Here is a 230,686-nt window from a genome sequence, read left to right on the forward strand (position 1 = left end):
CAATGCCGCCCATCGTGGGGCTGGACGCGCAGATCGTGGCGACGGCCGACGATGTGCTTGCAGGCAGGCGGATGATGGAGGGCAAACATATCGTCGTGATCGGCGGCGGCCTGGTTGGCTGTGAGGCGGCCGACTATTTGGCGGTAAACGGCTGCCATGTGGAGATTATTGAAATGAGCGACCAGGTTGCGGGCGGTCTGAACAAGAGCCGGCGGCATTTTCTGATGCAGCGTATGACCGAGAAGGATGTAACGGTCCGGCTTCTGACAAAGGTAGAGCGTATCGACGCGGACGAGATACAGGTGTGCAGCGCGGATTACTCTTATGCGATTAAAAATGTAGATGGCGTCGTGCTGGCCGCAGGCCGCAGGCCGGCGGATATGTTGAGTCAACAGGTAAAGGAACTGTTGCCGCAGACGTGTATTTACGTTGTAGGCGACGCCCAAAAGCCGGGCGTAGCGCTGGATGCGATTCATCAGGCGGCGCGCGTCGCGGCCCAGATATGAGACAGGAAGGGGCGGCGTAATTTGAATAAGCGAACAGTACTGAAAAACATGTTCCGGGACAGGGAAACCTATTTTGCCCCCGGTGTATTTGATTGTATCGGCGCCATGGCGGTCGAAAAGGCCGGCTTTCATACGGCACTGATCTCAGGCAACGCGGTATCGGCTTCAATGTTTGGCCTGCCCGACATGGGGCTGCTCACCATGTCGGAGGTGACGCAGTCGGCCTCGCATATCGCTCATTCCGTGGAGATCCCGGTGATCGCTGACGCGGACACTGGATATGGGCAGCCGCTGAACTTTATTCGCACGCTCCATGAATTTGAACGGGGCGGAATAGCGGGCATCCATCTCGAGGATCAGATCTCGCCTAAAAAGTGCGCCTATTACGGCGGGATGCATGAAGTCGTACCAAAGGAGGAGTACCTGCGTAAGCTCAAAGCGGGTATCGAAGCCAGGGAGGACCCCGATTTCTGTATCATTGCGCGGACCGACGCGCTGGTGAGCTATGGGCGCGAAACGGCTATAAGCCGTGCGAACGATTATCTGGAAGCCGGCGCTGACGCAGCGTTTGTCGTGGGATGCTCCTCCATTGAGGATGTCGAGGCTATGGCGCGGGGTGTGCATGGTCCCCTGGTGGTAAACATCAACGATACCGGCGAACTGAATCGGTATTCCCATGAGGTATTCCGTCAGTTGGGAGTAAAACTGGTCCTGTATCCGGCGACGCTGCGCTCCCTGTTCCTCAAGCAGGCGCTTGAGACGATGGATTGCCTGAATAAAGACGGGAATACACAGCAAAAGCTTGATAGCCTGGCTACGCTGACGGAATTCCAGAAACTGACGAAGGTGTCGGAGTACGAAGCGATGGAATACAAATATTCCAAATAGGCCGGTGTTTTTACAATAAGGGGAGAAAATAATGGCTACGGTTGTGGAAAAAATCTTTGCTGCCAAGGTGGGCCGTCCGGTCCAGGCGGGTGAGATTGTGGTCGTGGAGGCGGATGCCTGCATGATCCATGATGTTAACGGGCCGGCGGCGATACAAAATTTTACAGGGATTGCGGATCAGGTTCGTTCGCCAAAGAATCATCTGGTGGCGTTGGACCACTTTGCTCCATGTCCCAATGCGGCGGCGGCTACAAAACATGTACGGCTGCGCCGTTTTGCCGAAGAACAGGGCGTTGAATTGATGGATGTCTGCAAGGGTGTATGTCATCAGGCTATGCTGGAATCCGGCCGGATCCGGCCGGGGTGTATTGCAGTTGGGACGGATTCCCATTCCTGTACATATGGCGCGCTCAATGCGTTCAGTACTGGTGTGGGCGCGGCGGAGGCGGCTGTGGTGTTTGCGTGCGACCAGTGCTGGTTTAAGGTCCCGCAGACCATCCGCGTGGAGTTGGTCGGGGATTTGCCGCGCAATGTGCTTGGAAAGGATCTGGCGCTCAAGCTGCTGCAAATCCTGGGTGAATCCGGGGCTGCGTATCAGTGCGTGGAATTTGGCGGCGATGCGGTTGCACAGATCAGCTTTGACAGCCGTGTTACGTTGTGCAACATGATGATCGAGGCCGGGGCTAAGGGGGCCATCATGCCGTGCGACGATGTGACCCGCCGCTGGTTAAAGGCGCACGGCGTAACGGACGTACAGGGTGTGGAGCCGGATGCAGGGACACAATATGCACGCAATATCATACTGAATGTATCCGAAATGAGGCCGCTGGTAGCGGTGCCGCCTCATATCGACTGCGCTGTGGAAGCGAGGATGCTCAACCATATCAAAGTGGATCAGGTGGTCATCGGCTCGTGCACAAACGGCCGGTATGAGGATATCGCGCTTGCAGCACAGATTTTAAATGGAAAAAAGGTTGCGCCAGATGTGCGCCTGCTTGTATTCCCGGCTTCCATGGAGGTGGAAAGCGCCCTGAAAGCAGACGGCCTGCTGCAAATACTGGCCGAGGCGGGAGCGTCTGTATTCCCGCCGAGCTGCGGTCCTTGCGCGGGCATCCACAACGGCTTATTGGGGGACGGTGAGGTGGCGGTATCCACCACGAACCGCAACCTGACCGGCCGGATGGGAAGCAAGGCGGCGCAGATTTATATTGCGTCCCCAGTGGTGGCGGCTTATTCAGCGCTGCATGGATTTATTACGGATTGGGAGGGCTGAAGCATGACGGGAAAAGCAATCGTATTGGGCGACAATGTAAGCGGAGATCAGATCATCGGCGGCAATCGCCTCGCCGGAGTAAATAGCGAGGCGGATGCGGTGCCATATCTTTTCGAGGCATGCCGCAGCGATTTCGCATCTGTTTATAAGGAGGGGGATATTCTGGCGGCGGGAGAAAACTTCGGCTGCGGTTCCTCCCGTGAACAGATCATTCTTGTGATGCGGGCGGCTGGAATACGCTGTGTGGTCGCTCGGTCTTTCAGCCGTCATTTTTACAGAAGCGGCATCAATATGGGCGTGCTCCCACTGGAGTGCGATGCCAAAATTAGGGATGGCGACACGGTGACAGTGGATTTGGAACATAGCCGCATCCAGGTGAACGACTGTGCTCCGGTTGGCTTTACGCCTTTTCCAAAGCAGGTCTTGGGGTATATTTCTGAAGGCGGTCTGCTGAACTATTATAAAAAGCATCATACGCTGAAGTAAAAGCCAGCGGCGCGCCTGCTATGAAATGGCGAGCGCGCCGGCATCGGCTCTGGGAGCGTGAAACGGAAATGTTGCAAATTATGGTTACACTGCTGGTGGCGGCGGCGGGCGGGCTGATTGCCAAGCGGCTGCGTATTCCGGCGGGCGCGATGACCGGCGCGGTGGTCGCCGTTGTGATCTTCGGCCTTCTGACAGGGCGAAGTTTTTTCCCGGTGGAATACAAAACGTATGTTCAGTTCTTTTCAGGCGCTCTGGTAGGCGTGAAAATAACGTCGAAAGACATCTCTGATATGCGCAGAATGGTGCTGCCCGGCCTGGTACAGATTTTCAGTATGCTGCTGCTCAATACGGTATTCGGCCTGTTGATGCACTTTTTGGGCGGGTTAGATGTTTTGACAGCGTTCTTTTGCAGCGCGCCGGCCGGAATGTCGGACATGGCGCTGATCGCCGCTGATTATGGGGCGAATACCATGGATGTTTCCATTGTACAGATGCTTCGGATCGTGTGCATTGTCACATTCATGCCTACGTTTTACAGATTAATTATGAAGAAGAAAAACATTCTTCCACTGGCGCAGGGAGAGCGGCCGGCCGCGGCCGTGTCAACGAAAAAAACGGTGGGGAAACGTATGCATGCCACCGAACTTGGTTGTTTTTTTATAACGGTGGCCGTTGCCGTCACAGGCGGTCTCTTATTCCGGCAGATGGGCGTGAAGGCCGGCGCGCTGATTGGCGCGATCGTAGCGACAGCGTGCCTGTCTATTTTTACAAAGCTTGCGTATATGCCGCCTGTTGTAAAGACGGCTACGCAGATCGGCGCGGGGGCGTATGTCGGTGCGCAGATGAACGCCAGTACGCTTGGAATTTTACCAAAGCTGTTAATACCGGTGGCCATTATGCTCGTGGGGATGTTTGTATTTGTTTATTTTGCGGGTGTTGTGATGCGCAAGGTATCGCATCTGGATTGGCTCACATGTCTGTTGATCAGTACCCCGGGCGGCATACAGGAAATGTCGCTGATGGCGCAGGAGTTCGAGTGTGACAGTACGAAGGTGGCGCTATTGCATGTGGTGCGCATTATGGTGGTGATTTTTCTTTTCCCCTCATTTATCAGCGTGATGGAACGGCTTTTGTAAAAAATATAAACAAAGTGAGCGATGGGAGAAAAACCATGAAAATTGTGATCTTGGATGGTTATACGGAAAATCCGGGCGATCTTTCCTGGGCGGATCTTGAAAAACTGGGGGAACTGACGGTATATGACCGCACGCCTGTGGATGACGAGGAGGAGATCCTTCGCCGGATAGGCGATGTGCAGGTGGTGTACACCAATAAAACGCCGCTTTCTGGAAATGTAATCCGTGCGGCGGCAAACCTGAAATTTATTGGTGTTTTGGCGACGGGTTATAATGTGGTGGATGTTGCAGCCGCCCGGGAACGGAACATTCCTGTCTCAAATATCCCCACCTATGGCACGGCGGCAGTCGGACAATTTGCCATCGCCATGCTTTTGGAAATCTGCCACCATGTGGCGCATCACAGCCAAGCCGTTCATCAGGGACGGTGGGCAAGCTGCCCGGATTTCTGCTTTTGGGATTATCCACAGATTGAACTTGCAGGAAAGACCATGGGAATTATCGGATTTGGCAGAATCGGGCAGACCACAGGAAAGCTTGCCCAGGCATTAGGCATGAAGGTGCTGGCATACGACGCTCATCAAAATCCCGCTCTGGTTTCAGAGACATGCCGCTATGCGGAGCTGGACGAGCTGCTTGCCGCCTCAGACGTGATTGCACTGCACTGCCCGCTCTTTCCATCTACGGAGAGACTGATCAATCAAGCAACCATACAGAAGATGAAGGACGGCGTCATTATCCTGAACAATTCCCGCGGTCCTCTGATCGATGAGCAGGATCTTTGCGACGCGCTGAATTCCGGCAAGGTGTACGCCGTCGGGCTGGATGTAGCTTCCACAGAACCGATCCGCGCGGATAATCCGTTACTCCAAGCAAAAAACTGCATCATTACGCCGCATATTTCCTGGGCTTGCAGGGAAAGCCGCCAGCGTTTGCTGGATATTGCAGTCAGAAATCTACAGGAATTTCTCGCAGGGGAGCCTATCAACGTTGTAAACAATTGATATATGCGCCGCAATAAAAAGCACACAGGTAAACCTGTGTGCTTTTTATTGCAATTGAGAACCTCCGGCTTGTGTCAGGGAGTCCAGAAAGAACATTTTAATCAAGCGGCCCCGCGCCCGGGACGGCGCGGATGGCCAATTTTTTATAGATTATAGTAAAGCGGGTAATCGGTGTGTGTTTGCTTTTAAGCTCTCCACAGCCTGACGTTCCACCGCCAGACCGCTGCGATATTGCCTCATAAACCGGTTGAAACCCTCTACATCCTGCTGCCGGGGCTCCAAAGTAACCACAGTCTGTCCGGCAAAAACCTGGTTGTCAAGGTAGTCCTCCAGGGATTGTCCGGATTTCTTCTCTACCAGATAGGCCGCCAGCAGGGCCATACCCCAGGGACCGCCCTCTCCGGCGGTTTCCATGACAGAAACACGGGTAGCAGTGGCGGCGGCCATGATGCGCTGGCCGACCTGCGGAGTCTTAAAGAAGCCTCCGTGGCCCAACAGCCGATTAACAGCTACATGTTCCTCCGACAGAATATCCATCCCGATCTTCAGCGTGGCCAGGGCGGAGTAGAGCTGGGCCCGCATGAAGTTGGGAAAGTCCAATTGGGCCAAAGGGGTGCGAACCAATAGAGGACATCCTTCCATTAATCCGGTGATTGGTTCACCGGACAGGTAGTTATAAAGAGTCAGCCCGCCGGCATCCTCTCTGCCGGCCAGAGCTGAGTGAAACATGGCGGAGAAAACGGTGTTCATGTCAGGGGTTTGCCCCAGAGCCTCCAGGAATCCCTTGAATACCTGTGCCCAGGCGTTGATCTCATTGGTACAGTTGTTGCAATGAACCATGGCCACTGGCTGTCCGGATGGGGTGGTGACCAGGTCGATCTCAGAATAGACCTTGGATAAGGGCTTCTCCAGCACGATCATAGCAAACACGCTGGTACCCGCGGACACATTGCCGGTGCGGGGAATCACGGTGTTGGTAGCCACCATGCCGGTGCCCGCATCTCCTTCAGGGGGCGCCAGGGGGATACCGGGGGACAGAAGGCCGGTCGGATCCAAAAGCCTGGCTCCCTCCGGGGTGAGGGTTCCGGCGGACTGGCCGGCGTGGAGAAGCTGCGGCAGGATCTCCCGCAGCTTCCATGGATAGTGCTTCTCAGCTATTAGAGCTTCGAAAGCGTCTGTCATTGTCTGATCATAATCCCCGGTGCGGCTATCGATGGGGAACATACCGCTGGCCTCCCCAACTCCGATTGCCCGACAGCCGGTAAGCTTGTAATGGACGTATCCCGCCAGGGTGGTAAGGCAGCGGATATCCTTGACATGAGCCTCTCCGTTGAGGATGGCCTGATAGAGGTGGGCGATGGACCATCGTTGAGGAATGTTGAACTGGAAATGCTCCGTTAGAACTTTGGCGGCCTGTCCGGTGATGGTGTTGCGCCAGGTGCGGAAGGGGACCAGCAGTTCTCCATTCTTGTCCAGAGCTACATATCCGTGCATCATGGCAGAGAAGCCCATAGCGGCCATGGAAGTAAGTTCCACACCGTATTGGGCGGACACATTGCCGCGCAGCTTGGCATAAGCCCTCTGGAGTCCTGTCCATACATCCTCCATGCGGTAGGACCATATACCACCCTCCAACCGATTCTCCCAGCCATGCTCGCCCGAGGCCACAGGGGAGTGGTCAGATCCAATTAATACGGCTTTGATACGGGTAGAACCCAACTCGATACCCAGGCAACAGCGGCCTTGGGCGATATCTTTTGTGACATTCATGGAAACAGGCCTCCTTTTAGATGTTTTTTCATAGACTGCGGAGCAATCTGTGAAAATTGACCATCCGCGCTGTCCTCAACACGGGGCCGTCTGATTTAAATGCATCTGCCCGCAGAGCGGGCAGATGCGCAAAAAAACAGTTGTGAAACAACTGTTTTTTTATTCCTCTGCGATGTTGCGTACACTGCTGCGCTCCTTCAAACTGGGGGAGTACACGATGCGGAAACGGCGGCCTAGCAGGTTGCCCTGCCGCTGCAAAAAGATGTCGGCGGCGGAGAGTCCCATAGCCACCGGGTCACAGCTGATGGTGGTCAGATCCAACCCTTCCTCGTCTACCAAGTCGGAGTCATCAAAGCATAAAATGCTGTAGTCTTCGGGCACCCGCCGTCCCGCGTCCCGCAGACGGCGTACCATTCCTGCGGCCATATAGTCGTTGCCCACAAATACAGCGGTGCAGGGTTTTTCTTGAGCCAACAGCCAGTCGGCAAATTTTCGTCCGCTCTCCCGGGTGTTGTCCCCATATACCATATCCAGGCTAGAAAAGGACAGGCCGTAGGTTTGCAGCCCCTCTGAGAACCCCCGGCAGCGATCAGATGCAGTCCCAGACCCTTTTACTCCAGTGAGCATAGCTATATGGCGGTGCCCCCGCTCCCAGAGATACTGGGCTGCCATATAGCCTCCCCGATAGTTGTCGATGCGCACCGTATCCAGATCCAAGGCGGAGATATAGCGGTTGACCAGTACAATGGGGATGGATGAGCTTTGCAGCAATTGCACGATCTCCTCCGTTGCGGTTACAGTAATCATAATAATGCCGGAATAGCCATTTTCCATGGCGCGGCGCATGGCTGCCAGTTCCCGATTGGCGTCCAGACCACAGTGGCACAGTACAACCGTATATCCCAGAGGGTCCAGCCCCTCACAGATACCCTTGACCACCTTGGAGTAAAAGTAATTTGAAATGTCGCTGACAATGACAAGCACCGCCTTGGATACGAAACCCTTTCCCAGCAACATGTCATCGCCATCGGCAATACCGAGTTCCTGCATGGCGTTGCGGATCTTCTGCATGGTTTGCGGCTTTACCTTGGCGCTGTTGGTAAAGGCGCGGGAAACGGTAGCATAGGACACTCCCGCGCGTTCGGCGATGGTCTTTTGAAGAATGATCATGGCAATTTTGCTCCCGCCTGTATTTTACTTCTCTATCATAAATTCTCCTTTTCAAAAAAGCAAGGTAATTTTCATGAAATTTCTGAAATTTATGAAATTAGATAGACGGTTTTTGGAGTATATGATATATTCATGATGTCATTGCAGTAGAATTTTGTTGAATTAAGAGGATGTATTCAAAATATTCTCACCTCACTGCATGGCATGAAATGATTTCCTGTGAAGAATCGCACCACTTACACACCCTATTGTTGCAGTTGAAAAGGAGGAATTCAAACATGAAATGGAATCGGATTTTGGCCTTGGGTATGGGTGCAGCTCTCTCCCTGTCTCTGCTGGCCGGCTGCGGCTCTGGAGGCGATATTTCCAGCAGTGATGCGCAGGAGGGGGGATTTCCCGAATTGAACATCTCTCTGGCCCACTCCGCCGCAACCAGCCATGCGCATAATACTGCCGCCCAGACGTTTGCCGATATTGTCTCGGAACAGACCGGCGGGAAGGTCACAGTCACCATCTATCCCGCCAGCGAACTGGGGGATCAGCCCGCTCTCATCGAGAGCTGTTATACCGATGGCGATGTGAATATGGTCATCGCCTCCCAAAGCAATATGGCCACCTATATGCCAAAACTTAACGCCTTGGCCGCTCCATTCCTCTTTGACAGCTACGACCATGCCCATAAGGTCATGGACGACTATGTGTTGAACTGGATTAATGAGGATGTGGGAACGCAGATGAATATGCATGCCCTGGCCATGTTTGACTATGGTTTCCGCCATGTTACGACCAACGACATTGCAGTCAACTCTGCTGACGACTTGGATAGCGTCAAGATCAGGGTTCCCGGATCCGCCGGACTTCTGGCCACCTTTGATGCGCTTGGATGCAACACACAGACCATCGCCTATTCCGAGCTGTACCAGTCCTTAAAACAGGGGGTGGTGGCGGCTGAGGAAAACCCCGTGGCCACCATTTTAGCTGATTCCTACTTCGAGTGCCAAAACCAGTTGGCCCTCACCGGCCACTTCTTTGACGTACAAACCTTGCTGATAAACAAGTCGCTGTGGGAGTCGATGAGTCCCGAACTTCAGCAAATTATTCAGAATGCCGCTCTGGAAGCGCAGCAAGTAACTCGGACTCTCATTGCTGACGGCGAGGATGCAGATATAGAGACATTGAAAAATAAGGGCATGAATGTGACCACCCCGGATAAGCAGTCTTTTATAGATAAGATGGCCCCAGCCTATGAGGAAATAGCCTCCTTGTGCGGCCAGGATGAACTGGATAACCTGATGGCCGCTGTGAAAGCCGCTTCAGAGAGCGCTTGAATCACAGGTAAAAGGCCCTCAGCGCCATTTGCCGCCGGTGCGGCACCTTCACGGCTGAAAGGAGAGTGAGATTACCATCATGATCATGTTTATTATGTTTATTGCGGTACTGGCGGTGCTGTTCATTGGCGTATCCACCGCATGCAGTATGGCCTTGGTCTCCGTAGGCGCCTATTTTTCCCTGGGAGAGGCCACGATGTCCAATATGATGTCTCTGCCACAGGGGATGTTTAACCAGGTCAGCGGCATTACCTTGATGTCCATTCCATTTTTTTTGCTCATGGGTAACTTTATGAACGCCGGCGGTATTTCCCAAGACCTGTTTGGGTTTGCCCGGGCCTGCCTGGGCCATCGTTGGGGCGGCTTGGCTAACGCTGCCATTGTCTCCTGTATGGTTATGTCCGCGATGTCTGGCTCGGCCGCCGCGGTGGCTGCCGGTATCGGCATGATCGCCATTTCCGAGATGCGCAAGACAGGATATGAACAGCCCTTTTCCTGCGCTACCATCGCTGCCTCGGGCGGTCTGGGACCTATCATTCCTCCCAGCATCACCATGATCCTGTTTGCCAGCATGATTTCAGATCCCAAGGTGGGGGTTTCCGTAAACGATCTGTTTATGGGCGGGGCCATCCCTGGGGTGATTATCGGCGCCATGTTTATCGCTTATGCCAGCTACACCTGTAAAAAGAGAAATTTTGGTAAAGTATCCGCTGTCCCGATGAAGGAACGCCTGCGCTACTTTGGCAAGGCCATTTGGGCGCTGTTTACTCCCGTAATCGTGCTGGGCGGCATGTTCGGCGGCTTGTTTACTGCCACAGAGGCCGCTGCGGTAGCGGCTCTGTATGCTGCCTTGCTGGGAATATTCAAGTATCGCAAAATCAAACTGAAGGATTTTCCCCATATCTTTTGGATTACCGCCAAATCCTCTGCACAAATCATGTTCGTCATTGCCACCGCTTCTTTTTTCCAATACGTCCTGTTGCGCACCCGCATCCCCCAGCAGGCGGTAAGCGCCATTGTCAGTGTTTTTGGCAGCATTGTTCCTGTTTTGCTTATCATTATTTTAATGCTGGTCATTATGGGTTGCTTTATGGAGGGCACCGCTATTTTGATGATCACTGTCCCCATTTTTGTCCCTCTGGCCCAGGCGTATAACTACAGCATTATTCAACTGGCTGTAGTCATGTGCATCTCGCTGTCTGTAGGCGTGATTACTCCTCCCGTGGGTTTAAACTTGTATGTCCTGTCCAGTATTACCGGGGAGAAGGTTATGCGAATCGCCAAAGAAGCGGTCCCTTTTGTGCTTATTATGATCACGGTGGCCCTGTTGGCCGCTTTTATCAGCCCGCTATCCCTGTTCCTGCCCGGTTTGGGTTCTGTGTAAGGAGGATTCCCGCATGAAGTACTGGAATAAATTTGAGAACATTGTGGGCGTCCTGATGCGGGGTGTTGCCTCCGTTTGTTTGGGGGTCGTGTTCGCACTGTTTATCCTAAACATTTCTACCCGCTTGCCATTTATCACCTACAACCCCAAATGGATTGATGAGACGATCCAGTTTTTTCTGGTTTGGATGATTTTCCTGGGTTCGGCAGAGCTGGTCCGTACCAGAGGCCATTTTGTGGTGGATATTCTCACTGACCACTTCCACGGCACCGTTGCCGGGCGGGTAATGGCAGTCATTTCCACCGCTCTGATGCTGGCGACCTATACCGTGATCTTCTACTTTGGCGTACGCCTTTGTATGAAATCTGATGCTGCCATGTACACCCTGCACTTTATGAAGAAAAGCTATTTCTACTCTTGCGTCCCGGTTTCCTCCTTCTTTATGGCGCTCTTTACCATCCGGGATCTGATTTTCAGTGTCATGGACATTGTTACCCACGGCGCGGTCACGCGCCGGCTGGATGCAGAAAAGGCCGAGGCCATGAAGCAGGATGATGACGCTAAGGCGATTGCTGAAGCCGCTGAGGCTCTTCAGCAGGAAGAGAACCCTCCCGAGTAAGCTTTGGCGCGGGCTTCCGCGCCGCTAAATGAATAAACTAAAAAGGAAACAGTTGAACTATGAAACTTGATCACATTCGTGAAAAAATGGAATCTGGACAGTTGTGCTTTGGCACTCACTGTTCCACTACGGAACCTTGGTACTATGAAATGTGCGGCTTTTTAGGCTATGATTATGTATGGATTGATAACGAACATGCAGGCATGACCATGCCAATGGTGCAAAATGCTATCGTGGCTACCAATGCCGGCGGCTGCGCAGCCTTTGTCCGGGTGCAGAATCATGACATTTCCAACGCCAAGCCTGTACTGGAGGTGGGGACGGACGGTATCATTTTCCCAATGGTAAATACGCCCCAGGAGGCGGAGCATTGTGTTTCTATATGTACTTACCCGCTCCGGGGAGTAAGGGGGTTTGGCCCCCTGCGTGCCATTCAGTACGGCAATATGCCCCTGGAGAAATATCTGGCCCAGGCCGACCGCAGCGTGTTGAAGCTGCTCCAGTGTGAACATGTGGACGGCGTTAACCGCCTGGATGAAATCCTGGAGGTCCCCGGGGTGGATGGAATCATCTGTGGTCCCATGGATTTATCCGCCTCCATCGGTAAGATGGGGCGGCTCACCGACCCCGAGGTAGTAGGGCTGATGCAAAAGATCATTGATACCTGCAAGGCCCACCATGTCCCCTTCGGTATATCCATTGGCGTCAATTATGACTTGATCAAGTTTTGGATTGATCAGGGCGCTACCTTTGCTTCCATGGGCACTCCCGCCGACTATTTTTGGTGTATGAGCCAGCAGGCGGTAACAAAGGCACGGACGTTCGAAGCCCAGCGCAACCAATAACTTGGTTTTTTGTATCCTTGTTTTGAAGACAGAGATACGGTCTGGAGATCTTAATAAACCTGATAAATCTGCTGAAATAAAAAAAGGAGATACCGCTATTCTCTGTGATCTCTCTATAACCAGAGACTGGACGGATCTGCTTACTCGGCAGCACATTGGTATCAACATCTCTATTGAGCGGATATCGGAATTGATTTGATTATAAATCATCAAGAAATGCCTACTGGTCAAACCAGCAGGCATTTCTTGAAACCTGGGATTTTCCCGGCAAGACAGGTTCTCAAGAATGCTTGCAACCAGCCTGGCTATTCGTGTGACCAAGCGGCATGGTAAAAAGGAGCGTATCTTGACAGGGGTAATAAAGATGTGTGCATGTAGAGTCGTTTCTGGGGCAGTATGGGGGAACGGAGACCTTAATCCTGAAAATCTAGAATCGGAAAAGGCATTGGGTTACTTGAAATCATAATAACAAAAAGAACACTTTCACTGTGAAGGGTGTTAATGCCGGCCTGCGTCACTGCACCCTTACCCTTGCCCGCAGCAGCACATGTAGAAAATCTGGCTGCTGTTCTCTTTGTTTTTGTTCATGCCTATAATCGTTTTGGTGTTGAAAAATCCCGCTTTTTCCCGCTGCCCTGATTCTTCTCATCCTTTCCCCACCTTCGATTCTCTTTGACTCCTTGTCGGGGCATTCCCTTGCCAAATATGGGCTTGATTTTCTCCCAATGCCCATGTTAGAATACCTCTGAGGATTGAAACACACTCAGCAACAAAGCAGGGAGGAAATACCATGAAAAAACGCATTCTGGTGGTGGATGACGACCCCATGAATCTGGCGCGGACAAAGTGGATCCTGGACAACGAGTACGAGGTGCTTTTGGTGGATTCCGGGATAAAGGCGCTGGATAAGTTAGAGCGAGAGAAGGTTGATCTGGTCCTTCTGGATATTGAGATGCCGGAGATGAACGGCTTTGAGACTTTCGAGCGCATGAAGAATGTCGCCGCCGATGTGCCTGTGATCTTCTTAACGGCATCCGGGCTGGAGGATGACGTTGTAAGTGCCATCAAGCTGGGCGCGGTGAACTATCTGATCAAGCCCTTCGTGCCACATGATCTGCTCAAGCGAGTCGCTCAGGAGCTTGCAAAGCGATGAGGGTGGGAGATCTGACAAGCAGGCACCTGCTGCTTGCTGTCATCACTACGGTATTCAGTTCAATTCTGGTGCTGGTTACGGTGGTCATGGCATGGGAGCTCTGGATGGTCCCGCTGATAATGGCGGGATGCTTCTGTGTATGGATCCTGCACATTGCAAGGGCCGCTTCAGATAGGTTCTACGAGCATCTGTGCGCTGGACTGCTGTTGACAGAGTTCTTTTTCTTTGGCGTACATGAGACCAGCCTTTTCGACATACCCGCCGTGGCCTGCGTCCTGATCCTGACCCTGTTTATGCTCAATAAAAAATGGATTCTGCATGTGATCATATCCCTGTATGTGTTGGAGTTGTTGTATCATGGGCTGATCCTCCATACCATCTCCTATCAACTGGAGCCCCAGGAGGTATTCCGCCTGGGGCTTGGTGTTGTGGTGACCTTTAGTGCGGCGGTGCTTGCGGGATATTGGATCAACCAGCGCAGAGCGCAGCGAAAATGGTATGAAAGTGTCTTTGCGGAACTGGAGACAGCAGGGAAGCAGAACGCCGTCTTTCTGTCTAATATATCCCATGAGCTCCGCACACCGATTAACATGGTCATCGGAATCAGTGAGGTAGCCCTTGGTAAGGCTCTGTCCCCGGAGATCCGGGCGGATATGTCCTCCATCAAGCTGGCAGGAAAGCGCTTGTCCAACCAGATTAACAATATGCTGGACTACACGGAGATCGTGGAGGGGTCGCTGACGCCGGCAAAGGAGGACTATATGATTACATCGGTGCTCAACGATGTGATCACGATGACCGCGTTGCAGACCAACCGTCAGCACCTGGAGCTGGTGTTTGATATTGATCCAAAGGTGCCGGCTGTCCTCACGGGGGACGCTGAGAAAATCTCTCATGTGCTCAAGATTCTGGTGGAGAACTCCATCAAATTCACGGAGGAAGGCGGCGTCAACGTCCGCATCGGATTCCGGCGGGAGGAGTATGGCATCAATCTCATTATTAACATCTGCGATACTGGCATTGGCATGACGGACTCCCAGCTGACACAGATGTATAATGTCTTTTACCAAGCGGACTCCGGCAGTAGCCGTCTCGCGGGAGGGCTGGGGCTGGGGCTGCCCATCGCCCGGGGACTGCTGAACGCCATGGGCGGCTTCATTCATTTTGACGGCAAAGAACAGCAGGGCCTGCACGCCCATATTGTGATTCCCCAGGGCGTCACGGACGAACGGCCCTGTATCATGCTTAACCACCCGGAGCAGCTCTGCATCGCATGCTATTTCCGGCCTGAGAAGTACAGCTGCGACGAGGTCCGGGGATACTATGACGGGTTGATTCTGAATTTGATGGAGGGGCTTGGTATCCAGGGGTACCAGGTGCACAATTTCGAGGGCCTGCTCAAGGTGAAGCGCAGCCACGCTTTGACCCATGTGTTTATTGTCCAGGAGGAATATGTGGAGAACCAGGCATATTATGAGGGCCTGGCGGATACAATCCGGGTTGTCGTAATTGCGGAGAGGGAGTTTACTCTGGACAGCGGCAGCCAGCTGCTGATTATACATAAGCCTTTTTCTGCTCTCTCTGTGGCCAACCTGCTCAATGGCGAGCTCGGGGAGCGGGGCTTTGTGGAGGATCAGGCCGCAGGCCGGAAGCCCTTTACCTGTGTTGGAGTGCGGGCCTTGGCGGTGGACGACGAGGAGATGAATCTCGTGGTGGCGAAGGGTGTCCTGGGAAGCTACGGGATTGAGGTGGATACCTGTTTAAGCGGCAGAGAGGCCATAGAGCGGTGCGGCAGTTCATCCTATGACATCATTTTCCTAGACCATATGATGCCGGGATTTGACGGCGTGGAGACGCTGAAAAGGATCCGCGAGCTCCAGAATGAGATCTATCGCGATTTGCCAATGATCGCGCTGACAGCAAACACAGTTAGCGGCGCAAGGGAGATGTTCCGCAGCGAGGGATTCACGGAATTCGTACCAAAGCCCATTGATCGCACTGTTTTAGAGCGGGTGCTGCGCAGGGTCCTGCCCAAGAGCTGTATCCGGTACAGTGCGCGGCCCACAGTAGACGCAGGCGCTGCCCCTGTAGAGCAGGAGCCGCAAGCGACGGTCGAACAGACCGGGCCGGCGGAACACGCCGCGATGCCCGAGACGGCCGGCCGGCCGGAGATGTCTCCGGCAGACGGCTCAGCGATTCCCTGTGACCAGCTTGTACAGGTGGGCGTTAATGTGGAGCTCGGTCTGAATTATTGCGGCGGGGAAGAAAATTTTTACCGTGAAATGTTGCAGATGTTTTTGGCCCAGAGCAAGGAGAAGCTGGCGGAGCTCGTCTCCCTGTATGAGAGCGCTAATTGGGCGGACTATACGGTCAAGGCTCATGCGCTGAAGAGCACGTCTCTGACCATCGGTGCGGAAAAGCTCTCCGCACAGGCAAAGGAACTGGAGCTGGCCGGGAAAAGAGACGACATCGACTTTATCAAGGAGCACCACGCTGAGGTGATGAGCGCGTATGAGGAGCTCTGTACGCACCTCGCCGCGCTGTAACGCGCCGCGCCGTTCTTTCAAAAACCATATTTTGAGGGGTGGAGGACTACGTGATAAAAAAATGGTTTGAGATCATCACCGATCACAGGACCAGTCTGCGTGAACGCATGTTCCGTATTGTAACTGGTATCTGCATGATCGCGCTGATATTTACTCTGCCTATGGGCAGAAGTATTTTGAATATCGTGCTGCTGATCGTGGGCCTTGTCGCAATGTCGCTTATTACAAAATTCAGCATCCAGAAAGGGCGCATCCAAACGGGGGCTACAGCGATTGCGGTACTGCTGCTTTCGCTGTTTCCCATCACCTTTTTTTCTGCGGGCGGATTTTACAGCGGTGTGCCGGAGTGGTTTGTCCTGTGCTTTATTTACGTCTGCATTACCCTGCAGGGAAGGCGCATGATCGTGTTTTTCGGGCTGTGCACGGCGGAGACCCTGCTTTGTTACGGCATTGCCTTTTATTACCCAGATGTCGCTGTGCAAAACCCTCACGCCAACACCTTCTTTGATTCCGCCCTTTCCATGATTATGGTTGGGCTGCTTACCAGCGTGCTGCTCATGTTCCTGAACAGGATGTATGAGGAGGAAAACGCCATCTCCCAGCAGCAGAAGAAGGAGATTGAGGAGCTGAACCGGGCGGAGAACCACTTCTTTTCCAGTATGAGCCATGAGATCCGCACGCCGATCAATACGATCATCGGTCTCAATGAGATTATTCTGCGGGAGGCTATCTCAAAGGATGTGGCAGAGAACGCGCGGAATATCCAGGGGGCCAGCAAGCTCCTGCTGACTCTGATCAACGACACGCTGGACCTCTCCAAGATCAAATCCGGAAAGATGGAGATCATTAACGTCTCCTATGAAACGGGCGCGCTCTTTTCCGAACTGGTCAATATGATATGGATTAAGGCAAAGGAAAAAGGCCTGGAGTTTAAACTGCAGGTGGACCCTTCCATTCCCAGTATGCTCTGCGGAGATGAGGTGCGCATCAAGCAGATCCTAATCAATCTGCTCAATAACGCGGTGAAGTACACCAGCGAGGGCTCTGTCACACTCTCCATCCGATGCGAGCGCCAGACGGTCAACAGGGTGCGGGTCTGGTATTCCGTGGAGGACACCGGGCAGGGGGTAAAGAAGGAGAATATTCCCTACATCTTCAACGCGTTCCGGCGGGTGGATGAAGAAAAGAACCGCTACATTGAGGGGACTGGGCTGGGGTTGAGCATCGTTCGGCAGCTGGTGGAGCTGATGGGCGGCGAGATCAGTGTAAACAGCGTCTATACCAAGGGCTCAAAATTTGTTGTTACGCTGGATCAGGATATTATTGACGAAAAAGAGCTTGGCACGTTTACGCTGGCCTCCCGCGCAAGAGTCCATGAGGGCGAGACGTATCAGCAGAGCTTTGAGGCGCCGGACGCCCACATCCTCGTGGTGGACGACAACGATATGAACCTGATGGTGGTCAGCAAGCTTCTGGGGGAGACAAAAATCCAGATTGACACGGCTGCGAACGGGATTGAATGTCTGCAGCTGACCCAGAACCACCACTACGACTGCATTCTCATGGACCACCTGATGCCGGGGATGGATGGAATCGAGTGCCTCCACGCGCTGCGGGTGCAGCCGGGCGGCCTTTGTCAGAATGTGCCTGTGGTGGCTCTGACCGCCAACGCAGGCAGCGATAACCAGCTCCTCTACCGGAAAGAGGGCTTCAGCGGCTATCTGGCCAAGCCGGTCAGCGGAGCTCTGCTGGAGGCGGCTGTGCTGAGCATTCTCCCCAAGGAGCTGGTGCAGATCAACGAAGAGGCAACGCAGTCGGACATCGATAAGGATATGCTGATTTTTGAGCAGGTAAAAAGACGCTTTATCATGGTTACAACAGACAGTGTGTGCGATCTCCCCGAGTCTCTCAGAAAGGAATTTGACATTTCCATTTGTCCATACTACGTCTGTACGGATGAGGGCCGGTTCTTGGATGACCTGGAGCTGAAGACGGATGAGCTGCTGATGCACATTATCGAAGGACGGAATGGATATTCCCAGCCGCCTGAGGTAGAGGACTATGAGCGCTTCTTTGCGGAGAAGCTGACAGAGGCGCAGAACGTGATTCATATTGCGATGGCAAAGCATGTCAGCGCAGGGTATCAGAATGCGCTTGAAGCGGCAAAATCCTTTGAAAACGTCACAGTGGTTGACTCCGGGCATCTTTCCAGCGGTATGGGGCTGACAGTGCTGTGTGCAGCTTATATGGCGGAGCATCACGCAGCAAAAGCCGACATCGTGGAGGCTGTGAAGCGGATGAGGCGGTTTATTTCTTCCGCATTTATCATAAACAGCACCCATATGATGTGCCAGTCCGGGCGCATATCAAAGAGGGTACAGATCCTCTGCGATGCGCTGCTGCTGCACCCGATCCTTGTGCTGAAAAAGAGTAAGATGACAGTAGGCGGCATGGTGATGGGCAGTTTTTCCCACGCTGCCAAAAAATATATCCGACGTACGCTTCAGGATACCAGAAATATCGACCGGCGCATCCTGTTCATCACATATTCCGGGATGGATGAGAGCCAGCTTCAGCATATTCAGAATCTGGTGCAGCAATATTGTCCCTTTGAACGGGTTTATCTGCAAAAGGCATCCTCCGCCATTGCAAGTAACTGCGGTCCCGAATCCTTTGGCCTGATGTTTATGAGAAGAGATGATACCGCACGGCCCTTTTTCCAGATGGCGGACCAGTGATGGGGCTGCATATCGCCCCCTGTTCGCCTATGAACGTCCCCGATAAATAGGCCGTAGGCCACTAACAGGCTGTTCTGGGTATCAGGGTATGGTTTGTTGCTATCAGCACTCAAGAATGAGGGTTGAATGTTGCTTGCAATGGTGGTATACTTGGCTCGTGCCAATTTCACAAATCGGGATTTGTCAACCAGCGGCGGGGGAGATGAAAATATGTCAGTAGTTACGTCCTTAGGGTTAGGTAAAACAATGGAAAAGAAACTCCATTCAGTTGGTATTCATTCTGCTGAGGAATTAACGAAACTTGGCAGTAAGCATGCTGTTTTTCGGCTCAAAGAATTATATCCAAATACTTGTGTTGTCATCCTTTATCACTTGGAAGCCGCTATCCGTGGAGTCGAAATTAAGCAGCTTGATGATAATTGTAAAGCAGAATTGAAAGCTTATTTTAAGCAACTATAAATTCCAGTTTGCCGGGGGGGATTTCATCTCTATGATGAAATCCCCCTTGATAAATGTTCTCCTGGAAAACGCGGATGAGCAGTTGGTCTGCTTGGTGTTCGCGGCAAGCTATGTAGTCACATATGATGAATCGAGCAATACCAGGTTCTATTACATCTGTTTTGACAGAGAACAAGGAGCTTATGAAAAAGAGCCTTCCGAAGTTTACAGACGAGCAGAGTGCAAGCCGTTTGGTTAATTTTGAGGAAAGAGCATGGCTCAATATACCAAATACCAAACACGAATATCAGTCAGTCGGTTCTGCTCAATGCGTCACATATCTGCTAATTCAGGCTGATAAAAATACTGTCAGTAAATTTTATACAGGTAGAAACTCTGAGGAATAAAGATCGCGGTGGCTACAGAAGCACGGAAGGTCATGGTATTGCTTGGAGAGGTCTTGTGTAGTATAATATTAATTTATCCGGAATGTGAATCCTAGGGTCTATCCGGGGAAAAAACTTAGTGGCCTAATTTGTTTTTAAAAATATTACCATCGCTGGATTGAGGTGAAAATATGTGGATAAATTCAAGCTTGTGTCGCCGTTTAAACCGACCGGAGATCAGCCGGAAGCGATCGAGGCGTTAACCCGCGGAATCCTCGCGGGAGCGCATGAACAGACGCTTTTAGGCGTCACCGGTTCAGGTAAAACCTTCACCATGGCCAACATCATTGAGAGGGTAAACAGGCCCACTTTGATACTCGCCCACAACAAGACTTTGGCTGCTCAATTATGTTCGGAATTCCGCGAATTTTTCCCTGAAAACGCGGTTGAATACTTTGTAAGTTATTATGATTACTACCAGCCGGAGGCGTACATTGCGCATACGGACACGTATATCGAAAAGGATTCCGCGATCAACGACGAAATTGAAAAGCTGCGCCATTCGGCGACCGCTGCGCTCGGGGAACGGCGCGATGTAATCATCGTTGCGAGCGTGTCGTGTATTTATACGCTCGGCGACCCGATCGATTATAAAAATATGGTCGTGTCGCTGCGGACAGGGATGCAGAAGGACCGCGACGAGCTGATTAAAAAGCTGGTGGAACTTCAGTATGAGCGAAACGACATCAACTTTGTGCGCAATAAGTTCCGGGTGCGCGGCGACGTTGTTGAAATTTTTCCGGTTTATTCGGGCGACACGGCTGTGCGCATTGAATTTTTCGGAGATGAAATTGACCGTATCACCGAGATCAACACTGTGACCGGCGAAGTAAAAAACGTCGTGACGCATGTTGCGATCTACCCGGCCTCGCATTACATCGTGCCGCCGGAAAAGATGCGCGCCGCCATTGAGGAGATCCGGGGCGAGGCCGACGAACGCGTGGCATATTTTAAGGAAAACGGCAAACTGATTGAGGCGCAGCGCATCGCTGAGCGGACAAACTACGATATTGAGATGATGCAGGAGATTGGTTTTTGCAAGGGCATCGAGAACTATTCTCGGGTCATCTCCGGACGCGCTCCCGGCAGCACGCCGTATACGCTGCTCGACTATTTCCCGGAGGACTTCGTGCTGTTTGTTGATGAATCGCACGTCACGCTCCCACAGGTGCGAGGAATGTACGGCGGTGATCGTTCCCGCAAAATCAGCCTGATCGATTATGGTTTCCGGTTGCCTTCAGCGCTTGACAACCGCCCGCTCAACTTCGATGAATTTTATGCAAAGCTCAATCAGGTTGTATTTGTCAGCGCCACGCCGGGCGCGTTAGAACGTGAAAAAAGCACACAGATTGTTGAACAGGTCATCCGCCCGACAGGGTTGTGCGATCCTGAGATCGAGGTGCGGCCCGTGGAGGGACAGATCGACGACCTTCTCTCGGAGGTCAACCAGCGCGCGGCCGTTGGAGAGCGCGTACTGATTACGACGCTGACAAAGAAGATGGCCGAGGATTTGACCGCCTATATGGAAAATATGGGCGTGCGTATCCGGTATATGCATCACGATATTGACACAATCGAGCGTATGGAAATCATACGCGACCTGCGCCTCGGTGAGTTCGACGCGCTTGTTGGCATCAACCTGCTGCGCGAAGGGCTTGATATTCCGGAGGTGTCGCTTGTCGCCATTTTGGACGCGGACAAGGAGGGTTTTCTGCGCAGCGAAACGTCGCTTGTCCAAACGATCGGCCGCGCGGCGCGCAACGCACAGGGAAAGGTTATCATGTATGCGGACAGCGTAACCGAGTCAATGGAGCGCGCGATCTCAGAAACGTACCGCCGCCGTGAAATTCAGCTTGCTTACAACCAGGAACATGGGATTGTGCCGCAGACGATTAAAAAGGATGTGCGCGATATCCTTGAAATCTCCGCGCGCGACGACCGCGATACCAAGAAAAAGCGCGGAAAGAAGCTGTCGCATAAGGAGCGAGAGGCGCTGATTGCGAAGCTGACGCTTGAGATGAAAAATGCTGCGAAGATTTTGGAATTTGAACATGCGGCATATCTGAGGGATAAAATTCAAAAGCTGAAAGCGGAGGATGATCGTCCGAGCAGGCTGCCGAAGTAAAGGAGACGAACGGGGACATTTATGGCATTGGATAAAATTGTAATCAAAGGCGCGCGTGAGCACAATCTGAAAAATATTGATCTCGATATTCCGCGGGACAAGCTGATTGTCTTTACGGGACTTTCGGGATCGGGAAAGAGTTCGCTTGCGTTTGATACGATCTATGCGGACGGCCAGCGGCGGTATGTTGAAAGCCTGTCGAGCTATGCGCGTCAGTTTTTGGGCCAGATGGAGAAGCCCGACGTTGATTCGATCGAGGGCCTTTCGCCGGCCATTTCAATCGATCAGAAAACAACGTCGAAAAATCCGCGCTCAACGGTTGGAACCGTCACGGAGATTTATGATTATCTGCGTCTGCTTTATGCACGCATTGGTATCCCGCATTGTCCGGTCTGCGGCAGGCCAATTGAACAGCAGACAGTCGACCAGATGGTAGACCGCGTGATGGAGCTGCCGGCCGGTACGCGAGTACAGATTCTTGCGCCGACGGTGCGCGGGCGCAAGGGTGAGCATGTCCGTGAATTTGATGCGGCGCGCCGTTCGGGATATGTGCGCGTGCGCGTTGACGGGAACCTGTACGATCTGTCTGAGGAAATCAAGCTTGAAAAGAACAAAAAACACACGATTGAAATTGTTGTCGACCGCCTTGTCATCAAGGAAGAGGTGCGGTCGCGCCTGGCCGATTCGCTGGAGACTGCGATCGGTCTGACAGGCGGGATCGCCGTTGTCGACGCGGACGGGGAGGAGCTGACCTTTTCCTCAAATTACGCGTGTCCCGACCATGATATCAGCATCGAGGAACTGAACCCGCGTATGTTCTCGTTCAACGCCCCATACGGCGCGTGCGACAAATGTACCGGATTAGGAACGTTTCTCAAGATCGATCCGGACCTGGTGCTCCCCAATAAGCGCCTTTCCATCCGGGAGGGCGCAATCCGTGCATCCGGCTGGTATTATTCCGAAGGCGGTATTGCACAGATGTATTATGAGGGTCTGGCCGAGCACTACGGATTTTCGCTCGACGAGCCGGTTTCCAAGCTGCCGAAACAGGCTGTCCAGATTTTGCTTTACGGGACGAACGGCGAAAAAATTAAGATGTATCGTGACGGCGGAAGCGTAAAGGGGACTTACTACACCGATTTTGAGGGAATCGTCAATAATTTGGAGCGCCGTTTTCGGGAGACAAATTCAAGCTGGATGCGCGAGGAGCTTTCGACTTGGATGAGCAGCGTTGAGTGCCCTGTCTGCCATGGCGACAGGCTGAACAAGACGGTATTGGCCGTGACCGTGGGCGGGCTGAATATCAGTGAATTTTGCAGGAAATCGGTGGCCGGCGCGCTTGAGTTTCTTGAGGGGCTTGAGCTGACGCCGCGCGAGCGGATGATTTCAGAGCTGATTATCAAGGAGATCCGCGAGCGCCTCGGTTTTTTGCGCAGCGTTGGTTTGGAATATCTGACGCTGGCGCGCGCAGCCGGGACGCTTTCGGGCGGGGAAAGCCAGCGCATCCGTCTGGCGACGCAGATCGGCTCGTCCCTGATGGGCGTTTTATATATTCTGGACGAGCCGTCGATCGGCCTGCACCAGCGCGACAATGATAAACTGATCGCGACGCTCAAGCGCCTGCGCGATCTGGGAAATACACTGATCGTTGTCGAGCACGACGAAGATACGATGTACGCCTCCGATTATATCGTCGATGTCGGGCCGGGCGCGGGCGTACATGGCGGCGAGATTGTCTGCGCCGGAACAATCGACGAAATCAAGGGCTGTGAACGTTCCATAACAGGCCAATATCTTTCAGGCAAGCGGCGCATTGAGGTGCCAAAAACACGCCGGACAGGCAACGGCAAGTTTTTAAAGATTGTAGGAGCAGCGGAAAACAACCTCAAAGAGATCGACGTTGAGATACCGCTCGGCGCATTCACGGCTGTGACGGGTGTATCCGGTTCCGGAAAAAGCTCGCTGATCAACGAGGTGCTCTTTAAGCGTCTGACGCGCGACCTGACGAATCCGCGCGTCAAGCCCGGTAACCATATCGACATTGAAGGGATCGACCAGATCGATAAGGTCATCGATATCAACCAATCTCCGATCGGACGCACGCCGCGCTCCAACCCGGCGACCTATACGGGCGTGTTTACCGATATCCGCGAGATCTTCGCACAGACCAACGATGCGAAAATGCGCGGCTACAAGTCGGGACGATTTTCCTTCAATGTCAAGGGCGGCCGCTGCGAGGCGTGCGAGGGAGACGGCATCGTGCGTATTGAAATGCACTTTCTGCCCGATATTTTCGTTCCCTGCGAGGTCTGCAAGGGCCGGCGCTACAACCGCGAGACGCTTGAGGTCAAATACAAGGGCAAATCGATCCACGACGTTCTGGAGATGACGGTTGAGGAGGCGCTGGAGTTTTTTAAAAACGTGCCGAAAATCGCGCGCAAGCTCCAGACGCTTTACGACGTAGGGCTTGGATATGTCAAGGTCGGACAACCGGCAACGACTCTTTCCGGAGGCGAGGCGCAGCGGGTCAAGCTGGCTACGGAGCTTTCAAAGCGGCCGACAGGGCGCACCGTCTATATCCTTGACGAGCCGACAACCGGCCTGCACACGGCTGACGTTCACAAACTGATCGATGTTTTGCAGGCGTTTGTGGATGCGGGGAATACGGTTATTACAATTGAGCATAATTTAGAGGTCATTAAAACGGCGGATTATATCATCGATCTCGGTCCGGAGGGCGGAGACAACGGCGGCACGCTGGTGGCTGCGGGCACGCCGGAAGAAATTTGTCGGGTAGAGGCGTCTTACACGGGAAAATATCTTAAAAAAATGCTATAAATTTATCAAAATTCGGCAATAATAACCTTTACAAAGATATACTATCATGGTATAGTATTGATGAAGAAAGATTAACAGAAAGGGAGACTGCATTATGAAAAAATATGTTTGCACCATTTGCGGATTCGTGTACGACGAGGAGAAGGGCCTTCCGGATGAAGGAATTGCTCCTGGAACGAAGTGGGAAGACATTCCCGATGATTTTGTTTGCCCGGAGTGCGGCGTAGGCAAGGACATGTTCGAAGTCCAAGGCTAAGAACCAGCAATTTGTGACCACCCGGAGATAGTCCGGATGGTCACAACTCATTTTAACAGGAGGTCGTTTGAAATGGCGGCAGTGAAAGTTACAGACAGCATTTATTCGGTGGGGATTCTCAATCCGAATATGCGCGTGTTCGACATTGTCATGTCGACTGATTATGGAACCACTTATAATTCATATGTGCTCAAAGGCGAAAAGAACGTTCTGATCGAGGCGTGCCACAGGACCTATTTTGAGCAGTACCTTGCAAATATCCGCGAGGTGATCGATCCGAAGGATATCGATTATATTGTCCTCAATCACAATGAGCCGGATCATTCCGGTGCGCTGGCGCAGCTTCTTGACTATGCGACGAACGCGACAGTCGTCGTTTCGAAGGCCGGTTCGATCTATCTGAAAAACATTACGAACCGCACGGATTTGAAAGTCCAGGTGGCCATGGACGGCGATGTGATCGATATCGGCGGCAAGACGCTGCGCTTTATCAACGCGCCGTTTTTACATTGGCCTGATTCCATGTTCACATGGGTCGAGGAAGAAAAGACGCTGTTCAGCTGCGATTTCCTTGGCGCGCATTACTGCGAGCCGTATACCTTCGACTACAACATGGCCTATCCCACAAAATATGAAATTGCATTCAAGGGGTATTACGACGCGATCTTTGGTCCGTTTAAACCTTATGTGCTCGCCGGCCTTGAGAAAATCAAGAGTCTGCCGATTGAGCGTGTCTGCAACAGCCACGGGCCGGTCATCACAAAGGGCTGCCGCCTGGACTATGTGCTTGAAAAATATGCCGAGTGGAGCCAGCCGCAAAAGAATACACGGCTGACCGTGCCGGTTTTTTATACTTCCGCTTACGGCAACACCCGCAAAATTGCCGCCGCGATCCGCGACGGCATTCTGGCGGCACGGCCGGAAGCCGATGTCGAGACATTTGATATCATCGACTATGATATGGGCGAGATGGCCGCGCGCCTGAACAGCTCGGATGCGTTTGCGCTCGGCAGCCCGACGATTAACGGCGAGGCGGTTCCGCCGGCATGGATGCTGCTGTCGCATGTCGATGCGATCAACAACAAGAAAAAGCCTGTCCTCGTTTTCGGCTCCTACGGCTGGAGCGGCGAAGCGGTGCCGAATCTTCAGGCGCGGCTGACCGGACTCAAAATGAAAGTGTTTGGCGACGGACTCAAGGTCTGCTTTGTTCCGTCCGCCGCAGACCTTGAAAAAGCGAAAGCGCTCGGAACAGAGTTTGGCGCATCGCTTGCATGAAAAAAAGCCCCGCTGTGTTAAATTGCAGCGGGGCTTGGCCATTCTATTGGATGGTTGGCGGAGCAGATCGAGCCTATTTGCCCTTAAAAAGGGGAGGATCCGGCTTCAAAAGTCCCTTTTTTACGCCGATACGATAACTCAGCCACCAAAAGAAAATGTACAGAATTAAAAATACGACAGTCATCACCTGACCAAACGCATGAGATTTGGTCGGCAGACTGCCAGGATCACCGCTCATGTCAACATAATGGGAAAAATCCATGTAGAGGCCGTCATAGTAGTTTTGGTAGGACTTTTCGTCCGAGCTGGGGTGTTTCCATTCCACCCACTGCCCAATAGGCAGCAGCGTGTCGGGAGCAAGGGGGCGCGAATCAGTATAGGCCATCTTCGTCGCCGCTTTGAAATTAATCAAAGCGGCGACCCGTTCGCCGCTTGGCAGATCGATGGTGTAATATGTTTTATCGTTCCATTTCAGTGCCCTATGGGAGCTGGCACTCATGAAATCGCGCTTGACTTCGATTGTAAAATACTCCATTTGTTCCATATCGGCGATGGAAGCGGCGGCGGGAGTGTCCAAAAGGGCCTCGGTACCAACGCTGCCCGGTCCGATATCCACCCGGGCCATCTGGTATTCGTAAAGTATCGGGCTGGCCAGAAAGCCGGCGAGGAGGGAGAGCGGAACTGCCATCACAAACCCCAGGATGTTGGATACAAACATACTGAAGGATACGCGCACACGCATAACAGACATATGAAAAACCACCCCTTGCGATTTATTGTGATTGCCATAAAAAATAAAAGAATCGCTCTGCGATTATTTTATCACAAACTCCGGTCCGCTTCAATATGCTGGTTCCCTTTGTGTCGAAGGTTGCGGATACGCATTCCGCTCATCCGCCAACACGTTGCGGCGGTTCGTTTCATAGGTTATCATTTCAGGGGAATGGGGGCTCTGTCGGAGCGCCTTGCTTTTTGCCGGCAAAAATGGTAAGATAAACTGATTATAACATGAAAAGAGGAGAGGACGCGTTTTGCCACAGCAGAATTTGTCGCCGGCGCTCTCACAGCAGATGGAATACAGCCGGCAGGTCCGCGATTTGCTGGCCGCGCGTTACGACCATCCGCCAATGGCCTATGTCCATTCGTTCGGATGCCAGCAGAATCAGAGCGACGGTGAGAAAATTGCCGGTATGCTTGCGCAGATGGGATATGGCTTCACCGATGCGCCGGAACAAGCTGATCTGGTCATCTATAACACCTGCGCCGTGCGCGAAAATGCTGAGGACCGCGTATTCGGCAACGTCGGCGCGCTCAAATCGGCCAAGAAGCGGCGCGCAGGTATGCTGGTCGGGCTGTGCGGCTGCATGATGCAGCAACAGGCCGTGGCGGACAAAATCAAAAAAAGCTATCCATATGTCGATCTGGTGTTCGGCACGCACGCCCTGCATACGCTTCCGGAGCTGCTTTACCGGCGCCTTTCGGGAGAAAACCGCCAGTTTTCCACCGAAAATGCGCATGGGGAGATTATCGAGGGCGTTCCGCTGCGCCGCTCCGGGTCAATCAAAGCAAATCTGCCGGTGATGTATGGCTGCGATAACTTCTGCACATACTGCATCGTGCCGTATGTGCGCGGCCGTGAGCGCAGCCGGAATCCTCAGGATGTGCTCGACGAGGCGCAAACGCTCGTCGGACAGGGCTACCGCGAACTGCTGCTGCTTGGGCAGAACGTCAATTCTTATGGCAAGGGGCTTTCGGAACCGGTCAATTTCGCTGCGCTGCTGCGGCGCATCAATGCGGTCGAGGGTGATTTTTGGATTCGGTTCATGACAAGCCATCCGAAGGACTGCACGCATGAGCTGATCGACACAATCGCCGCGTGCGATAAGGTCTGCCGCCATATCCACCTGCCGGTACAGAGCGGCAGCGACCGTGTGCTGGCGGCGATGAACCGGCATTATACGGCTGCGCATTATCTGGAATTGATCGACTATGCGCGCGCGCAGATTCCGGGCGTTACATTTTCAAGCGATATTATTGTCGGCTTTCCCGGTGAAACGCGCGCTGATTTTGAACAGACTTTGGAGCTTGTCAGGCGCGTGCGCTTTAACGCCCTTTATACGTTTATTTATTCTCCGCGGCCCGGTACGAAAGCCGCAGGGATGGAGGACCCAACGCCCGCTGCGGACAAATCCCTGTGGCTGCGCGAACTGCTCGACGCTGAATCGGACATCCGCGGCGAGATACAGGCGGACGCCGTCGGTACGACCCTGCGCGTATTGGCGGAGGGCGAAGGGCGCAGCGGCGACGGCTGGCTGACAGGCCGCACACAGGGAAACGACATCGTCGAATTTACAGCTCCGCGCGCGATGACCGGCAGCTTTGTTGATGTAACGATCGAGCGTGCGCAAAACTGGGCGCTGTTTGGGCGGCTCAAAGAGGAATAAAAAGCGTCCGGAACTTTATGGGCGGACGCATCAATACAGGAGGAACAGAAAATGGATGTAATCACAATGGCAAGGCAGCTTGGCAAGGCGCTTCAACAGGACGAAGGATATCTGCGCCTGATGGTGGCGCAGCAGCAGAACGATGCAGATGAGGCGCTTCAGGCGCTGATCGGCAAGTTTAACCTTGCGCGCATCAATTTGAACACGGAGCTGAACAAGACGGACAAGGACCAGGCGCGCGTGACTGCGCTCAATGAGGAGGTCCGCGCGATTTATGGACAGATTATGGCCAATGAGAATATGGCCGCTTACAATGAGGCAAAAACAGAATTTGACGATACGGTTGACTTTGTTATGCAGATTCTGCGCGGGAGCATCAACGGCGAGGATCCGGACCTGATCGAAAAGCAGTCCGGCTGCTCCGGAAGCTGCTCATCGTGCTCCGGCTGCGGCTGACGGCAGCCCCTTAGCCCCTTATTGCGCGCTATCCTTTATAACGTCTCCGGAGGTCGCCCAGGATGAAAATTGACATGCAAAAGCTTTCCCCGATGATGCAGCAGTATTTTGCCGTGAAGGAGAACCACAAGGATCACATTGTGTTTTTCCGCCTTGGCGATTTTTACGAGATGTTTTATGACGACGCGGTTTTAGCGTCGCGCGAGCTGGAATTGACGCTGACAGGACGCGACTGCGGACAGGAGGAGCGCGCGCCGATGTGTGGCGTGCCGTTTCATGCGTGTGAAACATATATTGCACGCCTGATCAAAAAGGGCTATAAGGTCGCGATCTGCGAGCAGATGGAGAACCCGGCCGACGCCAAGGGCGTTGTCAAACGCAGCGTGATCCGTGTCGTCACGCCGGGGACGCTGATTGAGAGCAACATGCTCTCCGAGGATGCGAACAACTATATCGCCTGTATCCTGTTCGATCAGGGATGGGGGCTTGCGTGCGCCGACAGTTCGACCGGGCAGCTCTTTGTTTCACAGTTTGCCGCGGACGCGCAGGGGGAAGTCGTAAATGAGCTTGGGCGCTATTGCCCGAGCGAAATCATTTTTAATGAGGGAATCCTTGACCAGACGGCTGTGACCGAATTTATTCAGAAAAAGCTGCATTGTGTCGCTGACCTGTGCGACAGCGGCCGGTTCGATCCGCAGGCTGCCGGTGATCTGATCGCCCGGCACTTTTCGAAACCGTCCGGCGCGCTCGGGCTTGAAGACCGGCCGCTCGCGGCACGCGCGCTCGGCGCGCTGCTTGCGTATCTTTATGAGACGCAGCAGAAGGGTCTTGAACGCATCACCGACGTAGCGTATGTAAATCCGGAGCAGTCGATGGCGCTCGATTTGACGGCGCGGCGCAATCTGGAGCTGACGCAGACGATGCGCACAGGCGAAAAGCGCGGCACGCTGCTGTGGGTGCTTGACCGGACGAAAACGGCAATGGGAAAGCGGCTGATGCGCGCCTGGCTTGACAAGCCGCTTGTTAATCCGGCTATCATCAACAAACGGCTCAACGCTGTGGAGGAGCTTTTTTCCGATACGATGCTGCGCTGCGACCTGATCGATTCGCTGTCCGGCGTATTTGATCTGGAACGGTTGATGACCCGTATCATCTATGGCAGCGCGTCGCCGCGCGAATATAAGGCCCTTGAAGGCGCGTGCCGCAAAATGCCGGCGCTCAAAGCGCGTATGGAGGGCTGTGCGAGCGCATATCTCTGTGAGGCGCGCGACGCGCTCGACCCGTTGGAGGATATATCGGACCTGCTGGCGCGCGCAATCGTTGACGAACCGCCTGCGGCGGTTAAGGACGGCGGCGTGATCCGGGAGGGATACAGCCCCGCGCTCGACGAGCTGCGCGCGCTCATTCACAATTCGAAAAAGCTGCTTGTCGGCATCGAGACGCAGGAGAAGGAAAAAACCGGCATCAAGAATATGAAAATCGGATACAACCGTGTATTCGGTTATTACATAGAGGTTTCAAAGTCGAACCTTGGGCTGGTGCCCGATACATATATCCGCAAACAAACGCTCGCCAACTGTGAGCGGTATATCACACAGGAGCTAAAGCAGCTTGAGGAGAAGATCCTTTCGGCGGGCGAGCGTATTGCGACGCTGGAAAACGAGATGTTCGAGGCTGTGCGCGCCGCTGTTTCAGCGCAGCTTCACCGTGTACAGACGACCGCGTCGGCCGTGGCGCGTCTCGATGTTTACTGCTCACTGGCGGCCGTGGCGAGTGCGAACGGCTACTGCCGGCCGGATGTGGGCCTATCGGATGGAATTACAATCCGCGACGGCCGCCATCCCGTCGTCGAGCAGCTTATAGACGGCGCGCCGTTTGTAGCGAACGACACGACGCTTGATTGCGGTGAAAATCAGATCGCAATTATCACCGGTCCGAATATGGCCGGAAAATCGACGTATATGCGCCAGACGGCTCTGATCGTGCTTATGGCGCAGATCGGAAGCTTTGTTCCAGCGGCGTCGGCCTGTATCGGCGTTGTCGACGGCATATACACGCGCGTGGGCGCTTCGGACGACCTGGCCTCCGGGCAGTCAACCTTTATGGTCGAGATGACCGAGGTGGCGCAGATTATGAAGCATGCCACGTCCAAAAGCCTGCTGATCCTTGATGAGATCGGGCGCGGCACGTCGACTTTTGACGGTATGAGCATCGCGCGCGCCGTGCTGGAATATATCGCGGATAAAAAGCGTATCGGCGCAAAGACGCTGTTCGCGACGCATTATCATGAACTGACCGCGTTGGAGGACACGCTTTCCAATGTGAAAAATTACAATATCGCGTGTAAAAAGCGCGGCGATGAGCTGATTTTTCTGCGGCGGATCGTGCCGGGCGGCGCGGACGACAGCTACGGCATCGAGGTGTCGAAGCTGGCTGGCGTGCCGGAGTGGATCATCCGCCGTGCGCGTCAGGTGCTCGAACAGCTTGAGCAGGGGCGTGAGGTTGCGCCCGCCCGCGCGGCGCGGCAAAAGCAGGAGGAAACCGCGCCGCAGATGACGTTTGGATCGGCCGCCGCCCCGGAGATTGAAGCGGCGCTGCGTGCAATCGATGTCAACACGCTGACGCCGATTGAGGCGATGAATAAGCTGTATGAATTGAAAACGCTTTTGAAAGATTGATTGAAAGGGCAGGTGACGACGTATGGCGAGAATCAATGTGCTGGATCGGCAGGTCGCGGAGCTGATCGCGGCCGGCGAGGTGGTGGAGCGCCCTGCGTCGATTGTCAAGGAGCTGGTCGAGAATGCCGTCGATGCCGGGGCGACAAAGGTCACGGTGGAAATCCAGGGCGGCGGCGTGCGTTATATCCGTGTGACGGACAACGGCGGCGGCATCCTGCGCGAAGATGTCAAAAACGCTTTTTTGCGCCATGCAACAAGCAAGGTGCGTGTACAGGAGGATTTGGGGAATATCACAACGATGGGCTTTCGCGGCGAGGCGCTCGCGTCGATCGCGGCGATGTGCCGGGTTGAGGTGCTCACGCGCACGGTTGACGAGCTCGAAGGAACGCGGTATACAATTGCCGGCGGCGAGCCTGGAGAGCTTGCCGACGCGGGCTGTCCCGTCGGTACGACGATCAGCGTGCGCGATGTGTTCTATAACACGCCCGCGCGCATGAAATTTCTCAAAAAGGATCTTTCGGAGGGCAACAGCGTGGCGGCCGTCGTGGAAAAAGAGGCGCTGGCCAATCCCCAAATTTCATTTAAGTTCATACGCGACGGCGCGGTGCGTCTGCAAACGCCTGGCGGGGGCCAGTTAGTCGCCGCGGCGCGCTGTGTGCTTGGACGTGAATTTGCGGAACAGACGATCCCGGTTTCATATGAGCTGGAGGGCCTGGCGCTGAAAGGGCTGATCAGCAAGCCGTCGTTTGCGCGCGGTTCGCGCACGCTTCAGAATTTTTTTATCAATACCCGCTTTGTGCGCTCTAAAACATGCATGGCCGCGCTCGAGGAAGCTTACCGCAATATGCTGATGGCCGGGCGCTTCCCGTCATGCGTACTTAATTTGACAATTCCGCCGCAGACCGTCGACGTCAATGTGCACCCGGCAAAAACCGAGGTGCGCTTTGCGAATGAAAAAAGCGTGTTCGACTTGGTGTATTACGGCTGCAAGACGGCGCTGGGTGCGCATCGTCTCGCGCCGGAGATCAAGGCGGATGAGCTGCGGTATAATCCGTTTGCCGCTCAAACCGATCCGCAGGCACCGAAGCAGCAGCGTATGAGCGCCGCGCAGTATCGGATACAGGCCGGCGTGCCGGATGAACAGCCCGCGCGCGTGAGCGCAGAGCAATATTGGGAACAGATGCGCGCGTCAAAACCGGCTGTGCATGGGAAGGAGGATAGGCGCGCTTTAAACGCGCCGGATACCGTCGCCGCGCCGCCGGTTCAGTCGCCGCAGGCGCGCATTCTCCCCCGCCGTGCGATTGATATTGTATTTGACGAGCCGGATGATGAAGGGGACGGACAGTCCGTTTCAAGCGCGAATCCATACGCCGATTCGTATGCGGCCGCGCGTCCTGCGGCGATTGCCGCCCGGGCCCTGCCGGTATTGGCAAAGGAACCGCCGCGGGATTTGCCGGCTGTGTCCGCAGGGGCGGAATTGGAACTTTCCGCACGGATACAGACCGCCTGCGCGGCGGACGATCCATATGAAAACGCCGCGTTGATCGGCGAATTGTTTGGGACATATATTGTATTGGAAAACAATGCGGAAATGATTTTAATTGATAAGCACGCGGCGCATGAACGGCTGCTTTATAATCGCCTGGTCGAGGAGGGGCCAGGGGAGGAACGGCAGTTTCTTCTGACGCCTGTTTCGGTGCGCCTGTCCCCTGAGGAGCACGCCGCCGTACTGGAAAATGCACAGCTTTTGGCGCGTGCGGGCGTGGGAATTGAGGACTTTGGAGACGGGTTCGTCGTTGTACGCGAGGCGGCTCCTGTGCTGGCGGGTGCGGATCTGGCGGCGATTGTCACAGAGTGCGCGCAGAAATTGCTGCACGCAAACGAGCGCCTGACGCCGCATGTGCTTGAGGAGCTTTACCACACAATGGCGTGCCGCTCGGCGATCAAGGCGCACGACCGGACGGCCGCTCCGACACTGCGGCAGCTTGTGGAGTTGCTGCGTGCCGACGGCGACGCGGATCACTGCCCGCATGGGCGTCCGGTCGCCATCCGTATGTTGCGGCATGAGATCGAGAAAAAATTTGGCAGGCTTGGATGAACAATGAATGAAACATTAAAAAAACAACCGCTGATTGCGGTGGTGGGTCCAACGGCCTCCGGAAAGACGGCGCTCGCGGTCGAGCTGGCGCTTTATTTTGGCGGGGAGGTTGTTTCGGCTGATTCAATGCAGGTCTATAAACGGATGGATATTGCCACGGCAAAGCCGGACGAGGCGGAGAAAAAGGGTGTGCCGCATCATCTGATCGATCTGATCGAACCGGATGGCGCGGCGTTTTCCGTCGCGCAGTATGCGCGGCGCGCGCACGCCGCCATTGCGGATATCGCAGCGCGCGGGCGCGTGCCGATTCTGGCGGGCGGCACAGGGCTTTATATTGACGCGGTCATTGACAATATTGATTTTTCAAATATCCGAAGCGATGAATCGATCCGCGCCGGGCTGCACGCGCTGGCCGAAGCGCACGGGAATGCGTATATGCTCTCCCTGTTGCGCGCTGTCGATCCTGAGCTTGCGGCCGCGCTGCATCCGAACAATCTGGGACGTATTCTGCGCGCTTTGGAGGTCTATCGCGTGACGGGCGTGCCGATGAGCGAGCATCAGCGCCGTTCACGTCAGACGCCTGCGCGTTATGACGTCTGTATGATCGGGTTGAATTTCACCGATCGCGCTATGCTGTATGACCGAGTCAACCGGCGCGTCGACCTGATGATGGAGCGCGGACTGCTTGACGAGGCGCGCGCGATTAGTTTTGCGTGCCGCGGGACGGCGCTCCAGGCGATCGGGTACAAGGAGCTACTCCCGCACCTGGACGGGGGCGCGCCGCTGGAGGAATGCGTAAACCGGCTTAAGCAATCGACACGGCGCTACGCAAAGCGGCAGCTTTCGTGGTTCCGGCGCGATGAGCGCATTATCTGGCTGATGGTTGATAAGAGCGAATCGCTGCGGGAATTAACCGAAAAGGCGGTTTGCGTGGTTCACAAGAGCGGAATTCTGTGATATAATTAGACATTACAAAAAAGGTGAAGGGGCGGTCTTGGCGGCAGAGCCAGGCGGTCCGATGCTGCGCCGCAGCAGGGAGGTAACTATGAAGCAGCTCAATTTGCAGGATGTCTTTCTCAATCAGGCCCGCCGTGAAAAGCTCACAGTGACGATTTACCTGACCAATGGGTTTCAGTTCAAGGGGATTGTGCGCGGGTTTGATTCCTATACGGTCATCCTCGACTGTGAAGGAAGACAGAACCTTGTTTATAAGCACGCAATCTCCACGATCAGCCCGTCCAAGGCGATCAGTATCCTGGAAACTGTTGAGGACGACCAGGATGAAGCGTAGCGGCGGGTTATGAAAAGCACATTGACGCAGCGGCTTGTCGTGGCGTTGGTAATGGTATTCCTGCTGGTGTATGTGGGATATCAGATCTGGCGCTATGTGACGCCCGCTTATAAAACAGAAACAGCGTTTACCTATACAGTTACGGAGACAACGAGTGTAAACGGCGTCGTCCTGCGCAACGAGGTTCTGCTCGACAACAGCATGGGAAGCGGCGTCGCTTCCTACCTTGTGGGCGACGGTGCAAAGGTTGCGGGCGGGACCGTAATTGCTGAGGTTTACCGCAATAAGGAGGACGCCCGGAATATTGAACAGCTGCGCGCGCTCGAAAAAAAGCGCGCGCAGCTTGAGAGGGCGCAGGATCCGGGTACTACCTCGTTTGCGCATACGGATGTACTCAACCGGCAGATTTTCAGTGAGCTGGACACAATCATTGGTTCCGTGGAATCAGGATTGATGGCAGGGGCGGCGGAAAACGCGGACAACCTGCTACTGCTTATGAACACCAAACAGATCGCTACGGGGCGGCAGTCTGATTTTCAGGAGACGATTAACCAGCTCAAGGCCGAGGAACGCTATTTGTCCAATCAGATCAGCCGCGACCCGCGGCGGATCACTGCGCCGCAGCCCGGCTATTTTATCCGGACCATTGACGGCTTTGAGGGAAAAGTTCCCTATAAGGAGATCCCCGACCTGACACGGGCGCAGGTCGACGAGATGCTCGCACAGCCGGTACAGTCTGAATCAGACTATGTAGGCAAGGTGATGCTTGGCCACCGCTGGTATTACGCTGCAACAGTTCCCGAGGAGGACGCGTCTCTTTATAAGGAGGGCGCTTCCGTCACGCTGGATTTTCATTTGTCGGGGACACAGCCTGTTCCAGCGGTCGTTTACAGCGTCAACGAGGACAGGGACAACGGCGGCGCGGCGGTGATTTTCCGCTGCGACTACATCAATGAATCGCTTGTCAACCTGCGCTTTACACAGGCCGACGTGAAGTTTAAATCGATTTCAGGGCTGCGTGTCAGCAGCTCGGCGATCCGTTACGAAGGAATCCAGAAGGGCGTCTATGTTTCACGCGGAGAAACAATGCAGTTTCGGCCTATTACAATCCTGTATGAATCGCCGGGGTTTGTAATTTGCCTTGAAATGGACACGAACACCCCGGAAGGCGCGAATGGATTGCAGCAGTTTGACGAAGTTATTATCGGGGGGGCGCAGCTTTATGATGGGAAACCACTCAAATAATTCTGGTATCGCACAGACAGTCGAACAAATCCTGGACAGCATTGCAAAAACATGTGCGTCATGCGGCCGCGACGTTTCGGATGTGCAGCTGATGGCTGTGACAAAAACGGTCGAGGCACAGCGTGTGAATGAGGCGATTCATGCCGGTGTGCGATTGCTTGGCGAAAACCGGGCGCAGGAGCTGTTGGCCAAGTATGATGATTATGAAAAGGACGGCGTAGATATTCATTTCATTGGACATCTGCAAACAAACAAGGTTCGTCAGATCGTCGATAAGGTTACAATGATTCAATCGCTTGACAGTGTGGCGCTCGCACAGGAGATTGAGCGTCAATGTGAAAAGCACGACAAAAAAATGGACTGCCTGGTGGAAGTAAATATTGGAAGTGAATTGTCAAAATCAGGTGTAGCTCCCGACCTGCTGCCTGATTTTTTGGGAGGATTATCCGGTTTTGGACGGATTTGTGTGCGTGGACTGATGGCGATCCCGCCTGTGAGCGGCACTGACACTGAAAAAGAGCGTTATTTTTCCGGCATGCATAAACTATTTGTTGACATTAGGGACAAAAAATTAGATAATATCAATATGGATTTCTTGTCTATGGGCATGTCCGACGACTATCTGCTGGCAATCAAGCACGGTTCCAACCTGGTCCGTCTTGGCACCAGGCTGTTCGGGCATAGGGATTATGGCCCGGCCAAGTGAATCAGAGGGGGTGTTTCAGTGGGAATCATGGATAAGTTCAAAAACTTTATCGGGATCCCGGAGGATGAGTATTATGACGACGAGGATGTCGACTTTATCTCCAGCGACAATGGCCGCGGAGATTTGCGCGAGGACCCGCCGTCCCATTCCGAAAAACGCGGGAACAAGGTGGTTAATATCCATGCGACCACACAGCTACAGGTCGTGCTTGTCAAACCAGAACGCTTTGAGGACGCCTCCGCCGTTGCCGATCATCTCAACGACAAGCGTACAGTCGTGTTGAATCTTGAATCGACCAACAAGGATGTTTCACGGCGCCTGATCGATTTCCTGTCGGGCGTCGCGTATGCAAATAACGGACAGATCAAGCGTGTGGCGAACAGCACCTATATTATCACACCGTATAATGTTGATATCATGGGCGATTTGCTTGACGAGCTTGAAAGCAGCGGCGTATTCTTCTGATGGCTTTGGCGGATAAGAAGGAGCAGGCGTTCGCCGCGCATATCTGTGACCTTTTGGAGATTGCCCGGAAAAGCTATACGGCGCGATTCTCCGGATTTCTCGACGCGCGCCAGCTTGTGCTGGCGCGCGGATGTGTATCCGCCGCGGGGAGCGGCGCGGAACACTTGTTTTTCGGCGGCTATCCGGGCGCGGAGCGTGTGATGCTCGGCGCGTTCGCGCCGTATGAACAACCGGATGAAGCGGCGTTCCCAATTGTCCCAGTGACCATCGGATACCGCGCGCAGGATACGCCGGGGCACCGCGATCTGCTTGGCTCGCTGACCGGGCTTGCAATTGGACGCGAGGCGCTCGGCGATATTCTGGTAGGTGAGGAATACGCCGTTTGCTTTGTTTCATCCGCGGTTGCGCCGGTGATCTTAAATGAACTGAAAAAGGTAGGGCGCTGCGGTGTGCATGTGCGTGAGGGAATGCCGGAGGCTCTGCCCGCGCTGCACAGGTATGCGGATCTGCCGCTGATTGTTACGTCGCTGCGTCTTGATTGTATGGTTGCTGCCGTCGCTGGGCTTTCCCGCGAAAAGGCGGCGCAGGCAATCCGTTCGCAGTTGGTGGTTGTCAACGGCTCTGTGCTGGTACAAACGTCTGGTTTGCTCTGTGAGGGCGACGTTTTCAGCATTCGGGGATATGGAAAATACCTGTTTGCACAGGTATTATCATCGACGAAGAAGGGCCGCCTGCATATCCTTTGCAGAAAATATGTCTGATCGGATTCGTTTGACGAACCGTTCCAATAGATAAGGAGGATGTTTGAGCGTGCTGAATCCAAACGAGATTGCCAATAAAAGATTTGACAAAGTAATGGGGCAAAAATATCGCGCGGACGAGGTGGATAATTACCTTGCTCAGGTTGCCGACAGCATGAACGACCTTCTGGAGGAAAAGCAGGAACTGGAAAAAAAGCTGATCGTTCTGGCGGACAAGCTGGAAGAATATAAGGATGACGAGGAAAGCCTGCGCTCTGCACTGCTTGGCGCGCAGAAGCTGGGAGACAGCGTTGTGCGCGACGCTAAGGCAAAGGCCAGGGATATTCTGGAGGATGCCGAAGCGCGCGCCAATATGATTGTGGAAGACGCCAAAATGGAAATTGAACGGCAGCAGGCGGGCTTTGTGCGTATGCAGCGGGAGGTCGCAACGTTCAAAAGTAAGCTCCAGCTTGCGTATAAGCAGCATCTTGAATTGATCGCGTCCATTCCGGTGGATGAAAACGTTGTGAACCCCGCGATGAAAAAAACGCAGCCCAAACCGCCGGAGGCGCCCGCTGAGTCTGACGAGCCGTCTGAGTCCGTACCTGAGCAGACAGAGATGGAAGACGCCGGCGATTTTCCGGCGGATTCGCCGGAAAATCCGGACGGCCTGGCCGACCTTCCTGCGCAGGAGGATGGTTATCCGCCGGCGGAAGATGAATTGCCTCCTCTGACCTACAGCGAGGAGGACAGTTTCCAATATGAGGAGACGGATGAGTATATTCCCGACGGCGAGCCGGAGGAGCCGGCCAGACGTGAATCACGCTTTGGACCGCTGAAATTTGGCCGTGAATTTGACCTGAAACGAAACGACGGAAAGCGCAGACGTTGAGAATACAGCCCAGTCTGCATAGCCGGCGTGATCAGTGACAATAGACAAACAAGGAGAGATCTGTCCAATGTCCGAAATGGATTACAGCAAAACGCTGAACTTGCCAAAAACTGATTTTTCAATGCGTGCGGGGCTTCCCCAGAAGGAACCCGTTATGGTGAAAAAATGGGACGAAGAACATCTGTATGAGCGCATGCTTGAGAAAAACGAAAGCAAGCCGCTTTACATGTTCCACGACGGCCCGCCATATGCAAATGCCAATATTCATCTTGGTACGGCGCTGAATAAGGTGCTCAAGGATATCATTGTCCGCCAGAAAAATCTTTCCGGATTCAAAGCGCCGTATACGCCGGGATGGGATACACACGGCCTTCCGATTGAGCTGAAAGCGCTCAAGGAGATCGGTGTTTCCAGCGATATCGCCCCGATTGAGCTGCGAAAGGTCTGCCATGATTTTGCGCTGCGTTTCGTTGAGAATCAGAAGGAGCAGTTCAAACGTCTCGGTACCATTGCCGATTATGAGCATCCATATCTGACGCTCAAACCGGAATACGAGGCGCGTCAGGTTGAAATTTTTGGCGCGATGGCCAATAAGGGGTATATTTATAAAGGGTTGAAGCCTGTATACTGGTGCCCGACCTGTGAAACGGCGCTGGCTGAGGCGGAAATCGAATATAATGAGGACAAGTGCAATTCCATCTATGTCAAGTTCAATGTGACCGACGACAAGGATGGCATTTTGGAGCGCCTTGGCGCGAAGGATCTTTCCAAAACGTTTGTCGTCATCTGGACGACGACGACCTGGACTTTGCCGGGCAATATGGCTATCTGCGTCGGGCCGGCGTTTGAATATTGTGTGGTCTCTGCAAACGGCGAATATTATGTGATGGCCAAGGAGCTTGTCGAGGCTTCGATGAAGGCCGCCGGTATCGCCGATTACGAAATTCTTGGCTCCTGTCTTGGCGAGGAGCTGGAATACATCACCTACCAGCATCCGTTTCTTGACCGGCAGTCGCCTGTCATTCTTGGCGACCATGTCACGTTGGAGAGCGGCACGGGCTGCGTCCATACCGCGCCCGGACACGGCGTTGAGGACTTTGATGTCTGCGCGCAGCATTATCCGGAGATTCAGGTTGTCGTGCCGGTCGACAAATTCGGCAAGTTGACCGAATTGGCTGGAGAATTTGCCAGCCTTTCGACGGACGATGCGAATGTTGCGATCGTCAAGAAGCTGGAATCGACCGGGAATCTGTTTGCCATCGAAAAGATTGTCCACCAGTACCCGCATTGTTGGCGCTGCAAGGACCCGATCATCTACCGCGCGACAGAGCAGTGGTTCTGTTCCGTCGACGACATCAAGGAACAGACTGTATCCGAGATCGAAAAGGTTGCGTTTGTTCCTGAGTGGGGCCGCGGCCGTATGATCAATATGGTGCGTGACCGCAGCGACTGGTGCATTTCGCGTCAGCGTACCTGGGGCGTGCCAATTCCGATTTTCTACTGTAAGCAGTGTGGAAAATACCATGTAAACGAGGCCAGTATTGGGGCTGTCGCGGCGCTGTTCAGGGAAAAGGGTTCCGACGCCTGGTATACGACCGACGCGGCGGATATTCTGCCCGCCGGCACAAAATGCGCCGCCTGCGGTTGTACGCAATTTGTCAAAGAAACAGATATTATGGACGTTTGGTTTGATTCCGGTACGTCTTATGCGTCCGTTATTCATGACAATCCTGATTTGAAGTGGCCGGTCGACCTCTACCTTGAAGGTACCGACCAATACCGCGGATGGTTCCAATCATCTCTGCTGACTTCGATCGCCTGGAAGGGCGTCGCGCCGTATAAGGCGGTCTGCACGCATGGATGGGTTGTCGACGGCGAGGGGCGCAAGATGTCCAAGAGCCTTGGAAACGGCATGGAGCCTTCCGAAATCACCGATCAGTATGGGGCGGATATTCTGCGCCTGTGGGTCGCTTCGGCTGATTATCACGCTGATATCCGTATTTCGAAGGACATTCTCAAGCAGCTTTCCGAGGTATACCGTAAAATCCGCAATACCGCGCGCTATATCCTGGGAAATATTTCTGATTTTACGCCCGACAAAGATGCGGTTCCCTTCGACCGGCTGGCGGGACTTGATAAATGGGCGCTCACACGTTTCAATGAGCTTGTCAAGACGGTTTCAGAAGCGTATGACCGTTTCGAATTCCACATCATTTATCATGCGCTCCATAATTTCTGCACGATCGATATGTCCAACTTCTATCTTGACGTTATCAAGGACCGCCTGTATGTTGAGGCCCCCGATTCAGCCGACCGCCGCGCGGCGCAGAGCACAATCTATACAATCCTGCGCGGTATGACGCTGCTGTTTGCTCCGATCATTCCATTCACAGCGGAGGAGATTTGGAGCTTTATGCCTGACGACAGCCGATATGACGGTGCGTCCGTGATGTTCAACGAGATGCCAAAGGTCATCGAAGGGATTTCAGACAAGACGTTCATGGAGAAATGGGACCGCATCCACATGTTGCGTGACGATGTGCTCAAGGCGCTTGAGGCTGCCCGCAATGCCAAAACGATCGGTAAATCGCTCGAGGCAAAGGTCGTGCTGCATTTTGACGGCAACCTTGCGGAGCAGATCGGCCTGACATTGGACGAACTGGCAACCGTGTTTATCGTCTCTCAGGTGGAGGTTACAGCGGAGGGGACTGGTTCATACCAGGGAACGGTTCCGTTCCTGCCCGGCCTTACAATTGAGATTGCACATGCTGACGGCGGGCATTGTCCACGCTGCTGGGTGTACAGCGACACGGTCGGCAAGGACGCGCGGCATCCGACGCTTTGCGCCCGCTGCGCACAGATCATCGGCTAATAGACAAAATTGTCTGCGGCGCTTAATGAAGGTTTAAGCGCCGCAGTTTTTTATCGGAATAGGTGGTTTCTATATGGTCATTGGTATCGTGCTGGCCGTTTCAGCGTTTTTAGTCGCTGTCGACCAGTTTCTGAAGGTATGGGCGCTGCAAACGCTGGCCGGAGGTCCTTCCATCCTGGTGATTCCAGGGCTGCTTCAATTTACGTATGTGGAGAACCGCGGCGCGGCTTTTGGAATTTTTCAGGGGCGTGTCGGGCTTCTGTCGCTGTTTACCCTGGCTGTGATCGTCGTTGCATTGATTTTGCTCATACGCGGAAAGCTGCGCCATCCGCTTTTGATGTGGAGCGTCGGGCTGATCATCGCGGGAGGCGTTGGCAACCTGATCGACCGCGTTTTTCGGTCGTTTGTGGTCGATTATATCGATATATCACCACTGTTCAGCTTCCCGGTTTTTAATTTTGCGGATTGCTGCGTTGTAATCGGCACAGCGATGTTGGCGGTTTATATGCTGCTGATCGATGGACGAAAGAAAACCGATGAGACGCCGGCAGGCGGGGACAGCCATGAATAGGCTTTGCTATACGTCCGAGGAATCGGACGCCGGCGCGCGCGCCGACCGCTGGCTGGCCGATGCCGCTGCCGGATTGCTCACACGGTCAGCAATCCAGAAGCTGTGTGACTGCAAAGCCGTGCGGGTCGGGGAGAAAACTGTTTCAAAGAATGACCGCCTGCGTGGCGGAGAGACGTTTACGATTGATGTGCCGGATGCACAGCCCCTCGATATTGCGCCGCAGGATATCCCGATCGAGATTGTATATGAGGACGGCGATCTGCTTGTTGTCAATAAGCCGAAGGGGATGGTGGTACATCCCGCGCCGGGACATCCGAACGGGACGCTGGTAAACGCGTTGCTGTATCATTGCCAGGGCCGCCTTTCATCGATCAATGGGGTGATCCGCCCTGGGATTGTGCACCGCATTGATAAGGATACAAGCGGCCTTTTGATTGTGGCGAAAAACGATGCGGCGCATGGCGCGCTTGCAGAACAGATCAGGACGCATAGCTTTACGCGTATTTATAACGCGGTTGTGTACGGCGGTTTTTCAGCAGATGAGGGAACCATTGACGCTCCGATTGGGCGCAGTCAAAACGATCGAAAAAAGATGTGTGTTACAGACAAAAACGCGCGTGAAGCGGTGACGCATTATCAGGTATTGGAGCGTCTGGGACGTTTTACATGGTTGAAGCTGCGCTTGGAAACAGGCAGGACACATCAAATCCGTGTGCATATGGCATATATCGGTCATCCGGTCGCGGGCGATCCTGTCTACGGCCCGCAGAAAGCCATCACAAGCCTGCATGGACAGTGCCTGCACGCGCGGGTCATTGGATTCCATCATCCGCGCACAGGCGAATATATGGAGCTTTCAAGCGAACTACCGGATTATTTTTCCGTTTTTCTGACATCGCTTAGGCCCTAAACAAAGGAGCAGGGCGGACGCCCTGCTCCTTTGTTTACAAGAGTCCAATTCGTTCCTTCCCGAATAGAATAAAATATGTTATGCAAATTGACAGGCATAATATAAAAATGCAGGGAAGGGGAAGAATTCGTTGCCTGGTAATTATAATAACAACAATGGCCGCCCTCAATGGTATATCCCGCCGCCGCAGCCACAGCCATATATACAGGGCGGGCGTAATTGGTCGCATAATATCAATAGCCCCGGCGTTCATGGATTCCAACAGGGAGGGCAGCAGGCGGTTGAGGAATCAATATGGGAGGAACAGGACCGGCAGTGGTATCGCTGATCTGTGGGGTTTGAAAATATCCGGTGTCAAAGCTGTTTTAATGGACTTGACACCGGATACGTTTTTGAATCTCACATATTTTTTTTCTTCTTTATTGCTTCAGCATAGCGGCGCAGATCCGACACGGAATGAAATTCTTCAGGCCGCTTATTGATGGCGCGTTTTACATCCTCCGGAAGGGAGTCGAAATAATTAGCCGCCGACATATCACAGCCAAACCCATAGGAAAAATAGTTGGATTGTTCAAGATACATGAAAATCACCTCCGCTATATCATATGCGGATCAGGTGAAAGCAACCGTGTAAATCCTGGATTATTTATAAAAAAGTGTCCGATTTGAATCGGACACTTTTGAATGTTAGTTCTTTTGAGAACTTTTTTCCTTAGTCTGTTCAACAATATTCTGGTGCAGGTCCAGGATGCTTTGAGATGCCAAGTCGAAGTCTCTCACTTCCTCATACTGATCGACGAGCTTGCTCTGGACAAGATCGCTGTAATCCTCTTTCTTGTCGCGGTAGACCAGCTTCAGAAGGATTGGTGTGATGATTGTTGTCACAATAACCATGATTACAACCGGGCCGAAGAAATCTGCCTGCATCAGTCCGGCGGAAATACCTTTGGTTGCAACAATCAGCGCAACTTCGCCGCGGGAGATCATGCCGATACCGATTTGAATACATTCGCTGTTGGAATAGCGGCAAAGCTTTGCACCCAAGCCGCAGCCAAGAACTTTGGAAATACATGCCCACAGGACAAGAAAAATTGAAAACAGAATGATGGAGGTTGTCATCGGTGGAACCTCAACCTTTGCGCCGATACTTGCAAAGAAAATCGGCGAAAGCAGCATATAGGAGGCAATTTCAAACCGCGAGGCGACATAGGTAACTTTTTTTGTGTTGGAAATGATCAAGCCCGCGATGTATGCGCCTGTAATATCTGCAACGCCAAAGAATTCTTCGGCGACATAGGCAAAGATCAAACAGAAAGCGAAAGAAAGCACAGCGTAGCGGCGCAGGTCGCCAGGCGCGCGGCCCATCCAATATTCGATCAGCTTATGCATGACAATGCCAGCGATCAGGCTCAGAACAAAAAATGCTGCGATTTTGATCAGGACGATGCCGATTTTAACACTTGGATCTGCAAAGCTGGTGATCAGCGTCAGGGCGATAATACCAAGAATATCATCGATCAATGCCGCCCCAAGAATCGCGTTGCCGGAACGGGTTGATAACTTTCCCATTTCCTTGAGCGTCTCCACAGTAATGCTGACAGAGGTAGCCGTCAGGATAACGCCGATAAAGATGTTTTGTAAAAATGCATCTGATTGTGTGTTAAAAATGGAAGCGATGATATATCCGCCTGCCAGAGGTACAACAACACCGATTAAGGCGATCAGAAAAGATGCCTTACCAGAACGTTTAAGTTCACCGATGTCCGTTTCAAGGCCGGCGGTAAACATCAGAACAATTACGCCGATTTCAGCGATTTGATCAAGAAAGGTGGTCTCATGGATCACACCAAGACAAACAGGACCGAGTATCAAGCCGGCAAGTAGCGCACCAACGACTTGCGGCATAGCGATGCGTTTTGTCAGAAGGCCAAGAAGCTTTGTGCTGAGAAGAATGATGGCAACTGTCATCAGAAAGCTGTAAGATTCCATAAAAATTACCTCCCCGGATCCATACTTCAATCTTGTCCGCCTGCGCCGTAATTTTTCTGATGCTCCCCCTTATTACGCTTCATTTGCGGCAATTGCTGTGTCGGGCGCAGCATGGACGATTGAAGCCAGCTCCTGCTAAAAATTCGTTCCGGTGTCTTAGTATAGTCCGATACCAATTGATTTTCAACAGTCAAACCATATAAATTTCAATCACAATTTGACAAAGGTTATATGTATTTCAAGAACAGAGGAAACAAATTCTCTGGAATGATTGCAGTTTCCAAGGTAAATGGTATAATATAGGTAATGAATCGTGTTGTCTTTGATGATCTGTGCAAATAGCGGTGAAATGAATATCGGGCCGCTATACCCACAGACAGAGCGTGGTCAAAGAAACACTGGCGGGAGGAGTATTATGGCGGAAAAATCAAAGGTTTATTTTACAGATTTGCGTGTGCATTTGGAGGACGGCCTTCTCAAAAAGCTGGACCGCCTGATCCGTGCGGCAGGGATGGAGACGATCGACTTCAAGAATAAGTTTGCGGCGATTAAAATTCATTTTGGGGAGCCTGGCAATCTCGCGTTTCTGCGTCCGAATTTTTCCAAGGTGGTAGCTGATCTGGTCAAGGAAAAAGGCGGCCGCCCCTTCCTGACCGACTGCAATACGCTGTATGTCGGCCGGCGTAAGAATGCAATCGATCATATTGAAGCGGCCTATGAAAATGGATATAGCCCATTTTCGACTGGATGCCAAGTGATTATTGGCGACGGATTGAAAGGGACGGACGAGCAGCTGGTGCCGGTTGACGGCGAATATATCAAAGACGCCAAGATCGGACGTGCGATTATGGATGCGGATATTATCATTTCGTTGACACATTTCAAGGCGCATGAATGCACAGGGATCGGCGGTGCGCTGAAAAACCTGGGCATGGGCTGCGGTTCGCGCGCCGGCAAAATGGAAATGCATTCTGCGGGTAAGCCATCTGTAGAACAATCGGTTTGTGTGGGCTGCGGTATGTGTAAACGAAATTGCGCGCATGATGCGATTGCCATTACAAATCGCAAAGCCTCGATCAATCACTCAAAATGTGTCGGCTGCGGCCGCTGCATTGGCGCCTGTCCTGTGGATGCCGTACAAGCGGCTCAGGATGAAGCATTTGATATCCTCAATAAAAAGATTTCCGAATATACGCTGGCTGTGGTCAAGGATCGTCCGCACTTCCACATCTGTCTGGTGATGGCTGTTTCACCGTTTTGCGACTGCCATCCGGAAAATGATTTGCCGATTGTACAGGATATTGGTATGTTCGCCTCCTTTGATCCGGTGGCGCTTGACGTGGCCTGTGCCGACGCTGTAAATGGGCTTCCGGCGCTGCCCGGAAGCCTGCTTGAAGGCCGCCCGGCTGGCGGCGACCATTTTAAGGAGCTGCATCCGGAGACCGATTGGCGTGTCGGACCTGAGCACGCTGAAAAATTGGGGATCGGCAGCACACAATACGAATTGATTACTGTAAAATAAAAAAAGCCCGGTGGAGGAAAAGACGGACGAGAAACGTTTGCTTCTCGTCCGTCTTTTCTCTCTATTACGTCGCTTAACCCAAATATCAAATATGATTTGAATACTTATCTGTCAGAGCTTCTTTTTTAGGGCTTGTTTGAAAATAGAGGACCTGCCGTCTTTTTCTACAAACAGCCCCTAATTTGGAAACGCAAATTTTAACCAATAACACAGCCCGCACGCCTGGCGAGAAGCTGCCTGATTTTTTCATGTGGATCGATGATCGCTCCAACCGACATATCATGATTGATGGCGGCGATAAAATAGGCGATGTATTTGGAAACATCCACCTCGTGGAACCATTCGCAGTTTAACAATTTTGGAGAGCGATAGGTGAGATTTGTCCCAAACACGCCCGCAATTGTTCCGTCACGATAGGCCGCTTCAAATTCATCAACGCCGTTTGTAAAGATTGCATAGGTGGCATAGGCAAAAATACGGTTGGCCTTGCGCTTTTTCAGTTCATGTGCAACCTCCAGCATTGATTCGCCGGAAGAAATAATATCGTCGGCGATGAAAACATCTTTGCCCTCGACAGAATCACCCAGATATTCGTGTGCGACAATTGGATTTCGGCCGTTGACGACACGCGCATAATCGCGGCGTTTATAGAACATCCCAAGATCGATTCCAAGCACCGAGGCATAATACATATTACGGCTCATGGCGCCTTCGTCCGGGCTGACAACCATCAGGTGGTCACGGTCCAGCCGGATATCAGGGACATTGCGCAAAAGCGCCTTGAGAACCTGGTAGGAAGGTGAAACATTGTCAAAGCCCATCAGGGGGACGGCATTCTGTACACGCGGGTCGTGCGCGTCAAAAGTGATAATATTCGAAACGCCCATGTGCCGAAGCTCCTGAAGCGCCACGGCGCAATCAAGCGACTCGCGGTAGCTGCGCCTGTGCTGCCTGCTGCCGTACAGCACAGGCATGATGACGCTGATACGGTGCGCCTTGCCGCTGGCGGCCTGAATCAGACGCTTCAGGTCCTGAAAATGGTCGTCCGGCGACATCGCATTTTTCTGTCCGAACATATTATAGGTGCAACTGTAATTACCAACGTCAACAATAAAATAGAGGTCGTCGCCGCGGACGGTCGATTTGATAAGTCCCTTGCCATCGCCCGATGAGAAACGAGGACATTCGCTTTCAATGATAAAGGTATCTTTTTGGCAAGGGCTGCCTGACGCCCATCTAACAAGATGCTCGTTGATTTTCTCGCCAAGCTGTCGCGCACCTTCTGTAACAATCAGCCCCAATTGGGCGACATGGCCGCATTCCCTAAAAATATCTTCCGTATCGATCTGACCTGCCATTCCTTCCGCTCCTTTTCAATCGCTGCCTGCGTGAACCATACTGTTTCCCACATGGCGGTTCTGTTTTGCCGGTCTCCAAAATCCGACAAAAAGATTTATTTTAATATTATACATGATCGGTGGGAGCTTGTACATAGACAATCCATAAAAAAACGTCTTTTTGCCGGACCATTTCTGCAAATGCTCATTCGCCTGTATCAGTATATTGCGGATAGGCATGTTTTGAAGGACATGGGGGAGGCGCTCTTTCCAGGTTCAGATAAAGCCGGTCGCTAGGGGCTGTTTAAAAAATCCGGCAATTTTGATTTTTCACACAGCCCCTAGTCCCGGTTCCAGTATTTACGGTCGAGCGCGCGGTATTGCAGCGCCTCCGCAAGATGCGGCGCGCGTATTTGCTCGCTGGCGTCGAGGTCCGCGATGGTGCGCGCAACCTTGAGAATACGGTCGTATGCCCGGCCGGACAATCCCATCCTGTCGAATGCACTGCGCAGAAGCTTCTCGGCCCCATTGTCAAGCGGGCAGGATTCGGCAAGCAGACAAGGCGGGATCTGTGCGTTGCAGGCAATACCGGCGGAGGCAAAACGGCGTGTTTGAACGGCGCGTGCGGCTTCAACGCGCGCCCTCACATTGGCGGATGTCTCTTCGTTGCCAATGGCCGAAATCTGGTCGTAGCTGACTGGAGGGACTTCCACGTGTAGATCGATACGGCTTAAAAGCGGGCCGCTGACGCTGTTCAGGTAGGCCGAAGCGCGCGCCGGCGAACAGGTACATTGCTTGGTTGGATGACCGAAATAACCGCAGGGGCAGGGGTTCATGGCCGCCGTCAGCATAAACCGGCTTGGATAACGCAGCCGGGCGTTGACACGAGAGATAGTCACGCTCCCTTCTTCGATCGGCTGCCGCAGGGCCTCCATTGCCGGCCGCTGGAATTCGGGCAGCTCGTCAAGGAACAGAACGCCATTATGGGCCAGTGAAATTTCGCCGGGACGCGGGATGGAGCCGCCGCCGCACAGGCCGGCGGGAGAGACGGTGTGGTGAGGGGCGCGAAACGGCCGCTCCGTGATCAACGGGATACCCGGCTCCAGAAGCCCGGCGGCTGAATAGATCTTAGTCGTCTCAATCGATTCAGCTTCCGTCATTCCCGGAAGGATGGAGAGCAGGCGGCGGGCCAGCATGCTTTTCCCCGTGCCGGGCGCGCCGATTAAGAGCGTGTTGTGGCCTCCCGCCGCCGCGATTTCGAGCGCTCGCTTGGCGAATGGCTGTCCCTTAACCTCGCAAAAATCGGGTACAGAGGAACGGCGGGGCTGATTGATCTTGGCGCTTTCAGCCCGCAGGAGCGCGCCCTCTCCGCGCAGAAAATCGACAAGCGCACGCACATTTTCAACCGCATAGACCTCCAGGCCATGCGCGACGGACGCCTCCGCGGCGTTAGGCGCTGGTACAAAAGCGCGCTTGACGCCAAGCTCCTGCGCGCCGAGCAGCATCGGTAAGACGCCGCAAATAGGGCGCAGCTCGCCTGAGAGAGAAAGCTCGCCGATAAACGCAGAGGCTTTGGGCAGCTCTGGAAGCGTACCTTGCGCGCAAAGCAGCCCAATCAAAATCGGAAGATCATGGAGCGAGCCGCTTTTTTTTACATCTGCCGGGGCCAGATTGACGGTGATGCGGCCATCCGGGAATGGGTAGCCACAGTTTAGAAATGCCGAACGGACTCGTTCACGCGATTCACGGACAGCTGCATCCGGCAGCCCAACGATTTCAAAAGCGGGTATAGCACGCGCCACATTGACCTCTACAGTGACGGAAAATGGCTCAATTCCCAACAGGCCGAGGCTCTGAACAGTTGAGAGCACATCGATCCCTCCTATTATATTCTGGTAAAATTATACTTCTATTTGTCATTAAAAGCAATATTTTGTCGAATATAGTATAAAATATTTAAAAAACACGCCCTCCTTCCATAGGAAGCCTTAGAAGAAGGGCGTGTTTGGCGATTGCTGCTGAAAAAACTGATGGGATACGGGAGAGACGCTGCGTTTTAAACCCCAAACATATGCTCTGTGAAAATTTTTAAACCGATACCGGCTAAGATCACGCCGCCGCAGATTTCAGCGCGCGTTCCGAGCAGCAGCCCAAACCGATGGCCGAGCATAGCCCCAACGATACAACAGGCGAAGGTGATCAGGCCGATAAAGGCGGCGGCGGTAATGATGCTGACCTGCATGACGGCGAACCCGACGCCGACGGCAAGCGCGTCTATACTGGTAGCGACCGCCTGGAGCAGAAGGATACGCAGGGTAAAGGCTCCGGTTGCGCTGTCACAGCTTTCCGGATGGCGCAGTTCGCGCACGCCGTCGATGATCATTTTGCCGCCGATGATGCCAAGCAGAAACAGCGCAATCCAATGGTCGGCAAATCCGATCGCTTCGCTGAAGGTTCGCCCGGCAAAATATCCGATGATCGGCATAAGCATCTGAAACAGGCCGAAGGAGGCCGCCGCTGCAAACGCCTGCCTTTGCCCAAATCCGCGGTAACACATGCCATTGGAAACGGAAACGGCAAATGCGTCCATGGAAAGTCCCAGAGCGATCATAAAGAGTGTGAGAGTAGTCATGCGGTTAAAGACCCCTTTGTTTTATGATAGCCTTCCAGCCTTGCCTGCATTTCGGCGGGACGCTGCCAAGTATAACACTTTCATGGATATGGTGCAAGGCATCCCCATGAAAGATTTCCCGTTTTCCACCAGATATTGTCATGCTGGCAATTGACTTTGCCCGGTAGGATGGTTATCATATAAATATAGGAAATGGGAAGGGCTTATCTTTCATATCATCATTATGTTACAGGAGGGCGCAATATGAACCATATGAAGTTGTATGACCGTTGGCTGGCGCATTCGCTGGAGGACGCGGACCTGACCGCCGAGCTTGAGGCGATCAAGGGGAAGGACAATGAAATTTTTGACCGGTTTTACCGGGATCTGTCCTTTGGGACGGCCGGCCTGCGCGGCGTGCTTGGCGCGGGCACCAACCGAATGAATATTTATACAGTCCGTCGTGCGACACAGGGCTTGGCCAATTATCTCAATGCGCAGACAAAGCATCCAACCGTCGCCATTTCATACGACAGCCGCATCAAATCCGACCGCTTTTCAAAAGAAGCTGCGGGCGTGTTGGCTGCGAACGGGATTCACGTTCATATCTATCGTGAATTGATGCCTGTCCCGGCGCTGTCATTTGCCACGCGCGCGCTCAAATGCGACGCGGGCATTATGGTCACGGCGTCGCATAACCCTGCAAAATATAACGGCTATAAAGTATATGGCTGCGATGGCTGCCAGATGACAGAAAACGCCGCAGACGCGGTGCTTGCGCAGATCAACAGCCTTGATCTGTTTGACGATATCCGGACGATGGATTTTGAGCAGGGAATCCGTGATGGAAAAATTGAATACATTGCGGAGAGGATCATCGATCAATTTATTGAAAACGTCCTTTCTCAGCAGGTCAATCCGGGCGTCTGCGCAAAAGCCGGACTAAAGCTTGTGTATTCGCCGCTCAACGGCGCGGGAAATAAACCGGTGCGCCGCGTGCTGCGTGAAACCGGCGCGTCGGATGTCACGGTTGTGCCGGAGCAGGAGTATCCGGACGGTAATTTCCCGACCTGTCCGTTCCCGAATCCCGAGATCAAGGAGGCATTGGCAAAAGGGCTTGCGCTTGCGCGCGAGACCGGGGCGGACCTCATGCTTGCGACCGACCCGGACTGTGATCGTGTGGGGATCGCAGTGAAAGATGGCGGCGATTACAGGCTGTTGACCGGAAACCATGTCGGCGCGCTGTTGTTTGATTATATCTGCCGTAACCGCATCGAAAACGGCACAATGCCCAAGGATCCGATCGCGGTGACGACGATCGTTTCCACAAAGCTGACAAACGCCATTGGAAAAGCGTACGGCGTAGAAGTGATCAACGTGCTGACGGGCTTTAAGTATATTGGCGAACAGATCGCGATTGTGGAGGCCCAGGGCCATCCGGAACGGTTCATTTTCGGTTTTGAGGAGAGCTATGGATATCTGAGCGGCACCTATGTGCGCGATAAGGACGCGGTTGTCGGCTCGATGTTGATTGTCGAGATGGCGTCCTGGTACAAGCAAAAGGGTATGACTTTGGTTGACGCGCTCAATGATCTGTATAAGCGGTTTGGACTTTATTGCGAGAGTGTTGCAAATTTCCAGTTTGAGGGTGCGGAAGGTATGAAGAAAATGGCTGCCATCATGGATGGCCTGCGTGCCAATCCGCCCCGGCAGCTCGGCGGCAGTGATGTTGTTTCAACAAGCGATTATGAAGCGTCTACGGTCGTTTCGGCCGAAGGAACACATCCGATTTCACTGCCGAAATCAAATGTGCTTGAATATGCGCTCGCCAACGGCTGCACCGCGATTGTTCGCCCCTCCGGCACTGAACCTAAGATTAAGCTGTATCTTTCGGCGACCGGCAAGGATATGGAGGAAATTGATACGCGCGCTGCGGCCATCAGTACGGATGTCAAGAAAATCATGGGCGTTTGATGGAGCAAAAAGGATCGTTTTCCCTGTATCTTAAAAGAAAGATAAATGACAAAAAATAATTTTAAAAAAGCCTTGTAATTTGGGACGCGCTGTGGTAACATTTAAATGTTACATTTATGGTATCTAGAGCCGATACCAGAAAGAGGTGAAACAAATGAAAGAGAGCATCCATCCCAAGTATGTGGATACGACGATCACATGCGCCTGCGGCGAAGTGATCCATACACGTTCGACAAAGGAAAACATCCGTGTTGAAATTTGTTCGAAATGTCATCCGTTCTTCACCGGCCGTCAGAAGCTGGTCGATTCCGGCGGGCGTGTCGACAGGTTCAAAAAGCGTTTCGGCATGGACAAGTAAGATTCCTGCGCAAAGCACGCAGCCGCGGTTTGGCCACGGCTGCGTTTTTTGATGTTTGGGGAAGGGGGATGGATTGCATGGGTAAACGCCGCCTCGATTTTGTGATCCCACCCGAATATAATGGCCGCAAGGTTGTCCACTTTTTGCGCGGACCTGCGCAATGTTCTTATACGTTGGTGCGGTCGCTCAAAACGCTTGAAGACGGCATTCTGCTCAACGGGGCACACATCCGTACAATCGACCGGCTGCATACCGGCGACCGCCTTTCCATTACGATCTGTGACGCTCCGCAGGTATTCGAGCCTTGCGAAACGCCCGTTGAAATCCTGTATGAGGACAGCGACGTGATCGTATATAATAAACCCGCGGCTATGGCCTGTCATCCGGTGCGCGGCCTGCGTCAGGGGACGCTGGCCAATGTGTTTGCGCGCGACTGTGCCGCACGTGGAGAGAACTGCGCCTGCCGGCTTGTGGGACGGCTTGACTGTGATACAAGCGGGGCGGTTGTGATTGCAAAGAATGCACATGCGGCAGCAGTGCTTACAGGACATATTGAGAAACAATATATCGCGCTTGTAACTGGGGCGCCGAATCCAATATGTGGTGTGATTGATGCGCCGATCGGACAGCCTGACCGAATGAATCCGCGGCGCACGGTTACAGCGGACGGAAAGCCGGCTGTTACAGAGTATGAGACACAGATACGCTGCGGGGAATACAGTGTTGTACGCTGTGTGCTGCGAACGGGACGGACGCATCAGATTCGTGTACATATGTCGTCAATCGGATGTCCGCTGCTGGGCGATGCGCTTTATGGCGGTGAGACGGAGCGGATAGAGCGCCAGGCGCTGCATTGTATGCAGGCGTCTTTTATCCATCCGGTAGATAAGCGGCTTTGTATTGTGCGCGCTCCTATTCCGAAAGATATGCAAAAGTTGATGCCGCGAAATCAGCAAACATAGTGAATCTGCATAAAATTAGATATATATGAATATTTTTTGACGAAAACGCTTGCAATAAGCAATCACGTATGTATAATTATAAATTAATATACAAACATCATACGTTTGTAGCATATGGCCGGCAAGCCGGTCTGATTGGGAGGAAATAAAAATGAAAAAGATATTGTCAATTATTCTTGCGGTGATGATGGCCGCGTCATTGGCCGCCTGCGGCTCTTCCGGCGGCGCCAGTTCCAGCCAGCCGGCGGCGCCCGCGCCATCCGCCGCTGGTTCCACAGCCGCAAATTCAGAGCCTGCTTCCGCCCCGGCGGAGGGTGCAATTACGTCTGCCGCTGATTTGGCCGGCAAGAAGATCGGCGTACAGGCTGGAACCACCGGAGAGGTATATGTGCAGGAAAATGTAGCGGACGCCCAGCTTGGCAGCTATAAATCTGGAATGGACGCCGCGCTCGACCTGAAAAACGGCAAGATTGATGCCGTTGTGCTCGACGAGCTGCCGGCAGAATCGATTGTTGCACAGAACGACGATCTGATGATCCTCGATGCGGATCTTGCAACTGAGGAGTATGCGATTGCCGTTAAAAAAGGAAATACGGAACTGCTTGAAGCGATCAATGCCACGATCGCGCGTATGCAGGGGGACGGCACATATGAGTCTCTTGTGAACGCCTTTATGCCGGCAGGCGGCGACAGCGAGATCAAGATTCCCGATGCGGTCGGGACCGAAGGCGGCAAGACGATCAAGATGGGTACAAACGCCGCTTTCAAGCCGTTTGAATATGTCGAGGGTACGGAGGTCGTCGGTTTTGACATTTCCATGGCGCAGCAGATCGCGCAGGACATGGGCGCCAAGCTCCAGGTCGAGGATATGGCGTTTGACAGCCTGATTTCTGCGCTTGACGCAGGTGCGATTGATTTTATTGCGGCAGGTATGACGGCTACCGAGGAGCGCCGCCAGAGTGTCGATTTCTCCGACCCGTATTATTCTTCCAAGCAGGTTATCATTCTCAAGAAGTAAATATACAAGAAAAGTTGCGGGCGGGGCGGCAGCTCCGCCCCGCTTAATATCCGGAGGGTCGTACAGCTATGGATGCACTCTATCAAAACCTGATCGCGTCAGACCGCTGGAAACTGATTTTAAGCGGACTTGGTACTACAATCTGTATCGCGCTCGGCGCGATTGTCATCGGGACGCTCATCGGCGCTGTCCTCGCGCTGATGCGCATTTCGCGCAGTAGGCTCCTGCGGGGGATCGCTACGCTGTATATCACGGTGGTCCGCGGCATCCCGATGGTAACGCAGCTCATGATTTTTTACTTTATCTTTTTTGCTCCAACAAATGTTCCAAAGCTGGTGGTTGCAATTATCAGCTTTGGCGTGAATTCAGGCGCTTACTGCGCCGAAATTTTCCGTTCGGGCATTCAGGGCGTGCCGGTTGGCCAGGTGGAGGCGGGGCGGTCGCTTGGCCTGAGCGGCGCGCAGACCATGAAGCTGATTATTTTGCCGCAGGCGTTCAAAGCGGTTCTGCCTACTTATACAAATGAATTTGTCGTATTGATCAAGGAGACTGCCGTCGCCAGTTATATCGCGCTGGTCGATTTGACAAAGGCGACCGACCAGATCCGCAATGCAACTTTTAACGCATGGATTCCGTTGCTTACCGCCGCTGTGATTTATCTGTGCATGACGCTGGGGCTTTCGGCCCTGTTCACACAGCTTGAAAGGAGGATGGCGCGCAGTGATCGAGGTTAAAAATCTGCAAAAATCCTTCAAGGGCGTCGAAGTGCTCAAAGGCATCAATGAGACGATTGAGAAAGGCGAGAAAGTAGTGATTGTCGGACCGTCAGGCTCCGGAAAATCGACGTTTCTGCGCTGCCTCAACCGTCTTGAGGAACCAACCAATGGAGAAATCTGGTTTGAAGGAAGCAATATCTGTGATAAAAAGTGCGATATCAATCGGCTGCGCCGCAAGATGGGAATGGTGTTCCAGCAATTTAACCTGTTTGCGCACCTGTCTGTGCGTGAAAATATCACGCTCGCGCCCGTCCGGCTCAAAATGATGACGCAGGAGGAAGCCGATAAACGCGCGGCAGGGTTGCTGGAGCGCATCGGTTTGGCGGACAAGGCGGACGCTTATCCGTCGCAGCTGTCCGGCGGCCAGCAGCAGCGCATTGCGATTGTACGCGCGCTGGCGATGAATCCAGATGTAATGCTATTTGACGAGCCAACCTCTGCGCTTGATCCGGAGATGGTCGGCGAGGTGCTTGAACTGATGCGTCAGCTTGCGCGCGAGGGCATGACAATGGTCGTGGTAACGCACGAGATGGGTTTTGCGCGCGAGGTTGCGACGCGTGTTCTCTTTATGGACGAGGGGCGTATTGTTGAACAGGCTCCTCCGGAAACATTCTTTACGCGTCCTGAAAATCCGCGCCTAAAGGATTTCCTGTCAAAGGTGCTGTGACTTGACGGCGCAGCGCTTTTTTTGGTATAGTTTTCTTTAATGGCGCGGATCAATTAAGCGGCGGAGCGCACCAGGGTGCACTCTGCCGCTTTTACATATTTATGCGGTGCGAAAGCTCTGCTTCGGGCACAGCGCCGCCGGCCTTTAAAGTCAGGAGGATACATGAACATACTTTTTTTCGGAGATGTGGTTGGACAGTCCGGCTGTGACAAGCTGCGGCGCGAACTGCCGCGCCTGCGCCGTGCATATGACGCGGGCGTTATCATCGCAAACGGCGAGAATTCGGCTGAAGGCAATGGGATCACGCCGCACAGCGCGCAGCATCTTTTTGACAGTGGCGTTGATGTGATTACAACCGGCAATCATGTTCTGCGCCGCCGCGAAATTTATCCAAAGCTCGACGAGCAAAACGGAATTGTACGGCCGGCAAATTACCACCCCTGCGCGCCGGGCGCGGGCTGGTACCTTTATGATAGACCGGCGTTCCCGCTTGCGATTATCAACCTTCAGGGGCGCGTCTATATGGAACCACCGCTGACCAGTCCGTTTGATGCGGCCGACGCATTGCTTGCAGAGATCAGATGCCCGAATATTGTTGTTGATTTTCATGCAGAGGCGACTGCGGAAAAGCTTGCGCTTGCACATTACCTTGACGGGCGCGTTTCAGCGGTGCTTGGCACGCATACGCATGTGACAACGGCCGATGAACGTCTGCTGCCAAACGGCACGGCATATATCACGGATGTCGGCATGTGCGGCGGCCGGAATTCGATTCTTGGCGTTGAAAAAAGCCGTGCGATTGAAAAGCTGCGCACAGGGCTGCCGCATCGGTTTGCCAACGATCCGGAGGAGGTTGAATTGCACGGCGTACTGCTGACATTCGAGGGTGCACAGGGGCGCGTTGTGTGCATTGAGCGAATATTTGTGCCGGCCTGAAGTCCGTTTGCGGAAAAGGATGCCTCCTAAAAACAGAATCCGGCCGGCTGCCGGAGCAGTTTTTTTGACAGACATACAACTGCGTATAATGTTCTAAACTTCCGTTGAAATATATGGCCGTATGGGGTATAATGAATATGGACAGGGTAAACAGCTTGCCGTTTGCAGTTGCTATCCGTCGGCAGCCCGCAGCTTTGAGCGGACTGCGCATGTTACACCACAGCCAAAACCGGCTCTGCTGGTTTAGCTGCCGCAAAGCGGCAGGCAAGCTTGAAAGAACTTGCTGTTATGATACCGGGTTATGCCCAACGGCTCGCCGCTTACGCGGCAACCGCCTTTTGATGGGCAATGATACCATGTCGCTTCGCGGACATGGACATGGTATACTACTATTATCTGTGAAACAGATTTGACAGCCTGCCTGCGGGACGGCGGAGAATACCAGGGTTGGACTTACGTGCAATCGTCCTGGCTGGAAGGTTATGCTCGTTACAGCCGCATAAAAATCGTGTAAAAATTGTGATCACAGTTTAGTTTGATGGGAGAATGCGATGACGCACAGAATTTTGGCGCTTTTGGCAGCGGCTGCGCTGCTTTTGGGGGGATGCCGGCGCTCGGTTGTAAGCGATCAGCAGTTTGATATTGCGGCGCAGCGGACGCAGGCTTCTGCGTCCGCACAGCGGCCGGAACAGCCAGGGGAACCGCTGACAACCCTGAACCTGGCCTACAGCGTGTCTGATTCTCTGAATCCATTTCAGATGAAAACACAGATGAACCGTATGTTGACTCCGCTTTTATACGATAGTCTGACGAAGGTGGATAAGACCTGGCGTCCGCAGAATATATTGGCGGAGGAGATTACAGTCGAAAACAAGCTGTGCACGGTCAAGCTGCGTTCAGGCATTGTTTTTTCGGACGGATCACCGCTGACCGGGAAGGACGTGATTTATTCCATCACAACGGCGATGGCGTCCGGCACCGACTGGAAAACGACGCTGCAAAATATTTCGGGCTGCTCGGTCAACGACGACGGTGCGGTTGAAATCCGTCTTTACAATTCCGATGCTGACTTTGCGTCCTTGCTGTCGTTCCCAATCATTAAGGAAGGGACAGCCGCGAACGATTATCCTGTCGGTGTCAGCCAATACTTTGCTTCGGGCACATGGGGCGGCAACGGCATAACTTTGGCCCGCAATCCGATCTATTGGAATCAGGATGCCTTGGGCTCCGTCCAAAAGATTCGCTTGACAAGCGTTTCCGATCCGGACGCGCTTTCCTTCAGTTTACGCACAGGGGACATTGACCTGATGTATTCCGATCTGAGCGAAGGCGATATGGGCAGCTCCGCTGCTTCCGGTGTGCCGGTATCGCTCAACAGTCTTGTGTATATTGGCGTCAATGGGAACCGAGGCCTTTTGTCCGATGCGCAGTTTCGGCAGGCGATTTCGCTTGCAATCAACCGCGACGAGCTTGTTGCCAAGGCTTATATAGCGCATGCCCGCGCGACGCTGTATCCCTTTAATCCAGAGTTTTACAGGATGGAGGATCTTGAGCTTTCCACGCCGCGCGAGCTTGCGCGCGCAGAGGAGCTTCTTGTCGGGATGGGTCTTACCCAAAAGGATGAAAACGGCTACCGCTTGAGGAACGGCCAGCCTTTGACGCTGCGTCTGCTGGTCAACAGCGAAAATGCCTGCCGCAATGCGGCTGCGACGCTGCTTACTGAGCAGCTTCGCCAGCTTGGTATACAGGTGACGGTCGAATCGCAATCGTTCACGCAATATCAAGCCAGCCTTGCGCGCCGTGACTACGATCTTTATATCGGCGAGACACGTTTGATGGACAATATGGATTTTTCCGCTCTGCTCTCCGGCGGGGTGCTCGGTTATTCAACACCGTACATTGAAACACTTTCTGAGTTTTATCAGGCTTATCGTGCGACAGGGACAGGTATTGGAACATTCTGTGAAGCATTTGCTGAACAATCACCGTTTATCCCGCTTGTGTTTCGACAGGGACAGGTATCGTTTAATCGTTCGTTTGACGCGCAGATTGTTGCCACAGAACAAAATCTTTTTTACAATTTGTCTGAATGGTAGCACTGTTTTCATGTGCAAGAATACAGGGAGGTTTTGACATTGATCAGTTTGGAAAATCAATATGGGACTATTGAAATATCCCAGGAATATTTTGCGAATCTTGTAGGGCGCGCTGCGTCGGAATGCTTTGGGGTTGTCGGCATGATCAGTTCGCCCACACAGGGAATCCGGTCGATGATGAACGGCGGCAAGGATGTTCCGGATAAGGGCGTACATGTGCGCACCTCGGGCGGCGGGCTGATCGTCGATCTTCACATCGCCGTTGTTTATGGGATGAATATCGCCGCGATTGTGCGCAGCATTGTCAACAAGGTGCGTTATACGGTCGAGCAGGCGACAAATCTTGAGGTGGCAAAGGTCAACGTATTCGTTGACGCGATGAAAACAGAAAACGCATAACTGAGGCGGACAAAAGTGTGAATATGGGGGTCATTCAATCATGATTACAGGCCAGATGCTCAGGGATGCGTTCATCTCCGGAGCCAATAATATATCAAACCAGCGTCAGCTTGTCGACGCGCTCAATGTGTTCCCAGTGCCTGACGGCGATACAGGTACGAATATGTCCATGTCCGCGTCGGCTGCCAAGCGTGAGCTGACGCGCATTCCTGACAATGCGCCTGTCTCTCAGGTTGCGGATGCATGCGCCTCTGCTTTGCTGCGCGGCGCGCGCGGAAATTCGGGCGTTATTCTGTCGCTTTTGTTCCGTGGATTTTCGCGTGGACTGAAGGGACGGGAGCAGGCAGATGCAAAGGATTTGGTAGATGCGCTGGAAAAGGGTGTCGAATCGGCGTATAAGGCTGTTATGAAGCCGACGGAGGGTACCATCCTCACCGTTGCGCGCGTGGCGGCGGAGCGGGCGCGCGAGGCGCTGACCAGCAAAATGGACACAGCACAGATATGGGATATTGTGCTTGACGCGGGCCGTCAGGCGCTCGACGAGACGCCGGAGCTGTTGCCGGTGCTGAAGAAGGCCGGCGTTGTCGATGCGGGCGGCCGCGGCCTGATCGTCGTATTTGAAGGGATGTCGGAGGTGTTCCACGGTAAAAAGGGGATCGAGCCTGCCGTGGAAAAATCGGCTGTTACAGATAGCGATTCCATTCATCCGGACCGCAACGCGGCCGGCGAATATGTAGGGGAGATCACATTCACATATTGCACGGAGTTTCTTGTGAAAAAGCGCGCGCGGGATATTGACCCTCAGCCATTGCGTGCTTATCTGGAAACGATCGGTGATTGTGTCGTTGTGGTTGATGACGACGATATCATCAAATGTCATGTTCACACGGACCATCCCGGCCTGGCGCTTGAAAAAGCGGGCGAGGACGGCCAGCTGACGAATCTCAAAATTGAGAATATGCGCGAACAGTATGAAGCGCAGAAAGCCAGTGTGGTCGAACCGGTATCTGATCAGGGGTTCGCATACGCGCCGGTCGACCCGTCGCGCGCTTATGGCTTTGTCGCGGTCGCAGCGGGCGACGGCGTAAAGAAGCTGTTTGAGGATTTGGGCGTCGACAACATCGTCAACGGCGGACAGACGATGAACCCTTCAACGGACGATATTCTGTCCGCAGTCCATGCGACGCCGGCAAAGACCGTGTTTGTGCTACCCAATAATAAAAATATCATCATGGCGGCGGAGCAGGCGACAAAGCTGGCTGACCGGCGCGTGATTGTGCTTCAGACACGCACCATTCCGCAGGGGCTTTCGGCGATGCTGGCGTTTGATGCCGACGCCGGTTCGACAGAAAATCAGGTTGCGATGCAGAAAGCATATGAGCGTGTCGGTACAGGGCAGGTCACATTTGCAGCGCGTGACAGCGATTATGACGGCCATAAAATAAAGGAGGGTGAGTTGCTGGGGCTTGAAAATGGCAGGGTCGCTTTTACAGATCACGATCTGACGCACGCTGTGGTGCGTGTAACACGTGCGCTTGTGCACAAGGACAGCAGTTTTGTAACGCTTATCTACGGCGAGGAAATTTCAGATGAGCTTGCCCAAACGATTTGTGATGCCGTTGCCGCCAAGCTGCCTGATGATATTGAGGTTGCGCTTATCAACGGCGGCCAGCCAGTCTATTACTTCACCGTTTCCGTGGAATAGCTGAAAGCGGCTGTCAGCCGTTTGATAAACTGTGAAAAATTAAAAAAAGAGGTGTTTAAGGATGCAACATGAAAAAATGCGCCGCATTGTTCTGGCGGCAATGTTCGCAGCAATCACAGCCGTGACGGCACAGCTTGTCATTCCGCTTGGGTTTACGCCGGTGCCGTTTACGCTGGCCCTGATCGCGATTTTTCTGACAGGCGCTCTGCTTGATCCCAAAACAGCGTTTCTGGCGCAGTTTGCTTATCTGTTGATCGGCGCCGCTGGCGCTCCGGTATTTTCCTACTTTTCCGGTGGGTTTCAGAAGCTTGCGGGGCCGACGGGCGGCTATCTGATCGCTTATCCCTTGATGGCGCTGACTGCGGCGCTGTTTTTGAAGCGGTTTGGGCGCGGTTTCCTGCGTTATTGCGCTGCTATGCTGCTTTCGTTGCTTGTGTGCTATACGCTCGGTACGCTTCAGTTGATCGTCCTTTCAGGGATGAGCCCAATGGAGGCGCTTGCTGCCGGCGTGCTGCCGTTCGCGGTATTTGATGTTGTGAAGGTGGTCCTGTCGGCAGTGCTCGCGAGCGCGCTTTATCGTGCGTTGGGCCGTGCGCGGATGTTGGCCGCTGTCATATGACCGCCCGTGAAATGGTGCAAGTGCTGTGACGCGCTTGATAGGGCGGCGCGCCATCGGCGTGCTGCTCTGCATAACGCTGCTCTGCGCCTGCGCCCCGGAACAGCCTGCTGCGCAGGCTGTTCCGGGGCCAAAGCCTTTAAGCTGCATCACGCAGGACGGAGCGATCTCCTTCGTGTTTGGCGCGGATTGGACACAGGATGTGGAAAGTTATGCGTATGATTTGCTTTGCCATGCCGAGACGCGCAATCTGGCTGCCGGCATATTCTCTTATACGCGGGCAGGCGCAGCGCAAGCGTTCAACCCTGCGCAGGCGCTTGATTTTCATGTGGAGGATATCGCCGGTAAAAGGGAAAATGCGCAGCGCTTGGAGGAATATACAGTCCGTGAGGACGACGGGCACCGTTATACAACGGTTCTTTTGTCGGCTGAATCGGATGGGGAGAAGCTGGCTTACTATTTCACGCTGATTGAATTTGTGGGTTATTCCGACGCGTTCGCGATTTTGGTGCAGGCGGCTCCTGCAGAGCATTTTGGTGAATGCCGGGAGGAGTTTGACGAGATCGCCGCGTCGTCTGCTTTGGCGGAGCAGTCAAAATTGCCGAAGTCCGGCTTTTCGGTCTGATGGGATGTGAGCAAAAATACGCGCTGCGGTTGACTTCCAGCGTGCCAGGGTATATACTTAATATGTATTTGGACCGTGAAGGGGTCAACCGTGAAAGCCGCCGCAGAGAGGCGCGCGTTTGCTGCGAGCGCGCCGCGGACAGAAGCGGGCGCCGCCCTGGAGTCTTCCGGCGGGGAGCCGGACGTTGTGTGAGCGTTAATCCTGATGAGCGGCGCGGGCGACTCCCGTGCAATTTTGGGTGGTACCGCGGAAAGCCGATGCGCTTTTCGTCCCATATTTTGGGGCGAGGAGCGCATTTTTGCGTCTGGGGACCGGGAAGTATGGAAAGGAACGATTGAGACAATGGAATGGACGGGACTCAATGAACTGCGCGAAAAATTCCTCAGTTTTTTTGAGAGCAAAGAACACCTGCGCTTGCCGAGCTTTCCGCTGATGCCTTCAGCGGACGAGGCGAGCCTATTGCTGATCAACTCCGGCATGGCGCCGATGAAAAAGTGGTTTCTGGGTCTGGAGACGCCGCCTCGCCGCCGTGTGACGACGTGTCAGAAATGTATTCGCACGCCCGATATTGAAAATGTGGGCAAAACGGCGCGTCACGGCACGTATTTTGAGATGCTCGGAAACTTCTCATTTGGCGATTATTTTAAGCATGAGGCGACTGCCTGGGCTTGGGAGTTCATCACAAAGACGCTTGAGCTGCCCGTTGACCGCCTGTGGGTGTCTGTTTATGAGGATGACGACGAGGCCGAACAGATTTGGACAAAGGAGGTAGGCGTCGATCCGTCACGTATTGTGCGGCTTGGCAAGGAGGACAATTTCTGGGAGATCGGTTCCGGTCCGTGCGGTCCGTGCTCGGAAATCTATTTTGACCGCGGTGAGCAGTACGGCTGCGGAAAGCCGACCTGCGGCGTCGGTTGTGACTGCGACCGCTATGTTGAATTCTGGAATCTCGTGTTCTCTCAGTTCGACGGCGACGGAAACGGCCATTACGAGCGCATGGAGCATCCCAACATCGATACAGGCATGGGATTGGAGCGGTTGGCCTGTATCATGCAGGGGGTCGACAATCTCTTCGAGGTGGACACGGTTCAGAATATCTTAAAGCATGTCGCGCGGATCGCAGGCGTTGAGTATCATGCGGATGCGAAAACCGATGTTTCTCTGCGCGTCATCACGGACCATATCCGCTCGACCACATTTATGGTCAGCGATGGCATCCTGCCGCAGAATGAGGGACGCGGGTATGTTCTGCGCCGCCTGCTGCGCCGTGCGGCGCGTCACGGACGCTTACTCGGCATCCACGAGCCGTTTTTGTATCAGGTTTGCGAGACAGTCATTCAGGAAAATACGAACGCTTATCCGGAGCTGGTCGAACACCGCGATTATATCACCAAGGTGATCAAGGTTGAGGAGGAGAGGTTTGCCCGTACAATCGACCAGGGCATGGAACTGCTTTCTGCGATCATCGACAAGATCGATTCGGAAATGGATCAAAAGGTCATGCCCGGCGCGGATGCGTTTCGTCTGTACGATACGTATGGGTTCCCAGTCGATCTGATCCGCGAGATTTTAGCCGAGCGCAAAATCAAGCTGGACGAGGAGGAATTCGCCAGCCAGATGCAGGCGCAGAAGCAGCGCGCCCGCGAGGCGCGCGCCGCGCTCGGCGACCTCGGATGGGAGGAGGACGTGCTCGCCGACGTGGCTGATCACGGCCGCTTTGTCGGATATATGGAAATGGCCGCGCAGGCGCACATCGTCGCAATCATCAAGGATGATCAGCGCGTCGATGAGCTGCATGACGGCGAGCTTGGATCGATCGTGCTTGACGTTACGCCCTTTTATGCCGAAAGCGGCGGCCAGGCGGGTGACAGCGGCTTGATCAGCGCAGGCGGAAACGTATTCGCAGTTTACGACTGCAAAAAGTCCAAAACAGGCCATTTTGTCCACGTCGGCGAGTTGACCGCCGGGACGCTTGCGGTCGGCGATACTGTTTCGGCTGCAATCAATGTCGATCGCCGCGCCGACATCATGCGCAACCACACGGCCTGCCATCTATTGCAGGCCGCTCTGCGCCAGGTTCTGGGCGACCATGTCCATCAGGCAGGTGCTTTCTATGACGACATGATCTGCCGGTTCGACTTCAGCCATTTTTCCGCGGTCACACCTGAGGAGCTAAAGCGGGTTGAGGAGATTGTAAATCGCGTTGTGCTCGCTTCTGTCAACGTTTCCGTCAGCGAGATGCCGATCGACGAGGCGAAAAAGCTCGGCGCGATGGCGTTGTTTGGGGAAAAATACGGCGATGTTGTTCGTGTTTGCAGCATTCCGGGTGAGTCGGTCGAGCTGTGCGGCGGTACCCATTTGAAAAATACCGCGCAGGTTGGACTGTTCAGAATCGTCAAGGAGTCGTCCGTCGCGGCCGGCGTGCGCCGCATCGAGGCCGTTACAGGCCGCAATGTACTGCGGATGATGGACGAGCAGGAAGCGACGATGGAAAAGACAGCCGCCGTCCTCAAGGTCGGCAATCTGGCGGAGCTGCCGGCGCGCGCTGAGGCGCTCAGTGCGGAAAGCAGGGAGCAAAAGCGCCAGCTTGAGGCGGCCGAGGCGAAGCTGGCCGAAGCGCAGCTTTCAGGCGTGTTTGACAACGCCCAACAGATCGGCGGGATATCTATTGCATCCGTTGCAATGATGGGCGCGAAGATTGACGCAATGCGCCGCATGGGCGACCGTGTGCGCGACAGCCGCCCGGACGCCGTCTGCGCCTTCTCCACAGTCAACGACGGCAAAGGTTCCATTCTGGTTGTCTGCGGCAAGGACGCGCTCGCCAAGGGTGCGCACGCTGGAAAAATCGTCAAGGAGTTGACCGCGCTTTGCGGGGGCAGCGGCGGCGGACGCCCCGACAATGCGATGGGCGGCACGTCCGAGGTTTTCCGTATCGACGAAGCAATGGCGCAGCTTCCCGCAATTGTTGGAAAGCTGCTGAAATAAACGGACAAAAGGAGGACAACAATGGACTGCCTGTTTTGTAAAATTGTGGCGGGCGAAATCCCGAGCGATAAGCTCTATGAGGACGATGTCTGCTGCGCCTTTAAGGACATCGACCCCCAGGCGCCGGTACATTTTCTGGTCGTCCCCAAAGCGCATATCACCGGCGCCGACCAGATTTCGGAGGAAAACGCCCCAATAGCCGGCCATATATTCGCTGTGATCGCGCGCCTGACGCAGCAGCTCGGGTGCGGCGGCGATTACCGTGTCGTGACCAATTGCGGTAAGCTTGCCGGACAGACGGTTGGACATCTGCATTTTCATGTGCTCGCGGGACGTAGCCTCGCCTGGCCGCCCGGCTGATTTTTGGTCTGCCAAAACAGACCGTTTTTGCTGTAAAAAAAGAACGACCGCCCTTTTCAGGAGTTTCAATCAACGACCCCGCGCCGGCCGCTTTGTGCCCGGCGCGGGGTTGCGTTGGATATGAAAGAAACACCAGTCGCAGCCGCACGCTTGTAAAACAATACGCCGCGTGGTAAAGTATAAAGACAACTGATTGATGGGAGGAACCTGTTTGATAAAAATAAAAAAAATTGCCGCGCTGCTGACAGCGGGTATGCTTGCGTTTTTTTCAGCGGCTTGTAACGGTCCGGTCCCGTTTGGCGGGGCTGGAGAGGACGGAGGACATGTAAACGCGGACGAGGAACGTGCGCGCTTTGATGAATACCTGGAGGAGGACTTTGTCGCAACACTGGAGTCTGATCTTTTGACGCTTCATTATACGCTCAAAGACCCGGCGGCATATGGCATTGAAGATGTGGAGCCGACCTTTGGAGATGTGCAGCCGCCCCTTCTTTCTGACTACGATGAGGAAATCGACCGGCTGAAAGGCTTTGACCGCTCCCTTCTGACAAAGGAGCAGCAGGAGCTTTACGAGATGCTGATGCGCTTTTACCGGCAGGAGCGCGGCGCGCTTGAGCAGGGATACGCCTATTATTCGGAACCCTGCGCGCCTGACGGAGGCGTGCAGGCGTCGCTGCCGATCACCCTGTCGGAATATCAGTTTTACACAGAGCAGGACGTACAGGATTACATCGCTTTGCTTGGAGATGTGGGACGCTATTACGACGACCTGGTCAAGTATGAGGAGGAACGCGCCCGCCGCGGCTTGTTTATGACGGACGATATGGTTGATCAGGTGATTGAAGGCTGTCGGACCTTTATCGCAAATCCGGAGCGGAATGTTTTAATCGCGACGTTTGAGACGCGGTTGGATACGCTGGGCAGCCTTGATGAACAGACGCGCGCCCATTATATTGAACAAAATCATGCAGTGGTCATGGACACGGTGATCCCGGCCTATGAACGGATGATGGAAGGGTTTGAGAAGCTCAAGGGAACAGGCGTAAACCCCGGCGGCCTTTCCCATCTGGAGAAGGGGAAGGGGTATTATGAATATCTTGCAAGGAGCCTGACCGGCGTTGACGCAGCTCCGGAGGAGCTGGCCCGCCGGATCGATGAACGGTTTGGCGAATTGTTTTCACGGATGTTTCTGCTGTTGGGCGATGATGAAACATCGGAGCGTCTGATGGAGGAGATGGATGCGTTTTTGGAAGCTGACCGCGGTGAGCCGCGAGAACAGATCGATTTTTTGCATGCAGCGTCAAAGGGGATTTTCCCAGATGCGGGGGACATTTCCTACAATGTGCTGTACGTCGATCCGTCGCTGGAGGACAGCACCGCGCCGGCTTTCTATATGATCCCGCCGGCCGACGCGCCGGCTGAAAACCGGCTGTATATCAATCAGGGCCGCGATTCAGGAACCATCCTTTACGCTACGCTGGCGCATGAGGCGTATCCCGGGCATATGTATCAAAACAATTACTTTATTTCCACCAACCCGGCCATGCTTCGCCATCTGCTTTCCTACATGGGCTATAGTGAAGGGTGGGGCACCTACGCGGAGTTGTATTCCTATGAGCTGGCCGGCCTTGATGATCCCGTATTGGTCGAATTGCTCCAGATTAACAATGAGTTTTCGCTCGGCGTACTGGCGCGCAGCGATATCGGTATCCATTACCAGGGCTGGACAGTCGAGCAGTTCGCCGCGTATCTCGATGACTTTGGATTTGATACGAACGACGCAGAGGACTTTTATTGGATGATTGTAGCCGATCCGGGCGCATACCTGCCCTATTATATTGGTTATCTTGAGATGATCGACATTATTGACGACGCGCGTGCCCAGCTTGGCGGCCAATTTGACATCCTCGCTGTACACAAGGCGATTCTGGACGCGGGGCCGCAACCATTTGACATGGTGCGCGCGCATGTACAGGAATATATTGATAGCGTACACGGGACACAAGCTTTACACAGCCTGGAGCAGGCCGCGTAAAGGGCTGGATTTTGAAGGGAAGCTATGTTATAATACCATTCATCAACATTGAGCCGCGGGCGTATTGCGCAAAGCGGCCGCAACCGGAAAGAGGGAACATTGTGAAAAGGACAGAAATCAAGCAGCTATTTGCTGCGCCGGAGTCATTTGATGGCGCTGAGGTAACTGTATGCGGATGGATCCGCACGATCCGTGATTCCAAATCGATTGGATTTATCGAGCTGAACGATGGTTCGGCGTTTAAGAACCTCCAGGTTATTCTGGAGACGGAGAAGGTTTCCAATTTTGCGGAGATTGTAAAGCTCAATGTTGGCAGCTCCATCTGCGTGCGCGGCCATGTGATTCTGACGCCGCAGGCCAAGCAGCCGCTGGAAGTTCATGCTGACGAGGTTGTGCTTGAAGGCGCGTCCACGCCGGATTATCCGCTCCAGAAAAAGCGCCATACGCTGGAATTTTTGCGCTCGATCGCGCATCTGCGTCCGCGCACCAATACCTTTGAGGCCGTATTCCGTGTGCGGAGTGTGGCTGCTTATGCCATCCATCGTTTCTTCAATGAGCGCGGCTTTGTCTACGCGCATACGCCGCTGATCACAGGAAGCGACTGTGAAGGCGCCGGTGAAATGTTCCGGGTTACTACGCTTGATCCGAAGAACCCGCCCCTCACCGAGGACGGCGCGGTGGACTATTCGCAGGACTTTTTCGGAAAGCCTACAAGTCTGACGGTCTCCGGCCAGCTCGAGGGCGAGTGCATGGCTATGGCGTTCGGCAAGATTTACACCTTTGGGCCGACCTTCCGCGCCGAAAATTCCAACACGGCGCGCCATGCCGCCGAATTTTGGATGATCGAACCGGAGATCGCTTTCGCCGATTTAACTGACAATATGGAGCTTGCCGAGGACATGATCAAATACGTCCTTTCCTATATACTGGAGCAGTGCCCGCAGGAGATGGCGTTTTTCAACAGCTTCTACGATAAGGGCCTGATTGAAAGGTTGGGCGGCATCATTTCTTCTGACTTTGGCCGCATTACCTACACCGAAGCGATTGAGATACTGGAGAAGGCGAAGGATCAGTTCCAGTATCCCATCTATTGGGGGTGTGATTTACAGACGGAGCATGAGCGTTATTTGACTGAACAGGTCATGAAGCGTCCAGTGTTTGTGACAGATTATCCAAAGGAGATCAAGGCGTTTTATATGCGCCTGAACGACGACCAGAAAACGGTCGCCGCGGTCGACCTTCTTGCGCCCGGCATCGGGGAGATCATTGGAGGCAGCCAGCGTGAGGAGCGCCTTGACGTGCTGCTTTCCCGCATGGACGAACTTGGGCTTAACCCTGCCGATTATAGCTGGTACCTCGACCTGAGGCGGTACGGCGGTACGAAACACGCCGGTTATGGGTTGGGATTCGAGCGCTTGATTATGTATATTACGGGTATTTCCAACATCCGTGATGTTTTACCCTTCCCGCGTACCACCGGATCCGCCGAATACTGATAACAGCGCCCGCTCCGCCGAAAGGCGGGGCGGGCGTTTTCAACTGAAAAACAGTTAAAACCTGGGTTGATTCTCGTTCAGAATCATGAATTTTGCAAGAATCGAAAATTCATCTTGCAAAAAAGATGGATTTCGCATATACTATAGAAGTAGAAACAATCGCCTTGGCGGTTGTTTTGTTTTGGATTTGTGTGTGTGGAACGGCAGCGGCGGCGGCGCCAGCCGGTCCGGTATATGCAAAACGGCGTTTAGACAGCAAAAACAGCCGTCCAGGCCGCTTGCGGCCTGGCGCAAAAGTATTCGCCGCGGCCTTTTTAAAAAGAGCCGGGCATGGGAGGATTCTATCAATGTCATTATTCAGTGAACTGAGCCGGAACGAACTGGAAAAGCTGCATACAGAATTGCTCGGACAATATGAGGATTATCTGGGAAGAAGCCTCAAGCTCGATATGTCGCGCGGAAAGCCCTCGCCCGATCAGTTAAACCTTGTGAGCGGTATGCTCGACGTTGTGAATTCGACGACTTCGCCTCTGTCAGTCGATGGGGTCGATTGCCGCAACTACGGCGATTTTGACGGCATCCCCGAATGCAAGGCAATTTTCTGCGATATGCTAGGCGTCAGCCTTGACGAGCTGTTTATCTGCGGCAATTCAAGCCTCTCCATTATGTACGACGCCATCGGCAAGATGGTTCTTTATGGCGTGCGCCCAGGCGCAACGCCCTGGTGCAAGCTTGACCATGTGAAATTTCTTTGCCCGGTTCCGGGCTATGACCGCCATTTTGCGATTACTGAACGGTATGGCATCGAGATGATCCCCGTTGATATGACGCCTGAGGGACCGGATATGGACACAGTTGAACGGCTTGTCGCGTCAGACGCGTCGATCAAGGGCATTTGGTGCGTGCCGAAATATTCGAATCCGGATGGAATCACTTATTCTGACGAGACGGTTCGCCGCTTTGCCCGGATGAAAACGGCTGCGGATGATTTTATGATTATGTGGGATAACGCCTACGCGGTACATGATTTGCATCCGGAACATCGCGATACACTGATCAATATTCTTGACGAATGCAAGAAGGCAGGGGACCCGAACCGTGTGATGATTTTCGCATCGACATCAAAAATCACCTATGCGGGCGCGGGCGTTGCGGCATTTGCCTGTGCGCAGGAAGTGATGGAGCGCATGAAAAAGCTGCTGACTATTCAGACGATCGGCTTTGATAAAATGAATATGCTGCGTCATGCGCGCTATTTTAAGAATCTCGACGGTATTATGGCGCATATGGACAAACAGGCGGAGCTGGTGCGTCCGAAATTCAGGACCGTACTGGATGCATTCGAAAGGGAGCTTGGAGGCAAGGGCGTTGCGGAATGGATCAATCCGAACGGAGGATATTTTATTTCGCTCAACGTGATGGATGGTTGTGCAAAGCGTGTTGTGCAGCTCTGCAAGGATGCAGGCGTTGTGCTGACTTCGCCGGGGTCGACTTATCCGTATGGAAACGATCCGCGCGACCGCAATATCCGTATCGCGCCGACTTACCCGTCTATCCCTGAGCTTGAATGCGCGGTTTCGCTGCTGTGTGTCTGTACAAAGCTGGCGGCGGTTGAAAAGCTGCTGCGTTCATAACAGACAGATAAAACCGGCGGATGATTGTTCCAATCACCCGCCGGTTATGCTATACTTGTTTCGTTATATTGCTCCGGTCTGAGTGGCCGGAGAGGGAAAGGATGTTGCAAATGGCGCACGACCGCTATGAAAGTCCGTTCTGCACCCGCTACGCAAGCGAGGAAATGCAGTATATCTTTTCAAACGACAATAAGTTTAAAACCTGGCGCAGGCTGTGGATTGCGCTTGCAAAGGCGGAACAGCGCCAGGGCCTAGCCATTACAGACGCGCAGATCGCCGAACTGGAGGCGTATGCGGAGGATATCAATTATGAGGTCGCCGAGGCGCGCGAAAAAGAGGTGCGTCATGATGTGATGAGCCATGTTTACGCCTATGGTGTACAGTGCCCCGGTGCGAAAGGGATCATCCATCTCGGCGCGACAAGCTGCTATGTCGGCGACAATACGGATATCATTGTAATGCGCGAGGGACTGCGCGTCATCCGGCGCAAGCTGATCAATGTGATCGCGTTGCTTGCCGGCTTTGCGGACAGGTATAAGGACATGCCGGCGCTCGCCTATACACATTTGCAGCCGGCGCAGCTAACGACGGTCGGCAAACGCGCGACGCTTTGGATCAATGAATTGATGATAGATCTTGAGGAGTGCGAACGGCGTATCGCATCGCTCAAACTGCTTGGAAGCAAGGGGACAACAGGCACGCAGGCAAGCTTTGTCGAGCTGTTTGACGGCGACGGTGAAAAGATCAAGGCGCTCGAAGCCGATATCGCCGGGCAGATGGGCTTTGACGCGGTTGTGCCTGTCTCCGGGCAGACCTATTCCCGCAAGGTTGACAGCCTGGTGGCCAATGTTTTATCGGGGATTGCGCAGAGTGCCGGAAAATTTTCAAACGATCTGCGTATCCTCGCAAATTTTAAGGAGATGGAGGAGCCGTTTGAAGCACATCAGATCGGCTCGTCGGCTATGCCGTACAAGCGCAACCCGATGCGCAGCGAACGCATTACAGCGTTGGCGCGCTATGTGATGACGGACGCGCTCAACCCCGCCCTGACCGCTTCAACACAGTGGTTTGAACGTACGCTCGACGACAGCGCCAATAAGCGCATCGCGGTCGCGGAGGCGTTTTTGGCGACAGACGCGATTTTAAAGCTCATGCTCAACGTCTGCGACGGGCTTGTTGTATATCCGAAGGTGGTGCGCCAGCGCGTTATGCGCGAGCTGCCGTTTATGGCGACAGAGAATATCATGATGGACGCTGTGCGCCGCGGCGGCGACCGGCAGGAGTTACACGAGCGCCTGCGCGTTCACTCGCTCGCCGCGGCCAGGCGCGTCAAGGAGGAGGGCGAAGAAAACGACCTGATCGACCGGATTTGCAAAGATCCGGCTTTCAGGCTCAAGCGCGAGGATGTAGAGGCTGTGCTGGAGCCTTCGCGTTTTACAGGCCGAAGCGCGCAGCAGGTCGAAGAATATCTGAGCGGCGTTGTGCGCCCCATGCTCAATGAAAACAGCGGGCTGCTTGGCGAGCGCGCGCAGCTTTCCGTCTAAAAGGAGCAAAAGGCGGGCATACTCTGACTGATGCGCGCGCGGCCTGCCAAAAAATGAATTGACTTTTGGAACCATATCCCATATAATTAAAAAAGTGTCGCATTGCGCGGATCCGGACTGGTCCGGGTGAAAGCGCAGCGCGCGTGGCATCATGAAACCTTGACCGGCCGGACAGCAATCATCGTCCCGCCGACACCCGCAGGGCGCGGGCTTGGGTTTGCAAGGAGGACAAGTTAATGAGAAAGGTTGGAAAACCAGTGGTTTTCGTCATTGTGGCGATTATCATTGTTTTCACGACGTTGGCGTTCTTCGGCATATCGACAAGCTACGGCGATATCACAACGACCTATATCAAGGGTGTTGACGATATCCGTTGGGGCATCGATATCCGCGGCGGCGTCGACGTGACGTTCACGCCGCCCGAAGGATACGACGCGACGCCGGACGAGATGGCCGCCGCCGAATCCATTATTAAAGTACGCCTGGTGTCGCAGAACATCACGGATTATGAGACGTATGTCGACGAGGCGAAAGACCGTATCATTGTCCGTTTCCCCTGGAAAGAGGGCGAAACAGACTTTAATCCCGAGCAGGCGGTCAAGGAGCTTGGCGAAACGGCTTTGCTGACGTTCCGGGAGAATCAGAGCGGACCGGTTGTGATTGAAGGCAAGCATGTGAAATCTGCCAGCGCGGAGCCTTCGCCCGACGGCCGCGGCTCCCAGGTCAAACTTGAACTGACTGGTGAGGGCGCGGAGCTGTTCTCCGACGCTACGGGCCGGCTGATCGGCCAGCAGATTTCGATCTGGATGGATGACACGATGATTTCGGCGCCGCGCGTCGACAGTCAGATCCCCGGCGGCGTCGCCTACATCACAGGCGGTGCGCAGGGCTTTGACGTCAAGGAGGCCAAGGCGCTTGCCGATCGCATCAACGGCGGCGCGCTTCCCTTTAAGCTTGAAACGGAGAATTTCTCGACCATTTCACCGACGCTCGGTTTCGGCGCGCGCGACGCAATGGTCACAGCCGGCGTCATCGCTTTCATTCTCGTTGCGATTTTTATCATCATCATGTACCGTATGTGCGGCGTCGTCGCCTCCATTGCGCTTGTCGGCCAGGTGGCGGGCATGATCGCCTGTCTGACCGGCTTCTTTGCGCCGTTCCCGTCGTTTACATTGACGCTGCCCGGTATCGCCGGAATCATCCTTTCGATCGGTATGGGCGTTGATGCGAATGTCATCACCTCCGAACGTATTAAAGAGGAACTGCGCAACGGTAAGACGCTCGACGGTGCGATCGATTCTGGTTTCCAGCGTACATTTTCCGCAATTTTTGACGGAAATATCACGATGGTGATCGTCGCGATTATTCTGATGGGTGCGTTTGGACCGCCGCAAAGTGTCTTTAATTCACTTTTATCGCCGATTTTCCGTTGGTTCGGCCCGTCCGCGACAGGCGCGATCTATTCGTTCGGCTTTACCTTGATCGTCGGCGTCATCTTTAACTTTATCATGGGCGTGACCGCCTCAAGGCTGATGCTCAAGTCGGTTTCAAAGTTTAAGCCGTTCAAGAAGCCTTGGCTGTTTGGAGGTGCGAAATAATGAAACAGGTTGATATCGTTGGACGCCGGAAAATCTGGTTTTCCATCTCGTCCGCGCTGATTGTTTTGATTATTGTCGCTTCATTTGTCCTCGGCGTCAAGCTGGATATTCAGTTCAGCGGCGGTACGATCATTACGTACACCTTTACCGGGCAGGCGGATAAGGCCAGCTTTGAAAAGACGGTCGAGGATTCGCTTGGCCAGCCGGTTACGCTACGCGAGCAGTATGATGTAAATACAGGTCTGCCAAATTATATCATTACGCTGACAAATAAATCTGGTATTACGCCGGATCAGCAGATCGCTGTGAACGAGGCGCTTCAGGCGCAGTTCCCGGAGAACCATGTGGATGCAGCCAGCATCAGCAATGTGGATCCGACGATCGGACGTGATTTTTTCCTCAAATCAGTTGTTGCAGTCTTGGCTGCGTCGATTTTGATGATCATTTACATCGCTTTTCGTTTCCGCAAAATGAACGGCTGGTCGGCGGGCGTAATCGCAGTCATGGCGTTGCTGCACGATCTGATTATTGCTTATGGTGCGTTTGTCATCTGCGGATTCCCGCTTAATGACAGCTTTATTGCCGTTATGCTGACGATTTTGGGCTATTCAATCAATAACACGATTATTGTTTACGACCGTGTTCGTGAAAACCGCCGCCTGTTGCCTGCCAAGACGACGTATAAGGACTTGGTTAATGTATCGGTCAATCAGTCGATGACGCGTTCCATCAATACGACGGTTTCGACGGTGATCGCAGTTGGCTGTGTCTGCGCGATGTCGCTGATTTATCATGTCAACTCGATTTTGACATTCTCGTTGCCGCTGCTGGTCGGTATGTTTGCGGGATTCTTCTCCTCCATTTTTATTTCCGGTCCCCTTTGGGCCTTCTGGCAGGAGCATAAACGCGTGCAGAAATCATCTTCGTAACAAACGCTCAATGAGCCGCCGGATTTCCGGCGGCTCATTTGGATAGATGCGCATTTACGGTGTGAGTGGAATAGGATGCTCATAAGCGGCAAAAGCCGCTGCTTAAAGGGGGATTCGCTGTGTTGGCGGGATTATCGACAGCATGCTTTTATCCAGAATTGACGGAACGCGGCCTTATGTTTGCAGCTTCGATCGGCGCACAAGCAGCGGAGGTCTTTTTCAATGCGCCAAGTGAGATTACAGACAGCTTTCTGCGTGAATTGCGCCGGATTGCAGATGGAGCGGGTACCCGTATTTTGTCCATCCACCCCTTTACTTCCGGATTGGAGCCGCTGCTCTTTTTTTCTGGTTACAGGAGGCGCTTTTGCGATGGGGTAGAGCTTTATAAGCGGTATTTTCATGCGGCGAATGTGTTGGGAGCAAATCTGCTTGTGCTGCATGGCGACCGCCGTGTATCTCAAAAACCGCGCTCCGCTTACTTTGATGCATTTGGAGAGCTGGCGGGAGAGGGCCGCGCAATGGGTGTAACCGTCGCGCAGGAAAATGTTCCCCGCTGTGCGAGCTATTGTCCAGACTTTTTTCGCGATATGAGGCAATACCTGCCGGACGCGCGGTTTGTGCTTGATATCAAGCAAGCGGTACGTGCAGGTTATACGCCCAGCGAGATGGCCGAAGCAATGGGTTCAGGCGTAGTTCATCTGCATGTGAGCGATCACAACGCGAAAAACGATTGCCTGCCGGTTGGCGCGGGCGACTTTGATTTGGCTGCTTTGCTGAGACAGGTGAGAGATAATGGCTTTGACGGCGGCGTGATTCTGGAATTATATCGGGACAGTTATGGAGAATATGAGGAATTATCATTGGCTTATCAAAACATATGCGCGGTGATTTCAGAGGCGTGTGGATGAAAATGCTTGAGTTTGTTTCCGTTTTGTGGTATGCTAACCACATGAATTTTGTACTTTTGAGGTCCGCAGCACGCGGACTTGGCTGAAAGGGAGTGACCCGCGTGAAATGCCCCTATTGCGGATATGTTGAAAGCAAGGTGATTGATTCGCGGCCGACAGACGAATCGGAGCGCATCCGCAGACGCCGTGAATGCCTTAAATGTGAGCGGCGCTTTACAACATATGAAGTGATTGAGACAACGCCGCTTGTTGTAATCAAAAAAGATAAGTCGCGCGAGGGCTTTGACGGGGGCAAGCTGCTTGCGGGGCTTGTGCGTGCGTGTGAGAAGCGCCCTGTTTCGCTTGGCGTCCTGGAGGGTGCGGTGCGGGATATCGAGATGATGCTGCACAATTCCCTCGATAAGGAGGTGCCGTCCTATCAGATCGGCGAGCTTGCAATGGAAAAGCTACGTGCGATCGACGAGGTCGCCTATGTGCGTTTTGCGTCCGTATACCGTCAGTTTAAAGACATCGATTCGTTTATGAAGGAGCTTCAATCCCTCCTGGAGGCGCGCGCGGGGCGCCAGGAACAGAACGCAAATTAACTGTACATAAATAAAAAAGCGGCCGGAAACATTTTCGTTTCCGGCCGCTTAAAATTATGGCACAGGCTGCAAGAAATCGTAGAAATCTGAATCAATCGGCAAAGTTGTCAAAATATCCCTGAATCAATATAATCGGTGTTCCTTTATCGCCGCTGCCGGATGTCAGATCGCATAAGCTGCCAATCAGATCCGTCAGGCGGCGCGGCGTAGTGCCCTGCGTCTCCATGGTTCCCTTGAGGTCGGCGCGTTTATTGTGGATATACTCGGCCATTGCATTTTTCAGCGCTTCGCCGGACAAATCCTTAAATTGATTGTCAGCCAGATATTTGAGCTTCAACTCATTCGGAAGCCCCTCCAAACCGCTCGTATACGCCGGGCTGACGACCGGATCAGCCAGTTCCCATATCTTTCCGACAGGATCGCGGAACGCGCCGTCTCCATAAACGAGCACCTCGATGCGTTTGCCGGTCGCGGCGCTGAGTTTTTCCTGAACCGATGTCACAAACTGGTCACAATCACGAGGGAACAGCTTGACGCGTTCCTCCGTCGATTTGTTGCTGCCGAGAAGGCCGTACTTATGGTTGAAGCCGCTGCCATCGACAGGCGCGGAAAGGATATCGTCAAGGCCGTATACCACCTCTCCTCCAGCCTGCGCGAGCAGGAGCTTGGTACGCTGACGCGTGTGGATATCGCAGCAAAGGATATGCTTGGTATAGGAAAGAATAGCGGTCGGTTTATTGGCAAAAAGAATCTCCGCTTCCGCGCCTTCTTCCAGAATCAGAGACTTATAGTACTCCACATAATCGACGCCGGTAAAAATATGCTTGTTTTCTCCAAACAGCTTACGGTATTTTGATTCGTCCAGTACATCGGTCCACGGATTGACAGCAGTGGACGCAAGCTTTTCATCGGAAATGAGTGTGTTTCCGACCTCATCGCTCGGATAGCTGAACATCAGCACGACCTTTTTCACGCCGCGCGCAATGCCGCGCAGACAAATAGCAAAACGATTGCGGCTGAGAATGGGAAAAACGACGCCGACAGGATGGTCGCCAAATTTCGCCCGGACATCGGCCGCGATGTCGTCTACAGAAGCAAAATTGTTTTGGGCTTTTGCAACGACCGCTTCCGTAACGCCTACGATATCGCGGTCATTGAAAGCAAAACCGTTACTTTCGGCCGCTTGAAGCACACAATCCGCGACAATCTGCGCGAGGTCGTCGCCCGGACGTATGATGGGCGCCCGGATGCCTCGAACCGTTGTTCCGATCATTCTTGACATAAGAAAATCCCTCCGATGGCGGCACGCCGCCAGTAATGAGCTGTGGGACAGCACCCGACATAACACAGCGGCCTCCCCGCCGGAAAGCCGCCCGTTTTGTTTATTATACAGGAACAACGAAAAAAATACAATATATGCGTATGGGGATTTATCGAAAAATGGTCTGCGTTATGGCATGATTCCATGCATATAGGTCGCGGTTGTATTTCGAATGACGCCGTTTTCATCGATGGAAACGACGGACCAATTGCCTTTGTAAAAGACGGATTTTGAAAGATAACGCTTTGCAAGCGCGGGCGCAGAAAATAGTTTGGCAAGAGAAACATCCTGCACAAGCATACGTGTATTAAACAGGTATTGCAAAACACCGTCCTGGTAGACTTGGATGATATAATGCACGATGTGGTTGCTCCTTTCAGCAGTCGAGGGTATGTTATGTTCCATCATATTATTTGAAAGAGCAGAAAGCAAGCGATGCGTTCTTGGGGGCGCCAGCTTAATTGCGCAGACTTTCGGACAATGCGCGCAACCCCCTGCGGGCGTCAGGCGCCAAGGCGTTGAAAAAAATAGAAAATTGTTTTTGCCAATCATACGCATGCTGTACGCGCATTCGGTTTTCTTCCTCCCAAATAGTAGAAACTCGGGTTAAAAGCAGCGCGCGGGTGAGGTCGTCGAAAGAAGCGTAGACGGACAAAAATTCTTCCTCAAAAATGCAGCCTGCGGCGAGCAGGTCGCACAGATCGTCCAAGCTGCGAAGCTCAGTGCGGATGATTTTGACGCGTTCGTCGGCGTTGTCGCAGAGAAGGACTTCCGATACCACCGCAGCAAATGCGTCGTCGCTGAGCCGTTCTCCGTCTTGATAGCAAAAACGAGGCGATTCCAGCTGTACAGTCAGAAAGCCGGCAGGCGAACCGCCCGACACATTCAGCCCATTGGAAAGGCGCGCGCACGCTTCCCACAGATAGCTGTTCAGACGCTCATTGTCAAAGGCCCATTGTACGAAAAGCGACTGGACCGAATCTGCAATCAATTTGGCACGTCCCTGCGCGTCAAGCGCAGTCAGCCGCTTGGTCAATACATTTGCGTCCGTCTCTGAAAGCGCCACGCCCGTATGTCCAAGAATATGGCAGAACACGGCGTTCTGAAAAGCCAGTGTAAACAGATTAACATATGCGTCCTCGGGTGTGGTACGGTTTTGATAAGACCAATCGCGCAGCAGTCCCTCCAACTCGCCTATGAAGCGGCCGCAGAAACGGTTTTCAAGCGCAAGCTGCTCCAAACGTTCCCGCACGCCGATGATCCCGCCCGATGTGCGTTCAACAGCAAGCGGATATTCCGTCATAACGATAAAATTGCGTGGAAAACGCGCTGCTTTCCAATCGTGCACATATTGGGGCAGGGTGCGGTCAAGCAGGATGTTGTATCCTTCGTTAACGGTTTTTGTACGCGTGGCCCGTACACGTGAAAGCAGCCGTTCACAGGCGCGCGCGTGATCCGAAAGAATCGAAGCGCCCATCTGATAAAGCTCGCCCATCGTGTTGTTTTTCAAGAGAGCAAGGCTGCCCTCTGGCGATGGACAATTCTTTAATGCAATATCAATACAGTAGCCGATCCCATCCATAAATTGTGCTGCGGATTCCTCTGGAATAGAGGTGCTTTCCCCATGCGTTGCCTGTTCGATTTGATGGCGCAGGATGCCGAAAAGCTGATCCTGTATGATTTGAAGGGCTTGTCCGTCGAGCAAGCCGCTCCTGATCGCAGCGCGCGTCAAAGAAGCGGTGTAATCATCTGGGTCGAGCGCAGAAGCATCGATTGGGAATGGCGTTATAAGCGAATGGTCCGCCATGTTCCATCCTCCTCTACATCATAATCGCTGGATGCCTGTTCGCTGACGGGACCTTCGAAAAGGGCGCCCTTGGCGCCGTAGGCACGGATATCATACGCTATACGGTCAAGCTCGCGGTCGGCGAGCAGGTCGATCGAGCCTTCGCAGCAGCCGTCAAAAGCCTGCTTCATTTGGTCAAGCAGCTCATCGTCTGTCAAACGGTCAAGCGCGTCGGATTTCATAAAGTAAAACAATTCGGTCAGACGGCAGATGTTTTCGACATAATTCTCCTCGTTGATATAGGGGGAATCGCAAAATTTTTCAATCAATCGGTCAACCGCGCCTGCTCCAATCTCAATGCGTCCACTGCCACGCAATGCCTGTGTGCGTGCGTTGAGGACGGTTACAGCATCCTCGTGCGTCAAGGCCAGCCCATAAGGGCGGGTGACATCGTTGACCTGCATCAAATGTTCGATCTCATGCTGTGCCGGCGCGGCGCTGTGCAGCCCAAACAGGGAAAGAAGCCCGCTCATAATCGTCCCCCTGATCAATAAAATAATTTTAGAAAACATATTGACAAAAACGATGAAATGTGCTATATTGAAATTTAATAAAAAGCAGTATCAAAAAGATACCATAAGCCGCATGAATTGTCAAGAATACATGCGGCATTTTTTAATGAAAAAAGCAGTTTCATAAAGAACGACTAGTGCAAACCCGCCCGCCGGCAATTGCCGGCGGGCGGGTTTCGTTATGATTTTGGCCGATCAGCAGGAGGCTGTGTATACATTGTATCGGAGGGTAGGGTATCAAAATTTGGAAGCTCCGCCTTCATCGGAATATTAATCTCAAGCGTTTGCGTATCATGCGCAGCTTTGTCCGCTTGCGTTTGCGGCTCCGGAAATTTACCCCACCTTTTGCCAATCTTAGTCGTCAGAATCAAGATCAGGTAAAGCACCAGTAAAATACCAAGGAAACCGAACAAAAAACGGATGAACACATCCTTTACATCTGTTTTTGGAGCGGTATAGTTTGGATAAGCCTGCGGCGGCAAATAGGGTGAAAGCCCGGTTTCATCCGTATAAAGTGCAATGACCGCTGCTTCTGTGGCTGCCACGTCGGCATCCCCGCCAGGCTTGGGGGAATAACCGCCGGCGGCGGCAAATGCGGTGAGCGCATCCATCAGCGTGCGTCCGCTCTTAACGAACCGCTGATCGTCGCGGGCGACGCCGGCTGTTCGGATTGCCGTCAGTACAAGAGCCGTTGCCTCGCAATCCGGCGTTGCCTGTATGGAAAAGGTTCCGTCCGCGTTTTGTTGGGCGGAAAGCCATGAAAGCGCCTTGTCTACCGAGGCGTTGACATATGGAATATCGGTATGCGGTGCGAGTGCAAGTACAGCCTGCGCGGTTGTTTTGACATCCGGCTCGCGCCCGGACGCGATTGCAAAGCCTCCGGAACGCTGCTGTGAAGAAACAACATAATCAATAACAGCCGACGCCGAATTGCGCGCGGAGGCAGGGATCTGCGTATTCGCCGCATCATAGGAGATCAGCGCATACAGCGCGCTTTCAAGTCCTTCGCGAAAGATATTGTCATAGCCATAAAGCATGGCCATCAGGTCGGTACGATTATATGAGGAAGGGTTTTCGCCGAGCTTGATCAAGTCCAGAATCGAATACTCCAATTCAAGAGCGGAGGAGAATCCGTCTCTTATGCCGCTTTCCAGTGTGATATCAAGCATCTGCCGCGCATTTTCCTTGACATCGTGTCCGCCAAGCGAGTATACAACGATGCTTTGGGGGCCTGCGGGATTTTCATCGAGATAAAGCCAGCTCTCCTGACCGGCCGGGGAGACAGGCGGCAGCGGCTCGGAGCTTTCGGCAAAGATAACGGTCGGGAAAAAAAGGATGGCGCAGGCGGCCGCGGCCGCAATCCGTTTGAGCAACAAAAGACACTCCCTTTTCCAGCCTGCCGCATGGGACAAGCTTTGGATAAATGCTTTTTAAGTATAATACAATACACGGATGATTTCAACTGCCGCAGGAAATACATTTTTGTCCAAAATAAAGTTTGAAAGACGTAGGCAATTAGAGTATAATAAAAACTGAATACCAACGCAAAATGGATGGGAGAGGTGGTTTCCTTGGCTACAAAATTTATTGTCCCTTTGCAAAAGATCATCAAGGATTTTAACCTTGAGGTGCTCTATCTTCCAGAGGACGCCAGTACGATTGCAATTTCCTCTCCGGAGGTCAATCGTCCCGGCCTACAGCTTTCTGGTTTCTTTGATTATTTTGACAGTCAGCGCGTACAGATATTGGGAAAAAGTGAATTTGCGTTCCTGCATCAGTTTGATGACATGGAAATTACAAACCGAATTGATAATTATTTTTCAACCTGCCCGCCGGCAGTTGTTATCACACGCAATATTGAAGCGCCGGATTGTATGATGGATGCGGCCAAGGCGCATAAGGTTTCGCTGCTGCGCACAGCTGACGGCACATCGGCGTTTATGGCGGGGCTGATCGCGGAACTCAATGTGGAGCTGGCTCCCCGGGTGACGCGCCATGGCGTCCTGGTGGAGGTTTACGGCGAGGGAATCCTTCTGCTGGGTGAAAGCGGCGTCGGCAAGAGCGAAACGGCCATCGAGCTTGTCAAGCGGGGTCATCGCCTGATTGCGGATGATGCGGTTGAAATCCGCCGCGTTTCCGCCAAGACGCTTGTCGGTTCGTCGCCGGAGAATATCCGCCACTTTATGGAGCTGCGCGGCGTCGGCATTATCAACGCGCGCCGTCTGTTTGGAATTGGCGCCGTCAAGATGACGGAGAGAATCAATATGATCGTTCAGCTTGAGCAGTGGGATGCGACCAAAGTCTATGACCGTATGGGGATGAACGAGGAATATACAGATGTGCTCGGCGTGCAGATTTCGTCGCTGACGATCCCTGTAAAGCCCGGCCGGAATCTTGCGATCATCATTGAGGTTGCAGCGATGAATAACCGTCAAAAGCGTATGGGCTACAACGCTGCGCAGGAGCTTTTGGAAAAGCTCGGCATGGTGGAGCCGGACAGCACACATACAACGGACTGGGGCGATTTCTGAGAACGGGAAAGGGACAGATATCATGCAGATCATTGCGGAGACACATTCACATACAGTCGCGTGCGACCATGCATACAGCACGATTTATGAAAATGCATGTCAGGCGGCGCGCATCGGATTGAAGTTTTTATGTGTGACGGAGCACGGGCCCGCGATGCCGGGGGCGCCGGGTGAAATGTATTTCGGGAATGCGCCCAAGGTGTTGCCCGATTCGCTGGAGGGCGTTGCAATCCTAAAAGGCGTCGAATCAAATATTCTTGATTACAGCGGACGGCTTGATCTGTCGGAGAAAAAGCTGGCGGCGCTCGATTGGGTCATCGCGTCCTATCACATCAACTGTGTGGAGCCTTCCACGCCGGAGGAACACACCGCCGGCTGGCTTGCTGTCGCGAAAAATCCGCATGTCGATGTGATCGGCCATGCAGGCGACGATCGATACCGCTTTGATGTCGATACTGTGGTGCGCGCTTTCGCGGAATACGGAAAGATCGTGGAGATCAACGCGCATTCGTTTGAATGCCGGCCCAAATCGGATGTCAACTGCCGGGAGATTGCGCGCTGCTGTAAGAAATATGGCGTTCGGGTTGTTTGCAGCTCCGACGCGCATTTTTTCACACAGATCGCGCGTGTGGACGAATCGATCAAGCTGCTGCGGGAGCTGGATTTTCCCGAGGAATTGATTCTCAACGCGGATTATGAACGGTTCGTAGCGGTTGCGCGTGAAAAGAGCAGCCACGCGCTGTTTTAAAAGGAGGGCTGTCTGCATGGGATACTATGTGGGAATTGATCTCGGCGGTACAAATGTCGCGGTTGGTATTGTTGACGAAAACTATAATATTATTGGAAGGGCCAATGTGCGCACGAAAGCGTTTCATCCCGCTGAGGAGATCGCGGACGATATGATCGCCGCCGTCCGCACGGCTGCGGTGAACGCCGGTATTTTGATGGATGAAGTCGTATGGATCGGCGTTGGGACCCCGGGCACCGTCAATCCCAGGACAGGTGTTGTCGGTCTGGCGGCAAACCTTGGTTTTCACGATACGCCGCTTGGCGAGCTGGTAGCTGCGCGTGTCGATAAGCCTGTTTACGTCGAAAACGACGCCAACGCGGCGGCTTACGGCGAATTGAAGGCCGGCGCGGCGAAGGGGCTTGATTCCGCAATCATGATCACGCTCGGAACCGGAGTCGGCGGCGGTATCATTATCGATGGGAAAATCTATTCCGGTTTTAACTATAAGGGCGCCGAGCTTGGACATGTGGGAATGGTTTACGGCGGTGTCCCATGCACCTGCGGCCGTATCGGCTGTATCGAGGCGTATTGCTCTGTTTCCGCGCTAATTAGAATGACGCGCGAATCGATGCAGCTCAACGCCAAATCGAAGATGTGGGAGCTTGCGCAGAACAGCCTTGACCATGTCAACGGCCGCACAGCTTTTGACGCGATGCGCGCGGGGGATGAGGCGGCCAGCCGTGTGGTTGACCAGTATATCGATTATATCGCTTATGCGGTCAGCGGGATGATCAACCTGTTTCAGCCGCAGGCGGTTGTGATCGGCGGCGGCATCAGCAAGGAGGGCGAGACGTTGTTCGGGCCTGTCCGCGCGCGCGCCTATCCGCAAACCTTTAACCATGAGGAGCACAACTGTGCCAGGATTTTGCAGGCAAAACTGGGCAACGATGCTGGCATCATCGGCGCTGCGCTGCTTGGAAAGCAATATTGATTGGGGAGGACTGCATGAACAAAATCGCACAGCTTCAAAAGGATTGTGAACGGATCGGCTGCGTCTGTCTGGCGGATGAGCCAATGGCTGCGCACACATCGTTCAAAATCGGAGGACCGGCCGACCTGCTTTTAAAGCCAAAGGATGTTGAAACGGCGGCCCGCGTCGTTGCACGGGCGCGGGAGCTGTCTGTTCCGCTGTTGTTTATCGGCAAGGGTTCCGATTTGCTGATCTGTGACGAAGGAGTGCGGGGGGCGGTTCTGTCATTTGACGAGGAGTCCGCGCGTCCGAGCATGTGCGATGAAACGGTGATTGATTGTCCGGCTGGCGCGAGCTTGACCACGTTGTGCCGTTTTGCGCTGGAGCAGGGGTTGACCGGCCTTGAATTTGCCTATGGAATTCCCGGAAGCGTCGGAGGAGCCGTCTATATGAATGCGGGCGCTTATGGCGGAGAAATCTGCGATGTGGTCGGGGCCGTCCGGTTTCTTGACGGGCAGGGCAAGCTGTGCGTGCTGGAAGGATGTGCGCTGGAGTTAAGCTACCGGCACAGTTATTTTACAGATCATCCGGACTGCCTGATTACAAGCGCGTCCTTTCATCTCAAGCGCGGTGACCGGGAGGCGATCAGGGCGCGTATGGACGATCTGATGGAACGGCGCAGAACCAAGCAGCCGTTGGAGTATCCAAGCGCCGGCAGTACCTTTAAGCGTCCGAAGGGCGCGTATGCGTCCGCGCTGATCGATGGCTGCGGACTCAAGGGCCGGCGTGTGGGCGGGGCGATGGTCAGTGAGAAACACGCGGGCTTTGTGATCAATTATGACAATGCCTCCTGCACGGATGTTCTGACGCTGATTGGGGAGATTCAAACACAGGTGCGCGAGCAGACGGGCTTTTCGCTGGAATGTGAAGTCAAGTACATCGGATAGCCTATGATCATACAGAAAGGATGTTGTATGGAATTTGTAATTATCACCGGCATGTCCGGCTCGGGGAAATCCCGCGCGATCGCTGCGATGGAGGATATCGGCTATTATTGCGTTGACAATCTGCCGCCGCGCATGGTCAAATCATTCACAGACTTGTGCCTACAGGCCGCGGATAAGGTCGACAAGGTTGCAATTGTCATTGATGCGCGCAGCCGTGAGATCTTCGGAGATATTTTTGAGGGAATCGAGGAGTTTCTGGAAGCGCCCGGCGGATTTCAGCTTATGTTTCTTGATTGCGACGATGCGGTGCTTGTCCAGCGTTATAAGGAAACGCGCCGTAAGCATCCGCTGATGAATGACAAAAATACGTCGATTGAAGCAGCCGTTGCTGAAGAAAGGCGTTTGCTCTCCAAAGTGCGCGACAATGCGAATTATGTGATCGACACGACTTATTTATCTGTGCGCCAGTTACGTGACAAGATAATTGCCACATTTTTAGGCGATAAAAAGCGTTCTATGCTTGTCAACTGCATGTCGTTCGGTTTCAAGTACGGCCTGCCCAAAGAGTCCGACCTCGTATTCGATGTGCGCTGCCTGCCAAACCCGTTTTATGTCCCCGAGCTCAAGGCGCATACAGGGCTTGACGCGCCGGTGCGCGATTTTGTACTTAAATGGGAACAAGCGCAGGAATTGATTCCGCGGTTGTTTTCCCTGGTCGATTACCTGCTGCCGCTGTACAATGATGAGGGTAAGACGCAATTGACGATTGCAATTGGGTGTACGGGCGGCAAACACCGTTCGGTGACATTTGCACAGCTTCTCGGCGATCATATCAAGGAACAGGGGGTGCGCTGTACTGTAACGCACCGCGATATTGAAAAACACAAGGACTGAGAAGGTCATGTCGTTTGCATATGAAATCAAAAATGAAATCTGTCATAACCGGCCGTTCCGCCAGCGCCGCCAAAAGGCGCTGGCGTACGGCCTGTTGTTGTTTGGAAAGACCTTTGGACCTGATTCCATATCCATCCATACGGAGCACCGGACGCTCGCGCGATTATATGCGGACAGCATCTCTGATCTGGTCGGGCTGCGCGCAAGCATCACCATGCGCGAGGTGCGCCGTTCTGGAAGGCGCAGCATGTTTGTTGTGACAGTTGACAGCATGGCGGACCGGATTGCTGTGCTGTCATTTTTTGGATGCCGTGCCGGCGAGGACTGCTGCCAAATCCGCAGGGAGCTGCTCGCTGACGACGATATGCCCGTCTTTATCAGCGGAGCTTTTTTGGCGTGCGGTACGGTGACAGATCCGGAAAAAAGCTATCAGGCGGAATTCGTCACGCCGCATAGAACGCTCTGTGGCGAGCTTGACACGTTGCTTTCGCAGGCGCTTTCACCGCCAAAGCGCACGGAGCGCCGCAACGATTATGTGTTGTATTATAAAGAGAGCGAGCAGATCGAGGATCTGCTCACATTGGTTGGCGCACCCAAGTCGTCGCTTGAGCTGATGGAGGTTAAAATCGTTAAGGAGGTGCGCAACCGCGTCAATCGAAAGACAAATTGTGAGACGGCAAACATAACAAGGACTGTTGATGCGGCGCTTGAACAGATCGCCGCGATCCGGCTGATTGAATCCAGCTGCGGTATTCAGGCGCTCGACGAGGATCTGCGCGAGCTTGCGCGCCTGCGCCTGGAAAATCCTGATCTGTCGCTAAGGGAGCTTGGACAGGCTTTGCAAACCCCGATTTCGCGCAGTGGCGTCAACCACCGCCTGCGCCGCATCCTCATATTCGCGCAGGAGCTTGGGAAGGAAACCGGAGGAGAATGAATCAATGATTATGACAACAACGCCATTTATTGAAGGCAGGCGCATTACAGAATATAAAGGCGTCGTATTCGGCGAGGTGATCGAAGGCGTCGATTTTGTAAAGGATTTCACGGCCGGATTGAGCAATTTTTTCGGCGGCCGTTCGAACACCTATGAGCAGGAGCTTATGCAGGCGCGCCAAACGGCACTGAAAGAGCTGTCCGACCGGGCCGCCGCACTCGGCGCGGATGCTGTCGTCGGGATTGATATCGACTATGAGACGCTCGGTTCAAATAACGGGATGCTGATGGTAACAGCGTCGGGGACGGCTGTACGAATTGAATAATGAATGACAGGAAAAGGGGGCCATGTGCGGTTATGACAGATTTTGCACATCTGCATGTGCATACGGAATACAGCCTGCTTGACGGCGCCTGCCGCATTGAACGGCTGATTGAGCGCGTTAAAGCGCTTGGACAGAGCGCCGTGGCCATTACGGATCATGGCGTTATGTTTGGTGCTGTCGATTTCTATAAATGTGCGAAAAAGCATGGTATAAAGCCGATCATCGGATGCGAGGTCTATGTCGCGCCGCGTTCGCGCTTTGATAAGCAGCACAAGATTGATACGTCGCCGTATCACCTGATTTTGCTGTGCAAAAACGAAACCGGTTATCAAAACCTGATTAAGATGGTGTCGGCCGGCTTTGTGGAGGGCTTTTACTCCAAGCCGCGCATCGATCGTGCGCTGCTTGAACAGTATCACGAGGGACTGATCTGCCTGTCGGCCTGTCTGGCGGGCGAGGTCCCGCGGATGCTCGCGCAGGGCGATTATGCGCGCGCGAAGGAAACGGCTGTCTGGTATCGTGATCTGTTCGGCTCTGACAACTATTACATTGAAATTCAAAACCATGGCATCCGGTTGCAGCAACAGATTCTTCCGGATTTGATGCGTCTGGCTGGGGAAATCGGCGTTGGGCTTGTCGCGACGAATGACGCGCATTATATTGAAAAGGCCGACGCGAGAATGCAGAGCGTTTTGATCTGCATCCAGACGAACACGACTGTTGACGCGCCCGGTGATCTCGAGTTTGAAACAGAGGAATTTTATGTTAAAAGCCGCGATGAGATGGCTGAACTGTTTGGAAATTATCCGGGCGCGCTTGACAATACGCTGAAGATTGCGGGACAATGCAATGTTGAATTTGAATTCGGCAATACAAAGCTCCCGCTGTTTGTCGCGCCAAACGGCGAGGACAATCAGGTGTATTTCAGGCGTTTGTGTGCCGAGGGGCTGCGCCGCCGCTATGGGGAGCGGCCGGACCGGAGCGTTGCCGACCGGCTGGAATATGAGCTGGATATCATCACAAAAATGGGGTATGTCGATTATTACCTGATAGTTTCCGATTTTATCAACTATGCAAAATCGGCCGGCATCCCGGTTGGACCGGGACGCGGATCTGGCGCGGGAAGTCTGGCGGCGTACTGTATCGGCATCACAGGCATCGATCCCCTGCGCTACAGCCTGCTGTTTGAACGTTTTCTCAATCCGGAACGCATCAGTATGCCCGATTTTGATATCGACTTCTGCTATGAACGCAGGCAGGAGGTGATCGACTATGTGGTGCGCAAATACGGCGCAGACCACGTGGCGCAGATCATCACCTTTGGCACAATGGCCGCGCGCGGCGCAATCCGCGACGTGGGGCGTGTTCTTGGAATGTCGTATCAGCAGGTCGACTCGATTGCAAAGCTTGTGCCAAATGAACTGAAGATGACGCTGGCCAAGGCGCTCGCCGTTTCCGCCGATCTCAAGACGATGTGCGCAGATGATAAGCGGGTTGCGGAACTGCTTGATATGGCGCGCAAGATTGAAGGGATGCCGCGTCATGCATCGACGCATGCAGCCGGCGTCGTGATCACGCGCGATCCGGTAGACAGCTATGTGCCGCTTTATAAGGCTGAGGAGACGATGCCTGTCACACAGTTTACGATGACCACGCTTGAGGAGCTTGGGCTGCTCAAAATGGATTTTCTCGGTCTGCGCACGCTGACAGTCATCAGTTACGCTGAAAAGGAGGCGGCCAAAACACATCCCGGATTTTCCGTGGACGCGGTTCCTCTTGACGATCCGGAGACCTTCGCCATGTTGACGAAGGGGCAGTGCGTTGGGGTGTTCCAGTTCGAATCTGCGGGTATGCGCGCCGTCATCGCACAGCTTGGCCCCACCTCCATCGAGGATTTGATCGCTGTCATTTCGCTTTACCGGCCTGGTCCGATGGAATCGATTCCGACCTACATCCGAAACCGGCACAACCCAGAGCTTGTCACCTATAAGCATCCACTGCTCAAGCCAATCCTGGATGTCACATACGGGTGTATCGTCTATCAGGAACAGGTCATGCAGATCTGCCGGGCGCTTGGCGGCTATTCGTATGGACGCGCCGATCTGGTGCGCCGCGCCATGTCGAAGAAAAAACACGATGTGATGGAGAAGGAGCGCGAAGCGTTTGTCGCCGGTGCGCAGCAAAACGGCGTGACGCGCGAGACGGCCAATCAGATTTTTGACGAGATGAGTTCGTTCGCGTCCTATGCATTTAATAAATCACACGCGGCGGCCTATGCGTTTGTTTCCTACCAGACGGCATATCTCAAGTGCCACTATCCGCGCGAATTCATGGCGGCGCTCCTGACAAGCGTGCTGGACAACACCGACAAGGTGATTGAATACATCGGCGAATGTAACCGCATGGGGATTAAGGTGCTCCCGCCCGATGTGAATGTCAGTGTTGAGGGTTTCACCGTCAGCGGTGAAGAAATCCGGTTTGGTCTGCTGGCGGTCAAAAATATCGGCCGGGGCTTTATCCGTGAATTGATTGCCGAGCGCAAGAGCGGGGACGTATTCCAAAACTTTTCCGACTTCTGCGAACGCATGTATGGAAAGGATATGAATAAGCGCGCTGTTGAAAGCCTCATCAAATCGGGCGCGCTCGACTGTGTATGCAAAAACCGAAACCAAATGCTTTCGGGATACGAAGCGATTCTGGACGATATCGACTCAGCACAGAAACGCAATATCGCCGGGCAGATCAATCTGTTTGATACGGCGGTTGGCGCTTCAAAGCCGGTCCATATCCTTCCAAATGTAGAGGAGCTGGATCCGTCGCAGCTTCTTGCAATGGAGAAGGAGACGACAGGGCTTTATATCAGCGGTCATCCGATGGTGCGTTTTCAGGAGATGGTATCAAAAAACAATTGTACGCTGATCGCCGATATCACTTCGGCGGAGGAACGCGGCAGCGGCGTGGCCGACGGCACGCAGGTGCGGGTGGCCGCGATCGTAAACAGCCGCAGGCTTAAATCGACGCGCGGCGGCGAGATGATGGCGTTTGTACGATTGGAGGACACGAGCGGCAGCATGGAGATGCTGGTGTTTCCAAAGGTATTGACGCAGTGTTCGCAAAAACTCGCGGAAGGAAGCGTCGTGCTTGTCGCGGGACGCGTATCAATGCGCGAGGAGGAGGAAGCAAAGCTTATCTGTGAGGGCGCGTCCCTTCCGGGCGAGGAACCGCCTGCTTTGGCGGGCCGCGGCGGAGCGCGCACACCGGCGCAGACGCCCGCTAAAAAACCGAGCAAGAATGCCGGTATCTATTTGCGCGTGGAGAGCAGCGGCGCACCCGTATTCGCACGCATTAAAAATCTGCTTTCCATCTTTGCGCCGGAGCGCAGCTCAGAGCCATGTGATACCGTTTATTTTTATTTCATGGATACAAAAACATATAATGTAGCTTCCCGGACACTGTGTGTTTTCTGGAATCCGGTTCTGGAGCGTGAGTTGAAAAAATTGCTCGGCGAGGAAAACGTCGTTTACCGCGCTTAAAGGAAATATCTTGGGCGGGATAGATGAAAAATTCCCATATGTCTACAGAATTATTCTCGAATATGAAAAATTTGCATCCGATTATATAAAATTGCTTGAACTGGCGCGGGGAATCCTCTATAATGAGAAACGTTGAATTATAGAAATGCGGGGGATTCCCCCAGACGGAGGATGCAGCGATATGGAGTTTAAACAGAAAACAATCGGTGTGCTCAGCAGCGGTGGCGATGCCCCCGGTATGAATGCGGCGATCCGTTCTGTCGTCAGAACCGCTCTGAACCGGAACATACGCGTGCTTGGAATCCGCCGCGGATACAGCGGCCTGTTGGCGCGCGATATGTTTGAAATGAATCTGCGCAGCGTCAGCGATACGCTACACCGCGGCGGTACAATCCTGTATTCGGCGCGCTGTCCGGAATTTCGGGACGATAAGGGCGTCGAACGCGGAAAAGAGGTCTGCCGTGAAATGGGAATCGACGGTCTTGTTGTTATTGGCGGCGACGGCTCGTTCCGCGGCGCGCGCGATCTGTCTTTGAAAGGGATTCCCTGTATCGGTATTCCAGGGACGATCGACAACGATATCGCTTCGAGCGACTATACGGTTGGCTTTGATACGGCGGTTAACACGGTAATGGACATGGTCGATAAGTTGCGTGATACCTCGCAGTCACACGACCGCTGCTCAATCGTTGAGGTGATGGGCCGCCACTGCGGCGACATCGCGCTTCATGCCGGCATCGCATGCGGCGCGGTTGCGATCCTGGTGCCGGAGGTGCCGTTCTCAATCGATGCGATCATCGAAAAAATGCAGCGCACCCTGCGCACTGGTAAGAAACATTTTATTATTATCGTGGCCGAAGGTGTAACCAGTGTCGGCGGAGTCGGAACTGTGCATGACATCGCCGAGGAAATCGAAGCGCGCACAGGCGTTGAATCACGCGCGACTGTACTGGGACATGTGCAGCGCGGCGGCGCGCCGTCCGCGCGTGAACGCGTACTGGCCAGCGAGATGGGGTATCACGCCGTCGAATTGCTTGAACAGGGGATCGGCAATCGTGTGGTTGTCAATCATGACAATAAAATCGTCGATTATGATATTCTTGAAGCCCTCCAGATGAAAAAACAGTTTGATCGTCATCTGTATGACATTGCGGATGCGATTTCGATCTGATTGCCTTCTATGCAGCCCCCCGCTTCGCAGCGGGGGCGTTTTGTTATTGAGAACGGCTTATAAATCTTATCCATCGGGCGGTAAAATCTCCATGATACAGCAATTTTTCACGGCGCTGTATGATAGAATAAGGACTGTGGATAGAAAGGGGGAAGCTTATGCTGCTCTGGAGAAAAGGCGGACAAGAGCAAACCGGGGAGATCGATGTGAAAAGGCCGCATGTCGCGGCTGTGGTTGTCGCCGCCGGAACTTCGTCGCGCATGCAGGGGCTTGACAAACAATTGGAGGAAGTCGGCGGCGTACCGGTGATCGTGCGGACGCTGCTCGCTCTTTCAGACAGCGACTGGATTGACGAGATCGTGCTTGTCACTCGGCGCGGTACAATACCGGACATGCTCGCTTTGACGCGTGCATGGGGTGTGCCAAAAATCCGTTCTGTTGTCGCTGGTGGGCAAACGCGTCAACAGTCGGTTCAATATGGCGTCGAAGCAGTTGGGCCGCAGGCAAGATATGTGGCGATTCACGATGGCGCCCGTCCTTTTGTATGTGGGCAGGTGATCGCCGACGTTGTATTCGACGCCATTCGATACGGTGCGGCGGCGCCCGCTGTCCCGGTCAGCGATACGATCAAGGTGGCGGATGCAAATGGTATGATTGAATCAACGCCGGACCGCAGCCGCCTTTTCGCAGTTCAGACGCCGCAAGTATTTGAGTTGGAGCGTTACCGTACAGCAGCGTTGGCCGCCACGCAAAGCGGACATGACTATACGGACGACTGCCAGATGCTTGAAGCGGCCGGATTTTTGGTGCATTTGTCACGTGGGGATAGCGACAACATAAAAATCACGATGCCGGTGGATTTATTGGTCGCGCAGGCGATTGCAAGGCTGCGGGAGGAAATGGAGGCATGAAGCTGCGGATTGGTCATGGTTATGACGCGCATAGGTTTGCAGAGAACCGCAAGCTGATCATCGGTGGGGTTCAAATTCCACATACGCGCGGTCTGGACGGCCATTCAGACGCGGACGTACTGGCGCATGCCGTGATGGATGCGCTGCTGGGCGCGCTGGCGCTCGGCGATATTGGGAGCTTATTTCCGGACAGCGATCCGGCGTATGCAGGTGCTGATTCGGTTTCGCTGCTCGTACGTGTGGCAGATTTAATAGGCGCGCATGGGTGGCATGTTGGAAATATTGACGCGACAGTCATCGCACAGGCTCCAAGGCTCAAGCCCTACATAGAACAGATGCGTGCACGCATCGCCAAAGCCTGCGGAATGTGTCCAGAGGATGTCAGCGTGAAAGCGACGACTGAGGAACATATGGGCTTTACGGGCCGTGAGGAGGGAATCAGCGCACACGCTGTCTGTCTTCTGGAACGGATCAGATGACCTCCTTGTGTGCGCCTGCATAAGATGATACAGCGGTATGTCTGCCATGCCGCTGTATTTTGTTATGTTGGGAGAGCTTTTTATGGCAATAGAAAATTCCATTTTGGTGGTGCGCTCGATCACCTATGCGATGAAAGGGCAGAAGCTTTTGGAAAGCAACGGGATTTCGGCATATGTGGAGCGCAATCCATTTCCAAACAGCCGTGAAGGCTGCGGGTATGGACTGCGCGTGCAGGGGGATGTATCGCGTGCGGTTTCCATACTGGAGGCGGCGGGGGTAAAAATCTCCGAGATCAAGAGGGGGAAGCCCCAATGATTTATTTTGATAATGCCGCTACGACATTTCCAAAACCGCTCGTTGTAAAAAATGCTGTGGATACTGCGTTGACACGTTATGGCGCGAATCCGGGACGTGGAGGACATGACCTTTCGGTTGAAACGGCAAAGCAGGTATTTGAGGTGCGTTCTAAGATCGCAGGTTTTTTCGGCGCGAAGGATGTTGAGGACGTGGTGTTCACGCAGAACTGTACCTATGCGCTCAATACTGTGATCAAAGGGCTTCTGCGTTTTGGCGACCATGTGATTATCTCTGATCTTGAACACAATTCCGTGCTGCGCCCTGTGCATACGCTTGCGACACGCGGTATAATCACCTACAGTTCAGCGTGCGTTTCTTTTGACAGCGATCAGACCATAGCTTCCTTTCGTTCGCTGATCCGTCCCAATACGCGTGCAATCATTGTAACACATGCTTCGAATGTGTTTGGAATAATTTTGCCTATCACACAGCTTGCGCAGTTGGCGCGCCAATATGGGCTGTATCTGATTGTTGATGCCGCCCAGACAGCAGGAACAGAACCAATTGACATGCAGAAGATGGGGATTGATTTTCTCTGTGCAGCGGGTCATAAGGGACTGTATGGACCGTCCGGAACCGGATTTTTGATTACATCGCATGGAAAACGGCTTGTGCCGCTCGTCGAGGGAGGAACCGGAAGCGCGTCCTTTGATTACGGCCAGCCGGATTTTATGCCGGATCGCTTTGAATCGGGCACGCTTAATACGGTTGGAATCCTGGGGCTTGGCGCTGGTATCGATTTTGTTTCATCATGTGGGATGGAACGGATTGCCCACGGCGAACTTTATATCACACGCTGTATCTATGATGAGCTGAAGGAGATAAAGGGTGTGAAGCTTTATACACCTGCACCGCAGTATGGGACCAGTTCGGCGGTGTTAAGCTTTAATATTGAAGGTCTATCGTCAGAGGAGACGACCGCTAAGCTCAATTCGGCCGGCTTTGCACTGCGCGGCGGACTGCACTGCGCGCCTGATGCGCATAAAAAATATGGAACGATCGAAGGCGGAACGGCGCGCCTGAGTGTTGGCGCTTTCAACACAGTGGAACAAGGAGTCTCTTTTTGTGAAGCCGTTCGCCGGATCGCGGCGGCTAAATAGAGAAAATATGACTGCCAAAAAAAGATTGATTTACTGTGGATATGTGATAAAATAAACGCAGGGCATTTACGTTATCCTTCTATGGCCGGGGCGATACGCGGGCGCGGCCCGCTGCCGCCCAGACGGCCAATTTTATCATGCCGCTTCGCGGACATGATAAAATAACCGCAGGGCGTTTATTTTATCCTTCATGACCAGGGCGATACGCGGGCGCGGCCCGCTGCCGCCCAGACGGCCAATTTTATCATGCCGCTTCGCGGACATGATAAAATAACCGCAGGGCGTTTATTTTATCCTTCATGACCAGGGCGATACGCGGGCGCGGCCCGCTGCCGCCCAGACGGCCAATTTTATCATGCCGCTTTGCGGACATGATAAAATATAAAAGGAAACGTATGGCCGGGAAATTCGGCCGCGCGTTTGGAACCACAGAAAGGGAATGAATATATGGCCGAGCTTTGGTACAATATCGCGGAGACGTTCAGCACAATCAACTGGCGTGATGTGTTGGACATCCTGATTATGACATTTTTGATCTATCAGGGCATCAAGCTTGTCCGTGAGACGCGCGCCGCACAGCTTGTCAAGGGGATCGCGCTGCTGCTTGTGCTGTATTTGCTGTCGGAAGTGTTCGAGATGCGGGCGATGCAGTTCATCACGCAGAACATTTTACAGATCGGTGTGCTTGCCCTTGTGATCGTGTTTCAGCCGGAATTGCGCCGCGCGCTTGAGCAGGTTGGACGTTCACGCATTGGAAAATTACAGGTTTTTTCATCTGGCGTCAACGAACAGGAGGAACGCGCGAAATGGACAAAATTTATAGACGCACTCGTTGGGGAGGCGGCTTCACTTTCACGCCAGAAGATCGGCGCGCTCGTAGTTATTGAGCAGGAAACGAAGCTCGGCGAGATTATAAAGACAGGGACGATCATCGATTCTGATCCGTCCGCGGAGCTGATCGGAAATATCTTCTTTCCGAATTCGCCGCTGCACGATGGCGCCATGATTATTCGCGACGGCCGGCTGTACGCCGCCGGATGTTTTTTACCGCTTTCCGATAATCAGGAAATCAGCCGTGAACTTGGCACGCGTCACCGTGCGGCGCTCGGTATGAGCGAAATGAGCGATGCGATTGTCGTTGTTGTTTCAGAGGAAACAGGTTTTATTACAATCTGCCGCAACGGCCGGCTTGACCGCGGCCTGTCGTTGGAGCATCTGCGCGATTATTTGACGGCGGAATTGATACCGGAAAAGACCCCGGATCAGTCTGAACGGTTGTTGGATCGCTTCATCCCCAAAAAGACGGGCAGCGTGCAGGAGGATGAGAAGCATGAAGATTAATTTTGGCCGTTTGCTCGACAATAGAAATCTGATGAAGCTGCTGTCACTTGTACTTGCAGTGGCGATTTGGCTTGTAATCGTCATTTATGTATCGCCAATTTCACGCAAGACTGTACATGATGTTCCGGTTTCCGTTTCTCAGGACGACAGCGACGTGCTTAATTCGATGGGGTTGTTTGTCGTTGATAATGAGACTGCGACCGTTGATGTCAAAATTCGGGCGGAGCGCCTTGTATTAAGTTCCGTGGCCGCGTCCGATGTCGATATTATCGCCAATCTTTCCGGTATCACAGCGCCGGGGACATATGATGTGGCGCTTGTTGGCGGTGTGACAAGCAATTACAGCAGGGGCGACCGCTATGGAAAAGGATTTGAGCTTGACGGAAGCGATGCAATCAACCCCGGAACAGTACGTATCCGTGTCGACCGGGAGGCGCGCGAAACGTTCCAGCTCATTACCAGCATTGATGGCCTGTCCTCCCCGGAGGATTATTACCGTGATGAACCGCTTGTCAGCCCCAAGGAGGTTACAATCAGTGGTCCCGAAGCCGATATCAACCGCATTGACCGATGCGTGGTCTCCGCTTCATTCTCGGAGCCGCTAACATCGAGCAGGACAGTTACAAGCGATATTATGCTATATGACGCAGAGGGCAATGAGATTTCCAAGGAGCACCTGACCCTCGGCGTCGAGACGGCGGACATTACGGTTCCAGTCTATAAAAAGAAGGAGCTTCCGCTCAATTATGAGTACATTAACACGCCACGCGATTTCCCAATCGACCGGCTTGAGGAGCGGTATTCTGTCGCAAGCGTGCTGGTGGCCGGCCCCGAAACGCTGATTGATTCCTATGATGTACTCGATCTTGGTTTTATCAATCTCAGTGAAATCACGCCTGACAACCACCTGTTTCCGTTCCCGCTTGACGGAAACGACGGCATTCTCCCGCGTGGTTTCCGCAATCTTTCAGGAGTCGATACGGTATGGGTTGAGATTTTGACGGACGGGATGTTGGAAGCCAATTTTACAATCCCGGCTGAAAATATCAAATCGACAAATGTACCGATCAATTACAAGGTAACAATTCAGTCGACAAGTATTTCAAATGTGCATATGGTCGGCGACCCGGATGATATGGCGGCGCTGACGAACACAGACTTGGTGGCGGAAATTGACATGACCTCAAAGGAGGTTTCGCCCGGCACGTATCTAGAAATGCCGGTTCGTATCTCGGCCCCCGGCAAGGGGCTTGTGTGGGCAACCGGCGAGTATAAGGCGATTGTGACTGTGACGGAAAAATAAAATGCGGGGCGCCCGGCTTTCCGGGCGCCCTTGTGCATCACAAGGAGGAAACGCATGGCGATTATCGTCAATTCAATCATCACCTCTTTGATGGAGGATCAACAGGAAGCCATCCGAAAGGCAATAGACATACTGGAAATTCCGGTATCGCTTGTTCAGAGCGCATATATCGCAAAGACATCGCTTGACGCGCGCCGCCGCGGCGATATCCGGTTCGTTCATTCCGTCTCGGTAGCACTCGCTGATGGGGAGGCGCGTGTGGCAAAGCGGGCGCGGGCTGTGGGGAAAAAGGTTGTTTTGCGCACAGAGGAGCCTCTGGAGGCAGTGTTCGGACCAGGAAAACTCAGTTACCGGCCAGTGATTGCAGGTTTTGGGCCGGCGGGGATGTTCGCCGGGCTTCTGCTTGCGAAAAACGGATACGCGCCGCTGATTTTGGAACGCGGCGGAGATATGGACAGCCGTGTCGCCAGTGTGGAACGGTTCTGGAGCGGCGGTTCGCTTGATCCTGATACAAACGTACAGTTTGGCGAGGGCGGCGCCGGCACCTTTTCAGACGGCAAGCTGACAACCCGGATCGGTGATCCGAAGTGCGCGTGGGTGCTTCGGGAATTTGTCCGTTTCGGCGCGCCGGAGGAAATCCTCCATAAGGCCAAGCCGCACATTGGAACAGACCGTCTGCGCAGCGTCGTAAAAAAACTGCGCGCCGAGATCGAATCGCTTGGCGGAGAGGTTCGTTTTTACATGCCGGCGTCCGATTTGATACTTGAAAACGGCCGCCTGCGCGCCGTCCGGACAATGCAGGGGGATGTTCCGGCCGACGTTTTGATCCTGGCGGCAGGACACAGCGCGCGCGATACATTTGAAATGCTTTTGCGGCGCGGATTGGTATTACAGCCCAAGCCGTTTTCTGTCGGCGTGCGCGTCGAACATTTGCAAAGTGAGATCGACCGCGGCCTATACGGAGAATATGCAGGCCATTTTGCCCTCCCGGCCGGCGAGTATCAATTGTCGTATCGCACAGGCGGGAGGCGCGGCGTGTATACATTCTGTATGTGCCCTGGCGGCGTGGTCGTACCAGCCGCTTCGCAGGAGGGAATGGTCGTAACAAACGGGATGAGTGATTTTGCGCGCAATGGAACAAATGCGAACGCTGCGCTGGCCGTCTCTGTGACGCCGGATGATTTTGGTACGGCTCCGCTTGACGGTATGCGTTTTCAGCAGGAGCTCGAGCGGCGAGCCTTCACAGCGGGCGGCCATGGGTATGGCGCGCCTGCGCAGGATGCAAAGAGCTTTCTGGATGGAAGGGCGGGACTTCGTATCGGCCGTGTGGAACCGACATATGCGCGCGGTGTCCATGGCTGCGATTTCGGCGCTCTGTTTCCGGATTTTATCTCTGAAATGCTGAAAACAGGCTTGCGGACTTTCGGACGCAAATTGCCGGGGTTTGACGCGCCGGATACGCTGCTGACAGGTGTGGAAACGCGCACCTCATCGCCGGTACGCATACCGCGCGGTATGGATTTTTATGCGCCCAATGCGGTGGGGGTGATCCCGTGCGGCGAGGGCGCCGGATATGCGGGCGGCATTATGAGCGCCGCCGTGGACGGCCTGCGCGCGGCGCTCGCGCTCATGGCGGTATATGGCCGGCCGGCTTTGCGCTGATGGTCAAAGGACGAAGCTGCGGCATACGATGGTAATATCCGCCGGGCCTTTTCAGGAGCATGCTTTGTATCTCCCGCGATAGATCTTTCACATTGAAAATTCCAGGGGAGCAGGATGCGAAACAGATTTGAAGCCGTCCGGCGGACAGTCTGATGAATGGGGCTGCCGCGTGCGGTTTGGCCGGATGTACGGCATAGCCCGAGGAGGTCCGCCATGAAAATCGGCGTCGCATTTTCAGGGAGCGGTGCGTGCGCGGCCGCCGCGCATCAATTTGCCGCGCTCCTGCAAAAGCGTTCTATAGAGATCACGATGCTGTCAGCGACTTCACTGGCAGCGGTACCGTCATTGCTCTGGTCGCGTGGAATACCTTTGGAGGAAATAGATAAACAGATGGATCTGTTTTGCAGCGGTTCGCCACAAACAGGGCTGCGTCAGCTTGAAAAAGCGGGATTGTTTGACCGGCTGGCGGTCTGCGATTTTGCGGTCAACTGTGTTGATGTGTCGACAGGCGTGACCGTTATTTATTCAGATTCACTACATTCCAATGCGTGGAATCTCAAGGTTCTGCCGCTTACAGGAAATGAACAGGCTGCACTTTTGGCCGCGCTCTGTCCATGGGGAGACGCTGAACCGGTCGCATTGGAGGGGATGCGCCTGTGCGATTTTTCCGCTTGCTACGGTAGCCCGTTGTTCCCGCTGAAGATGGCGGGAATGGAACGGCTGATGACCGTGTCATTTCCGGGAGGCGGCACACCTACACAGACCGCTGCAAACAGCCTCGTCCGCCTGACAGGAAAGAATGCGGACTTTTACTGCGAAGTGCGTCAGGAGCCAAGTCGCCCTGTGTCCGAAACTGTGCGAAGTGCTGCTATGCAGAGCGCCTACGCGTTTGGTGAAAAGCTGAGATCGTGAGACAGATGCTTGGATTTGTGGAGAAACTGTGATATGATGGATAAAAATATGGCTGTGAGCGCTTGCTCGCCCGCTCCATGGAGCGGGCGAATAGGTGCCGGAAGCCGTGCCGCTGCGCGGCGCGGCATGCCGGAGGAGAGGACAAGCTGATGATAGAAAAAGTAACGCTGATGTGTCCCTGTCTGTTTGGCTTGGAAAGCGTATTGTCGTTTGAGGTCAAAAAGCTGGGCGGAGAGAATATTGTAGTGACAGACGGCCGCGTCACCTTTGATGGGGATCTTTCAATGGTGGCGAAAGCGAATATATGGCTGCGTACAGCCGAGCGTGTTGGTATTGTGATGGGGAGCTTTCGGGCGGAGACATTTACCGAGCTGTTTGACCAGACAGCTGAACTGCCCTGGGAACGTTTTATCGGGGAGGACGACTGCTTTCCGGTCAAGGGTTGGTCGGTCAATTCGAAGCTTTTCAGCATGTCGGACTGTCAGAGGATCATCAAACGCGCTGTTGTCCGGCGCTTTGAAAACGTTTATCACAAAGCGTTGTTTGCAGAGACAGGCGCGCTCTACCAAATCCAATATTCAATCCATAAGGACCAGGTGACGCTTGTGCTTGATACAAGCGGTCCCGGCCTGCATAAACGCGGATACCGCGCCAACGCGAACGACGCGCCGATCAAGGAGACGCTTGCGGCCGGCATCGTCGATCTCGCGCGTGTGCGCGGCGATTCGCTTGTATTCGACCCGATGTGCGGATCCGGGACGCTCGTGATTGAATCGGCGCTGCGCGCGCTCAATATCGCGCCAGGGATCCGGCGGCGGTTTGCCGCGCAGGGATGGCGGTGTTTTGAAAACGGCCTGTTCGATGAAGTGCGTCGCGACGCGGCCGCCCAGGTACGGCGCGACGCGACGTTCGAGGCATTCGCCTCCGACATCGACCCGGAGGCGGTGCGCCTGACGCGTGAAAACGCGGCAAAAGCCGGCGTGGCCGGGCGGGTTCATGTTGTACAGGCTAATGTCGCGGATTTTGCGCCGCAGCTCCCCGAGGGGCGCAGTGGTATTGTGCTGGCAAATCCGCCGTATGGGGAGCGTATGCTCGGCGAACAGGAGGCGCAGGCGTTGTCCCGCACGCTTGGCGCTTCCTTTCCAAGGCGCGACGGATTCAGCTATTATATCATCAGCCCGGACGACGGCTTTGAGGACCTGTTTGGGCGTCCGGCTACACGCCGTCGAAAATTGTATAACGGTATGATCAAATGTCAAGTGTACATGTATTTTGATAAGCCGGCCCATTGTCAAAATAAAAAATAGTTGCTTTGCAACTATTTTTTTGCGCATCTGCCCGCTCTGCGGGCAGGCGCATTTTAATCAAACGGCCCCGCGCCGGGGACGGCGCGGATGGCCAATTTTTTATAGATTGCGCTCAGCAATCTATAAAAAATAGTTGCTTTGCAACTATTTTTTTGCGCATCTGCCCGCTCTGCGGGCAGGCGCATTTTAATCAAACGGCCCCGCGCCGGGGACGGCGCGGATGGCCAATTTTTTATAGATTGCGCTCAGCAATCTATAAAAAATAGTTGCTTTGACACTCTGAAGAGGACGCTGCGGCGTCCTCTTTTTTGTCCTTGACTGGGAAAGCTTCTGTCATTTTGTTCTAGGAACGAGGACGTGCTCATAAGATAGGGGTATAAACAAAAAGGACGTGATAAAATGAGAGATGATGAACGCTATCTGGCCGCGGTACAAACGCTTGGCGAACATGTGCGGCGTGTGCTGACGCGCGTTCCGGGCGATGTGCAGCGGGAAACCACAGAAATACGCCTGCGCGTCGGCAGGCCGCTTGGACTTATAACATCGGCGCGTATACTCTTTGTGGACGAGAATGGCGGGACTACGCCACGTCCGGCGCTCAATGCGTTTATTGTGACGAAAGCGGACATGCAGGATTGTTTTGTATCGCTGTGTGGATGGGCGGTTCACAGCCACCAGCGCGAGATGGCAGACGGATACATAGCGGTGCGCGGCGGGCATCGCGCGGGCGTGGCGGCGACCGCTGTTGTGGAGGACGGACTTGTAGCGTCTGTGCGCGATATCACATCGGTCAACCTGCGCGTGGCACGTGAAATATTCGGCTGCGCCGACCAACTGATACGGGGATATTTTCTGGACAGGCCTTGCGGCCTGCTGCTTGCAGGCGCTCCGGCCAGCGGCAAAACGACGCTTCTGCGCGATCTGGCACGGCAGCTTTCATCGGGAACACCGGGCGTTTACCGAAAGGTTTGTGTGGTGGATGAGAGCGGCGAAATCGGCGCGTCCTCTGGTGGGCTGATTCAAAATGACCTGGGTCCATGCTGCGACCTGTTGGCTGGATATCCGAAGGCAAAGGGCCTTCAGATCGCGATCCGGTATCTGTCTCCGGAAATCATCATTTGTGATGAGATTGCCACGGAGGCGGAGATTGAAGCGGTTGCGGCGGCTGCAAACAGCGGTGTGGCGGTTGTAACATCCGTGCACGCTGCAAGTTTTGAGGAGTTATGCCGCAAGCGGATGATCAGACGGCTGTTTGAAACGGGTGCGTTTGCCTATGCTGTAATGCTCAGGGGAGCGGATAAACCGGCGCAGATTCTCGCGGTCAGAAAGGTGGAGGAATTATGTATACAGCCATGAAAATCGGAGGCATGGCCCTGGTGATTATCTGTACAACATCGATTGGCATTTCTTTTGCGCGCGCGCTGACAGAGCGTGTCCGCGAATTGGAGCGGACATTGGCGGCGCTGTCGTCGCTGGGGACGGAGCTTTCCTACAGCCTGGCTCCACCGGCTGAGGCTGTTGCAAAGCTGGACGAGCGGGAAACGGAAAGCGCGGCGTTTATTCCGGCGTGCGCGTCTCTGTGCCGCCGTGGAAAGCCGTTTCCGCAGGCATGGCGCGATGCGGCACTTATGTATCACGGCGCGCTTTCCCAGGAGGACGCCGAAATATTGGCAGGGCTTTCCGATACGCTTGGACAATGCGGGTTGGAAGGAGAGCTTTCCAGCCTGGAGCATACGCGGACGCTTTTGTCCATGCAGTTGGATGCGGCTCGCGCCCGCAGCGCGACGCACGGCCGCCTTTACCGGACCCTGGGCCTATTGACTGGCGCGTTCGTCATCATCTTTTTTATCTGAGGAACGCCGCCGAAAGGAGAGAAAACGCGGATGGACGTTGATCTGATCTTTAAAATTGCCGCGATTGGCATCATTGTGGCGGTGCTCAACCAGGTCCTGATCCGTTCCGGGCGCGAGGAACAGGCCATGATGACAACGCTTGCTGGTTTAATTGTTGTGTTAATGATGATCATTGTACAGATCAATACGCTGTTTGAAACAGTCAAAAGCGTATTTGGGCTTTACTAAAATGGATATGATGACAGTGACCGGGCTGGCGGTCGTCGCGGTCGCGCTTGGTACCGTACTTAAACAGAAAAACCCGGAATATACGTTGTTCATTTCACTGACAGCAGGCGTTCTGATCCTCGGCATGATTGTCGCGGCGGCCGCGCCCCTGTTCGAACGGATGCAGGCTTTGTTCGCGCAGACAGGGGCGAAGGCGGAATATGTACAGGTCCTGTTCAAATCGCTTGGACTATGCTTTATTACCCAGATCGCATGCGACGCCTGCCGCGACCTTGGGGAAAGTGCGATCGCCTCCAAGGTGGAAGCGGCCGGTAAAATCTCCGTGTTGTTGATCAGCCTGCCGCTGTTTGAACAGATTTTGAATATCGCCTCCGGCCTGATCGGGCAATGAGAATAGGAGGGGGGTCCAAATGAAGAAACGAGGCATGGCGGCCGCCTGTGCGGCGGCCGCGCTGCTCCTTTTGGCCGTACCTTCCGCATTCGCGCTGGAGGGATCGGAGACGGACGCATACAGCCAAAGCGGGGAGGCGTCCAGTTCGGCGGCTTCATATGAAACATCTGCCGAGCCTGTAAAAACAGATGGGTATGTATCTGAAATGGGCCTGAACGTTTCAGATAACAGTACGGAAAGCGGCTTTGCAGCGGATGACAGCGGATCGCGAGGCGGATACATCGACGCACAGCCGCTCATCCCGGGGGAAACACGGATTAAGACCCAGCTTGACGCGGTCGGCGCGGACGAGCTTTTAGAGGAACTTCCGGATGATGCAAAAAATCTGATGGAAGGCGCAGGAATCACAGAGATTGATTATAAACAGCTATTGACGCTGTCGCCTTCCAAGTTCTTTGGCTCTGTGTGGGAGCTTGTGATGCAACGTCTGCGCGCGCCGCTTACAGTGTTCGCGTCGGTTCTCGGGACGGTGCTGCTGTGCGCGCTGCTCGACTGTTTAAAAACCTCCTTGTGGGAAGGCTCGCTTTCGACGGTATTCACGGCGGTTTCGGTTGTCTGCATCGCAGCGGCGGTCGTTTCACCAATCACAGATTGCATCACCACGGCGGTGGCCGCCATCCACGACTATTCAAATTTTATCCTTTCATTCATCCCCATTTTTTCATCGATCGTCACGGTAGGTGGCCAGGCGGTCACAGCGACGACCTATACGGCTTTTCTATTCGCCGCGTGTCAGGTGGTCAGCCAAATTGCCGCCAACATGCTGGTGCCCTTGATGGGCATCTATTTAGCATTCTGCATTGTTGGAAATCTCGCGCCGGGAATTGATATCACTTCTGTCGCCAAAACGATCAAATCGACAGTTTGCTGGGCGCTTGGCCTACTGCTGACTTTGTTTGTCGGACTTTTATCGCTCCAGACGATGGTGGCTTCCGGCAGCGATACCGTCGCGTCCAAAACAGCGAAGTTTTTGATTGGCACGTTCGTGCCGGTGGTGGGCAGCGCGCTTTCAGACGCCTTTGTGGCGACGCAGGGCTATATGAAGCTGTTAAAGACAACCGTAGGTGCGTTTGGTATTCTTGCGGCTTTGCTGACCTTTCTGCCTGTCCTGCTTCAAACGGTGCTCTGGTATTTCACGGTCAATATCACATCGGCCGTTAGCGAGATGCTCGGCGTCAAGCAGGTCGCGTCCATTTTGAAAAGCGCGTCGGCGACGCTCGGTGTGCTGATCGCCGTCATTTTGTGCTTTGCGCTGCTGTTCGTTATTTCAACGTCGCTGGTGCTGATGGTTTCAACGGGCGTTTAGGCGCCTGTCATAAAAGAAAGGGGCGTGTTGTATATTGGATGGTATCAGACAATGGGCGTTTGGTATTTGCGCGGCTGCGATTGCATGCGGCTTGGCACAGCTTGCGCTGCCGAAATCGAGTATGCAGCGCGTGTTCAATATCACATCAAGCGTCTTTTTTCTCGGGTGCCTGCTTTCGCCGATCGCTTTGCCGTCGATCGATTTAACAGTGGCCCCGCAGAGCGAATTGCAGCGGCGGATTGACGAAAAAACCGCGCGCCTTTCCGACGCTGCCGATGAGCAAACAAATCTGGCCGCTTCGGAGGGAGTGCGGCTGGCGGCGATGAAAACGCTTGCAGATATGGGTGTGCAGGCCAACAAAATTTACATAAACATTCATGAGGACGGGGAAGGAGGCATATCTATTAGTGAGTGTGAGGTACAGCTCGATGAGCAGTACCAAAGCAGACATACGGAAATCCGCGGCGCGCTGATGGAGCGCCTGGGGGTGAACGTTGTGATCGGATATGAAAAAGGAGTGACTACATGAATGGGAACAAACCGGCTGTCCGTATTCCGGACCAGGTCATCGCATTTTTCAAGGGGAACCGGAGCCGGGCGTTGCTATTTATCGGGATAGCCGGTATGGCGCTGATTTTCCTGTCAACGGTTGTACCAACCGGCGCCGGAAAACCAAATCCAAGCGTTGGGGCAGCCCAGCAAAGCCCGGGTGAGTATGTGGCGGATCTGGAAAAACGGTTGTCGGAGCTTGTGGGGAAGATTGATGGCGTTGGGCGGTGCGAGGTGATGGTGACGCTCGAAAACGGTATCGAGTATGTTTATGCCGTGGAAGAATCGCAGAATGTCAATCAGACAAACAGCTATGACGGCAGCGATGTACGGCGGGAAACACAGCAGCAGAATATGGAGCAGAAATACATTGTTGTAGATACAGGCAGCGGTAAAAAAGAGGCGCTTTTAAAAACACAGCGTCAGCCGACGGTGCAGGGCGTCGTCGTTGTGTGTGAGGGCGCTGCGAGCACCATTGTACAGGAGCGTGTGACACAGGTTGTCGCAACGGCCCTAGGTGTTCCATATAACCGGGTCTGCGTCACAAAAATCAGCAAATGACGAAACGGACATACGGGCTGCGGGGCGAGCTGAATTGCCTCAAACGGCCCTGATCTGCGGCGGCAGTTGTCAATATCAAATCAAGAGGAGGAACCCCCGTAATGAATATGATCATTGGAAAAAAACAGATTATCCTGGCGTCGCTTGTGGTGGGCCTGGGACTGGCGGTTTACATCAATTACCAATTTGCGCAGTCGGATGGCTCGCTCACAGCGACCTCGGCGATTGAAAGCGACAAAAATTACGGCGACGCACAGTTGGTCGACGCAAACGACCCGACGGTTGAGGATATCGACGGTGAAGCGTATTTCGCCGAAGCAAAGGTCACGCGTCAGCGTTCGCGCGATGAATCGGTTGAAACGCTCAAAAACATGATGGCAAGCGCGGAAGTGGACCCAGATATTAAAGCCGAGATGGCGCTCAAGGCTACGGAAATCGCCAAGTCGATTGAGACAGAAGGCAAGATTGAAAACCTGATTAAGGCCAAGGGCTTTGAGGACTGTATGGTTTATTACGATACAGAAAACGTAGACGTTGTTGTTAAGACGGATGGCTTGCAGCCGGAACAGGTTTCACAGATGAAGGATATCATTCTGAAAGAAACAAGTATCCCGGTCGAGAACATCTCCATTGTGGAGATCAATTAGTGCGTTACCGCTGCCGCGTAATCTGAAAGCGCCTCATGGACACGGCTTTGTGTCCATGAGGCGCTTGGCTTTACATAAACGCGCCTTGAAACGGTATAGGAATCCATTTGAATATCTATATATTGAATAAATAGCGGCGCGGTATGGAATAGGCAATTGTAAAGCGGGAAAATTTATGCTATAATATGCGCAGGGAAAACTGCAGAGCCGTTTGTGACCGTCATTTGGCGGCGCCCGCTCTTTGCCGCGGACTGCGCATGTTACATCACAGCCAAAACCGGCTTTGCCGGTTTCGATGCCGTTTCGCGGCAGACAAGCCTAAAAAAGCTTGCCGCTGTGATATGATATCTACAGAACGGTTAACCCGCTATATTGTGGGATTAATCCATCGCCGCCCTGCCTCGGCGGCGCGCATTGATTGCTTGAAAATTGTACAGCCCGGTCTGTTCCGTGTCTGATAAAGGAGAATGAATATGCAAAATCATGACCATGGCCAGTCGGCCGGAAATCTGAAAATTTCACGCGACGTTCTGGCAACGATCGCCCGCTATGCGACAATGGAGATTGAGGGCGTCGCTTCGCTTGCATCGTTTACAACAAATATTCGCGGCTGGCTGCTTAAAAAACAGTCCGCCAAGCCAATTGCGATTGATTTAAACGATGATGTTGCTGTGATTGATATCCATGTCAACATCAAAGCTGGCGTCAATATCCCAAAGACAGCCGAAAAAATTCAGTCTGCCGTCAAAGAAGCTGTTCAGAATATGACCGGGATCGCAGTATCGCGTGTCAATATCAATATAGCCGGAATTGTGTTTGACGACCCGATGCCGGTATTGGACGCCTGACAGGGAAAAGAAAGGCAGTCCGATGATTGGGTCGGACTGCGGGCGCTTGCGCATCCCACAAAATAACACAACACAGCCGGTATGCCGGCGGAATGGACGATCAACATGAAGCGAAGCGAATCCCGCGAGCAGGCGTTTATGCTGATTTTTGAACGCTCGTTTAAAGACGAATCGATCGACGAAATTATCGAGCAGGCGGCGATTGGCCGCAATTTACAGGTGGATGATTATGCATACCGCCTGGCCAGCGATGTTTGCGGCAATTTGCCGTGGCTTGACGAGGCGATTGCATCATATTCTAAAAAATGGAAGATTAATCGTATGTCACGCGTGGCGTTATCGATTCTTCGCCTGAGCCTGTGGGAGATCGACCATGTCGATACAGTGCCGGCCGGCGCTTCTATCAATGAAGCGGTTGAGCTTGCTAAAAAATACGGAAATGACGACGATTTTTCATTTGTAAACGGCGTGCTTGGCGCATATGTACGCAGGAAGGATTCTACTGAACAGGCAGAGTCCGAGGAGAAGGATATGGCCGATCAGGGCGGCGCAGAAGCTGAAAAAGTGCTTGATGCGCCGGCGGAGGCATAGCGCGATGGCACGCTATCTCGGGATCGATACCAGCAACTATACAACTTCCGTTGCGCTGTATGACAGCGTATCTGGAGACGTTTGGCAAAAAAAACAGCTTCTTCCCGTAAAAGACGGCGCGTTGGGGCTTCGGCAGAGCGACGCCGTTTTTTCGCATGTGAAGCAGCTTGGCACACTGACTGAGGCATTGCTTCAGGAGCACGGCGGCCTGCCGGATGGCATCGGCGTTTCAGTTCGTCCGCGTGATGCCGAAGGCTCGTATATGCCGTGCTTTCTTGTGGGGGAGACGGCGGCGCGATGCGCCGCGGCTGTATGCAAAGCGCCGCTGTCTTGTGTGTCGCATCAGGCGGGACATATCGCCGCCGCTCTATATTCCACGGGACGCCTTGACCTGATCGGGCGGCGGTTTGCAGCCTTTCATCTGTCCGGCGGTACGACGGAATGCGTCATTGTGCAGCCGGAGAAAGACAATCTGCTCACGGCGCATCTGTTTTCGCAGTCGCTTGACCTCAAGGCAGGGCAGGCGGTCGACCGTGTCGGCGGTATGCTTGGGCTTTCGTTCCCGGCGGGACCGCAGCTTGAAGAACTGGCGCGCCAATCGCAGAAAATATACCGTGTAAAACCCGCGTCTAAGGGCGTAGACTGCTCGCTTTCAGGAATCGAAAACCGTTGCCGTTCCATGCTGGACGCGGGGGAAACGCCATGCGATGTCGCGCGCTATTGCCTGGACAGCATCCTGGCGGCTTTGACGCATATGACAGTCAGCGTTCAGAACGTTTATGGAGAAATTCCGCTGGTCTATGCGGGCGGGGTGATGTCGAACACGATAATCCGGGCAGCCATGGAGGAGCGGTTTGGCGGCCTGTTTGCACAGCCGCAGTTTTCCGCGGACAATGCGGCGGGCGTGGCGGTTCTGACGCGGATCATGCAGGAGGACGGCGTATGAATCGGTCAGCGGTTGTTTCCGTCACACAGCTTAACCGTTATATCAAGGCGATGCTTGATTCGGATAGTGCGCTTGACGGATTGATGGTACGCGGAGAGATTTCTAATTTTCTGTGTCATTATAAATCGGGGCACATGTATTTTACACTCAAGGATGAGACGGCGGCGATTAAGACGGTTATGTTCCGCGGACATGCATCGCAGCTTCGTTTTAAGCCTGAAAACGGCATGTCTGTGATTGTAAGCGGTTCCGTTTCACTTTATGAGCGGGACGGAAGCTACCAGTTTTATGCAACGGATATGCAGCCGGACGGTGTCGGCGCGCTGTATCTTGCTTTTGAGCAGCTTAAGGAAAAACTCGCGCGTGAGGGGCTTTTTGATGAAGGGCGTAAGCGGCCGTTGCCGCGTTACCCGGAGCGGATCGGCGTTGTAACAAGCGAGGGCGCGGCGGCGCTTCAGGATATTTTGAATATTCTTTCGCGGCGGTATCCGCTGGCGACAGTGGTGCTTTATCCAGCGCAGGTACAGGGTGAGGGCGCGGCGAAAACGATCGCCGCCGGCGTGCGCGCGCTCAATGCTGCGCATGCGTGCGACGTTATGATCGTTGGGCGAGGCGGTGGCTCGGCTGAAGATCTGTGGGCTTTTAATGACGAGGCGCTCGCGCGTGTGATTGCGGCAAGCGAAATCCCAGTGATTTCGGCGGTCGGACATGAGGTCGATTTCACGATCGCGGACTTTGTTGCCGACCGGCGCGCGCCGACGCCGAGCGCTGCGGCGGAGCTGGTCGCACCGAACATCGCCGACGTAAGGTACTATCTGTCGGATCTGATGGAGCGTTGCGCCGCGCAGACGCAGGGGCGCGTTGTGTCGTTACAGCTTCGTATGCGTGCTGTTCAGGCGGGTCTGGCTGCGTCCGAAAGCGTTTTACAGAATCTGAAACAGCGTGTTGAGACGCTTGGGCAGGCGGCGCGCGCGGCGTTTGACCGAAGGTTGTCCGGCGCGCGCGAGCAGGTGCGGTATCTGTCGGCGCTAGCCGAGGAACGAAGCCCGATGCGTATTTTATCGCGCGGTTACAGTCTGACGAGCAGTAAGCAGGGACCTGTCTCGTCCATTGATCAGGTGCGGGTCGGAGAGCCGCTGTTTTCACGTCTGGCCGATGGCGAGATCATTTCCCAGGTAATTGAGACAAGAGGTGTTGAACATGGCAAAGGCGATGACGCTTGAGTCGGCTGTCGCGCGGCTTGAAGAGATTGTCGCATCGCTTGGCGCGGATGTACCGCTGGATGAAGCGGTGAAACTGTATGCCGAAGCGGTGAAGCTGGTCGATTTTTCCAATGGAAAGATTGAAGCGGCGCGTCTGAAGATAGAAAAACTTTCAGCGGCAAAGGAGGATAGCGATGCGGTTTGAAGAGCAGTTCGCCTCTTATGCGCGGCAGACGAACGATGCGCTGCGCGATTGCCTGCGTTATCCGGGCGTGCGGCTCCAGGCGGCGGTTGTCGATGCGATGCGTTACAGCCTGCTGGACGCTGGCAAGAGGCTGCGTGCCGCGCTGGTTCTCGAGTTTGCGCGGCTTGTATCCGCGCCGCGAGAAGGGGCGATGGCGTTGGCGTGCGCCATTGAAATGCTGCATGCCTATTCACTGATTCACGATGACCTGCCTTGCATGGACAATGACGATTTCCGTCGCGGGAAGCCGTCCTGTCATAAAGAATTTGGCGAGTCAACGGCGCTGCTTGCCGGCGACGCGTTGCTGACGCTCGCTTTTGAGACAGCGGCCTGCGCGCCGCTTTTGACAGATATACAGCGTGTCGAGGCGGTTTGCACGCTTTCCAAAGCGGGCGGCGTCTGCGGTATGATCGGAGGACAGGTGATCGACCTTGCATGTGAGGGGAATCCGGTCGACGAGGCGACGCTGGACGCGCTTTGTACGCTGAAAACGGGCGCCTTGCTGCGTGCGTCTGCACAGCTTGGTTGCCTGGCCGGAAAAGCGGATAAAAAAATGTATGACGCCGCGGACCGTTATGCGGCGGCCGTGGGACTTGCATTCCAAATTACTGACGATATCCTTGATGTCACAGGCGATGCGCATACGCTCGGCAAGCCGGTTGGAAGCGATGCGGAGAATCATAAGACGACGTATGCGTCGCTGTTTGGCGTTGCGGGTGCGAAAGCACGCGCAGTCGCGCTGATCGGAGCGGCAAAGCGGGAAACCGATGTGTTTTCTGATAATGGCTTTCTTGTTTGGCTTGCGGATATGGTCTTGAACCGCGATCATTGACACCAGAAGCGACAGTTCAGCCTTGCACACGGGCTAAATAGTAAATAGGATAGATATCGGGGCCTTTAAAAAGTGAGCGTTTAACGCAGTAGGGAAAATAGAAATAGCCCAAAGCCGGGAGGCGAATATGAATCCTCTGAAAGTATTGGTCAGCAATTATGTAATTGACGTCGGGTTCCTTGCATGGTTCGCGGCGCAGCTTCTGAAAACAATTCTTGCATATATCCCTTCACGCCGGATCAACTGGGAACGTATGGTTGGTTCCGGCGGAATGCCAAGCTCTCATTCTGCGCTTGTCTGTGCGATCGCGGTTGGCGTCGCCAAAAAGATGGGGTATGCAGCGCCGGAATTTGCGATTGCAATCGCGCTGGCAGCTATCGTGATGTATGATGCGATGGGGGTGCGCCGCGCCGCAGGAGAACAGGCGAAGGTGCTTAATAAAATTGTAATAGATTTTAAAGAAATGTTTCAGATGCTCCGTGAAGAAGTGGATGCGCTTGCACGCGGCGCAGAGGAAGGCGAGGGAGAGGAAAAACGCCTGAAGGAATTTTTAGGCCATACGCCGCTGGAGGTGCTCTGCGGCGCGTTGCTTGGTATTTTGATCGCCGCGTTGATTCCGGCGTTTTAGGACTTTGCTTCGTATTTTTGCCGCCGCTGCCTTTTTGGATGAGACATTCCGGGCAAGGATGCGAAGTCAGCTCTGACGGCGAAAGGGGGAAACCGTGTTGGCGGAAAACAGATTCCTGGATCGCTTGAATCTTCCGGGAGATTTGAAGAAACTCAGCCCAAGTCAGCAGGATATTTTATGTTGGGAGCTGCGCAGTCAACTGCTGCTGACTATTTCGGAAAATGGCGGGCACCTGGCCTCAAATCTCGGCGTTGTGGAATTGACCGTGGCGCTTCATACAGTGTTCGATGTTCCATGTGATGAAATTGTCTGGGATGTCGGACACCAGTGCTATGTACACAAAATGTTGACAGGGCGGCTGAAACAGTTCTCTGAAATACGCCGCGAGGGAGGTCTGTCAGGTTTTCCCAGGCCGCGTGAAAGCCGCAGCGACGCGTTTATTGCGGGTCATGCAAGCACGTCGCTTTCAGCGGCCTGCGGGCTTGCAAAGGCAAAAACCTTGACAGGAGATCCGCACCATGTAATCGCTGTCGCCGGGGATGGGGCCTTTACCGGCGGGATGATCTATGAGGCTCTCAACAATGCTGGACGCAGCCGCGACCGTCTGATTGTGATCCTCAATGACAATGATATGTCGATTTCCAAAAGCGTCGGTTCTTTTGCGCGCTACCTGGCTGCAAAGCGGTCGTCCGAACGCTACAATGTGATCAAGGAGCATGTTGAAAAAGCTGTGCGTAAAATTCCGCTTGTCGGCGGGGAGCTGCGCGATGTCATTTCCGATTCCAAGGCCGCGCTGCGTCAGATGCTCTATCACAGCAATCTGTTTGAAGATTTTGGATTTGATTACCTTGGGCCTGTCGATGGTCATGACGTGCGGATGCTGATTCAAGTGCTGCGGCGTGCAAGGGAGCTTAAAAAGCCGGTGGTAGTGCATGTAAATACCATCAAGGGCAAGGGCTATGCATATGCTGAAAAAAACCCCGCGCATTATCATGGCGTCGGGGGATTTGATCCGGTGAGCGGCTGGTTGTCTGCACCTGCGGAGTCGTTTTCAGCGCATTTTGGCAGTTGGCTGACAATGCGCGCACGCAGAGACGAACGGATTTGTGCCATCACCGCTGCGATGCGCGATGGTACAGGACTACAGGCGTTTGCGTCGGAGTTTGGACCGAAAAACCGTTTCTTTGACGTTGGTATCGCCGAGGAACATGCCGTTACCTTTGCATGCGGTCTGGCCGCGGGCGGGTTGCTTCCCGTGTTCGCTGTTTACTCAACGTTTTTGCAGCGCGCCTACGACCAATTGATCCACGACGCCTCTATCGAGCCGCAGCACATTGTTCTCGCGGTCGATCGCGCCGGTTTCGTCGGTGAGGACGGCGAGACGCATCAGGGGTTGTTTGACGCGGCCTTTTTGTCCTCGATTTATGGCATGACAGTCTATTCGCCGGCCTCTTATGCTGAACTGGAATATGCAATGGAACAGGCTTTGTATCATTGCAAGGGGCCGGTAGCCGTGCGTTATCCGCGCGGCGGTGCGCCGGTATCTGAAACGGATCATGCGCCAGGGGATTGGCTGCATGTCAAAAACGGCGGAAAAACGCTGCTCATAAGCTATGGCCGCATCTTCAGCGAGGCGCGCGCCGCCTCCGAACTGTTGGCGGCGGACGGGAAACCGGTCGATCTGCTGAAACTCTGCCGTATTACGCCTCTGCCGGAGGAATGCATCCGCTTGGCAAGAAAATATGAAACAATCTATTTTGTCGAGGAGGGCGTCCAAAACGGCGGTATCGGCGAGCATTTTCTTGGCGCCCTTGCGCAGGTGCGATACCGCGGACGCATGACAATTCACGCGGTTGATGATCCGTTTGTTGCGCAGATGAGCGTACAATCTGCGATCCGGCGGTGTGGGCTTGACGCGGAGGCGATTGCCCATTCGGTTTCAGAGCTTTATTTTTAGAGATAGCTTAAAATAACGGAACGGTTTATGCGTAGACAGTGGCCGGTCATTGGAGGACAATGTGAAAAAGAGGCTGGATATCCTGCTTACAGAAAAGGGATTTTTCCCGAGCCGTGAAAAGGCAAAGGCGGTCATTATGGCCGGACAGGTCTATATAAACGGCCAGAAGGCCGATAAGCCTGGAATGGATGTTGCGGAAGACGCGGAGATAGAGGTGCGGGGAGATGCCCTGCGCTATGTCAGCCGCGGCGGGCTGAAGCTTGAGAAAGCGATGCAGGTCTGGCCGATTGTCCTTCAGGATCGGATCTGTATGGATATTGGTGCGTCGACCGGCGGGTTTACAGACTGTATGCTGCAAAACGGCGCGGCAAGGGTTTATGCCGTTGATGTCGGTTATGGCCAGCTTGCCTGGAAGCTTCGCAACGATCCGCGCGTTGTCAATCTGGAGCGCACGAATATTCGCAATATCACGCCAAAGCAGGCGCCCGACAAAATTGAGTTCATCAGCGTTGACGTATCCTTTATTTCACTGCGTCTTGTTCTGCCAGTCGCCGCAAGGTTGCTTTGTTTGAATGGTAAAGCTGTTTGCCTTGTCAAGCCGCAGTTTGAGGCGGGACGTGAAAAGGTTGGAAAAAAAGGAGTCGTGCGCGACCGTGCAACGCATGTTGAGGTGCTGGAGCGAGCTGTCGGTTACGCCTTGGAGAACGGTTTTGCCATATGCGGCCTTGACTTTTCGCCGGTCAAAGGTCCGGAGGGGAATATTGAATATCTGATGTATCTGCAAAAGGCGCCTGATGGCGCTGTTGTGGACTCCACAACAATTGAGACGCTCGTTGCGCGCTCACATGATGAACTCGATTGATTTTTGACCGGGGGACAAAAATGGCACAAAAAACAGTATTGATTCTGCCGAATCTGACGAAAAATAATACAGGACAGCTTGTAAAATCGATTGTTTCACAGCTTCGTTTTTCCGGGTGTACGCCTGTGATGCAGGAAGCGTATAGCGGTCAATTTGAAAGTGTGCAGTACGCGTCGTTTGATGCTTTGATCGCGGCTTGCGACCTTGTATTGACGGTGGGCGGAGATGGGACCATCCTGCATGGTGTGAAGCATGCGGTCGAGCATGACAAGCCCGTGCTTGGGGTCAACACGGGAAGGCTTGGTTATCTGGCGCAGGTGGAAGCGGACGAAATACGCATTCTCTCGCGCCTGGCAGCGGATGATTATGCAATTCAGCAGCGCATGCTGCTTGAGATCCGCGTCGGTGAGGACGGCGCTGCGCTGTATGCGCTCAATGATGTTGTGATTTCAAAAGGCGATTTGGCGAGGATGGTTGATCTCGACATCAGCGGGGATGGCCAGGCAATCGGGAGCTACCGGGCGGATGGAGTGATTTTTGCCACGCCAACCGGCTCGACGGCTTATTCGCTATCAGCGGGGGGACCGATTGTCGATCCATCTATCAATACAATCATCGTAACGCCGATCTGCCCGCATTCGCTCAACGATCGCGCTGTTCTGCTTTCGCCGCGTATGCGCCTGCGGGTACAGAGCCGCTATATCAACGCGTCTGACAAAATCGTTGTCAGCGTGGATGGCGAAAATGTTGCATTATTGGGCCAGAATACGCCAATTTTGATCCGTGTGGCGGAGAAAACAGCACGTTTTATCAGTTTTCCGGAAAAGACATTTACGATGATTTTGCGTGAGAAGCTCAAGCCGCGTGGCTAGACGCGGCGCGTTCTGCTTAGATGGGGGTATCGTATGAAGGCAAGACGTCATGCAAAAATTTTGGAGCTTATCCATTCACAGCCGATTGACACGCAGGACGAGCTGCTTGGCCTGCTCAGTAAAAATGGGTTTTCTGTGACACAGGCGACGGTTTCCCGCGACATCAAGGAACTCAGGCTTGTCAAGACACTGACCCCGGATGGTAAATATCATTATACAGCGCACACAGAGCATCCGAAAAGCGAGATGTCAGATAAATTTTTGCTTATTTTTTCCGAATCAGTGTGCGAGATTGATTCCGCCGGCAATATGCTGGTGATCAAGTGCTTTACTGGAATGGCCAACGCTGTCTGTGCGGCGCTTGATACGCTGCATTGGAGCGGGGTTGTCGGCACGCTTGCGGGAGACGACACAATCTTTATGGTGATGCGCGACGAGCAAAACGCGCATGAGCTGGTTTCGCAGCTGCGCCGCATGATGGCGTAGCACATGCCGGCTGTTGGAGGGAGGCGGACCATGCTTTCACAGCTTTATATCAAAAATGTCGCGGTGATCAGCGAGGCGACCATCGACTTTTCGCAAGGTCTGAATGTCTTTACCGGAGAAACCGGCGCGGGGAAAACAATCCTGATCAGTGCGATCAACGCAGTGCTCGGTGAGCGTGCTTCAAAGGATATGATTCGTACTGGAGAAAGCAATGCGGTGATCTCGGCTCTGTTTACAGAGATTTCGGCGGCTGCGGCGGCCGCCCTGACAGAAGCGGGTTATGCGCCGGATGACGACACAGTGCTGATCATGCGGGAGCTGTCTGCGGATGGTAAATCATCGTGCCGTATCAACGGTCGCCCCGCGACCCTTTCCATTTTGAAGGCCGTTTCGGCGCATCTGATCAATGTGCACGGACAGCATGACAACCAACAGCTGCTTTCACCCGGAAAGCACCTCGGCTTTATTGATGGTTTTGGCGCGCTCGATTCCTTGCTGGGGCAATATAGGGAGGTTTACCAGCGATACACGGATGTTAAACGTGAATTGAATGAGATTGATACGGACGAGGCGGAGAAAGCGCGCCGGATTGATCTTTTGACCTATCAGGTTTCGGAGATCGACGACGCCGACTTGCAGCCGGGCGAGGAGGAGGAGCTTTCTGCACAGCGAAAATTGCTTCGTAATTCCCTGCATGTGACGCAGGCGCTTGGCGAAAGTGTCGGCTTGCTTGACGGCGGCGATGAATCGGCGGGATTGACGGGATTGTTTGGTTTGCTGGCGGAAAATATGGAACAAGCGGCGCGCTATATGGACGCGGCCAAGCCTGTTGCGGAACGGCTGACCGATCTTTCCTATGAGCTGGAGGGTATCTCCGGCGATATCCGTGACCTGCTTGAGGGTTTGGACTGTGATCCGGCCCGGCTCGACGATGTGGAAAAGCGGCTCGACACGATTTTCTCCCTCAAGAAAAAATATGGCGCTGACATTGATGAAATTCTTTCCTATCGCGATCGCGCCGCTGAGGAATTGGAGCGTATAGAAACATCGGATACGCATGCGCAGGCGCTCCAGGAGCAGATGATCGAATTGAAGGCTGCGGCAAAGGAAGCGGCCGCAAAGCTGACAGCGGCGCGCCTCGATGCGGCGGAGCGGTTCACAGCGGCGGTGCAGGCGGAGCTTGCGTTTCTCGATATGCCGTCCGTAACGTTGTCAGTGCGGTGCGCGGACAAGCCTTTGTCTGCGGATGGAGCCGATGATGTGGAGCTGTTCATATCCACGAACGTGGGCGAGGAAGCAAAATCGCTCGCAAAGATCGCGTCCGGCGGCGAGCTGGCGCGCATTATGCTGTCGATCAAAAACGTGCTTGCGGACCGCGACGCCGTGGGAACGCTTATTTTCGACGAGGTTGATACGGGCGTTTCCGGCCGGGCCGCGCAGAAGATCGGGCAGAAGCTCGCACAGGTTGCTGTGCGGCGGCAGGTGATCGTTGTGACGCATCTGGCGCAGGTAGCGGCGTTTGCACAGACGCATCTGCTGATTGCAAAGACGGCGCGCGATAACCGCACCTTCACATCTATCACACCGCTTGACGATGATGCGCGCACGCACGAGCTGGCACGGATCATCGGCGGTGAGTTGGTCAGCGAGATCGCGCTCCAGCATGCGCATGAAATGCTGGAAAGCGCGAAAAGCGCAAAGTAAAGGCGCTTGTGCTTTTAAAAAGAGCGTGGTATACTAAGGGTTGTCTGAATCGGACGCAGAGTTCGTTTTGGATAGTGTTAAATTTAATTTACAAGGAGAAAGATCGATGACAGTTTTTGAGGAATTAACCCGACGCGGCTTGATTGCGCAGATGACACACCCGGAGAAGATCGAAGAACTTCTCAACGGCGAGAAGGTTACGTTCTATATCGGGTTTGATGCGACCGCTGATAGCCTGCACGTCGGCCATTTCCTTCAGATGGTTGTTATGAAGCGCCTCCAGCAGGCAGGGCATCGCCCGATTGCGCTGCTTGGCACCGGCACGACAATGGTCGGCGATCCGACCGGTAAAACGGACATGCGCAAAATGCTCTCTGTTGAGGAGATCAACCACAATGCCATGTGCTTCAAACGCCAGATGGAAAAATTCATCGATTTTTCGGATGGCAAGGCGTTGATGCTGAAAAACGGCGATTGGCTGCTTCATCTGAATTATATTGAGCTGTTGCGCGACGTTGGCGTCCATTTTTCCGTCAACGAAATGCTGACGGCCGAATGCTTCAAGACGCGCCTTGAAAAAGGGCTTTCGTTCATTGAGTTCAATTATATGATCATGCAGAGCTATGATTTTCTCAAGCTGCACCGCGACTACGGCTGCATGATGCAGCTCGGCGGCAACGATCAATGGGCAAATATCCTTGGCGGAATCAAGCTGACGCGCCGTGTGGCTGGAGATGACGTATATGGCATGACGTTTACGCTGCTTACCACCAAGGAAGGAAAAAAGATGGGCAAGACGGAAAACGGCGCCGTCTGGCTCGATCCGGAAAAAACCTCGCCCTATGAATTTTTCCAGTACTGGCGCAATGTCTCGGACGACGATGTGATCAACTGCCTGAAGCTTTTAACCTTCATTCCGATTGAGGAGATCGAGGCGATGGAAAAATGGGAGGGCAGCCAGCTCAACAAGGCAAAGGAGATTCTTGCGCACGAATTGACAAAGATGGTTCACGGACAACAGGAAGCCGACAAGGCGCTGGAGGCTGCGCGCGCGATTTTTACGGGCGGCACGCACAGCGACGACATGCCGACAACCTCGCTGGCTTCATCCGATTTGACGGACGGCGCGATTTCTGTCGCCGATCTGCTTGTCAAGACGGGGCTTGCGCCTTCAAAAGGAGAAGCAAAGCGCCTGATTCAGCAGGGTGGCGTATCTGTGGATGATGTAAAGGTTTCTGACTTTGCGGCTGTGGTCGGCAAAGAAAGTTTTGACAAGGGGCAGGTTATCCTTAAAAAAGGCAAGAAAATTTATCATAAGGTCCTGCTCGGATAAGGGGGCGCGTATATGCGCGGACATATCTCCAAGGCAAAAGCCCTGACGCTGATCGGTTTGCTGGCTGCGGTCGAGGTGGTGCTGACTTTGACGCCGCTTGGTTTTGTTCCGCTTGGTGTGACCAAGGCGACGACAATTCATATCCCGGTTATTTTGGGCGCTGTGCTGCTGGGTCCGGCCGCGGGAGCGGTGCTCGGAGGTGTGTTTGGTGTTCTGAGCGTATTGACGAACACCTTTCAGCCAACGGTTACATCGTTTGTATTTACGCCGTTCTATGCGCTGACGCCTGATTTCAGCGGAAATGGCTGGAGCCTGGTTGTGGCGATCGTGCCGCGTATTTTAATCGGGGTTGTTTCCGCATATGTGTTCCGTGTGCTTGCGCGTTTTTCAAAGGGCAGATCTGCTGCTTTGATCGGCGCGGGAATCGTCGGTTCGCTCACCAATACGATCCTTGTGATGGGCGGCATTTATCTTTTTTTCGGTGAGAGCTATGCCGCTGCAAAAGGCATTGCTTTTTCCGCGCTGTTCGGCGTTATCATGGGAGTGATTGGAATCAATGGCGTGCTTGAGGCGATTGTCGCGGCCATTTTGACGCTTGCGCTCGGCCGTCCACTTGTGAAAGCCTTTTCCCGGCTTTCGTAAAATTTATGCTTGACAAATGCGGACTGCGGCGTTATGATAACACACAAGAAATATTTAAAAAGGCTTTGACGGGGAACAAAACACAGTTTGCGCGCCACAGAGAGCCGCCGGTTGGTGCAAGGCGGCACCGCTTTTGTGAATAACTCACCCTTGAGCCGCCGGGCGAACGCGTTTTGCAAGTAGCTTTCGGACGGGATCCCGCCGTTAAAAGGGAACGCATTGTTCGATGCGGCTGAGCGGGCTGTTAATCAGCCAATCAAGAGTGGTACCACGGAAGTTGTCAGACCTTCGTCTCTTTTTCAAGAGGCGGAGGTCTTTTTATTGCTTTGCCGCTGTTCACAAATCAGCATGAAAGAAGGAATCGGCATGACACGAAAAATCAAAATCTTTGATACAACGCTGCGCGATGGGGAACAATCCCCAGGATGCAGCATGAACTTTAATGAAAAAATTGAAATGGCGCGTCAGCTTGAGCGGCTCGGCGTCGATATCATTGAAGCGGGCTTTCCTGTTTCGTCTCCTGACGATTTTCGGGCAGTCGAAGCGATTGCAAAAACGATCAGGCAATCCACGGTTGCCGGGCTTGCGCGCTGTGTCGAGGGCGATATCCGGCGGGCTTATGAGGCGGTCCGCTGCGCGCAGTCGCCGCGCATTCATACGTTTCTTGCAACCAGCGACGTCCATATGAAATATAAGCTCAAGATGACGCCTGACGAGGTGATCGAACGCATTACAGCGATGGTCGGGCTGGCGCGCGGGCTTTGCCCGGATGTGGAATTTTCGGCGGAGGACGCTTCGCGCAGCGACCGGAACTTTCTGGTGCGCGCGTTCGACGCCGCGATCGCAGCCGGCGCAACGACGATCAACATCCCGGATACGGTCGGATACGGTACCCCAAACGAAATGTTTGATCTTGTTTCCTATGTCCGCACGCATCTGGAAAATCCAGATGTTGACATTTCCGTACACAATCACAATGATCTTGGCATGGCGGTGGCCAATACGCTGGCCAGCATCCAGGCTGGTGCGTCCCAGGTGGAATGTACGGTCAACGGTATCGGCGAGCGCGCCGGCAACGCCGCAATGGATGAAATTGTGATGGCGCTGCACACGCGCGGCGATATGTTCGGCTGTACGACCAGCATCAACACGCGGCAGATTTACCGCACAGGCAAACTGCTCTCTACGATCACCGGCGTCGGGATCGCGCCGAATAAACCGATCGTCGGCGCGAATGCGTTCGCCCATGAAAGCGGCATCCATCAGCACGGCGTCCTGGCCGAACGCACAACCTACGAAATTATGAGCCCCGACGATATTGGTATCTATCAAAACAAGATGGTGCTCGGCAAGCATTCCGGCAAGCATGCTTTTGCAGACCGTATTGCTGAGCTTGGATACAGGATGTCGGAGGAGGATATTGCCGAAGCGTTTGAACGATTCAAGGCGTTGGCTGACCGCAAAAAGGAGATCACGGACCGCGATATTGAGGCGCTCATCGGCGCGTCGGCCATTACAGATGTGCGCGAGGTTTACGCGCTCAAGAGCTTTGTCATCAACAGCGGGACTGTCATTTCTGCGACAGCGGTTGTCAAGCTTTCGCGGGACGATGGAACTGAGTGCGAGCATGTGGCGCGCGGCGAAGGCCCGATTGACGCTGCGTTCAATGCGATCGACCGGATTGTGAAGATGGACACAAAATTGGAGAACTGGACGATGCAGGCCGTCACTGAAGGAGAGGACGCGCTCGGCGAAGCGATCTGTAAGATTAAATGTGGCGATCATATCGTAACCGGCCGCGGCCTGTCGCCGGATATTCTTGAGTCGAGTATACGCGCCTATATCAACGCGATCAACAAGGCGATTGCAATGGAGGAAAAGGCCGCGGGCTGATTAATGATAAACGGAGGGATTTGTTATGGGGATGACAATGAGCCAGAAAATACTGGCAAAAAAAGCAGGGCTTGCTCACGTTGAACCAGGGCAGCTGATCAATGCGGATGTCGATCTTGTGTTGGGGAACGATATCACGACGCCGGTTGCAATTGACGAGCTTGAAAAGTACGGCTTTGAGCATGTATTCAGTAAAACGGGGATTGCGATTGTGCTCGACCATTTTGTTCCGAACAAAGATATCAAGGCGGCTCAGCTTTCAAAACGCTGCCGCGACTTTGCCGCGAAACATGGGATCGTCCATTTTTACGATGTGGGCAGGATGGGCATCGAGCACGCGCTGCTGCCGGAGCAGGGGCTTGTCGCACCTGGTGAGCTGATTGTCGGAGCAGACAGCCACACCTGTACATACGGCGCGCTCGGCGCTTTTTCAACTGGTTTTGGTTCAACCGATATGGCGGCTGCGATGGCGACGGGAAAATGCTGGTTCAAGGTGCCGGCGGCCATCCGCTTTGAGCTTTCGGGAAAACCGCAGGAGTGGGTAAGCGGCAAGGACGTGATTTTACATATCATCGGTATGATCGGCGTTGACGGTGCACTGTATCAATCGATGGAGTTTGGCGGGGAAGGATTGCGGCATCTGTCAATGGACGACCGTCTGACAATGGCAAATATGGCGATTGAAGCCGGCGGGAAAAACGGTGTTTTTGAGGTGGACGAAGTGACGCGCGCCTATATACAGGGCCGTGTCAACCGCGCCTATGAGGCGTTTATGCCCGATGATGACGCGGCGTATGCGCGCGTGATTGAGATCGACCTTTCATCAATCCGTCCGACCGTCGCGTTTCCGCACCTGCCGGAGAACACACGGCCTGTTGACAAGGCGGGCGACGTAAGGATCGATCAGGTGGTGATCGGCTCCTGTACAAACGGGCGCATTGGCGATCTCGCCGCAGCAGCCAGGCTTATGAGCGGCAAAAAGGTAGCGGACAGCGTGCGCTGCATTGTCATTCCGGGAACGCAGCAGATCTACCGTGAAGCGATCCGCGCCGGCTATATCGATACATTTTTGGACGCAGGCTGCGCGGTTTCAACGCCGACATGCGGCCCATGCCTGGGCGGCTATATGGGTATTCTCGCCGAAGGCGAACGGTGTGTTGCGACGACAAACCGCAACTTTGTGGGACGGATGGGCCATGTCAAATCAGAGGTTTATCTGGCTTCTCCGGCGGTCGCGGCGGCAAGCGCCATCCGGGGAAAAATCGCCGATCCGGCGTCGATCTGAGGGGGAGAACAGTATGAAAGCAATCGGAACGGTTTTTAAGTATGGCGACAACATTGATACGGATGTGATTATCCCGGCGAGATGCCTCAACATCACTGATCGCAGGGAGCTGGCGTCGCACTGCATGGAAGATATCGACCGCACGTTTGTCAAGCGTGTGCATCCCGGCGATCTGGTCGTCGGCGGCTTCAATTTCGGCTGTGGTTCATCGCGTGAACATGCGCCGATGGTTATCAAGGAAAACGGCGTGTCCTGTGTGATCGCCAAAACATTTGCACGCATTTTTTATCGAAATGCCATCAATATCGGTCTGCCGATCCTTGAGTGCCCTAAGGCCAGCGACTCGATTCAGGATGGAGACGAGGTTGAGGTCGATTTTGATACGGGTATAATACGCAATGTGACGCGCGGCGAGACGTATACAGCCGCGCCGTTTCCCCCGTTTATCAAGGAGATCATCGATGCAAACGGCCTGCTCAATGCGATCAGGAAAAAAGGGCAACAATCATAAGGAAAAACAGTGTGCATTCCGCCGGTACACGCAATCGGGAAGGATATCAATATGAAGTATACAAGCACGGTTATATCTGTAGCGAATATCAAGGCCGCGAGAGCGTTTTATGAAGATTTATTTGGATTGGAATTGTATCAGGATTATGGGATCAATATTTCTTTTACATGCGGGTTAGCTTTACAGCAGGACTTTGATTGGCTGGTTCATTTGCCGAAAGAAAAAATATTGGACAAACCAAATAACATGGAGATCTGTTTTGAGGAACAGGATTTCGATGGATTTTTAGACAAACTGAAAAAATACCCGGATATTGAATATCTGGGGGACGTGATCGAGCATGGATGGGGACAGCGTGTCATCAGGTTCTATGATCCGGACGGGCATATCATTGAAGTCGGCGAAGATATGAAAATGGTAATCAATCGTTTTCTTGCTTTGGGTATGACGATGGAAGAAGTATCGAAAAAAATGGATGTTTCCGTTGAGGATTTGACAAAACTATTGAAAGGTTAAACCTTTGCTTGTGATCTGCATGCGTATCAGCGAGGGCCGCACAATGGGAGAACAGTTTTGATGGGGGCCATAACGTCGGATGCTAAAACAGGAAGGCGGAACGCTTATGTTCCGCCTTCCTGTTTTTACCGGGATTTTTCTTTATAAGCATCAAGGGCCGCTTGATATACTGTGTCAAATGGAACGCTATGTATCCGCGCGGCCGCGCGGACATCGTCGTATTCGGGCTTTTCCTTTTTGATGCCGTTTCCAATGCTGCTCTTGATGCGCACACTCCCAAACGGCGTATCAACAGACGATGTTTTTGCAGCGAGCGTCACGCGTTCGCAGAGCCGTTCACGGACGCCGCGCGTCGATGTATGAAGCAGGATGAGCCGCGCCAGCTCGTCCTTTTTTTCCAGAGCGCACAGGCAGGTAAGCAGAACGCCAGGGCGGTTTTTTTTCATTTGGACAGGCGTCAGGAAAACGTCAAGCGCGCCGTTTTCAAACAGGATTTCCTGCGCAAAGCCAAGCGCCTCGGGCGTCATATCGTCGATATTGCAGCACAGCTCGCAGACCTGCGCGCGCAGGCCGGACGGCTCGCCAAGGAATGCACGGACACAGTTGGCGCGGTCAAAATCCTTTGTCCCCATCCCATAGCCGATACGTTCAACGGCCATCGGCGGCATCGGGCCGAATTCCGATGCGAAGTGGCGCAGCAGGGCAGCGCCGGTCGGCGTGCAAAGCTCGCCGCGCACTGCGCCGCCATAAATTGGCACGCCGCGCAAAATATGTGCAGTTGCCGGGGCGGGAACCGGCAAAATGCCGTGCGCACAGCGCACTTCGCCAAAGCCGACATGGATGGGGGACGCGGCGACCCGGCCGGCGCCGATCAGATCAAACAGAAGACAGCAGCCGACCACGTCGGCGACTGCATCAATTGTTCCAACCTCATGAAAATGTATCTGTTCCATTGGAACGCCATGTGCGTGGGCTTCCGCCTCTCCAATCAGCCGATAGACGGCACAGGCGTTTTCGCGGACACGCTGAGGCAGCGCAAGCCCCATGATGAGCGCGCATATATCCTGATAACCGGAGTGGGTATGCGTATGCGCGTGTGCGCCGGCTTCATGGGGGTGCGGGATTGCGTGGCCGTGGGCATGTTCATGATTGTGGGAATGCTCATGGTCGTGGGAATGTTCATGACTGTGGGAATGCTCATGACTGTGGGGATGTTCGTGTTCATGGGCATCCCCACAGCTTTCCTCCGCGCCATCGATCAGCACGCGCATATGGGTACCCGTGATCCCGCATTTCTGCGACGGTTCGCTTCGCACCTCGACGCCGGAGAGCCCAAGGCCGTTCATAGTACGCAGAAACGCTTCCTGATCGCCGTACAGCTCCAGAAGAGCCGCCATCAGCATATCGCCGGATGCGCCCATATTGCATTCAAGATAGATCGTTTTCATTTGTCCGTCCCTCCCATATGGTTGATCATACTGGCCAGATATCCCGCGCCGAAACCGTTGTCGATATTGACAACCGATACGCCGCTCGCACAGGAATTGAGCATGGATAAAAGCGCTGATAAGCCGCCAAAATTGGCCCCATAGCCGATGCTGGTCGGAACCGCGATAACCGGGCAGGAAACAAGCCCGCCGATCACGCTGGCGAGCGCGCCCTCCATGCCCGCCGCCGCTATGACAACGCGCGCCTGTGCGAGCGTATCGAGGTGCGCCAGCAGGCGGTGCAGCCCCGCTACGCCGACATCGTAAAGGCGTTCGACACGGTTGCCAAGAGCTTCGGCCGTGACAGCGGCCTCCTCGGCTACAGGCAGGTCGCTTGTGCCAGCCGCCGCGACAACCAAATAACCAGGTGCGGTTACATCGCTTCGCTCACCGGATATGGCGATACGGGAAACAGGGTCGTAGCGGATATCGGCCTGTTCGGATACCGCGTGCGCCTTTTCGGCGTCCAGCCGGGTGATCAGGACGGATTGTCCGTTTTTGCGCATTGCCCGGACGATCCCAACAATTTGCTCCGCCGTCTTTCCGCTGCCGAAGATCACCTCTGGAATACCTTGGCGCAGTGCGCGATGATGATCGACCTTCGCATAGCCAAGGTCCTCAAACGGCTCGATTTTTAACTGTGCCAGTGCATGTTCTGGTGAAAGGGAGCCGTCGCGCACCTGCTGTAATAAATGCAAAATCCTGTCTTGTTCCATCTGACTGCCCCCTGTCAACGCGCCCGCAGATCGAGCGAAATATCCTCAAAGTCGGGAGAAAGCGCCAATAAAATCTGTTCGCGCAGTTCAACGATGCGCGTAAACTGTGCGGCCGGTACCTGAAGCTTGGCGCGGCTGTTATCCAAAACACGTACACGCAAGTTGGTAAAACCGAGTTCAAACAGCGCGTTTTCTGCGCGCTCAACCCGTCCCAGCGCGTCCTGTGTTACAGGCGTCCCCATTGGGATGCGCGTCGCAAGGCAGGCATACGCCGGTTTGTCATGCGTGAATAGCCCGGCCTGTTTGGACAGCGCGCGGATATCCGCTTTTGTAAGTCCGCAGACACGCAGCGGAGAAAGCACGTCCAATTCTTTGAGCGCGCGCATACCGGGCCGGTCGGCGGCTTCATCGGAGGCGTTCGTCCCATCGCACAGAACCTTGAATCCGTCAGTGCGCGCGGCCTGCCAGAGGCGCGTAAACAGCGCGCGCTTGCAGTGGTAACAGCGCAGCGCGTCATTGGCGCAAACCGCCGGGTCGGATAAAACGTCGCAATCGAGAATAGTCAGCGGGACATGGAACATTTCGACGAAACGCCGCGTATCGTCAAGCTCAAACTGAGGCTGGAATTGCGAGTGAATGAAATAAGCATGTACGTCGCATCCTGCTGTTCTGGCAGCATAAAGCAGATATGCCGAATCAACCCCACCGGAAAAGGCGACGGCCAGACGTGGATGCTCTGCAAAAAAGTCTGATAGGCGCATAACAATCCCTTTCTGTCAAAACCGGATCGAAAAAGAAAAAAGGTCCACTTGCACGTGAACCTCCTGGTTTACCGCGCCGCTTCTGCGGCGTTTATTCCTCTATTAGTTTACAATAGGAATGCGGGCTTGTCAATCGCTTTTCTTCTTGGCGTGGTTATGGTATACTGTACCAGTAAAGGGAGGATGAAAGGATGCGGATTGTAGTCATTGACGGGCAAGGAGGCGGAATTGGCCGGAGCCTGGTGGAACGGCTGCGCGCGGCTTTGCCCGAAGCGGAGGTGCTTGCGGTCGGGACAAACGCGATGGCAACCGCCAATATGATGAAAGCCGGCGCACATGCCGGCGCGACAGGGGAGAACGCGGTTGTATATAACTGCGCGCGCGCGCATGTGATCGTCGGCCCGTTGGGAATCGTGCTGGCCAATGCGATGTTTGGGGAAATTTCACCCGCGATCGCATGTGCGGTTGCAGACAGCCGCGCGGCAAAGGTGCTGATTCCAGCGGCGAAAAAACATCTTTGTATTGTTGGCGTCGAGGAGAAGCCGCTTGCCAAATATATTGATGAAGCGGTCGAAACCGTTTGCGCTCTGGCTGTACAGTAACGCACAGGCTTTAAAAAAATCCCGGCGAAACAATTGTTTCGCCGGGATTTTTTTAAAGCGTTCAAACAGTCCTCAGCAGCCCCGTCTTCTCGCACAATAGAGATCGCGGCAGCAGAGCCAGCGCGGATGGGCGAAATCGGGCCAGAAGGTATTGCGGCAATCGGCCGGATAAAGCCCGGCACAGCCGTTCTGGTCGCGGCAGATACGCATGGCGCGGTCGGCGCCGCACTCTTCCTCGATTGGATACCAAGTGCAGTCGTTCGCATGGGTCGGGCAGCCGCTGACCGGACGGATCCGGCAGTCGTTGGCCCTGGTTCGGACGGCGCAGCCATTTGCTGTCTGGGCATTGTCGTTCGTCCGTGCCTGCGCGGAAGCACAGCCGCAGCGGGCTCTGTTGTTGCAGCCACAAATCATTGATAATCACACCTTTTGTCTAAGAATGAATATATTCAAAGTACAGCTCACAGTGGAAGTTGCAATCGCTGTTCCTTCCCATTGTATGCGGGTGGGCGCAAACTTGTTATCCCGCTGGCCGGACAGAATTCAATTTGTCCCCTCGGTTTCGACAGAAAGAAAACTTGTCCGCTCCCTATAATAGAAGCACGCGGTCCGGCGGGCGGCAGGAAGGGGCGATATGCTTTATGACAGTGTATGCCGACGTTTTGATTGTTGTGAATTATATTGTCAATCTGTTTATGCTCCTGGCAGCGCGCCGTATTCTTGGTTCAGCCGCTGGGCGTGGGCGCATGAGTCTTGCGGCGCTGCTTGGGGCGGCCGGCTCTCTGGTCATTTTCCTTCCGTACATAGGATTCTGGTTTCAGTTTTTGTATAAGCTGTTTCTTGCTGTAGCAATGGCGGCTGCTGCGTTTGGCATAAAGCCGTGGCAAAAACTTGTGAAAGCGGTCTTTGTAACCTTTGCAGTGAGCTTTCTATTCGCAGGATTGATGCTGGCGCTGTCAATTGTTCTCGCCCCGGCCGGAATGTTCTATTATAATGGCGTCGTTTATTTTAACATTTCTGCTTTGGTACTGATTGCAGCGACCGGCGCCGCTTATCTTGTACTGACAGTTTTTGAGAGGCTGTTTCTCGGACGTATCCATGAAAAGCGCCTCTATCATGTTACGGTTTACACAGATGGCAGAAGCGTATCATTCCAGGCGCTGGCGGATACGGGAAGCAGTCTCAAGGAGCCGTTTTCAGGCGCTCCGGTGATTGTCTGCGACGGTGAGATTGCCAGGCGTGTGCGCCCGGAGAGCAAAACAAATTTCCGGGTGATCCCCTGTATGACCATCATGGGGGAGGGCGCGCTTGAGGGGTTCCGGCCGGACGAGGTGCTGATCGAGGGTTCGGCGGGAACGTTGCGGACCTGCGACGTTTACATAGCGGCTAGCCGCGAGCCAATCCGCGGCGATTATCAGGCGTTAATCAATCCGCAGTTGATAGCAGACGAGCGGATGGTATCACAAGGGGAGAGGTGTGTTTAATATGGTGGTATTTGTGGCGGGCTGGCTGCGTGGACTGCGGCTGTGGATTGACAGGATTATATGGCGGTTTCGCTTGTGGCGGCGGCGCATCGACTATATCAACGGCCCTGAAACGCTTCCTGCGCCGCTTTCCCGCGAGGAGGAACAGATTGTATTCCGCAAACTTGAGGAACACGACGAGGCGGCCAAGGAGACGCTGACCGTCCACAATCTGCGGCTGGTTGTTTATATCGCAAAGAAATTTGAATCGACCGGCATCTGTGTGGAGGATCTTATTTCAATCGGTACGATCGGGCTGATCAAAGCGGTGAATACCTTCTGTCCCCAGAAGAATATCAAGCTTGCAACATACGCGTCGCGCTGTATTGAAAATGAAATCCTGATGCACCTGCGAAAGAACCAGTCTCACAAAAACGAAATTTCGATTGATGAACCGCTCAATATTGATTGGGACGGCAATGAGCTGCTGCTTTCCGATATCCTGGGGACAGATCCGGACAGTATCAACCGGCCGATTGAGGACGAGGCGGAAAAAAACCTCCTGCTCGGCGCCATCGATCGATTGGACGGACGCGAACGCATGATTATGCAGTTAAGGTTCGGGCTGTTGGGAGCGGAGGAAAAGACGCAGAAAGAGGTGGCCGATATCATCGGTATTTCACAGTCCTACATATCCCGCCTGGAAAAGAGAATCATTAAAAAGCTGAAAAAGGATCTTGAAAAGACGATGTAGCCGTGTGCGGGACGCTTACACGCAAAGGGATGGAACCGGCCTTTCTTGATACGATCTACAGCCTGTAAGAAAAATTTGGCGATATAGCTTTCTTTTTTTCAGGGGTTGCCGAACAATGTTATTAAAGGGATTTGTATTTCGGCAGAGGAGGTTTCATAATGAATATCAGCGCGGTTTCGGCGGCGGGTCGCAGCAATTCGCATGTGGGCGGCTCGCAGGATCAGGTTGTAATGGACATCAAAACGAAGATTAAAGAGGTCAAGCAGGAAATCCAAAAGGTGAACCGCAGCCGGGATTTGACTGATGATCAGAAAAAAGCGAAGCGCGAGATGCTTCAGACGCAGCTTGACACGCTCCAGCAGCAGCTCGCGCAGCGTCAGCAGCAATTGCGCGAGGAACGTCAGAAGGAGGCTGAGAAAGCCGCTGAGCAGAAGCCGGAGAAAACGCGAAGCGTAGATGAAAATAAGCCGTCAATCGATGAAAAGACAGCGGGCGCGCTGGTTGCGACGGATCTGGATATCAAGCATATCGAGCGTCTCGATACGGTGCGCATCAGCCTGGAGGGTCAGGCGAAGGTGCTGGCCGCGCAGAATGAAAGCGACACTGTGAATCTGGGCAGCACGCTTGAGATCAATTATGAAAACGCGGCGGAACTGAAAGACCGCATCCGTTCGCTGGATCGCGAAATTGGCGGCCGGCTCGCCGATATAAATGACATTGACAAGACAGAAGAAAAAGATACGTCCGTTCAAAAGAACGGGGAGCAGGATACCGATAAAAAACAGGACGGCGCGTTGGAGAAGGACGAAAAACACGTCGATACCTGGGCATAAATAGAATCCGGAATGAAACGGGGAGGACATCCGAAGAGGGATGTTCTTTCCGTTTTTTTACTGCCGCTCCGGAGGATAAAAACCAAGCAATTTCTGGTAAGCGCATGTTTTTCCTGTGGATGGCTCATACTGAATTCAGAATGATTTGTCTGAACGAGGTGCGAGCGTGTATTATAACAAAGTGGAAATATGCGGGATCAACACATCGAAACTGACTGTTTTGAAGGAAAAGGAAAAGATAGAGCTGCTGAAACGGATCCGGCAGGGCGACCAAAAAGCCCGTCAGGAAATGATCAATGGAAACCTGCGGCTGGTTTTAAGTGTTGTACAGAAATTTACAAACCGGGGTGAAAATCTTGACGATCTGTTCCAGGTCGGCTGTATCGGGCTGATCAAGGCAATTGATAACTTTGATCCAAATCAGAATGTCCGCTTTTCCACCTATGGCGTACCAATGATTATCGGCGAGATCCGCCGTCATCTGCGTGATAACAATTCCGTGCGTGTCAGCCGCTCTCTGCGCGATTTGGCGTATAAAGCGATGCAGGCCAAGGAGGCGCTGATCAACCGCAATTCCAAGGAGCCGACAGTTGAGGAGATCGCAAAGGAGATGGGGGCGAAAAAGGAGGATGTTGTGCTCGCGCTTGAGGCAATTGTCGAACCGATGTCGTTGTACGATCCCGTTTATTCCGATGGCGGCGATACCATTTATGTGATGGATCAGATCGGCGACAAAAATAGTGAAAGTGATTGGATGGATGAAATTGTATTTCGCGAGGCAATGAAAAATCTGGGCGACCGTGAAAAACAGATCTTGTCTTTGCGCTTTTTTGGAGGCAAAACACAGATGGAGGTCGCCAGGGAAATTGGTATTTCACAGGCGCAGGTATCGCGTCTTGAAAAAGGCGCGCTTGACTGGGTAAAAAAACATATCTGAATTGACAATCCTTCCTGTTTCGACTAAGATAGAACCATTGGAGCATGTTTGAAAACAGAGAAATTACCAAATTTTTCGCACACGGTCCAAAGAAACAGATGGGGAGGAAACGCCTTGAAGGTACTCAATTTTGGTTCTCTCAATTATGATTACACCTATTCGCTTGATCACATTGTGGCGCCGGGTGAAACGATCACTTCGACAAAGCTTGAGGTTTTCCCGGGCGGAAAAGGACTCAATCAGTCCATCTCTTTGGCGCGTGCCGGCGCACAGGTCTGCCATGCGGGCATGGTCGGGGCCGACGGCGGTATGCTGATCGATACATGCAAGCAAAACGGCGTTGATCACCGATTTGTTAAAACGGTGGAGGAGCGTACAGGCAATGCGATTATTCAGGTCAGCGCAAAGGGGCAGAACAGCATTGTGCTGTTTGCAGGTGCGAACCGTCAGAATGATCGTGCGTTCGTCGATGAGGTGCTTTCGCATTTTGACCAAGGAGATCTGCTGCTTTTGCAGAATGAGATCAATCTTGTCGACTATCTGATAGACCGCGCTTATGAAAAGGGCATGCTCATCGCGCTCAATCCCTCGCCGTTTGACGATGAGATGCGCAAATGCGACCTTTCCAAGGTAACAATCTTTTTGATGAACGAGGTCGAGGGCGAGCAGATCACCGGTGAAAAGGAGCCTGAAAAAATCCTGACGGCATTCAGAAATCATTATCCGAAATCCCGTGTCGTTTTGACGCTGGGAAAGGCTGGCGTCGTTTATCAGGATGCGCAGCAGACATGCCGCCACGGTATCTACAAGGTGCCTGTCGTCGATACAACAGCCGCAGGCGATACGTTTACCGGCTATTTTTTGGCGGGTGTGCTTGCCGATTTGCCGATGAATGAAACGCTGCGCCTGGCGTCAATCGCTTCTTCGATTGCTGTTTCCAAAAAAGGCGCGACCAGTTCTATCCCATATCGTGCTGATGTGCTGGACGCTAATCTGGAACAGGAATAAGGTGAAAAAAGAAACGCCCAGGCTTTGTGCCGCCTGGGCGTTCCTTCCGTTTTATTCAAGGTTCAATTTACGGGAAAGTACAAAATTTGTAATCAGGAAATAGAGGACGCACTCAATGATTGTAACAATCAGGCCGGGATATAGCAGTTGATGCAAGAGCCAGGCGCCCTGTGCGGCGAGCGTTGCGCTTGGCGCAAGCATACGGAAGGTTCCGAATAACCTATATACAAGCTGCGCAAGCAAAGACGAGACGATCGAAAGTACAATATAAGCTCCAAAAGCCGCCAAAATACGGTGACGGCGGAACAAATGTCCAAGCGAGATCGCCGTATAGATCGCCAGGATGGAACCGATGACCGAAATAAACATCGTCACAAAAAATTCCAGGATGGTCAATATCTCCTGCGGCCCGAGATAAAGCAGGAAACCCGACATAACGATATCCCAAAGCTTGACTGTTGCGCGGAACAGATCGGCATTGAACATCATAATAAAAATCGTAAACAGCGTAATCGCGGTGCTGACAATCAACCATACGGTAGAGACGATCAGCTTGCACAGGATATGATACCATGCTTTGACGGGCAGCGTGAACATCAGGTACCCTTCATCGGAGAGCAGGTTTTTATAGAACCGCTGGATCATGACAATAAAGGTAACAACAAAGATTGCGATTGCCAGAAGGACATAAACAAGCATTGCCAGAACGGCGGGAAGCTGCGGCACTTCCCGGAACGACAGGAGCAGAGCGTTGATCAGAGCAAAAATCATCAAAGCTCCATAAAGCGGAAGAAAAAGCCGGCCGGTCGCCCGAAACTCATATTTTAAAAGCTTTCCTAACATTTGAATACCTCCCGGAACAGCGCGTCGACAGACATGCCTTTTTCCTCGCGGATCTGATCGACCGAGGCCGCCATCACAATCTCACTGCGATTGATGAAAATTACATCCTCAAGAATTTGTTCAATATCGGAGATCAGGTGTGTGGAAATAATGATGGTGGCCCGCTCATTGTAATTATTGAGGATCGTATTCAGAATATAGTCACGCGCAGCTGGGTCGACGCCTCCAATCGGCTCATCGAGCAGATAGAGCTGGGCTTCACGGCTCATGACCAGAATCAACTGAACCTTTTCCTTGGTTCCCTTCGACATGGTTTTCAGGCGGTCGTGCGGATTGATATTCAAACGCGAAAGCATATCGTATGCTTTTGATTCGTTGAAATCGGCGTAAAAATCCTTAAAGAATCCGATGATATCACAGACCCGCATCCAATCGTTGAGATAAGTGCGTTCCGGCAGATAGGAGACAATTTTTTTCGTTTCGGTGCCAATCGGCAGGCCGGCAACCTCCAAAGAGCCGGTCGAAGGCGTCAGCAGGCCGTTAATCAGCTTCATAAGCGTACTTTTTCCGCTTCCATTGGGGCCAAGCAAACCGACAATACGCCCGCGGCCAACATTCAGGCTGACGTTGCTCAATGCACAGACATTGCCATAAAATTTGCTCAGCCCGTGACAGGACAGAATGGCGTCCATAGTTAAATAACCTCCTTCGCAGCGGCTTCAACCAGCGTAATCGTCTGCGCTGTATCATAGCCAAGCGCGTTCATTTTCTGGAAAAATTCCCTGACCTGTTCCATGGCAAGAGAATCCTTTGCCTGACGGATCAATTCGGTATCTTCAGTGATAAAGCGTCCGCTTGTGCGCTGCGTGTAAACAAGCCCGTCGCGTTCAAGCTCCGCAAGCGCCCGCTGCATGGTGTTTGGATTGACGGAAGCTTCCGACGCCATATCTCTGACAGATGGTAAGCGGCCGCCTGCGTGATAGAAGCCGGAAATAATCCGAAGCTTGATCTGATCAATCAGCTGCGCATAAATCGGTCGGTCATTTTTTAGTTCCCATACCAATTTGTCAGCCCCCCATAAATCATATTGTATCAATAAACTAATACAATGATACGACGAATCTTTCCAGATGTCAACCCCTAATTTGGAATTTTAGAACCTGTATTCACAGCCGGAGGATGCTGGGCAGGCGAGGAGTTTTACACCTGATCAAGGAAAATTTTTGCAGGCAGGCTGTCGCCCGTCAAGAAAATTTAACGCTAAGCGGGGGCAAAAGCCCCGCATGGACAGCGTGTGGCGACTGTGAATACAGGTTCTTAGATGTTGGCCGCTACCAATTCCGCACGCCTTTGATGTGAAGCCCGCGCGCATGGGCATAAGTATAGCTGGAGAGCGGACGCATCCAGGCATCAAAGGTATGTGTTGTTACATACGGATTTGCTCCCGCCTTGCAGACCAGTAGGGAATGGTACCATTTGCCCGACGCGTCGCCAAGCTGAATGATATCTCCCAATTCCAGACTCTCGATTGAAGCTTCATGTGCAAAGGGACCGACAGACTGGTTTCCTTTCAGAAACTGATAAAGGTAAGGCACGCCGCTCCAAGCGGGCGCACGGTCAAAAGCACTGTTATAATACCACCCCATAACCGGCGTATAATTCATAACGCCGCTTCCGGTATAAAGGCATTGGGATATAAAGCTGGTACAGTCGCCGCCGATCCCATCAAAGCTCAGATAGCGTGGGTTGCGGCGAAAGGCCCATTCCTCTGCATAGGCGACGGCTTTTTCACGGTTATATGACATGCTTGTCATTGAAAAACCTCCCGAACATGATACTTTGCGCATCCGGCATAAGGATGCATTTGTTTAGTTTATGATATGCCCGTGTCAGCTAGAGCGCTTGACTTTTGAGCTTAATTCCTTTAAACTTTAATACATTCGCGGGCAATCCCGCAAGATCCCATTGACGGGATGCATATGCCATTCGCTCGCTGGCTGATGAGGGATGGCTTTTTGTGTTTTCAGACGGCTGCGGAGGTGAGAATATGGCGCTGGAACGCTATGTGATCAGCGGTGCGAAGGAATTGCGCTGCGGATTTACAACAGGCGCCTGCGCCGCCGCCGCCGCAAAGGCCGCAACAGCCATGCTGCTTTCAGGTAAAGCGGTTGAACAGGTGGCGATCACAACGCCAAACGGTATCCGTCTGTTGCTGGAAGTTGAGGACGCGTCATATGGCGACGGCTTTGCCCGCTGTGCGGTGCGCAAAGACGCAGGCGACGATGCCGATGTAACAGACGGCGCGCTGATCTATGCAAGTGTGCGATTGACGGACAAGCCTGAGATTGTAATTGAAGGCGGCGCGGGGGTTGGCCGGGTGATATGCGCGGGGCTTGACCAGCCGGTGGGCGCGGCCGCCATCAACCGCGTTCCGCGGTTGATGATCGCGCGCTGCGCGCGCGAGGCGCTCGCCGACGGCGGGCGCAGCGGCCGCGCCGGTGCGTATATTGAGATCACGGTTCCGGATGGAGAGGCAATCGCACAGAGGACCTTCAATCCACGGCTCGGTATTGTGGGGGGCATTTCGATTCTGGGAACAACCGGTATCGTGGAGCCTATGAGCACGGCAGCCCTGATCGATACAATCCGCGTAGAAATGAAGGTGCGCCGGGGGCAACATGCAGGTCCTCTGCTGGTTACGCCGGGCAATTATGGAGAGATGTTTGCAGGCCAGGCGCTTCATCTGCCCGGCCCGGCGGTGCTTTGCAGCAATTATATCGGGGAAGCTGTCGACTGTGCGGTGCGGCTTGGCTTTGAGGGTCTGCTGCTTGTAGGCCATATTGGTAAACTGGTTAAACTGGCAGGCGGGATATTTGACACGCATTCACGCACAGCGGACGCGCGTATGGAGATTTTGACAGCGCATGCCGCGCTTGCGGGTGCTTCGCGTTCCGTTTGTACGAATCTGATGAGATGTGTAACAACGGATGCTGCGGTTGATCTTTTGGAGGAGGCCGGCGTGTTTGACGCGGTTATAAAAAGTGTCACTGCACAGGCCGGCATACATCTTTCCAGACGCGCCGGCACTCTGCCGGCGGAGCTTGTGATTTTTTCCAATGCGCGCGGCGTGCTTGGCATGACAGACGGAGCGCATTCTATGATGGAGCGGATGCGCTGGAATATGGAGGAACAACCATGAGTGGAATTTTTTATGGCGTCAGTGTCGGACCGGGAGATCCAGAGCTGTTGACCTTAAAAGCGGTGCGGATTATCCGTGCCTGCGATGTGATTGCTGTGCCGCGCTCCTCAAAGGATGGGGAACAGGTTGCGTTGGAAATTGCGCGCGCTGCTGTTCCAGAGCTATTGCAAAAGGAAATTGTGCCGCTCGATATGCCGATGACACATGATGCGGCTGTATTGGAAAAAGCGCGTGCGCAGGCTGCTGAAACGGTTTTAGTTTACCTGGAGGAGGGATGTGATGTCGCCTTTTTGACCATTGGGGATGTTTCGATTTATTCAACCTATGGATATCTGCACAACCGGGTGGTTAAACGCGGTTATACAGCAAAGATGGTAGCGGGCGTACCGTCCTTCTGCGCGGCGGCTGCGTGTCTTGGCGAAAGCCTGACAGAACCAAAACTGCCAGTGCATTTGATCCCGGCGGCTTATGGCAAAGTCGCGGAGTCGCTTGATCTGCCCGGCACAAAGGTGCTGATGAAATCCGGAAAAACGCTGGAACAAACCATCGACGCGCTGCGCGCGCGCGGGAGGACAGACGCCCGGGTGGTACAGAGGTGCGGGCTGCCTGGAGAGCGGGTATTTTACAGCCTGGATGAATGGGACAATTCAAGAGAATATCTTTCCATTGTGATTGTGAAGGATTGCTAAGATATTGGCCGTGTTTGCTGCTGCATGGTTTCGGTGAGAAACCGGCGGCCATAGGTCGTTTTAACATAACAAAGAAATAAAAAGGAGGCCTGGTATGGTTCATTTTGTTGGGGCTGGTTGTGGCGCGCCCGATTTAATCACGTTGCGGGGACACCGTCTGCTGACACAGGCGGATGTTGTTATCTATGCGGGTTCGCTGGTAAATCCTGCGTTGCTTGACGATACAAAGCCTGCTTGTGAAATTCACAACAGCGCCGAAATGACATTGGAGGAAGTGCTTTCGGTTATGAAAGCAGCGGAAGCCGCTGGAAAAACAACCGTGCGGCTGCACACGGGAGATCCTTCTATTTATGGCGCAATCCGTGAACAAATTGATCAGCTTGCCGCAGAAGGAATCGCATATGATGTAACTCCGGGCGTCAGCTCCTTCTGTGGCGCGGCAGCGTCTCTCTGCACGGAATATACGTTGCCGGATGTGTCGCAGACCGTAATTATTACACGGATGGCGGGCCGGACGCCTGTGCCGGCGCGTGAGGAAATCGCTTCACTTGCGGCACATCATACATCTATGGTTGTTTTTTTAAGCGCCGGTATGCTGGAAGGGTTGCGCGACCGCCTGCTGGAAGGCGGATACGCGGCGGATACGCCGGCTGCGATCGTTTATAAGGCTTCATGGCCTGATGAAAAGCGGGTGGTTGGAACCATCGGCGAATTGCCGGAGCTTGCACGTGCGCATGGAATTTCTCGGTTTGCTTTGATTCTGATTGGCGACTTTCTTGGAAAACAGTATAACCGTTCCAGGCTTTATGATCCAACCTTTGCACATGGATTCCGGGAGTCTGGTCAATGAGGTTGTCGATCGTCGCATTTACGGCAGCGGGATCGGAGTTGGCGGTGCGGATCGCCGGGGCATTGGAGAAAAACGGACACACACTGCTGGATATGCACGTGAGAAAAAGCGGCGTTTCAAAGGAACAGTATGCTCTTTCGGAATGGACGCGTGCAGCGTTTGACGGCGATGGAATCATTTTTGTGGGCGCGTGTGGAATCGCGGTGCGGGCCATAGCGCCGTATATCCGCGATAAGATGACAGATCCCGCCGTCGTCTCCATCGACGAACGAGGTCAGTTTGCAGTCGCGCTGCTCTCCGGACATGTCGGAGGGGCGAACGAATTGGCGTCGCAGGTTGCGGCGGCTGTCGGCGGTACGCCTGTCATTTCAACGGCGACGGATTTATCGGGTTTGTTTGCCGTCGATGTGTGGGCTGTAAAACAAAATTTATTCATCTGTGAGCGCGGGCTGGCCAAAGCGGTATCGGCTGCGCTGCTTGACCAAAAGCCAGTTGGATTTTATAGTGATTTCCCTGTGGCCGGGACGCTGCCGGCGGGCTTCATAAAAGGTCCTGCTCCGCTTGGCGTGTGTGTAACCTTGGATAGGCGCCAAAACCCGTTTGAACAGACGCTTCATTTGGAGCCGCGGATTGTAACGGTGGGCGTTGGTTGCCGTAGAGGCGTTGCTTTGAATGCTTTTGAACAGGTTGTTTTAAATGCGCTTTCACGCGCAGGGATTTCGGAGAATGCGGTTTGCCGGCTTGCAACGATTGATATGAAAGAAAACGAAGCATGTATCCAGGCGTTTTGCGCTTCACGCGGTTTACCGCTGGAATGTGTGTCTGCATCTGATTTGGCGGCGGTTGAAGGATGTTTTACGCCATCCTCTTTTGTAAAGGATGTTACAGGCGTTGACAATGTGTGCGAACGTGCTGCTGTCTACACTTCCCATGGCCGGTTGATTGCCAGAAAATGGGCTAAGGACGGCGTTACAACAGCTATTGCCGTGAGCGATTGGACGGTACATTTTGATGAAGCAGGGGGATGCAATGGCTAATTTTCTGGTGTTTGCCGGGACAAGTGAAGGTCGCCGGCTTGTTGAGTATCTGAACGCCTGCGGCGCATCCGTCTGTGCAAGTGTTGCGACGGAATATGGCAAAATGCTGCTGCCTGAAGGTGTTGAAGTGCTGTCAAAGCGACTGGATACATCCGATATAGCGGCGCTGCTCAAATCGCTACAATTTGATTGTGTAATTGATGCGACACATCCATATGCTGTGCTGGCGACAGACCATATTCATGCGGCCTGTGAAGAAACCGGGATGCCTTATCTTCGCCTGATTCGGCCGTCCAATATGCCTGATGACGGATGTGTTTTTGTAGAGGATGCAGCGCAGGCTGCCGAGGTGTTGGCTGCGGCGACTGGGAAAGTCCTGCTGACCACCGGTGTGAAGGAGCTTGACGCGTTTGTTCATTTGACGGACTATCAGGAACGGATTTATCCCCGTGTTTTACCTTCTGTCGAATCAATCCAGCGGTGTCTGGCGCTCGGATACCGGATACAGAATATCATTGCGATGCAGGGGCCTTTTACGCGTGAGCTGAACAGTGCAGTGATGCGCCAGATCGGCGCGTCGATTGTTGTGACAAAGGAGTCCGGCGGCGCGGGTGGGTTCGCTGAAAAGCTTGGGGCTGCGCGTGATGCGGGTGCGATTGCGGTGGTGATCGGCCGGCCGCGCACGGAGGTTGGATTGACTTATGATGAGCTTGTGGAGCGGCTGGCGCGCGATTTTAGCCTTCAGCCGCGCATGGCGGCCGAAGGCTCGGAAACCGCTGTGCGGCGGTTTCCACTGTTTGTCGATTTGACAAACAGCAAAATCGTGCTTTTTGGCGGCGGTGCTGCCGCCGCCGCGCGTGCCGCCGCACTGCTGCCTTATTGTGGTTCGCTGACGGTTATTTCGGCGCATCCGTCGCCGGAATTGGAGGCGCTTGGTGTTCCTATTCTGCGCAGGTCATATATGCAGGGCGATTGTACGGGATACATGATGGTGTCCGCGGCAACGGGTACCCTGGAGATTGATCGGGCAATCTGCAAGGAAGCGTATCGCGCTGGGATACCAGCGGAATGCGCGGCTGCTCCGTCGGAAGGAACGTTTTGTATTCCAACGGTACTGGACAGTCCGTTACTCACGATCGGGATATATGGTGATAAGGCGGCGGAAGAACAGATGACGTCTGGTGTAAGGGCGCTTTTGAATCAAGAACAGAAGCCGCTTGATTAAGCTGGGGGAAATGATGGATATTTATTTGATCGGCGCCGGGATGGGAAATCCGGAGCTTCTGACCGGTCAGGCGCGCGCGGCCATTGGCCGAAGCCGTCTGTTGATCGGTGCGCGCCGTCTGCTGGAGGAGTTTGCCGGGTTTGCAGTGGAAACTGCGCAGGCAAACACCGCAGAGCAGGCGCAGGCTGCCTTGCGCGCTTATACCGGAACCGGACCGGTGGCTGTGCTGGCGTCCGGCGATGTGGGATTTTACAGCATCGCAAAAAAGCTGTCTCAAATGCTTGACAGCGCAAAGATAACCTTTTTTCCAGGGATCAGCAGCTTACAATATTTCTGCGCACGGCTTGGAATGGCCTGGGATGATGTAAAGATCGTCAGCCTGCATGGACGCGGAGGAAGCCTGCCCGCCGAAGTGCGCTGCCACATGCGTACCTTTGTACTGACCGGCGGTGAAAACAGTGTGCAAAAACTATGTGAGGATCTGGCAGAGGCGGGACTTGGAGAAGTACATGTATCGGTCGGAGAGCGCCTGTCCTATGCGGATGAGCGGATCGTGCGGGGAACAGCGCGGGATTTGGCCGGGCAGACCTTCTCCTCCCTGTGCGTGATGTTGGTGGAAAACAGATGCGCGACGTTATCCCCTGTAACACATGGACTGCTGGATGATGTGTTCACACGCGGAGATGTACCAATGACAAAAGCGGAGGTCCGCGCTGTATCAATTGCAAAGCTGAGGCTGAGACAGGACGACACAGTTTGGGATATCGGCGCGGGGACAGGCTCGGTCGCCCTGGAAATAGCGCGTGTATTACGTGGCGGTATGGTTTACGCCGTAGAGCGAAATGAAGAAGCTGCGGAATTAATCGCTGAAAACCGGAGGCGTCTCGGTGTCGACCGTCTTGAGATTATCAGCGGCCGCGCGCCTGAGGTTTTGGCGGATCTGCCCGCTCCTGACGCCGTATTTATCGGCGGCTCGTCCGGCTCGCTGGGTGAAATGATACAGATTGCGCTGGAGAAAAACCGCTGTGTGCGTTTCGTAGTCAACGCCATCACATTGGAGACGGTACACACAGCCCAGATGTGTTTTGAGCGATTTGAACTGGAGGGGCCGGAGATCATACAGGTGACAGTCGCCAAGGCGCGGACGGTAGGGCACAGTCACATGATGATGGGCCAGAATCCGGTTTATATTTTAAGCGCAGGGGGCTATACAGATGACGATTAAGCCGCTTGCGCGTTTTCTGCTCGCGGCCGCGTCCTCAGGAAGCGGGAAAACGACCATGACCTGCGCGATTCTGCGCGCCTGGCTCAAATCCGGGGAGGCGGTTGCGTCGTTTAAATGCGGGCCGGATTATATTGATCCGATGTTCCATCGCAAAAGCGTTGGTACAATTTATTCCGCCAATTTGGATCTTTTTCTGTCCGATGAGGATACTGTGCGCCGCAATCTGGCGCGCAGCGCGGATTTGGCGCAGCTTGCAGTGATTGAAGGCGTTATGGGCTATTATGACGGCGTAGCCTTCACAGATGAAGCATCCTCCTGCGCATTGGCACGCGCGACCGCCACGCCGGCGGTTCTCATTGTGGATTGCCGCGGGATGGCGTTATCCAGCGCTGCGCTCGTCAAGGGCTTTGTGACCTTTCAATCGAATAGTCAGATTCACGGCGTGCTCTTAAACCGCTGCCCGCCGCCGGTCTATTCTGGAATAAAGGGTGAAATTGAACAGACCTGCGGCGTACCGGTGTTCGGCTATTTGCCGCCGATGAAGGACTGTATGTTTGAAAGCCGGCATCTTGGACTCGTGACGGCGGAGGAAACCAGGGACTTGCAGCAAAAGCTGGATATGTTGGCGGCGCAGGCGGAACAGACAATCGATCTTGCGGCGCTGGCGGCGCTCGCACGGTCGGCTCCGCCGCTGGTCTTTAAGCCGTTGGAGGCCGCATTCTCCTCAGATGCTCCAATGATTGCGGTCGCGCGCGACGCGGCATTTTGTTTCTACTATGAGGAATCGCTTGCGCTTTTGCAGGAGATGGGCGCGCGTCTGATTTCGTTCAGCCCTTTAAAAGATGAAGCAATTCCAAAGGGATGCAGCGGCCTTTTACTTGGCGGCGGTTATCCGGAATTGTATGCAAAACGCCTTTCAGAGAATACGGCTATGCGCGCCGCCATACGCCGCGCAGTTGAAAATGGGATGCCACTGATTGCCGAATGCGGCGGCTTTTTGTATCTGCACAGGGCGCTTGAGGGGATAGACGGAGAACAGTACCCAATGGCAGGCGTCATTGACGCCGACGCGTTCCAAACGTCCCGGCCCGTCCGATTTGGTTACGCGGCGCTGACAGCCCGCCGCGACAATATGCTCTGTCATACGGGTGAGACGCTGCGTGTCCATTCGTTTCATTACTGGGATAGTACGGATATTGGCGCGGCGTTTACAGCGCAGAAGCCGCACCGTGATCTTCGATGGAATTGCGTGCATGCGGGACCGTCCGTTTATGCCGGATTTCCGCACCTTTATCTGGCGGGGAATCCGTCCGCTGCTGCGCGCTTTCTGGAGGCGGCGTGCGCTTATCATGAAAGGGGGCTTTGATTTGACGCTCGAACAGATTCTTGCAGCAATCCAGCCGCCGTCCGCAGCGGCGAAGTCGCTTGCCAAAAGGCGATGGGACAGCATTGCTAAGCCGCTCGGAAGCCTTGGACTTCTTGAAGATGCGGTGATAGAAATTGCCGGCATCCGAGGGGAAGCGCAGGTGTGTTTGGATCGGAGATGCGTCGTTGTATTCTGTGCGGACAACGGTATCGTTGAAGAAGGCGTGACACAGACAGGCCAGGAGGTGACGGCTGTCGTTGCTGAAAACCTTGTCAGCGGAAAAACGAGCGTCTGCGCCATGGCCCGCGCCATGCGCTGCGATGTGCTTCCGGTTGACATGGGCGTGACGCGCGATTTGGCTGAAGGTTTGCTTGTCCACAAGATTGCCTATGGGACGGGAAATATCGCGCGCGGACCAGCGATGACGCATGCTCAGGTGATCGATGCTCTTTTGTTTGGCGCTTCGCTGGCCGAAAAGCTCAAGCGCGACGGGTATGATATCCTGGCGACCGGCGAGATGGGGATCGGAAACACAACCACTTCAAGCGCCGTCGCCTCCGTTCTGATGGGACGTTCGCCCGCAGAGGTCACAGGGCGAGGCGCGGGGCTGTCCGCAGAGGGACTTATGCGCAAAATCGATGCGATTGAACGTGCAATCACAATAAATTGGCCGAAGGCGGACGACCCAGTAGATGTGATCGCAAAGGTCGGCGGTTTCGATCTGGCCGGGATGACTGGATTGTTTCTCGGAGCCGCCGTCTGTAAGATCCCGGTGCTGATCGACGGCTTTATCTCCGCTGTTGCGGCGCTGGCGGCCGCGCGCCTGTGTCCCGCCGCCGCCGAATACGCGCTTGCGACGCATTTATCGGACGAGCCTGCCGCGCGTATGGTGTTGGAGACACTCGGCAAGCGCCCCATGATTACAGCCGGGATGCGTCTGGGCGAGGGGACCGGCGCTGTCGCGGCGCTCGGCCTGCTGGACGCGGCGATTGCGGTCTATACGGATATGAGTACATTTGACGATATCGCCATTGAGGCTTATCAGCCGTTTGACGAGGCCGCGGAGACTTTATCATGCTGACACTGGTGACCGGCGGCGCTGCGAGTGGAAAATCCGAATATGCAGAACGGCTTACCGCAGCATGCGACGGACCTCGTGTCTATATTGCTACAATGCAGCCGTTTGATGCGGAGTCTGTCGCGCGCATAGAAAAGCACCGTGCGGCCCGCGCCGGCCGCGGATTTTCCACGATTGAACGGTATCATGATTTAAAAGGGCTGCGCTTACCGTACAGGGCAAACGCCGTTTTATTGGAGTGTATGTCAAATTTGGCGGCCAACGAGCTGTTTGGTGAAGGCAGCGAGGGCGGAGATACCGTGCGTGCGATTCTTGACGGCGTCGATGCGCTGTGCGCGCAGGCGCGCGATGTGGTGATTGTATCCAACGAATTGTTTTCAGACGGCAAAATATATGAACCCGAGACGCTGCGCTATTTGGATGTTCTCAGTGAAATTAACCGAGCGGTCGCGCAGCATGCACAGTGTGTAGTCGAGGTCGTCTGCGGCATACCGGTCATCCACAAAAATGAGGGGGAGAAAGCTGGATGAAGCAGCTTTTGCGGTCGCTGGCAACCGCCTTTTCCATGTATTCGTCCATCCCGATGCCGCGTGTCGAATGGCGTGAGGAAAATATGCGCTATGTGATGTGTTTTTTCCCAATGGTCGGGGCTGTCACCGGGTTGGCGGTCTGGTGCTGGCTGTGGCTTTGCGGGCTTTTTGACGTCGGCGCGCCTCTTGCGGCCGCTGTCTGCACGGCGCTGCCGGTTCTGGTTTCCGGAGGAATCCATCTCGACGGCTTCTGCGATACGGTCGATGCGCTCGCCTCGCACGCCTCCAGAGAGCGCAAGCTGGAAATTCTCAAGGATCCGCACACAGGCGCGTTTGCAATTATGGGCTGTTGCCTGTATCTGCTGGTTCTGTTCGGACTGTGGACACAGCATGTATTTACACCGCGCGCTACAGCTGCGCTTTGCATCGGATTCATACTGTCGCGCGTATTAAGCGGCCTTTCGGTTGTAACATTTCCATGCGCGAAAACAAGCGGGCTGGCCGCACAGTTCGCAAACGCGGCGCACCGGGCGCGTGTGCGCACGGTCCTCGCAATATTTGCCGCGCTTTGTGCGGCGGCGATGGTTGCTTGTGCGCCGGTTGCCGGCGCGGCCTGCTGTGCGGCGGCGATACTTGTGTTTATCTGGTATCGCAGCATGTCGCTTTGGCAGTTCGGCGGCATCACTGGCGATCTGGCAGGATGGTTTTTGCAGCTTTGCGAACTGGCAATGCTTATGGCGGCAGTGCTGGTTCAGATCCTGTTGATTTGAAAATGAACAAAAGCGCCGGCGGCGCGGGGGAGGTACTTATGACGCTAATCATCGGAGGGCGCGCCCAGGGCAAGCGCGCTTATGCGCTCTGTCAGACAGGCTTAGGATCGGATCATATCTGTGACGGCGAAGTTTGTCCGTTAAACGCGGCGTTTGACCAGCCTATCCTTGACCGTCTTCATCTGCTGGTCCGGCGGCTGATGGAGGCTGGGCAGGATGCGAGGCAGGTCGTTTTAAATGGTGCGGCGGCACATCCCGAACTTACGGTGATCTGTGATGAAATCGGCTGCGGTGTTGTGCCGGTCGATGCGTTTGAACGCGCGTGGCGCGAACAGGTTGGACGCATCTGCTGCGCGCTCGCAGAGCAAAGCTTACGCGTGGTACGCGTTTATGCGGGGCTTCCGACAGTCCTCAAGGGCGCCTGATATGGAACTGTTTTTGATCCGGCATGCGCCGACGTTCGGAAATCTGGAAAAACGTTATATTGGCCGCACCGATGAACCGATTGTGCAACCACCGCCTGTTCCCATTCCAAGCTATCCACAGGTGGAGCGCGTCTATATAAGCCCAATGCTCCGATGCCGGCAAACGGCGCGGCTGTTATTCAGAAACTGCGAGCCGTTTGTTCTGGATGGACTGCGCGAATGTGATTTCGGGGTGTTTGAGGGAAAAAATTATGCGCAGCTATGTGCAGACAGCCAGTATCGAGCCTGGATCGCGGGGGAACTTGACGCGCCGCCGGACGGTGAAAGCACGCCGGCGTTTCGTTTCCGCTGCTGTGAGGCGTTTGAGAATGCTGTCTGCATGAGTCTACGCGACAACATCGCGCGCGCCGCATTTGTTGCGCATGGCGGCACATTGATGGCGATCCTGGAGCGATACGCAAACGCGCGGGAGGCGCAGGGATTTTACGCCTGGCAGGCGGCCCCTCTGTGCGGATGGGCCGCAAAGACGACGCCTGATGCATGGAGGCGTGAACAGGCGCTTTTCGATATTCAGCCAATAGGGGGATGAATCGGTTTGTTTGACTGCATTTGGGCGGTGGCGCTCGGGTTTCTGCTGGATGCGTTTTTTGGCGATCCGCATTGGCTGCCGCATCCCGTCCGGCTGATCGGATGGTTGATTTCACGGATCGAACCGTTTTTGCGCCGGGTTTTTCCCGATGCGCCAAAGGGTCGGCGCATGGCCGGAGCGGTGTTGGCCTTGATGGTTCCGGTTGTCTGCGCGGTCGCTGCATGGCTGCTCTTATGGGGTGCGGGTCAAATCAATCATTGGCTCGCAGTGTGCTTGCAGGCTTTAATGTGCTATCAATTGATCGCTGCAAAGGATCTGTGTACGGAAAGCATGCGTGTTTACGACGCTCTTAATGCGGACGGCCTGCCTGCCGCGCGGCGGGCTGTCTCGATGATCGTCGGACGCGATACCGAGGATTTGACACAAAGCGGGGTGATAAAGGCGGCCGTTGAGACAGTGGCGGAAAACGCATCCGACGGTGTGATTGCGCCGTTGTTCTTTCTTGCGCTTGGCGGCGCGCCGCTTGGCTTTTTTTATAAGGCGGTCAACACGCTTGATTCAATGGTTGGCTATCGAAACGAACGCTACATTGACTTTGGACGCTGGTCCGCACGGTTGGACGATCTGCTCAACTGGTTTCCAGCGCGTGTATCGGCGCTTTTAATGATTGCGGCGGCTGCCCCGCTTGGGCTGGACGCGCGCTGCGCCGCGCGCATCTGGCGGCGCGACCGCAGAAAACACGCCAGTCCCAACAGCGCGCAGACAGAAGCCGCGTGCGCGGGCGCGCTGGGTGTGTGTCTGGCAGGCGACGCGTATTATGGTGGTGTTTTGCATCAAAAGCCGACGATCGGGGATTCCATTCGCCCGGTCTGCGCGCAGGACATTATGTGTGCCTGCCGGCTGATGTATGGCGCTTCTGTTTTGGCGCTGGTTTTATTTTTGGGCATCCGATTGGCGGCTGTGATTCTGCTGTAAAAACAGTTGCCGCACACTGCGTATCCACCGATTACATGTACGGGTGTAAGGGCTGTTTGAAAAATCAAAGAATGAGGGAGGTTGTTTTGTATGGGCAGAACGGTACACGGAGGAGATCTTTACGGCCGCCGCGTGGCGCTCGATTTTTCATCGAATATCAGTCCGCTTGGGCTTCCCGAAACAGTCGGGCATGCTCTGATCGCATCGATGGAAGCATGGGACAATTATCCGGATCCATTCTGCCGTGATCTGACCGCCGCGCTCGCACAGCATGAGGCGGTACCAAAAGATTGGATTCATTTTGGAAACGGCGCAGCGGATTTGATTTTTCGATTTGTTCAGGCGCTTCGACCGCGCCGTGCGCTGACGCTTGCGCCAACCTTTTCAGAATATGAATGCGCGTTAGCGGCTGTGGGATGCAGTATATCGTATCATACGCTGTATGAAAAGGACGAATTCAGGCTGACGGAAACCATTTTAAAAAAAATCAATCCTGCGCTGGATGTGGTGATCCTCTGCAATCCCAATAATCCAACGGGACAGGCCGCCGATCGGGTGTTGCTTTTACGTATTATAAAACGCTGCGAAGCGTGTAAGGCGGTTTTGTTGATTGACGAGTGCTTTATTTCATTTCTCGACGATCCGGATGCATGGACAGTGAAGGAATTCCTAGCAGCTCATCCCAACCTGGCGATTCTGCGCGCGTTTACAAAACTGTATGCGATGGCGGGCCTGCGCCTGGGATATTTGCTTTGTGCGGATGGGGAACGGCTGCGCGCGATGAATATATGCGAGCCTCCATGGAATGTATCTGTTCCTGCACAGATCGCGGGAGTGGCGGCGCTTTCCGACGAAGGATATGTAGCGCGCACACGCCAGATTGTCCGGCAGGAACGCGGTTATTTAACTCAGGCGCTCGGTAGGCTTGGCGCGGTGGTGTTCGGCTCCCAAGCCAATTATATCTTTTTTAAGCTGAATGCCTGTCGGGATTTGGAGCAGAGGCTGGCTGAACGCGGTATCATGATCCGTCCATGCGGAAATTATCGTGGACTTGATAATCGCTTCTATCGTGTAGCGGTTAAAATGCATAATGAAAATGAGAAATTGGTTGCAGCGATGCGGGCGGTTATGGAGGGAATATGACGATGGCGCAGGCGATTATGGTGCAGGGAACGGCTTCAAGCGCGGGAAAGAGTCTGCTGGCAACGGCGCTGTGTCGTATTTTTGCACAGGATGGATATACAGTCGCGCCATTTAAATCACAGAATATGGCGCTCAATTCGTTTATTACGCACGACGGCCTTGAAATGGGCCGCGCGCAGGCAGTGCAGGCGCAAGCAGCCGGAATTGCTCCATCAGTCTGGATGAATCCGATTCTGCTCAAACCGTCGAGCGACACAGGCTCGCAGGTAATTGTAAACGGTGAGGTGCGCGGAAATATGAGCGCCGCCGCATATTTTCAGATGAAGCATACGCTCATACCTGAGATTTGCAAGGCGTATCATAAGCTGGCCAAGCAGTATGATATTATTGTAATCGAGGGCGCGGGCAGCCCGGCCGAAATCAATCTGAAAGCGGATGATATCGTCAACATGGGACTGGCAAGGCTTGTCCGCGCGCCCGTGCTGTTGGTCGGAGACATTGACCGCGGCGGTGTATTCGCGTCGCTCGCTGGAACCATGCTCCTGTTGGAGGAGGAGGAACGCACGCTTGTCAAGGGCCTTGTCATCAATAAATTCCGTGGGGATAAAACGATTCTGGCTCCGGGGCTTTCCATGATTGAGGAGATCACCGGTGTGCCAGTCGCCGGTGTGATGCCTTATCTGCATGTCGACATCGACGACGAGGACAGCCTTTCAGACCGGCTGATGGAACGCCGCGCGGTGCAGGCGGTTGATATTGTGGTGGCGCGCCTGCCGCATATCTCCAACTTTACCGATTTTAATCCCCTGGAACTGGTCGGCGGCGTTTCCGTGCGTTATGTCGGGCGCGCCTGTGATTTTGGAGCGCCGGACCTTGTGATTTTACCGGGTACAAAAAATACGATGAGCGATCTTTTGTGGCTGCGTCAAAACGGGCTTGAGGCGTTGATCAAAAAGCACGCGGCGTCCGGCGGTCCTGTACTGGGCATCTGTGGCGGCTATCAGATGCTCGGGCGGACACTGCTCGATCCTGATGGCGTGGAGCACGGCGGTATGCTGGACGGATTTGGGCTGCTGCCGGTCGATACCGTTTTTGCCCGTGAAAAGACGCGCGAGCGTGTCACAGGCGCGTTTGCTTTGGCCGGCGGCCTGTTGGCAGGGCTTTCCGGCGCGCCGATCGAAGGGTATGAAATTCATATGGGGCGTACGGAGTCCTCCGCGCCCCTGACCCGCCTGCGCACGTTCGATGGCCGGGAAAAGGAGGATGGCTGTGTCTGCCGAAACGTATATGGTACGTATGTACATGGGCTGTTTGACCGTGAGGAGAGCGTGCAGGGGCTGATTGCCGCGCTGTGTGCGGCCAAGGGGCTGGATGCGGATGCTGTCACGGCTTTCGACGCGGCATCGCATCGGCAGGCGCAGTATGATCTGTTGGCAGACGCGGCGCGCGAACATCTTGATATGAAGAAAATTTACCGTATTTTGGAGGAAGGTATATGAAAGGGCTTATTCATATTTATTGCGGTGACGGCAAGGGAAAGACAACAGCCGCAACCGGTCTGGCGGTACGCGCGGCGGGCTGTGGAATGAAAGTGCTGCTGGTGCAGTTCCTCAAAGGCCAGGAAACCGGCGAGCTGCGCGCGCTCGCAAATATTCCGGGTATTACGGTGCTGCGCGGCAAGGCGAGTGAAAAATTTACGTTTCAGATGGACGGGCGAGAATTGCAGCAGACGTATGATCTCAATACAAAAAATCTGCTCACCGCTGTTGAGCAGGCGCGCACTGGCGCATGCGACCTGTTGGTGCTCGACGAGGTGATGGGCGCGCTGTCCTGTCAGCTCATCGACGAGGATTTGCTGCGCAGTCTTGTGGAGCAAAAGCCGGATCGGCTCGAGCTTGTGATGACCGGACGAAATCCGCCGGATTGGCTGATTGAGGCCGCTGATTATGTTTCCGAGATCAAAAAAGTCAAACACCCATATGATCGCGGCGTTTCGGCGCGGCGCGGCATTGAGATGTAAGGGGGCGCATATGACGTATCCATTTGAAACCATTCTGCCCGCGGACATTGAGCGCCGCAGCTTTGAAATGATTGCACAGGAGCTTGACGCACAGGGCGTCCGTCTCGATGAAGAAACCGACCCGATTGTCCGCCGCGTGATCCATACAACCGCTGATTTTGAATATGCACGGAACCTCGTCTTTTCGCCGGATGCAGTACAGGCGGCCCATGCCGCGCTGCGCGCCGGTGTACCGGTTGTTACCGACACACAGATGGCGCGCGCGGGCATCAATAAAAAAAGTCTCGCGCGCTTCGGCGGGGAGGTGCTGTGCTTTATGTCTGACGACGATGTTGCCGAAGCCGCGCGCGTAAACGGTACAACACGTGCAACCGCTTGCATGGATAAGGCGTGTACGCTGGAGCGCCCATTCATTTTTGCTGTCGGCAATGCGCCGACGGCTCTGATTCGTCTTTATGAGCTGATCGGGGAAGGGAAGCTGCATCCGGCGCTGATCGTCGGCGTTCCGGTTGGCTTTGTAAATGTTGTCGAATCAAAGGAACTGATCCTGAAAACAGATGTGCCGTATATTGTTGCGCGCGGCCGTAAGGGCGGCAGCAACGTCGCCGCAGCCATCATCAATGCGCTGCTTTATAGCTTGGATGGCGCGCGCTGAAAACAAAGCCGCGGCAAAAAAAGAAAAGGCGTACCCAACCACTGGTTGGGTACGCCTTTTCTCAATCGATACTATTTGCTGATCAGATCACGGATAACCGTTTTGCCCGCTGGTTCAAGCAGCAGTTCATCTGTATCAGCGCGCTCTTTACAGGCCAGCCGCGGTTTGCCATTGATTTTAATCAGGCATTTGCCGCATGCAGCCTGCTTGCAGGCGGCGTGTGAAAAGAATGCGAGTGTGTTGTCCAAATGCGTATAAATATATTCCAGTACGTTCATGACGGACAAGACCTCGTGCTCGTCCACCGGGACGGAATATTCCTGCGTATAAGCGCCTTTTTCCGCGCTGTACCGCCGGATTGTTGTAGCGATGGTTCTCATCGGATTCCTCCTGTATCTGCGGCTAGTTTTGACGGTCAGTTCAGCTTTTCAACAACCTGCTCGATATAGTCGATATAAGGCATCCGTCCGCACGGCGCCTGCATATACGGTGTTTTAACATCGTCCAGCCGGCTGGCAAGCGAGGTATTTTCAATGACCGTATTTTTAAAGAACGCCTGATTGTCTGTCACGAAACAATCCTCCCGGATATGGACGCCCCGGCTTTCGCCGCGCAGCAGGGCGGACTTGACAATTGCCCGCGCGGTGAGCAGCATACTGCGCGCCTCGAGGTAATCGAGCCACTGGCGATTGCAGATACGGTTTTGATCTGTGATGCCAACCTGCCCGAGCGCGCCGTCCTGCATGGCGTTCAACTGTCCAAGCGCCTGTTCCAGTTTTTCGCCGCTGCGGATCACGGTCAGGCAGCCGCCTGCGATACGCTGAATTTCTGTTTTGAGCGTACCGGGCTGCGGGCCGCTGCCGCCAAACGGATGGAGCAGCTCAGATTCAATTGCGGCGAGCGTATCACTGGATACAGCGGCCAAATCAGCGCCGCGCGCGTAGGCGCCGGCACTGTCGCCGGCGCGCGCGCCCTCGACAAGCATTTCCGTTGTTGCGGCCGAGACACGGTTGGCTCCGAACATCCCTCCGGCACATTCACCGGCCGCATAGAGTCCGCGCACGGCGGTTTCCATATCGGCGTTTACATGGACACCGCCTTCAAAATAATGCGCCGCCGGCGCGATCGTCAGAGCGCGGCCCGCCTCAAGAATTTTCATAATGTCCGCATAGATGCCCGTTTTCAGCGGAGGCAGGTCTGTGTACAGCTCCTCAAGGATTTCCTTTGGATACAAGTCAAGATCAAAATAAACACCGCCGGCGCGCGTGCCTTTTTCAGCGTTGATTTCACCTTGAATGGCGTAGGACAGAAGCATCTTGTTCCATTCGCTGTCCAAGGCCAGACGCTCCACCTTTTTGGAGAGATATTTCTCTGTAAAGGTTTTTCCGTACTTGTTTCGCAGGTTGCCATAGCCTGTCGAAAAGAAGATGTATGGCAGAATATTGCCGCGGTACATCGATGGGTACAGCGTAACCGTCGGGCAGAAGGACACCATTTCCATGTCAACTAGCTGCGCGCCGGCGCGCAGCGCAGCGGCCTGCCCCTCGCCGCACAGGTCGGTCGAACCGCTGTTTACCGGGAAAACATTGTGCGCGCCGCCCGTCGCAAGGACGACCGCTTTTGCTGGTAAAAAGATCAGTTCGCCTGTATAGAAATCAAGGCATACAACGCCCGCGACCGTCTTATTTTCCGTTACAAGGTCGCAGAACACGGTATCCTCCATAAATTCAACGCCGCAGGCCTTGGCCTTGGTATACAGCGTATCGAGAATGTCCGAACCAAAGACGGACAATTCACGTTTTCCCTCCATGCCGCGGACCTTCATGCCCCAATGAACCAGCTCTTCCACACGATCGGCCGCTGTCTCCACAAACAGCGATACCAGTTCCTGGTTATTGAGAAAGAATCCTTCATGCAGCAAGTCGGAAAACCATGCCTCGCGTGTATCATTTTTGTTACCATCGCTAATGCCGAGCCGGGACAGGCTTGCGCCGTCGCAGGCAATATCAGCACTGATATTCGCCCCCGCCAGCAGCGTTGCGCCGCTGCGGTTCGCTTTTCCACGCGAGATCACAAGTGTGCGCGCGCCCGCCTGGGCGGCGCCAATAGCGGCACGAAGTCCGCCGCCTCCGCTGCCGATGACGATGACATCATGGGGAGATGCTTTCTGTATCATTACTTTCCTCCGATTGGCCGCCCGATGGGGGCGGTTCTTTTAAGAGCCTGTTTGATATTTTTTGACAATAGGCCCCGTACAGCGGACACACCGCCATCCAGCCATGCCGGTTGATCAATCCGTCGTGAAAACCGGCAGACGGTTAAAATCTGTATCTGAAAACGCGTCGAGTGTCTGGAAAAATGCGGCTCCATACGTTTTCTGCAAATGTCCGCGCACACGGTCGATCAGCGCGCAGCCCGCATCGCCGAACACGTCCGATACAATGTCGCAATAGGTGCGCCAGACATGGGCGCAATGGTACGTGAACGGCAAGATAGGTTCGCTTTTTTTAAGAGCATCGCCACGTTCGAACAGGTCCGGTGTGACGCCCGCGTCCCGGAAATGAAAGCGGCAGGCGCCGCCGCGGTGCTGTGTTTCGTCAAGATCAAGGCGCAATTCGGGGTTAAAGCCGCGTACAATCGACCGGTCGATGTCCGCACAGTAGCGTTCGCCGCATTCAGGCTCTCCAGCGGCGCGAAATACGTCTGCCCATGGACAGCGGGTGACACATTCGTCCACGCAGCCAGGATGCGCATCCATTGTCACATCAAAAAATTCGGGAGTGCATTCCCATTCGCTGTAAGCGAAGTATTCCGTGTAGCCGAGCTTGTGACCGTCGCGCAGGGCGCGCAGCGCCATGCGCCGGCCGCGCTGCTCGCCATAAAGGCGCTGCGCCATGGAAAAGGCGAGCAGCCCCGTTTCGCCATGCTCGTCGCGCAAAGCGCGGTAAAAGGCGAGTACAATCGCGGCATGATGCTTCTCGTTCAAATTCATGCTTCAGCCCGCCCTTCGTCATAGAGCGTGCACGCCACGAAATGTCCTGGAGAAACTTCGCGCGGCGCCGGGTCGGCCGCGGTACAGCCCTCATGGCACCGGTCGCACCGGGAGGCAAAGCGGCAGCCCGGCTTCGGCTCAATCGGGTTCGTAACCTCGCCGCGGATGATCTGCGGCTTATGGCTGCGCATATGAAGGTTGGGGTGAGGGATGGCATTGAGCAGCGCCCTGGTATAGGGGTGAAGGGGATGCTCGAAAATGTCCGCAGACGGACCGCGCTCAATGCACTGGCCGAGATACATGACCATAATCTCATTTGAGATATGCCGCACAACGGATAAATCGTGCGTGATGAACAGATAGGTCAGACCAAGCTCGTCCTGCAAATCCATCAGCAGATTCAGAATTTGCGCCTGGATGGACACATCAAGCGCGGAAACCGGTTCGTCGCAGACAATGAATTTTGGATTAACTGCCAGAGCACGAGCCACGCCGATGCGCTGGCGGCGTCCGCCGTCCAGTTCATGCGGATAAGAATTGGCAAGCCTGCGCGCCAATCCAACCTTATCCATAAGCTCCAACGCGCGCTGCTCTGTTTGGGCGCGGCCGCCGTACAGCTTGTTGACAACCATCGGCTCACGTATCAGATCAATGACGCTGATACGCGGGTCCAGGCTTGAATACGGATCCTGAAAGATGATCTGCATCTGTGTGCGCACATCTTTCATCTGGGCTTTCGTCCGCTTTAAAATATCCGTTCCTTCAAACAGGATCTGTCCTGCGTCCGCCTCAAGAAGGCGCAGGATGACACGCCCAAGGGTGGATTTTCCACATCCGGATTCACCGACAACGCCAAGCGTTTCGCCCTTGCCGATTTTTAGATTGATGTCGTCGACCGCGTGCAGTTTGCCAGCGGCTGTCTGAAAATACTTTTTCAGTCCGATGGTTTCGAGTAAAACGCTCATGCCTGTTCCTCCTTTGCGAAAAGATGGCAGCTGATGCGATGCGTGCCCGACTCATAAAGGGGAGGGCGGTGCGTTTTACAGATTTCCATGCACTGCGGACAGCGCGGATGAAATTTGCAGCCTTCCGGAAGGGCGGTTGGGTCGGGCATCAGGCCCTCGATCGGCGTCAGGCGGCTCTTGTGCGCTGAAAGATCCGGTATTGAACCAAACAGGCCGACTGTATATGGATGATGACGGCTGCCCTCGAACAGATCGTAGATCGTGCCATACTCAATAATCTCGCCGGCGTACATGATCGCAACCTTGTCACAGGTCTGCGCTACGACGCCAAGATCATGCGTGATCATGACCATGGAAGTTCCAAGCTGTTCCTTCAGATCGTCCATCATCGCAAGCACCTGCGCCTGTATTGTCACATCGAGCGCCGTTGTCGGTTCGTCGGCAATCAAAAGCTCCGGGGAACAGGCGAGCGCCATCGCGATAACAACGCGCTGTTTCATACCTCCGGAAAACTGATGCGGATACTCGTTTCGTCTGCGGGCAGGAATACCGACCAGTTCGAGCATCTCGCAGACACGCTTTTCAATATCAGCCTTGCTGCGCTTGTCGCGGTTATGAAGCTCCAGGTTCTCAGCGATCTGGTCGCCGACGCGCATGACCGGGTTGAGGCTTGTCATCGGATCCTGAAAAATCATCGCGATCTTATCGCCGCGTACCATACGCATGGCTTCCTCTTTTTCCTCCAAAAGGTCCTTGCCCTCCAGAAGAATTTTGCCTCCGGCGATTTTTCCTGTCCGAAAGGGCAGAAGCCGCAGGATGGCAAGCGCAGTTGTCGTTTTGCCTGCGCCCGTCTCGCCGACAAGTCCGAGCGTCTCCTTTTTGCCCAGCGAGAAACTCACGCCGTTGACTGCGTGGACGATTTCATTTTCCGTTTCATAGCGGACCGTCAGGTCCTTAATTTCCAACAGCGATTCTCCCACGTCGCAGCCCCCTTTAGTTTTTCAATCTCGGGTCAAGCGCATCGCGCAGGCCGTCGCCAAGCAGATTCAGCGAGAGAGCCGACAAAACGATTGCAAGCCCGGGGAATGCCACAATGTACGCCGAATAGCGCATATATTCGCGCCCCTCGGAGAGCATCGCGCCCCATTCCGGCATTGGAGGCTGGACACCCAGACCGATAAAGCTCAGTCCCGCCGCCAGCATAATCATAAACGAAACGCTCATGGTGGCCTGGACAATGACCGGGCCGATTGCATTTGGAATGATGTGGCGCAGAATGATGCGCGCGTCGCCGGCGCCGCAGGAACGCGCTGCTTCGACATAGTCGGAGCCGACGACTGTCAGGATGGATGCGCGAACCACGCGTGTGAAGTACGGCGTCATCGTAACGCTGACTGCAATGATCAGGTTTCGCATACCGGCGCCGAGCGCCGCCACGATGGAAAGAGAAAAGAGCATCGGTGGCAGACACATGATTGTGTCGATGATACGCATGATAACGTTGTCCACCTTTCCGCCGTAATAGCCCGCAGCAGAACCAAGCAGGCCGCCAGCCAGAGAGGAAACGGCTGTTGTCAGAAACGCAATGGAAAGAGAAACGCGTGCGCCGTGGACAACACGGGCAAAGATGTCACGTCCATAGCCATCCGTACCGAACCAATGCTGCGCATTGGGCGGCTGAAGGCGAATTGCAGTGTTCTGCGCCACGACCAGCGTATCAAAATTGGCGATCAGGTCGGCAAAAATGGCTGCGAGGATAAAGATTGTGATGATAACCAGTCCCGCCATCGCAGGTTTATTTTTCTTCATCCGGTGCCAAACGTCCGACAGACCTCCAGCGCGCCGGCCGGACGCTATGCGCTCCAACTGCGCGATTTTGCGTTTGTTAGAATGACTCATCAGATCGCGCCTCCTATCGTTTTTGCTCATAGCGTGCCTTGACGCGCGGATCGATGTACGCATACGCGATGTCCACCAGAAGCAGGACGACGCAGAAGATCAGCGCAATGAACAATGTTGCCGCCATGACCTGCGGCACATCCTTGGTCCGGATGGAGTTGACCACAAGGCTGCCAAGACCCGGGATTGCAAAAACGGATTCAATCAGAATTGTACCGCCGAGCAAGCCGCCAAATTCCGAACCGATGACTGTAATAACGGGCAGCAGCGCATTTTTAAGCGCATGCCGCCAGATGACGATTTTTTCCGTCGCCCCCTTGGAACGCGCTGTACGAATATAATCCTGCCGGATCGTTTCAAGCATTGTTGAACGCGTCATACGAAGAACCTCCGCTGCGATTGGCAGCGCGAGGGCGATGGTCGGCATGATGTAATGTGCAAATGACCCGATTCCATTTGACGGCAGCCACCCCAGACGGAGGGAAAAGAGCAGAATCATCATCAATCCCAACCAGAAACCAGGGATGGAAGCCATCAGCATAGCCGATACTGTACTGATCACATCCAGGAAGGAATATTGCTTGACAGCCGATAGAATTCCGATCGGGATACCGATCAGGATGACAAGTGCGATGCTCGTTAATGCAAGCTTGAGTGTTACGGGAAATCTGACAAAAATCTCCTCAAAAACAGGGCGTCCGGTGCGATATGAGGTACCAAAATCACCATGGAGCGCATCGCCCATATAACGGACATATCGCACAACGAATGGATCGTTAAGCCCCATTTCCTCGCGGAGCTGTTCCACAGCTTCTTTTGGCGCGGCCTGTCCGAGCATCAGGCGCGCGGGATCGCCCGGCGTAAAGGACATCACCGTAAAAACGATGATGGTGACGCCGAACAGAATGGGGATCATCAGCAGCACGCGCTTGAGTATGAATCTGCCCATAATGCCACTTCCTTGTAAGAATCTATCAATTTAAAAAAACGGAATGCCGGAAGGAAGGATATGCCTTCCTTCCGGCAGATGCGCATTTGTTACCAGGAGAACTCTCTGTACAGATATTTTTGATTGTTGACTGCTTTGACGTTCTTCAGGTTCGCGTTGTAAACGATCGTAGAAGCGCGGAAATAGCAGGGGATGAAATATGCTTCATCGGTCAGAATCTGGTTGACCTGAATATAAAGCTCGCTGCGCTTGTCAGCGTCAAGCTCCTGACGGGCCTGCTCCAGAAGGCTGTTGACCTCCGGATTGTTCACGCGGCTGACATTGAAGGTGCCGTCCTTGTGATACATGTCGAAATATGGGGAATCGGTGTTTTGATCCTCCATCGGATAACCGCCGCGGCTGACGGTATAATCGCCGTCGCCGAATAGCTGCCACCAGGCTCCCGTTTCAACCGGATTCAGCTCCAGGGTAACGCCGGCCTCGGCAAACATGGACTGAAGCGCCTGCCCGAGCTTGTTGTTCTCGGTGCCTTCACCATAGAAGAAATCGAGCGTCAAAGGATTACTTTCATCATATCCCGCTTCCTTGAGCATGGATTTGGAAAGCTCCACATCATACGAATAAGTGGTAATATCGGTCGTGTGGCCCTCCTGTCCTTCGACGAGCGGCAGGTCGGCGACAATACCAGTGCCCTCGTTGACGAGCACGTTTAAGGCATCGCGGTCAACAGCGTGGCTGAGCGCCTTGCGGACCTGCTTGTCAACCTTTTCACTGTTGAAGTTCACTGTATAAAAATAGTTGCTGGTGGTGCTGTCCGTGGCGAGATTCGGGTTGTTCTTGGCCTGTTCAAAATCCATTGCGCTGCAATTGAAGGAAAGATCCGCTTCGCCGGTTTCAAGCGCAACAAACGCCGTATTGGAGTCGGGGATAATCTTAAAGGTCAGCGTATTGATGGACGGGGCGCCCCTGTAATAGTCCGGATTGGCCTCCAGGACAATTTGCTGTGCGACGTCCCACTGCTTGAATTTGTACGCGCCAGTGCCGATCGGATTTTTTGCCGCGTCGTCGCCCATTTCGGTCATCGCCTTTTCGTTAGCGATATACATGTATGTAAGCATGCTCAAAAACGGGCCGTATGGATACTTCAAATTGATCTTGACAGTGTAGTCGTCGATCGCTTCGGCGTCTTTAATCATGAAGGAGCTGAACAGCATCCACTCCTCACTGATAAAACGGTTGACACTGTAGACAACGTCGTTTGCTTTCAGCTCCTCGCCGTTGTGGAACTTGACTCCCTGCTTAAGATGAAAGGTGTAAGAATCACCGGCCTCATTCATTTCCCACGATTCAGCAAGCGCGGCAACGACCTGGTGATCAGGCCCGTATTCAACAAGGCCATCGAAGATGTTGGCGCAGAAGCTGATCTCCGCGCTGGAAGGAAGCTTAAAGGGCTCGAGCGTTGTGAAATCATCCGGAAGGATGACAACGAGGTCGGAGCGTGCGGCGTCGCTAGCAGCAGTATTTCCGCCCTGCGTGCCCGGGGTAGAGCTGGCGGAACCGCCGCATCCCACGAACAACGAAGCGCTTAACGTCAAACTCAGCGCCAGCGCAAGTGTCTTTTTGAACATAATGGTCCTCCTCATTGGATTGTTTATATTAAAGGCTGTAACGGCCGCAAAACGGCCGGCCTTTAATCCGGTTTTTTACATCAAAGCTTCAATTTCATCGTCACTGTATTGCCGGACGCGTGCCAGCACAGCTTCACATTCAGCCTTGTCGTGATACGCCCCCTCACGTATGACCGCGCAGAAGGTCTCTGTATTGGCGATATCCTCCAGAGGGTTTTTCTCAAGGATCAGGATATCGGCGTCCATTCCCGGCTTTAACATCCCCTTGCTTCTGGAGACGCCGAGGCTGCGCGCGGCGTTGACCGTGGCGGTACGCAAAGCCTGATATGGACTCATTTCAAAGGTCTGAGCCATGTCCGCCAGCTCCTCATGAGCGGAAAAACCGCCGGTCACGCCAGGATTCGGGACATCCGTACCCATCAGGATATTGTCGGAATGGCGGACGAACAGCCTGGCCCGTTCAAGTTCGCCCTCAAAATCCATATTGTCATAGCGGTGAAGCGATTTACGCCAGGCTGTAATTTTATCCCAATCACGCTGCCAATAGCTGCACATGGAATTGTAATGCTTCGTCTCGCGTACATTGTGGTCAAGATGTACATAATTGTAAATCGTGCGTCCAACAGTCAGGGTAGGGCAGAACCACATATCTGACTCGGCAAGCATGAGTACTTCATCATCCGTTTTCGGCAGGCAGCTTGTGTGTTCAAGCGAGTAATAGCCCCAATCGCGCAGCTCCCGGAAAGAGACGTTATAATTGCCGTGTCCCATGACCTTGATCCCGAAGTTGTTTGCCGTCTCCATAATCCGCTTGAATGCGTCGCGCGGGATGCTGGGATACGTTTTGACATACTGGTAACCGCCGCTTAAGCAGTCAACGACCGCCTGTTCGGCCTGCTCCGGCGTCGTTACGATCAGTGAATGCTCCCAATAGGTTTGACCGTCCGTAAGCGGCCCGGTGGAATACACCTTTGGACCGAATCGTTTGCCCTGTTCGATTTCCTGGCACCACTGCTGCGTTTCAGGAAAGCCCCACATGTTGCGGCAGGCAGTAACGCCGTTTGCCAGCAGCATTTCCGTAATTTCGTTACTGTCCATATGGATATGGCAGTCGATCAGCCCCGGAAGCAGGAACTTTCCAGTACAGTCGACAACACGAATTCCAAACGGTTCGATGTGCGGAGCGATCTTAAGGATCCGTCCGTTTGCGACAAACAGGTCTGTATTATAAAAGACCTTTTGATCGTCCATCGTGATAACAGTTGCGTTTTTCAGGATATAGTTCAAATAACTTCCTCCCTTTACGAATTTATCATTTTAAAATGATAAATCAATCGAGATAAAATAAAGTTCACAAAAAATGCGGGTGCATTTTTGTGAACGGTTCAATCGAGACCAAAAGGACGTCCGCAATGGATTCCCGCAGTTAGATAAAATTGTTAGCCTGGGAAACGATTTTGCATAAAATAATGTTTCCGATGGAAACCATTTCATAAAACAAAACCGCCGGATATGCAGGGTCCGGCGGGAAAGCCGATCATATGTAATCCTTCAGGTAATCGGTATACATTCGAATAAAGTCCAGGATCAATGCCCGCTGTTCAGGTGAATATTTTTGGTATTCGCGGTGTGTATGGGCGCTTTTGGTTTCGTGAAAGGCATAATGCCCTTCGTATGCTTTTCTGCCGAGTTCCGTCAGTGAAAAAAACGTTTCCTTTCGATTGTCCTTGTACTGATAGCGCCGGATAAATCCGCCTTTTTCAAGCTTTTTTGTGAATTTGGAGACGGTTCCCTTGGAAAATCCCAGATGACCTGCAATCTCAGTGATGTTGCTGTCGGGATAATTGCCGATCGCTTCAATCATGTGGATATCGCTCATATGTAAAAGGACACCGCAGCCATAATCGTGCGCTTTCTGGTTGATCTTGTGCTCACATTCACATAATTTTCCGATTGCTTCGTCAAGTTCCTTAATAAACGGGTCCACACATTCGCCTCCAAATTGTTGGCTTGCGAAACATTCTGTATAAATATTATAATCCGTTTATTCATAGTTTGTCAATATTTTGAGGATGATTTCTTATAAATGGGTAGAATTATTTTGAAAAAACGTTCTTTTGAAAGATGAATGGAGTTTGGGCCTTTTGTATGTTTTTGCAGTTGACTGTCAAAAATATCTGCAAATATACGATTGGCGGTTGACAGATGAACAGCGAGTTATTTCCGATTATAGAAGAACGTGTGCGTGCAGCGGCACAGACAAAGCCGTCCGGTATCCGGAGTCTGAAAAAATCCGTGCGCAGATGGCTGCGCGATCTGCGTACAGCTTATGACAGCCTGCCCGCCGCGCCGGAGGAAGCCTGGGCGCGGTGGTTGTCCGATAACTTCTATACATTAGAGGGACATGCGAAACAGATTTTGCGCGATCTGCACGGCTTCAAGGGCAGCGGTACGGCATGTATGCGTCTGTATGCAGCGGTTGAGCGCGTGTTTATGGATGGGCGTGTTGTGCCTGATCAGGCGCATGTGGGGCAGACGCTTCTCTTTGCCGGCTCGTTGGGTGAGCTTGGAGAGCGCCAATTCGATTTTTTATACACGGCGCTGCGCTGCGCGCTTTTGCATGCGGCAACGGACGCATGCGCGGCACAGACCGCAATGGAGGAACGGGAACGGCTGATCTCCTATGCGGTTGTGGAACTGAACCGCATCTGTGAGCTTGATTTCGACGCGTTGATCAGCCAATGCAGCGCGGTCGAAGCAATTCTGGCAAAGGACCCGTCCGGCGTCTATCCGCGCATGGCGGAGCAGTCGCGCAGCCATTACCGCCATGTTGCCGCGCGTATTGCCAAACGGTGCGGTACGGCGGAAAGCGCGGTCGCTCAGGATGTGCTTAACTGCGCCGAGATTGCCAAAGGCGAACGTGAACGCCATGTCGGATTTTATCTTTTAAACCACGATCCACGCTCGATCCATGCGCGCCGCCGTGCGATCGCGGCACTGACTCTGACCTGGTTAGTGCCGGTACTGCTATGCATGTTGATATGGGGCGGCTTTCACAGCCTGACAGCGGCGCTTGTGTCCTATTTGCCGCTGGTGGAAATTCTGCGTATTATCACCTGCGGGCTGGCGGCGCGGCGCGTGGCTCCGGCGCATATCCCGAGGATGGAACTTGGGGACGACGCACCGGAGACAATTGTTGCTGTCTCCACGCTTTTGCCAGCCGCTGCAAAGGCGGATGAGCTGCGGGAACGGCTGGAGCAGCTATATTTTTCAAACAGAGGAGATCATTTAAAATTTTGTGTGCTCGCTGACTTTAAGGAGGATCGCCGGCCCTATAATCCACAGGATGAACTGAATATGTCCGCTGCGAAACGCGTGGTGGAACAGCTTAATAAGAAGTATGGCCCACGCTTCGCGCTGCTGGTACGCCGCCGCGTTTACAGCAGCACACAAAACGCTTATATCGGATGGGAACGCAAGCGCGGCGCGATCATAGAGCTGATCCGTTTCCTGCGCGGCGGTTCTCCGGCGATTGCATGTTTTGTTGGAGATCGTGAGCTGCTTTCCAGGGCGCAATACCTGCTTGCGCTTGACGCCGATACACTTCTAGCGTTTGATTCGGCCGATCGCTTGCTGTCTGCCGCAGTCCATCCCTTAAACCGTCCGGTTATTGGAAAACACAATATAGTAACAGCCGGTTACGGGATATTGGTCCCACGTATCGGCACGGATTTAAATTCTGCAAAGGCAACTGACTTTACAAGGATTATGGCTGGGGCAGGCGGCGTTTCCACATATGAACAGGAATGCAGCGATTTTTATCAGGACCATTTTGGAGAATCGATTTTTACAGGTAAGGGCCTGATTGATATTGAAGCGTTTCATACGGTCGTCGGCCGGCGCTTTCCGGAAAACCGGGTCCTTAGCCACGATATATTGGAAGGCGCATATCTGCGCGCCGGGTTGCTCTCCGATGTGGAAATGACCGATGGAATGCCTGCCAACGCGCTTTCATGGCTTGCGCGTCTGCATCGCTGGATTCGTGGAGATTGGCAAAACCTGAACTTTTTCGGCAGGACGCTTCAACTTAATGGGGCGTCCCGGCCGAATCCCATTAGCGCACTGTCACGTTATCAGTTGTTTGATAATTTACGCCGTTCCTTTGTACCTGTGGCGGCACTCATATGTGTACTGGCTTCTGCCTTTACAGGGTGGAGGGCGGCAATTTTGCTCTGCCTGATTGCTTTCCTTTCGACGGCTTTGGCGCCGCTGCTCGCCGCTTTCCGCGCCCTGCTCTATGGCGGGCGATTCGCCCTTGCCCGCCGTTTTTTTGCACGCACATTGCCGCGTGTGTTCGAGCTTTGCGGTCAGGCGCTCCTGTCGGTTGTCATGACGGCGCAGCAGGCTGTTATTGCATTCGATGCGATTGTACGGACACTGTGGAGGGTATTTGTATCCCACAAAAACTTGCTGCAATGGACGACCGCGGCACAGTCGGAGACGCGCGACACCGGCTTTTTTGCAGTACTGAAAAAAAGCTGGCTTTCAGAGTTGATTGGGCTTTGCCTGTTGATCTTTGCGCCGGCAAGCCACGGTCTGGTAAAGCTGTACGGGCTTCTGTTTCTGCTTTACGCGCCGGCGGCCGCTGCCTGCGCGCGGCCAGCCGTCCAGAGGCGTCAGACGCCGCCCGGCCATGCCGGGCGGGAACGCCTTTTGTCGCTGTGCGCGCAGATGTTCCGTTATTACGAAGATTATGCGGACAAACACAACCGATGGCTGCCGCCGGACAACGTACAGTTTTCGCCGGTCGAAGCGGTTGCACGGCGGACCTCGCCGACGAATATCGGCATGATGCTTCTGTCTTATCTGGCGGCGCGCGACTTCCACTTTATCGACAGCCGCGGCCTGTATGTACGCTTAAATCATGTGTTCGATACGATTGAGACGCTCCAGACCTGGCATGGAAACCTTTACAACTGGTATTCCACCGAGGATCTGCATGTACTGCCGGAGCCGTTTGTCTCGGCGGTTGACAGCGGTAATTACCTGTGCGCGCTTGTCGCGCTTAAAGAAGGCGTGCGTGAGTATGCGGCTCAGGAGCCGGGCCTGGAAACCATCGCCGCACGGATTGAAACCATATTGAAAAACACCGACTTTTCGGTTTTTTATAACCCGAAACGCCGGCTTCTGTCCATCGGCGCGGGCGCAGACGGCCGGCTGGTTTCGTCCCATTACGATTTTCTGATGAGCGAGGCGCGCACGGCAAGCTATTTTGCCGTGGCGACCCGTCAGGCGCAGTACAGACATTGGCGCGCGCTCAACCGCACGATGTCGCGCTGCGGAGCTTATGCGGGTCCGGTTTCCTGGACCGGGACCATGTTTGAATACTTCATGCCCCATCTGTTGCTACCTGTGTATGAGGATTCCCTGCTTGATGAATCGCTCCATTATGCGCTTTATTGTCAGAAACGCCGCGCGCGGCGCGCAGGCGTCCCATGGGGGATCAGTGAAAGCGGCTATTTTGCATTTGATGAACAGCTCAATTATCAGTATAAGGCCCACGGCGTTCAGACGCTCGGTGTCAAGCAGGGGCTGGACCGCGAATGCGTCGTGGCGCCATACGCGACCTTTTTAACGCTCCCATTCGATTTTGACGGCGCGATGAAAAATCTTGAGGCTCTCGAGTCGCTTGGACTGACCGGGCGCTATGGCTTTTACGAGGCCGCGGACTTCACACCTGGACGGGCTGCGCCCTCCGAGGGCGGCTATGCAGTGGTACGTTCGTACATGGCGCATCATGTCGGTATGAGTATGGTCGCCTGCGCGAATGCGCTGCTCAGCGGGATTATGCAAAAGCGGTTTATGCGTGACCATGCTATGCGTGCGGCGCGCGAATTTCTGCAGGAACAAATTTCAAAGGATACGGTGGTGTATGATCGTATGAAGGATGAGACGGAGCTTTGCCGGGTTGAAACGCCCATGCGTACCGTTTCAGCGTGCGACGGCGTTTCGCCGCTTGCACCACGTTGCGCGCTCTTGGCGTCGGGGGAATTGACACATATCTTTTCAGATACAGGCATAAGCTGGCTGCGCTTTGGCGATTGCGACGCAACGCGGCGTTCGCCTGATCCGCTGCTGAACGGGCAGGGGGTGCTAGCGGCGGTAAAGCTCTGCGGACAGACGCTCGCCGCCGCCGCCGCGCCGTTTTATCAGAATGGCGCTCAATGGCGAAGCGAGTTTGGCCCGGACTTTGTGGCCTATCACGCCGATCAGGGTGATGTTGGGCTGACGCAGCGATTTTCAATCGACCGGACGGCGCCGGTTGAACGTTGCGAGCTGATTGTGCGAAACCGCACGAAGCTCAAGGCTGTCGCACAGGTGCTGGTTTATTTTGAGCCTGTGCTTGCGCGTGACAGCGATTATGCCGCGCATCCGGCTTTTTCAAAGCTGTTTGTAACGGGGGAGCGCGATCCGGCCGCAGACGCGGTTGTATTTGTGCGGCGGCGCAGGGAAGGCGGCGAGGGTCCGTGCCTCTGCGCGGGATTTGCCGGACGTGAATCCTTTGAATGCGGGCTGAAGCGTGAGGATATGACGCCATATCCGGACGGGCTTGAAAATCTGCTGCAATTCGACGCATTGCCTTTTGACGGCGGCGGCGCGACACCCGATGGCTGCTGCGCGCTGCGCACAACGCTGACGGTTCCGGCGCATGGCGAGCAGCGCATCACGCTTTTGATTTCATGTGCGGCTACACGTGAGGATGCGCTTGACGCTTTGGCTGGCGCGCGCGCAGAAAAGCGCGCCCCCTCGCCGGCGCCGCTGGCGGATGATACGATGGAGGCCCGGCTGGCCGCACGGCTTTTGCCGCGCCTGTTGTTGCGTGCACCCGGCGGGGACAGCCGCGCGCTTTTGGAAAACACGCGCGGCCAGGACGCGCTTTGGTCGATGGGAATTTCGGGCGACCGCCCGATCGTCCTGTTCGATTGGAATGCGCGCCCTGACAGCGCGCGTCTGGCAGCCTATACACGCCTGTGGACATTGATGCGCATGTACCGGCTCGATTTCGACCTGTGCGTGCTGGGTGCCCCTTCTGTTAAGACGCCTGACGGTGTACACGTGCTTATGCCGGAACGGTTTGACCCGTCTGCAATCCTTCTTTTACGCGCAGCGGCATGTCATATCGCAGGAGAAGCGGAACCGCCGGCGCCGCCCGTCTGGAGGCCCGCACCGGTTTTGCATACGGACCCTGCCCCCATTTTGCAGGCAAAGGGACGTCTTGATGTGGTCGGCGGCGCGTATGTGAACGGGCGCTTTTATGTATCGCGTGTGACACCGCTGCCGTTTTCACATATTCTCGCAAACAGAACCTTTGGATGCCTGCTCAACGACGCGTCACTTGGAAATTCCTGGTGGATCAATGCGCATGAATGCAGGCTGACGCAGTGGAAAAACGACATTGCCACAGGCTGCGACGGTGAAAAACTATGGCTGTCGGCCGGTGGGATGCTGTACGACCTGATCCGTGGGGCGCGCGCCTCTTTTTCACCGGAGGACGCATTATATGAAGGGGCGGCCGGTAATATTTTGACGGCGGTGCGCGTCTTTGTACCAACGCAGGGGAATGCCAAAGTGATCGATGTATCGCTTGAAAATCAAACGGATGAGGAGGCGGAGATTATTTGTGCGTATGGATTGGAGCCTGTGCTCGGCGTAACGCGCCTGAACGCAAAATACACCCAGTTTGATCAGGAACAGGGCTGCCTGCTGATGCATAATCCCTATCACATGGCGCTGCCGTGCCATGCGGCTATGTACGCGCCGCATGAATATCCGAGTTATACAACCGACCGCGCGGCGTTTTTGGCGGGAGACTGGTCCGCGCGCGAGCTGCTGCCGAACAATGATCCGATCGCCGGCCTGATTATCCGCAAAAAGCTGCCGGCGCGCCGGCGCACCAATATCCGCCTGATCCTGTCTGCCGGTGCGACGCGTGCCGACGCGATCGCCGAGGCGCTGCGCCAAGAGTCGCCGCCGGACAGCCAAACAGCGCATACCATCGAAATTTCGACGCCCTGCGCGCCGCTTGACCAATTTATCAACACGTTCGCGGTGCATCAGATCCGTTCCGGCCGGCTGTTTGGAAGGTGCGCGTTTTACCAGTGCTCCGGCGCATACGGCTTCCGCGACCAGCTGCAGGACGCGTGCGCGCTGCGTTTGACGGAACCGGCGCTTTTGCAGGAGCAGATTTTGCGCTGCTGCGCCGTCCAGTTTGAGGAAGGCGACGTGCTGCACTGGTGGCATCCGCTCCCAACCGAGACGCGCGGCGTCCGTACGCGTTTTTCCGACGACCTGGTCTGGCTGCCATATGCGGTCTGCGCATATGTTGAGGCGACCGGGGACAAGACGCTTCTTGACGAGCAGGTTCCATTCTGTACAGGCGGCGCGCTTGCGTCCGGAGAGCAGGAACAGTATATGCAGGTACAAGCTTCACAAACACACGCGACGGTCTTTGAGCACTGTATCCGCGCGCTGGAAAAAGCATATAACCTCGGCGACCGCGGCATCCCAAAGATTGGCTGCGGCGACTGGAACGACGGCTTTTCCAAGGTCGGCGCGCGCGGCGAGGGACAGAGCGTATGGCTTGCGATGTTTTTATCCATCGTCTGCGGCCGTTTCGCGGCGCTGTGCGACGGCCGCGACGCGCAGCGGGCCGACGCCCTGCGCGCGCACGCCGCGCTGCTGCGCCGCAACGTCGACGTATCCTGCTGGGACGGGCAGTGGTATCTGCGCGCCTTTTATGACGGCGGCGCGCCGCTCGGCGGCCATGAAAACGACGAATGCTCGATCGACCTGCTGGCGCAGAGCTTCGCAGTCTTTGCAGGGATGCCGGACCAGGCGCGCGTCAACAGCGCGCTTGATGCGGCCCTTACCCGTCTGGTGGACGACCGCTGTGGAATCATCCGCCTGTTTGACCCGCCCTTCGCTGATACAAAACAGAACCCGGGATATATCAAGGCGTATCCGCGCGGCATCCGTGAGAACGGCGGGCAGTATACGCATGCAGCCGTCTGGTTCGCCCAGGCGATGCTGGAGTCCGGACGAATTCGCGACGGATGGAAGCTGATTGATCTGCTCAATCCAACGGCGCGCTGCACGGATGCTGCGCGTGCGCAGGCGTTCAAGACGGAGCCGTATTATATGCCTGCCGATATCTATACAAATAAAGACGCCTATGGCCATGGAGGCTGGAGCATTTACACAGGCGCGGCCGCATGGTATCTGCGGACCGTCCTGGAAACGCTGCTCGGACTGCGCCCAAAAGACGGCGTCCTGACGTTTGAGCCGCATGTTCCGGATGACTGGACACATTTTACCGTTAAGCTGCGGCGTGAAAATGCGGTTTTATCCATCGAAGTGAACCGAACCGGTGCGCGTTCGCTTATGGTGGATGGCTCGCCGGCGCAGAGCGTGCGGCTCGACGGAAGGGATCACACGATTTTGTTAACGATCTGATAACGGTGGAAAAAAGATGATGCACAGTTAATTTTTTATGGTATAATAACCGCAGAGCGGTTATTATACCGGGTTATGCCCAACGGCTCGCCACTTACGCGGCAACCGCCTTTTGATGGGCAATGATACCATGCCGCTTTGCGGACATGGTATCATAACCGCAGAGCAAACAGCAACGCCGTAGGCAGCCGGAACGATGTGCTGGCCTGTCTGCCGCAGTTTTGCCCCGCCGGTTTCATAACGCCGCCTTTGCGATCAGCAAACCGCCCCGTCCCACCCCGGACAAGGGAGTATTTTTGGGCATATGCGCCCGCTAAGGAGAACACTGCATGAACAATCAATTTCAACGGGAGAGGCTCTGCGACGGCGTGCATTTCAGCAGCGTCACAGACTCCAAATTCAAGCACAACCGCATCACTGCAAACCTGTTTTTAAAGCTTGACCGCGCCGCTGTGACGGACAACGCCATCGTTCCGTTCATCCTGCGCAAGGGCTGCCGGGAATGTCCGGATTTTACACGTCTCAATCAGCGCTTATGTGAGCTGTACGGCGCGTCGCTGTCCTGCGACGTGGCGAAATTCGGCGGATATCAGGTCCTGGAGATTTCGATTTATGGCGTCGATGACCGCTTTACGCTTGGCGGAGAAGCGATGGTTGAGCCGTGCGCCCGCCTGCTGACCGACATTCTGCTTGATCCAAATGTCGATACAAACGGCGTATTTGACGCGCATGACGTTGAGATTGAAAAGCAGCAGCTAATCGATACGATTGAAAGCCAGATCAACGATAAGCGCGTCTATGCGCTGTCGCGCTGCAAGTCGATCATGTGCGAAGGGGAGACGATTGCCGTCGACAAGTACGGCTATATCGAGGACGCCGAACAGATTACGGCAAAATCGGCTGCGGGCGCTTACCGCCGCGCGATCGAAACTGCGCAGATCGAGCTGTTTTTTAACGGCTGCGGCAATCCTGAAACAGCCAAAAGAATTTTTATGGAAGCGTTTTCCAAGATCCGGCGTAAGCCAGCGCCGATTGAAACCGTTTCGACAGCCGTGCGCGCCGATCAGGTGCGCGAGGTGAAGGACGAGATGGACGTGGCGCAGTCAAAGCTGGTGATGGGCTTTCGCACCGGAGGAATCCCCGACCGCAGGGCTTTCGGCGCGATGCGCATGATGGTCGCACTGTTTGGAGGCACGCCGAATTCACGTCTGTTCACCTATGTGCGTGAAAAATTGAGCCTCTGTTATTACTGCGCCGCCCGGTTTGACCGTCTGACTGGCCTGATGTTTGTTGACAGCGGCGTTGAAAAGCAGAATAAGCAAAAGGCGTATGATGAAATTCTCAATCAGCTTGAATGCATCCGCCGCGGCGATTTCACCGATGAGGAGATCACCGCGACGCGTATGCTGATGCAGACATCGCTCAAGGCGGTCGGTGATTCGCTCGGGGCAACGGAGGAGTGGTATTTAACGCAGATCATGGCGGGCGCCACACTGTCGCCAGCTGATGAAAGCGCGCTGCTGGATAAAGTAACGCGCGGCGATATCATCGAGGCGGCCAAACGGGTAACGCTCGACACAGTCTACTTCCTCACGGGAAAGGAGGCGGCGCAGTAATGGAACGCACCGTCATCAAATCGGCCCGTCTCGGGCAGGAAATGGTAAAGATCAAACATCCAAGCGGCCTTACAATGCTGCTATGCCCGATGCTAGGCTATTCGACCGCTTACGCGACGTTCACTGCAAACGTAGGCTCCGTTGATACTGGTTTCAAGACGCAGGACGACGACGCGTTTGTCGACGTGCCAGAGGGAATCGCTCATTTTTTGGAGCACAAAATGTTTGAAAATGAGGACGGCGATGCGTTTGCGAAATACGCCAAAACGGGCGCTTCGGCGAATGCATACACATCGTTTGACAAAACAGCGTATCTGTTCGCCTGTACAGATCGATTCGAGGAGTCGCTTGAGATCCTGCTCGATTTTGTGCGCCGGCCGTATTTTACCAAGGAGTCTGTTCAGAAGGAGCAGGGAATTATCGGACAGGAAATCCGCATGTATGATGATGACGGCGAATGGCGCGTCCAGTTCAATCTGCTCCAGGCGCTCTATCACAACCATCCGGTGCGCATCGACATTGCGGGGACCGTCGAATCGATCGCGGAAATTGACGACCAATTACTGTATCGCTGCTACCGCACGTTTTATAATCTGAACAATATGGTGCTGTGTGTCGCCGGTAATTTCGATATCGACGCCGTGCTGCGCGTGGCGGACCGTGTGATCAAACCGGACGAAAAGCCCGTTGAGATAGAGCGCCGCCATGTCGACGAGCCGGAGGACATCTGCAAGCCGCTTGTGGAGCAGAAATTTGCCGTTGCCGCACCGCTGTTCCAGTTTGGCTTTAAGGGGTGCGGGGGCAATCCGCGTGAGAATCTGAAAAATCAAATTCTGGATGAGATCCTAGCGGAAATCATCGCAGGCGACGCGTCGCCGCTTTACCGCCGCATGTATGATGCGGGCATCATCAACAGCACCTTTGGCAGTGAGATCATGGCCGGGCGAGACTATATGTGTGCAATCTTTTCCGGAGAATCGCGTGAGCCTGAGCGCGTTGCCAAGGAAATCAAAGCCGAGGTTGCGCGGATGCGCAGGGAAGGCGTCGACCAAAAGATGTTCGAGCTGTGCCGCCGGGCGACCTACGGCCGGTACATCGGCATGTATACGCGGACGGCTTCGGTTGCAGGGCTGATGTCCGCGGTGTATTTCGCCGGGATGGACGATATGTACGCGCTGCTTGATATTGTAGCGAACGCGACGCCCGACCAGATGAATGAACGCCTGCAAATCGCGTTCAATCCCGAAAGGTCAGCGCTGTCCATTGTCCGCCCCCTTGATGAATAGGACGGGGGCCGGACAGCATGGATAAAATTGGACAGACAATTTCCTTCCCGGGCCTTGGAATCAACGATTTTACAGTCAACCGGGTAGCGTTTACTCTGTTTGGGCAGCCGATTTACTGGTATGGGATTATCATTGCATGCGCGTTTCTGCTGGCAATCGGTTATATCCTCAAACGTGCGCACACCTTTGGTGTCGACCCTGACCGCGCGCTGGATGTGGTGATCGGCGGCGTGATTGGCGGCGTCGTGGGCGCACGCCTCTATTATGTCGCCTTTACCTGGGAAAACTACGCGTCCAACCCGCTTAATATTTTTAATATACGGGAGGGAGGGTTGGCCATTTACGGCGGCATCATCGGCGGACTGATCGTTGTGGTGATCATGTGCAGGCTGCGCCGCGTGAAGCTGCTGCCGTTTATTGACCTGGCCGCCGGAGGCGTGATCCTTGGGCAGGCGATTGGACGATGGGGAAATTTTTTCAATGTGGAGGCGTTCGGTTCCAATACGACAGCGCCTTGGGGAATGGCTGGACCGTCGATCGCTGCGTATCTGGAGGCGCATAAGGATATCTTGGCCGCACAGGGCGTTGTGGTTGACCCGTCGCTTCCGGTGCATCCGACCTTCTTTTATGAATCTGTCTGGTGCCTCGCTGGTTTTGTGTTCTTTGCGCTGTTTACCAAGCGCCGCCGTTTCGACGGCGAGCTTACGCTGATTTACGCGACGTGGTATGGATTCGGCCGAGCCTTGATTGAAGGGCTGCGCACGGACAGCCTGATGTGGGGCAATATTCGTGTTTCGCAGGCGCTGGCGGCGGCGCTGACGATCGCGGCTGCCGCTATTCTCGTCTATGTGCGCGCGGATATGAAGCGTCAGGGCGGTGAAAAAGTGCGCAGGCTTTATGTTGACACCGAGGAAGGACGGTCCGTTGTAAACGGGACTTTCTATAAAAAGCCTGGCGCGCCCGCGGATACAGACGATGCGGCCGGCAAAGAATCATTGGCGGATTCTATGCAGAACGGGGCGGACGCTGAACAAACAACCGAGGAGGAGGACACGGACGATGAAAGCAAAGCTGATTGACGGCAAAGCAGTGAGCGCGCTGTTGCGGGAACAGATGAAAAAAGAGGTTGCCACGCTGGCTGAGGATGGCATTACGCCGGGGCTGGCCGTTGTAATTGTGGGGGACAACCCCGCATCGAAAGTGTACGTGCGCAATAAGAAAAAGGCGTGCGAGGAGCTTGGTATCTATTCGGAGGAGTACGCCCTGCCGGCTGAAACAACGCAAGACGAACTGCTTGCTTTGATCCGAAAGCTCAACGCAAAACCGGATATCGACGGAATTCTTGTGCAGCTTCCGCTTCCAAAGCAGCTTGATGAGAAAGCTGTCATTGAAGCAATCTCTCCGGATAAGGATGTCGACGCCTTCAGCGCGGTCAACGTCGGAAAAATTATGATCGGCGATTACAAGCTTCTGCCGTGCACGCCAGCCGGCATCATGGAATTAATCCATGCCTCGGGCGTCGAGGTGAAAGGCAAGGAATGCGTTGTGATCGGCCGCAGCAACATCGTCGGCAAGCCGATGGCCATGCTCCTGCTGCATGAGCACGGAACGGTTACAATCTGCCATTCGCGTACAAGGGACTTAGCGGAGGTAACGCGCCGTGCGGATATTCTTGTCGCAGCGATTGGAAAGGCAAAGTTTGTCACCGCGGATATGGTCAAGCCCGGCGCCGTTGTCATCGATGTCGGCATGAACCGCGATGAAAACGGAAAGCTCTGCGGGGATGTCGATTTTGATTCGGTCAGCGAGGTAGCCGGAGCAATTACGCCGGTACCCGGAGGCGTAGGCCCGATGACCATCACAATGCTGATGAAAAATACAATTGCGGCTGCCGGAAAGTAGGAAAACTCCGGCACAGCACTTGACAGAGCTTGTCAGCTGTGGTAAAATAGTTCTTACCGCATGTTCCAGGCCCAAAGTGTGCCCAAACGGCGCCGCCCGGAGACAGCGAGTCTTTTGAAAAGAGGTACCAGCATGTACGCAGTCATTTGTACAGGCGGTAAGCAGTATCGCGTATCTGAGGGCGATGTTGTTTACATTGAAAAGCTTGACGCCGAAGCTGATTCCACCGTTCAGTTCGATCAGGTTCTCGCCGTCGGCAAGGACGACGGCGTTGTGGTCGGCGCTCCCACCGTTGACGGCGCGGTTGTGACCGGCAAGGTTGTCAAAAACGGCAAATCAAAAAAGATCACCGTTTTCACCTATCGTCCGAAGAAGGGTTCCGCCCGTAAGATGGGCCACAGGCAGCCCTATACCAAGGTCGAGATTCAGTCGATCAAGGCTTAACAATGATCGAGAAAGAAAGCAGAGGTGTTTTATAGATGGCACATAAGAAGGGCGTAGGCTCCACCAAAAACGGACGCGATTCCGAATCTAAACGCCTTGGCGCGAAGCGTGCTGACGGTCAGTTTGTTCTGGCCGGCAATATCCTCGTTCGCCAGCGCGGCACACATATCCATCCGGGCGTCAATGTCGGGCGCGGCTCTGACGATACGCTGTTCGCGCTTGCGGACGGAACTGTCAAGTTTGAGCGCATGGGACGCGACCGCAAAAAGGTTTCGATTGTCCCTGTTCAGTAAGAACCGTTTAAAATCCCGAGTGGAGACCACTCGGGATTTTTCATATTTTTGCCTTTTTGCCGAAAGAATAGGAGGCATGCATGTTTGTTGATAAAGTAAAAATCAGGATTAGAGCCGGCAGCGGCGGAAACGGCGCGGTTGCGTTCCGGCGTGAAAAGTACGTTGCCGCAGGCGGCCCCGACGGAGGCGATGGCGGGCGCGGCGGCAACATTGTGTTTGCTGCTGATACGAACCTGTCAACGCTCGTTGATTTTAAGTATAAGCGCCGCTTTTTTGCGGAAAACGGCGCGAACGGCGCCGCAAAAAAAATGAGCGGCAAAAATGCGCCGGATCTGATAATCCGCGTCCCCAAGGGAACTGTTGTCCGCGAGGCGCAGAGCGGCCGCGTGATGGCTGATCTTTCCGGTGAGGAGCCGGTTGTTGTTGCGCGCGGAGGTAAAGGCGGGTGGGGCAACAGCCATTTTGCAACGCCGACGCGTCAATGCCCGCGCTTTTCAAAGCCGGGGTTGCCAGGCGAAGAATACGAGGTGGAACTGGAGCTGAAGCTGCTTGCGGACGTTGGATTGGTTGGATTTCCGAACGTCGGAAAATCGACGCTTCTATCAGTCGTTTCTGCCGCAAAGCCGGAAATTGCAAATTATCACTTTACAACGCTGTCGCCGGTACTCGGCGTTGTAAAGGTGGATGAAGGAAAATCGTTTGTTATGGCGGATATCCCTGGGCTGATTGAGGGCGCGAGTGAAGGAATCGGCCTTGGACATGCGTTTTTACGCCATGTGGAACGATGCCGGCTGATTGTACATGTGGTTGATGTGTCCGGTTCGGAGGGGCGCGACCCGATTGAAGATTTCCGCACAATCAACGCGGAACTTGAAAATTTTAACAGCGAGCTTGCTTCGCGCCCGCAGATTATCGCAGCCAATAAGTGCGACCTGGCTGCGCCTGAGCAGCTTGAATCCTTCCGTGCTTTTGCCAAAGAAAACGGGTATCCGTTGTATGAGATCTGTGCGCCGATCAGTGAAGGCATTCAGCCGCTTATCTATGCTGTTGCGCAAAAGCTGGATACGCTTCCGCCGATTCGTCAGTTTGAGATTGAGCATGTGCCGTTGAGTGAGCGCGAGCGGCTTGCGAAAAATCAATTTGAAATTCATGTGGAGGACGGCGTTTATATCATTGAAGCCGATTGGCTGATGCCGGCGCTCGGGATGGTCGATATGGACGATTATGAAAGCCTGCAATACTTTCAACGCGTGCTGCGCAGCAGTGGCGTGATCGATAAACTTGAAGAAATGGGGATCCAGGAGGGCGACACGGTCAGTATCCTGAATTTTGAGTTTGAATATATCAGGTGAGGAAATCTGTATGGAATTGATGGAACCGTTTACAGCCGATCCGCGTACACTCAGCCCACTGCCTCTGGCCTTTTTAGGCGACGCCGTATATGAGCTGTGCGCACGGCAGGCCGTTGCAGCTATGGGAATGGTTCATGTCGGCGAGATGCACGACCGGGTTGTCGCGCTTGTGAACGCGTCGGCGCAGTCGGCCGCCTTTGCCGTTATGGAGCCTTTTTTAACGGAGGAGGAGCTTGCCGTCTACAAACGTGGCCGCAATGCGAATGCGAGCGTACCAAAGAATGCTTCCGTTGTGGATTACCGGCGTGCAACCGGCGTGGAAGCTTTGTTCGGCTATCTTTATTTAAAAGGTGAGACAGCCCGTATTTATGAGTTGTTTAAGCTGGCTCATTCTGAATTTTGACTATAAAGCGCCGTCCGGAATCAACCGGGCGGCGCTTTTTCAGTATATCAAAAGCCTAGTATAATAACCGCTCTGCTGATATTATACAATAGAATCGATGAATGGAATAAAAAAATATGCAATCAGCCAAAAAAGTCTTGACTCTCCCCTAAGGGGATGGTGTAGTGTAACAGATAGAAACTGGGCGCCATAGTTAAGGGAAATGGATAAAATCCTTTTCGAACCATTTGAAAGGAGGCGTTTAAAAAAGGGAAATGTAAATGAGCTGATGATCGTTTGATTTTTGTATCGAGGGCAGTATTGAGAGGAGTGTGCATGTATCAATGAAAGAAAATTCATCGGCTGCAAAGCCCGTCGAAAACAACAATGATGAATTCAGCAACCAGCGGGTGCCATTGTCTGAACGGAAAGGGTGGCTGAATCTGCTGACTGTATCCCTGGGTTACGTCTTTGTAGTGACCAGCATGCAGGCAGGCGGCAATATCGGCGTTGGGCTGAATTTCCGTGACGCTTTTCTGGCTATTCTGCTTAGCAGTGTCATTCTGGCGGTACTGGCTTGTATAATGGGTGTGATTGCCGCAAAAAGCGGTCTGACATTGGGGCTTTTGAGCAAATATTCCTTTGGTAAAGCAGGTACATATGTACCAGTCGCCATTGTAGCGATTACAACAGTCGGCTGGTTTTCCATTGACGCCTATATGATCGGTCAATCCACCAATGCGCTGTTTTCTATGGCACCCATTATCCCAGTTGCAATTTTGGGCGGCATCGGCATGACTTTGACAGCTCTGCGCGGAATGAAATGGATGACCTATCTGAGCAATCTGGCTGTCCCGCTGATTATCGTATTCGGTACAATCTCTATGGTAATGGCTGTCCAGAGCAGCGGCGGCGTTGCCGGCCTGATGGCTATGACGCAGGAGAATCCCATCACTTTCAGCAAAGCAGTGGCATTGGGCGTTGGTTCCTACGCAGTGGGCGCGGTTATGTTCACGCCTGATATCATGCGTTTTGCCAAAAGTACGAAGACGGCTGTCATCGTCATGATTATTACCCTTATGCTGGGAAATACCTTCATGGTGCTTTCCGGTGCGGTCGGCGCGGTTGCCACCGGTTCCCCGGACATTGCTATGGTTATGGCTGCGCAGGGATTGCTGGCGCCGGCATTCCTGGTGCTGGTACTCAATATCTGGTCCACGGCACAGGGCTGCGTTTATTCCGGTTCAATGTCCTTGAGCAGTGTTACAAAGATCAAGCGCCCTTATCTGGTCATCGGGTTCGGTGTTGTGGGTATCATCTTTGCTGTCATTGGTTTTTATAACTATTTCGGCAGCTATATTGATTTTCTGTCTGCTACTGTGCCCCCTCTGGGCGGTATCTTTCTTGCGGATTTCCTGGTGACTTATCGTCAGGACTATCCTGAGATGGATAGAATTGAACTGCCAACGATCAATGTGGCGGGATTTATTGCTTGGCTTGTTGGTTTTGTCGTTTCTCGCATCCAGATCGGTATGCCGGTTGTCAATTGTATCATCACGGCTTTCGTGGTCAAGGCGATTTTAGGCAAGGTCATGGGCAGCGGAATCAAAGAGGGGCAGTAAACCTCTATAATAAACAGAAGGAAAAGGGAGAACAATTATAATGGCTGAAAAGGGTTTTTCGGAGTATTTTGTAAATGACGGAAGCGAATTTTCCGTGGATCATGGAGCGATTTTGATTGTTGATATGCTCAACGATTTCTGTAAGGACGGCGGGAAAATGCCTCTGAAAGAGGGCCTGGAAACAGTTGAACCGCTCAAGGCGCTGATTGCAAAGGGCCGTGAAAAGGGTCTGCCTATCATCTACGTCAACGACTGTCATAGGGCGGACAAGTACGACAAGGAGTTTGACAAGCGTGCGCCGCACTGTATCGAAGGGACATGGGGCGCAGCAGTCATCGATGAACTGGCGCCCCAGCCTGAAGATTATCAGATTCCGAAACGCCGGTTCAGCGGATTTTATCAGACCGATTTGGATCTTGTTTTACGGGAGTTGGGGATTAAGACAGTTATAGTCACCGGTGTAGTGACCAATATCTGTGTGCGCTCCACCTGCCATGATGCATTCTTCCTGGGTTATCAGGTCATTGTGCCCGAGGACTGCGTCCGGGCCACAGGTCCCCGTGAGCAGGAGTCCACACTTTGGGATATTGAAACACATTTTGGCACTGTGACAACCAGCGATCAGGTTATAAAAAAGCTGTAATAAGCTTTGAAGACTCCAGGCGCATCAGGGAAAGGAGGAACGATTATGGAGCAAACGGAACGGCAAATGGTAACAGTCAAGGTAGCGTCGGAAATTACTGGACTGACAATTAAGACGATCCGGTTTTATGAAAAAGCTAGGTTAATCGCTCCGACCAAGCGATCCTCCTCCGGGTACCGTCTCTATTCAAAGGAGGACATTTTCCGGCTTCAGCAAATACGCTTATATCGGGAACAACAGTTTTCCCTGGACGAAATCTCTGAGATTTTGGAGACGCCGGGCAGCAGGCTGCGCGGTATCCTGAAGCGTCAGCTCTATAAGATCGAGAACCAGATCCAGGAGCTGGAGCATATCAGGCTTCGGCTGAACAATGCGATTACAGTAGCCGCCTACGGTCAGTCGCCCTATCAAAAGGATGCGCTCGACAGCATTGGTCAACATCATACCGCTATTGTCGGCGTGGATCTTCAAAACGATTTTCTGGAAGATGGAGCGTTGCCGTGCCACAGGTTTTACAACATTATCCGGCCGCTCTCCCAGCTTTTTGAAGCTGGGAGAGCGGCGAATATTCCGATCGTATATGTCTGTGATTCTCATCATCCGGGCGATTCGGAGTTGGAAATCTGGAAAGAACATGCGATGGAAGGGACTTGGGGAGCAGAGATTATCAAAGAGCTTGCACCCAAGCCGCAGGATTATGTTGTGAAAAAGGGATATTTCAACGCCTTTTTTCAGACAAATCTCCAGCAGACTCTTAACAAGCTGGGGGTAGACACCATCATTATGGTGGGGTGGCGTACCCATGTATGTGTTGCACAGACGGTTATCGAAGCTTTCAATCAGGGCTATCAGGTTATCATCGCTGAGGATGGCGTGGATTCTACGACCCTAGCCGAACATGAATTCGGATTAAATTTGCTCCGGGCCAATTATGAAATCCCAACGCTTCCATGCGAAAAAATCATAGAATACATTGCTCAGTCCGGCAAACAAGACAGCCCAAAAGTATGGGGAAAACCTGCATCACGGCCATAATTTAAAGCAGAGCGCAGGACGCGGCATAGAATCATTTATTCTATGCCGCGTTTTTGGAGTTCGGAGATTTTAAAATATAATGGCTTTTTGAAATTGATTTATAAATACCCACAAGATTGCATAAAAGAAAATGATAAGGAGCGTTTCTGTCAATGATGCCAGTGAGAATGGAAATCGACGTTTTGGTATTGGGCGGCGGCAGCGCAGGATTGTGCAGCGCCATGGCCGCGCGGGAGGCTGGCGCTTCGGTAATATTGGCTTACAAGGCGGGAGGAAATTCCACAGCGGTAGCAGCGGGCGGTTATGCGGTTGTACTGAAGGATTCAGGTGGCGATTCTGTGGAACAATTTATTGCGGATGCCGAGCGCAGCGGGGCAGGGCTGGTGGAACCGGAACTGCTTCATCGCTTGGCGGAAGGCGCCAAACTGGCTATTGAGCGGGCTGCCGGATGGGGCGTGGAATTCTATCAGGACGAAGATGGCCAATACCGCCGATTCCGTTCAGGGGGACATACCTTTCCTCGTTCCCTGCGCTGTGCTTCAGGACGCGGAAGCGATACATATGGCGTTTTGTATCGCCGGGCAAGGGCCTGCGGCGTAACCATGCTCAAAAATACCCTTATAACAGAGCTGCTGCGCTCCGGGGGGCGGGTTGTCGGAGCGGCAGGTATGGATGAACTGGGGCGCCCGCTGGTGATCGCGGCTAAGACAGTGATTCTGGCAACCGGCGGTATGGCGGCTCTTTATGAGCACACTACCACGACATCAGGCGTAACCGGTGAAGGATATATTATGGCGCTGGAATCCGGATGCCGCCTGCGTGACATGGAATTCATCCAATTTATGCCGACTACTTTGGCCGCGCCCGTCAGCCTGAAGGGAAAGCTGGTCAATGATACTCTGCGAGGGGAGGGCGCTTATCTTCTCAACCGGAGCGGGGAACGCTTCATGGCTCGCTATGCGCCGGATTTGATGGAGATATCCGCCCGGGACGTGCTTTCCTATGCCATTGCAGCGGAGGTTGCGGCCGGACGCGGAAGTTCGTCGGGAGGCGTTTATGTAGACGCCCGGCATATCCCTGAAAAGGCCCTGCTTCAAAGCTTTGGCGCAGTGAAGGCGCTTCGTGCAGCGGGGGTGGACCCCTCCTACAGTCTGATTGAAGTGACGCCGGCGGCCCATTTTTCCTGTGGCGGCGTGGCGATCGACATTAACTGTCAAACCGGCGTCCCCGGGCTGTATGCAGTAGGAGAAGTGACCGGAGGAATTCACGGCGCCAATCGTCTGGGCGCGACGGCCCTGACAGAAAATCTTGTGTTTGGTCAGATAGCCGGAGCCTTGGCCGCTAAGGAAAGTAAAATGGTCTCAAATGAACAGACGATCGACTGGCCTGCTGCGGAGCACTGCGTCCAGGGAGCGCAGGCAGACCCTGAGGCGTCCGCTTTTCTCATGGCGGAGGAACAGGAGATCCGGCGGATATTGTGGACCTGCGGCGGCGTTCTGCGAAGCAGGGAAGGGTTGTCCTGCGGATTGGTACGTCTGGGCGTTATGGCGGCACATGCGGCAGAGCTGCCAACCCCGTGCTTTTCCCAACAGCAGAAAAAGCGGCGTCTGATGCAGCTTGTGGCTCTGGCGGAGTTGGTGCTCCAGTCCGCGCTGCGTCGCACTGAAAGCCGGGGATGCCATACCCGAACCGATTTCCCAAATCAGGACCCATCTCAGGCCACAAGTTATTTCCTTACATACGAGCAGGAAAAATGATGCTTTTTTACAGTCGAATCGAGCAAAAAAGGTCCGTCCCCACTGGATGGGGACGGACCTTTTTACTTTTAAAGTAAGGAGGATACTTATTTGAAATAACGGTTCAAGAGACCCTGGAAGCCGCAGCCGTGGCGCGCCTCGTCCTTAGCCATCTCATGAACGGTGTCATGAATCGCATCGAGGCCAAGCTCTTTGGCGCGGGTCGCGATCTTCTTCTTACCCTCACAGGCGCCGTTTTCAGCAGCGACGCGCAGCTCCAGATTCTTTTTGGTATCGGCATAAACGACCTCACCAAGCAGCTCGGCAAACTTGGCCGCATGTTCGGCCTCCTCGTAAGCGGCCTTCTCATAGTAAAGGCCTATTTCCGGATAGCCTTCGCGGTGCGCCTGGCGCGCCATCGCAAGATACATGCCAACCTCGGTGCACTCTCCGGTAAAGTTCATGCGCAGACCCTCAATGATCTCAGCATCGACGCCAGCTGCAACACCAATGCGGTGCTCGTCCGCCCAGGTCAGGCCGTCAGTCTTCTGCTCCTCAAACTTGGAAGCGGGAGCCTTACACTGCGGGCAGAACTCCGGCGGGGTATCGCCCTCATGAACATAACCGCAGATTGTACAAACAAACTTTTTCATTATAAAATTCCTCCTGTCGATGAAATAGCAAACATTTTCCTTGCCTGTTTATAACTATACCACGAAAGTATATTATTAGTCAAGCTGTTTACTTGGTTTTTTTCAATTTTATAGAAAATTTGTGGGAAAAGTACGATTGAATCCATCGAAAAGAGCGCTTTTTTGACCGTATATTTCGCCTGCTAAAGCGTTGAGAGGTAAGAATAATTTCGTGAGAAACTCCAAATACTATTGATACGCTACTTTGAAAAGAGGTGAAAGGACATGGCGAAAAACAGCAAAAGCACAAATAAAGCGCAGAACCGCTCCTCACAGAACAGCATGACCAACGAGGCTTCGAATGGTTTCAGCAGCAGCACGAGCAATTCTACGAGCAACAGTCTGAACCAGAAGTCCACCCAGGCGAAGCGCGGCCGCAATGAAGCGACCGACTGCGGCCACTAAATAGAAATACGACAAAAGCCTCTGACCGAACCGCCCCATTGGCGGCCTGGTCAGGGGCTTTTCCTTTACAAAGGCAGGGGTCGTTAGTCCTGGCCTTGCTCCTCAACCAGTCGCTGCATATACCCATGAAGATCCTTCTTTTATTTATGCATATATCATAATCTAATCTGCAAATGTTTATAAAAAGCATATTCAAACGAACAAAACCTTGAAAATATCGTATTTTCTTTATATAATGATTGTAGCAAGAAAAATCGGAAGGAGGGACCTGAGCCAGCCTTTCTCCAATTGGACAGCGCAGGCAAAAGGCAAATGATATTTGCTGATTAATACATAAAATTCCTGATGATTGACAAAAAAATTGTGACTGCTATAATGTATTTAAATAATTATGGAAAAAAGGAGAAATTCAGTAAACAAAGGCTGGGTTGCTCCTTTTAAAACAGCTGCAAAGCTTTTGGGCTTTATTGGATGTTCTGATTAAAAATGTGGACATTTCGCGGCTTATCCGATGTATTAAGAGCTGGGGACTTATGGTCGATGGGCCGTTGTTTTGTTACCGTTTTTAATAAAATATCAAGCGCAGCGGAGAGCGGGGCAGCGGTATCTATGGTAGAAGAAGCCGCCGCCCATTACGATTTTTTGTATCCGGCTGTGAAAAAAGGGAGGAATCTACAAAGCAATGAAGAAAGTGCTAGCATCCATCCTTGCGTTGTGTATGGTTTTCGGAACAGCCATCACAGCGGTGGCGGACGATGCGGCGGCCAACAACACAAACAACGATGTTGTTTATGAGGTTGTAACCGTCGACGTCGAAGACCTGATGGTCGAGATCGCCCAACGGCCCGCGATGTATGCGGCGACCGGCAACTTCTACGGCAACAAGCTTACTGGGAACGCCAAGACGATCTATAATGATATGCTCACTTATTTCGAGCGTATCGACAACGGAACCGGCGATTGTATCAGTAAATATACCGTGAATGGTACAGCCAAAGAGGTTCAAGATGCTCTTGAAGCGAACCTGATGGACCACACCGAGCTGCTCAACTGGTTCGGAAAAGGTCCTGGCAACAACATTTCCTATATTTCCGGCGGCGGAACCTGCTATACCTATTTCCCGGTTATTGGGGACTATCGTGTCCCTGGCTCGGAAAAAAAGGATACATATAATGGGCTGTCGGGTTCCTATTCCTATTGGAAGATTGACTCCAATAAGGGCGGCGACCGTGCCAGTGCGCTTGCAAAAGCTGCTGAAATTGTAGCGAATGCCAGCGGCACCGATTATGATAAGGTTCGTTATTTCAACGAAGCTATCTGCAACCTGACCACCTATGATTTTCCCGCGCTTGAGGATGGTATCTATGATGATACCTACCAGATGATCAACGCTTTCAACGGAAAGCCCGTCGTCTGCGAGGGATATTCCAAGGCGTTTAAGTATCTCTGCGATGAAAGCGACATCGGCTGCCTGATCGTAGAGGGCCATATTGGTACCGGCACAGGCGCGGGCAACCACATGTGGAACTATGTTGAGCTGGATGGCAACTGGTACCTTGTCGATGTCACCAATAATGATGGCAGCGATGAAACTATGGTCAACACGCCCGGCGACTTTACAGAAAACCTTCTGGCCATCGGTTCCGGCAATCCGTATTACAGCCTTCTTGGCTTCGATCCGCTGCGTTACACCGATGGTACGCCGGTCCCTACGCCGCCAGCCGTTACTCTCAGCGTCGAGGATTACGTTCAGTTTTCCGGCGACAATGTCAATGTTGCGGTCGAATCGAGCACCTCAAAGCAAGTCGTCCTCAAATTGACACTGGAGGATCCGAATGCCGCTATGCCGGTCGTTAATCAGGCTGATGTGACCGTTGCGCCGGCTGTTGGAATCGCCAGCTTTAAGCAGGAAAGCGACAAGATCACCATCGACTTTGCCAAGCGTCTTGACGCTGGTACATATACTGTCACCATCAAGAACAACGAGGATTATCATTACAATTCCGTTTCGTTCGAGGTGCCTGAGGTTGACAAGTATGCCGCTCCGGTGATTGCGGTTGCTTACAACGAAGACCACACCAGCGCGGACATTACAATTTCCAATCCGAACAATGCAGGCACTATTAAGTACACGGTTAATGGCGGTGCGGAAACGGTCTATACCGATTCCTTCACAGTCGATACAAATACACCTGACCACCGTCTCACAAAGCAGATTTCGGCTTATGTCGAGAGCACAGACGAGGATTTCCAAAGCTCCGATAAGGCAAACCAGGTTGTTACGCTGGTGGCAGATCCTGATTCATTCCATGTTGTCGTCACCCCGGTTGCGGGTTTGAATGGCACAATCGCTGCGGATACTGTTGTCGCTTCGATGGAAGCGAAGAATGTCCCGTACAATCTTGGTGTCATGTATAACCTCGAAAGCGGTTCAGAGGGCAGCTTCGGTATCGACGGCGATAAGATTGTCGCCAATAGCAACGTTGCCCCGGGAAGCTATGTGGTTTACGTTTCCGCACGTCCGGTTCTTGACAGCGGTGAGCTTGACAGTGGTGATCTGTCCGATCTTGGAGTCGGTTACGGCGAGGCGGTCATCGTGATCAACAACCAGTCGACTTCCGGCGGCGGCTCCTCTGGCGGCGGCGGTTCCTCCTCCGGCGGCAGCAAGCTGAACAACAAGGGCAGTGTTTCGACTGGTTCAACCGGCGGCGCGCGCGTCCCGGTTTCTCCGGCCGCTGCGGGTAAGGAAGCCGCCAGGTCGGCGGAAAATGCGATCAAAGATGCGCTGGCCAATGGCTCCAACTCGGCCGTCGCTCCAGTTGTCATCCGCAATGGTTCGTCTATTGGCGCAGAGGCCCTCAAGGCGATTAAAGACGCGGTTGACCAGGCAGCGGCTGGCACTGGTGTAAATGTCACTCCGATCGTTTGGTCCGATGTTGTCAAGAACGGCGTTGTGCAATCGCGCATGTATATCGATCCTGCGAAGTATGCTTCACTGACAGGCGATATCAAGCTTGGTGTTGAACTGTCTGATCTTTCGGTTTCCACGCTGTTTGACAAGTATTTCACCAACAATATCAAGGTCGTCAAATTTGAGCATACCGGCCCGTTCGGCATGGCGATTGAGGTTGCTGTGAAGCTCGATCTTACCAATATGAATACAGAGAATCTGTATTTCTATTCGTATGATGCAGCGACAAACATCTATACGCCGATTGCCTATCCGATGTACTACATCGATACGAACGGTTATCTGCACTTTACTGTTTCCAATGGCGGACATGTCATCATTTCCGACGGCCCGCTGGCACGCAAATAATCCCTTTTTCCCCAGTGGGCGGCGCGATAGCGCCGCCCATTTTTGTAGATCTGTCGCTATATACATCCTTATATTTATATAATGTCCTCGTTAACAAATTTTCTTTACAAGGTCCCCAAAGCGCGGGACACAAAAAAGTGTCCCACGCTTTGGGGAGATTCAGGCTAAAAGCTGAAGAGGCCGATTGACGTTTCTATAAGGATAGGGTACAATAAGCGCAGTACAAACGACAGAACCGTTTCACGGGCATGGTTCAGGACAAATAAAAAAGAGGGGCGATGGCTGTTGTTTCATCAGATATTCAATCCGGAAAACGGATTTTTCAGCAGCATCAGCAAATTTATGGATATCGTGGGCTTGAGCGTGATCTGGCTGATCGTCTGCCTGCCGGTAATAACGATTGGCCCAGCGACCGCCGCCCTCTATTACAGCGTGGTCAAGTGCGTACGCAGAGGCGAGAGGCATGCGTACCACAATTTTTGGCGATCTTTTCAGACCAACTGGAAAATGGGCAGTCTAGTGACGTTGCTCTGCTTTCCAGTAGGCCTTTTTCTCTATTGGGAACATGGAATGATGCAGACGATGGCCTTGGGTGGGGATGAGGCGCTGATGTGGGGCTATATTGCCATAACGCTCCTGCTTTTGTTGCCAATAGGCTTCCTGTGCTGGTTGTTCCCGCTGCTTTCCCGGTTCGAGACCAGTCTTAGCGGCCTGTTGTGGAACACTTTTATGCTCACCTTCCGGTATCTGCCCATCACGATTGCTTTGGCCCTGCTTATCTTTTTTTCCTTTACACTGACAACAGCTCTGTGGTTTGTCCCGTTTTTCGCAGTCACGCCGGCTGTGACTATCCTGCTCGCTTCCTTTCCAGTGGAGTGGGTTATGAAAAAATACACCAGCACACATACTTTCCAAGAGGACGAGGACAAGCCCTGGTATCTCAAATAGCTTGAAAGCGTGCCTGGAGCGCAAACGGAAATTCTTTTGTTTAAAATGCGCATCTGCCCGCTCTGCGGGCAGATGTGCAAAGCAACTATTGTTTATGCTATAGCGAAGCGCCGGTCAAATTCCCATACGACCTGTTCAGTGCCTTCCGGTTTTTCGGTACGTCCCGGGGAATTAAGGTACTCAGATACACCTGCAAACACAGCAAACGCTACGCGTTTCTGATAATCTGCGTTTACCAACTTGTAAGCGTCATCTGGATTCGATAAAAAACCGCACTCAACCAAAAGCGCGGGAGCCGGCGCATTATAAATTAGATATACACTATCTGTACACGGTTTACTTTTACGTGTATTTTCCGGCTGTAACATTTCAATTAAATTGGCCTGCATAATCTCTCCCAAAAGTTGACTCTCAGGATTTTTAGGGCCGTAAAAAACCTGTGCTCCAAAGTATTTTGATTGTGTAAATTTATTTTGATGGATACTGATGAAAATACAGTTATCATATGTTTTCATCAATTCAAATCGATTGTGAATATCAGAATTTTTTTTCTGACGCGTTGTGGTTGCTGTCTCATCGTTAAGCGCGACATCACTGTCACGCGTCAGAATAGCATTGTATCCATTGATTGTAAACAAATCGTAGAGCTTTAATGCGATTGAAAGATTGATGTCCTTTTCCACAATTCCATCAACACCAACAGCACCGCCGTCAAAGCCGCCATGGCCTGCATCAATAATGATAGTTGGCGGTGTCTCAAACGCCTCGAATGATGGTGAAACAGCAGTAATCGACCGAATAGAATAGCGAGCCAGCGCAAACGCTGTTATCATAAGTAAAAAAATCGCCGCGACTGTGGACTTTTGAACCTTCATATGCATCCCCCCGCTCCAATCTATGCGGACAATCGGGATATTTATGCCCTATGGCGCAAAAGGGGGGAGGGGGGCTATCTGTACTTTACAGTTTCCAATGGCGGACATGTTGTTATTTCTGACGGCCTGTTGATGCGCAAATAATCCCGTTTCCCTCAGTGGGCGGCGCTTTGCGCCGCCTTTTTTGCTTTTTATTTGAACAGCGCGCACCCTATAAGGGCTTGACAGAATGGCCATTCCGTCATAAAGTAAAAGAAATGTAATTATGAAGGAATGGGAATAAATGGCTGTTACAAAAAACAAAAGCGTATATGTCTGCCAGAGCTGCGGATATGAAAGTGTGAAATGGTATGGACGTTGCCCGGATTGCGGCGAATGGAATTCATTGGTCGAGGAGATACGGCAGCAGGTTGCAGCGTCAAAAACGCGTGCAGCTTCAGCGGCTCCTGCCGCGCCGCGTGCAACGGCGCAGGCAGCACGTCTGTCTGAAATATCCTCCGATGACAGCCAGCGATATAAAACAGGGGTCGGGGAGCTTGACCGTGTGCTTGGCGGTGGGATCGTCGCTGGCTCGGTGATGCTGCTTTCTGGAGATCCTGGAATCGGCAAATCAACATTATTGCTGCAAATCTGCCAATATCTCTGTGGAAGCCTGAAAATTCTGTATGTATCGGGCGAGGAAAGCGCGCGACAGCTTAAGCTGCGTGCAAACCGGCTTGGTGTAGACAGCGACAATCTTTATATTTCGGCCACGACAGATGTCGAAAACGTTTTGGAAACAGTTCGAAAGCTATCGCCGGATGTCGTGATGATCGATTCCATTCAAACGATGAATCTTTCTGCCTTAACTTCATCGGCTGGCAGCGTGACTCAGATTCGCGAATGCACACAAGTATTGATCGGTATTGCCAAAAGCGCAGAGATCCCGGTGTTTATCGTTGGCCATGTCAATAAGGACGGAGCGATTGCCGGGCCAAAGATGCTTGAGCATATGGTTGACGCCGTCCTTTATTTTGAAGGAGAACGCCATCAAAATTACCGAATTTTGCGAGCGGTAAAGAACCGCTATGGCTCCACCAATGAAATCGGTGTATTTGAGATGGGACAGGAAGGTTTGCACGAGGTACCAAATCCTTCCTTGATGATGCTTTCAGGCCGTCCAAAAAATGTCTCCGGGACATGCGTGGCTTGTGTTATGGAGGGGACGCGTCCGATTCTCGCGGAGGTTCAAGCGCTTGTCTCCAAAACAGGCTTTGGCACGCCGCGCCGTCAGGCGGCCGGCTTTGATTATAACCGCGCGGCGCTGTTGATTGCAGTGCTCGAAAAGCGCGGAGGCTATTTTTTTGGAACGCTCGACGCCTATATCAATGTGGTCGGCGGCCTGCGGCTGGACGAACCGGCCGCTGATCTGCCAGTTGCAATGGCGCTTGTATCAAATCTGTTGGATAAATGTATTCCAGATGATCTCGCGGCCTTTGGTGAAATTGGATTGGCCGGAGAAGTGCGTTCTGTTGGCAGTATTCAACAGCGTGTCAGCGAGGCATACCGGCTTGGTTTTACGACCTGTGTGATCCCACGCCACTGTATTTCAATGGTCAATGTGCGCGATATGCCGGATTTAAATCTGATCGGTGTGCAAAACCTGTCACAGGCGATCGCGGTCATCCGATAGATCTGCATAAGGGTCGGTGCGTGTAAAATAGCCGCAGCCATTGCCTTCGCAATTGGTAATATAGCCGATTTCATCAAGGGAACAGTAGCCCTGTTGCTGATAATAGCAATCTTTATCACAGGGAATGAGACGCATTTTTCGTTCTTTTGCCATAACACATACCCTCCCGCTGCCCGGACGCATCTCATACGCCGGACTTTGCAAATTTCAAATGCAGGCATTATATTAACCAGTTTGCATCGATTCATACGGTGAAGAACTAGCGGATTCCAGTCCTGAACATTCGCATAAAATCCCTGTAACGGCAAACACTAACTTCGGTTATTTCCGGGATCAGGGATTTGTCTGAAAATTGGTCTTTTTTTCACAGACAGCAGATTGGGTATTGCTTGTGAAAAAGCTGGTGTATTCTCTGTTTTCAGATAAGTCCCTGGCACCGCCGTTATAGGGGGTTATTTTTGTTGTTAAAACGTGTCGCCGCGCTGCTTTTGGCAGCCGGCTCCTTTGGGGTGGCAGCAGCAGCTCCGTGGATTGTTTTGCGTGCGGTGCCGACCGTTTCCTGTATTACGCCAAATGAAACATTATATGAAAAGCGGATCAGCGCCTCGGGGACCATTGAGGCACAGAATGTTCGGGAAATCTATCTTGATACACCAGTAGTGGCGCAGACAGTCAACGTATCAGTAGGGGACCGTGTTGTCCGGGATGATGTGCTTGCTGTTATTGATGCGGAGACGACGCGAAGCATCATGCAACAAAGCGTGCCTGCCTCGATACTGTTGTCCGGTATTACTGAGACCCTGCCGGCGGATACGTCCGATTTGCTTGGAATGTATTCCGCTCTGAAAGCATCTGGTTTGGATGCCGAGCTAGGCCCGCTGGATGACTTGGCGCAGGCTTACGCCGCGCTCGACAGCGCAGCCAATGAGGCCAATACCTATATTTATGTTCCTGATGTGATCACCGCGCCAATCAATGGAATTGTTACGGATATCGAAATTAAAAGCGGTATGCTGTCGCGTACTGCAAAGCCGGTGATTACCATATCGGATACAGGCAGCTTTGTGGCAATGGTGACAGTAGGGGAATCGTATGTTTCCGATATCAAGGTAGGGGATGAGGCGATCATTGAAGGGACTGGGTTTCCGGATCAAACATATCATGGACATGTCAGCCGTATCTATCCTGTTGCACGCAAACAGACAGGTACCACCGCGCAGGAAACGGTCGTCGATGTGGAAATTTCCATTGATGACCCGGACGACCATCTGAAAGCTGGCTTTACAGTGCGCGCACAGATTATGACAGATACGCGCCGCACAATGTTGACCGTTCCATATGAAGCTGTGGGGCAGGACGAAAACAATGAGGAATATGTGTATATTGCAGATGGCGCCCGTGTGGAACGCAGGACGATCAAGACTGGTATGGAACTTTTAGAAGGCGTTGAAGTGATCGAGGGACTTTCGCCAAATGATATCTTGCTGTCGGATGTGGCAGCGGCGGGAACAGAGGGCGGACTTATCAATCTGAGGAAGGAGTGACGCGCCATGCTGTTCGACAGCTTTGTTTGCAGCCTGCGCAATCTTGGCCGAAAACGATTTCGAAGCTTTCTGACAATTGCAAGCATTGCGATAGGGGTGGCCTCGGTTGTTTTGATTGGTTCCATCGGAGAAATTGGAAAGCAGACAATTTCCGATGAGCTTAATTCCCTTGGCTTGGGCAGTCTGACAGTGAGCGCGGATCAGAAATTTACCCGTCAAAAGATGGATCAGCGTGATCTGGAGCTGATCCGTGATCTTCCAACTGTTAAAAGCGCCACACCGGTGGTTGTCGATTTCAGCAGTATCCGTATGCGCGGATTGGTCGCAAACGCCATGCTTTGGGGAGTCGATTGTAAAGGCGACCAGTTGATATCTTTGAAATCACAATATGGCCGCCTGTTGAATGAGGCGGATATCGCTGGTGCATCCGATGTCTGTGTTATTGATGCGAACGTTGCACAGATGTTTTATAAACGCGACAATATTGTTGGAAAATATCTGGATGCGATGATTGGCGGAAGCTATGTGCGCCTCGAAATCGTCGGCGTTGCAGTCTCAGGCGGGAATATCTTGCAGACAATGGTAGGGGATGTGATCCCTTCATTTGCTTATGTGCCTTATACTACCATTCAAAGATATACCGGCGACCAGGCATTTGAACAGATTGCAGTAACCTTACATGATAACAGCAACTCAGATGCCGCCGCAGAACAATTAACAGCTTCCGTGAACAGGCTTCACAATATCAACAGAGGATTTAAAGCAGAAAATATATCAAAACAAAAAGACACATTAAATAATTTACTTGGGATTATCACAATCGTGCTATCATCAATTGCGGCAGTATCTCTCGTTGTAGCGGGCCTCGGGATCATGACTGTAATGACTGTATCTGTCAATGAGCGGACACGTGAAATTGGAATTAAAAAATCGATTGGTGCGACGCGGGGAACCATTTTACTGGAGTTTCTAATTGAGGCATTTACAATCTCTCTAATTGGCAGCATGGCCGGTGTCGGTGTCGGACTTTTTGTGGTATGGTCCGGATGTACGCTTCTGCATATTCCGGTTTCCATTGCTCCGTGGCTGATCGCAATTTCTATCATATTGACTGTTGGAATTGGAATGATATTTGGCGTCTATCCAGCAACCGTCGCGGCGCGTATGCGTCCAGTAGACGCCCTGCGAACAGATTAAAACAAAAAAAGAATCCCCGCCACATGGCGGGGATTCTTTTAAGAATAGTATTGACATTCAGAAAGGGAAGCTGTAAAATAAAAATAAATAATTTCGTTAAATGAAAATTTAGCGAAATAAAGGGGAGCTAAAAGAAGGAGGATTTTTTCTATGGCCGACTATGCGGACTGCCCATCATATTTAAGTGAATTTCTGTTTTATTTGTTGACGATCAAAGGCCGTTCAAAAAGGACTGTTGATGCGTACTATATTGATCTGCGTACATTTTTACGCTATATCAAATGTGTAAAGCATCATACAGCCGATCCTGACGATATCGACTCATTTTCTCAAGTGTCTATTGCAGATGTTCCCCTTGAGACGATTGCGTCTATCAAGCTTGGGGATGTCTATCAATATCTCAATTACGCTGCCTCCGAGCGTGAAAACAATGCAAAAACGCGCTCCCGAAAGGTTTCATCGCTGCGTTCGTTTTTTAATTATCTGACGGTCAAATCCGGGCTTTTAAAAACGAATCCCATTGAAAATCTTGAGGTGCCTTCCGTTAAAAAATCTGTGCCAAGATATCTGACGCTTGAAGAATGCCTGGAGCTGCTGACACATATTGAATCCTCCAGCTATGAGCGCGATTTTTGTATGGCTACATTATTCCTGAATTGTGGTATGCGTCTTTCTGAATTGGTCGGAATTAATTTGCAGGATATCCGGGATGACACGATACGGCTGCTTGGTAAGGGAAACAAAGAACGCATTGTCTATATCAACGATGCCTGTAAAAGAGCTTTGACAGCCTATTTAGCCGTCCGCATGACGCCGGCAAATGTAAAATATCGAGATGCCCTGTTCCTTTCATCACGTGGAACGCGCATTTCTCCTCGCCGCGTTGAACAAATTATCGCGCGCTGCCTTGAACAGGCCGGATTGGCTGGACAAGGATACTCGCCGCATAAGTTGCGTCATACCGCTGCGACGCTGATGTATCAGCATGGCGGTGTAGATATCCGTGTATTAAAGGAGATTTTAGGTCACGCCAGTCTATCAACCACCGAGATTTATACGCATATATCCGATCGTCAAATGGAAAAAGCGGCGCAAAGCTCGCCATTGTCAAGCGTTGCGCCGCGAAAAAAGAGGCGGAGTCCTATAGTGCCAAATTCAGAAGATGAATAAGCTTAGATTTCCAAATTTTGTTGAGAGAATAGCGTCCAGTATTGAAATTAAAAGGCAGAGCAATGTAAAGATAATAAACTTTACGCAATAACGCTTGATCCGAAATGGGTCTGCTGGAATGGAAGCTGTAATCGAAGACCTTAAAAGCGTTACAGAAAGCGCCAAGGCTGAACGGCCAGCGGCGATCAATAGTATGGTTCCTAAAAACATGATAGGCAGCATTAAAATCAATACGTACCAAATTGCATTTACCCCAGATTCTGCATAGAGCATACCGATTGAAAAACCGTAGCCAAGCCCTTTAAAAACTGGAACTGCAAAGATCACAACTTGTGCGATCGTGCAAAAACCACAGAAAAACAAGATCGCCAGCATTGTAAAAATTGAGAAAAAAGTTGAACCCACAATGCCTGCAAACGCAACGGTCCGCCTCTGCTCTACATAACTCCCAAGCAGGATGCTTAATTTTTCGAGCGTATCTGTGCTGGCGTGCCGAACCATCAAAGCGCCGGCCGCCATACCGAATAGAAACAATACGCCGAGCAAATAGACAACAACGCGATTTCGTGTATTGGCGACGAAGGAGCGCAGAGGAATCATTACAGCGCCGGCTTCATTTTCCATTGGTTCTTGCCGTAAATATGTACTATTCTGGATCCAGGCTGGCTGCTGCGCTCCTTCTTTTATTTTTTCTTCAGCGATTCCCCGCACATTTTTTTGCTGTTGTATGATCTTGTCCAGATCCGCTGCGCTAAACCCCATCTTGATCGTCCTTTCATAAGACCTTTTATAGAAAAGTTATGCTGGACGAATACCATTTATGCAGGCAGTGGAACTAATCTGCAAGCGCTGCTTTGATCATGATAGCACATTCAAGACGTTTCTTTTCCAAAGCACAGGAAAGCTTATGCGGTTTGAGAATATCACCATTATACTGCATACTGTTTGCGTTGCAGCCTCCTGAACAATAAAATTTCGCCCAACATTCACAGCAATCTTTTTTACCATAAACCGTCGCGGCTGCAAAACAGCTTTTCATTTCCTGATTGAGCGAGCCATCATAAACGCTTCCCATCTTCCAGTCCTCATGCCCGACAAACTGATGACATGGGTAAACATCGCCGGATGGTGTCACTGCGACATACTCGTTGCCGCAACCGCAGCCACGCAGCCGTTTGATAGCACAGGGCCCTTGATCGAGATCAAGCATAAAATGGAAGAAGTTAAAATCCTCTGGCGTTCCGGCACGGTCAATCATGATTTTAGCGAGACGCTCATATTCCCTTTCGAGCTCGGGAAGCTCCTCTTCAGTCAATGCATAAGGCATCGCGGGATCGGAAACGACCGGCTCGACAGATACCTGATCAAACCCAAGTTCACTTAAATGGAGTACATCCTTGGCAAAATCCTTATTATATTTGGTAAACGTTCCACGCGCATAGTACTGGTCATATGGGCCTTGTTTACGCAAGCGCACCAGCTTCTGAAAGCTTGGTACGATCTTGTCATAGCTGCCTGTTCCATCAACACGGGCACGTACACGGTCGTTGACCTCGCGCCGCCCATCAATCGACAAAACAACGTTCGACATCTCCTGATTGATGAAATCAATTTTATCATCATCAAGCAGGATACCATTTGTCGTAATTGTAAAGCGAAACAGCTTTCCATGCTCTTTTTCAAGAGAGCGGGCATAACGAACCACCTCACGGACCGTTTCAAAGTTCATAAGAGGTTCACCGCCGAATAAATCCACCTCAAGGTTATGGCGGCCGGCTGAATGATTGATTAGATAATCAATCGCAGCCCGGCCAGTTTCCGGAGACATCAGCTCACGATGCCCCATATATTCGCCGGTATCGGCAAAACAATACTTACAACGAAGATTACAGTCATGTGCAATATGCAGACACATGGCTTTGACTGGTGCAGGTGTCATCATTTTGGCAAACTGGCTGTAATCGTCCGATGAAAACAACTGATCGGCTTGGCACAGCTTTGTAATCTCCGCATAGGTTTCTTCGATTTCTTCAGGGGTCCAGCGTTTGGAAAGATATTCCACAGCTTCTTTGGGACAGTTCTGCGGCATAGCTTCCCCGTTGCCGCAGAAATCCAGAAGCTCATAAAACAGCTCGTCCACCACGTGAACAGCTCCGCTGTTCACGTCAAGGACAATGTTATATCCGTTTAATTGATATTTATGTATCATGTAATTCTCCTTATACGAAAATTCAGGGCAGTCAAACGACTGCCCCAAACATGTTAAACCAACAATTTTACCGGCTTTTGTTTTCGCATTTCTGATTTGCAACTGTGCAAGACGTTTTGCATGCTGACTGACAAGAAGCCTGGCATTCGCCGCAACCACCCTTAACGGCAGATTCCTTTAAATTTGCGCTGTTGATCGTTTTCACGTGTTTCATTTTTGTTCCCTCGCTTCAGAGTTAATATCAGGTTCCTATAAAAAAGTTCCTTTTCTGACAGGTCTTTTGCACCTGTGATTTCCCATAAACCTGATTACATATTTATCATACCATAATTCAGGCAAAATTTCAATCATCTTTTGGAATAGCGTGGCCTGACTTTAGCGGAACTTCTTTCTGCGATTGACGCCGATTACACCGCCAAGCGCAGATGCAAACAGAACAGCGGCCAGTTTGGATACAGCGACCATACCAAATCCCGCGTCATCAAACACAAAGCTGGCGGTCATCAGGATCAGAAACAGGCAAATGCCGCAACAGATACCGATCAGCATTCCCTTTTCGCGTGCGAATGATGCACTTACAAGACCGGCGACGAGTCCTCCAAAGACAAATGCCAGTGTGGCGATCAATGTAATCGCAGGCTGTGGAACATCACGGAAGGTCATTACAACGGACATTAAAACCAACAAAAGCAGGCATGCGCCCACGCCGAATAAAAGGCCATAAGTTACCGGTCGAATAAAACGTTTGGCGCCATGAATATCAGGCTGTCTCACTCCAACTCCCCCTTTGATATAAAAAGGGTATTCAGGTGAACGTCCCGATATGCCCAAGCTTACTTATTTTTTTGTAGTTGCGACCTCATGCGGGGTGTTGTTGGCTTGAACGGCCCAGCGTGTAATTCGCACCTTGCTGCGATCGGAGCCGGTTTCAATAATCAGGTGGTCATCCTTGATTACAACAACCGTGCCAATGATACCGCCAACCGTTACAATCTCATCTCCGACCTCCAGATTCGCACGCATACGTGCAGTTTCCTTGTCACGCTTTTTCTGCGGACGGATCAGCATAAAGTAAAAAATAACAAAAATAAGGATCAATGGTAAAAGGGACATCATGGTTGCTGTGGTCTGTTCATTCATGAATTTAATACCTCCCAAAATCTGTACATGCCTTGAAACACTACAAATACTATTATAGCGGTTTCGGACATGTCTTGCAAGTAAAATCTACCGTCTTTTCCAGTCAAATACGTTTACCGAGGACCGGAACCCATGTCCGGTAAAAAGCTTCGAAGGTTCCATTATCAAGCGCCTCCCGTATTTTCTCCATCATCGTATTATAAAAATAGAGATTATGCTGAACGCCGAGGCGCATCGCCAATATTTCATTGACGCGGAACAAATGCCGCAAATACCCGCGGCTGTAATTTTGACAGGTTGGACATCCACAATGTTCATCAAGCGGCCGACTGTCTGTTTTATATTTTTCGTTGTGCATAATCCGGATACCCTCCCATGTGAACAGCGTCCCATGACGGGCATTGCGGCTTGGCATCACACAGTCAAACAGATCAATACCGCGGTAAACACCTTCGAGTATATTGACCGGCGTCCCCACGCCCATCAGGTAGCGCGGCTTGTCCACAGGCATGTACGGCTCAACCGCTTCAATTGTATCATACATTTCCTGCGCTGTCTCTCCAACTGCCAATCCTCCGATCGCGTAGCCGTTCAGATCAAGTGCAGCGATTTCCTGCATATGTCGGATACGCAGGTCCGCATATGTGCTTCCCTGATTGATTCCAAACAACAGTTGGTTCCTGTTGATCGTATCGGGAAGCTCGTTGAGGCGCGCCATTTCGCGTTTGCACCGCTCCAGCCAGCGCGTTGTCCGCGCGATCGAACGCTCTGTATAGTCATAGGGCGCAGGATTCTCAATACATTCATCAAACGCCATCGCAATGGTCGAACCAAGATTGGACTGGATACGCATACTTTCCTCAGGACCCATAAAAATACGCTTACCGTCCAGATGGCAGGCGAATGTGACTCCTTCCTCCTTGATTTTGCGCAGCTTTGCCAGAGAAAACACCTGGAATCCGCCGCTGTCCGTCAAAATAGGTCTGTGCCAATTCATGAACTGATGCAGACCGCCCATAGCCCGGATCACATCATCGCCAGGACGTACATGCAGATGATAGGTGTTGCACAGCTCAACCTGGCACTTGAGATCTACCAGATCGATTGAAGAAATACCACCCTTAATGGCAGCGGACGTTCCGACATTCATGAATGCTGGCGTCTGGATCGTTCCATGTACCGTTTCAAATTCTCCACGGCGTGCATGGCCTTCCTGTTTCAGCAATTTGTACAAAGCTCTCCCCCTCTGGTTGTCTATCGTGATTATTTTTAAAGAATCAGCATTGCATCCCCGAAGCTGAAAAAACGGTAATTCTCCCGAACCGCGATCCGATAGGCTTCCATTGTATGCTCGTAGCCTGCGAATGCACTGACCAACATAATAAGCGTGCTTTCAGGCAGATGGAAATTTGTAATCAAGCCATCAAGCACTTTAAATGTATAGCCCGGATAGATAAAGATACTTGTATCCCCTTCATCCGCTCTGATTTCGCCGCATTTGGACGCAACCGATTCAACGGTCCGACAACTGGTCGTCCCAACACCGATCACACGTTTGCCGCGCATATGCGTCTCATTGATCAGATCGGCTGTTTCCTGCGACAGAAAGTAATGCTCGGAATGCATATGATGCTTTGTAACATCCTCAACACGCACAGGCCGGAAGGTACCAATTCCAACATGCAGCACGACATTGGCAATATTGATACCCTTTTCGTGCAGGCGATCCATCAGCTCCGGCGTAAAATGCAGGCCCGCTGTCGGCGCGGCTGCGGAGCCGGGCTGCTTGGAATAGACCGTCTGATAACGTTCACGATCTGCAAGTTCGGCTGTGATATAGGGAGGCAACGGCATATTTCCAATCTTTTCAAGAACAGGATAAATGCTTTGCCCTTCATAATGCATCCGAACAAGCCGGTTGCCGCCCTCGACGGTTTGCAGCACCTCACCGACAAGCAATCCATCGCCAAATACAAACCGCGCTCCGGCTTTTGCTTTCTTCCCTGGTTTGACCATAACTTCCCAGATATCGCGCTCCTTTTGCTCCAGCAAAAGAAACTGCATATGCCCGCCCGTATACTCCTTGACACCGTACAGGCGCGCTGGAATCACGCGCGATGTGTTGACGATAAGCGTATCGCCTGCGTCAAGATAATCAGGCAGATCGTAAAAGTGAAGATGCTTCACCGCACCTGTTTGACGGTCGAGTTGCAGCATTCGGGAATGATCGCGCGGCTCAATAGGCGTCTGCGCAATTTGCCGTTCAGGCAATTCAAAGAAAAAATCGGACGTTTTCATCCGTGATAAGTCCCCCTATAGGCGGCAATCGCCTGAATTTCATTATAGTAAATCGGCACAACCGATTGACATATTTACATTATAATGATAATATAATGCTAATTAGCCGAACCGGTAGAGGCGCGTCTTTCATAAGTATCCGGAATCAGACTGCCAAGGTCGTTAAAATCCGCGGGAAAGGGACAGACGCCGAAGGAAACGCGCGGCAAGCGTTTTCCTGGGCGCATGGCTGAACAAGCATGCGACTGTCATCATTGTACTATGATGGAGTGCTATGGAGACGGCTGGCGGACGAACTGGCGTCTGCTGGAACGAGTCGATAACCTCTTTATTATAGTATAATCCATGCCGGTTTTCAACCGGCTTTTTTTATAGATTGCAGCGCAATCTATAAAAAAAGCTGGGCCGCTTTGATAAAATGCGAGGCGCTCTCCTGCAAGAGTGGCTGCGTCAACAGGCATAAGGCTAATTTCAGCCATGCGACTCTGTAATTTTGATTAACAAACGCCGGCGCTGTCCCGGCGTACCGTTTGAAAGGATGTATGAAGGACTATGAAGCAATATCGTGTAGGCGTCGTCGGTGCGACAGGGATGGTTGGCCAGCGATTTGTTTCCCTATTGGAGCAGCACCCCTGGTTTCAACTAACCGCGTTGGCGGCCTCTCCCCGTTCGGCCGGCAAGACATATCGCGAGGCGGTTGGCGCGCGTTGGGCCATGGCGAATCCAATGCCGGAGCAAGCGGCTGACATGGTCGTTCTCGATGCGTCTGATGTGGACAGTGTAGCCAAAAAGGTCGATTTTATTTTTTGTGCTGTAGACATGAAAAAGGACGAGATCCGCGCGCTGGAGGAGCGTTATGCAAGGGCGGAATGCCCTGTTGTTTCCAATAATTCTGCGCATCGCGGAACACTGGATGTTCCGATGGTCATTCCGGAGATCAACGACGCGCATCTGGAGGTGATCGCCTCGCAGCGCACGCGCCTCGGTACCAAGCGCGGTTTTATCGCGGTTAAATCGAACTGCTCGCTGCAAAGCTATGTGCCGGCGCTTCATCCCCTGATGGCTGATTTCGGCGTATCAAGGGCGCTTGTGTGTACTTATCAGGCGATTTCCGGCGCTGGTAAGACATTTGATACCTGGCCGGAGATGATCGATAATGTCATCCCCTATATAGGTGGCGAGGAGGAAAAAAGCGAGCAGGAGCCGCTGAAAATATGGGGCCGTGTTGAAAATGGGTCCATTGTCCCGGCGGCGTCCCCGTCTATCACCGCTCAATGTCTGCGTGTTGCTTGTTCCGATGGACACATGGCCGCCGTATTTGTCAGCTTTGACCGAAAGCCGACAATGGAGCAAATCCTGGAGAAATGGGCCTCCTATTCCGGCGCTCCCCAAGCGCTCAAGCTGCCGAGCGCGCCAAAGCAGTTCTTGTACTACTTTGAGGAGGCGGACCGCCCACAGACAAAGCTGGACCGCAACCTGGAAAACGGAATGGCTGTGTCGATCGGCCGTCTGCGTCCTGATACGCAGTACGATTATAAATTTGTCTGCCTCTCGCACAATACGCTGCGCGGCGCTGCCGGCGGCGGCGTTCTTTTGGCCGAGCTGCTGGCCGCGAACGGTTATTTTGACTAAAACTGTTTGGTAACTGGGGCGTCTTTGTTATCCACCTACCTTTAATCAAGCGTTATTATGGAAAGGGACGAACGGCAATGAAGAAAACAATTTTTACAGGTGCGGGTGTTGCAATCGTAACGCCGATGAACCCCGATCTTTCCATCAACTGGGAACTGCTTGGAGTCCTGATAGACGATCAGATTGCACATGGAACAGATGCGATCGTGATTGCGGGGACGACCGGGGAGGCTTCCACTATGACCGATGAGGAGCATGTCCAGTCCATCCGGTTCGCTGTGGAACGCGCCGCCGGCCGTGTTCCGGTTGTCGCAGGCGCCGGCAGCAATCATACCGATTATGCGCTCTGGCTGAGTCGTGAAGCAAAACAGGCCGGCGCAGATGCGCTGCTGCATGTTACGCCCTATTACAACAAAACGTCCCAGGCAGGACTTGTACGCCATTTTATGACGTTGGCCGATGCGACAGATCTGCCTGTGATTCTCTACAACGTTCCAAGCCGGACCGGCGTGAATATACAGCCGAAAACATATCAGGAGCTGTGTAAGCATCCTAATATTGCAGCAACCAAGGAGGCCAGCGGCAATCTCTCGCAGGTTGCAATGATACGCAGCCTGTGCGGTGACGAACTGGATATCTACTCCGGAAACGACGACCAAATTGTTCCGATTCTTTCGCTTGGCGGAAAAGGCGTGATCTCTGTGTTGTCGAACGTTGCTCCGCGTGAAGCGCACGACATCTGTCAGCTATATTTTGATGGTAAGGTCCGCGAAAGCGCCGATCTTCAGATTAAATTGCTTCCCTTGATCAATGCGTTGTTCTGTGATGTGAACCCAATCCCTGTCAAGGAGGCTGTCTGCATGATGGGATGGGACGCTGGCATGTGCCGCCTGCCGCTTGTCCAATTAAACGCGGAGCATAAGGAGCTGCTATCCCGGGAAATGAGAGCGGCGGGCCTCATCTGATGGCAAGGTCAAGGAGCATTTTCAAACAGTTTCTATAATTATGACGTAAAAATCCAATTTCGGAACGAATCAATTTTTGTTCCGGTTATACTTAAAAAGAGGTTAAAATGAAAAGAATCCTGTTGTCCGGTTGCAATGGCAAAATGGGACGCATCATCGCAGGATGCGTCCGGGAGCGAAAGGACTGCACCATTGTAGCAGGTATTGATCCATGCGGCCGTCCGCTTGACGGTTTTCCCGTTTTTACCACGCCGTCCGATTGTGCGGTTGTAGCGGATGTCATCATTGATTTTTCCCATCCCGACGCGCTTGAACCGCTGCTGCAATACGCTGTTGCTGCGCAGATTCCAACTGTCATTGCGACGACCGGCCTTTCGGAAGCTCAAACAGACTTGATCCATGAAACATCTGTATCCATACCGCTGTTCTTTACCGCTAATATGTCGCTTGGCGTCAACCTGCTCATGGAGCTTGCCAAAAAGGCAGCTGCTGTCCTGGGTGGGCAATTTGATATTGAAATGATCGAAAAACACCACAATCAAAAAATTGATGCGCCGAGCGGGACAGCACTCATGCTTGCCGATGCTGTTTCAGATGTCTTGGAAAAGCGTCCGAAATATGTTTATGACCGGCATGCCATGCGGGAAAAACGTACAAAGGATGAGATCGGCATCCATGCGGTCCGCGGCGGAACGATTGTGGGCGAACATGAGATCGTGTTTGCGGGGCGCGACGAGGTGTTGACGTTGTCTCATTCCGCGATGAGCAAAGAGGTATTTGCAACAGGCAGTATCAATGCGGCACTGTTTTTGTGCGGCCGTCCGAATGGACTTTACAATATGGGCGACCTGGTTTCCGGGATGGCAGAGCAGTAAAATGAAAGGAATGATTGTCTATGGATGGTGTGGGCGTCACAAAAATAACTGTGAGCGAGGATGTCGCGCTCGTTACCTTTTGCCGGATGCCGATGGATCCCACGGTAATGGCGGGGGTTTTTTCAGATCTCGCGTCCGCCGGGATCAATGTCGATATGATCAGCCAAACGGCGCCACAGGGCCGGACAGTCGATCTTTCATTTACTATCCCCTCCTGCGATTTGCTGGCGGTTCTTGATATTCTGAACCATTTCCGTGAAGCACATCCAAATGTCCGGCCAATGATGAGTAACGGAAACTGTAAAATTCAGCTATACGGCGAGGAGATGCGCGAACTTTGTGGTGTCGCAGCGTCCGTTGTCTCCGCTGTGGCGCAAAGCGGCGCGGACCTGATGCTGATTACAACAAGCGAGGTCGATATCTCCCTGTTGATTCCACAGACATGCTGCATGGATGCAGTCCGTGCACTTGAAAGGACATTCTCAGTTCAAGCTTCCTACGAATAAATTGATCAATATAAAAGAGAGGGGCGGCTTATGCCGCCCCTCTCTTTATGTGTTGCGATCACTCTGATGAAACTGTTTAAGATTTCCAATCTTTTGACGACGCGCTTCCAGAATCTCCTCGATGCGCTCAGGACGAATGTCCTGCTGCGCCATCAGTACAAGTAAATGATAAAGCAGATCACAGATTTCCTCCTCAGTATCCGTGTTGATGCCGTTTTTTGCAGCGATGATGACTTCGCTGCATTCCTCGCCGCATTTTTTCAGGATTTTGTCAAGCCCTTTTTCAAACAGATAACACGTATAGGAGCCTTCCTGTGGCGCGTCACGGCGGCTGAGAATCACATCATAAAGCCCTTTCAGCACATCATTCATCAATCTTCCCCCCAAATTTCCTTAAAAAAGCAACTATGTGCGCCGGTATGACAGGCATTCCCGGCCTGTTCAACAGTTACAAGCAGTGTGTCGTCGTCGCAATCGGCGCGCAGATCAACCACCTTTTGAAGATGCCCCGATATTGCGCCTTTATTCCATAATTCCTGCCGCGACCGGCTGTAAAACCAGGTATAGCCCGTTTCAAATGTTTTTTGCAGACTTTCACGGTTCATATAAGCGAGCATCAACACCTCGCCGGTGCCCTTCTCCTGAATGATCGCAGGAACCAGTTCCGACTTTTGAAAATAAAGATCCAGATTGCGCATCATGACCTCCTGACCGGGATACCACGTTCGACAAGATGCGCCTTTACCTGTCCAACGGTCAGCTCCCGAAAATGAAACAGCGAAGCGGCAAGCGCCGCATCCGCGCTGGTTCGCTCGAATACGTCTGAAAAATGCTCCAACGCCCCGCAGCCGCCTGAAGCAATTACAGGGATAGAAACCGCCTGTGAAACAGCGTTTGTTAAATCAAGATCGAAGCCGCTTCTGCATCCATCCATATCCATTGATGTGAGCAGAATTTCACCCGCACCGAGACGCTCGCATGTTCTGGCCCATTCGACGGCATCCCGCTGCATATCGATCCGCCCGCCATTCACCACAACCGTGAACCCTTCTCTGTCTGCTTTACGGCGCGCATCGATTGCGACCACAACGCATTGGCTGCCAAAACGGTCGGCCGCCTCACGGATCAGCTGTGGATTGCGCACAGCCGCCGAATTGACGGAAACCTTATCAGCGCCAGCACGCAAAAGCGCCTGAAAATCGTCGACAGAGCGGATGCCTCCTCCAACTGTAAGCGGTACGAATACATTGCGCGCCGTATTGCGCACAACATCGAGCATTGTTCCGCGCCCTTCATGCGTCGCGGTGATATCAAGAAAGGTAATCTCATCGGCTCCCTGACGATCATACTCAATCGCACATTCGACCGGATCGCCAACCTCGCGGATTCCTACAAAATTGACGCCTTTGACGACCATACCGTCGCGTACATCAAGACAAGGGATGATCCGTTTGGCTAACATGTCTGCTCACCTGCCCTTTCAATGGCGCGGCGCAGATCAAGACTACCCGTATAGATGGATTTTCCGCAGATAACGCCATAAAGCCCCAATGCGGCGCAGGACGCGATGTCGTGAAGATCACGTACGCCGCCGCTCGCGATCACATTGCAGGAAACGGCTTCGTGCAGCGCTGAAAGCTGGTCAAGGTTAACGCCTTCCTGCATTCCGTCACGCGCAATATCTGTAAATATAATATACTTTACACCGATATCCCCCATCCGCCGGGCCAACTCAATATAATGAATCTCGCTTGTATCGAGCCACCCCTCCGTCGCGACCATTCCATCCCGCGCGTCGATTCCAACAGCGATGCGGCTGCCATACGCACGGACGGCATCTTTTACAAGTGTGGGATTTTTGACGGCAGCCGAGCCAAGTATTACACGTGCAATTCCATGTTCTAAATATCGCTCGACAGCAGCCATGTCCCGGATGCCGCCCCCAAGCTCCACCCGAAGACCGCTGTTGCGTGCGATCTCAAAGAATATCTGTTCGTTTTTTGCACTGCCTTCCTTGGCCCCGTCGAGGTCGACCATGTGAACCCACGCGGCGCCCGCGTTTCGGAACGTTTCGGCTGTCTGCACTGCGTCCTCCGCAACTTTGTGCGCTGTCGCAAAATCCCCGCGGCGCAGACGCACGCAGCAGCCGTCTTTGATATCGATCGCCGGTAAAATAATCATTGGCACAACCTCGCAAAATTTTTCAACATCGCAAGCCCAACCTCTCCGCTTTTTTCCGGATGGAACTGCGCGCCATAGATAAAACCACGATGTACAAGCGCTGGGATGCGTTCGCCGTATACCGTATAGCAGGAGATATTTTCATCCGGCGTTTGAGCGCAGTAGGAATGCACGAAATAGACATAATCTCCATTTTTTGTATGCTCTGTCAAAGTACACGGATGAAGGATTGTCAAATCATTCCACCCCATATGCGGGATTTTAAGTCCGCCGCCTTTGATCAGGCGTACCTCCCCAGGGATCAGCCCAAGTCCCTGCGTCTCCTCAAATTCATAGCCGCGTTCAAACAACATCTGCATACCAAGACAGATGCCGAGCAAAGGCTTTTTCTGCGCCTCTGCCTGAATGACTGGTACAAGCCCCGACGCATGCAGCCGGCGCATCGCCTCCGGGAACGCCCCGACCCCCGGCAATATCATGCCGTCACAGATTTCCAGCACAGCCGGGTCGTTTGTGGTACAGCAAGTAATATTTAGATAAGCAAGCGCATTCTGCACGCTGAACAGGTTTCCGGCGCCATAGTCGATGATCGCAATCACGTCTTACAACACCCCTTTCGAGGAGAGGACGCCGCCGTCTCTCGGTACAACGGCCTCTTTCAGCGCATGAGCCGCCGCTTTAAACAACGCCTCAATCTTGTGGTGATCGTTTTCACCGTACAAAACGCGCAGATGAAGCGTCATGCCAGCGCCAAAGGCAAGGGCGCGGAAGAACTCGCCTGTCATGCAGCAGTCGAACGTGCCGACCGACTGGTTTGCAAACGCGCAGTCAAAAATAAGAAACGGCCGGCCGCTGATATCGACAGAACAGAACGCGAGCGTCTCGTCCATTGGGATGAAAAAGCTGCCGTAGCGCGCGATCGAACCTTTGTCCCCGAGCACCTTTGAAAACGCCTGTCCAAGCACGATGCCAGCATCCTCAACGGAGTGATGGCAGTCAACTTGTAAGTCGCCCGTCATATTGAGCGTCAGATCAAACCCGCTGTGCACCGCGAAAGCTGCCAGCATATGGTCGAAAAATCCGATACCGGACGACCCGGAAAAGCAACCCGTTCCATTGAGGTCAAGCGACAACTCGATATCCGTTTCCCTGGTCGTGCGTCGAATGGTACATGCACGCATCCAGTTCCCCTCCTATGCAATCAATGCAGAATTTCGTCTAGCAGACGAATCACAGCTCGGTTTTCCGGCGGGCCGCCTGCTGAAATCCGCAGGTAATCGCCAATATTGCGCACCGCCACCCCGCGCGCCGCCATCTGGCCAGCGGTTTTTTGCGCGTTGGATAACTGAAGCAGGACAAAATTGGCCTGCGTATTCCAAACGCCCTGGATGTCATCCTTGACCGAGGCAAGCGCGCACAGACGATCATGAAGTTCATCGCGCGATTGCCTGATGTCTTCGATACAGGACTTGATATAATCGGGATGTGAAAGCAGAACGCGGCCGACCGCCTGCGTCATCGAGTTCACATTATACGGAGATTTTGCGGCCTTTAGCGCAATCGCCAATGTTGGATGTGCGACGGCAAAACCTAACCGAATCGCCGCCATCCCGAACGCCTTTGAAAAGGTCTTGAGTACGATCATATTCCGATATTTTCCGGTTTCTGAAAGCAGCGAGCCGCCAGCAAAATCCATATACGCTTCATCGACGACGACAAGGCAGCCGGGCAGCGCCTCCACCACCCTGCGCACCGCATCCTGCGAGGCGCACAGGGAGGTCGGATTGCAGGGATTGGAAAACATCACAAGACGCGCATTGTTCTCCCGTGCTGTTTTGATCAGTCTGTCTGCTTCAAATTCCAGAGAAAACGCATCCTTATCCAATGCGATATGGTGTACGCCGCATGGCTGCGCATAAAACGCATACATGGAAAAATCCGGCGTAACCGTGACCATTACATCCCCAGGATTTGTAAACCAACTGACGATCAAACCGATCAATTCATCCGATCCGTTACCCGCGACCACATGCGACGGGGCAACTGAAAAAAAGCCGGCGAACGCTTCGCAAAGCTCTGTGCAGTATGGATCCGGATAACGGTTAAAATCAATGGAGCAAATTGCCTGCGCAAACTCGGAAAGCAGTTCCGGCGGCGGCGAAAGAAAGCTCTCGTTCGCGTCAAGACGAATATTGAAAAGGCCCTCAAGCGGCGCGTAGGGGATCAGGTTTTTCAGCTTTTCAGGCAGCTCATAGGTCGCTTGATCAGACATCGGAAAACCTCACTTTGATCGAATTTGCGTGCGCTGTAAGCCCTTCGCGCTCAGCAATCCGCACAATATGCCCCTGCGCTTCCATCAGCGCGGGCTGCGTATAATATAAAAAGCTCGATTTCTTTACAAAGCTGTCGACGCCAAGCGGTGAAAAAAATCGCGCCGTGCCGGAGGTTGGCAGCACATGGTTGGGACCTGCATAGTAATCGCCGAGCGGCTCGGGCGAATATTTACCCAAAAACAAAGAACCGACATTGTCTATTTTCCCGATATATTCGAGCGGATTTTCTGTCATGATCTCCATATGTTCTGGCGCAAGCTCGTTAGCCAGGTCGATCATTTCCTGTGTACAGCGGCAAATGATGATCGCGCCATAATTTTCAAGCGATTGGCGGATAATCTCAGCGCGCGAAAGGGCGGTAACCTGGCGTTCAAGCTCGGCGGCCGTTTCCTGTGCGATGCGTTCGCTTGTTGTCAGCAGGATAGCCGATGCGAGCGCGTCGTGCTCCGCCTGGCTCATCATATCCGCCGCAAGATAGACGGGATCGGCTGTGTCGTCGGCTGCGATCAGGATTTCGCTCGGCCCAGCGATCATGTCAATATCGACAACGCCGTATAACAGACGTTTAGCCGTCGCGACATAGATATTGCCCGGCCCGACGATCTTATCGACGCGCGGCACGCTCCCGGTTCCATATGCGAGCGCCGCGACAGCCTGCGCACCGCCCATCAGGAACACCCGGTCAACACCTGCGACCGCAGCAGCCGCGAGAATATCGGGATTTGCGCGCCCATCCTTCATCGGCGGCGTAACCATGACGATTTCCCCCACGCCCGCGATACGCGCCGGGATACAGTTCATCAGCACAGACGACGGATAAGCCGCCGTCCCCCCCGGCACGTAAAGCCCCACGCGGGCCAAGCCGCGGACGCGCTGCCCAATCATCACACCGTTGTCATGCGTATCAATGAAGCTCTGCTGCTTCTGACGCAAATGAAACTCTGAAATCTGCTCTGTAGCGGCAAGCAGGGCGTTGATAAATTCAGGGTCCGCCATCGTCAGCGCATCGTTGATTTCGTCGCGATCCACCTCAAACGTATCCGGGCACGCGCCGTCAAATTGCATTGTAAATGCGCGCACCGCTTCATCTCCGCCATCGCGCACCGCTTCAATAATCTCCGTAACGGCGGCCGTTACCCGTTTGTCAACCTCCCTGCTGCGTTCACGCAGCGTATCAAGCAGTGTGCGTTCCGCACGGCCGTCCGCCCTGACAATCCTGATCATGCGTCGTCCTCCCTGGTCAAATACTGTTCAATTTCTGAAATAAACGGTTCGATCTCCGCTTTGCGCAGCTTTAGGCTCGCAATATTGACAATCAACCGCGCGCTGACATCGGTGATATATTCCGCTACAACAAGCCCGTTTTCCTTCAGAGTCGCGCCTGTTTCAACAATGTCAACAATCGCATCGGACAACCCTAAGATCGGCGCCAGCTCAACAGAACCTTCGATCTTTACAAAGTTGACATCCATATTCTTCCGCTCAAAAAAAGCGCGCGCCACATTGACATATTTCGACGCAACACAGCGCGTATGATATCCCGCGTAAAAATCCACGCCCTCCGGTACGGCCAGGGCGAACCGGCACCGGCCGAACCCAAGATCGGCCACCTCATAAAAGGCGCCGCCCATCTCCATGATGGTATCCTTGCCGACAACGCCGATGTCACAAACACCATTTTCAACATAAGTCGCCACATCAGCCGCCTTGGCGAGCACAACCTCCATATTCGCATTTGCGATTGGCAAAATGAGCCGCCTTCCCTTCTCGCGGACCGCTGTGCAGTCGTGGCCGAGACGCTCAAACATCGCAATGCTGTCCTTTTCAAGCCTGCCCTTTGTCAGGGCGATCCGGATCGGCTTCATCACTCGCGTCCCTCCCGCTGCGTTTTAAAAAGATCAACTGTTTCAATGTCATCGTCAACAACATGAAGCTGACGGATACCGCGGCGGCGCGCATAGTCGGCCGACGCGTCATAGTCGTCAAACATGCTGCTTTCCACGACAAGGCCGTTATCGGTCAGCGAACGGATATAGTTGACCGCCTGCGGCAAGTGCGCTTCGTCGGAAAACACCAGGATATCCGGCGTCTGCGGCGGCTGCTTTTCAATGACAGCAGCCGCCAGATCGGCATTGACAGCGAATCCGACTGCGGGCAGAGCTGCGCCAAAATCACTGATCAGGTTGTCATAACGCCCGCCCGACAAAACCGGCTCGCCGATGCCGTCGAAATAACCGCGGAAGATGATGCCGGTATAATATTCGATCTGATTGACAAGCCCCAGATCGACGATTACGCTGCCTTCCAGCCCAAGCTGGCGCAGATAGTCGTAAATGGAACGCAGATAGTCAAGGCTTTCTTTCGCGCCGTTCTCATCAAAAAGCGCATATGCCTTCTCAAAGACCTCCTCGCCGCCGAATAGGCGCGGCAGATATCGCAGCGCCTGCGCGGCGCGCGCCGTCCCAAACGGCTCGAGCAGGTCGCCGAGCGCCGAATAATTCTTTTGCTCAATACACAGGCGAATCTGTTCCTTGATTTCATCCGGCGCGTCCAGGCTGTCAATCAGCGCCTTGAAGTATCCGACATGGCACAGCTCAATTCGAAACCGTTCCCCACCGATGTCTGAAAGTCCCGAGGCAGCCAGCTCTACAATCTCCAGATCACTGCGCAGCGCATTGGAACCGATCAGCTCCACTCCGGTCTGAAACACCTCGTTGCGTTTACCGCGCAAATCATGCTCCACACGGTAAACATTTTCGCTGTAATAGAGGCGCAGAGGCATCGGGGACGCCGCCAGACGCGTCGCCACCAGGCGGGCGATCGGGATTGTGCAGTCCGGACGTATGACCATCAGACGGCCGCGCGTGTCGGTCAGCTTATACATATTTTCCTGCGGAAAATGTGCGGCTGAGGAACCGAACACATCGTAAAACTCGATCGCCGGTGTGATGACCTGCCGGTAGCCGCGCGCGCGAAACATTGCGGTCAGGCGGCCGACAGCCTCCCCGCGCAAAACACATTCGTCAAACAGCAGGTCGCGGGTCCCGTCGGGCGTCACCTTGTCGTAGTATCTCATGGAAGCCTCCTAGAAGCGGTTTACTTTATTGTGCTAATATGTTATCACAGTAAAACGAAGTTGTCAAGAGCTGCAAACGCACCCTGTTTTTCAAAAAAACGATACCTGGGATGTTTCCGGCAAATCACCAAGCGCGCCTGCACTGCGCAGCATTTCAATGACAGACTTGGAAACGCCAGCGCGGTTTGAAATATCGTCCGCCGAGATAAACTGCTCGGTTTTGGCCGTCTCCCACAGGCTCCTGGCGGCCGCCTCCCCCACGCCCTTGAGCGCCATAAACGGCAGGCGGATCTTGCCGTCCTCCACCTCATAAATACTGTAATGCGATTTATACAGATCGACCGGTAAAAAGGAATAACCCCGCGCCTGACATTCGTGGATGATCTGGAGCATGGTCAAAACACCCTCATCCTTGGCCGTTCGCTCGTTACCCATCTGGAGCAGATTTTGTATTTTGCGCTTTGTGGCCGATTTGCCCTGCACGGCGGCCTCTGCGTCAAAATCGCCGCCGCGCACTGTAAAAATAACCGCGTAAAACGCGAGCGGATGGTAAACCTTGAACCAGCACAGGCGGATTGAAGCAATGTCATACGCCGCGGCATGTGCTTTCGGGAACATGTACTTGATTTTTAGACAGCTGTCTATATACCACTGTGGTACGCCATGTTCCTTCATAGCGGCCATGTGTTCCTCTGTAAGAAGCTTCGGCGCGTTGCCTTTACGGGTGATCTCCATGATTTTAAACGCCATCTTCGGTTCCAGCCCTTTGTGCAGCAAATATGTCATAATGCTGTCGCGTGTACCAATGACATTCGAAATTGTACAGACCTTATTTTTAATCAACTCCTGGGCGTTTCCCAGCCAAACATCTGTTCCGTGCGACAGGCCGGAGATTTGCAGCAGGTCGGAAAAATTTTTCGGCTGCGCTTCGATCAGCATACCGCGGACAAAATTTGTACCGAATTCCGGGATACCGAGCGTGCCGGTGTTGCAGTCGATCTCCTCCTCGGTAACGCCAAGCGCCTTGGGCGAGAGAAACAGGCTCATGACCTTCTGGTCGTTCATCGGAACGTCATTGGCGTCGATCCCGGTCATATCCTTGAGATACTTATACATTGTCGGAACATCGTGTCCGAGCTCGTCCAGCTTGAGAATCGTATCATGCAGCGAATGGAAATCAAAGTGCGTCGTAGTAATATCAGAATTCGGATCGTCCGCCGGCCGCTGCACCGCGGAAAAATCAAAAACCTCATGGTCGGACGGCACAACGACCATGCCGCCCGGATGCTGGCCCGTCGTGCGCTTGACGCCGGTGCATCCGATCGCGAGGCGCTCCTCCTCTGCACGCGTCATAATCAGTCCGCGCTCCTGCGCGTACTTTTTGACAAAACCGTATGCTGTTTTTTCTGCAACGGTCGAAATGGTACCGGCCTTAAATACGTGCGTCGGACCGAACAGCTCCTCCGTATACTTATGGATCTGCGCCTGATATTCACCGGAAAAGTTCAGATCGATATCAGGCGCCTTGTCGCCGTCAAAGCCGAGAAACGTTTCAAAGGGGATGTCATGCCCATCCTGCTTGTAGGAGGTGCCGCACATTGGGCAGGCCTTTTCCGGAAGATCGAAGCCGGAACCGACCGAGCCGTCGGTGATGAACTCGCTGTAATGGCAGTTTGGGCAGTAGTAGTGCGGCGGCAAAGGATTGACCTCGGAAATGCCGGCCATCGTTGCAACAAACGACGAACCGACCGAACCACGCGAACCGACATGATAGCCCCCCTCCTCGCTTTTGGCCACCAGCTTCTGCGCGATCATGTAAAGCACGGCAAACCCATGCTTGATGATCGATCCAAGCTCGCGCTCAAGCCGCTTGGACACAAGCTCAGGCGCTTGTCCCTGATAACCATAAAGTTCTATGGCCCTGGCGCGTGTGATGCGCTGCAAATCCTCGTCGGAGCCTGGAATAGTCGGCGTAAAGGTCCCATCCGGGATCGGCTTGATATTCTCCACCATGTCCGCAATTAAGTTTGGGTTCTCTATGACAACCTCATGCGCCTTCTGCGCACCAAGGTATTCAAATTCCTTGAGCATCTCATCGGTTGTGCGGAAATAAAGCGGCGCCTGCTGGTCGGCGTCGGCAAAGCCCATGCCAGCCATCAGAATCGCCCGGAATTTCGCATCGCCTGGATCCATAAAGTGGACATCACAGGTTGCGACAACTGGAATGTTCAACCGCTCTCCAAGCCGCACGACCGTCTCGTTAAATTCACGGATTGCCTGCTCGTCCGCAACCATATTGCTACGCACCATATATTCATTGTTTGCAACCGGCTGGATTTCCAGATAATCGTAAAAACGCGCGATGTCGCACAGGTCACTCCAGCTTTTCCCTTCCACAATCGCGCGGTAAAGCTGTCCGGCTTCACAGGCGCTTCCGATCAAAAGACCTTCCCGGTGTTCAATCAGCTTGCTTTTGGGGATACGCGGCCGTTTGGCATAATAATCAAGATGGGAAATCGAAATCAGGCGGTAAAGGTTTTTTAACCCCGTCAGATTCTTGACCAGGATAATCTGGTGATACGTCGGCGATTTTTTGACATCGACTGCGGCGAGCGACGTGTTGATCTGTCCAATATTGCTGCATGCGCGCTCCGACTGCATCAGCTCCATCATACGTATGTAAATCCGGGCAAGCATTTCAGCGTCGTCACAGGCGCGGTGGTGATTGAACTCGCCAAGCCCGAGATGCTTTGCAACGATATCAAGCTTATGCTTTTTCAGCTCCGGAAATAGGGAGCGCGACAGCACGACCGTATCAATCGCAGTAAAATTGTATTCCATGCCGCACCGCCTGGCGCACTGCCGCAGAAAGCTTGTGTCAAACGGCGCGTTATGCGCTATCAGCACTGCATTACCGCCCCCGCAGAACGCATAAAACTGACGCAGCGCCTCCCCTTCGAGCGGCGCGCCGCGCACATCGTCGTCGGTGATGCCGGTCAGCTCTGTAATCTTCGGCGGGATCGAACGCTCCGGGTTTACAAATGTGTTGAAGCGGTCGACGATCTCGCCGCCGCGCAGTTTCACCGCGCCGATCTCCGTGATGCGTTCAGTCGCAGCGGAAAGGCCGGTCGTCTCCAGGTCGAACACAATCATTTCGCTGTCAAACCCGCCGTGCGCATTGCCGCTGACAGCCTGGACCACGTCGTCGACGAAATAGGCTTCAACGCCGTAGATTACCTTGATATCGCCGCCGCTTTTGCGGATCTTGGAAACTGCGTTCATACAGTCCGGAAACGCCTGCACCACGCCATGGTCGGTGATTGCGACCGCCTTGTGCCCAAATTCGTAGGCGCGTTTAATCAGCTTGGCCGCGGGCGTTATACCGTCCATCGCCGACATGTTTGAATGCATGTGCAGCTCCACGCGCTTTTCCTCGCAGAGATCACGTCGTGGTATTTTCTTCACAGTCGCGATACTGTCGGGCCGCATCACATTCTCACGGTCAAACCGGTCGTATTCAATCAGACCGTGCATGGCGACCGTATCGCCCTCGTGCAGTTCATCGAGCGCTTTCATCTTCTTATCAAACCGGCCGATCACCTTCGCGCAATAAGAGCCAGTGTAGTCAGTAAAGTAGATTGATAAAATGAGCGTCTTTTCATCGCGGCTGGTACGGCGGTCAATTTTAAACACATCGCCCCATACCGTCACATTGCCGCTTTCAATATTAACCTGTGCCATCTCCACAGGACGGCCCTTCGGCGGATTGCCGTAAAGCGTAACCATGGAACCAGGCTCAAACGGCAAATCATGCGCGTCAAAGGAAAGGCGTGCCGCCGCTGGGATAACCGCGCTGCTCTCCGGCTTCTTTTCCGCCTGCTGCGGAGCGGGCGGCGTATACCTGATCGGTTTAGGGCGCACCTTCTCAACTGTTTCCCGATACAGCGCGCTGTCAGGCGCGACCTCAAGCACGCCGTCAAATACAATCCGCACCTCGCGCCCAAATTCCTCGCGTATAACTGCGGAAAGCTTTTGCGGGCAATGGATGCTTTCAAGGAATTCCTGCCCGCCATGCGTCAGATAGATACGCAGCGTTTCATCAACCAAATCACAGCGGCAGCCGGTAAAGAAGCCGTTGACCGGCACGCCTTCGCTGCCAAGGCGCGCAATTAATTCCGGCAGATGCTCGCTTGAAAGCATACCGCCGTCATAACGCGGACGAACCGCAGCGTCGTTTAAGGAAAATGCCGCTGCCAGACGGCGGCCAAGTTCAGAAAGCGCCGCATGCGGCGTCAACTCGTCCAAACCGAGCAAAACGGCCATCGACCGTTTCTGCTGGTCGATCTGCATACTGAGCACCGTCCCGCGCGCAAGCGCGCCAGACGGCAGCTCTATGTATTCGCCAAACAGTTCGATCAGGGACGCCAAATCTTTTACACTCCTTCAGGCTGCATCCGCCCGATTTCTTCCAGCAGCACGTCAAGAATTTGCTCCTCCGGATATTTGCCGGCCGGCACCCCCTTTTTGAAAAGCAGCGCCTCACCGTTTCCGCCTGCAATACCGATATCAGCTTCACGCGCCTCGCCAGGTCCATTGACTGCGCACCCCATGACAGCAACTTTGATCGGCTTGTCACAGTCCGCCAAAGCCTTCTCCACACGTCCGGCAAGCGCGATCAAATCGATCTGTGTGCGCCCGCAGGTTGGACAGGAGATGATCTCAACGCCCGTTCCCTTTCCGACAGCCTTCAGAATATCGCGCGCCGCCCTGACCTCCTCGATCGGGTCATCTGTCAGAGACACGCGAATCGTATCACCGATCCCGTCGCAAAGCAGAGAGCCTATGCCGGCCGCGGATTTAATAATCCCCATACGGCGCGTACCAGCCTCTGTTACGCCCAGGTGCAATGGGTAATCCATCTGTGCCGCCGCCAAGCGGTAAGCCGCAATCATAGTCGGAACATTGGATGATTTGATCGATATAACAATGTTGTTAAAGTCAAACCGTTCCAAAAGCTGTGCGTGATACAGTGCGCTGTCGACAAGCGCCTGCGGTGTCGGCGCGCCGTATTTGGCAAGAATCTGTTTTTCCAGGGAACCGGAATTGACGCCGATGCGAATTGGCACGCCGGCGGCCGCACACGCGTGAGCGACGGCGCGCACATGCGCGTCGCCGCCGATGTTTCCAGGATTAATACGGATTTTATCGACACCCGCCGCGACACAATCAAGCGCAATACGGTAATCGAAATGGATGTCAGCGACAAGCGGGATACGCACTACGTTTCGGATCTCCTCCACCAGCCGGACCGACACGCGATCAGGGACCGCTACGCGGATTATGTCGCAGCCTGCCGCCTCAAGCGCACGCGCCTGGCGAATGTTTCCTGCGATATCCGACGCAGGTACATTGAGCATTGACTGCACCGCGATGGGCGCGTCCCCGCCGATTGTTACCGATCCAATTTGAACCGTCCTTGTCATGAAAGCTCCTTTTCTTCAGATCCTTTGAAATTTTAGCATTCTGCATGGATTGCTTAGGGGCTGTTTTTAAAAAAACCTTAGAATATCATTGAAGGTGACAACAAGCATCAACCCCATCAGAAGAATAAAACCCGCCGCATGAATGACGCTTTCATATTTTTGATTAACCGGTCTGCGAATGACCAGCTCGATCAGCAAAAACAGAAGCCGCCCACCATCGAGCGCCGGAATAGGCAGAAGGTTAAATACGCCGATGTTGACTGTAATAAACCCCACGAGCAGCAGCAGCGTCTTAATCCCGGCCGTGCTCGCCTGCCCGATCACAGTCGAAACGCCGACCGGGCCGCTCAACTCCGCGAGCGTAAAGTTACCCGTAATCAGATTGATAAACGAAAGCCAGACCTGCCGGATAATAGAAAACATCCAAAGGACCGCGTACCGCGCGCTGCCCCAGAAGGTTTTTGGCGCGATATCCACCACAAATCCCGGGTCAACGACACGTGTACCGTCCTCCATAACGGTCATACCGAGATTAACGCCGGGCACAGAGATTCTTTGCCCGTCACGGATCACAACAAAATCAACGACCCCATCCTTGTCGCTGACGATTGAAAAGGAAATGTCGTTTGAAGTAAAGACACGGTGTCCGTTTACGCTGATAACCTTATCTCCGACACGCAGTTCCGACGCGGATGCCTGCGGACTGCGCAGCTCATAAATGATGGTTGTGGGCAAAGATGTGCGCATGGAGACAAGCACAGACAGGATCACAAATCCAAGCAACAGGTTCATCGCCGCACCGGCGCAGACAAACAAAATCCGTTTCCAGAGCCTCACGTTGCAGTACGCGCGCGGATCGGAGCTGTCCTCATCCTCTCCCTCGACCGACACATAACCGCCGATCGGCAAGGCCCGCAGCGAATATTTTGTTTCGCCGCGCGTGCGCGACCAAAGCACTGGCCCCATGCCGAGCGCAAATTCGTTGACACGCATTCCGGAAAGCTTGCCAACCGTGAAATGTCCCAGCTCATGGACAAATATCAAGAGGCCAAATACAAGGATTGCGACGATCACCTGAAAAACAATGCTCATAAATTCAAGTTCCTCACCATGCCATAGCGTCCCACCCCGTCGGGGCGCTGTAATCAGGATGTAAAACCATCCTCTTTATAGTATTCTTATCTACTTTTACAATATTCCAGAACAAGCGCCCGGGCCATTTTATCCGTTTCATCGATCTCCTGTACCGTGTATTGTTCGTCGCCTTTACACGAGATTGCTTCCAGCACATGGCCTACCGCAAGCCCAATTTTTGAAAAACCAATCCTATTATCCAAAAAAAGCGCAACGGCTTGTTCATTTGCAGCATTTACGGCACAGGGATAAAGTCCGCCGCGCCGCGCCGCTTCGATGGCGTGGCGCAGACAAGCAAACGTTTCAAAATCAGGACGTTCAAAGGTCAAGGCTCCATACTCCACAAGTGATAATCTCTTGGCAGATGTTTTCATCCGGCGCGGCCAAGTCAGCGCATATTGGATTGGAACGGCCATATCTGGAGCGCCAAGCTGTGCAATGACCGCTCCATCGCAGAATTCAACCGCCGAATGGATAACGCTTTGTGGATGCACAACGATTTCGATCTGATCCGGCGCCAATCCAAACAGCCACATCGCTTCAATGTACTCAAGCCCTTTGTTCATCAGCGTCGCGGAATCGACCGTGATTTTCGCTCCCATCGACCAATTCGGATGGCACAGGGCATCAGCCAATGAAACATGCTCGAGCTCTGCGGCGCTTTTTCCGCGAAACGGACCGCCGGAAGCGGTCAGGATGATTTTGGAAAGATCGGCGCGATTACTTCCCTGGAGCGACTGGAAGATCGCACTGTGTTCGCTGTCGACCGGCAGCAGGTCGACGCCTGTTCGGGCAACTGCCTCCATAACAAGCCGTCCGCCGGCAACAAGCGTTTCCTTGTTGGCAAGCGCAACAGTCTTTCCCGCCTCGATCGCGGCGAGTGTGGGCCGCAGGCCGACCATACCGACAACAGCGTTGCAGACGACGTCATTTTCAGACAGCGCAGCGGATTCACACATCCCATCGACGCCTGCCAAAATTCGGACCGGCAGGTCGGCCAGACGCGTTTTGATGTCTGTATATGCGTTTTTGTCCGAAACGACAACACAGCGAGGGGAAAATTCCCTCGCCTGTTGCTCAAGAAGATCAACGCTTTTGTTTGCAGCAAGAACATTGATCTGATATCCAAGTGCTTTACAGCACGCCAGCGTCTGGACACCAATCGAGCCGGTTGATCCCAGAAGCGCGATTTTCTTCGTCAAAGAAACGCCCCTTTTCCATCAAATTACAGATGCGCCAGCGGAAACCACCGGCTTGCCATAAAGACAAGCGGAGCCACCATCAATACACTGTCAAATCGATCCATGATTCCGCCATGTCCCGGCATGATGGAACCATAATCCTTGACCTTATACTGACGCTTGATCACAGATGCGGACAAATCCCCCACAATACTGAAAACAGACAGCACCGGCGTGACGATCAGAATAGCCGCATAATTCACAATAATCGGATGTCCGAGCGCAGCAGCCGCCAAGGAATAAAGCCACGCCAGCAGAAGCATCGCCGCCTCCGCAAATATAACTCCACCAACAGCGCCCTCCACGGTTTTTTTGGGGCTGATATATGGCGCGAGTTTATGCTTTCCAAACGCCCTTCCGGCAAAATAGGCGCCTGTATCGGAAAGCCATGCGCCGCCCAGCGCCATCAATACATAAAAAATACCAAGCCACATTCCATATCTGTCACGGATATAGACCACTGTTGTCAAAGAAAACGGAATCACCAGACAGAACAGAAAACTCATTGCAATCTGTTCGATATGAAGCTTTTCATGGAAACACAGCAGCGCAATAAACAGCGCTGCCACATAAATATAGCAGATCGGTACGATATACCGCATGGCCCATTGCATTGGTAAAAAAGGAATCATTGCCGTAAAAAACAGCGCCGGGATGGCGACTGCCCGGCTCTTGAAGCACCCTGTCGCGGACAACAGCTCATGAACCGCTAATAATGAAATAAGTGCTATCGCTGCATTCAAAACGGCTGTATCAAAAAAGACACAGACCATAAACAAAATTAAAAGGCCGATGCCGGATGTGATCAATCGCTGTTTCATGTTAAAGGACTCCATTCAGGTTCACACGTAGCATGAACCACTGCATTACACGCCGCCGAACCGCCGGTCGCGGCTTAAAAAGGTATGAATTGCCTGGTCGAGATGTGCGGGTGTAAAGTCTGGCCACAGCACATCCATAAACACAAACTCCGCATAGGCTGACTGCCAAAGCAAAAAATTTGAAATGCGCTGCTCACCGCTTGGGCGGATAATCAGATCCGGGTCAGGCTGTCCGGCTGTATATAGCCTCTCAGAAAACAGATGCTCATTAATCGATTCCCAATCAAGCGTTCCCTCTGAGCACTGTTTTGCAATCGCACGCGCCGCATAAACAATTTCATCGCGCCCGCCGTAATTGAGCGCAATGTTCACATTGATCGCCGTATTGTCGGCGCTGTCACGCTCCACACGCTCGATCATTTTGCGAATATCGTGCGAAAGCGGACCGCGTTCCCCTAAAAAACGCAGGCGTGCATTTTCATCGCGATGCTTATAGGTATCGGTTAAATAGCGGCGCAAAAGATTCATCAGCGCCTCAACCTCATCGGGCGGACGTTTCCAATTTTCCGTTGAAAACGCATAGACCGTCAGATATTTCACGCCGATCTCACGACAACGACGCGCAATCTTGCCAAAAGTATCCGCGCCCTGCCGATGGCCGGCGCTGCGCGGCAGACCGCGCTTTTTGGCCCATCGTCCATTTCCATCAAGAATGATGCCGATGTGCGCCGGCATAGAGCCGGACGGCACATCGGCAAACGGTGTGTTTGCCATTTGATTGTTTCACTCCGGTAAAGAGTCCGCCGCCGTTAACTGATATTTGCCCGCCGGCAGTCTGACGAACCCTATATTTTCAAAGATCCTTAAATTTCGAGAATTTCCTTTTCCTTTTTCGCGGCGATCTCGTCAATACGTTTGCAGAATTTATCGGTCATCTTCTGCATCTGATCCTCAAGATCCTTTTCCTCGTCCTCGCTGACCTCGCTTGATTTTTTCAACGCCTTGAATTTCTCATTGGCGTCGCGTCGGATCGAACGGATCGCAACCTTGCTGTCCTCTCCCTGCTTTTTTATCTGCTTACAGATCTCTTTTCTGCGCTCCTCAGTCAAAGGCGGAAAGACAATGCGGATGACCGTGCCATCATTTGTTGGGTTGATACCGATGTCGGACGCCTGAATCGCTTTTTCAATTGATCGAAGTGTCGATTTGTCCCACGGCTGGATGACAAGAATACGCGCTTCAGATACAGAAATTGCAGCCATCGCCTGGATCTGTGTAGGCGTCCCGTAGTAATCGACTGTAATTTTGTTAAGTACCGCCGGGTTCGCACGGCCAGCGCGAATCGCCGCATATTCATTTTCCAACACGCTGATGGTTTTTTCCATTTTCTCGTTGTAATGTTTCAAACGTTCATTCATCTGCTTTTTCCTCCTTAACAATGGTTCCGATCTGTTCACCGCTGATCGCGGCAAGGATATTATCCGGATTGGAAAGGCTGAACACAAGCACAGGGATATTATTATCACGGCACATGGCGGCGGCTGTGCTGTCCATGACGCCAAGTCCTTTCTCCAGAACCTCCTGGAACGAAACGTTGTCATAACGTACCGCGGCTTCATATTTATGCGGATCGCGGTCGTAGACGCCATCGACCATAGTAGCCTTGAGAATGATATCGGCGTCAATTTCCGCTGCACGCAGAGACGATGCCGTGTCTGTGGAGAAATATGGATTTCCCGTCCCGCATCCGAAGATCACAACGCGTCCTTTCTCCAGGTGACGGATCGCACGGCCGCGGATATATGGTTCAGCGATCTGCTGCATAGTAATCGCGGTCTGTACACGCACAGGGACCTGCTGCGCTTCAAGTCCGTCAGCGAGAGCCAACGCATTCATGACTGTCGCCAGCATCCCCATATGATCAGCGCGTGTCCGATCAATCTGGTCGCTGCTGCGCCCACGGAAAAAATTCCCACCACCAACAACGATACCAATCTGAGCACCAAGCGCAACGCACTTCTGGATGCTTTCACTGATTGAACGGATAACATCGTAATCGATACCGAAGCCTTTGTCTCCTGCGAGCGCCTCACCACTGAGCTTTAACAGTACCCGTTTATACTTTAATGGCATATTTGACCTCCAGAGCTTCAAATATTTACAAAAATTTCTGATTAGTACCGTTTCTATTTTACAATAATCCCCGGATAAAGTAAAGGGTACGGACATATATTTTATATCTGCATATATATCGTAATAAAAAGGCCGCCGGATATCCGGCGGCCTTTTTATTATTTCATCATGCTGGCGACTTCCTCGGCGAAGTTATCCTCACGCTTTTCAAGTCCTTCGCCCTTTTCGTAACGAACAAAGCTGGTCACCTTGATCGTACCACCAAGCGCCTTGGCCGTATTCTCAGTATACTGGCTGACGGTAATGTCGCCATCCTTAACGAATGCCTGCTCAAGCAGACAGTTCTCTTTGTAATACTTGCCTATCCTACCCTCAACCATCTTGGCGATGATCTGTTCGGGTTTATTCTTACTCTTGGGATCATTGGCGATCTGCGCCGCGAGGATCTCCTTCTCCTTATCGATGATCTCAGACGGAACAGATTCCGCGTTGAGATACGCCGGATTGATAGCCGCTACCTGCATTGCGACATCTTTTGCATACGCCTCAAAACCGTCCTTATCAGCGACATCTGTATCAAAGGTCACCATAACACCGATGCGGCCGCCGCCATGCACATATGTGACGAGCGGACCTTCCGCAAAGGTAAAGCGGCGGATCTTCATGTTTTCACCAATCGTCAGAATCTTGTCACGAAGCTCCTCCTCAACGGTCATGCTCATACCCGCCGCAGGCAGCTTCATCAGCGCGTCAATATCTGCCGGCTTATTGGCGGCAACCGTCTTGGCACAGGACTTGACAAAATCAATAAACTTTTCATTCTTGGCGACAAAATCCGTCTCAGAATTGACCTCGATCACAACACCGACCTTGGTATCAGGATCGACTGTCGCGAGGACAACACCCTCGGCGGCGATGCGGCCAGCCTTTTTGGTAGCGGCAGCCAGACCCTTTTCACGCAGGATTTCAATCGCTTTATCCATATCCCCGCCCGCTTCGGTCAGGGCCTTTTTACAGTCCATCATGCCGCAATTGGTGCGCTCCCTGAGCGCCTGTACATCTTTCGCAGTAAATGCCATGCTGTTAACCTCCGTCTATCGTAAACGTTCGTGTTTTTACTTCGCGGCGGACGCGTCCGCTTCGTTTTCCTTCTCAGCAGCTTCCTCCGGCGCCGCTTCGGCGCTGCCCTGGCGGCCTTCGATCAGCGCGTCGGCCATCGTTGCAGACAGCAGACGAACCGCACGAATCGCGTCGTCGTTGCCTGGGATTACGTAGTCGATCTCATCCGGGTCACAGTTGGTATCAACAATTGCAACGATCGGGATACCAAGCTTGCGCGCTTCCGCGACAGCGATCTTTTCCTTACGCGGGTCAACCACAAACAGCGCAGACGGCAGCTTCTTCATATCCTTGATGCCGCCGAGGAACTTTTCAAGCTTTTCAATCTCAAGGTTGAGCTTGCTGACTTCCTTCTTTGGAAGCAGATCAAACGTGCCGTCCTCCTGCATCTTGCGCAGCTGCGCGAGACGGTCGATACGGCGGCGGATCGTCTTGAAGTTGGTCAGCATACCGCCGAGCCATCTTGCATTAACATAGTATGCGCCGGCGCGGGTCGCTTCATCCCTGACGGAATCTCCGGCCTGCTTCTTGGTGCCGACGAACAGAAGATTGCCGCCGTTTGCAGCCAGATCGCGCACGAACATATACGCCTCGTCCAGCTTTTTAACAGTTTTCTGGAGGTCAATAATATAGATGCCGTTGCGCTCCGTAAAAATATAGCGCGCCATCTTCGGGTTCCAACGCCTTGTCTGATGGCCGAAATGAACGCCCGCCTCCAACAATTGCTTCATTGATACAACGCCCATGATAAATTCCTCTCTTTCGGTTATTTTCCTCCACCATGTTCATCTCATCCCATCATCCCAAAACGGGACACCGATCAGATGATCGCATGGTGTGTGTTCTGCCGGCTTTTTACCAGCCGTAATATATTATCACAAAAAGAGAGAAATTGCAAGAGAAAATGCAACATTTTTACTTGAAATCCGTCAATCCTCTGACAGGATGCGGAACAACCCTCCGCCCTTACCAGCGCCGCTGTCAGCCGGCAACGTATGATTGACCAAAATCGTATCCTCTCCGATCACCTCAATGTCGGCCCACTGGACCACAATATCCTCAGCGCGGCCAAGCAATCCAAAAAAGCGCAGTCGTCCCCGAATAATCAGAGATGTTACGGCTGCCGTCGCCGTGTCGATTTCAACATCGGAGACATATCCCAATTTTCCGCCGTTACGTACATTGATGACAAATTTGCTTCGAAGATCGCCAAGGCGGCAGAACATCGCGGTTCCTCCTTTTGATAAACTATGTATTCTATACGATTCTATTCTGGGCGATAAAGGATTATACTTCCCTATCATTTCCGTTTTCAGCGCATGAGCCGCTCACCCAATCCCCCTCAGTATATTTTCATATGATACAAATTCCGATCAAATTTCGTTGACTTTTAACAAAAAATCCCGTATGATAGTTGTGAATAATTTGTGAATCCTCGGAGGAATTAAAATGCAACGAGAAAAATTTTCTTCCCGGCTCGGTTTCTTGCTGATCTCGGCGGGATGCGCCATCGGACTTGGAAACGTCTGGCGCTTTCCCTATATCACCGGCATGTATGGCGGAGCAGCTTTTGTCCTGGTCTACCTGTTCTTTCTTGTGGTTTTGGGGCTGCCGATTATGGCTATGGAGTTTTCTGTCGGTCGTGCCAGCCAGAAAAGCGCGGCGCTTTCCTTTAATGTTTTAGAGCCGAAAGGGACAAAGTGGCATCTTTATCGCTATGGCGCGATGCTTGGCAACTATATGCTGATGATGTTCTATACGACTGTCGGCGGATGGATGCTGATCTATTTCTTTAAAATGGCTATGGGGGAATTTGTTGGCAAGACACCCGAAGAGGTCGCTGGTATCTTTAACGGTATGCTTGGCCAACCAGTTCTGATGGGCGCCTGGATGGTGATTGTTGTTCTGCTCGGTTTCGGCGTCTGTTCCCTGGGGCTTCAAAACGGTGTCGAGAAAATCACAAAGTTTATGATGAGCTGTCTGTTGTTCGTTATGCTTGTGTTGGTGGTGCGGTCTGTCACGCTTCCAGGCGCGTCGGCCGGGCTTCGCTTCTATCTGATGCCGGATTTCGGAAAAATGGCCGAGCAAGGCATATCAACGGTTGTTTTCGCTGCGATGGGGCAGGCATTTTTCACCTTGAGTCTGGGTATCGGCGCGATGGCGATCTTTGGAAGCTACATTGGCAAAGACCGGTCGCTCACTGGTGAATCAGTCAACATTACGCTTCTTGACACTTTTGTCGCGCTGATGGCGGGATTGATCATTTTCCCTGCCTGCTTTGCTTTCGGTACCGATCCGGGTCAAGGTCCGGGACTGGTATTTGTCACACTCCCCAATATCTTCAATGCTATGCCGGCTGGAAGGCTCTTTGGGGCGCTGTTCTTTGTGTTCATGTCGTTTGCCGCGCTTTCCACTATCATTGCAGTATTTGAAAATATTGTTTCGTTCGGTATGGATCTATGGGGTTGGACGCGCAGACGTGCCGTTCTTTTTAATATTGTGTTGATCATCCTTCTGTCCCTGCCATGTGTGCTTGGCTTTAATGTTCTCAGCAGCTTCGCTCCGCTTGGATCGGGCAGCACCATCCAGGACCTTGAGGATTTCATCGTCAGCAACAATCTGCTTCCGCTCGGCTCACTTGTGTACCTGTTGTTTTGTACCTCCCGTTATGGATGGGGATGGAAAAACTTCACAGCGGAAGCTGATACAGGCAAAGGCTTAAAATTCCCCAAATGGACGCGGGTTTATGTCACCTATATTCTGCCGCTGATTGTAATTTATATCTTTGCGCAGGGCTACTGGGAAAAGGTATTTCGCCCTTTACTGATAGGCGCAGGCCTTTTAAAGTAAGGGATATTCCAGCGGGCGTGTCATTTCATCTTGAAATGACACGCCCGCTTTTTATGAGCCGCTCACCGGCAGTTTCCATCACAGCCATATCAAAATCCTTGGATCTTGCCAGGGGATATTTGTTTAATAAAGTCCGATCTTATTTTGAGATGGTATAAATATTGCTGTCCTCCGCAAAGCTCTTAAAATTATAAAGAATCAACACATCATCAAAAGTATTCTGCGTCATCAGTTCACTCATCGGCGTCATCAAAAAGCGTGGATCGACCACCCAGATCTCGTCATAGCTATAAGTTAAAAACGGCGCAAAACTGTTTCCATAGCTGTCCTTGACCAGCAGAATACGTGTTGTTTTTCCTTCCTCATGATTTAAGTTGTTTTGGGAACGGATAATTGTCAAATCGTTATTGCTCCAAAGAAACGCATCATATTTGTTGTTTTTTCCCCACTTTTCCATATCATACATACCGCCCATCTCCTTTCCGGCGATGGTCATGGAATCAATGGGGATATCATACCATTCGATGGTATCCGGTTTGGCGGAAAACAGCTTACATTTATTATAATACGTCCCATAAAAGCCGGGCTGTTCCTGTCTCATCGGCGCGAGCTGCTCCCAATCGGCGGCTTGCAGGTCACGCGATAATGCAAACGCCTGATAGGCCGCATAAGCGCCGCGCGTCGTCCAATGGTGATCCGTACGGTAATATGCCTGCCCTGCATCGGCAGACTTACGCATAACCGGCAACAGATCAAGTTTATGCGCCATATCTGGAAGCTGTTTGTACAGCGCCTCAATCTCAGCCGCCTGGTCGATATTATCAAGCCCTGCCGGCAGCTCATCCGCAAGCGTTTGATAAGAGTTGGGGACGATCGCTATCGTTACAGGCGTACCGGAACCATATGCATTCACAAACTCCGCGACTGTCTGGATATTGAGCTTTAGGCGGCGCTCATCAAGAGAAGTAAATTTATCGAACATATAGCCGTCCTGGCCATAAACAACGCCGTTGTTTTCGATTTTACCAAGCGCCGACTCACAGATCGACTTTAACGTGATCCAACCGTCACGTCCGATAAACTGATCGTTCATAAAGGTTTCGTATTTTTGCGTATACTTATCGGCTGTACGCACAGCCAACAAAGACGATACGGTCAACCTGGGCTTTTGCGCAAGCTTGCGGTTTTCCATAACGCTGTCCTCACGCGGCGGCGCCAGCAGGCTTGCAATCGCCAAGGCATACAGGAAAACCGCAAACAGAATCAACAGCGGATATTTTTTAAGAAACTGCAAACGGCTCCCTCCTTAAAAGTTCCAATATAAAAACGGATTGTATGTTGAATCGACAAGATATGCAATGGAAAGCACCAGCACCAGTCCAAGAAACGGGATGCATATCCATTGCAACCGTTTTGGAATACGCTGCGCCAGCCTTTTAAACGCGGGCGTTGACAGAAAGATACCAAGCGCCAGAATCACTGCGTAATTGCGCAGATAAAACATCCAGTCAGTTCCGCCATGTGGAATAAACAGACGGCTGAAAAAGACGCCGGCCTGTCCGAGATCCTCAATCGCGAATAGCGCCCATCCGAGCATAAACGCTAAAATCGCATAGATATGCGACAATATATGGTGCTTGTCCAACACAGGGCGAAGCCACATGCGTTCGATAACAAGCAGCACAAAATAGTAAATGCCCCACAGGACAAAATTCCAATGCGCGCCGTGCCAAAGCCCGGTCAGTGACCAAACGACAAGGAGATTGAACAGATTGCGGCCGGGGCTGCACCGGTTGCCGCCAAGCGGAATATACACATATTCCCTGAACCAACCAGAAAGCGTCATATGCCAGCGCCGCCAAAATTCTGTAACACTGCGGGAAATATAAGGATAATTGAAGTTCTGTGGAAATGTGAAACCAAGCATTTTGCCAAGGCCGATCGCCATCAGCGAATAACCGGAAAAATCAAAATAGATCTGAAGCGTAAAAGCGGCCAGGCCAAGCCAGGCTAACATGGTTGATATGTTTGCAAAACCTACATCCGTTGAAAGTTCAGTCCACAGTGCGCCAACAGAATTAGCGATCAAAACCTTGCTGCCAAGGCCGAGTATAAAAATGGCAATGCCGTCCTGAATCTGGGCGAGCGTTATTTTTCGTTCATGCAGCTCGCGGCTGATATCGGAATATTTTACGATTGGGCCTGCGATCAATTGTGGGAACAGAACAACAAACGTGCCAAAATTAATCAGGCTGCGCTCTGTCTGCACCTTGCCGGCATAGACATCAACCGTATAGGTCATGATCTGGAAGGTATAAAAACTGATGCCAAGCGGCAGCGTCAATATAGGGACAGCCAGCCCCAACCCCGTCAACGCGTTCAGATTTGTAATAAAGAATGCAGCATATTTAAACAATGCCAGCCAGCCAATACTGAACACAAGCGAGATCATCAGTATAGCGCGGCACAATCCCCGATGCGTCCGCCATTTCCCGATTGCAAGCCCTGCAAAGTAGTTGACCAAAATCACAGCAACCATGATTGGAAAAAAACGAATTTCTCCCCAGGAATAAAAAAACAGGCTTGCGACGAGAAGAACAAAATTCTTCCACCGCTTAGGCGCCGCATAATATAAAAGAAATGTCACCGGCATAAAGCGGAATAAAAACAAAAGGCTGCTGAAAACCATGGAACCCCTCCCCCGACTCCAAAACAAAAGCGTACTGAATAAACGCTATCCAGTACACTTTACCAAATTATGCCCGCGATTGCAAGACGCTATTCTTCTGATGGCTGTAAAGCGTCCCGCTGGTTCCACGCATTCTATGGAACCAACGGGAATCAAGCCAATATCAGAATGCTGCGTCAATGATACCGACAGCTTTTTCCATGTCCTGATCAAAGGTTGAGGATTCCTGACCCAGGATCAATAGAAAAACGTAGTTTCCCTTTTCGACAACCCGGCCCTTCATAGCTTTTTCATACTGTTCAGGCAGATACTGCGCAAAGGAATTTTGTACATCCTCCAGGCGTTTATTCAGTCCTTCCACTACGGCATCCTTTTTGTCGGGCGCTGCCTTAATCGCGATAACATTGTCGGCGCTCACATTCGCCATGGTAATTTGACCATAATACGCCTCCACATCAGATGGGTCAATGTAAGAAATCTGTTTGAGCATTTCATCATCGATTGGCGCTACCATCGTAAGACCAATCTCCTCCGCGATCTGGTCAACAACCGTCTTGACGCTTTGTCCTTCTTTCATCTCCATTGAAGCGCCTGCCGCGTCCTTAGAGCCACAGCCGGCCAACAAGCCTGTACACAGAACAGCGGTTGCCAAAAGGCTAATCAGTTTTTTCATGTAAAAACCTCCTGCAATTAAAATGCCAAATATTTCTGGCTCTCCTATTAAGTATGCCCAAGGCGCGATTTTACTTCACATGATTTATAATTTTTTTGTTTTTTATCAATCCGCAAATAAGTTTGCCGTATCCCTGTCAAAGAATGAGGGTAAAAAAGAGACGGGCAWTGCCCGTCTCTTTTTTACCCTCATTCTGGTCAACGCCCGTTATTTCCGAGGAAATCGGCTGTCCTTTGGTCCTGCGGATTTCCGAATATGTCGGCTGGCGCTCCGCTTTCTGCGATCCGTCCGTCACACATGAACAGAATCTTTCCGGCCACATCCCGCGCGAACGACATCTCATGCGTCACAACCAGCATCGTCATATGGTCGCTGGCAAGCTGACGCATGACGCCGAGCACCTCGCTTGTCAGCTGCGGGTCAAGCGCCGATGTCGGCTCATCGAACAGCATGATATCAGGGTTGAGCATGAGCGCGCGCGCAATGGCAACACGCTGTTTCTGTCCACCCGAAAGTGTCGAAGGCATCGCGTCAATTTTTTCGGACAGCCCTACCTTACCCAACAGCAGCGCGGCGCGTTCATTGGCTTCATCACGCGCCGCACCCTTGACAGATATCAGCGGCATTGTCAGATTACGCCGTACCGACAGGTGCGGAAACAGGTTGAATGACTGAAACACCATTCCCATTTTTGCGGTTGTCCTCCGCGCTTCAACCGGCGGAGCATAGGCGCCATTCTTCACAAACGGTTCTCCTTCCACCGTAATGGAACCGCCGTC

Annotated in this window: 213 protein-coding genes, 1 pseudogene, 1 riboswitch and 1 other annotated feature (2 of these 216 only partly in view); of the genes and pseudogenes, 148 read left to right on the forward strand and 66 right to left on the reverse strand. The window is 53.2% G+C overall.

Translation table 11 applies throughout. The features are described 5' to 3' along the window. The 6 genes in view from FMM72_RS04455 to FMM72_RS04480 are tightly spaced (at most 35 nt apart) and all read left to right on the forward strand, a layout consistent with a single transcriptional unit that may run on beyond the window. Positions 1-506: the end of an NAD(P)/FAD-dependent oxidoreductase gene (locus tag FMM72_RS04455; RefSeq protein ID WP_257431959.1), read on the forward strand. The gene continues 1,372 nt to the left of window position 1, outside the view; the window shows 506 of its 1,878 coding nt (coding positions 1,373-1,878); its start codon lies off the left edge, out of view; its stop codon occupies positions 504-506. 21 nt (positions 507-527) lie between these two features. Further along, positions 528-1,394, forward strand: coding sequence for an isocitrate lyase/PEP mutase family protein (locus tag FMM72_RS04460; protein ID WP_162220729.1), 867 nt, complete (start codon positions 528-530; stop codon positions 1,392-1,394). A gap of 31 nt (positions 1,395-1,425) precedes the next feature. After that, positions 1,426-2,667 (forward strand): 3-isopropylmalate dehydratase large subunit, encoded by a 1,242-nt coding sequence (locus FMM72_RS04465; RefSeq protein WP_162220730.1) that lies wholly within the window; start codon positions 1,426-1,428, stop codon positions 2,665-2,667. Positions 2,668-2,670: 3 nt separating this feature from the next. Next, the gene (leuD, locus tag FMM72_RS04470; protein WP_162220731.1) at positions 2,671-3,153 is read left to right on the forward strand and encodes a 3-isopropylmalate dehydratase; all 483 of its coding nucleotides are present in this window, start codon (positions 2,671-2,673) and stop codon (positions 3,151-3,153) included. Between the two features lie 20 nt (positions 3,154-3,173). After that, the gene (locus FMM72_RS04475) at positions 3,174-4,289 is read left to right on the forward strand and encodes an AbrB family transcriptional regulator (RefSeq protein ID WP_257431914.1); all 1,116 of its coding nucleotides are present in this window, start codon (positions 3,174-3,176) and stop codon (positions 4,287-4,289) included. 35 nt (positions 4,290-4,324) lie between these two features. Then, positions 4,325-5,293, forward strand: coding sequence for a D-2-hydroxyacid dehydrogenase (locus tag FMM72_RS04480; RefSeq protein ID WP_162220733.1), 969 nt, complete (start codon positions 4,325-4,327; stop codon positions 5,291-5,293). Positions 5,294-5,443: 150 nt separating this feature from the next. Here the strand turns inward: FMM72_RS04480 and FMM72_RS04485 are convergent, their stop codons facing one another. After that, a complete protein-coding gene (locus tag FMM72_RS04485; RefSeq protein ID WP_162220734.1) occupies positions 5,444-7,063 on the reverse strand; it encodes a xylulokinase in 1,620 nt (539 codons plus the stop codon). A 159-nt stretch (positions 7,064-7,222) separates the two neighbouring features. Continuing rightward, on the reverse strand, positions 7,223-8,233 hold the full coding sequence (locus tag FMM72_RS04490) for a LacI family DNA-binding transcriptional regulator (protein ID WP_162220735.1): 1,011 nt from the start codon (positions 8,231-8,233) through the stop codon (positions 7,223-7,225). Between the two features lie 278 nt (positions 8,234-8,511). Here FMM72_RS04490 and FMM72_RS04495 point away from each other — a divergent pair, with 278 nt between their 5' ends. From FMM72_RS04495 to FMM72_RS04555, 13 genes are all read left to right on the forward strand, one after another. After that, positions 8,512-9,561, forward strand: a complete 1,050-nt coding sequence (locus tag FMM72_RS04495) for a TRAP transporter substrate-binding protein (RefSeq protein ID WP_243157728.1) — start codon at positions 8,512-8,514, stop codon at positions 9,559-9,561. 79 nt (positions 9,562-9,640) lie between these two features. Further along, positions 9,641-10,945 carry a TRAP transporter large permease gene (locus FMM72_RS04500; RefSeq protein ID WP_160208317.1) on the forward strand — a complete coding sequence of 435 codons (1,305 nt, stop codon included), beginning with the start codon at positions 9,641-9,643 and terminating at the stop codon, positions 10,943-10,945. 13 nt (positions 10,946-10,958) lie between these two features. Then, positions 10,959-11,564 carry a TRAP transporter small permease gene (locus tag FMM72_RS04505; RefSeq protein WP_160208318.1) on the forward strand — a complete coding sequence of 202 codons (606 nt, stop codon included), beginning with the start codon at positions 10,959-10,961 and terminating at the stop codon, positions 11,562-11,564. A 59-nt stretch (positions 11,565-11,623) separates the two neighbouring features. Then, entirely contained in the window at positions 11,624-12,409 is a 786-nt protein-coding gene (locus tag FMM72_RS04510) for an HpcH/HpaI aldolase family protein (RefSeq protein WP_160208319.1), read from the forward strand. Between the two features lie 790 nt (positions 12,410-13,199). Further along, positions 13,200-13,562 carry a response regulator gene (locus tag FMM72_RS04515; RefSeq protein ID WP_162220736.1) on the forward strand — a complete coding sequence of 121 codons (363 nt, stop codon included), beginning with the start codon at positions 13,200-13,202 and terminating at the stop codon, positions 13,560-13,562. After that, complete coding sequence (locus tag FMM72_RS04520) at positions 13,559-16,108, forward strand: hybrid sensor histidine kinase/response regulator (protein WP_162220737.1); 2,550 nt, start codon at positions 13,559-13,561, stop codon at positions 16,106-16,108. The genes FMM72_RS04515 and FMM72_RS04520 overlap by 4 nt, the downstream gene beginning before the upstream one ends. Before the next feature lie 50 nt (positions 16,109-16,158). After that, positions 16,159-18,846, forward strand: a complete 2,688-nt coding sequence (locus FMM72_RS04525; RefSeq protein WP_162220738.1) for a DegV family protein — start codon at positions 16,159-16,161, stop codon at positions 18,844-18,846. Between the two features lie 126 nt (positions 18,847-18,972). After that, a complete protein-coding gene (locus tag FMM72_RS04530; protein ID WP_243157729.1) occupies positions 18,973-19,305 on the forward strand; it encodes a TfoX/Sxy family DNA transformation protein in 333 nt (110 codons plus the stop codon). Between the two features lie 31 nt (positions 19,306-19,336). Further along, on the forward strand, positions 19,337-19,543 hold the full coding sequence (locus FMM72_RS04535) for a hypothetical protein (RefSeq protein ID WP_160208320.1): 207 nt from the start codon (positions 19,337-19,339) through the stop codon (positions 19,541-19,543). Between the two features lie 320 nt (positions 19,544-19,863). Next, positions 19,864-21,855 carry an excinuclease ABC subunit UvrB gene (gene uvrB / locus FMM72_RS04540; protein ID WP_160208321.1) on the forward strand — a complete coding sequence of 664 codons (1,992 nt, stop codon included), beginning with the start codon at positions 19,864-19,866 and terminating at the stop codon, positions 21,853-21,855. Between the two features lie 21 nt (positions 21,856-21,876). After that, a complete protein-coding gene (uvrA, locus tag FMM72_RS04545) occupies positions 21,877-24,693 on the forward strand; it encodes an excinuclease ABC subunit UvrA (protein WP_162220739.1) in 2,817 nt (938 codons plus the stop codon). A 94-nt stretch (positions 24,694-24,787) separates the two neighbouring features. Beyond that, entirely contained in the window at positions 24,788-24,949 is a 162-nt protein-coding gene (locus FMM72_RS04550) for a rubredoxin (protein WP_160208323.1), read from the forward strand. A 72-nt stretch (positions 24,950-25,021) separates the two neighbouring features. Then, on the forward strand, positions 25,022-26,224 hold the full coding sequence (locus FMM72_RS04555; RefSeq protein WP_180322879.1) for an FprA family A-type flavoprotein: 1,203 nt from the start codon (positions 25,022-25,024) through the stop codon (positions 26,222-26,224). A gap of 73 nt (positions 26,225-26,297) precedes the next feature. On the opposite strand, the gene FMM72_RS04560 is transcribed toward FMM72_RS04555, so the two are convergent. After that, positions 26,298-26,912, reverse strand: a complete 615-nt coding sequence (locus tag FMM72_RS04560; protein ID WP_162220740.1) for a hypothetical protein — start codon at positions 26,910-26,912, stop codon at positions 26,298-26,300. Between the two features lie 382 nt (positions 26,913-27,294). On the opposite strand from FMM72_RS04560, the gene miaB reads away from it, so the two are divergent. The 14 genes from miaB to FMM72_RS04630 all read left to right on the forward strand — a co-directional run bounded on the left by miaB (position 27,295) and on the right by FMM72_RS04630 (position 43,592). After that, positions 27,295-28,668 (forward strand): tRNA (N6-isopentenyl adenosine(37)-C2)-methylthiotransferase MiaB, encoded by a 1,374-nt coding sequence (gene miaB, locus FMM72_RS04565; protein WP_160208492.1) that lies wholly within the window; start codon positions 27,295-27,297, stop codon positions 28,666-28,668. Positions 28,669-28,719: 51 nt separating this feature from the next. Further along, on the forward strand, positions 28,720-29,124 hold the full coding sequence (locus FMM72_RS04570) for a YlbF family regulator (protein ID WP_160208326.1): 405 nt from the start codon (positions 28,720-28,722) through the stop codon (positions 29,122-29,124). Positions 29,125-29,198: 74 nt separating this feature from the next. Then, entirely contained in the window at positions 29,199-31,802 is a 2,604-nt protein-coding gene (gene mutS, locus FMM72_RS04575; protein ID WP_160208494.1) for a DNA mismatch repair protein MutS, read from the forward strand. 22 nt (positions 31,803-31,824) lie between these two features. Further along, positions 31,825-33,900, forward strand: coding sequence for a DNA mismatch repair endonuclease MutL (gene mutL / locus FMM72_RS04580; RefSeq protein WP_162220741.1), 2,076 nt, complete (start codon positions 31,825-31,827; stop codon positions 33,898-33,900). A gap of 3 nt (positions 33,901-33,903) precedes the next feature. Then, on the forward strand, positions 33,904-34,857 hold the full coding sequence (gene miaA / locus FMM72_RS04585) for a tRNA (adenosine(37)-N6)-dimethylallyltransferase MiaA (protein ID WP_162220742.1): 954 nt from the start codon (positions 33,904-33,906) through the stop codon (positions 34,855-34,857). Between the two features lie 88 nt (positions 34,858-34,945). Further along, positions 34,946-35,191 (forward strand): RNA chaperone Hfq, encoded by a 246-nt coding sequence (gene hfq, locus FMM72_RS04590; protein ID WP_160208329.1) that lies wholly within the window; start codon positions 34,946-34,948, stop codon positions 35,189-35,191. Between the two features lie 9 nt (positions 35,192-35,200). Beyond that, positions 35,201-36,436, forward strand: coding sequence for an HlyD family efflux transporter periplasmic adaptor subunit (locus FMM72_RS04595; protein ID WP_162220743.1), 1,236 nt, complete (start codon positions 35,201-35,203; stop codon positions 36,434-36,436). Then, positions 36,414-37,142 (forward strand): YggS family pyridoxal phosphate-dependent enzyme, encoded by a 729-nt coding sequence (locus tag FMM72_RS04600; protein ID WP_162220744.1) that lies wholly within the window; start codon positions 36,414-36,416, stop codon positions 37,140-37,142. Before FMM72_RS04595 ends, FMM72_RS04600 begins: the two co-directional genes overlap by 23 nt. A gap of 18 nt (positions 37,143-37,160) precedes the next feature. Next, positions 37,161-37,607: a cell division protein SepF gene (locus FMM72_RS04605; protein ID WP_257431904.1), complete on the forward strand. Its 447-nt coding sequence runs from the start codon at positions 37,161-37,163 to the stop codon at positions 37,605-37,607. After that, positions 37,607-38,368, forward strand: coding sequence for an RNA-binding protein (locus FMM72_RS04610; RefSeq protein WP_160208332.1), 762 nt, complete (start codon positions 37,607-37,609; stop codon positions 38,366-38,368). The genes FMM72_RS04605 and FMM72_RS04610 overlap by 1 nt, the downstream gene beginning before the upstream one ends. 49 nt (positions 38,369-38,417) lie before the next feature. After that, positions 38,418-39,239, forward strand: coding sequence for a DivIVA domain-containing protein (locus FMM72_RS04615; protein ID WP_162220745.1), 822 nt, complete (start codon positions 38,418-38,420; stop codon positions 39,237-39,239). A 67-nt stretch (positions 39,240-39,306) separates the two neighbouring features. Next, positions 39,307-42,111, forward strand: coding sequence for an isoleucine--tRNA ligase (ileS, locus tag FMM72_RS04620; protein WP_160208334.1), 2,805 nt, complete (start codon positions 39,307-39,309; stop codon positions 42,109-42,111). A 73-nt stretch (positions 42,112-42,184) separates the two neighbouring features. Then, a complete protein-coding gene (lspA, locus tag FMM72_RS04625) occupies positions 42,185-42,682 on the forward strand; it encodes a signal peptidase II (protein WP_160208335.1) in 498 nt (165 codons plus the stop codon). Further along, positions 42,675-43,592 carry an RluA family pseudouridine synthase gene (locus tag FMM72_RS04630; protein ID WP_162220746.1) on the forward strand — a complete coding sequence of 306 codons (918 nt, stop codon included), beginning with the start codon at positions 42,675-42,677 and terminating at the stop codon, positions 43,590-43,592. Before lspA ends, FMM72_RS04630 begins: the two co-directional genes overlap by 8 nt. A 399-nt stretch (positions 43,593-43,991) precedes the next feature. On the opposite strand, the gene FMM72_RS04635 is transcribed toward FMM72_RS04630, so the two are convergent. Together FMM72_RS04635 and FMM72_RS04640 are read right to left on the reverse strand one after the other, a co-directional pair. Further along, on the reverse strand, positions 43,992-44,174 hold the full coding sequence (locus FMM72_RS04635; protein WP_160208337.1) for a hypothetical protein: 183 nt from the start codon (positions 44,172-44,174) through the stop codon (positions 43,992-43,994). Between the two features lie 105 nt (positions 44,175-44,279). Beyond that, complete coding sequence (locus tag FMM72_RS04640; protein WP_162220747.1) at positions 44,280-45,581, reverse strand: cation:proton antiporter; 1,302 nt, start codon at positions 45,579-45,581, stop codon at positions 44,280-44,282. A gap of 415 nt (positions 45,582-45,996) precedes the next feature. Here FMM72_RS04640 and FMM72_RS04645 point away from each other — a divergent pair, with 415 nt between their 5' ends. After that, positions 45,997-47,103 (forward strand): DUF362 domain-containing protein, encoded by a 1,107-nt coding sequence (locus FMM72_RS04645; RefSeq protein ID WP_160208339.1) that lies wholly within the window; start codon positions 45,997-45,999, stop codon positions 47,101-47,103. Between the two features lie 197 nt (positions 47,104-47,300). Here FMM72_RS04645 and FMM72_RS04650 read toward each other — a convergent pair whose 3' ends face one another. From FMM72_RS04650 to FMM72_RS04660, 3 genes are all read right to left on the reverse strand, one after another. Further along, positions 47,301-48,461, reverse strand: coding sequence for a ribose-phosphate pyrophosphokinase (locus tag FMM72_RS04650; RefSeq protein ID WP_160208340.1), 1,161 nt, complete (start codon positions 48,459-48,461; stop codon positions 47,301-47,303). Positions 48,462-48,781: 320 nt separating this feature from the next. After that, positions 48,782-50,311, reverse strand: a complete 1,530-nt coding sequence (locus FMM72_RS04655) for a YifB family Mg chelatase-like AAA ATPase (RefSeq protein ID WP_162220748.1) — start codon at positions 50,309-50,311, stop codon at positions 48,782-48,784. A 185-nt stretch (positions 50,312-50,496) separates the two neighbouring features. Continuing rightward, complete coding sequence (locus FMM72_RS04660) at positions 50,497-51,072, reverse strand: manganese efflux pump MntP (RefSeq protein WP_160208342.1); 576 nt, start codon at positions 51,070-51,072, stop codon at positions 50,497-50,499. A gap of 243 nt (positions 51,073-51,315) precedes the next feature. Here FMM72_RS04660 and FMM72_RS04665 point away from each other — a divergent pair, with 243 nt between their 5' ends. The 22 genes from FMM72_RS04665 (at position 51,316) to nrdR (ending at position 77,256) form a co-directional block, all read left to right on the forward strand. After that, complete coding sequence (locus tag FMM72_RS04665) at positions 51,316-53,025, forward strand: phospho-sugar mutase (protein ID WP_162220749.1); 1,710 nt, start codon at positions 51,316-51,318, stop codon at positions 53,023-53,025. A 154-nt stretch (positions 53,026-53,179) separates the two neighbouring features. Further along, entirely contained in the window at positions 53,180-53,383 is a 204-nt protein-coding gene (gene rpmE / locus FMM72_RS04670; RefSeq protein ID WP_160208344.1) for a 50S ribosomal protein L31, read from the forward strand. Between the two features lie 77 nt (positions 53,384-53,460). Next, positions 53,461-54,345, forward strand: a complete 885-nt coding sequence (locus tag FMM72_RS04675) for an RluA family pseudouridine synthase (RefSeq protein ID WP_160208345.1) — start codon at positions 53,461-53,463, stop codon at positions 54,343-54,345. A gap of 151 nt (positions 54,346-54,496) precedes the next feature. After that, positions 54,497-55,363, forward strand: coding sequence for a transporter substrate-binding domain-containing protein (locus FMM72_RS04680; protein ID WP_160208346.1), 867 nt, complete (start codon positions 54,497-54,499; stop codon positions 55,361-55,363). Between the two features lie 68 nt (positions 55,364-55,431). Beyond that, positions 55,432-56,097 carry an amino acid ABC transporter permease gene (locus tag FMM72_RS04685; protein WP_162220750.1) on the forward strand — a complete coding sequence of 222 codons (666 nt, stop codon included), beginning with the start codon at positions 55,432-55,434 and terminating at the stop codon, positions 56,095-56,097. After that, positions 56,084-56,806: an amino acid ABC transporter ATP-binding protein gene (locus FMM72_RS04690; protein WP_160208348.1), complete on the forward strand. Its 723-nt coding sequence runs from the start codon at positions 56,084-56,086 to the stop codon at positions 56,804-56,806. The genes FMM72_RS04685 and FMM72_RS04690 overlap by 14 nt, the downstream gene beginning before the upstream one ends. A gap of 162 nt (positions 56,807-56,968) precedes the next feature. Then, the gene (locus tag FMM72_RS04695) at positions 56,969-57,742 is read left to right on the forward strand and encodes a TIGR00282 family metallophosphoesterase (protein ID WP_160208349.1); all 774 of its coding nucleotides are present in this window, start codon (positions 56,969-56,971) and stop codon (positions 57,740-57,742) included. 551 nt (positions 57,743-58,293) lie between these two features. Further along, a complete protein-coding gene (locus FMM72_RS04700) occupies positions 58,294-59,838 on the forward strand; it encodes a peptide ABC transporter substrate-binding protein (protein ID WP_162220751.1) in 1,545 nt (514 codons plus the stop codon). Between the two features lie 39 nt (positions 59,839-59,877). After that, positions 59,878-60,237 (forward strand): Asp23/Gls24 family envelope stress response protein, encoded by a 360-nt coding sequence (locus tag FMM72_RS04705; protein ID WP_160209808.1) that lies wholly within the window; start codon positions 59,878-59,880, stop codon positions 60,235-60,237. Between the two features lie 40 nt (positions 60,238-60,277). Continuing rightward, entirely contained in the window at positions 60,278-61,942 is a 1,665-nt protein-coding gene (locus FMM72_RS04710; protein WP_162220752.1) for a DAK2 domain-containing protein, read from the forward strand. Positions 61,943-62,003: 61 nt separating this feature from the next. Further along, complete coding sequence (locus tag FMM72_RS04715; RefSeq protein WP_160209806.1) at positions 62,004-62,561, forward strand: biotin transporter BioY; 558 nt, start codon at positions 62,004-62,006, stop codon at positions 62,559-62,561. A 25-nt stretch (positions 62,562-62,586) separates the two neighbouring features. After that, a complete protein-coding gene (locus tag FMM72_RS04720) occupies positions 62,587-63,183 on the forward strand; it encodes a hypothetical protein (protein WP_162220753.1) in 597 nt (198 codons plus the stop codon). Between the two features lie 342 nt (positions 63,184-63,525). Next, positions 63,526-66,168, forward strand: coding sequence for an alanine--tRNA ligase (gene alaS / locus FMM72_RS04725; RefSeq protein WP_162220754.1), 2,643 nt, complete (start codon positions 63,526-63,528; stop codon positions 66,166-66,168). 21 nt (positions 66,169-66,189) lie between these two features. Then, positions 66,190-66,528, forward strand: coding sequence for a histidine triad nucleotide-binding protein (locus FMM72_RS04730; protein WP_160209803.1), 339 nt, complete (start codon positions 66,190-66,192; stop codon positions 66,526-66,528). A 211-nt stretch (positions 66,529-66,739) separates the two neighbouring features. Continuing rightward, positions 66,740-68,563, forward strand: a complete 1,824-nt coding sequence (locus FMM72_RS04735) for a DUF885 domain-containing protein (RefSeq protein WP_162220755.1) — start codon at positions 66,740-66,742, stop codon at positions 68,561-68,563. A gap of 101 nt (positions 68,564-68,664) precedes the next feature. Continuing rightward, on the forward strand, positions 68,665-70,059 hold the full coding sequence (asnS, locus tag FMM72_RS04740) for an asparagine--tRNA ligase (protein WP_162220756.1): 1,395 nt from the start codon (positions 68,665-68,667) through the stop codon (positions 70,057-70,059). 347 nt (positions 70,060-70,406) lie between these two features. Beyond that, complete coding sequence (locus FMM72_RS04745; RefSeq protein WP_160209800.1) at positions 70,407-71,693, forward strand: aminotransferase class I/II-fold pyridoxal phosphate-dependent enzyme; 1,287 nt, start codon at positions 70,407-70,409, stop codon at positions 71,691-71,693. Between the two features lie 110 nt (positions 71,694-71,803). After that, positions 71,804-73,237 carry an adenylosuccinate lyase gene (purB, locus tag FMM72_RS04750; RefSeq protein WP_160209854.1) on the forward strand — a complete coding sequence of 478 codons (1,434 nt, stop codon included), beginning with the start codon at positions 71,804-71,806 and terminating at the stop codon, positions 73,235-73,237. 236 nt (positions 73,238-73,473) lie between these two features. After that, the gene (locus tag FMM72_RS04755; RefSeq protein WP_160209799.1) at positions 73,474-74,835 is read left to right on the forward strand and encodes a preprotein translocase subunit SecD; all 1,362 of its coding nucleotides are present in this window, start codon (positions 73,474-73,476) and stop codon (positions 74,833-74,835) included. Next, positions 74,835-75,764, forward strand: a complete 930-nt coding sequence (gene secF / locus FMM72_RS04760; RefSeq protein ID WP_162220757.1) for a protein translocase subunit SecF — start codon at positions 74,835-74,837, stop codon at positions 75,762-75,764. Before FMM72_RS04755 ends, secF begins: the two co-directional genes overlap by 1 nt. A gap of 119 nt (positions 75,765-75,883) precedes the next feature. Beyond that, on the forward strand, positions 75,884-76,672 hold the full coding sequence (locus FMM72_RS04765) for a sugar phosphate isomerase/epimerase family protein (RefSeq protein ID WP_160209797.1): 789 nt from the start codon (positions 75,884-75,886) through the stop codon (positions 76,670-76,672). Positions 76,673-76,773: 101 nt separating this feature from the next. Beyond that, entirely contained in the window at positions 76,774-77,256 is a 483-nt protein-coding gene (gene nrdR, locus FMM72_RS04770) for a transcriptional regulator NrdR (RefSeq protein WP_160209796.1), read from the forward strand. Positions 77,257-77,347: 91 nt separating this feature from the next. Here the strand turns inward: nrdR and FMM72_RS04775 are convergent, their stop codons facing one another. The 5 genes from FMM72_RS04775 to FMM72_RS04795 form a co-directional block, all read right to left on the reverse strand. Next, on the reverse strand, positions 77,348-78,538 hold the full coding sequence (locus FMM72_RS04775; protein ID WP_160209795.1) for a coenzyme F420-0:L-glutamate ligase: 1,191 nt from the start codon (positions 78,536-78,538) through the stop codon (positions 77,348-77,350). Between the two features lie 168 nt (positions 78,539-78,706). Further along, the gene (locus FMM72_RS04780; RefSeq protein WP_160209794.1) at positions 78,707-78,937 is read right to left on the reverse strand and encodes a hypothetical protein; all 231 of its coding nucleotides are present in this window, start codon (positions 78,935-78,937) and stop codon (positions 78,707-78,709) included. 97 nt (positions 78,938-79,034) lie between these two features. Further along, complete coding sequence (locus FMM72_RS04785; RefSeq protein WP_162220758.1) at positions 79,035-80,384, reverse strand: DUF6179 domain-containing protein; 1,350 nt, start codon at positions 80,382-80,384, stop codon at positions 79,035-79,037. Continuing rightward, positions 80,363-80,896 carry a DUF6323 family protein gene (locus FMM72_RS04790; protein WP_160209792.1) on the reverse strand — a complete coding sequence of 178 codons (534 nt, stop codon included), beginning with the start codon at positions 80,894-80,896 and terminating at the stop codon, positions 80,363-80,365. The genes FMM72_RS04785 and FMM72_RS04790 overlap by 22 nt, the downstream gene beginning before the upstream one ends. 218 nt (positions 80,897-81,114) lie before the next feature. Then, positions 81,115-82,308 carry a prenyltransferase/squalene oxidase repeat-containing protein gene (locus tag FMM72_RS04795; protein ID WP_162220759.1) on the reverse strand — a complete coding sequence of 398 codons (1,194 nt, stop codon included), beginning with the start codon at positions 82,306-82,308 and terminating at the stop codon, positions 81,115-81,117. 198 nt (positions 82,309-82,506) lie between these two features. Between FMM72_RS04795 and hprK the strand changes: the two genes are divergently transcribed. From hprK to FMM72_RS05015, 44 genes are all read left to right on the forward strand, one after another. Beyond that, positions 82,507-83,466: an HPr(Ser) kinase/phosphatase gene (gene hprK, locus FMM72_RS04800; protein WP_243151634.1), complete on the forward strand. Its 960-nt coding sequence runs from the start codon at positions 82,507-82,509 to the stop codon at positions 83,464-83,466. 22 nt (positions 83,467-83,488) lie between these two features. Beyond that, complete coding sequence (locus FMM72_RS04805; RefSeq protein WP_160209789.1) at positions 83,489-84,214, forward strand: phosphatase; 726 nt, start codon at positions 83,489-83,491, stop codon at positions 84,212-84,214. Between the two features lie 16 nt (positions 84,215-84,230). Further along, a complete protein-coding gene (locus tag FMM72_RS04810) occupies positions 84,231-85,187 on the forward strand; it encodes an ROK family protein (RefSeq protein ID WP_160209788.1) in 957 nt (318 codons plus the stop codon). Between the two features lie 14 nt (positions 85,188-85,201). Next, positions 85,202-86,113 (forward strand): UDP-N-acetylmuramate dehydrogenase, encoded by a 912-nt coding sequence (gene murB / locus FMM72_RS04815; protein WP_162220760.1) that lies wholly within the window; start codon positions 85,202-85,204, stop codon positions 86,111-86,113. Positions 86,114-86,140: 27 nt separating this feature from the next. After that, positions 86,141-87,007 (forward strand): RNase adapter RapZ, encoded by an 867-nt coding sequence (gene rapZ, locus FMM72_RS04820; protein WP_162220761.1) that lies wholly within the window; start codon positions 86,141-86,143, stop codon positions 87,005-87,007. A 7-nt stretch (positions 87,008-87,014) separates the two neighbouring features. Beyond that, positions 87,015-87,941, forward strand: a complete 927-nt coding sequence (whiA, locus tag FMM72_RS04825; RefSeq protein WP_162220762.1) for a DNA-binding protein WhiA — start codon at positions 87,015-87,017, stop codon at positions 87,939-87,941. Between the two features lie 4 nt (positions 87,942-87,945). After that, positions 87,946-88,266 carry a putative heavy metal-binding protein gene (locus FMM72_RS04830; RefSeq protein ID WP_160209784.1) on the forward strand — a complete coding sequence of 107 codons (321 nt, stop codon included), beginning with the start codon at positions 87,946-87,948 and terminating at the stop codon, positions 88,264-88,266. 32 nt (positions 88,267-88,298) lie between these two features. Beyond that, positions 88,299-91,799: a DNA polymerase III subunit alpha gene (locus FMM72_RS04835; RefSeq protein ID WP_180322881.1), complete on the forward strand. Its 3,501-nt coding sequence runs from the start codon at positions 88,299-88,301 to the stop codon at positions 91,797-91,799. 181 nt (positions 91,800-91,980) lie between these two features. Further along, on the forward strand, positions 91,981-92,970 hold the full coding sequence (pfkA, locus tag FMM72_RS04840; RefSeq protein WP_160209782.1) for a 6-phosphofructokinase: 990 nt from the start codon (positions 91,981-91,983) through the stop codon (positions 92,968-92,970). A 158-nt stretch (positions 92,971-93,128) separates the two neighbouring features. Next, a complete protein-coding gene (ispD, locus tag FMM72_RS04845; RefSeq protein ID WP_162220764.1) occupies positions 93,129-93,881 on the forward strand; it encodes a 2-C-methyl-D-erythritol 4-phosphate cytidylyltransferase in 753 nt (250 codons plus the stop codon). Positions 93,882-93,883: 2 nt separating this feature from the next. Then, positions 93,884-94,360 carry a 2-C-methyl-D-erythritol 2,4-cyclodiphosphate synthase gene (gene ispF, locus FMM72_RS04850; RefSeq protein WP_160209853.1) on the forward strand — a complete coding sequence of 159 codons (477 nt, stop codon included), beginning with the start codon at positions 93,884-93,886 and terminating at the stop codon, positions 94,358-94,360. An 82-nt stretch (positions 94,361-94,442) separates the two neighbouring features. Beyond that, positions 94,443-94,676, forward strand: coding sequence for a DUF3343 domain-containing protein (locus tag FMM72_RS04855; RefSeq protein WP_034552862.1), 234 nt, complete (start codon positions 94,443-94,445; stop codon positions 94,674-94,676). Beyond that, the gene (locus tag FMM72_RS04860) at positions 94,673-95,818 is read left to right on the forward strand and encodes an aminotransferase class V-fold PLP-dependent enzyme (protein WP_162220765.1); all 1,146 of its coding nucleotides are present in this window, start codon (positions 94,673-94,675) and stop codon (positions 95,816-95,818) included. The genes FMM72_RS04855 and FMM72_RS04860 overlap by 4 nt, the downstream gene beginning before the upstream one ends. Positions 95,819-96,265: 447 nt before the next feature. After that, positions 96,266-97,159 (forward strand): diadenylate cyclase CdaA, encoded by an 894-nt coding sequence (gene cdaA / locus FMM72_RS04865; RefSeq protein ID WP_160208766.1) that lies wholly within the window; start codon positions 96,266-96,268, stop codon positions 97,157-97,159. Further along, entirely contained in the window at positions 97,149-98,462 is a 1,314-nt protein-coding gene (locus FMM72_RS04870) for a CdaR family protein (RefSeq protein WP_160208765.1), read from the forward strand. Before cdaA ends, FMM72_RS04870 begins: the two co-directional genes overlap by 11 nt. Positions 98,463-98,516: 54 nt before the next feature. Next, positions 98,517-100,124, forward strand: a complete 1,608-nt coding sequence (locus FMM72_RS04875) for an NAD(P)/FAD-dependent oxidoreductase (RefSeq protein WP_162220766.1) — start codon at positions 98,517-98,519, stop codon at positions 100,122-100,124. Positions 100,125-100,337: 213 nt separating this feature from the next. Beyond that, positions 100,338-101,036 (forward strand): hypothetical protein, encoded by a 699-nt coding sequence (locus FMM72_RS04880; RefSeq protein WP_160208763.1) that lies wholly within the window; start codon positions 100,338-100,340, stop codon positions 101,034-101,036. 149 nt (positions 101,037-101,185) lie between these two features. Next, entirely contained in the window at positions 101,186-102,343 is a 1,158-nt protein-coding gene (locus tag FMM72_RS04885) for a THUMP domain-containing class I SAM-dependent RNA methyltransferase (protein ID WP_180322883.1), read from the forward strand. Between the two features lie 399 nt (positions 102,344-102,742). Beyond that, entirely contained in the window at positions 102,743-103,699 is a 957-nt protein-coding gene (locus FMM72_RS04890) for an ATPase, T2SS/T4P/T4SS family (protein WP_160208762.1), read from the forward strand. Then, entirely contained in the window at positions 103,684-104,196 is a 513-nt protein-coding gene (locus FMM72_RS04895; protein ID WP_160208761.1) for a stage III sporulation protein AB, read from the forward strand. Before FMM72_RS04890 ends, FMM72_RS04895 begins: the two co-directional genes overlap by 16 nt. A gap of 30 nt (positions 104,197-104,226) precedes the next feature. Beyond that, positions 104,227-104,424 (forward strand): stage III sporulation protein AC, encoded by a 198-nt coding sequence (spoIIIAC, locus tag FMM72_RS04900; RefSeq protein WP_006875388.1) that lies wholly within the window; start codon positions 104,227-104,229, stop codon positions 104,422-104,424. A 1-nt stretch (position 104,425) separates the two neighbouring features. Next, positions 104,426-104,815, forward strand: a complete 390-nt coding sequence (locus tag FMM72_RS04905; RefSeq protein WP_160208760.1) for a SpoIIIAC/SpoIIIAD family protein — start codon at positions 104,426-104,428, stop codon at positions 104,813-104,815. A gap of 19 nt (positions 104,816-104,834) precedes the next feature. After that, entirely contained in the window at positions 104,835-106,181 is a 1,347-nt protein-coding gene (locus tag FMM72_RS04910; RefSeq protein ID WP_162220767.1) for a stage III sporulation protein AE, read from the forward strand. 34 nt (positions 106,182-106,215) lie between these two features. Beyond that, positions 106,216-106,710 carry a hypothetical protein gene (locus FMM72_RS04915; protein ID WP_160208758.1) on the forward strand — a complete coding sequence of 165 codons (495 nt, stop codon included), beginning with the start codon at positions 106,216-106,218 and terminating at the stop codon, positions 106,708-106,710. Beyond that, complete coding sequence (locus FMM72_RS04920) at positions 106,707-107,291, forward strand: hypothetical protein (RefSeq protein WP_160208757.1); 585 nt, start codon at positions 106,707-106,709, stop codon at positions 107,289-107,291. The genes FMM72_RS04915 and FMM72_RS04920 overlap by 4 nt, the downstream gene beginning before the upstream one ends. Before the next feature lie 101 nt (positions 107,292-107,392). Further along, positions 107,393-107,938: a SpoIIIAH-like family protein gene (locus tag FMM72_RS04925; protein ID WP_160208756.1), complete on the forward strand. Its 546-nt coding sequence runs from the start codon at positions 107,393-107,395 to the stop codon at positions 107,936-107,938. Between the two features lie 473 nt (positions 107,939-108,411). Beyond that, entirely contained in the window at positions 108,412-108,786 is a 375-nt protein-coding gene (locus tag FMM72_RS04930; RefSeq protein ID WP_160208755.1) for an Asp23/Gls24 family envelope stress response protein, read from the forward strand. A 105-nt stretch (positions 108,787-108,891) separates the two neighbouring features. Further along, positions 108,892-109,377, forward strand: a complete 486-nt coding sequence (gene nusB, locus FMM72_RS04935; protein WP_162220768.1) for a transcription antitermination factor NusB — start codon at positions 108,892-108,894, stop codon at positions 109,375-109,377. A gap of 4 nt (positions 109,378-109,381) precedes the next feature. Beyond that, positions 109,382-110,323, forward strand: a complete 942-nt coding sequence (locus FMM72_RS04940; RefSeq protein ID WP_160208753.1) for a peptidase M22 — start codon at positions 109,382-109,384, stop codon at positions 110,321-110,323. Continuing rightward, complete coding sequence (gene xseA / locus FMM72_RS04945) at positions 110,320-111,546, forward strand: exodeoxyribonuclease VII large subunit (RefSeq protein WP_162220769.1); 1,227 nt, start codon at positions 110,320-110,322, stop codon at positions 111,544-111,546. Before FMM72_RS04940 ends, xseA begins: the two co-directional genes overlap by 4 nt. Continuing rightward, on the forward strand, positions 111,524-111,730 hold the full coding sequence (xseB, locus tag FMM72_RS04950; RefSeq protein WP_160208751.1) for an exodeoxyribonuclease VII small subunit: 207 nt from the start codon (positions 111,524-111,526) through the stop codon (positions 111,728-111,730). Before xseA ends, xseB begins: the two co-directional genes overlap by 23 nt. After that, positions 111,720-112,601 carry a polyprenyl synthetase family protein gene (locus tag FMM72_RS04955; protein ID WP_160208750.1) on the forward strand — a complete coding sequence of 294 codons (882 nt, stop codon included), beginning with the start codon at positions 111,720-111,722 and terminating at the stop codon, positions 112,599-112,601. Before xseB ends, FMM72_RS04955 begins: the two co-directional genes overlap by 11 nt. Positions 112,602-112,728: 127 nt before the next feature. Beyond that, positions 112,729-113,229, forward strand: coding sequence for a divergent PAP2 family protein (locus FMM72_RS04960; RefSeq protein ID WP_160208749.1), 501 nt, complete (start codon positions 112,729-112,731; stop codon positions 113,227-113,229). Positions 113,230-113,323: 94 nt separating this feature from the next. After that, positions 113,324-115,186, forward strand: a complete 1,863-nt coding sequence (gene dxs / locus FMM72_RS04965) for a 1-deoxy-D-xylulose-5-phosphate synthase (RefSeq protein ID WP_162220770.1) — start codon at positions 113,324-113,326, stop codon at positions 115,184-115,186. A 61-nt stretch (positions 115,187-115,247) separates the two neighbouring features. Continuing rightward, positions 115,248-116,048 carry a TlyA family RNA methyltransferase gene (locus tag FMM72_RS04970; RefSeq protein WP_162220771.1) on the forward strand — a complete coding sequence of 267 codons (801 nt, stop codon included), beginning with the start codon at positions 115,248-115,250 and terminating at the stop codon, positions 116,046-116,048. A 20-nt stretch (positions 116,049-116,068) separates the two neighbouring features. Then, on the forward strand, positions 116,069-116,920 hold the full coding sequence (locus FMM72_RS04975) for an NAD(+)/NADH kinase (protein WP_160208746.1): 852 nt from the start codon (positions 116,069-116,071) through the stop codon (positions 116,918-116,920). A 33-nt stretch (positions 116,921-116,953) separates the two neighbouring features. Further along, complete coding sequence (locus FMM72_RS04980) at positions 116,954-117,406, forward strand: arginine repressor (protein ID WP_160208745.1); 453 nt, start codon at positions 116,954-116,956, stop codon at positions 117,404-117,406. 30 nt (positions 117,407-117,436) lie between these two features. After that, complete coding sequence (gene recN, locus FMM72_RS04985; protein WP_162220772.1) at positions 117,437-119,110, forward strand: DNA repair protein RecN; 1,674 nt, start codon at positions 117,437-117,439, stop codon at positions 119,108-119,110. A 106-nt stretch (positions 119,111-119,216) separates the two neighbouring features. Beyond that, positions 119,217-120,443, forward strand: coding sequence for a tyrosine--tRNA ligase (tyrS, locus tag FMM72_RS04990; protein WP_162220773.1), 1,227 nt, complete (start codon positions 119,217-119,219; stop codon positions 120,441-120,443). A gap of 12 nt (positions 120,444-120,455) precedes the next feature. Further along, positions 120,456-121,085, forward strand: coding sequence for an ECF transporter S component (locus FMM72_RS04995; protein WP_180322884.1), 630 nt, complete (start codon positions 120,456-120,458; stop codon positions 121,083-121,085). 56 nt (positions 121,086-121,141) lie between these two features. Next, positions 121,142-121,384: a binding site (T-box leader), on the forward strand. Positions 121,385-121,451: 67 nt separating this feature from the next. Further along, positions 121,452-122,978, forward strand: coding sequence for a 2-isopropylmalate synthase (locus tag FMM72_RS05000; protein ID WP_160208742.1), 1,527 nt, complete (start codon positions 121,452-121,454; stop codon positions 122,976-122,978). Between the two features lie 25 nt (positions 122,979-123,003). After that, complete coding sequence (leuC, locus tag FMM72_RS05005) at positions 123,004-124,263, forward strand: 3-isopropylmalate dehydratase large subunit (RefSeq protein WP_162220775.1); 1,260 nt, start codon at positions 123,004-123,006, stop codon at positions 124,261-124,263. A 13-nt stretch (positions 124,264-124,276) separates the two neighbouring features. Next, on the forward strand, positions 124,277-124,774 hold the full coding sequence (leuD, locus tag FMM72_RS05010; RefSeq protein WP_160208740.1) for a 3-isopropylmalate dehydratase small subunit: 498 nt from the start codon (positions 124,277-124,279) through the stop codon (positions 124,772-124,774). 51 nt (positions 124,775-124,825) lie between these two features. Continuing rightward, on the forward strand, positions 124,826-125,290 hold the full coding sequence (locus FMM72_RS05015; protein ID WP_160208739.1) for a VOC family protein: 465 nt from the start codon (positions 124,826-124,828) through the stop codon (positions 125,288-125,290). A gap of 125 nt (positions 125,291-125,415) precedes the next feature. On the opposite strand, the gene larC is transcribed toward FMM72_RS05015, so the two are convergent. From larC to larE, 3 genes are read right to left on the reverse strand one after another with little or no spacing between them, the layout of a single operon-like run. Continuing rightward, on the reverse strand, positions 125,416-126,738 hold the full coding sequence (gene larC, locus FMM72_RS05020) for a nickel pincer cofactor biosynthesis protein LarC (protein WP_162220776.1): 1,323 nt from the start codon (positions 126,736-126,738) through the stop codon (positions 125,416-125,418). Continuing rightward, positions 126,735-127,493 carry a nickel pincer cofactor biosynthesis protein LarB gene (larB, locus tag FMM72_RS05025; protein WP_160208737.1) on the reverse strand — a complete coding sequence of 253 codons (759 nt, stop codon included), beginning with the start codon at positions 127,491-127,493 and terminating at the stop codon, positions 126,735-126,737. Before larB ends, larC begins: the two co-directional genes overlap by 4 nt. 14 nt (positions 127,494-127,507) lie before the next feature. Continuing rightward, complete coding sequence (gene larE, locus FMM72_RS05030; RefSeq protein WP_160208736.1) at positions 127,508-128,254, reverse strand: ATP-dependent sacrificial sulfur transferase LarE; 747 nt, start codon at positions 128,252-128,254, stop codon at positions 127,508-127,510. A gap of 191 nt (positions 128,255-128,445) precedes the next feature. On the opposite strand from larE, the gene FMM72_RS05035 reads away from it, so the two are divergent. Next, complete coding sequence (locus FMM72_RS05035; protein ID WP_160208735.1) at positions 128,446-128,856, forward strand: DUF3842 family protein; 411 nt, start codon at positions 128,446-128,448, stop codon at positions 128,854-128,856. Between the two features lie 72 nt (positions 128,857-128,928). Here the strand turns inward: FMM72_RS05035 and FMM72_RS05040 are convergent, their stop codons facing one another. Further along, positions 128,929-129,270, reverse strand: a complete 342-nt coding sequence (locus tag FMM72_RS05040; RefSeq protein ID WP_160208734.1) for a hypothetical protein — start codon at positions 129,268-129,270, stop codon at positions 128,929-128,931. Between the two features lie 227 nt (positions 129,271-129,497). Between FMM72_RS05040 and FMM72_RS05045 the strand changes: the two genes are divergently transcribed. The 5 genes from FMM72_RS05045 (at position 129,498) to FMM72_RS05065 (ending at position 133,851) form a co-directional block, all read left to right on the forward strand. Continuing rightward, the gene (locus tag FMM72_RS05045) at positions 129,498-130,340 is read left to right on the forward strand and encodes a sigma-E processing peptidase SpoIIGA (RefSeq protein WP_160208733.1); all 843 of its coding nucleotides are present in this window, start codon (positions 129,498-129,500) and stop codon (positions 130,338-130,340) included. A 25-nt stretch (positions 130,341-130,365) separates the two neighbouring features. Next, positions 130,366-131,073, forward strand: a complete 708-nt coding sequence (gene sigE / locus FMM72_RS05050; RefSeq protein ID WP_201758480.1) for an RNA polymerase sporulation sigma factor SigE — start codon at positions 130,366-130,368, stop codon at positions 131,071-131,073. Positions 131,074-131,231: 158 nt separating this feature from the next. Then, a complete protein-coding gene (locus FMM72_RS05055; RefSeq protein WP_162220777.1) occupies positions 131,232-131,906 on the forward strand; it encodes a FlxA-like family protein in 675 nt (224 codons plus the stop codon). Positions 131,907-132,072: 166 nt separating this feature from the next. After that, positions 132,073-132,843 (forward strand): RNA polymerase sporulation sigma factor SigG, encoded by a 771-nt coding sequence (gene sigG / locus FMM72_RS05060; protein WP_162220778.1) that lies wholly within the window; start codon positions 132,073-132,075, stop codon positions 132,841-132,843. A 114-nt stretch (positions 132,844-132,957) separates the two neighbouring features. After that, on the forward strand, positions 132,958-133,851 hold the full coding sequence (locus FMM72_RS05065; RefSeq protein ID WP_160208730.1) for a ribokinase: 894 nt from the start codon (positions 132,958-132,960) through the stop codon (positions 133,849-133,851). A gap of 51 nt (positions 133,852-133,902) precedes the next feature. Here the strand turns inward: FMM72_RS05065 and FMM72_RS05070 are convergent, their stop codons facing one another. From FMM72_RS05070 to FMM72_RS05085, 4 genes are all read right to left on the reverse strand, one after another. Then, complete coding sequence (locus tag FMM72_RS05070) at positions 133,903-134,694, reverse strand: hypothetical protein (protein ID WP_162220779.1); 792 nt, start codon at positions 134,692-134,694, stop codon at positions 133,903-133,905. Beyond that, positions 134,688-135,386, reverse strand: a complete 699-nt coding sequence (locus FMM72_RS05075; protein WP_160208728.1) for an ABC transporter ATP-binding protein — start codon at positions 135,384-135,386, stop codon at positions 134,688-134,690. The genes FMM72_RS05070 and FMM72_RS05075 overlap by 7 nt, the downstream gene beginning before the upstream one ends. A 2-nt stretch (positions 135,387-135,388) precedes the next feature. Beyond that, complete coding sequence (locus tag FMM72_RS05080; protein ID WP_162220780.1) at positions 135,389-135,757, reverse strand: GntR family transcriptional regulator; 369 nt, start codon at positions 135,755-135,757, stop codon at positions 135,389-135,391. A 268-nt stretch (positions 135,758-136,025) separates the two neighbouring features. Next, a complete protein-coding gene (locus FMM72_RS05085) occupies positions 136,026-136,508 on the reverse strand; it encodes an amidase domain-containing protein (protein ID WP_160208726.1) in 483 nt (160 codons plus the stop codon). A 233-nt stretch (positions 136,509-136,741) separates the two neighbouring features. Between FMM72_RS05085 and cbiD the strand changes: the two genes are divergently transcribed. The 17 genes and pseudogenes from cbiD to FMM72_RS05170 all read left to right on the forward strand — a co-directional run bounded on the left by cbiD (position 136,742) and on the right by FMM72_RS05170 (position 152,470). Further along, positions 136,742-137,893, forward strand: a complete 1,152-nt coding sequence (gene cbiD, locus FMM72_RS05090; protein WP_162220781.1) for a cobalt-precorrin-5B (C(1))-methyltransferase CbiD — start codon at positions 136,742-136,744, stop codon at positions 137,891-137,893. Then, positions 137,890-138,582: a precorrin-2 C(20)-methyltransferase gene (gene cobI, locus FMM72_RS05095; protein ID WP_162220782.1), complete on the forward strand. Its 693-nt coding sequence runs from the start codon at positions 137,890-137,892 to the stop codon at positions 138,580-138,582. Before cbiD ends, cobI begins: the two co-directional genes overlap by 4 nt. Before the next feature lie 94 nt (positions 138,583-138,676). Continuing rightward, positions 138,677-139,432: a precorrin-4 C(11)-methyltransferase gene (gene cobM / locus FMM72_RS05100; protein WP_162220783.1), complete on the forward strand. Its 756-nt coding sequence runs from the start codon at positions 138,677-138,679 to the stop codon at positions 139,430-139,432. Continuing rightward, positions 139,429-140,469, forward strand: coding sequence for a cobalt-precorrin 5A hydrolase (locus tag FMM72_RS05105; RefSeq protein WP_162220784.1), 1,041 nt, complete (start codon positions 139,429-139,431; stop codon positions 140,467-140,469). The genes cobM and FMM72_RS05105 overlap by 4 nt, the downstream gene beginning before the upstream one ends. Further along, a complete protein-coding gene (gene cobK, locus FMM72_RS05110) occupies positions 140,462-141,694 on the forward strand; it encodes a precorrin-6A reductase (protein ID WP_162220785.1) in 1,233 nt (410 codons plus the stop codon). Before FMM72_RS05105 ends, cobK begins: the two co-directional genes overlap by 8 nt. Positions 141,695-141,704: 10 nt before the next feature. After that, positions 141,705-142,919, forward strand: a complete 1,215-nt coding sequence (gene cbiE / locus FMM72_RS05115; protein ID WP_243157731.1) for a precorrin-6y C5,15-methyltransferase (decarboxylating) subunit CbiE — start codon at positions 141,705-141,707, stop codon at positions 142,917-142,919. Next, positions 142,909-144,285, forward strand: a complete 1,377-nt coding sequence (locus tag FMM72_RS05120) for a cobyrinate a,c-diamide synthase (protein ID WP_162220786.1) — start codon at positions 142,909-142,911, stop codon at positions 144,283-144,285. The genes cbiE and FMM72_RS05120 overlap by 11 nt, the downstream gene beginning before the upstream one ends. Next, entirely contained in the window at positions 144,269-145,366 is a 1,098-nt protein-coding gene (gene cobT / locus FMM72_RS05125) for a nicotinate-nucleotide--dimethylbenzimidazole phosphoribosyltransferase (RefSeq protein WP_347561234.1), read from the forward strand. Before FMM72_RS05120 ends, cobT begins: the two co-directional genes overlap by 17 nt. After that, positions 145,360-145,893, forward strand: a complete 534-nt coding sequence (locus FMM72_RS05130) for a bifunctional adenosylcobinamide kinase/adenosylcobinamide-phosphate guanylyltransferase (RefSeq protein ID WP_162220787.1) — start codon at positions 145,360-145,362, stop codon at positions 145,891-145,893. Before cobT ends, FMM72_RS05130 begins: the two co-directional genes overlap by 7 nt. Before the next feature lie 83 nt (positions 145,894-145,976). Then, a pseudogene (locus FMM72_RS05135) lies at positions 145,977-146,570 on the forward strand (adenosylcobinamide-GDP ribazoletransferase); the annotation flags it as partial. A gap of 131 nt (positions 146,571-146,701) precedes the next feature. Next, the gene (locus FMM72_RS05140; protein WP_162220788.1) at positions 146,702-147,088 is read left to right on the forward strand and encodes a bifunctional adenosylcobinamide kinase/adenosylcobinamide-phosphate guanylyltransferase; all 387 of its coding nucleotides are present in this window, start codon (positions 146,702-146,704) and stop codon (positions 147,086-147,088) included. Between the two features lies 1 nt (position 147,089). Then, complete coding sequence (locus tag FMM72_RS05145; RefSeq protein WP_162220789.1) at positions 147,090-147,677, forward strand: histidine phosphatase family protein; 588 nt, start codon at positions 147,090-147,092, stop codon at positions 147,675-147,677. Between the two features lie 6 nt (positions 147,678-147,683). After that, positions 147,684-148,652 (forward strand): adenosylcobinamide-phosphate synthase CbiB, encoded by a 969-nt coding sequence (cbiB, locus tag FMM72_RS05150; RefSeq protein ID WP_207710311.1) that lies wholly within the window; start codon positions 147,684-147,686, stop codon positions 148,650-148,652. 90 nt (positions 148,653-148,742) lie between these two features. Next, positions 148,743-149,795: a pyridoxal phosphate-dependent aminotransferase gene (locus tag FMM72_RS05155; protein WP_160208714.1), complete on the forward strand. Its 1,053-nt coding sequence runs from the start codon at positions 148,743-148,745 to the stop codon at positions 149,793-149,795. A 2-nt stretch (positions 149,796-149,797) separates the two neighbouring features. Continuing rightward, positions 149,798-151,294, forward strand: coding sequence for a cobyric acid synthase (locus FMM72_RS05160; RefSeq protein ID WP_162221061.1), 1,497 nt, complete (start codon positions 149,798-149,800; stop codon positions 151,292-151,294). Continuing rightward, positions 151,291-151,815, forward strand: a complete 525-nt coding sequence (locus FMM72_RS05165) for a cob(I)yrinic acid a,c-diamide adenosyltransferase (protein ID WP_160208713.1) — start codon at positions 151,291-151,293, stop codon at positions 151,813-151,815. Before FMM72_RS05160 ends, FMM72_RS05165 begins: the two co-directional genes overlap by 4 nt. A 10-nt stretch (positions 151,816-151,825) precedes the next feature. Further along, positions 151,826-152,470 (forward strand): precorrin-8X methylmutase, encoded by a 645-nt coding sequence (locus tag FMM72_RS05170; protein ID WP_162220790.1) that lies wholly within the window; start codon positions 151,826-151,828, stop codon positions 152,468-152,470. A 71-nt stretch (positions 152,471-152,541) separates the two neighbouring features. Here the strand turns inward: FMM72_RS05170 and FMM72_RS05175 are convergent, their stop codons facing one another. From FMM72_RS05175 to FMM72_RS05220, 10 genes are all read right to left on the reverse strand, one after another. Continuing rightward, complete coding sequence (locus FMM72_RS05175) at positions 152,542-152,850, reverse strand: 2Fe-2S iron-sulfur cluster-binding protein (RefSeq protein ID WP_160208711.1); 309 nt, start codon at positions 152,848-152,850, stop codon at positions 152,542-152,544. A gap of 35 nt (positions 152,851-152,885) precedes the next feature. After that, a complete protein-coding gene (locus tag FMM72_RS05180; RefSeq protein WP_162220791.1) occupies positions 152,886-154,646 on the reverse strand; it encodes an FAD-binding protein in 1,761 nt (586 codons plus the stop codon). Positions 154,647-154,760: 114 nt separating this feature from the next. Further along, entirely contained in the window at positions 154,761-155,462 is a 702-nt protein-coding gene (locus FMM72_RS05185; protein ID WP_162220792.1) for an L-2-amino-thiazoline-4-carboxylic acid hydrolase, read from the reverse strand. Further along, complete coding sequence (locus tag FMM72_RS05190) at positions 155,459-156,427, reverse strand: ABC transporter ATP-binding protein (RefSeq protein WP_160208708.1); 969 nt, start codon at positions 156,425-156,427, stop codon at positions 155,459-155,461. Before FMM72_RS05190 ends, FMM72_RS05185 begins: the two co-directional genes overlap by 4 nt. Continuing rightward, complete coding sequence (locus FMM72_RS05195; protein WP_162220793.1) at positions 156,424-157,407, reverse strand: ABC transporter ATP-binding protein; 984 nt, start codon at positions 157,405-157,407, stop codon at positions 156,424-156,426. Before FMM72_RS05195 ends, FMM72_RS05190 begins: the two co-directional genes overlap by 4 nt. 13 nt (positions 157,408-157,420) lie before the next feature. Further along, the gene (locus FMM72_RS05200) at positions 157,421-158,326 is read right to left on the reverse strand and encodes an ABC transporter permease (RefSeq protein WP_180322885.1); all 906 of its coding nucleotides are present in this window, start codon (positions 158,324-158,326) and stop codon (positions 157,421-157,423) included. Between the two features lie 13 nt (positions 158,327-158,339). Next, the gene (gene nikB / locus FMM72_RS05205; protein WP_160208706.1) at positions 158,340-159,275 is read right to left on the reverse strand and encodes a nickel ABC transporter permease; all 936 of its coding nucleotides are present in this window, start codon (positions 159,273-159,275) and stop codon (positions 158,340-158,342) included. Between the two features lie 89 nt (positions 159,276-159,364). Further along, on the reverse strand, positions 159,365-160,903 hold the full coding sequence (locus FMM72_RS05210; protein ID WP_162220794.1) for an ABC transporter substrate-binding protein: 1,539 nt from the start codon (positions 160,901-160,903) through the stop codon (positions 159,365-159,367). 75 nt (positions 160,904-160,978) lie between these two features. Next, a complete protein-coding gene (locus FMM72_RS05215) occupies positions 160,979-162,190 on the reverse strand; it encodes an amidohydrolase family protein (RefSeq protein WP_162220795.1) in 1,212 nt (403 codons plus the stop codon). Positions 162,191-162,440: 250 nt separating this feature from the next. Next, positions 162,441-162,890 carry a MarR family transcriptional regulator gene (locus FMM72_RS05220; RefSeq protein WP_160208703.1) on the reverse strand — a complete coding sequence of 150 codons (450 nt, stop codon included), beginning with the start codon at positions 162,888-162,890 and terminating at the stop codon, positions 162,441-162,443. Positions 162,891-163,108: 218 nt separating this feature from the next. Between FMM72_RS05220 and FMM72_RS05225 the strand changes: the two genes are divergently transcribed. The 13 genes from FMM72_RS05225 to FMM72_RS05285 all read left to right on the forward strand — a co-directional run bounded on the left by FMM72_RS05225 (position 163,109) and on the right by FMM72_RS05285 (position 182,748). Beyond that, complete coding sequence (locus FMM72_RS05225; protein WP_162220796.1) at positions 163,109-170,416, forward strand: GH36-type glycosyl hydrolase domain-containing protein; 7,308 nt, start codon at positions 163,109-163,111, stop codon at positions 170,414-170,416. A gap of 329 nt (positions 170,417-170,745) precedes the next feature. Continuing rightward, complete coding sequence (gene yfmF / locus FMM72_RS05230; RefSeq protein ID WP_160208701.1) at positions 170,746-172,032, forward strand: EF-P 5-aminopentanol modification-associated protein YfmF; 1,287 nt, start codon at positions 170,746-170,748, stop codon at positions 172,030-172,032. Then, positions 172,032-173,318, forward strand: a complete 1,287-nt coding sequence (yfmH, locus tag FMM72_RS05235; protein ID WP_162220797.1) for an EF-P 5-aminopentanol modification-associated protein YfmH — start codon at positions 172,032-172,034, stop codon at positions 173,316-173,318. The genes yfmF and yfmH overlap by 1 nt, the downstream gene beginning before the upstream one ends. Before the next feature lie 17 nt (positions 173,319-173,335). After that, positions 173,336-174,397, forward strand: coding sequence for a prolipoprotein diacylglyceryl transferase (gene lgt, locus FMM72_RS05240; RefSeq protein WP_160208699.1), 1,062 nt, complete (start codon positions 173,336-173,338; stop codon positions 174,395-174,397). Beyond that, positions 174,378-175,220: a bifunctional methylenetetrahydrofolate dehydrogenase/methenyltetrahydrofolate cyclohydrolase FolD gene (folD, locus tag FMM72_RS05245; protein ID WP_162220798.1), complete on the forward strand. Its 843-nt coding sequence runs from the start codon at positions 174,378-174,380 to the stop codon at positions 175,218-175,220. The genes lgt and folD overlap by 20 nt, the downstream gene beginning before the upstream one ends. A gap of 132 nt (positions 175,221-175,352) precedes the next feature. Then, the gene (gene rplU, locus FMM72_RS05250) at positions 175,353-175,664 is read left to right on the forward strand and encodes a 50S ribosomal protein L21 (RefSeq protein WP_160208697.1); all 312 of its coding nucleotides are present in this window, start codon (positions 175,353-175,355) and stop codon (positions 175,662-175,664) included. Positions 175,665-175,699: 35 nt separating this feature from the next. After that, complete coding sequence (gene rpmA / locus FMM72_RS05255) at positions 175,700-175,957, forward strand: 50S ribosomal protein L27 (protein ID WP_006875311.1); 258 nt, start codon at positions 175,700-175,702, stop codon at positions 175,955-175,957. A gap of 80 nt (positions 175,958-176,037) precedes the next feature. Beyond that, the gene (gene obgE, locus FMM72_RS05260; RefSeq protein ID WP_160208696.1) at positions 176,038-177,309 is read left to right on the forward strand and encodes a GTPase ObgE; all 1,272 of its coding nucleotides are present in this window, start codon (positions 176,038-176,040) and stop codon (positions 177,307-177,309) included. 10 nt (positions 177,310-177,319) lie between these two features. After that, the gene (locus FMM72_RS05265) at positions 177,320-177,712 is read left to right on the forward strand and encodes a Mini-ribonuclease 3 (RefSeq protein ID WP_160208695.1); all 393 of its coding nucleotides are present in this window, start codon (positions 177,320-177,322) and stop codon (positions 177,710-177,712) included. Positions 177,713-178,035: 323 nt separating this feature from the next. Next, positions 178,036-179,313 carry a cytosine permease gene (gene codB, locus FMM72_RS05270; RefSeq protein ID WP_160208694.1) on the forward strand — a complete coding sequence of 426 codons (1,278 nt, stop codon included), beginning with the start codon at positions 178,036-178,038 and terminating at the stop codon, positions 179,311-179,313. Between the two features lie 40 nt (positions 179,314-179,353). Continuing rightward, positions 179,354-179,956: a cysteine hydrolase family protein gene (locus FMM72_RS05275; protein ID WP_160208693.1), complete on the forward strand. Its 603-nt coding sequence runs from the start codon at positions 179,354-179,356 to the stop codon at positions 179,954-179,956. Positions 179,957-180,001: 45 nt separating this feature from the next. Further along, positions 180,002-180,991 carry an isochorismatase family protein gene (locus FMM72_RS05280; protein ID WP_162220799.1) on the forward strand — a complete coding sequence of 330 codons (990 nt, stop codon included), beginning with the start codon at positions 180,002-180,004 and terminating at the stop codon, positions 180,989-180,991. A 152-nt stretch (positions 180,992-181,143) separates the two neighbouring features. Then, entirely contained in the window at positions 181,144-182,748 is a 1,605-nt protein-coding gene (locus FMM72_RS05285) for an L-aspartate oxidase (RefSeq protein WP_160208691.1), read from the forward strand. A gap of 86 nt (positions 182,749-182,834) precedes the next feature. Here the strand turns inward: FMM72_RS05285 and FMM72_RS05290 are convergent, their stop codons facing one another. Then, entirely contained in the window at positions 182,835-183,380 is a 546-nt protein-coding gene (locus tag FMM72_RS05290; RefSeq protein ID WP_006875303.1) for an NADH peroxidase, read from the reverse strand. Positions 183,381-183,644: 264 nt separating this feature from the next. Here FMM72_RS05290 and FMM72_RS05295 point away from each other — a divergent pair, with 264 nt between their 5' ends. From FMM72_RS05295 to FMM72_RS05305, 3 genes are all read left to right on the forward strand, one after another. Beyond that, on the forward strand, positions 183,645-183,824 hold the full coding sequence (locus FMM72_RS05295; protein WP_160208690.1) for a hypothetical protein: 180 nt from the start codon (positions 183,645-183,647) through the stop codon (positions 183,822-183,824). A 682-nt stretch (positions 183,825-184,506) separates the two neighbouring features. Further along, the gene (locus FMM72_RS05300; RefSeq protein WP_162220800.1) at positions 184,507-187,143 is read left to right on the forward strand and encodes a transglutaminase domain-containing protein; all 2,637 of its coding nucleotides are present in this window, start codon (positions 184,507-184,509) and stop codon (positions 187,141-187,143) included. Positions 187,144-187,428: 285 nt separating this feature from the next. Then, the gene (locus FMM72_RS05305) at positions 187,429-188,091 is read left to right on the forward strand and encodes a YesL family protein (protein ID WP_160208688.1); all 663 of its coding nucleotides are present in this window, start codon (positions 187,429-187,431) and stop codon (positions 188,089-188,091) included. A 92-nt stretch (positions 188,092-188,183) separates the two neighbouring features. Here FMM72_RS05305 and FMM72_RS05310 read toward each other — a convergent pair whose 3' ends face one another. After that, on the reverse strand, positions 188,184-188,966 hold the full coding sequence (locus tag FMM72_RS05310; protein ID WP_243157732.1) for an N-acetylmuramoyl-L-alanine amidase: 783 nt from the start codon (positions 188,964-188,966) through the stop codon (positions 188,184-188,186). Between the two features lie 283 nt (positions 188,967-189,249). On the opposite strand from FMM72_RS05310, the gene radA reads away from it, so the two are divergent. After that, entirely contained in the window at positions 189,250-190,638 is a 1,389-nt protein-coding gene (radA, locus tag FMM72_RS05315) for a DNA repair protein RadA (RefSeq protein ID WP_162220802.1), read from the forward strand. On the opposite strand, the gene FMM72_RS05320 is transcribed toward radA, so the two are convergent. Continuing rightward, positions 190,612-190,791: a hypothetical protein gene (locus FMM72_RS05320; protein WP_006875285.1), complete on the reverse strand. Its 180-nt coding sequence runs from the start codon at positions 190,789-190,791 to the stop codon at positions 190,612-190,614. The genes radA and FMM72_RS05320 overlap by 27 nt on opposite strands. A 305-nt stretch (positions 190,792-191,096) precedes the next feature. Here FMM72_RS05320 and FMM72_RS05325 point away from each other — a divergent pair, with 305 nt between their 5' ends. From FMM72_RS05325 to FMM72_RS05335, 3 genes are all read left to right on the forward strand, one after another. Continuing rightward, positions 191,097-192,182, forward strand: coding sequence for an efflux RND transporter periplasmic adaptor subunit (locus FMM72_RS05325; RefSeq protein WP_160208685.1), 1,086 nt, complete (start codon positions 191,097-191,099; stop codon positions 192,180-192,182). A 6-nt stretch (positions 192,183-192,188) separates the two neighbouring features. Beyond that, positions 192,189-193,379 (forward strand): ABC transporter permease, encoded by a 1,191-nt coding sequence (locus FMM72_RS05330; RefSeq protein WP_160208684.1) that lies wholly within the window; start codon positions 192,189-192,191, stop codon positions 193,377-193,379. Between the two features lie 150 nt (positions 193,380-193,529). Then, the gene (locus FMM72_RS05335) at positions 193,530-194,549 is read left to right on the forward strand and encodes a tyrosine recombinase XerC (RefSeq protein ID WP_160208683.1); all 1,020 of its coding nucleotides are present in this window, start codon (positions 193,530-193,532) and stop codon (positions 194,547-194,549) included. On the opposite strand, the gene FMM72_RS05340 is transcribed toward FMM72_RS05335, so the two are convergent. The 7 genes from FMM72_RS05340 to queA all read right to left on the reverse strand — a co-directional run bounded on the left by FMM72_RS05340 (position 194,535) and on the right by queA (position 200,196). Beyond that, positions 194,535-195,311 (reverse strand): hypothetical protein, encoded by a 777-nt coding sequence (locus tag FMM72_RS05340; RefSeq protein ID WP_160208682.1) that lies wholly within the window; start codon positions 195,309-195,311, stop codon positions 194,535-194,537. The two genes, FMM72_RS05335 and FMM72_RS05340, sit on opposite strands and share 15 nt — an antisense overlap. A 73-nt stretch (positions 195,312-195,384) precedes the next feature. After that, a complete protein-coding gene (scfB, locus tag FMM72_RS05345) occupies positions 195,385-196,758 on the reverse strand; it encodes a thioether cross-link-forming SCIFF peptide maturase (RefSeq protein WP_162220803.1) in 1,374 nt (457 codons plus the stop codon). 67 nt (positions 196,759-196,825) lie between these two features. Then, positions 196,826-196,972: a six-cysteine ranthipeptide SCIFF gene (gene scfA, locus FMM72_RS05350; protein ID WP_160208680.1), complete on the reverse strand. Its 147-nt coding sequence runs from the start codon at positions 196,970-196,972 to the stop codon at positions 196,826-196,828. Between the two features lie 161 nt (positions 196,973-197,133). Beyond that, entirely contained in the window at positions 197,134-197,532 is a 399-nt protein-coding gene (locus FMM72_RS05355; protein WP_160208679.1) for a TIGR04086 family membrane protein, read from the reverse strand. Positions 197,533-197,595: 63 nt separating this feature from the next. Next, a complete protein-coding gene (gene yajC / locus FMM72_RS05360; protein ID WP_160208678.1) occupies positions 197,596-197,898 on the reverse strand; it encodes a preprotein translocase subunit YajC in 303 nt (100 codons plus the stop codon). Positions 197,899-198,001: 103 nt separating this feature from the next. Further along, positions 198,002-199,132, reverse strand: coding sequence for a tRNA guanosine(34) transglycosylase Tgt (gene tgt / locus FMM72_RS05365; protein ID WP_160208677.1), 1,131 nt, complete (start codon positions 199,130-199,132; stop codon positions 198,002-198,004). A gap of 35 nt (positions 199,133-199,167) precedes the next feature. Then, the gene (queA, locus tag FMM72_RS05370; protein WP_160208676.1) at positions 199,168-200,196 is read right to left on the reverse strand and encodes a tRNA preQ1(34) S-adenosylmethionine ribosyltransferase-isomerase QueA; all 1,029 of its coding nucleotides are present in this window, start codon (positions 200,194-200,196) and stop codon (positions 199,168-199,170) included. A gap of 107 nt (positions 200,197-200,303) precedes the next feature. Beyond that, positions 200,304-200,479: riboswitch (Lysine riboswitch) on the forward strand. A gap of 269 nt (positions 200,480-200,748) precedes the next feature. Here queA and asd point away from each other — a divergent pair. The 4 genes from asd (at position 200,749) to FMM72_RS05390 (ending at position 204,174) form a co-directional block, all read left to right on the forward strand. Further along, positions 200,749-201,828, forward strand: a complete 1,080-nt coding sequence (gene asd, locus FMM72_RS05375) for an aspartate-semialdehyde dehydrogenase (RefSeq protein ID WP_162220804.1) — start codon at positions 200,749-200,751, stop codon at positions 201,826-201,828. A gap of 77 nt (positions 201,829-201,905) precedes the next feature. After that, positions 201,906-202,793, forward strand: a complete 888-nt coding sequence (dapA, locus tag FMM72_RS05380; protein WP_162220805.1) for a 4-hydroxy-tetrahydrodipicolinate synthase — start codon at positions 201,906-201,908, stop codon at positions 202,791-202,793. Between the two features lie 107 nt (positions 202,794-202,900). Next, entirely contained in the window at positions 202,901-203,668 is a 768-nt protein-coding gene (gene dapB, locus FMM72_RS05385) for a 4-hydroxy-tetrahydrodipicolinate reductase (RefSeq protein WP_160208673.1), read from the forward strand. 20 nt (positions 203,669-203,688) lie between these two features. Then, a complete protein-coding gene (locus FMM72_RS05390; protein WP_160208672.1) occupies positions 203,689-204,174 on the forward strand; it encodes an ACT domain-containing protein in 486 nt (161 codons plus the stop codon). A gap of 45 nt (positions 204,175-204,219) precedes the next feature. On the opposite strand, the gene hisE is transcribed toward FMM72_RS05390, so the two are convergent. From hisE to FMM72_RS05495, 21 genes are all read right to left on the reverse strand, one after another. Continuing rightward, complete coding sequence (gene hisE, locus FMM72_RS05395) at positions 204,220-204,546, reverse strand: phosphoribosyl-ATP diphosphatase (RefSeq protein WP_160208671.1); 327 nt, start codon at positions 204,544-204,546, stop codon at positions 204,220-204,222. Continuing rightward, positions 204,546-204,875, reverse strand: coding sequence for a phosphoribosyl-AMP cyclohydrolase (gene hisI / locus FMM72_RS05400; RefSeq protein WP_160208670.1), 330 nt, complete (start codon positions 204,873-204,875; stop codon positions 204,546-204,548). The genes hisE and hisI overlap by 1 nt, the downstream gene beginning before the upstream one ends. Next, positions 204,872-205,636, reverse strand: coding sequence for an imidazole glycerol phosphate synthase subunit HisF (gene hisF / locus FMM72_RS05405; protein ID WP_160208669.1), 765 nt, complete (start codon positions 205,634-205,636; stop codon positions 204,872-204,874). Before hisF ends, hisI begins: the two co-directional genes overlap by 4 nt. Further along, complete coding sequence (hisA, locus tag FMM72_RS05410; RefSeq protein WP_162220806.1) at positions 205,630-206,355, reverse strand: 1-(5-phosphoribosyl)-5-[(5-phosphoribosylamino)methylideneamino]imidazole-4-carboxamide isomerase; 726 nt, start codon at positions 206,353-206,355, stop codon at positions 205,630-205,632. Before hisA ends, hisF begins: the two co-directional genes overlap by 7 nt. Beyond that, on the reverse strand, positions 206,352-206,954 hold the full coding sequence (gene hisH / locus FMM72_RS05415; protein ID WP_162220807.1) for an imidazole glycerol phosphate synthase subunit HisH: 603 nt from the start codon (positions 206,952-206,954) through the stop codon (positions 206,352-206,354). The genes hisA and hisH overlap by 4 nt, the downstream gene beginning before the upstream one ends. Before the next feature lie 3 nt (positions 206,955-206,957). Next, positions 206,958-207,536, reverse strand: a complete 579-nt coding sequence (hisB, locus tag FMM72_RS05420) for an imidazoleglycerol-phosphate dehydratase HisB (RefSeq protein WP_162220808.1) — start codon at positions 207,534-207,536, stop codon at positions 206,958-206,960. 20 nt (positions 207,537-207,556) lie between these two features. Further along, positions 207,557-208,627: a pyridoxal phosphate-dependent aminotransferase gene (locus FMM72_RS05425; protein ID WP_162220809.1), complete on the reverse strand. Its 1,071-nt coding sequence runs from the start codon at positions 208,625-208,627 to the stop codon at positions 207,557-207,559. Further along, positions 208,620-209,912, reverse strand: coding sequence for a histidinol dehydrogenase (hisD, locus tag FMM72_RS05430; RefSeq protein WP_162220810.1), 1,293 nt, complete (start codon positions 209,910-209,912; stop codon positions 208,620-208,622). The genes FMM72_RS05425 and hisD overlap by 8 nt, the downstream gene beginning before the upstream one ends. After that, the gene (gene hisG, locus FMM72_RS05435; protein ID WP_160208661.1) at positions 209,909-210,556 is read right to left on the reverse strand and encodes an ATP phosphoribosyltransferase; all 648 of its coding nucleotides are present in this window, start codon (positions 210,554-210,556) and stop codon (positions 209,909-209,911) included. The genes hisD and hisG overlap by 4 nt, the downstream gene beginning before the upstream one ends. After that, the gene (gene hisZ, locus FMM72_RS05440; RefSeq protein ID WP_160208659.1) at positions 210,553-211,764 is read right to left on the reverse strand and encodes an ATP phosphoribosyltransferase regulatory subunit; all 1,212 of its coding nucleotides are present in this window, start codon (positions 211,762-211,764) and stop codon (positions 210,553-210,555) included. Before hisZ ends, hisG begins: the two co-directional genes overlap by 4 nt. A gap of 90 nt (positions 211,765-211,854) precedes the next feature. Next, positions 211,855-216,192 (reverse strand): PolC-type DNA polymerase III, encoded by a 4,338-nt coding sequence (locus FMM72_RS05445; RefSeq protein WP_162220811.1) that lies wholly within the window; start codon positions 216,190-216,192, stop codon positions 211,855-211,857. Between the two features lie 5 nt (positions 216,193-216,197). Next, positions 216,198-217,247, reverse strand: coding sequence for a flavodoxin-dependent (E)-4-hydroxy-3-methylbut-2-enyl-diphosphate synthase (gene ispG / locus FMM72_RS05450; RefSeq protein ID WP_162220812.1), 1,050 nt, complete (start codon positions 217,245-217,247; stop codon positions 216,198-216,200). 66 nt (positions 217,248-217,313) lie between these two features. Beyond that, the gene (locus FMM72_RS05455; protein ID WP_162220813.1) at positions 217,314-218,339 is read right to left on the reverse strand and encodes a M50 family metallopeptidase; all 1,026 of its coding nucleotides are present in this window, start codon (positions 218,337-218,339) and stop codon (positions 217,314-217,316) included. An 86-nt stretch (positions 218,340-218,425) separates the two neighbouring features. Then, positions 218,426-219,583, reverse strand: coding sequence for a 1-deoxy-D-xylulose-5-phosphate reductoisomerase (locus FMM72_RS05460; protein WP_162220814.1), 1,158 nt, complete (start codon positions 219,581-219,583; stop codon positions 218,426-218,428). 23 nt (positions 219,584-219,606) lie between these two features. Then, on the reverse strand, positions 219,607-220,443 hold the full coding sequence (locus FMM72_RS05465; protein WP_162220815.1) for a phosphatidate cytidylyltransferase: 837 nt from the start codon (positions 220,441-220,443) through the stop codon (positions 219,607-219,609). Between the two features lie 45 nt (positions 220,444-220,488). Beyond that, positions 220,489-221,217, reverse strand: a complete 729-nt coding sequence (locus tag FMM72_RS05470; RefSeq protein WP_162220816.1) for an isoprenyl transferase — start codon at positions 221,215-221,217, stop codon at positions 220,489-220,491. 89 nt (positions 221,218-221,306) lie between these two features. Further along, positions 221,307-221,861, reverse strand: coding sequence for a ribosome recycling factor (frr, locus tag FMM72_RS05475; protein ID WP_160208642.1), 555 nt, complete (start codon positions 221,859-221,861; stop codon positions 221,307-221,309). After that, positions 221,854-222,576, reverse strand: coding sequence for a UMP kinase (pyrH, locus tag FMM72_RS05480; protein WP_160208640.1), 723 nt, complete (start codon positions 222,574-222,576; stop codon positions 221,854-221,856). The genes frr and pyrH overlap by 8 nt, the downstream gene beginning before the upstream one ends. 158 nt (positions 222,577-222,734) lie before the next feature. Further along, positions 222,735-223,655: a translation elongation factor Ts gene (tsf, locus tag FMM72_RS05485; protein WP_160208637.1), complete on the reverse strand. Its 921-nt coding sequence runs from the start codon at positions 223,653-223,655 to the stop codon at positions 222,735-222,737. A 36-nt stretch (positions 223,656-223,691) separates the two neighbouring features. After that, positions 223,692-224,441, reverse strand: coding sequence for a 30S ribosomal protein S2 (gene rpsB, locus FMM72_RS05490; RefSeq protein ID WP_160208635.1), 750 nt, complete (start codon positions 224,439-224,441; stop codon positions 223,692-223,694). A gap of 183 nt (positions 224,442-224,624) precedes the next feature. Continuing rightward, the gene (locus FMM72_RS05495; RefSeq protein ID WP_160208632.1) at positions 224,625-224,921 is read right to left on the reverse strand and encodes a YlmC/YmxH family sporulation protein; all 297 of its coding nucleotides are present in this window, start codon (positions 224,919-224,921) and stop codon (positions 224,625-224,627) included. Between the two features lie 223 nt (positions 224,922-225,144). Between FMM72_RS05495 and FMM72_RS05500 the strand changes: the two genes are divergently transcribed. Further along, positions 225,145-226,545, forward strand: a complete 1,401-nt coding sequence (locus FMM72_RS05500; RefSeq protein WP_162220817.1) for a sodium-dependent transporter — start codon at positions 225,145-225,147, stop codon at positions 226,543-226,545. 139 nt (positions 226,546-226,684) lie between these two features. Here FMM72_RS05500 and FMM72_RS05505 read toward each other — a convergent pair whose 3' ends face one another. The 4 genes from FMM72_RS05505 to FMM72_RS05520 form a co-directional block, all read right to left on the reverse strand. Continuing rightward, the gene (locus FMM72_RS05505; RefSeq protein WP_162220818.1) at positions 226,685-227,839 is read right to left on the reverse strand and encodes a DHHW family protein; all 1,155 of its coding nucleotides are present in this window, start codon (positions 227,837-227,839) and stop codon (positions 226,685-226,687) included. A gap of 12 nt (positions 227,840-227,851) precedes the next feature. Then, positions 227,852-229,234, reverse strand: a complete 1,383-nt coding sequence (locus FMM72_RS05510; protein WP_162220819.1) for an MBOAT family O-acyltransferase — start codon at positions 229,232-229,234, stop codon at positions 227,852-227,854. A gap of 163 nt (positions 229,235-229,397) precedes the next feature. Beyond that, on the reverse strand, positions 229,398-229,907 hold the full coding sequence (locus tag FMM72_RS05515; protein ID WP_160208624.1) for a DUF4358 domain-containing protein: 510 nt from the start codon (positions 229,905-229,907) through the stop codon (positions 229,398-229,400). Positions 229,908-230,104: 197 nt separating this feature from the next. After that, positions 230,105-230,686: the 3' portion of an amino acid ABC transporter ATP-binding protein gene (locus FMM72_RS05520; RefSeq protein ID WP_160208622.1), read on the reverse strand. Its footprint extends 165 nt past the window's final position; 582 of the gene's 747 nt are visible here — the last part of the coding sequence; its start codon lies off the right edge, out of view; it ends in the stop codon at positions 230,105-230,107.

It is taken from the genome of Anaerotruncus colihominis (genome assembly GCF_010206195.1).
Classification (GTDB): domain Bacteria; phylum Bacillota; class Clostridia; order Oscillospirales; family Ruminococcaceae; genus Anaerotruncus; species Anaerotruncus colihominis_A.

Coding starts and splice junctions, on each gene's coding strand:
- uvrA (WP_162220739.1), top strand. CDS start 21,877: ATGGCATTGGATAAAATTGTAATCAAAGGCGCGCGTGAGCACAATCTG.
- alaS (WP_162220754.1), top strand. CDS start 63,526: ATGGAATGGACGGGACTCAATGAACTGCGCGAAAAATTCCTCAGTTTT.
- FMM72_RS05295 (WP_160208690.1), top strand. CDS start 183,645: ATGGCGAAAAACAGCAAAAGCACAAATAAAGCGCAGAACCGCTCCTCA.
- FMM72_RS04465 (WP_162220730.1), top strand. CDS start 1,426: ATGGCTACGGTTGTGGAAAAAATCTTTGCTGCCAAGGTGGGCCGTCCG.
- FMM72_RS05275 (WP_160208693.1), top strand. CDS start 179,354: ATGGCTGAAAAGGGTTTTTCGGAGTATTTTGTAAATGACGGAAGCGAA.
- FMM72_RS04875 (WP_162220766.1), top strand. CDS start 98,517: ATGGCGATTATCGTCAATTCAATCATCACCTCTTTGATGGAGGATCAA.
- FMM72_RS05170 (WP_162220790.1), top strand. CDS start 151,826: ATGACGTATCCATTTGAAACCATTCTGCCCGCGGACATTGAGCGCCGC.
- FMM72_RS04785 (WP_162220758.1), bottom strand. CDS start 80,384: ATGGCGGACCATTCGCTTATAACGCCATTCCCAATCGATGCTTCTGCG.
- FMM72_RS05155 (WP_160208714.1), top strand. CDS start 148,743: ATGGGCAGAACGGTACACGGAGGAGATCTTTACGGCCGCCGCGTGGCG.
- FMM72_RS04665 (WP_162220749.1), top strand. CDS start 51,316: ATGAACCATATGAAGTTGTATGACCGTTGGCTGGCGCATTCGCTGGAG.
- FMM72_RS04980 (WP_160208745.1), top strand. CDS start 116,954: ATGAAGGCAAGACGTCATGCAAAAATTTTGGAGCTTATCCATTCACAG.
- FMM72_RS05510 (WP_162220819.1), bottom strand. CDS start 229,234: ATGGTTTTCAGCAGCCTTTTGTTTTTATTCCGCTTTATGCCGGTGACA.
- hisI (WP_160208670.1), bottom strand. CDS start 204,875: ATGATGCGCAATCTGGATCTTTATTTTCAAAAGTCGGAACTGGTTCCT.
- spoIIIAC (WP_006875388.1), top strand. CDS start 104,227: ATGGACGTTGATCTGATCTTTAAAATTGCCGCGATTGGCATCATTGTG.
- cobI (WP_162220782.1), top strand. CDS start 137,890: ATGAGTGGAATTTTTTATGGCGTCAGTGTCGGACCGGGAGATCCAGAG.
- larE (WP_160208736.1), bottom strand. CDS start 128,254: ATGCGCCTATCAGACTTTTTTGCAGAGCATCCACGTCTGGCCGTCGCC.
- FMM72_RS04810 (WP_160209788.1), top strand. CDS start 84,231: ATGGGATACTATGTGGGAATTGATCTCGGCGGTACAAATGTCGCGGTT.
- recN (WP_162220772.1), top strand. CDS start 117,437: ATGCTTTCACAGCTTTATATCAAAAATGTCGCGGTGATCAGCGAGGCG.
- cbiE (WP_243157731.1), top strand. CDS start 141,705: ATGATGGATATTTATTTGATCGGCGCCGGGATGGGAAATCCGGAGCTT.
- FMM72_RS04710 (WP_162220752.1), top strand. CDS start 60,278: ATGATTACAGGCCAGATGCTCAGGGATGCGTTCATCTCCGGAGCCAAT.
- mutL (WP_162220741.1), top strand. CDS start 31,825: ATGGCGAGAATCAATGTGCTGGATCGGCAGGTCGCGGAGCTGATCGCG.
- FMM72_RS04905 (WP_160208760.1), top strand. CDS start 104,426: ATGGATATGATGACAGTGACCGGGCTGGCGGTCGTCGCGGTCGCGCTT.
- FMM72_RS04630 (WP_162220746.1), top strand. CDS start 42,675: ATGAATAGGCTTTGCTATACGTCCGAGGAATCGGACGCCGGCGCGCGC.
- FMM72_RS04830 (WP_160209784.1), top strand. CDS start 87,946: ATGATTATGACAACAACGCCATTTATTGAAGGCAGGCGCATTACAGAA.
- queA (WP_160208676.1), bottom strand. CDS start 200,196: ATGAAAACGTCCGATTTTTTCTTTGAATTGCCTGAACGGCAAATTGCG.
- FMM72_RS05040 (WP_160208734.1), bottom strand. CDS start 129,270: ATGATTTGTGGCTGCAACAACAGAGCCCGCTGCGGCTGTGCTTCCGCG.
- FMM72_RS05210 (WP_162220794.1), bottom strand. CDS start 160,903: ATGTTCAAAAAGACACTTGCGCTGGCGCTGAGTTTGACGTTAAGCGCT.
- leuD (WP_160208740.1), top strand. CDS start 124,277: ATGAAAGCAATCGGAACGGTTTTTAAGTATGGCGACAACATTGATACG.
- yajC (WP_160208678.1), bottom strand. CDS start 197,898: ATGAATGAACAGACCACAGCAACCATGATGTCCCTTTTACCATTGATC.
- FMM72_RS04745 (WP_160209800.1), top strand. CDS start 70,407: ATGTCATTATTCAGTGAACTGAGCCGGAACGAACTGGAAAAGCTGCAT.
- FMM72_RS05225 (WP_162220796.1), top strand. CDS start 163,109: ATGAACAGCGAGTTATTTCCGATTATAGAAGAACGTGTGCGTGCAGCG.
- FMM72_RS05085 (WP_160208726.1), bottom strand. CDS start 136,508: ATGACAAGCATGTCATATAACCGTGAAAAAGCCGTCGCCTATGCAGAG.
- FMM72_RS05070 (WP_162220779.1), bottom strand. CDS start 134,694: ATGTTAGGAAAGCTTTTAAAATATGAGTTTCGGGCGACCGGCCGGCTT.
- FMM72_RS05330 (WP_160208684.1), top strand. CDS start 192,189: ATGCTGTTCGACAGCTTTGTTTGCAGCCTGCGCAATCTTGGCCGAAAA.
- FMM72_RS04925 (WP_160208756.1), top strand. CDS start 107,393: ATGAATATGATCATTGGAAAAAAACAGATTATCCTGGCGTCGCTTGTG.
- FMM72_RS05265 (WP_160208695.1), top strand. CDS start 177,320: ATGGAATTGATGGAACCGTTTACAGCCGATCCGCGTACACTCAGCCCA.
- FMM72_RS05120 (WP_162220786.1), top strand. CDS start 142,909: ATGACGATTAAGCCGCTTGCGCGTTTTCTGCTCGCGGCCGCGTCCTCA.
- nusB (WP_162220768.1), top strand. CDS start 108,892: ATGAAGCGAAGCGAATCCCGCGAGCAGGCGTTTATGCTGATTTTTGAA.
- FMM72_RS05340 (WP_160208682.1), bottom strand. CDS start 195,311: ATGGGGTTTAGCGCAGCGGATCTGGACAAGATCATACAACAGCAAAAA.
- FMM72_RS04475 (WP_257431914.1), top strand. CDS start 3,174: ATGAAATGGCGAGCGCGCCGGCATCGGCTCTGGGAGCGTGAAACGGAA.
- FMM72_RS05455 (WP_162220813.1), bottom strand. CDS start 218,339: ATGAGCATTGTTTTTCAGGTGATCGTCGCAATCCTTGTATTTGGCCTC.
- FMM72_RS04485 (WP_162220734.1), bottom strand. CDS start 7,063: ATGAATGTCACAAAAGATATCGCCCAAGGCCGCTGTTGCCTGGGTATC.
- asd (WP_162220804.1), top strand. CDS start 200,749: ATGAAGCAATATCGTGTAGGCGTCGTCGGTGCGACAGGGATGGTTGGC.
- FMM72_RS04955 (WP_160208750.1), top strand. CDS start 111,720: ATGCGGTTTGAAGAGCAGTTCGCCTCTTATGCGCGGCAGACGAACGAT.
- FMM72_RS04480 (WP_162220733.1), top strand. CDS start 4,325: ATGAAAATTGTGATCTTGGATGGTTATACGGAAAATCCGGGCGATCTT.
- scfA (WP_160208680.1), bottom strand. CDS start 196,972: ATGAAACACGTGAAAACGATCAACAGCGCAAATTTAAAGGAATCTGCC.
- FMM72_RS04680 (WP_160208346.1), top strand. CDS start 54,497: ATGAAAAAGATATTGTCAATTATTCTTGCGGTGATGATGGCCGCGTCA.
- FMM72_RS05160 (WP_162221061.1), top strand. CDS start 149,798: ATGGCGCAGGCGATTATGGTGCAGGGAACGGCTTCAAGCGCGGGAAAG.
- FMM72_RS04685 (WP_162220750.1), top strand. CDS start 55,432: ATGGATGCACTCTATCAAAACCTGATCGCGTCAGACCGCTGGAAACTG.
- FMM72_RS05015 (WP_160208739.1), top strand. CDS start 124,826: ATGAAGTATACAAGCACGGTTATATCTGTAGCGAATATCAAGGCCGCG.
- folD (WP_162220798.1), top strand. CDS start 174,378: ATGAAAGCAAAGCTGATTGACGGCAAAGCAGTGAGCGCGCTGTTGCGG.
- rpmE (WP_160208344.1), top strand. CDS start 53,180: ATGAAAGAGAGCATCCATCCCAAGTATGTGGATACGACGATCACATGC.
- FMM72_RS04880 (WP_160208763.1), top strand. CDS start 100,338: ATGAAAATCGGCGTCGCATTTTCAGGGAGCGGTGCGTGCGCGGCCGCC.
- FMM72_RS04535 (WP_160208320.1), top strand. CDS start 19,337: ATGATGAAATCCCCCTTGATAAATGTTCTCCTGGAAAACGCGGATGAG.
- FMM72_RS04775 (WP_160209795.1), bottom strand. CDS start 78,538: ATGTCAAGAATGATCGGAACAACGGTTCGAGGCATCCGGGCGCCCATC.
- xseA (WP_162220769.1), top strand. CDS start 110,320: ATGAATCGGTCAGCGGTTGTTTCCGTCACACAGCTTAACCGTTATATC.
- FMM72_RS04600 (WP_162220744.1), top strand. CDS start 36,414: ATGATGGGAAACCACTCAAATAATTCTGGTATCGCACAGACAGTCGAA.
- xseB (WP_160208751.1), top strand. CDS start 111,524: ATGGCAAAGGCGATGACGCTTGAGTCGGCTGTCGCGCGGCTTGAAGAG.
- FMM72_RS04920 (WP_160208757.1), top strand. CDS start 106,707: ATGAATGGGAACAAACCGGCTGTCCGTATTCCGGACCAGGTCATCGCA.
- miaB (WP_160208492.1), top strand. CDS start 27,295: ATGGAATACAGCCGGCAGGTCCGCGATTTGCTGGCCGCGCGTTACGAC.
- FMM72_RS04975 (WP_160208746.1), top strand. CDS start 116,069: ATGGCACAAAAAACAGTATTGATTCTGCCGAATCTGACGAAAAATAAT.
- cdaA (WP_160208766.1), top strand. CDS start 96,266: ATGGCCGAGCTTTGGTACAATATCGCGGAGACGTTCAGCACAATCAAC.
- yfmF (WP_160208701.1), top strand. CDS start 170,746: ATGAACAATCAATTTCAACGGGAGAGGCTCTGCGACGGCGTGCATTTC.
- FMM72_RS05185 (WP_162220792.1), bottom strand. CDS start 155,462: ATGAATTTGAACGAGAAGCATCATGCCGCGATTGTACTCGCCTTTTAC.
- FMM72_RS04555 (WP_180322879.1), top strand. CDS start 25,022: ATGGCGGCAGTGAAAGTTACAGACAGCATTTATTCGGTGGGGATTCTC.
- yfmH (WP_162220797.1), top strand. CDS start 172,032: ATGGAACGCACCGTCATCAAATCGGCCCGTCTCGGGCAGGAAATGGTA.
- pfkA (WP_160209782.1), top strand. CDS start 91,981: ATGGAGTTTAAACAGAAAACAATCGGTGTGCTCAGCAGCGGTGGCGAT.
- FMM72_RS04940 (WP_160208753.1), top strand. CDS start 109,382: ATGGCACGCTATCTCGGGATCGATACCAGCAACTATACAACTTCCGTT.
- FMM72_RS04640 (WP_162220747.1), bottom strand. CDS start 45,581: ATGGAATCTTACAGCTTTCTGATGACAGTTGCCATCATTCTTCTCAGC.
- rplU (WP_160208697.1), top strand. CDS start 175,353: ATGTACGCAGTCATTTGTACAGGCGGTAAGCAGTATCGCGTATCTGAG.
- hisB (WP_162220808.1), bottom strand. CDS start 207,536: ATGCGTGCATGTACCATTCGACGCACGACCAGGGAAACGGATATCGAG.
- hisZ (WP_160208659.1), bottom strand. CDS start 211,764: ATGAGATACTACGACAAGGTGACGCCCGACGGGACCCGCGACCTGCTG.
- FMM72_RS05495 (WP_160208632.1), bottom strand. CDS start 224,921: ATGTTCTGCCGCCTTGGCGATCTTCGAAGCAAATTTGTCATCAATGTA.
- codB (WP_160208694.1), top strand. CDS start 178,036: ATGAAAGAAAATTCATCGGCTGCAAAGCCCGTCGAAAACAACAATGAT.
- FMM72_RS05310 (WP_243157732.1), bottom strand. CDS start 188,966: ATGAAGGTTCAAAAGTCCACAGTCGCGGCGATTTTTTTACTTATGATA.
- nikB (WP_160208706.1), bottom strand. CDS start 159,275: ATGGGCAGATTCATACTCAAGCGCGTGCTGCTGATGATCCCCATTCTG.
- rpmA (WP_006875311.1), top strand. CDS start 175,700: ATGGCACATAAGAAGGGCGTAGGCTCCACCAAAAACGGACGCGATTCC.
- FMM72_RS04495 (WP_243157728.1), top strand. CDS start 8,512: ATGAAATGGAATCGGATTTTGGCCTTGGGTATGGGTGCAGCTCTCTCC.
- FMM72_RS04500 (WP_160208317.1), top strand. CDS start 9,641: ATGATCATGTTTATTATGTTTATTGCGGTACTGGCGGTGCTGTTCATT.
- FMM72_RS04570 (WP_160208326.1), top strand. CDS start 28,720: ATGGATGTAATCACAATGGCAAGGCAGCTTGGCAAGGCGCTTCAACAG.
- FMM72_RS05035 (WP_160208735.1), top strand. CDS start 128,446: ATGCGGATTGTAGTCATTGACGGGCAAGGAGGCGGAATTGGCCGGAGC.
- FMM72_RS04650 (WP_160208340.1), bottom strand. CDS start 48,461: ATGGCAGGTCAGATCGATACGGAAGATATTTTTAGGGAATGCGGCCAT.
- FMM72_RS05280 (WP_162220799.1), top strand. CDS start 180,002: ATGGAGCAAACGGAACGGCAAATGGTAACAGTCAAGGTAGCGTCGGAA.
- leuC (WP_162220775.1), top strand. CDS start 123,004: ATGGGGATGACAATGAGCCAGAAAATACTGGCAAAAAAAGCAGGGCTT.
- FMM72_RS04550 (WP_160208323.1), top strand. CDS start 24,788: ATGAAAAAATATGTTTGCACCATTTGCGGATTCGTGTACGACGAGGAG.
- radA (WP_162220802.1), top strand. CDS start 189,250: ATGGCTGTTACAAAAAACAAAAGCGTATATGTCTGCCAGAGCTGCGGA.
- hisE (WP_160208671.1), bottom strand. CDS start 204,546: ATGAATGATGTGCTGAAAGGGCTTTATGATGTGATTCTCAGCCGCCGT.
- FMM72_RS05300 (WP_162220800.1), top strand. CDS start 184,507: ATGAAGAAAGTGCTAGCATCCATCCTTGCGTTGTGTATGGTTTTCGGA.
- FMM72_RS05130 (WP_162220787.1), top strand. CDS start 145,360: ATGCTGACACTGGTGACCGGCGGCGCTGCGAGTGGAAAATCCGAATAT.
- cobT (WP_347561234.1), top strand. CDS start 144,269: ATGAAAGGGGGCTTTGATTTGACGCTCGAACAGATTCTTGCAGCAATC.
- FMM72_RS04885 (WP_180322883.1), top strand. CDS start 101,186: ATGATAGAAAAAGTAACGCTGATGTGTCCCTGTCTGTTTGGCTTGGAA.
- larB (WP_160208737.1), bottom strand. CDS start 127,493: ATGGAACAAGACAGGATTTTGCATTTATTACAGCAGGTGCGCGACGGC.
- murB (WP_162220760.1), top strand. CDS start 85,202: ATGAACAAAATCGCACAGCTTCAAAAGGATTGTGAACGGATCGGCTGC.
- FMM72_RS05000 (WP_160208742.1), top strand. CDS start 121,452: ATGACACGAAAAATCAAAATCTTTGATACAACGCTGCGCGATGGGGAA.
- FMM72_RS04855 (WP_034552862.1), top strand. CDS start 94,443: ATGGCAATAGAAAATTCCATTTTGGTGGTGCGCTCGATCACCTATGCG.
- FMM72_RS04645 (WP_160208339.1), top strand. CDS start 45,997: ATGGCGGAAAAATCAAAGGTTTATTTTACAGATTTGCGTGTGCATTTG.
- hisA (WP_162220806.1), bottom strand. CDS start 206,355: ATGATTATTTTACCGGCGATCGATATCAAAGACGGCTGCTGCGTGCGT.
- FMM72_RS04515 (WP_162220736.1), top strand. CDS start 13,200: ATGAAAAAACGCATTCTGGTGGTGGATGACGACCCCATGAATCTGGCG.
- cbiD (WP_162220781.1), top strand. CDS start 136,742: ATGGCGCTGGAACGCTATGTGATCAGCGGTGCGAAGGAATTGCGCTGC.
- FMM72_RS05140 (WP_162220788.1), top strand. CDS start 146,702: ATGACGCTAATCATCGGAGGGCGCGCCCAGGGCAAGCGCGCTTATGCG.
- mutS (WP_160208494.1), top strand. CDS start 29,199: ATGCAAAAGCTTTCCCCGATGATGCAGCAGTATTTTGCCGTGAAGGAG.
- FMM72_RS04730 (WP_160209803.1), top strand. CDS start 66,190: ATGGACTGCCTGTTTTGTAAAATTGTGGCGGGCGAAATCCCGAGCGAT.
- FMM72_RS05470 (WP_162220816.1), bottom strand. CDS start 221,217: ATGGCAAACACACCGTTTGCCGATGTGCCGTCCGGCTCTATGCCGGCG.
- FMM72_RS05045 (WP_160208733.1), top strand. CDS start 129,498: ATGACAGTGTATGCCGACGTTTTGATTGTTGTGAATTATATTGTCAAT.
- leuD (WP_162220731.1), top strand. CDS start 2,671: ATGACGGGAAAAGCAATCGTATTGGGCGACAATGTAAGCGGAGATCAG.
- scfB (WP_162220803.1), bottom strand. CDS start 196,758: ATGATACATAAATATCAATTAAACGGATATAACATTGTCCTTGACGTG.
- ispG (WP_162220812.1), bottom strand. CDS start 217,247: ATGACAAGGACGGTTCAAATTGGATCGGTAACAATCGGCGGGGACGCG.
- obgE (WP_160208696.1), top strand. CDS start 176,038: ATGTTTGTTGATAAAGTAAAAATCAGGATTAGAGCCGGCAGCGGCGGA.
- FMM72_RS04695 (WP_160208349.1), top strand. CDS start 56,969: ATGAACATACTTTTTTTCGGAGATGTGGTTGGACAGTCCGGCTGTGAC.
- frr (WP_160208642.1), bottom strand. CDS start 221,861: ATGAATGAACGTTTGAAACATTACAACGAGAAAATGGAAAAAACCATC.
- FMM72_RS04675 (WP_160208345.1), top strand. CDS start 53,461: ATGGGTAAACGCCGCCTCGATTTTGTGATCCCACCCGAATATAATGGC.
- FMM72_RS05500 (WP_162220817.1), top strand. CDS start 225,145: ATGCAACGAGAAAAATTTTCTTCCCGGCTCGGTTTCTTGCTGATCTCG.
- FMM72_RS04715 (WP_160209806.1), top strand. CDS start 62,004: ATGCAACATGAAAAAATGCGCCGCATTGTTCTGGCGGCAATGTTCGCA.
- FMM72_RS04700 (WP_162220751.1), top strand. CDS start 58,294: ATGACGCACAGAATTTTGGCGCTTTTGGCAGCGGCTGCGCTGCTTTTG.
- FMM72_RS04510 (WP_160208319.1), top strand. CDS start 11,624: ATGAAACTTGATCACATTCGTGAAAAAATGGAATCTGGACAGTTGTGC.
- FMM72_RS05180 (WP_162220791.1), bottom strand. CDS start 154,646: ATGATACAGAAAGCATCTCCCCATGATGTCATCGTCATCGGCAGCGGA.
- hisF (WP_160208669.1), bottom strand. CDS start 205,636: ATGTTAGCCAAACGGATCATCCCTTGTCTTGATGTACGCGACGGTATG.
- FMM72_RS05285 (WP_160208691.1), top strand. CDS start 181,144: ATGATGCCAGTGAGAATGGAAATCGACGTTTTGGTATTGGGCGGCGGC.
- FMM72_RS04790 (WP_160209792.1), bottom strand. CDS start 80,896: ATGAGCGGGCTTCTTTCCCTGTTTGGGCTGCACAGCGCCGCGCCGGCA.
- FMM72_RS05105 (WP_162220784.1), top strand. CDS start 139,429: ATGAGGTTGTCGATCGTCGCATTTACGGCAGCGGGATCGGAGTTGGCG.
- dapA (WP_162220805.1), top strand. CDS start 201,906: ATGAAGAAAACAATTTTTACAGGTGCGGGTGTTGCAATCGTAACGCCG.
- FMM72_RS05145 (WP_162220789.1), top strand. CDS start 147,090: ATGGAACTGTTTTTGATCCGGCATGCGCCGACGTTCGGAAATCTGGAA.
- pyrH (WP_160208640.1), bottom strand. CDS start 222,576: ATGCCATTAAAGTATAAACGGGTACTGTTAAAGCTCAGTGGTGAGGCG.
- FMM72_RS04860 (WP_162220765.1), top strand. CDS start 94,673: ATGATTTATTTTGATAATGCCGCTACGACATTTCCAAAACCGCTCGTT.
- FMM72_RS04505 (WP_160208318.1), top strand. CDS start 10,959: ATGAAGTACTGGAATAAATTTGAGAACATTGTGGGCGTCCTGATGCGG.
- FMM72_RS04635 (WP_160208337.1), bottom strand. CDS start 44,174: ATGTATCTTGAACAATCCAACTATTTTTCCTATGGGTTTGGCTGTGAT.
- FMM72_RS05200 (WP_180322885.1), bottom strand. CDS start 158,326: ATGAGTCATTCTAACAAACGCAAAATCGCGCAGTTGGAGCGCATAGCG.
- lspA (WP_160208335.1), top strand. CDS start 42,185: ATGGTCATTGGTATCGTGCTGGCCGTTTCAGCGTTTTTAGTCGCTGTC.
- ileS (WP_160208334.1), top strand. CDS start 39,307: ATGTCCGAAATGGATTACAGCAAAACGCTGAACTTGCCAAAAACTGAT.
- FMM72_RS04560 (WP_162220740.1), bottom strand. CDS start 26,912: ATGGCAGTTCCGCTCTCCCTCCTCGCCGGCTTTCTGGCCAGCCCGATA.
- FMM72_RS04610 (WP_160208332.1), top strand. CDS start 37,607: ATGGCTTTGGCGGATAAGAAGGAGCAGGCGTTCGCCGCGCATATCTGT.
- FMM72_RS05190 (WP_160208708.1), bottom strand. CDS start 156,427: ATGAGCGTTTTACTCGAAACCATCGGACTGAAAAAGTATTTTCAGACA.
- purB (WP_160209854.1), top strand. CDS start 71,804: ATGGCGCACGACCGCTATGAAAGTCCGTTCTGCACCCGCTACGCAAGC.
- lgt (WP_160208699.1), top strand. CDS start 173,336: ATGGATAAAATTGGACAGACAATTTCCTTCCCGGGCCTTGGAATCAAC.
- FMM72_RS05290 (WP_006875303.1), bottom strand. CDS start 183,380: ATGAAAAAGTTTGTTTGTACAATCTGCGGTTATGTTCATGAGGGCGAT.
- FMM72_RS04805 (WP_160209789.1), top strand. CDS start 83,489: ATGCAGATCATTGCGGAGACACATTCACATACAGTCGCGTGCGACCAT.
- FMM72_RS05075 (WP_160208728.1), bottom strand. CDS start 135,386: ATGGACGCCATTCTGTCCTGTCACGGGCTGAGCAAATTTTATGGCAAT.
- dapB (WP_160208673.1), top strand. CDS start 202,901: ATGAAAAGAATCCTGTTGTCCGGTTGCAATGGCAAAATGGGACGCATC.
- hfq (WP_160208329.1), top strand. CDS start 34,946: ATGAAGCAGCTCAATTTGCAGGATGTCTTTCTCAATCAGGCCCGCCGT.
- FMM72_RS05175 (WP_160208711.1), bottom strand. CDS start 152,850: ATGAGAACCATCGCTACAACAATCCGGCGGTACAGCGCGGAAAAAGGC.
- FMM72_RS04895 (WP_160208761.1), top strand. CDS start 103,684: ATGTATACAGCCATGAAAATCGGAGGCATGGCCCTGGTGATTATCTGT.
- FMM72_RS04530 (WP_243157729.1), top strand. CDS start 18,973: ATGTTGCTTGCAATGGTGGTATACTTGGCTCGTGCCAATTTCACAAAT.
- FMM72_RS04910 (WP_162220767.1), top strand. CDS start 104,835: ATGAAGAAACGAGGCATGGCGGCCGCCTGTGCGGCGGCCGCGCTGCTC.
- hisD (WP_162220810.1), bottom strand. CDS start 209,912: ATGATCAGGATTGTCAGGGCGGACGGCCGTGCGGAACGCACACTGCTT.
- FMM72_RS05390 (WP_160208672.1), top strand. CDS start 203,689: ATGGATGGTGTGGGCGTCACAAAAATAACTGTGAGCGAGGATGTCGCG.
- FMM72_RS04870 (WP_160208765.1), top strand. CDS start 97,149: ATGAAGATTAATTTTGGCCGTTTGCTCGACAATAGAAATCTGATGAAG.
- FMM72_RS04930 (WP_160208755.1), top strand. CDS start 108,412: ATGCAAAATCATGACCATGGCCAGTCGGCCGGAAATCTGAAAATTTCA.
- FMM72_RS05165 (WP_160208713.1), top strand. CDS start 151,291: ATGAAAGGGCTTATTCATATTTATTGCGGTGACGGCAAGGGAAAGACA.
- rpsB (WP_160208635.1), bottom strand. CDS start 224,441: ATGGGCGTTGTATCAATGAAGCAATTGTTGGAGGCGGGCGTTCATTTC.
- secF (WP_162220757.1), top strand. CDS start 74,835: ATGAAACAGGTTGATATCGTTGGACGCCGGAAAATCTGGTTTTCCATC.
- FMM72_RS05055 (WP_162220777.1), top strand. CDS start 131,232: ATGAATATCAGCGCGGTTTCGGCGGCGGGTCGCAGCAATTCGCATGTG.
- FMM72_RS05515 (WP_160208624.1), bottom strand. CDS start 229,907: ATGAAAAAACTGATTAGCCTTTTGGCAACCGCTGTTCTGTGTACAGGC.
- FMM72_RS04755 (WP_160209799.1), top strand. CDS start 73,474: ATGAGAAAGGTTGGAAAACCAGTGGTTTTCGTCATTGTGGCGATTATC.
- FMM72_RS05335 (WP_160208683.1), top strand. CDS start 193,530: ATGGCCGACTATGCGGACTGCCCATCATATTTAAGTGAATTTCTGTTT.
- cobK (WP_162220785.1), top strand. CDS start 140,462: ATGGCTAATTTTCTGGTGTTTGCCGGGACAAGTGAAGGTCGCCGGCTT.
- FMM72_RS05425 (WP_162220809.1), bottom strand. CDS start 208,627: ATGTCTGATCAAGCGACCTATGAGCTGCCTGAAAAGCTGAAAAACCTG.
- FMM72_RS04595 (WP_162220743.1), top strand. CDS start 35,201: ATGAAAAGCACATTGACGCAGCGGCTTGTCGTGGCGTTGGTAATGGTA.
- rapZ (WP_162220761.1), top strand. CDS start 86,141: ATGGAATTTGTAATTATCACCGGCATGTCCGGCTCGGGGAAATCCCGC.
- FMM72_RS04995 (WP_180322884.1), top strand. CDS start 120,456: ATGCGCGGACATATCTCCAAGGCAAAAGCCCTGACGCTGATCGGTTTG.
- FMM72_RS04960 (WP_160208749.1), top strand. CDS start 112,729: ATGAATCCTCTGAAAGTATTGGTCAGCAATTATGTAATTGACGTCGGG.
- whiA (WP_162220762.1), top strand. CDS start 87,015: ATGTCGTTTGCATATGAAATCAAAAATGAAATCTGTCATAACCGGCCG.
- ispD (WP_162220764.1), top strand. CDS start 93,129: ATGCTGCTCTGGAGAAAAGGCGGACAAGAGCAAACCGGGGAGATCGAT.
- FMM72_RS05465 (WP_162220815.1), bottom strand. CDS start 220,443: ATGAAACAGCGATTGATCACATCCGGCATCGGCCTTTTAATTTTGTTT.
- FMM72_RS04835 (WP_180322881.1), top strand. CDS start 88,299: ATGACAGATTTTGCACATCTGCATGTGCATACGGAATACAGCCTGCTT.
- larC (WP_162220776.1), bottom strand. CDS start 126,738: ATGAAAACGATCTATCTTGAATGCAATATGGGCGCATCCGGCGATATG.
- FMM72_RS04520 (WP_162220737.1), top strand. CDS start 13,559: ATGAGGGTGGGAGATCTGACAAGCAGGCACCTGCTGCTTGCTGTCATC.
- tsf (WP_160208637.1), bottom strand. CDS start 223,655: ATGGCATTTACTGCGAAAGATGTACAGGCGCTCAGGGAGCGCACCAAT.
- tyrS (WP_162220773.1), top strand. CDS start 119,217: ATGACAGTTTTTGAGGAATTAACCCGACGCGGCTTGATTGCGCAGATG.
- FMM72_RS04490 (WP_162220735.1), bottom strand. CDS start 8,233: ATGATCATTCTTCAAAAGACCATCGCCGAACGCGCGGGAGTGTCCTAT.
- FMM72_RS04890 (WP_160208762.1), top strand. CDS start 102,743: ATGAGAGATGATGAACGCTATCTGGCCGCGGTACAAACGCTTGGCGAA.
- FMM72_RS04660 (WP_160208342.1), bottom strand. CDS start 51,072: ATGACTACTCTCACACTCTTTATGATCGCTCTGGGACTTTCCATGGAC.
- miaA (WP_162220742.1), top strand. CDS start 33,904: ATGAATGAAACATTAAAAAAACAACCGCTGATTGCGGTGGTGGGTCCA.
- FMM72_RS05320 (WP_006875285.1), bottom strand. CDS start 190,791: ATGGCAAAAGAACGAAAAATGCGTCTCATTCCCTGTGATAAAGATTGC.
- cobM (WP_162220783.1), top strand. CDS start 138,677: ATGGTTCATTTTGTTGGGGCTGGTTGTGGCGCGCCCGATTTAATCACG.